The sequence below is a fragment of the Achromobacter sp. GQ309 genome (assembly GCF_059759315.1).
Genome location: NZ_JCAXDP010000007.1, coordinates 220733 through 413618, shown reverse-complemented (window position 1 = coordinate 413618; position 192886 = coordinate 220733). Strand labels below are relative to the sequence as shown.

Below are 192886 nucleotides of genomic sequence, written 5' to 3'. Positions count from 1 at the left end.
AAGTGCCCAGCTGCATCGCCGGCGCGTGTCGAGCGGTGCCTATGCCTGACAACAGAAGCTGGTCGGGCGCGGAGCGCTAATACGTCGGCGCGGGGCGCGGCTATGCGCTGCTGGCCTCAAAACCTCCTGGGTATATCGCTTTAATTAAGAAACCCTCGCGGCTGGCGCCGCGAGGGGTTTTTGTTTTGTTGCGCGGGGGATGGCTGCGCAGCAGAGGATTCTCGACTTGGCTGCTTTAGAGAGGGCTACGGGATCCGCCGACGTAATCCTGGCGGTCGATGCCGTGGCGTTGGAGTTTGTCGTAGAACGTCTTGCGCGGAATGCCTAGCGCGTCGAGCGTGGCCTTGATGTCGCCGCGGTGGGCGGTGAGGGCGTCGCGGATAATTTGCGCTTCGATCTGCTCCATGCGTTCCGGAAGGCTGAGGGTGCCGCCTTGCGGGTGGACAGGCTCAGGTGTGGAGCTATTGAGGACCCCAAGCACGAAACGTTCTGCGAAGTGCGCGAGTTCACGAACGTTGCCGGGCCAGTCGTGCGTCATCAGGTGTTGGCGGATCGAGGCGGGCATGTCGGGGATGTCGCGCTGGAATCGGCGTGAGGCGTGGCCGAGGTAGTGGGCGAAGAGTAGCGGGATGTCCTCACGGCGTTCCCGCAACGGTGGGAGGCGGATCGTGACGACGTTGAGGCGGTAGAACAGATCTTCGCGGAACTTGGCGCGTATGGCGGGGCTACCCAGATCTTCTTTTGTGGCGGCGACAACGCGCAGGTCGAGATTGCGGACTTCGTTGCTGCCGAGCGGAGTGATCTGGCGTGATTCGAGCACGCGCAGCAGTTTGACCTGGACCGCGAGCGGCATGCTTTCGATTTCATCGAGAAACAGGGTGCCGCCGCTGGCATGTTCGATGCGGCCGATGCGTTTCTTTTGGGCGCCCGTGAAAGCGCCAGGCTCGTGACCGAAGAGTTCGCTTTCGATGACGCTTTCGGGCAAGGCCCCGCAATTGATGGCGACCAACGCACGGTGCCGGCGGCGGCTTAGGCGGTGCAGTGCGGTTGCGACAACTTCCTTGCCGGTGCCCGTTTCACCTTCAACGAGCACATCGACGTCGGCGTCTGCAATGTGGCGCAGCGTTTGTTTGATGCGCTGCATCGCGGGCGTGGTGCCGATGAACGGGACTTCGTCGGCTTCGACGGTAAAGGCGGCTTCGCGCAGGCGGCGGTTTTCGAGAACGAGGCGCCGCTTTTCGGCGGCATGGCTGATGGCGGCTACCAGTCGATCGGCCGGATAGGGCTTTGACAGGAAGTCGTACGCACCTTCCCGCATGCATTGAACTGCTGTGGCGATGTCGCCGTGGCCTGTGATCAGGATGACCGGAATGTCAGGGTCGATGGCGCGTAGCCGCTGGAAAAGCTCGAGGCCGTCGATATCAGGCATGCGGATATCCGTGACCACTACGCCGTCGAAATTCCGGTCCAGGGCCGGCAACGCAGCACGCGCGTTGGCGTGCGCCTCGACCGAGATGCCGTGAAGCTTCAGCGTTTGCTGGGCCGCGCGGCGCAGTTCGTCGTCGTCGTCAATGAACACGGCGTGGGGCGCGACGGGCCGTTGCATGCGGTCGTCCGTCACGTCCGCGACCTTTGCTGTATTCCGGGCATTTGCGGAATTTGCGGCAGTTGGGGCCTCGGCGGCGGGGGATTGAGGATCAGGGGCACGCGTCATGGTGAGTGCTCGGGGTGTGAGTTTGATCCGGCGCTTTGCGCAGGGTCAGAATGAACAAGGCGCCGGTCGCGGGCGCATGAGGGGACGGCAAGCTGGCATCGCCTGGGCGGGCGGCGCGGAGTTCGCCGCCGAACTCTGTGACGATGTCGCGGCTGATGACGAGGCCCAGGCCCATGCCGTCCGGCTTGGTCGTGTGAAAGGGGGTGAAGAGGTGGGCGCGGGCTTGGTCGGACAGGCCGGGGCCGTTGTCGTGAACCTGCAGCTGCACGGTGTCGCCGAGGTCTTGCAAGGCGATGATGATTCGCCCGTTCTGGGCGCCTTCCAGCGCCTCGAGCCCGTTCTGCAGCAGATTGACCAAAACCTGCTCCAACCGAACGCGATTGGCCAGGACGTGGCAGTTCTGGTTGCGAGGCGGGCTTTGCAGCGTGACGCCTTGGCGGCGGGCGCGGGGACCCACGAGGAGAATCGCCCCTTCCAGAGCTTCCATCAGGTCGGTCGGGCCGACTGTTGCACCTGCCTTGCGCGAAAAGGCGCGAAGCTCGCCGGTGATGTGGCCGATTCGATCGGTCAGTGCGGCGATGGTGCCCAGGTTCGCCTGGACGGCGCTTTCGTCGCGGCGTCGCAGAAACTCGGCGGCGTTGTCGGCGTAGGCGCGGATGGCAGCGACGGGCTGGTTGACCTCGTGCGCGACGCCAGCCGCGACCTGGCCCAGCAATGCCAGCTTGCTGGCTTGGACCAGTTCGTCCTTCATGGTGTGAAGCTGGGATTCGGCGCTTTGGCGTTCGTCCATTTCGTCGACGAGCTTGGCGTTCACGTCTCGCAGCTGCGCTGTGCGCTCGTCCACCAGCGCTGCGAGCTGTTGTTGAATCGCGGCCTGTTGCTCGGTGCGTTCAAGGTTGCGATGACGGCGGTACAGCACCACGCCGATCAGCGCGGCGAGCACGCTCTGCGTAAGTAATGCGCCGAGTTGGGCATTGGCGCTGGCCTGATTCATGGCCGCCTGCACCGGAGATAGCTGGTGCAGCGTCCAGCCTGGCGATTCGATGACCGGCAGGGTGGTGTGCAGCAATGGGGCGCCGGCGGCGGCGCGGGGCAGCGCGTCGTCAGTGCGGATGAGTTGGCCGTTGCTGGCCGGCTGCAGGGGCGGTGTGACGGGAAGCGGTTGGAATTTTGCGTCGCCAAACTGCAGGCTGGTGCGCAGCGTCTCTGCCAGCGCGGGTGACAGCGGCGCCAGTACCCTGAAGCGCCAGTCTGGAATATTGCCCAGCAACACCACGCCATGTTCGTCGGTCACGAAGATGACGGCGTTGGCTTGGCGCCAATCGGCCTCCAGATCCCGGAAGTCGACCTTCAAGACCACCACGCCCAGCATTGCGCCCTGCGCGTCGTCCACACGCCGCGACAGGTACAGGCCCGCTTCGTGGCTGACCGTGCCCAGTGCGAAGTGTTCGGCCGAGCCGTGCAGGACCGAACCTTGGAAGTAGGGGCGGAATTCGTAGTCCACGCCAACGAAGGTGGCCGGTTCGCGCCAATTGCTGGCGGCGATCGCCAGCCCTTTTTTGTCGAGCACGTAGATGGCGGAGGCGCCGACGCCGCGGCTGAGCGCTTCGAGCTTTTCGTCCAACGCCTCGATCTGCCTTGAACTGGCCCCTTGAAGCGCCGCGCGCAGGTCGACGTCCTGGGTCAGCACAAAGGGCAGCGCCCGGAATTTGTCGAGGTTGTTGCGCAGCAGGGCTGCGTTGATCTGGCCGGTGCTGCGGGCCTGGAGGGCGGCCTCGCGCAGCGCCCCGTCGCGCGCCCATTGGGCGGCCGCGTGCAGCGTGATCGCGACGATGCCGACGGCCAGCAGTGTCAGCGCGACGCGCCATGGCCAGGACCAGGCGCGGGGAGCGGTGGGCGGGGGGAGGGGGGAGGAAGGGGAGCCGTTCATGGTGTGCGGTTTTCCGCACATTTTAGCTGGTTTCTGTGCGGAGATTCGCCTATTAATGCTTCTCGGCGGACAAGCGGCGAATTCGAAACCCTATATTTTTCAATGCCTTATCTGAATCGCTGCGGGGTCGCCTGACTTGGCATGGGTATTGCGTTTATACCGGCAAGCTGCGCGGCACACCCCCGCGGTGAAATCGGCCGGCGGCAGGATCGCATGGCCATAAAACAGATAACGCCCCGACGTCGCACGCGCCACGCTGCGCGGAGCAAGGGGCCCTGGTGGGGACAATCCCAATGATCGAAGTGGATCAAAGCGCGCCCGCGCGCAAGCTCAAGTTCTATCAAATCCTGTACGTGCAGGTGATCTTCGCCATCGTGGTGGGCATCTTGCTTGGCGCATTCAAGCCGGAACTCGGCCAGCAGATGCAACCGCTGGGCGACGCCTTCATCAAGCTGGTGAAGATGATCATTGCGCCGGTCATCTTCCTGACCGTGGCAACCGGCATTGCCGCCATGAGCGACCTGAAGAAGGTCGGGCGCGTGGCCGGCAAGGCCATGCTGTATTTCCTGGTGTTCTCGACGTTGGCGTTGGTCGTCGGCATGGTGGTCAGCCATATCGTGCAGCCCGGCGCCGGCATGCACATCGACCCGACCACGCTGGATCAGAAGGCCGTATCCGGATATGTCGCCAAGGCGCATGATTCGACGATCACCGGCTTCCTGATGAACGTGATTCCCACGACCATCTTCAGCCCGTTCGTCGGTGGCGACATCCTGCAGGTGCTGTTCGTGGCGGTGCTGTTCGGCATTTCGCTCGCCATGGTCGGCGAGCGCGGCAAACCGATCCTGAATTTCATGACGGCGCTGGCGCAGCCCATCTTCAAGATGGTGGCGATTCTGATGAAGGCCGCGCCCATCGGCGCCTTTGGCGCGATGGCGTTCACCATCGGCAAATACGGCATCAAGTCAGTCGTGAACCTGGCGATGCTGGTGGGCACGTTCTACGCGACGTCGGTGCTGTTCGTGGTGGTCGTGCTGGGCCTGGTTGCCCGCTACAACGGCTTCTCGATCTTCAAGCTGGTCCGCTACATCCGCGAAGAACTGCTGCTGGTGCTGGGCACGAGCTCGTCGGAAGCCGCTCTGCCGACGTTGATGCAGAAGATGGAACGCGCTGGCTGCTCGAAGTCGGTGGTCGGCCTGGTGGTGCCTACCGGTTACTCGTTCAACCTGGACGGCACCAACATCTACATGACGATGGCCGCGCTGTTCATTGCGCAGGCGTGCGACATTCCGCTGTCGCTGGGTGATCAGATCCTGCTGCTGCTCGTGGCGATGCTGAGCTCGAAGGGCGCGGCCGGCGTGACCGGCGCGGGTTTCATCACGCTGGCGGCCACGCTGTCGGTGGTGCCTTCGGTGCCGGTCGCCGGCATGGCGCTGATTCTGGGTGTGGATCGCTTCATGTCGGAATGCCGCGCCCTGACCAACCTGGTCGGCAACGCGACCGCCACCGTGGTCGTCGCGCGCTGGGAAGGCGAGCTCGATCAGGAGCAACTGCATGCCACGCTGGACAGCGCAGGCACGCCCGCGGCGGCGCAGACGCAATCGCAGCCGCAAGTCGCCATCGGCGAACCTGCCCGCCAGAGCTGAACTTCTTCGCCGCGCACGCCCGGCGGCGAATGAAACATGGCCTGCGCCGAATCGCGCCCCGGTCAAAAAAAATCCCCCGAAAGCCTTGCGGCGCGGGGGATTTTTTTCGGGCGGGATTAACGTCAGGGCACCTGGATGCCGGCCTCGCGGAGCAGGTTGGCGGTTTCGAAGAGCGGCAGGCCCATCACGCCGGTGTAGCTGCCGGCGATGCGCGAGACGAATGTGCCCGCCAGGCCTTGAATGCCATACGCGCCCGCCTTGCCGAAGGGTTCGCCGCTGTCGCAATAGCGGCTGATTTCGTCGTCTTGCAGGGTGCGCATGTGGACTTCGGTGATGGAGACGGCTTCCAGCAGGCGGTCGCCACTGCACACGGCAATCGCGGTATGGACTTCGTGCGAGGCGCCGGACAGCGCTCGCAGGATACGGATCGCGTCGTCGCGGTCTGCGGGCTTGCCCAGGACCTCGCCCGCCAGGATGACGGTGGTGTCGGCGGCAAGCAAGGGCAGGACGGGCATGGCGTGCGCGCGCATCCAGTCGCGGCCGCGCAGGGCTTTGTCCCGGGCGGTGCGCTGCACGTAATCAGCGGCGCTTTCGCCCGGATGCTGCGGTTCGTCCTCGCCGGGCGGGGCCGGAACGAGCAGGACCTCGTGCGCGAGGCCGATCTGATTCAGCAATTCGCGGCGGCGCGGGCTGGCGGAGGCGAGATACAGGCGCAGGGAGGAACGGGAGAGAGTGGCGGTGTCGGTCATGCGCAGCAGGGCAGGCGCCGCCGGGCGGCGGTCACGCGCGGTGGTAGGGATGGTTGGTCATGATGGCCCAGGCGCGGTAGAGCTGTTCGGCCAGGACCACGCGCACCATGGGGTGGGGCAACGTGAGGGACGACAGGCGCAACTGGCCGCTGGCGGATGCCTTGAGGGCGGGATCCAGGCCGTCGGGGCCGCCGACAAGAAACGCGACATCCTGCCCGCCCGCGCGCCACTGTTCGAGTTTTTGCGACAGCGCCATCGTGGTGAGGTCGCGGCCGCGTTCGTCCAGGGCCAGGCGCAGCGCATTGGCGGGCAAAGCCGCCTCGATGCGCTTGGCCTCGGCCGCCATCATCTGGGCCGGGGTCTTGCCTGTGGTGCGGGGCTCGGGCTTGATTTCGCGCAGTTCAAGCGCGCAGTCGGCCGGCAGGCGCTTGGCGTAGTCGTCCCAGGCGGTCTGCACCCAGTCCGGCATCCGCGTGCCCACCGCGACGACGATCAGCTTCACGGCGTGATCAGTCTTCGGTGTCGTCGTAACCGCTGCCGCTGTCGCTGGGGACAGGCGCGACGCGGGTCGATTCGGGCAGGAGCTTCACGCGTACCGGCTTGCCGCCCCAGATTTCTTCGAGGTTGTAATACTGGCGAATGGCCGGCTGCATGATGTGCACGACGACGTCGCCAAGGTCGACAACGACCCATTCACCGGTGTCCTCGCCTTCGATGGTGATGCCGGTAAGCGACATGGCGCGGCCGCGATCGGCGACGCTGGACGCCAGCGCGCGGGTCTGCCGGTTGGAGGTGGCGCTTGCAATCACGACGCGATCGAACAGGCTGGTCAGATGCGTGGTGCTGAAGACCTTGATGTCTTGCGCCTTGACGTCTTCGAGGGCGTCGATGACGGCGCGTTGGAGTTTCTGTATATCCATAGGTGCAAATATAACCCGCTCGAGGGCGGCGGCGGCTGACCGGCCGCGCCGGGCGGGAAGGGTTTATCGGTAGAGTTTGTGCGCCGCAATATAGGCGGCGACGGACGCGTCGAGCAGTCCGTCGGTGGATTCGCCCTGCGCCAGGCGCTGGCGGATTTCGGAAGCCGACACCGGCATGGGCGGAAAAGGCAGTTCTTGCAGCGTGCGGCCCTGGTCCTCTAGCCATTGCGCAAGTTCCGGCGGTGCGCTGAGGGGCGTGCCGGGGCGGGTGGCCACGGCCAGGTCGACCAGGCTGGAAATGTCGCGCCAGTTGCGCCAGGTGCAGAAATTGGCGAGCTGGTCGGCCCCCAGCAGCCATGCATAGCGCGCGTCCTGCGGCAGGGCGCGCAGCGTGTCGATGGTGTAGGTGGCGCCGCCCCGCTCGATTTCAATGGGGTTGACCGCCAGTCCCGGATGGCCGGCGATGGCCAGTTCCAGCATCGCAAGGCGATGTTCGGCGGCGGCGTTCAGCGCAGCGCGCTGCCAGGGGTTGGCGGCGGGGATGAGCTGCACCTGGTCTAACCCCAGCGACTGCAGGGCATTCTGCGCCAGCGCGATGTGGGCGACGTGAACGGGGTCGAAGCTGCCGCCGAAGAGGCCGATGCGTTTCAAACCCAGTCCCGCGGTTTGAGATAGGCGGCCAGTTCGGCCTCGGGGGTGCCGGCTTCAGGCTGCCAGTCGTAGCGCCATTGCGCGAGCGGCGGCATGGACAGCAGGATTGATTCGGTGCGGCCCCCGGATTGCAGGCCGAAGAGCGTGCCGCGGTCGAAGACCAGGTTGAATTCGACGTAGCGGCCGCGGCGGTAAGCCTGGAAATCGCGCTCGCGTTCGGTGTAGGCGATGCCGCGGCGCTTGTCGACGATGGGCAGGTAGCTGTCCAGGAATGCGTCGCCGACTGAACGGGTCAGGGCGAAGGACGCGTCGAAGCCGGGTGCGTTCAGGTCGTCGAAGAAGACGCCGCCGATGCCGCGGGTTTCGTCGCGATGCTTGAGGAAGAAGTATTCGTCGCACCAGCGCTTGTAGCGCGGATAGTAATCGGGCCCGTGGGGCGCCAGCGCGTCCCGGCACACCGTGTGGAAGTGGCGGGCGTCTTCTTCGAAGGGATAGTACGGGGTGAGGTCGATGCCGCCGCCGAACCAGAAGACGTCGGCCTCGTCATGGCCGGGCCGCGCGGCCGCGACGAACATGCGCACGTTCATGTGCGTGGTGGGCACGTACGGATTGCGCGGGTGCAGCACCATGGACACGCCCATGGCTTCCCATGAGCGGCCGGCAAGTTCCGGGCGGTGCGCGCTGGCCGACGGCGGCAGCTTGGAACCCTTGACGTGGCTGAACAGCACGCCGGCGCGTTCGAAGAGCTGGCCGCCTTCGAGCAGGCGCGACAGACCGCCGCCGCCCTCGGGCCGCACCCATTCGTCGGCGCGGAAGGGGCCGCCTTCGGCCGCTTCCAGCGCGCCCACGATACGGGCCTGCAAGCCGGTGAGGTAGTCCCGGACAGCGGAGACGGGCAGAGCGGTCATGGGCGGTTCCGGTTACGCGTTGGACTTGGGCTTTTGCTGCGACGGCTTGAGCGCGCGCCAGCCGATGTCGGAGCGGTACTGGCGGCCATCGAAGTGGATGCGGTCAATGGCTTCGTAGACACGGTCGCGCGCCATTTTGACGGAATCGCCCAGGGCAGTGACGCACAGTACGCGGCCGCCAGTGGTCTTGACTTCTTCGCCATCGAGCTGGGTGGCGGCGTGAAAGACCATGCAGTCTTCGGCGTCGGCGGGCAGGCCGCGGATGACGTCGCCGGTGCGCGGCGTGTTGGGGTAGTTGTGAGCGGCCAGCACGGCGCCCAGGGCGGTGCGGCGGTCCCAGACGATGTCAGCCTGGTCGAGCGTGCCTTCGACGGCGTGCTCGAGGGCATCCAGCAGGTCGCTCTTGACGCGCATCATGATGGGCTGGGTTTCGGGGTCGCCCATGCGGCAGTTGAATTCCAGCGTCTTGATTTCGCGGTCGGGGTCATCGCCCGGGGCGATCATCAGGCCGGCGTACAGGAAACCCGTGTACGGAATGCCGTCGCGCGTCATGCCCTGCACGGTGGGCAGGATGATTTCGCGCATGATGCGGTGATGCAGTTCGGGCGTGACGATGGGCGCGGGCGAGTAGGCGCCCATGCCGCCCGTGTTGGGACCGCGGTCGCCGTCCTGCAGGCGCTTGTGGTCCTGGCTGGTGGCCAAGGCGAGCACGTTGCGGCCGTCGCACATGACGATGAAGCTGGCTTCTTCGCCGATCAGGCATTCTTCGATGACGACGCGCGCGCCGGCTTCGCCCATGGAGCCGTCGCCCAGCATGGCGTCGACGGCGGCGTGCGCTTCTTCGAGGGTGGCGGCGACGACCACGCCCTTGCCCGCGGCCAGACCGTCAGCCTTGATGACGATAGGCGCGCCTTCCTGGTCAATGTAGGCATGAGCCTTGGCCGGGTCGGTGAAGGTTTCGTAGCGGGCGGTCGGGATGTTGTGCCGGACCATGAAGGCCTTGGCGTAATCCTTGGAGCTTTCAAGCTGCGCGGCAGCCTTGGTGGGCCCGAAGATCTTCAGGCCACGGGCGCGGAAGACGTCGACGACACCGGCGGCCAAGGGCGCCTCGGGGCCGACGACCGTCAGGGCGATGCCCTCGCGCTGGACGAAATCGGCCAGTTCCTCGGCATTGGTGAGCGGGATGTTCTCCATCTGCTCGGCCCGTTGCGTGCCGCCGTTGCCCGGAGCAACATACACCTTGTGCACGCGCGGGGAGCGGGCCAGCCGCCAGGCGAGGGCATGTTCGCGGCCGCCCGAGCCAATTACCAGGAGTTTCATGTTGCGTGAGTCTGAAGAGGCGCGCAGGCAGACGGAACCGCCGGCGCGCCAGGAAAGGGAGAGTTACTGCGCTTCGTCGAAAATGACGGTCGTATAGACTTCCTGCACGTCGTCCAGGCTTTCCAGGGCGTCGAGCAGTTTCTGCATCTTGGCGGCGTCGTCGCCGGCGAGTTCGGTTTCGTTCAGGGCCTTCATGACGATGCCGTCGACTTCGGCCTTCAGGCCGGCCTCGTCGAAGGCCTTGCGCACGGCAGCGTAATCGGACGGGGCGCAGACGACTTCGATCACGCCTTCTTCGTCGGTGGTGACGTCTTCGGCGCCGGCCTCGAGGGCGGCTTCCATGACCTTGTCTTCAGGGGTGCCCGGGGCGAACACGAATTGGCCGCAGTGCTTGAACATGAAGGCGACCGAGCCTTCCTGGCCGAGGTTGCCGCCGTTCTTGGAGAACGCGTGGCGGACTTCGGCGACGGTGCGGGTGCGGTTGTCGGTCATGCAGTCGACGATGACCGCTGCGCCGCCAATGCCGTAGCCTTCGTAGCGGACTTCTTCGTAGGCCTCGCCGTCGGCGCCGCCCGCGCCACGCTGGATGGCGCGCTGGATGTTGTCCTTGGGCATGTTGGCGTCGGTGGCCTTGTCCCAGGCCATGCGCAAACGGGGGTTGCTGTCCGGGTCGGGGCCGCCGGCGCGCGCCGCCACGGTGATTTCACGAATGATCTTGGTCCAGAGCTTTCCGCGCTTGGCGTCTTGGCGCCCTTTGCGGTGCTGAATATTGGCCCATTTGCTGTGTCCGGCCATGGCTTCCCAGGGTAATGTGTCTGCAAAGACGGCATTTTACCGTGCCGGCGGCCCTCCCGTCCGGCAAGAGGGACGCTTGTGTCCATATAGCCACGCGCACAAGGCGGGCGGCAGGCTCTACACTTGGGCATCCATCTGATCCCTGGTCCGGAGCCGCCCATGCCCAACCCCCTTGTCATCGCCAAGAACGCGCAGACCGAGTTGGCGCTGCTGCCGGCCCTGGCCAACCGCCACGGGTGCATTACGGGGGCCACCGGCACGGGCAAAACCGTCACCCTGCAGGTCCTGGCCGAGTCTTTTTCCCGGATCGGCACGCCCGTGTTCATGGCGGACGTCAAAGGTGACCTGACCGGCATTTCGCAGGCGGGCGTGTCCAGCCCCAAGCTGCAGGAACGCCTGAAGAATCTGGGGCTGCCGGAGCCCGCCTGGGGCGCCAGCCCGGTCGCCCTGTGGGACGTCTTTGGCGAGCAGGGGCTGCCGGTGCGGGCCACCATTACCGATATGGGGCCGCTGCTGCTGTCGCGCATTCTTGAACTGAACGACACGCAGGAAGGCGTCCTGACCCTGGTTTTCAAGGTGGCGGACGACGAGGGACAGCTGCTGCTGGACTTGAAGGATTTGCGGGCGATGCTGCAGGACGTCGCCGATCGCGCCGGCGAACTGAAGACACGCTACGGCAATGTGTCCTCGGCCAGCGTCGGCGCCATCCAGCGCGGTCTGCTCGCGCTGGAATCGCAAGGCGCGGAACGGTTTTTCGGCGAGCCGATGCTGGACGTTGCCGACCTGATGCGCACCGACGCGCAGGGCCGCGGCATCGTCAACGTGCTGGCGGCCGACAAGCTGATGCAGGCGCCGCGCCTGTACGCCATCTTCCTGCTGTGGCTGCTGGCCGACCTGTATGAAAAGCTGCCCGAGGTGGGTGACATGGACCAGCCCAAGCTGGTCTTCTTCTTCGACGAGGCCCACCTGCTGTTCAACGACGCCCCGCAGGCGCTCCTGACCAAGATCGAGCAGGTCGTGCGCCTGGTCCGCTCCAAGGGCGTGGGCGTTTATTTCGTGACGCAGAATCCGCTGGATATCCCCGACACCGTGCTGGGCCAGTTGGGCAACCGCGTCCAACATGCCCTGCGGGCGTTCACGCCGCGCGACCAGAAGGCCGTCAAGACTGCGGCGCAGACCATGCGGCCCAATCCCGGCCTGGACATCGAGGCCGCGATCACCGAGCTGGGCGTGGGCGAGGCGCTGGTGTCGCTCCTGGATGCCAAGGGCCGCCCGATGCCGACCGAGCGCGCCTACATCGTGCCGCCGGGCAGCCGTATCGGGCCGGCGACGGACGCGGAACGTCAGGCGCTGCGCCAGGGCAATCCCCTGGCGCCCAAATATGAAAAGGCGGTCGACCGGGAGTCCGCCTACGAAATCCTGGCGGGCCGCGCGGCGGCGCCGGCAGAACCTCCGGTCGCCAAGGATGTACCGGCCCGGGCCGGGCAGCCGTCCGCCAAGACGTCCCAGCAGCCTGCCGACGAGAGCGGCGGGCTGATGGACAGCCTGAAGGACGTGCTGTTCGGGTCGACCGGACCGCGCGGCGGCAAACGCGACGGCGTGGTGCAGACCATTGCCAAAAGCTCGGCCCGCTCCATCGCGCGGGAACTCACGCGAGGGATCCTCGGGTCGTTGCTGGGATCGAAGGGCCGGCGCTAAGCCTCATCGGCGCAACGTGGCGTATCGGTTAGTCCGACCGTCCGTTTCGTAAAGTGGGGTATTGTGTGGCCGGCATTTATGCCTGACATTGCGGGCGGTGTATCAATGAAAACCAAAGGAAGACGTGGTGGCTAAGAAACACAAGATTGCGGTGCTCCCAGGAGACGGGATCGGCAAGGAAGTCGTGCCGGAAGGTTTGAAGGTGCTGGATGCCGTGGCGACGCGGTTCGGAATCGAGTTCCAATGGGACCATTTCGACTGGAGCTGCGACTACTACGCCAAGCACAGCAAGATGATGCCGGACGACTGGAAGGACCAGATCGGCCAGCACGAGGCCATTTTCTTCGGTTCGATCGGCTGGCCCGCTACCGTGCCCGACCACGAGGCCTTGTGGGGCTCGTTGTTCAAGTTCCGCCGTGAATTCGATCAATACATCAATCTGCGCCCGGTGCGTCTGATGCCCGGCGTGCCGTCGCCGCTGGCCGACCGCAAGCCCGGCGAGATCGATTTCTTCATCGTGCGTGAAAACACCGAAGGCGAATACTCCAACAGCGGTGGCCGCCTGTTCGAGGGCACCGACCGCGAAGTGGTCATCCAGGAAAGTGTTTTTACGCGCATCGGCGCCGAGCGCGTGCTGAAGTTCGCATTTGAACTGGCGCAAAAGCGCGGCAAGCACCTTACCGCCGCCACCAAGTCCAATGGCATTTCGATTTCGATGCCGTGGTGGGACGAGCGCGTGGCCGAGATGGCCGGGAACTATCCCGACGTGCGCTGGGACAAATATCACATCGACATCCTGTGCGCGCACTTCGTGCAGCATCCGGACTGGTTCGATGTCGTGGTGGCTTCCAACCTGTTTGGCGACATCCTGTCGGACCTGGGACCGGCCTGCACGGGCACCATCGGTATCGCGCCCTCCGCCAATCTCAACCCGGAACGCAAGTTTCCGTCGCTCTTTGAACCGGTGCATGGCTCGGCGCCGGACATTTATGGCAAGGGCATCGCCAACCCCATCGGTCAGATCTGGAGCGGGGCATTGATGCTGGATTTCTTGGGGTATCCCGACGCGTCGGCCGCCGTTGTCAAGGCAATCGAGACCGTGCTGGCCGAAGGTCCGCGGACGCGGGATATGAAAGGCAACGCTTCAACGGCCGAAGTCGGCGACGCGATCGCTGCGCTGGTCCGAGCCGGCTGATTGCATTGGCGGCAGGCCCGTCCGATTAATTGATGAACGACTCGATTATTTCTCCCCCCTCCGATCACGTGGGCGGCGGGCGGGCCGACCGCTTCGTGCGCAAGCTTTTTCGCATGCTGCGCTCGCGCACGCAGCGGCACAATCAGCACCTGTGGCCGTTCGTCCGTATCTGGCGCGACAAGGAAGGCGCGATCAGCGGGTATCGCGCCTTCGGTCGTTCGCTGCCCGTCACGCCGCTATCCCAAGGCTACGATCCCGCCGACAAGGTGGTGCATCTGATCCTGAGCGGCCCGTCGATCGCCGAGATTCCCTATGACCGGATGGATATCGGCGTGGCGATGGGCGTCAATGGCGCCATCGCGCTGTCGCGCAAGTTTGGTCTGAAGTTCAAGTATTACTGCATCATCGACCAGAACTTCGTGCGCGACCGCATCGACCTGGTGCGAGAGATCGTCGCGAGCGACCTGACCTTGTATGTGTTTCCGGAGGTGCTGCGCTACATCATGCAGGGCATCCCCCAGGAACACATCCGCTGCCGCATCTGCATCATCGAACTGATATCCAAGCGCGCTTACGAGCGTAGCGCCGCGCCGGCAGTGCTCAAGCGCATTGCGGCGGCCTCGGCTGACGTCGAACTGCTGGACGCCAAGCAGGGGCTGGGCTACAGCTTCGATGCCTCGCTGGGGGTATTCGATGCCGATACCGTCGCGTATGCGGCCCTTCAGGTCCTGATGTCCGGCGGGGTGCGCGAAGTCTACGTGCACGGGCTGGACCTGACCGTGCAGGGCGGATTGCGTTTCTACGATGAGGGCGGCAAGCCACAGACCAGCCGTCTGACACGCAACTTTCCGCGCTACATCGAACCGTCTTTCCGCTTTGCATCGCCGCTGTGGCGCGCGCGGGGGGTGTCCGTGTTCAATCTGTCGCCGGTCAGCGCGTTGTCGGCTGACATCATCGAACGCAAGGACTGGCGCACGCTGCTCAAGGACTGATCCGGCGGTGCGGACGCCGCCAGGCCAACCCGAGCATCAGAAAAAAACAAGGCGCCGCGAGGCGCCTTGTGCTTTTGCCGATGCGATCGTATCAGTGCGCGCCGGCAGCCGCTTCCGCCGCACCGCCGCCGCCCGATTTGGACGCGCGCGGCCGCGCGAACCAGACCAGGCCCGTCAGCAGCAGGAAGATGACGGCGGACGCGTAGAACACGTCCGTCGCCGACATCGTGAAGGCCTGCGCATTGATCAGCCCGTCCACCATGGTGAGCGCTTGCTGGTGCGAGACGCCCAGCCCGTTCTGCAAGCTGTTCATGGTCTGGTCGAACGCCTGCTGGCCGGGGCGGGCAATCTCGGTCAGCTGCGCGTGATGCAGCGTTGCGCGGTTTTCCCACAGCGTCGTCGAAATCGACGTGCCGAACGCGCCCGCCGTCAGCCGCAGGAAGTTCGACAGCCCGGATGCCGCCGGGATGCGCCAAGGCTCCATGCTGGACAGCGTGATCGACGTGAGCGGCACGAAGAACGCCGCCATCGCTGCGCCCTGGATGATGGTCGGGATCATCAGCGTGCGCACGTCCGTCTGGGTGTTGAAGCCCGCGCGCATGAAGCAGACCAGCGCAAAAATCAGGAAGGCGACCGTGACGATCTGCCTGGGGTCGCGCGTGGCCAGCATCTTGCCCACGATGGGCGTGAGCAGGATCGCCAGCAGTCCGACCGGGGCAGTCACAAGCCCCGCATAGGTCGCGGTGTAGCCCATGTTGCTTTGCAGCCAGAGCGGCAGCAGCACGACGTTGCCGAAGAAGACGCCATAGGCCACCGCCAGCGTCAGCGCACCCACCGTGAAGTTGCGGACCTTGAAGAGGCGCAGGTCCACCACGGGGTGCGCGTCGGTCAACTCCCAGATCAGGAAGAACACGAAGGCCACGAACGCAATCGCCGCCAGCGCGATGATGGTGGGGCTGGCAAACCAGTCCAGCTCCTTGCCCTTGTCCAGCATGATCTGCAGCGCGCCTACCCAGACCACGAGCAGGACGAGGCCGAGCTTGTCGATCGGCAGCTTGCGCGTGACGGATTCGCGGTTGCCGTAGATGCGCCAGCTGATCCAGGCCGCCAGGAGGCCCACCGGCACGTTGATGTAGAAGATCCAGGGCCAGGTGTAGTTGTCGGAAATCCAGCCGCCGAGCAGCGGGCCGGCCACCGGCGCCACCAGTGTGGTCATAGACCAGACCGCCAGCGCCATGCCTGCCTTGGACTTCGGAAAGCTGGCCAGCATCAGCGTCTGCGACAGGGGGATCATCGGGCCGGCCACCGCGCCTTGCAGCACCCGGAACGCGATCAGCGCCTCGAGCGAGGGCGAAAAGCCGCACAGCCAGGACGCCAGCACGAAGAGCAGCGTGGAGATCAGGAACAGGCGCACCTGTCCGAAGCGCTGCGTCAGCCAGCCGGTCAGCGGCACGGTGATGGCGTTGGCCACCGCGAACGACGTAATGACCCACGTACCCTGGCTGGTGCTCACGCCCAGGTCGCCGGAGATGGTGGGGATGGACACGTTCGCGATGGACGTGTCCAGCACGTTCATGAAGACCGCGGTCGACAGGGCAATGGACCCGATGATGCGGGTCGCGCCCTCCAATGGCGGATGGGTGCCCGGCGGGCGGGCGGCTTCTTGGGGCGCGCCGGCGCCCGCGGGCTGGGCGGCCGTGCTCATGATGCGACGTTGGCGGCGATGATCTTCGCGATCATTGCGTCGACTTCATTGTGGGCGGGCTCGAAGGCGCGGGTCGACCAGGCCGGTTCCTTGCGCGCCACCTGCGTGAGCGGGGCGCCATCGTCCTTGCCGACGTCGACTTCCACGTCCATCGACAGGCCCACGCGCAGCGGATGCTGCTTGAGGTCTTCGGGATCCAGCGTGATGCGCACGGGGACGCGCTGCACCACCTTGATCCAGTTGCCGGTGGCGTTCTGGGCGGGAAGCAGGGCGAAGGCGGCGCCCGTGCCGGCATCCAGTCCGGCGACGGTGCCGTGGTAGGTGACCGAGCTGCCGTACAGATCGGCCACCATCTTGACCGGCTGGCCGATGCGCATCTTGCGCAACTGGCCTTCCTTGAAGTTGGCCTCGACCCAGACCTGGTCCAGCGGCACCACGGTCATCAGCGCGGCGCCGGGGGCGACGCGCTGGCCGACCTGCGCGCTGCGGCGCGCGATCACGCCGCCCACGGGGGCGGGCAGCACGGTGCGCGACTGCGCAAGCCAGGCGTTGCGCAGCTCGGCGGCCGCCTGGCGCACGTCGGGGTGATCGGCCACCGAGGTGCCTTGCGTCAGCGCCTGGTTGGTCGCCAGCTTGGCCTGCGCGGCGGCCAGCGCCGCCTTGGCTTGCGCAACGCCGGACTGCGCGGACTTGAGCGCGACCTCGGCGTGCAGGATTTCCTCGCCGCTGACGCCGCCCGACTTGGCGAGCTGCTGGCGGCGCTTCACGTCGCTCTGCGCGCGGGTCAGTTCAGCCTGGGCGCGCAGGATGTCGGCATTGCGCAGGTCGACGTCGGCCGCCAGCGCATCGTTCTGCACGTAGTAGGTCTGCACCTGGCGCACGGTCTGCGCCAGCTTGGCTTGCGCCTGCTGCAGGGCGACGTCGGTGTCGGCGGGGTCCAGGCGGACCAGCGGCTGGCCGGCGGTGACGGTTTCGGTGTCGTCGGCTTCGATGGCCACCACGGTGCCGGGCACCTGCGGCGTGATCTGCACCAGGTTGCCGTGCACGTAGGCATCGTCGGTGCTTTCAAAATGGGCGCCGAACAGCGCCCACCAGATGCCGTAGGCAATGCCGGCAACGATGAAAACGCCGGTCGCCGTCAGCAGGAGGCGTTTACGGGCGGGATGGGTGGTGGGAGTGGCAGCGTTCATGACGTCTGAATCCGGGATCGTTCAATGAATGGAGTTCGGGGCAGGCTCGGCCTGCGCCGCATAGCCGCCGCCCAGGGCGGTGGCAAGGTTGGCGTCGAGCTGATAGGCGCGGATGCGCAGGTCCGTTTCAAGACGGGCCTGCGTCAGCACGCCGGTCTGCGCAATCAGCACGGTGATGTAGTTGCCCATGCCGGCCTTGTAGCGGTCGACGGCCAGGGCGTAGGCGGCCTCGATGGCCTCGCGCGCCTGGCGTTGCTGGGCCTTTTCCTGGTCCAGCAGGCGCAGGCCGTCCAGGGCGTCGGCGACCTGATGTGCGGCGTCCAGCACGGTCTGGTTGTAGTCCGACACCGCCAGGTCCGCATCGGCGCGGCGGCCCGCGAGATTGGCGTTGAGTTCTCCGCCGTGGAAGATGGGCAGCGTGATGGCCGGACCGATGCCGGCCATGCGGGCGTCGGCGCCCAGCAGGTTGCCGGTGCCGATCGCCTGAAAGCCGACGAACGCGGCGAGGTTCACGTTGGGATAGAACTCGGCCTTGGCCGTGTCGATGGCGTGGCGCGCCGCCTCGGCGCGCCAGCGGGCGGCCGTGACGTCGGGCCGGTGACCGAGCAGGTCGAGCGGAACACTGGCCGGGACCGCGCCGGCCGGTGCGGTCAGCGACACCTGAACCAGATCCTGTCCCCGCTGCGGGCCGGCGCCGGCCAAGGCGGCGACCTGGTTACGCAGTTGGGCGAGCGTGGTGTCGGTCTGGGTCAGTTCGACCTTGCCGGAGGCCAGCGACGACTCGGCCTGCTTGACTTCAACCTGCGTGTCCAGCCCGGCCGAGTAGCGGCCCTGCGTCAGCGACAGAACTTCAGCGCGCTGTGCGATCACGCGGTTCAGCACGTCGCGCTGGGCAAACGCGTTCTGCAGGTTCAGGTAGGCGCGCACGGTCGCGCTGGCGAGCAGGTTGCGCGCGGCTTGCGCGTCGGCGCTGGCGGCTTCCTGTTGCGACACGGCGGACTGCAGGCGCGAACGGTTCTTGCCCCAGAAATCAAGCTCGTAGCTGAAGTCCAGCGCCAGCCGGTTGTCGCTGACGACGGAGCCGCCCAGCGGCGCCGGGTAGATGTAGTCCTTGGACAGGTGCTCGCGATTGAGGGTGTAGCCCGCGTCCACGCGCGGCAACAGCGGGGCGCGCGCGATGCCGACGGCGGCGTTGGCCTTGGCCAGGCGCGCCTGCGCGGCGCTCATTGACGGACTGTTTGCCAGCGCTTCGGTCATCAGCGCGTTGAGCTGCGGGTCGCCGTAGCGTTCCCACCATTGGGCGGCGGGCCATTCGGTGGCTTGACCGGTCAGCCCGAGCTTGGCGGCATCAAGCGCGGCGACGGGCTTGGGCGCCGGCTCCATCAGCGCGCAACCGGCGAGGGCGAGCACCAATGCGGTAGATAAAAGGCGTTTCATCCTGACTGTTAGCTGAAAGTAATTGATTAATCTGTATTTGCCTAGGCAACGATTATGCCAAATAAAAACCCCGGCTCCAGCACGGGGCGTCGGGTCAGCGGTCAGCCGGGGAGCCGGACGCGGACCCGTTTGCGATCATTCGTCGCATGAAGTGCATGAGCTGCTTGACCTCGTCGGTCGAAAAGCCGCGCAGGTGATGATTGAGCGCGCGGGCAATGTTGGCGGGGATTTCGCGGGCCTTGGCCTCGCCCAGTTCGGTGAGCTCGATCTTGACGACGCGGCGGTCTTCCTGGCTGCGGTTCCGGCGCAAGAGCCCCTTGGCTTCCAGGCGGTCCAGCGCACGCGTCATGGCGCCGGTGTCCATGTCGTTGAGCCGCGCCAGTTCGGCGGGCGTATCGGCACGGCCCAGAAACACCATGGCCAGCGGACGCCATTGCATGGCGGTGAGGTCAAGCGGCGCCATCTCCTGGTCCAGCATGCGGTTCAGGGAGTGATAAGCCAGCTTGATGAGGTAGCCCGCGTTGTCTTCGGCCATGCAACGCGTGTCGTTGCGGTAATGGACCGGGGTGTCGGGCGACTCGGAGGATACGGGCGTGGGCAGGGAAGGCGCGGCAGTCATGCGGCGCATTTTACTGCCTAGTCAGTTATTGTCAAGGCTGTATCTTTGCCGCGGGTTCGGCCGCCGGTGCCTGCTTGCGCAGACCGGACCAGACGATGGCGGCCACGATCAGCGCAGCGCCGGCCAGCATGCGCGGCGTCGGCTCCTGGCTGAACAGCACCCAGGCGAAGGCAATGGCATAGACCGGTTCCAGCGCAATCACCAGCCCCGCGCTGCGGGCGTTCAGCCGGGTCAGGCTGGAGACGAACAGGTAATGGGACAGCCCGGTGCAGAAGACGCCCAGCAACGCCAGCCAGAACCAGTCCAGCGCGGGCAGGGCAGGCAGTTGGCCGATCGCGAAGGGCAGCATCACCAGCGCCACCACCACGTTCTGCCAGCAGGCCACCTGCATCGGATCCATGCCGGAGGCCGAGCGGCGGTTGCTCAAGGCCAGCAGCGCAAAGCTCAGGCCGGACAGCAGGCCCCACGCGAGTCCGATGGTGCCCTGGTCGGCCAGGTTGAACGAAGGCGTGACGAGCACCAGGCCGGCGGTCACCAGGCCTAGCAGCAGCCATTCGGCAAGACGGACGCGCTCGCGGAAGATGAGGCCTTCGAACAGGGTGATGAAGGCAGGAAAACTGGCAAAGCCGAGCGTCGCGATGGCAATGCCGCCCACCTTCACGGAAATGAAGAAGGTGACCCAGTGCGCCGCGAGCAGCGCGCCCGCGAGGACCAGCACGAACAGCTGCGCCGGGGTCAGCACGCCCAGCAGCGGCTTGCGGCGCATGCGCGCGAAGATGCCCAGCGCCACGACCGCGAACAGCGCCCGTCCCAGCGTGATGACGGCGGCGCTGGCCTGGATCAGTTCGCCGAACACGCCGGTCAGGCCGAATAGCACGGCGGCAATATGGATATAAGTAAGGGCGCGGTGTCGGGTCATGCTGCGAAGGAAGCGGTCTGCATCAGAGAAGGCGTGCAATTATTTTTGCGGTGAACTTAAAATCATCGCATGAATCGTATTGCCAAGCTTACGGCGCTCCCGCTGGCCTCCAGCCGCGCCGCCGGGATCGCCATGGCGGTGCTTGGCGCCATCCTCTTTTCCGCCAAGGCCATCGTCGTCAAGTTCACCTACCGCTACGGAATCGACGCGGTCACGCTGATCGCGTTTCGGATGCTGTTCGCGATGCCGTTCTTCGCGGTGGTGGCGTGGCGCCAGTCGCGCCGCGCGGCGCGGGGCGAGATCGTGGTGATGACCACCAAGGAACGCCTGCAGGTGTGCGTGCTTGGTCTTCTGGGCTATTACCTGTCCAGCTTCCTCGACTTTCTGGGGTTGCGCTACATCACCGCCAGCCTCGAACGCCTGATCCTGTTTCTGTCTCCCTCGCTCGTCGTGCTGCTGTCGGCCCTTTGGTTCAAGCGGCCGATCGAGCGCCGGCAATGGCTGGCCATGGTGCTGTCGTACGCCGGCGTGGTGCTGGTGTTTGCGCACGACCTGTCCTTCGGCGGGGGCGGCGAGGTGCTGTTAGGGTCTTTGTTCGTTTTCGGCTCGGCTGCAAGCTATTCTGTGTACCTGATTTGCTCCGGGGAACTGATCAAGCGGATCGGCCCGACGCGGCTGGTGGCGTATGCCATGCTGGTGTCGTGCGTGGCCTGCATCATCCAGTTCTTTGTCGTGCACCCGCCGTCGATGCTGATCCAGCCCGCCGCGGTCTATGGCTATTCCATCATTCACGCCACGCTGAACACGGTGGTGCCGGTATTCATGCTGATGTGGGCAGTGTCGCTGATCGGCGCACCCACTGCTTCGCTGCTGGGCATGGTGGGACCGGTGTCGGTGCTGTTCCTGGCCTCGTGGTTCCTGGACGAGCCCATCACCGTGTGGCAGATGGGCGGAACCGTCCTGGTGCTGGCGGGGGTGTTTGCATTGATGGGGGGCGGCGCCATGCGCACGCCGCAGGACGACAGTCAATCCACGCGGTGAAGTCTGCATTTTTGGTCAATTCGCATTATTTCCAATGAAAGGAGGCCAGCATGGCCAGCAATCTCGTCAAGGCAATTCGTATCGAGCAGCACGGTGGTCCTGAAGTTTTGAAGCTGGTTGAGGTGGAAGTGCCGCCGCCGGCCGCCAACGAAGTCACGATTGAGCAGCACGCTGCCGGTCTGAACTTCATCGATATCTATTTCCGCACGGGCTTGTATCCGCATCCGCTGCCGCACGGCCTGGGTTTCGAGGGCGCCGGCGTGGTGACCGCCGTGGGCGCCGACGTCAAGCACCTGAAGAAGGGCGACCGCGTGGCCTACGGTCAGAGCCCCATCGGCGCCTATGCCAAGGCTCGCAACGTGCCGGCCCTGCAGGTCGTCAAGGTGCCCAAGGGCATTGAATTCGATGAAGCGGCCGCGCTGATGCTCAAGGGCCTGACGGTGCAGTACCTGTTCCGCCAGACGTACCGCCTGCAGGGCGGCGAGACCATCCTGTTCCATGCCGCGGCTGGCGGTGTCGGTCTGATCGCTTGCCAATGGGCCAAGGCGCTCGGCGTCAAGCTGATCGGCACGGTCTCCAGCCCGGAAAAGGCGGAACTGGCGCGCGAGAACGGCGCCTGGGAAACCATTGATTATTCGCGTGAAAACGTGGTCGAGCGCGTGCTGGAACTGACGGGCGGCAAGAAGGTGCCCGTGGTGTACGACGGCGTGGGCAAGGACACGTGGGAAACCTCGCTGGACTGCATCGAGCCGCGCGGTTTGATGGTCAGCTTCGGCAACGCCTCGGGTCCCGTGGCAGGCGTGAACCTGGCCGTCCTGAACCAGAAGGGCAGCCTGTACGTGACGCGCCCCTCGCTGGGCATCCACGTGAACACGCTGGAAAAGCTGCAGTCGGCCTCCGAAGAACTGTTCGATCTGGTGCTCAAGAAGAAGATCAAAGTCCGCATCGACCAGCGCTACACGCTGGAGCAGGCGGGCGAGGCGCAGACGGCGCTGGCTTCGCGCAAGACGACGGGCGCGACGGTGCTGACGCTGGACTGATCGCAACACAAAGCATTGCGGCGCCCCGTGGGGCGCCGCAGCGGGCCTGGAGGACGCGCGATGCGCGGACTGCCAGGCTTTTTTATGGGCGGTGCGGAGCGCACCGCCCGCTGATCAGAGATTCTCTTCGTTGATCAGGTCTTCCTTGCCATAGAACTTGACGCCGATGTGAATACGTTCGCGGCCCTGCGAGCGGCGATGGCGGTTGGTATCGCGCAGCGAGTAGACGCAGCCGCAGTATTCCTGCTGGTAGAAGTTCTCGCGCTTGCTGATTTCGATCATGCGCGCCGAACCGCCGCCCTTGCGCCAGTTGTAGGTCCAGTAGATCAGGTCGTCGTAGCGCGCGGCGGCGCGTTCGCCGCAGCCGTTGATCTGGTTCATGTCCTTCCAGCGCGAGATCCCGAGCGAGCTGGTGATAGTGTCAAAGCCATGCTCGTGCGCGTAAAGCGCGGTGCGCTCGAAGCGCATGTCGAAGCAGGCCGTGCAACGCTCGCCGCGTTCGGGCGCGTTTTCCATGCCCTTGACGCGCTCGAACCAGTTGTCCATGTCGTAGTCGGCATCGATGAACTCGATGCCGTGCTGCTCGGCGAAGCGGATGTTCTCCTGCTTGCGGATTTCGTACTCTTTGACCGGATGGATGTTCGGATTGTAGAAGTAGATCGCGTAATCGATCCCGGAGGCCGTCATGGCCTCCATGACCTCGCCGGAACAGGGCGCGCAACACGAATGCATCAGCACCTTGCTGCGGCCGGCGGGCAGGTCGAGTTTGGGGCGGACGAGTTCAGACATGGCGGTCAGGCAAAAGCGGAAAAACCCTTATTTTACGACGAGTTGCCATCAGCCCAGCACCGTCGTCCAGAGCTCGCGGACCGCAGCCCGTTCTGACTGCAGCTGGTCGGGCGCCACGCGGGCCTTTTCCACGCCCTGAAGACGCAATTGGTGCTGGACGCGCCGCAGCGTGCGGTAGGCGTCGCCCGACCGCGCCGCCAGGTCCGGCGGGATCAGCCCGGCCTCGCCGGCCAGGCGCAACAGCGCGATGTTGCCAAGGTTGCGCACCAGCACCGGATGCGTGCCCGCGTGGCACAGCACCAGGTACTGCGTCACGAATTCCACGTCGACCATGCCGCCGCGATCGTGCTTCAGATCGAAGCGGTCGGTGGTGTTGGGATGGCCGGCATTGATCTTTTCGCGCATCGCCAGCACCTCGTTGCGCAACGCGGCCGTGTCGCGCGGCGCCACCAGGATGTCCTCGCGGATCTTCTCAAAGCGCTCGCCCAGGTTGGCGTCGCCCGCCGCGAAACGCGCCCGGGTCAGCGCCTGGTGTTCCCACGCCCAGGCGTGCTTGTGCTGGTATTGCTCGAAGGCCTCCAGCGAGACCGCCAGCAGCCCCGCGTCGCCGTCGGGCCGCAGGCGCAGGTCGGTTTCGTACAGCCGGCCCGAGGACGTCATGGTCGACAGCCAGGACGACATGCGCCGTCCCAGCTTGGCGTAGACCTCCGCCGCGTCGTCGCGCGGGTCGTCGAACAGAAACACCAGGTCAAGATCGGACGCATAGCCCAGTTCCTTGCCGCCCAGCTTGCCGTACGCGATGACGGCAAAGTGCGGCTCGGCGCCCGGGACCTTGTTCACGAGCGGCCAGGCGCGACGGATGGTTTCGGTAAGCAGCAGGTCGGCCAGCGCCGACAACTGGTCGGCCAGCTTTTCGACGGTGAGCTCGCCTTCCAGGTCCTGCGCCAGCAATTGGAAGCTGGCCTGGCGCTGCACGTCGCGCATCAGGTTCATCTGGCGTTCGACGTCCGGATCGCCGTCCGGCAGGCGGCAGGCGTCCATATCTGCGGTGAGCTGCCGGGCAATCTGGCCGAAGTCGAGCGGCTCGAAGAGCGTGCGCCAGTCGATCAGGCTGTCGAGCAGCAGCGGATGCTGCGTCAGGTACTGCGCGGCCCACGGACTGGCGGCCACCATGCGCGCCACGCGCGCCAGCGTGTCCGGGTATTCGGCGAGCAAGGCAAGGTACGCGCTGCGTTGCGCAATCTTTTCGATCAGGTCGAACAGGCGCACCGCCGCTTCATGCGGCGCCGGCGTCTGCAGCGCGGCGCGCAGGGCGGCCGGCAGCAGAACCTCCATACGGCGGCGGCTGCTTTCTGGCAGGCTGCGCACGCGATGGCTGCCCGATAGCGTCTCGGCGCGGCGCAGCAGATCGTCTGCATCGTTGCCGAACGCCTGGCGGATCTGCTCGCTCAGTTCGCATTCGCTGTCAGGCTCGGGCTGGCTGGACGGCGTGGCGTCTGCGGTGGCGTCCGGGGCGGTGGCGGGTGCGGCTTCTTCCTCGCCCATGCCGACCATGCGGAAGACGTTGCGGAAGGTCTGCGACACGAACTCGCGGTGTGCCGCCAAGGTGCTTTCAAAGTCTTCGGCCGTCATCCCCAGCGCCGCGGCCAGGGCGGCGCGCAGGTCGGGGTCTCCGGGCAAGAGGTGGGTCTGCTCATCTTCGCGGTACTGCAGCGCATGCTCGGTGCGGCGCAGGAAACGATAGGCCTCTTCCAGCCGGCGGGCATCGTCCTCGGGGATCAGGCCCGCCACGCACTCGGCATGCAGCGCTTCGAGCAGCCCCCGCTTTTGCAGCGCCGGCATGCGGCCGCCGCGAATCAATTGCGCAAGCTGCACCACGAACTCGATCTCGCGGATGCCGCCGTCGCCCAGCTTGATGTTGTTGGCGCTGTCGATGCCATTGCGCGCCGACGCGCGGCGCTGCCAGTCCTGGCGGATGCGCTCGCGCAGCGCGCGCAGCGCGGCCAGCGCGTCAAAATCGAAATACTTGCGGTAGACGAAGGGCACGCGCAGGCTTTCCAGTTGCCGGGCCTGCGCGGCGCTGTCGCTGTCTTCGAACGCCTGCGCGGGCATCAGCCGCGCTTTCAGCCAGGCATAGCGCTCCCATTCGCGGCCCTGGCCGATCAGGTAGTGCTCCAGGGCATCCAGGCTCCAGGCCAGCGGACCGGCGTCGCCGTCCGGGCGCAGGCGCAGGTCGGTGCGGAACACCTGGCCGTTGGCGTCCACCTCGGACAGGACCGGCATCATGCGGCGGGTCAGGCGCCCGTAGAACTCGTGATGGCTGATGCGGCGCGGGCCGTCGGTTTCGCCTTCTTCGCCGTACAGCATGATGAGGTCGATGTCGGACGAAACGTTCAGTTCGCAGCCGCCCAGCTTGCCCATGCCGACGATGAGCATCTCCTGCGGTTTGCCGGTGGCCGGGTCGCGCGGCATGCCGTGCACGGCCGACAGTTCCGCCGCCACGCTGCGGTAGGCGGCAGCCACTGCCATGTCCGCCAGCGTGGTCATGGCGCCCACCACCTCTTCAAGCGGCGCTTGCCCGGTCAGGTCGCGCACGATCAGCACGCTGAAGACGCGTTCGCGCAGCTTGCGCAGCACCATGCGGCAGACGTCCACCGGCAAGGCGGCGGAGGCGGCCGAGGCGGGGCCGGCCAGTTCGTTCTGCCATTGCACCATCAGGTCGGGTGTCACGGGGTGTTTCACGGCCTCTTCCAACCAGGCGGCCAGGTCCGGGTGGGCGTCCAGGCGGCGGCGCAGATGGCCGGACCAGGCGAGGGCGGGAGCGATCAAGGATGGTTTCGACATGGTGCAAAGGGCGGCAGACGGATGGACGTGTTTCAGGTATAAGTGGGGACGATACTGCAAGACATCTCCTCCTGCCCACTGATCCGTGTCTGTTCCAAAAAAAGTGCTCCGCAGCCTGTTCTGGGCCGCGCTGACCGTCTATGGCGTCGTCGCCATCGGGTTTCTGGGCGTGCGCTACTGGGTCCTCCCGCGGGTGGATCAGTGGCGCCCTCAGATCGAAGCCTACGCCAGCCAGGCGTTGGGCGCCCGCGTTACGATCGGCGCGATCAAGGCGAACTGGCAAGGGCTCAATCCCAGGCTCGATCTCGCTGCCGTCCAGGTCTACGACGACGAGGCCGATCCGGTATTGAGCCTGCCGTCCGTGTCCGCGGTCGTGGCATGGCGCAGCCTGCTGTCGCTGTCGCCCACGCTGGTGCGGCTGCGGCTGGAAAAGCCGGAACTCACGCTGCGGCGGGACGCGTCCAATCATCTGTGGGTCGCCGGTCAGGACATCGACCTGAATGCGAGCGACCATGCCTCCGATCTCAATCATCCGGGCCTGCGATGGCTGGCGGCGCAGCGCGAGCTGCTGGTCAGCGACGCCACGCTGCGCTGGCAGGACGAATTGCGCCAGGCGCCGGAACTGACACTGGAAGGCGTCGACTTCCTGGTGCGCAATGGCAGCCTGTCGCACCGGTTCGTGCTGCAGGCCTCCGCAGGGCCCGCGCTGGCGCATAAGCTGGAACTGCGCGGGGAATTCAACCGTGGACTGTTTGGCGTCGACGCCAAAAAGCCCGCCAACTGGAGCGGTCAGATTTTTGCGCAGGCCGATGACGTGGAGCCGCAGGCCTGGGCGCCGTGGATCGACGTGCCCGCGGTCGCTGGCCGGCTGGCGGCTCGGGCGTGGTGGCAATTGGATCATGGCAAGTTCACCGAACTGACCAGCGATGTCGCCGTGCGCGGCGTGTCCTGGATCTCCGCGCCGGACGGCCCCGCTGTCCAGAGCGGCTCGGGCCAGTTGCGCTTTTCCGTGTGGCCTGGCGATTACGTGAAGATCGAAGGCGTGCCGCTGGGGCGCAGCAAGGGCGCGCCTGACGTGGCCGTCAAGGGGGCGGTGCATCAACTGCGCGTGACGCTGCCCGGCGTCTTCGAGACGCCGACGCTACGGGCCGACGACCTGGAGCTCGATGCCCAGGTCCAGGGGCCGGATCCGGCGCATTGGTTCGTGGACGTGGCGCAGTTGCGCCTTGCCAATGAAGACCTGGAAGCACGCCTGCAAGGCCAATGGCGGCCCGAAGGCAAGACCGCGGCGGGCAGCGTTGACGTGCGCGGCACGATGGTCCGCGGGTCGATGCCGGCCATTCACCGGTATCTGCCGCTCGAAGTGAATGCGGACGCCCGTGAATGGCTGGCGACCGGCCTGCCCGCCGGGCAGATGCATTCGGCGGCCATCACGCTCAAGGGCGATCTGGACGACTTTCCGTATGGCGCACCGGGCTCGACCGGCGAGTTCGTCATCGCCGGCAACTATTCCGGCGCTAAGGTCGATTACGCGCCGGCGCGCAAGCACCACAAGGGCTGGCCGATGCTGGAAAACCTGTCGGGCAGTTTTCGCATCGACAAGGTCAGCCTGGCGCTGGATAGCGCGGGCGGCGCTGTGGCCCATACCGGGCAGGGACATACCGTCACGCTGGGCAAGGTGAAAGCCGCCATTCCGAACATGGAGCACGACTCACAGCTTCGCGTCACTGGCGACACCTCCGGGCCGGTGGCGGCGTACCTGGCGCTGGCGGCGAATTCTCCGCTGGGCGAGCTGCTGGACGGGGCGCTGGACGAGGCGCACGGCACCGGCGACTGGCGCATGCCGCTCGATCTGACCGTGCCGCTGCTAAACACCGATGACACGCAAGTGGTGGGGCGCATCAAGTTCTCGGACAATTCGTTCAGCTTCATGCCCGAGATCCCGGTGCTCAGCCAGATCCACGGTGATCTGGAATTCTCGGAAAAAGGCGTGCAGACCAAGGGCATCCGCGCGCAGTTCCTGGGCGGCCCCGTCAACATCTACGGCACGCTGGCGCAAGGCACGGACGCGCTGCGTTTTGACGGCACGCTATCGGGGCCCGGCCTGTCGCAGTTGAGCCGCGCGCCGTCGATGTCGCGCTTTACCGGCCGTGCGGCGTACAAGGGCCGGCTGATCTACCTGAAGGGCGGTGCAATCGACATCTCGGCCGAGTCCGACCTGGTCGGCATGGCGATCGACATGCCCGCGCCGGCCGGCAAACCCGCCAAGTCCGCGCAGCTGTTGAAGCTGCAATGGTCGCCGGCACAGGACCGCGGCGCGCGCGACCGGCGCTGGCTCACGGCCAGCCTGGGCGACAACGTGAATGCGTTGTTCGAGCGGGACCCGGCCGATGGCTCGTCGTCGTATTTTTCGCGCGGGGCGCTGGGCGTCGGGCGGCCAGCCAGCCTGCCGGAACGCGGGCTGAGCCTGAACGCCAGCCTGCCCGAGCTGGACATGGACGGCTGGGAAAAGGTTTCGGACGGATTCGACGAGCCGCCCGTCAAGGGCAGGCCGCCCGCCAAGCCCATCCTGCCGCAGCCCGAGCGCATCAGCCTGGCGGCCAGCGTGCTGCACGCCAGCGGTTTCACCTTCAATGACCTGACGCTGTACGCCACGCGTCCCGCGCCGGCGCGCTGGCGCGTCGAACTGGAATCGCGGCAGGCGGCGGGCACGCTGGAGTGGCGTGAGGCGCAGGGCGCCATCGCCGGCCAGATCACCGCTCGCCTGAAACATCTGTCGATCGCGGGCGAGGGCGACGCCAATCAGGCCGACAAGGCGCTGGCATCCGGCAACGACCTGTCCGACATCCCCGCCATCGACCTGCAAGCCAACCAGTTCATGCTGTACGGCAAGAACCTGGGGGCGCTTCAGGTCACGGGCACCAATCTGGAACGCGGACGGCAGTGGCGGCTGGACAAGCTCTCCATCACCAACGATTCGGCGGCCCTGAACGCCACGGGGAGCTGGGGGCTGGAAGGTCCGAACCGCGGCCTGACCGTCGACGCGTTGCTGAAGCTGGAAAACGTCGGTGACTTCATGGGCCGGATCGGCTTCGAGAACGTGGTGTCCAACGGCAAGGGAACGATCCAGGGCAAGGCGACCTGGCGCAATCTGCCGTGGACACACAACATTGCCGACGTGGTGGGGGACGTGGTCGTCAGCCTGGACAACGGCCGCTTCATGCACGTGAATTCCCGCACCGCGCGCCTCTTGGAGTTGCTGTCGCTGCAATCGCTGCAGCGGTTGGCACGGCTGGACGTCAATCCCACCAACCTGCTGCGCGACGGCTTTCCGTTCGACACCATTCGCGGGAACGTGAAGGTGGCCGATGGCATGCTGACCACCGAAGGCTACAAGATCAACGGGCCGGTCGCGGCCATCGTGCTGGCCGGAGGCGTGAACCTCGTCAAGGAACGCTGGGACATGAAAGCGGTGGTGATTCCGAATCTGGACGCCAGCGGCGCGGCGATGGTCACCGCCCTGGCGGTCAATCCGCTGATCGGCCTGGGCGCTTTTGTCACGCAATGGTTGCTCAAGCAGCCGCTCGCCCGCGCAATGACCATGGAATACGCCGTCACAGGCAGCTGGGACGATCCCAGCATCGAACCGATCGAAGCCGGCAAGGAACCGGCCAAGCAGACGCCGCGCCCCGCGAATGCCACGCCGCGCCGGATGCCGGAATTCATCGAACATTAAGCCGGCGCCCATGAAAAAAGCCGCCCTTGGCAAGGGCGGCTTTCTTTGGCGCGGACGTTCCGCTTACTTCTTCTTCATCATGTCGAAGAATTCGGCGTTGGTCTTGGTGGCGCGCATCTTGTCCAGGATGAACTCCATGGACTGGACTTCGTCCATGTCGTGGATGAACTTGCGCAGCACCCACACCTTCTGCAGCAGGTCCGGGGCGATCAGCAGCTCTTCGCGGCGGGTGCCCGACTTGTTCAGGTTGATGGACGGGTAGACGCGCTTTTCTGCGAGGCGGCGCTCGAGGTGGACTTCGGAGTTGCCGGTGCCCTTGAATTCTTCATAGATGACTTCATCCATGCGGCTGCCGGTTTCGATCAGCGCGGTGCCCAGGATGGTCAGAGAGCCGCCTTCTTCAAGGTTACGCGCCGCGCCGAAGAAACGCTTGGGGCGTTGCAGGGCGTTGGCGTCCACACCGCCGGTCAGCACCTTGCCGGAAGCCGGCACGACGGTGTTGTAGGCGCGGGCCAGACGGGTGATCGAGTCCAGCAGGATCACGACGTCCTTCTTCATTTCGACCAGGCGCTTGGCCTTTTCGATGACCATTTCGGCCACTTGCACGTGACGCGTGGCGGGTTCGTCGAAGGTCGACGCCACCACTTCACCGCGCACGGTGCGCTGCATTTCGGTCACTTCTTCCGGGCGTTCGTCGACCAGCAGGACGATCATGACCGCATCGGGATAGTTGGTGGTGATGGCATGCGCGATGTGCTGCATCATCACCGTCTTGCCGGACTTGGGGCTGGCGACGATCAGGCCGCGCTGGCCCATGCCGATGGGGGCGAAGACGTCGAGGATCCGGCCGGTGAGGTTTTCCTCGCTCTTGATGTCGCGTTCCAGGCGGATGACGCGGTTCGGATGCAGCGGCGTCAGGTTCTCGAACATGATGCGATGCTTGATCGCCTCAGGGGCCACGCCGTTGACCTTGTCCACCTTCACCAGGGCAAAGTAGCGCTCGCCATCCTTGGGGGTGCGCACTTCGCCTTCGATGGAATCGCCGGTGTGCAGATTGAAACGGCGGATCTGCGACGGAGAAATATAGATGTCGTCGGTGCTGGCCAGATACGAGGTTTCCGGCGAACGCAGGAAACCAAAGCCGTCGGGCAGGACTTCAAGAACGCCGTCGCCGAAGATCTGCTCGCCCTGCTTGGCGCGCCGCTTCATGATGGCGAACATCAGTTCCTGCTTGCGCAGGCGGTTGGCGTTCTCGATTTCCAGGCCAGCGGCCATTTCGAGCAGCTGCGAGACGTGCAGCGCCTTCAGTTCGTTGAGGTGCATCGCGGTGAGTGTTGGGGGAAAAGTAAAGGAGGGTCTGGCGGCGCGCCACGGACGGGCTCGCGCGGTACTGAATGAGCGCCGCCTATGCGGCGGCGCCCTCGTTTACAGCACGCGATTTACAACGCGCCGTCCAGGAATGCGGTGAGTTGCGACTTCGACAGCGCGCCAACTTTGGTGGCGGCAGCCTGGCCGTCTTTAAAGAGCATAAGGGTCGGAATGCCGCGGATGCCGTACTTGGTGGCGGTACCCTGGTTCTCGTCCACGTTCAGCTTGGCGATCGTCAGACGGCCAGCGTATTCGGTGGCGACTTCTTCCAGGATCGGGGCGATCATCTTGCAGGGGCCACACCAGGCAGCCCAGTAGTCCACCAGCACCGGCTGGCCGGATTTCAACACATCGGCATCGAAGCTGGCGTCACTGACGTTCTTGATTTGGTCGCTCATGATGGTGATTCTCGGTTCGGCAGCAAAAGGCGCGTGAAAACGCGCCTTGCCGTTGTTCTTGTTTGTGGAATGGACTCAAGCATACCACTGTCAATAACAACAGGCATACCACTGTTAATAACAACAGGGTTTGCAGGTTTTTGTGTAGGATGTTGCGGCGCAGCTGTCGCGGTCCGGGAAGTCAAAGCCCGGATCGGCGGTTGTGACTGTCATCATCCTACCGAAATCGGACCTGGTCAGGTCGTGCGCATCCCACCCGGAGCCGCGCAGAATCTAGGCTTATCCGTAAAATGTCGGTTTTTTTCCACAGATGTTGGGGATAACTTGGCCACTCCACGTTACAACGAGGCGTCCATCCGCGTCCTGAAGGGGCTGGAACCCGTGCGGCAGCGCCCGGGCATGTACACCCGCACCGAAAACCCCCTGCACGTCGTGCAGGAGGTCATTGATAACGCCGCAGACGAGGCCCTGGCCGGCTACGGCAAACAGATCCAGGTCACGCTGCATGCAGATGGCAGCGTCTCCGTTGAGGACGACGGCCGCGGCATTCCCGTCGGCCTGCACCCCGAAGAAAACGCGCCCGTGGTCGAACTCGTGTTCACGCGCCTGCATGCGGGCGGCAAGTTCGACAAGGCGGGCGGCGGCGCCTACGCCTTCTCGGGCGGCCTGCACGGCGTCGGCGTGTCCGTCACCAACGCGCTCGCCACCCGCCTGGAAGTCATCGTCTGGCGCGACAACGCCGTGAGCCGCCTGGTGTTCAAGGGCGGCGACGTCGCCGAACCCCTGGCGCCCTACGATCAGGGCGGCCGCAAGAAGTCCGGCACACGCGTGCGTGTCTGGCCGGACGCCAAATACTTCGACAGCCCCAATATCCCGCTGGGCGAGCTGACGCATCTGCTGCGCAGCAAGGCCGTGCTGCTGCCGGGCGTGAAGGTCACGCTCGTCAACGAGAAAACCAACGACACCAAGACCTGGCAGTATCAGGACGGCCTGCGCGGCTACTTGGCCGAGGCCCTGGCGGGCGCCGAACTGATGGTGCCGTTCTTCGAAGGCGAACAGTACGCCGGCGCCGACCATGAAAACTTCGCCGAAGGCGAGGGCGCCCAATGGGTGGTGGCCTGGACCGACGACGGCAACGCGGTACGCGAGTCCTACGTCAACCTCATTCCCACGCCAGCCGGCGGCACGCATGAATCCGGCCTTCGCGAAGGTCTGTTCGGCGCGGTGAAGGGCTTTGCCGAACTGCACAGCCTGCTGCCCAAGGGCGTGAAGCTGCTTCCCGAAGACGTGTTCGCCCGCGCCAGCTTCGTGCTGTCGGCCAAGGTGCTGGACCCGCAATTCCAGGGCCAGATCAAGGAACGCCTGAACAGCCGCGACGCCGTGCGGCTGGTGGGCGGTTTTTCCAAGAGCGCGCTCGACCTCTGGCTGCACAGCAACGTCGAATACGGCAAGAAGCTCGCGGAACTGGCCATCCGGCAGGCGCAGGCGCGCCAGCGTTCGGCCCAGAAAGTCGAAAAGCGCAAGAGTTCCGGCGTGGCGGTGCTGCCCGGCAAACTGACTGACTGCGAGTCCAGCGACGCCACGCGCACTGAAGTGTTCCTGGTCGAGGGCGACTCGGCCGGCGGCTCGGCCAAGATGGGCCGCGACAAGGAATTCCAGGCCATCCTGCCGCTGCGCGGCAAGGTGCTCAATTCCTGGGAAGTCGACCGCGACCGTCTTTTTGCCAACAACGAGATCCACGACATTTCCGTGGCCATCGGCGTCGACCCGCACGGTCCCAACGATACGCCCGACCTGTCCGGCCTGCGCTACGGCCGCATCTGCATCCTGTCGGACGCTGACGTCGACGGCTCCCACATCCAGGTGCTGCTGCTGACGCTGTTCTACCGGCATTTCCCCAAGCTCGTCGAGGCTGGCAACGTGTACGTCGCCAAGCCGCCGCTGTTCCGCCTGGATGTGCCCGCGCAGGGCAAGCGTCCCGCGCGCAAGATCTACTGTCTTGATGAAGGCGAACTCGAGGCCGCGCAGGACAAGCTGCGCAAGGAAGGCGTGCGCGAAGGCGCGTGGGCCGTCAGCCGGTTCAAGGGCCTGGGCGAAATGAACCCCGAGCAACTGTGGGAAACCACCATGAACCCGGACACGCGCCGTCTGCTGCCCGTGGGCTACGGCGACCAGACGCCCGACGACACCACCCGCATGTTCGACATGCTGATGGGCAAGGGCGAGTCCTCGCAACGCCGCGCGTGGATCGAAGAAAAGGGCAACCTGGCGGAGCTCGACATCTGATGACGCCGTCCGCGCCCGGGCAAGCCCGCATGGTCGTCGACCTGACCGCCGACGACTACGCGGATTTTGCCGCCTATGTGTACAAACGGCCGGAACTTCGCCGCCGCCGCTACCGGTCTCATTTGCGCTTCGGCATCCTGATGATCGTCGCGCTGCTTGCGTACCTGATCTGGCAGACCTGGGACGGCAAGGGACCCAATTGGGGCGCGATTCTGCCGGTGTATTTCCAGGGGCTGGCGGTCGGGCTGGGCATCCTCGCGCTGCTGGCCCTGGCCTATGAATACGTGCTGCCCGGACTCGTGCGGATGAACACGCGCCGCATGCTGGCCAAGCAGCCGGACACCCTGTATCTGGGTCGGCACGAACTTGATTTCGGCCCCGACGGCGTCACCGACAGTACGGCCTCCGCCTCCGGGCAGATGGCGTGGACCGACGTGCGGCGGGTCGAAGAAACCCCCGAACATCTCTACGTCATCCTCGGCACCCTGCAGGGCGTGATCATCCCCAAGCGCGGGCAGGACGCCGCCACGCTGCAAGCCGTGCGCGCCCAGATCCGCGCGCACGTTGCCGACACCCAGCTCATGGCCCCGTCCGCCTGAGGCGCATTGACGCCGTTTCGATGAATTTGTTTACCTGAAACCATCATGACCGACAGCAATCAACCCGGCCTGTTTGACTCCAACCCGCCCGGCGGCGACGGCGACGGTGACGGCAACGCCGCCATCACGCTGGCGCGCTACGCGGAACAGGCCTATCTGGACTACGCGGTTTCCGTGGTGCGCGGCCGCGCGCTGCCCGACGTGGGCGACGGGCAGAAGCCCGTTCAGCGCCGCATCCTGTTTGCGATGCAGGCGATGGGGCTGGGCTCCGGCGCCAAACCCGTCAAATCCGCGCGCGTCGTGGGCGACGTGCTGGGTAAATACCATCCGCATGGCGATCAGGCCGCGTACGACGCCATGGTCCGCATGGCGCAGGACTTCTCGCTGCGCTATCCCTTGATCGACGGCCAGGGCAACTTCGGTTCGCGCGACGGCGATAACGCCGCCGCCATGCGTTACACGGAAGCGCGGCTCACGCCCATTGCCAAGCTGCTGCTCGACGAGCTGGACGAGGGCACCGTCGATTTCGTGCCCAACTACGACGGCAGCCAGCAAGAGCCGCAGATGCTGCCGGCGCGGCTGCCCGTGATGCTGCTGAACGGCGCGTCGGGCATCGCGGTCGGCATGGCCACCGAGATTCCGCCGCACAACCTGCGCGAAGTCGCCCAGGCCTGCGTGGCGCTCATCAAGCAGCCGCAGTTGCCGGACGAGGAGCTGTACGCCATGATCCCCGGCCCGGACTTCGCGGGCGGCGGACAGATCATCACCCCGGCTGCCGATATCGCGCAGATCTACGGAGGGGGCCGCGGCTCGCTCAAGGTGCGCGCGCGCTGGCAGTTTGAAGAACTGGCGCGCGGCCAGTGGCAACTGGTCGTCAACGAGCTGCCCCCGGGCACGTCCGGCCAGAAGGTGCTGGAAGAAATCGAGGAAATCACCAATCCCAAGGTCAAGACGGGCAAGAAGAGCCTGACGCCCGAGCAGACGCAGGCCAAGGCCGTGATGCTGAACCTGCTGGATGCCGTGCGCGACGAATCCGGCAAGGACGCCGCGGTGCGCCTGGTCTTCGAACCCAAGACTTCGCGGGTGGACCGCGACGAGTTCGTCAACACGCTGCTGGCGCAGACCAGCATGGAAGGCAGCGCCAGCGTCAACCTGGTGTGCATCGGCACCGACGGCCGGCCGCGCCAGAAGGGCCTGCGCGACATCCTGGTCGAGTGGCTGGCGTTCCGCACCAACACCGTCGTGCGCCGCACGCGCTTCCGTCTGGACAAGGTCATCGACCGCATCCATGTGCTGGAAGGGCGCATGGTCGTCTACCTGAACGTGGACGAGGTCATTCAGACGATTCGCGAATCCGACGAGCCCCGCGCCGCCCTGATGGAACGCTTTAAGCTGTCCGAGCGTCAGGCCGAAGACATCCTGGAAATGCGCCTGCGCCAATTGGCGCGCCTGGAAGGCTTCAAGATCGAGCAGGAACTGGCCGACAAGCGCAAGGAGCAGATCTCGCTGCAGGAGCTGCTGGACAACCCCACGACGCTCAAGCGCCTGCTGATCAAGGAAATCGAAGCCGACGCCAAGCAATATGGCGACGAGCGCCGCACCCTGATCGAAACCGCCGAGCGCGCCGTGCTGGAAACCAAGGTGCTGGACGAGCCGGTCACCGTGGTCGTATCGCAGAAGGGCTGGCTGCGCGCGCGTCAGGGCCACGGCCACGACGCTTCGCAATTCGGCTTCAAGCAGGGCGACGATCTGTACGGCGCCTTCGAGTGCCGTACCACCGACACGCTGATCGCGGTCGGCGACAACGGCCGGGTCTACTCGGTGCCGGTGTCCGGACTGCCGTCGGCGCGTGGCGACGGCCAGCCGGTCACCACGATGATCGACCTGGAATCCGGCACGCGCATCGTCCATACGATCGCTGCCTCGGCCGACAGCCGCTGGCTGCTGGCAACCCGCGGCGGTTATGGCTTCGCGGCCAAGCTGTCCGACATGGTCAGCCGCCAGCGCGCGGGCAAGCAGTTCATCACGCTGGAAACGGGCGACGAACTGCTGCGTCCGGTGCCGCTGTTTGCGGGCGCCCAGCAACTGGCGCTGCTGTCGCAAAAGGGCAAGTTCCTGGTCTTCGGCCTGGACGAGGTCAAGTCGCTGTCGGGCGGCGGACGCGGCACCATCCTGATGGGACTGGACGGTGCGGACAAGCTCGACCAGACCGTGCCGATCGGCCCGAAGGGCTTGCGCGCCACCGGCATCTATCGCAACAAGATGACCGAGGACATCCTGGCGGGTGCGGACCTGGCCGTCTACGTCGGCAAGCGGGCCCGCAAGGGCCGCGCGCTGGACGTGCGGCCCAAGCAGCCGTTGCTGTCGCCGGTGCTGGGTTGACGCCTGCGCGCCGCCTGACGCCGAACACGCCCGGCGGCGCGCGCCACTTGCGCCGCCGGGTTGCCTTCCAGAGGCCCGCATGAGCATCGACCTCGCCGCCCGGCCGCGCCTTGCGCACGTCGATGCCCTGCGCGGCTTCGCGCTCTTCGGCATCCTGGTCGTCAATATCAACGTCTTCGCCTTTCCGTTCTATGGCGGGGGCGTGCCGGATCCGGTGTATTCCAGCCCCGTGGACGTGACGGTCCGCTGGCTGGTCGCCTGGTTGTTCGAAACCAAGTTCTACCTGCTGTTTTCCTTCCTGTTCGGCTACAGCTTCACGCTGCAGATGTCGGCGGCCGAGCGCGCCGACGCGGCCTTCGCACCGCGCTTTCTGCGCCGGTTATTGGGACTGGCGGCCTTGGGCATGGTGCACGCCATCCTGTTCTACCAGGGCGACATCCTGGTCACCTACGCGTTGTTGGGCCTTGCGCTGCTGTTATGCCGGCGCATGGACCCGGGCCGGGCGCTGCGCGTTGCCCTGTGGCTGATCGCGCTGGCGTCGGCGGTGTGGGGGATTCTGGGCGCGTTGAGCTTTCTGGACCCCGTTCCGGCCGGCTACGCGCTGCAGTACAAGGCCGACGCGCTGGCGTCCATCGAGGCGTACCGCGGCACCGTGGGCACCACGATCGCGCAGCACATCAAGGAACTCACCGAAGCCATCTGGTTCACGGTGCTGTTCGTGCAAGGGCCGTTCGTCTTCGCCATGTTCCTGGCCGGGTATGCGATGGGGCGGCGCAATGCGCTGGCGGATCCTTGGCGCTCGCGCCGCGCCCTGGGACTGCTGTGCGCACTGTGCGTCCTGCCCGGACTGGCCGGCGCCGCGGCGTATGCCACCAGCGCCTTGCCGCAGGCGCGCGTGATGTGGGAATTGCCGGGCCTGGCCGTGGGCCTGTTCACTGCGCCGCTCTTGAGCCTGTCGTACGGGGCGGCGTTCCTGCTGGCGCTCCGTACGGGGCCAGGCGAGCGCCTTGGGGTCTGGCTGGCCCCGGCGGGGCGGATGGCGCTGAGCAACTACCTGATGCAGTCGGTCGTGTGCGCATTCCTCTTCACGGCGTGGGGCCTGCGGCTGTTCGCCGCCGTGACGCCTCTGGCCGCGTTTCTGATTGCGGTGGCTATCTTTGCCGCCCAGTTGCCGTTGTCTGCCTGGTGGCTGCGGCATCACGCCTATGGACCCGTGGAATGGTTCCTGCGCGCGCTCACCATCGGCGCGCGCCCGCCCTGGCGGCGGGCGGGCGCAGGCTGATCAGGCGGCGCGGGGCGGAGGATCGCCGCCCGGCGGCCGTTGCGGTGGACGCCTAACCCCGCGTCTGCGCGATCGCGGCGTCGATGGCGCCGGTCAGCCGTTCCGTCAGTTGATCCAGTTCGTCGTCGGAAATGATGAAGGGCGGCGCGAGCAGGACGTGATCGCCCTGTCGTCCATCGAGGGTGCCGCCCATCGGATACACCATCAAACCCCGCGCCATCGCCTCGCGCTTGATCCGCGCATGCAGCGTCAATTCGGGATCGAAGGGCTGCTTGCTGGCGCGGTCCTGAACCAGCTCCACGCCCATGAAGAGACCCCGGCCGCGGATGTCGCCCACATGCGGGTGTTCGCCCAGCGCCGCCTGCAGACGCTGCGCCAGGCCTGCGCCCTGAACCCGCACGCGCTCAAGCAGCCCGTCGCGCCGGATCACGTCCTGCACCGCCAGCGAGGCCGCGCACGCCAGCGCGTGGCCAAGATACGTGTGGCCATGCTGGAAAAAGCCGCTGCCTTGCTGCATCGCCTGCACGATGTGCTGTTGCGCCATGACTGCCCCAATCGGCTGATAGCCACCGCCCAGCCCCTTGGCGATGGTGATGAGATCCGGCGTCACGCCTTCCTGTTCGACGGCGTACAGCGTGCCGGTCCTGCCCATGCCGCACATCACTTCGTCGGCGATGAACAGCACGCCGTGGCGGTCGCAGACCTCGCGGATGCGGCGAAAGTACCCCGGCACGGCGGTCACCGCGCCAGACGTCGCGCCCACCACCGGCTCGGCCACGAATGCCATGACGGAGTCGGGGCCGAGGCGCAGGATGGCCGCGTCCAGTTCCTCTGCAAGCCGCTCGCCGTATTGTTCGGCGGTTTCGTCGCTGCGCTGGTCGCGGTAGGCATAGCACGGCGAAACGTGCTCGACCTCGATCAACAGCGGCGCGAACTGTGCGCGCCGCCAGGCATTTCCGCCGACCGCCAGCGCGCCGAGCGTATTGCCGTGATAGCTCTGCCGCCGCGCGATGATGTGGCGGCGCTGCGGCTGACCGATTTCGACGAAATATTGGCGCGCCATCTTGAGCGCCGCTTCCACCGCTTCCGACCCGCCCGACACGAAGTAGGCGTGCGAGGTGCCGGCGGGCGCGTCCGCCACCAGGCGGGCCGCCAGCTTTTCAGCGACCTCGGTGGTGAAGAAGCTGGTGTGGGCATAGGCCAGCGCGTCGATCTGCGCGTGCAGGGCCGCCTGGACGTCCGGATGATTGTGGCCCAGGCAGGACACGGCCGCGCCGCCTGAGCCGTCCAGATACGCGCGGCCCGCGCTGTCATGGATCCAGACGCCCTGGCCGCGCACGGCGACGGGGGGCGTATGGCGAAGGGAGCGATGCAGGATGTGGGTTTGGCTCATGCTGCGGGTTCCTGGGTCAGGTTGAGGGTGGCGTTGGCTCGGGCGCCTCAGCCGTGGCGGCGCGCGGGGGCGCCGGTCCAATAGACGTTGTCAGTGCGCAGGCGCTGCTCGACTTCGGCCAGCCGGTCCAGCACCGCGTCGCCGCCGAGGGCCGTCAGCCGTGCGATCAGGTGTTCGGCCAGCCCAAGCAGACCGGCGGTCGTGTGGAAGAACGAGCCCGGCCCCAGGCGCGCCGGCCTGGCTTGCACGCCATCGCGGTCGGACGGGGCGAAGCGCAGCGTGTGGCGGGCGTCTCCGGCAAGCGGTGACAGCGGGTCGTCGGTCAGCGCCACCACGGCCACGCCGCGCCGCGCGGCCTGACGCGCCAGCGCTACGGTGGCGGCGGGGTAGGGGGCCTGCGAGATGACGATCAGCGCATCGCCCGCGCCCAGGTTGTCGATCTGCTCGGCCGGCGCGCCGCCCAGCCCGTCGATCAGGACACTGTTGCGCCGCACGAGCTGATAGGCGTAGCGCATCTGGAATGCAATGCCGAAGGCTGAGCGCGTGCCCAGGAAACCGACCTGACGCGCGTCCAAAAGGGTTTGCACGGTGGCGTCGAACGTTGCGGGCGGGTTCAGCGCGCAGACCGAGGAAATGGCCTGGACCTGATACCCGGTCAATGCATCGTGGCCGGGTTCGGCGGACGCACCCGCCGCAGCCTGCAGGGCAGCGGCGCGGTCGCGCAGGCCCGGCGCGCCCTGTGCCGCCAACGCCTGCTGGAACGGCTGGCGGAAATCCTCGTAGCTGCCATAGCCCAATGCGCGAGCCAGGCGCAACATCGTGGCGGGCGCCACGCCGAGCGTCTGCGCCTGCCGGCGCATCGACCAGAGTCCCACCTGCGCGGGATTCGCTACGACCCAGCGCGCCGCCCGCTGCAATTCGGGCGGCAGTTGTTCCAGCTTTGCCTGGAGGGTGGCGAGCAGGGAAGCGGGCAAGGACATGTTGGCAGGACCGGATAAACGGTAAAAACATATGATAAATAAAACATCATGAACAAAACATATGTTTTTTTGTTCGGGCCAGCCAGCAGGCGGATGCCGCTCACAGCCCCCGGCATAGCGGAACCAGCGTGCTGACAAGTCCATTCATACTGCGGTCATCCTCGCCAAATCCGCGTTCATTTATTTACATCGTGCCCGGGTTTTTGTTTGACTCGAATAAATCGGGCGCATATGATTCGTGTAGAAATGATTTTGCCCGAACCATCTGTATCCATGACTGACGCCGCGAAAACCGAAACCACTCAGCAGTACGACCTGCGCATTTTGCGAGCCCTGCGCCGCATCACGCGTTCGATCGCGCTGCATTCGCGCCAGTTGTCCGCGGTCAGTCACATCACTGCGCCGCAGCTGATGTGCCTGCGCACCGTGATCGCCAACGGTCCGATGACCGCCACCGCGATCAGCCGCGAGATGCACGTCAGCCCCAGCACGGTGGTCGGCATCCTGGATCGCCTGGAAGACAAGGCGCTCATCCGCCGCGAGCGGGGCCGTGAAGACCGCCGCATCGTGTTCGTCACCGCCACCGAGGCGGGACAGGAATTGGCGCAAGGCGCGCCGTCGCCGCTGCAAAAGCATCTGGCTGACGCGCTCAATGCCTTGCCGGAATTGGAACAGGCCACCATCACCCTGTCCCTGGAGCGCATCGTGACGCTCATGGAACAGGACGGTCAGGCCGCAGTCGACACGCATGGAGACGTGTCGTCGCCCATCCTTGAAGTGCCCACGGGCGGGGCACCCCCAGAATCGGGAATCGTTGCATGAAGAAAAACGAACTGGACTCCCCCATACTCTCAAGTGCCGTGGCGCCGGCGGTCAGCGCGCAGACCCATACCATGCGTCTGCCCGACCGCAAAGACGGCGCCGCGATCCACCGCCTCATTTCCGAGTGCCCGCCGCTCGACCTGAATTCCCTCTACGCGTACCTGCTCCTGTGCGAGCACTTCCGCGACACCTGCGTCCTGGCTGAAAGCGCCGGGGGACGCATCAATGGTTTCATCTCCGCATATGTGGACCCGTCCCGCCCCGACGTCCTGTTCGTCTGGCAGGTTGCGGTGCACGCCCGCGCTCGCGGCCAACGCCTTGGCCGCGCCATGCTCCGGGAACTCTTGCAGCGCAAGGGCCTGGCGCATGTCCGCTATCTTGAAACCACGGTGGGGCCTGACAACCAGGCTTCGCGCCGCACCTTCGCCGGCCTGGCCGCCGAAGTAGGCGCCCACGTTTCCGAACAGCCGTTCTTCGACCGGCAACTCTTCGGCGGCGCGGACCATGACGACGAGATGCTGTTAAGGATAGGTCCGTTCGCCTTGCCGTCCCCGTAGGGGCGTCACAGGCCTGAAGGGCTTATCGAGTTACCGGGATGGTTCTAACTGTCCGGGTGCGTTTGCCGCACCTGGCGGGATCAGGCCGTCCGTCAATTAATGAGTTGAAAAGGGAGGATTAATCATGGACTTGAAGATCTTTGACCGCATGGAGTCTGAAGTGCGGGGCTACATCAGGTCGTTTCCCGTGATATTCAATCAGGCCCGTGGCTCGACGCTCATCGATGAAGATGGCGCCGAATACATCGACTTCTTCAGCGGCGCAGGCACGCTGAACTACGGCCACAACAATCCTGTTCTCAAGGAAAAGCTGCTGGAGTATGTGCAGGCGGACGGCGTCGTCCACGGCCTGGACATGGCCACCAGCGCGAAGAAGCGTTTCCTGGAGACGGTGGATCGCGTGCTGCTCAAGCCGCGCAACTGGCAGTACACGCTGCAATTCACCGGCCCGACCGGCACCAATGCCGTCGAAGCCGCGCTGAAGATCGCGCGCCAGGTCAAGGGCCGTCCCAACGTGATCTCGTTCACGCACGGCTTCCACGGCGTGAGCGGCGGCTCGTTGGCCGCCACGGCCAACATGAAGTTCCGTGACGCCGCCGGCTACGCGCTCGGCAACACGACCTTCATGCCCTACGACGGCTACTTCGGTCCGGACGTGGACACCATGGCGTACATGGAACGCATGCTGGAAGACCCGAGCAGCGGCATGGACAAGCCGGCCGCCGTCATCGTGGAAACGGTGCAGGGCGAAGGCGGCGTCAATGTGGCCACGCTGCGCTGGCTCAAAGAGCTGGAAAAATTGTGCAAGCGCCACGACATGCTGCTGATCGTGGACGACATCCAGGTCGGCTGCGGCCGCACGGGCACGTTCTTCAGCTTCGAAACCGCCGGCATCCGCCCCGACATCATCACGCTGTCCAAGTCGCTATCCGGCTTTGGCCTGCCGATGTCGCTGGTGCTGATGAAGCCCGAACTGGACATCTGGAAGCCCGGCGCGCACAGCGGCACCTTCCGCGGCAACAACCTGGCGTTCGTCACCGCGACGCAGGCGCTGGAAACCTACTGGACCAACGCCGCATTCACGGCCGACATCCAGCGCAAGGAACGCCTGGTCGGCGACTGGCTTGAAAACCTGGTGCACAGCTATCCCAACGCCGGCCTGTCGGCGCGTGGCCGCGGCCTGATCCAGGGCCTCGTGTCCAACGGCAATCCGGCGCTGTCCAACCGCATCGCCCAATGCGCTTTCAAGAAGGGCGTCGTGATCGAAACGTCGGGCGCGCACGATGAAGTGCTGAAGTTGCTGCCCGCGCTGACGATCGAGGAAGACCTGCTGGCCAAGGGCCTGGATCTGATCGAGGCCAGCGTGGCCGAAGCGCTGGCCGATGAGGGGCAGTCTGCCCGCATCCTGAAATTTGGAGGAAAACGTCAATGATCGTACGTAATGTCAAAGATGTGATCGGCACTGCCGACGAAGTCCGCACCGACACCTGGGTCAGCCGCCGCGTGCTGCTGAAGAAGGATGGCATGGGCTTTTCATTCCACGAGACCACCATCTTCCCGGGCGGCCGCACGCACATCCACTACAAGAACCATCTTGAGGCGGTGTGGTGCATCGAGGGCGACGGTTCGATCGAGACCATTGCCGACGGCAAGAAATACGACCTGGGCCCCGGCGTGGTCTACGCGCTGAACGAAAACGACGAGCACTGGCTGTGCGGCGGCAAGGAGCCGCTGCGCGTCATCTGCGTCTTCAATCCGCCGCTGACCGGCCAGGAAGTGCACGACAAGGAAGGTGTCTACGCACTGCCCGATGCGGTCGCGGCCTGATAAAAGGAGGTTCGCATGATCTCACCCGCGCAGGATCCGTACGCCTCCCGTACGGATCGCAGTTCCGCCATCATTTCCCGCCAGGATCCGGTCGTCTATGAAGACGGCAAGTATGCCAACGCCCTGAGCGAAGAGCAGGTCGGCCAGTATGACCGCAACGGCTTCCTGCTGCTGGAAAACCTGTTCACGGAGGCCGAGGTGCGTGCGCTGTCGGCCGAGGTCGAGCGCATGACGCGCGACCCGTCCATCGTCCGCCGCGAAGAGGCCATCACCGAGCCGGGCAGCAACGCCGTGCGTTCCATCTTCATGGTGCACGTGCTCAATCCGATGCTGGCACGGCTGGTGCGCGATCCGCGCCTGGTCAACGTGGCACGTCAGATTCTCGGCTCCGAGGTCTACATCCACCAGTCGCGTGCCAATATGAAGCCGGGCTTCAAGGGCAAGGAGTTCTACTGGCACTCCGACTTTGAAACCTGGCACGTCGAAGACGGCATGCCGTCGATGCGTGCGCTCAGCTGCTCGGTGCTGCTGACCGACAACAACGAGTGCAACGGCCCGCTGATGCTGGTGCCCGGCTCGCATCGGCAGTTCATCTCGTGCGTCGGCGAGACGCCGAACGAGCACTACAAGCAGTCGCTGAAGAAGCAGGAATACGGTGTGCCGGATCCTGTCAGCCTGCAATTGCTGGTGGAGCAGGGCGGCATCAGCACGATGACGGCCAAGGCCGGCTCGGTGGTGTTCTTCGACTGCAACACGATGCACGGCTCGAACAGCAACATCTCGCCGTGGCCCCGCGCCAATGTCTTCATGGTCTACAACAGCATGGAGAACACCCTGAACCCGCCCAAGTACGGGCTGACCCCGCGTCCCGAGCACATCGCGACGCGCAAGGGATTCAAGGCGGTCACGCCGCTGGACACCTTGAAGCTGGTCGGCGGCTGAGCAACCGCCACCTCATCTGGCCCGGGCTAGTCCCGGGCTTTTTTTGTCTCTTTCGGGCGGTCCGACGCGCCGCATTTCTTGTATTCTCTGCGGCATTCGCCACTCGTTGAGCCATCGCCGCCATGTCCGCCCGCATCCTCAGCCTGCATATCTACCCCGTCAAATCCTGCGCGGGCATCGATCTGACCGAATCTCCCATCGATCGCGCGGGCCTTGCGCATGACCGGCGCTGGATGGTGGTGGACGCCGCGGGCCAGTTCATGACGCAACGGCAATGGCCGGCCATGGCGCTCATCCGCACGGCGCTCACTGCTGACGCGCTGCGGCTGTCGGCGCCTGGCATGGCTGACCTGGATATCGCGTTGGACGGATCGGGTCTGCACGGCGACGCCCTCACGGTCGGCGTCTGGGCCGACACCACCACGGCCCGGCGCGAAAGCGAAGCGGCCGCCCAATGGCTGACCCAGTTCCTGCAAACGCCGTGCGGCCTGCTCAAGGTGGACGCCGCGGCGCGCCGCGACGCCAAGCCCGACTGGGTGTCGCGCTGGGTCGATGCGCACCCGGACCTGGCCGACGCCTTCGTGGGCGAGCACTGCTTCGGGTTTGCCGACGGGTTCCCGCTGCTGATCGCCAACCAGGCGTCGCTGGACGACCTGAATGCCCGCCTGCAGGCCAAGGGCGCCGACCCCGTGCCCATGGACCGGTTCCGTCCCAACATCGTGGTCGAGGGCGAATGGGAAGCCTTCGAGGAAGACCACACCGCCATGATTTCGGCGGCCGGGGTGCGGATGGCGTTCGTCAAGCCGTGCACGCGTTGCTCGATTCCGGACATCGATCAGCGCACGGCCAAGCAGTACGAGGAACCGGGCAGTACGCTGGCGGGTTACCGCAATCTGGACATCGGCGTGGTGTTCGGCCAGAACGCCATCCTGGATGCGCCGGCGGGGGCGCGGCTCAAGGTGGGCGACGCCGTCGAGATCGAACTGGATTTCTGACGCGCCGCCCTAACGGGGCTGGGGTCTCATTTGGCCCCTAAGCCTTAAGCCCAGCCCGGCCGGAGCCTTACGGCGTGGAAAGCTTCAGGCCCACGAGGCCCAGCACGATCAACGCGACGCTGGCGATTCGCAGCCAGCTCGCCGATTCCCCGAACAGCACGATGCCGGCCACAAAGGCGCCAATCGTGCCGATACCCACCCACACGGCGTAGGCCGTGCCCAGCGGCAGGGTTTTCATGGCCAGGGCCAGCAGCCAGAAACTGACCAGCATGCCGCCCACCGTAACGACGGACGGGCCAAGCCGGGTGAATCCGTGCGTGTATTTCAGGCCGACGGCCCAGACGATTTCAAATAGGCCAGCCAATACCAGGATGATCCAGGTCATTCACGACTCCCATGTTGCGTTGCCGGCAAGGCGCCGGCATAAATGGGGTCGTCCCCGGAAAACGCGCCAGCCGTTTGACTGTGCGCAGCAACGGGCCGTCCCGCTGCGGCAAAAATTATAGAATACCGGCTTTCGACGGCAAATCCGGATGCCGGGCATCAACCTTGCAACACTTCGCGGTCCGGGCCGCGAAACCAGGAATTTTCTATGCAACGCATCATGCTGCGGGCAAAGCTGCACCGCGTCACGGTCACCGAAGCCGACCTTCACTACGAAGGATCTTGCGGCATCGACGAAGACCTCCTCGACGCTGCCGGCATGCGCGAGTTCGAACGCATCGAACTCTACAACGTGACTAACGGTGAACGCTTCGACACCTACATCATCAAGGCGGCCCGCGGCAGCGGCGCCATCTCGCTGAACGGCGCGGCTGCGCGCCGGGCCCAGGTGGGCGACCTGCTCATCATCTGCACGTACGGTCCGATGTCCGAAGAAGATTCGGCCAAGCACAAGCCCCAGGTGGTGCTCGTGGACGACGCCAACCGCGTCAAGGAAATCCGCAAGTTCCCGGCATGACGCCGGGCCGGGCGGAGCGCCTTCCCGGCACAGCCGGATAGCGCTTCGTCGCCTCTGAACCGTTTCATCATGAGCTTCCAGGTCATCATCCAACCCAGCAAGCATCAATTCCCGGTCGAGCCCGGCCAGACCGTGCTCGACGCCGCGTTGGCGGCGGGCATCGTCCTGCCTTACAGCTGTCGCAACGGCGCGTGCTCCACCTGCAAGGGCAAAGTGGTGTCCGGGGAGTTCGACGCCGGCCAGTACCCCGCGCAGATCCTGTCGCCGGAAGAACTGGCCGACGGCTACACGCTGTTCTGCCAGGCCCGGCCGGAATCCGACCTCGTGGTCGAATCCACCGAGGTCCGGCTGGCAAGCGACATCCAGATTCGCAAGCTGCCGTCGCGCGTCCAGACCATGGAACGCGTCGCGCCGGACGTCACGGTCCTCAAGCTGCAATTGCCGGCTTCCGAACAGTTCCGCTATTACGCGGGCCAGTACGTCGAAATCATCCTGAAGGACGGCCGCCGCCGCAGCTATTCGATGGCTGGCGCGCCGCACACCGGCAGCCCGCTGGAGCTGCACATCCGGCACATGCCGGGGGGACTCTTCACCGATCACGTGTTCGGCGCCGGCGACACGCAGATGAAGGAACGCGAGATCCTGCGCCTGGAAGGGCCCTTCGGATCGTTCTTCCTGCGCGAAGACAGCGACAAGCCGATCGTTCTGCTGGCCAGCGGCACGGGCTTCGCGCCCGTCAAGGCGATCGTCGAACACATGATCCACAAGAACATCAACCGTCCGGTCGCGCTGTACTGGGGCGGCCGCCGTCCGCAAGACCTCTACATGGACGCGCTGGCGCAGTCCTGGTCCGCGCAACTGCCGAACTTCCGCTACGTGCCGGTGGTGTCCAATTCGCTGCAGGAAGACAACTGGACCGGCCGCACCGGCTTCGTCCACGAAGCCGTGATGCACGACATCGCGGATCTTTCCGGGCACCAGGTCTATGCCTGCGGCACGCCGCTGATGGTCGATGCGGCCCGCCGCGAGTTCAGCGCCCAGAACGGTCTGCCGCCGGAAGAGTTCTACGCGGACGCCTTCACGTCCGAGGCCGATCTGGCGAAGGCCGGGTCTTAAGTAATATGTTTTTTTATTACTTAGGCGGCTGCAAAGCGGCAAGGTAAACTGCTTTGGCAGCGGCCTGCCGGGGGTACGCGGACATCGGGTCCGCGCACGCAACCGGCATGCAAGGAGCGATGCGGGCATGAAAGTAGCGGTATTGGGTAGCGGCATTATCGGCATCTCCAGCGCCTGGTGGCTCAGCCAGGCGGGTCATGACGTCGTGGTCATAGACCGCTGCACCGGTCCCGCGCAGGAAACCAGCCTTGCCAATGGCGCGCAGATTTCCGTCTCCTACGCCGAGCCCTGGGCCAATCCCCAGGCGCCGATGAAGCTGCTCAAGTGGATGTTCCGCGACGACGCGCCGCTGCTGTTCCGTCCGCAACTGGACTGGCGGCAGTGGATGTGGGGCCTGGCATTCCTGCGCGAATGCCTGCCTGGCCGGCTGGCCCCCAACATCCGCGCCATGGTGCGCATGGCCGAATACAGCCGCGCCACCCTGCGCGGCATGCGCGCCGAACTCGGCATCCAGTACGACCACCTGGAACGCGGCATCCTGAATTTCTACCGCGATCCCCACGAATTCGAAAACTCCCAGCGTGCCGCCGGCCTGATGCGCGACTTCGGCGTCGAGCGCCGCGTCGTGAACACCGACGAAGTCATCGCCATCGAGCCCGCGCTGGCGCCGCATCGCGGCACGATCGTGGGCGGCGACTACACGCCCGAGGACGAAAGCGGGGACGTGCACCTCTTTACCGTCGCGCTGGCCGAACACTGCGCCCGCGCGGGCGTCGAATTCCAGTACAACACGCGTGCGACCCGGCTTCTGACGCAGGGCGGCGCGGTCACGGGCATCGAACTCATCCAGCCCGACGGCCGCTATGCCACGCTGTCGGCCGACGCCTATGTCGTCGCCATGGGCAGCTTCAGCCCCGCGATGCTGCGTCCCCTCGGCATTCCGTGCAACGTGTATCCGGCAAAGGGCTATTCGGCCACGTTCCCGGTGCGCAATCCGGGTGCGACCCCCACCGTCAGCCTGACGGACAGCAGCCACAAGATCGTCTTTTCGCGGCTGGGCGACCGGCTGCGCATGGCTGGCACGGCGGAACTTTCCGGCTATTCGCGCAGCCTGAATACCGGCCGTTGCGAGGCCCTGACCCGCCTTGCCAAAGAACTCTTTCCCGACGCGCTCGATTTCGAGCGCGTCAGCTATTGGTCGGGCCTGCGCCCGTCCACTCCCTCGAACGTGCCCATCATCGGCCGCAGCCGTATTCCGAATTTGTATATCAATACCGGACACGGTACGCTTGGCTGGACGATGGGTGTTGGCTCGGGCCGGGCATTGGCCGATCTGCTCAGTGGACGGCGGCCAGAACCGGAATTCCCTTTTCTTGGTCTGTGAACCTATGAAGAAACTGCAATTGGCGGGCGTTGCCCGCGCGATGTTCGCCAGCCGGCGTGCATGGGTGTTTGGCGCCGCGATGGCGATGGCCGGCGTGGCAAACGCCGCACCCGTCGAAATCCAGGTCTGGCACACCCTGACAGATGCAAACAAGGCCGAGTTCGAAAAGCTCGCCAAGCAATACAACAAGGAGCAGGACGACGTCAAAGTGACGCTGCGCGGCTTCGCGTCGCCGACTGCCCTGGAGCAAGAGGCGGTGTCCGCGGTCAAGGCCAAGAAGGGCCCGAACCTGCTGCAACTGTCCGATAACCACTCGCCCGAAGTCGTGGCCCAGCACAAAGCCGTGCTGCCGCTCTACGAACTGCTGGCCAAGTATCCGATCAAGGACTTGAACTGGTTCGTGCCGGCCACCAGCAGCTTTACCCGCGACAGCAAGGGCCGCCTGCTGGCTTTCCCCTGGATGGCCGAAGTGCCGGTGATGTTCTACAACACCGCCGCCTACAAGAAGGCTGGTCTCGATCCCAACAAGCCGGCGCGCACCTGGACCGCGCTGCAGGCCGAACTCCTGAAGCTGCGCGACGTGGCCGATATCGACTGCCCCTACGCGTCCAGCGATCAGGTCGCGGTCCACCTCGAGAACCTGGCGCCGGTCAACAACCAGCTGTTCACCAGCAACAACAACGGCCTGGACGCGGTCACCAAGAAATCCGCCGCGCCTGCCATGCAGTTCGACACGCTGTACATGCGCCACATCTCGCTGATGGTCAGCTGGAAGCGCTCGCTGCTGTTCACGGCGTATTCCGGCGACAACGCCTCCGACAAGCTGTTCGCCAAGGGCGAATGCGCCGTGCTGACGGCCAATTCGGGCGCGCTCGGCCAGTTCCTCGCCACCAAGTCGCTGTCCTTCGGCGTCTCGCCGCTGCCTTATTACGAGCAAGCCACTAAGGAGGGCGGCAAGCCCTTCGTCAGCGGTTCGGCGCTGTGGGCGCTTGAAGGCCATCCGCAGGCCCAGGAAAAGGCAACCGCGCAGTTCCTGGCGTGGCTGTCCAAGCCGGTGGTCGCCGCCGAATGGCATCAGCGCACGGGTTACCTGCCGCTGACCGAAGCCGCCTTCCGTGCCTCGGACGTGTCGTTCTACAGCAAGATCCCGGGCGCGCAGGCGTTCGTGGCTTCGATGAGCGCCAAGCCCGTCCAGAACGCACGCGGTTTCCGCATGGCCAACTACGAGCGCATCGAACCCGTGCTGAACAAGGAACTCACCGATGCCTTCGATGGCAAGGTGCCTCCCGTTTCTGCGCTGAACAACGCCGCCGCGCAGGCGCGCACCATTGCCACGCAGCGCTGATCGCGCCGCATAGCGGCGCGCTCTCGCAGCGCCGCGCAGCAGAAGAAAGCCTGGTCTACGGACCAGGCTTTTTTGTTGTCCGGATTCGTCGCGCGCGCGGGTGGATGAATCCATCCGTCCGTACATGCCAGTCTGGCGGCGCCTCCGGCGCTCGGCCACCATGCCGTTCAAGCGTGTCGCTTCCGATGCGCGCTTTGTTCGCGGTGAGGCATGGTACGAATCTTCTTTCTGGCGGCCGGGCTGTCTTGCCTGGGCGCATGCACGTGGTCGGGCCCGGGCTCAGGCCGAGACACAACCTCCTGGCCGGCGGCCAAGCCGTTCTCGCAAGGGTTCCGCTTCGACTGGCAACTATCCGGCGATCCCGCCGTCGCGCCGCTGCAGGTCTTCGACGACGGGCGCGAGACCTGGCTGCAATTCCAGCCGGGCCAGCCGTTGCCGGCCATCTTCGGTGCAGGCGATGGCGGCGAACTCCCGTTGCCTTATGTGCGCCGCGACCCTTACGTCGTGGTCGCTGGTGCATGGAAAGCACTGCGCTTTCGCGGCGGCAGGCTGACTGCTCGGGCGCAGCGGGCGCATGGTGCGGCGGACATTTCGTCGCCCTTGACCCAATCCGCCTCGCGTATGGTGCAGACCCCGGCAACTGCCGTAGATGCATCGCAGCGTCTGCGGGCGGATTTCACCTCGCACACCAAGCTCGTCGATGACTCGGGTCCGCGCTCGGATGGGGGCGCGCTGGCCGGCACAGAAGCGTCGAGCCGTCACGCCGCGCAGTCCGCCACGCTTACGGGCGCAACGTCCACCGACACGCACGTTGATGCGCAGGCTGCCCCGTTCCGGGCCGCGCCACCCGACGCCACGCTGCGCGCGGTCCTGGCGCGCTGGGCCGGCGCGTCGGGCTGGACGTTCGAACCACAGCATTGGGCCGTAGACGTCGATATCCCGCTGGCGGCCACGGCCGAATTCTCCGGCGACTTCAAAACGGCAGTGCGCGGGCTGCTCGGCGCCACCGAACTGGCCGACCGGCCGCTGCAACCCTGCTTCTATGGCAACCGCGTCCTGCGCGTCGTGCCGCTTGCGCAATCGTGCTCGCGGGCGGCCACGCCCAAAGGAGCCGCGGCATGAGGTTCCTTTCTTTTGCTTGCGCCACGCGCGCTCCGGCAACCAGAACGTTTGCCTGCACGGTGCTCTCGTGCGTTCTCGGTGGCTGTTCGGTGTCCGAGCAGGTCACGATCATGCAACGCGCGGCCAGCGGCCGGCATGCGGACGCCGCCACCCGCCATCAGGCCTTTGCGGACGGTTTGTCTGATCGGCAGGCTCGCATCGCCGCGCAGGAAGTCTCCACTCCCTGGCTGGCGGGCAAGCCGCAACCGCTCGCGCGCGAGGTCGCGCTGCCGCCCGCATTACGCGAAAACGTCAAAACCACGCTCATGCTGGCCGACGACGCAGATCTTTCCACGCTGGCGCAGCGCCTGACAGCCGCCACGGGCATTGCGGTTCGAGTGCGTCCCGACGCATTGCTTCCCCCCGACCAATTCCTGCCGCGTCTTGCCGTCAGCGGCGCGGTGGCTCTCGCCGCACCGGCGCGCATCGAAGTGCGGGCGGATCCTCAGCCGCTCGCCGATCTGCTCGACGCGCTGGCCGCACGCTTTTCGGTGCACTGGCGCTACGAACACAACGCGCTCGAGTTCTACCGCACCGAAACGCGCGTCTTCGATCTGCGCGCCCTGACGCTCGCCAGCAAGGTCGACGTGCGGCTCGGCCGCTCAGGCAGCGCGGAAGGCGAGGGCTTCGAAAGCACCTCCAACACGACGCTGGCCGCGGGCGAACACAACGCGCTGGCCATCCTGCGCGCAAACGTTCTGCCTTTCCTCACTCGATCCGGCGTTATTGCAGAGCCAGTGGAAGGCGCAGCCACGTTGGTCGTAACCGATACGCCGGACGCACTGGACCGGGTCGCACGCTATCTGGAACGCGAGAACAAGGCGTTGACCCGCCGTGTCCGCCTGCTTTTCGAAGAAATCACCTTTATCGCCAACACGGAAGCCACGGGGGGACTCGACTGGAATGCCCTTTATGCAGCCGCAGGCGCCACGGCGCGGCTGGCCGTGCCCGGCGTGCCGGCCACCGGCGCAGGGTTGCTCCAAGCCGCATCGAGCGCGGGACCATTCCAGGGCTCGCAGGCCATCGTGTCCGCCCTCAGTGCGATGGGTGCGGTCGTGCGGCACAGCAAGATTCCGGTTCTCACCTTGAACCGCCGGCCGGTCTCGCATGCCGTCAGGACCACGTTCTCCTACATTGATCGCGTGCAGAGCACTGCCATGCCCGGCATGACCGCCACTGGCGCGAACGGATCGCTGCCTGCCGTCTCGATCAGCCAAAAAGAAGAAACCGTCGGCTCGTTCCTGACCCTGGTGCCGGACATTCAGGAAGACGGGCAGATCCTGCTTTCCATCGCGTATGACAACGCGGTCGCGCAGCCCCTGAAAACAATCACCTTCGGCGAAAGCGCCAATCAGGTGCAAGTGCAGCAGATCACGGTCGATGGCAGCGGCACGGTACAGCAGATCGAACTGCGGCCGGGGCAGCCCATGATTGTGGCCGGCTTTGACCGCATGCAGGACCAGCACGATCGCCAACGGCTGGCGCCCGGACTGCCGCTGTTCGCGGGCGGCGTGGACCGCGCCGCCACTGAACGCCACACGACGCTGATCCTCGTGACGGCTCAGGTCGAGGAAGGGTACTGATCGTGAACCGGGCCCCTCAACTCCTGCTGATCGACTGCCCGGGCGCCGAACGAACGCTGGCATTCGGCTTGCGCTGGTTCGCGCTTATCGGTTCCAACGTCCCCAAGCTCGCGCGGTCGCGCGGACGGCGCCTGCGGGCCACGCATTACGTGGTGGGCGGATCGCCCGCCATGGTCGCGGGCTATGGACGCACCCGCGCCGGAATCCGGGGCGCGCGATTCAAGCGCCGCGCCGGCGCACCGGCCGCGATGCCGCCGCAGTCGGCCGCGCAGTTGTTTGCCTTGCTGTACCCGGAGGGCGGTCATAGCCTGGTTCGGCTGCCGGACGGGCGCCATTGGCTTGTCGCCGCGCACGGCGGCGCAGTCCTCTCGCAGACCGACCGGGTGTTCGGTTCGCTTGACGAAGCCCAGCAGGAACAGCGGGCGCTGCTCGCGCAGCGTCCGTCCCTCGCGGAGCGCGCGCCGGACCAGGTGTGGTCCGCGTTGATTCAGGCCGTGGATGCCGGCGCCGCGCTTACCGCGCTGCCCTCGCGCTGGGCCGAGCTGCCCGTCGCATTGCGTCTCTTTCTGGCCTGCGTCGGGCTTGCCGCGGCAGCGCCGCCGCTATGGAACGCCGGCGCCAGCACGTTCTCGCAAAGACAGGCAGCGCCGCCGCAGCCCGTTGCCGTTCGGGACCCGGTGGCCGATGCCTACGAGGCGATGTTGCGCGCCACCACAGTCCAGCCGCCGACGGAGCTGACGCGCCTGCTCGCAAGCGTGGCGGCGCTGCCGGTGCAGGTGCAGGGCTGGGCGTTGCGGCGCGCGCACTGCGACGCTGGCGCGCAGCATTGGAATTGCGCGGCCGTGTACGCCCGCGTTCACCCATTGGCCACGAATCATGGCCTGCACGCGTTGTTGCCAGCGGGCTGGCAGGTGTCGTTCAAGCCGCTCGAGGAAGCCACGCTGGCGTGGCGCCTGGCGTCCGAGCCGATCCGGATTGCCGACATGACGTTGCCTTCGTCGCTGCACGTCGACACGCGTGTGGCGGGCGGACTGCAAGGACTACGCCCAGCATTTGCTTCCGTCGCGCTGTCGCATTCCGTGCCGCTCCTGCCGCATGGGCCTCGCCAGCCTACGGGCCAGCAGCCGGCGGCCAGGCAGGCGAGCGCAGTGCAATCCAATCCAGCACGGACGGGCATGCCCGTCGTGCGGCGGCGCAGTCTGGCCTTGCATGGGCCATTGCGGTCCATGGCGTTGATGCCGGGGCCGGTATCCGCGGCACGCTGGTCGCGCCTCGTGGTGACCGTGCAGCCGCAACCGCGGCCCAGCCTCGTGGCCAGTGCGCTAGTGGCCGAATTGCAGGGAGAACTTTATGAACAGGAATGAGCTTTGCATCCCGCGCCGGTGCGTAGCCCGGCGAACGCTTGCCGGTATCGCACTGAGCGCCGCGGTGGTATCGGCAGGCCATGCGCAAGGCGTGGATCCGGCGTCCGCGCCGCAACCTTGGCCCGAGGTGGAAACCGTACGCACGTTGCTGCGCGCGGACGCGGCGGCCGCGATGTCCGACTGCCAAATCCCGGGTCTTTGCACGATGAACGAAGGGAAAGGCCTGATGGCGCCGCCCGCGGGACGCCCGGCGGACGACATACGCGTGACCGCAATCTTCGGCACGGCCAGCCGCTTGAACGTTGACATCGTCGTCAATGGCACGATGCAGCGCTATCGGGCTGGCCGCGCCGATCCCGTGGCAGGAGGCAGCCTGGCCGCGCCTTATCGTCTGCTGGCGATCGACGGCGCCTGCGTCCGCGTGCAGCGCGACGGCCGCGACCAGACCGCGTGCCTTGACGCCGGGGGCGGACACCCATGACGACGCAGACCCAGCCCATCGCGGACACGCTCGTTCGCCCGCCCGAGCTGCATACGCCTGAAGACGTCGCTGGCATGGATCCCGCCTTTGTGCGCGCTCTGAGCCGTCAGTTTGATCTGGCTGCGCTGGCCGGACGCTTGTGCCCGGTCCTGCTCGAGGGCGGCCTGGCCGCGATCTTCGCCGTCAAGGAATACACCGTCGGCGATCAGATCGACGAGGTCGAGCGCATGGTGAAGGCGGCTGGCTATCGCATGGCAAGTCCCGCGCGATACGTCGTCCCGGCGCCGCTCCTGCTGATGATCGCGCGCGGCCAGTACACGGCGCCCAGTCCCGGGCGCTCAGCGCGGGCCAACCCGGCCGAACGCGCCTCGGCGCTCGCTGCCCTGTTTCTCGACATCGTCCGCTGGGGCGTGGTTCAAGGCGCCAGCGACGTCCACATCAACGTGGACCAGCGGCGTGACGCCAGCGAAATTCGCTACACCATCCACGGCGAGTACGTCGGCTCCGACCGTTTCGCCGGCCTGTCCAGCGCCACGCTGCTCGAAGTCCTTGCCGTGGCGTGGATGGACGTACGCGGCGGCAATGGCGCCGTGTTCGATCCGGCGCTCGAGCAGCAGGGGCGCATTTCGCTAACCGTGGACGCGGCGCCCATCGTGCTGCGCTGGGCGTCGCTGGCGGCGGACGCGGGGCCTTCCGTGTGCCTGCGGATCCTGCGGTTGGACGCAACCGTCAACGGCGACCTCCTGGCCTTGGGATACCTGCCCGGCCAGGCCGAAACCCTGTTGCGAGTGCGTGAGCGCGAGGGTGGGGCCATCGTGCTGGCGGGCGTGGTCGGCTCGGGCAAGTCCACCACCATCGCCGCGCTGATGCGCGGCATCGCGTCCACGCGCAAGGTCATCACGCTTGAAGACCCGGTGGAATACCACATTGGCAACGCGTTGCAGAACACGCTGACGGGCGCGCTGGCGGACGCGGCGTGGCCGACGCTGGATGCCAAGCTCAAGACCATCAAGCGCTCGGCGATGAACGACCTGCTGATCGGCGAGATCCGCGACACGCAGACCGGCCGCGCGTTCATGGATCTCGCCAGTTCCGGCGTCAGCCTGTACGCCACGACACACGCCGGATCGGCCGCGATGATTCCCGAGCGCCTGGCGTCCGACGCCATAGGCGTGTCACGCGAGTTTCTTGCGTCGCCCGGCATCCTGAAGCTCTTGATCTATCAGACGCTGCTGCCACGCCTGTGCCCCGGCTGCGCGTTGCCCGTCGACAGCCTGTGGTCGGGCGTCCACGCTCGGCATGCGCAAGCATGGGACTGGCGCGGCTGGGTGCTGGGGATGCAAGACGCGTTCGATCTGCACACCGAGTCGCTCCGGGTCAGAAACGAAGCAGGCTGCCCCGCGTGCCGGCGGGATCACATGCCGGAATTGAACGGAACGGCGGGACGCAGCGTTGCCGCCGAAATGATCGAACCCGATCGCGTGCCGGGCTTTCTAGACCAAGTGCGGCAGCGCGACAACCACGCACTGAAGCAACAGTTCCAGCCTGCCACGCGCAGTGCGTGGCGAGACGCCGGCACGCGCGGCGCGCGGGCGCTGGATTGCGCGCTGTATCGGACGAGCCTGGGAGAGATCGATCCACGCACGCTGTTGCGCCGGTTCGAATTGCCCATCGTGCCCAGCCTGCGCACGGGATCGGCCGCTCCGCTACAGCCCGCGGCGCTTGCGCAGGCCGGCACGGCCCTCTCTGATGGAGCGCACTATGGCTGATCTCGCGTTGCGGGCATCGCGCGGGTCCTTGCGGTCAGCAGGTACACGCCAGCTACGGCTGGACGCGCTGCGCTTTCGGCCGCAGCGCGCGGATTATTACGAATATCTGGCGGATGTCGTCGAAGGCACGCAAGGCCGAAAGAGCCTGCGCGACATCTTCGAGGACGACGCCAGCCGTTACGGGCCCGAGACGGTGCGCGGCCGCCTCTGTCAGCACTGGGCTGCCGCGTATCTGGGCGCCGGCGGAGACCTGGGCGTCGCCTGGTCCGACACGCTGCCGCACGACGAATGCCTGCTGCTCAGTTGCGTGCAGGAAGAAGGCGGCGATCTGCCCGCGGCGCTGCGCGATCTGGCGCGCGCCGTCCGCCTGGCGTCCGAGGCTTGGTCGGCATTGCTGTCGGCAGCCGCCACGGGCGTCGTTGCCGCCTTGGTGGCCCTCGCGTTGCTGTGCGCCATTCCGTTCTTCAGCGTGCCACGGCTGCAGCAGGTCTTCCAGGCCGTGCCCGCCGAAGACTATGCGTCGCTCACGCGCGGGCTGTTCGCTTTGGCGGGCGGCCTGAAGCAGTGGCTTGCGCTGTGGGTCGTCCTGATATTTGGCGTGGTCATGCTCGCCCTCTGGTCGCTGGCGAACTTCACCGGCGATCTTCGCGCCGTGCTCGACCGTTGGCTGCTCTGGCGGCTGTATCGCGATTTCCAGGCCATCCGCTTTCTGTCGCTGCTGGCCGTGCTCATCCGGCAGCACGGCGCGGCCGACACGCGATTGCGCCGCGCGCTGGCCGTGCAGGCGCGCGACGCCTCGCCGTGGCTGCTCTCGCATCTGCACGCCATGCTTGGCCGCATCGACGCAGGCGCCAGCGGCGCAGAAATCTTCGGCACCGGACTGCTGGACTCCCAAACGTGGTGGTACATGGCGGACCTGATGGACGCGCTCGGCGTCGAGCCGGGCCTGGCCCGCGTGCGCCAGCGCGTCGAGGTCCGCCTGTTGGCCCGGGTGCGGCGCCAGGCGCTCGTGCTGCGCTGGTGCTTGCTGATCCTTTCCCTGGCCTCGGTGCTGGGCATCACGCTGTGGCATTACGCGGTGATAGACGAGCTGCGTCAAGCACTGACCAATTTCTATGCCAGCCAGTAGTGCTCCGCGGGTTGGCGGAAACGGCGCGGCTCGCCGCGCACTTTAATCAATGAGGATATTCATGAACGCAGTCAGTCTGTCCCGATCCCTTGGTGCGAACCAGCGTGGATTTTCCTTGATGGAAGTGTCCATCGTCACGGCCATCGTCCTGCTCATCGCCATCGTCGGCATCCCTGCCATTGGCGGGTATGTCATTGAAAACAAAGTGCCGAAGGTCGGCGAAGAATTGCAGCGGTTCATCGCCAGCATGAAGATCAACGCGCAAGGCGGTGGCGTGACACCGTACACGGGGCTGGACACCGGCGCCCTGGCCAACGCGCTGCGCGACTCTACGGTGCTCTCGGTGCAGGGCGCGGGCGCCGCGGCGAGCGTGGCGCACGGCCTGGGCGGCTCCGGCACCGGCGGCAGCGGCGTAGTGCAGGTCGAGCCCGCGTCCGTCGATGGCGCGGGGATGGGCTCGGCGTTCACGCTCACGCTCACCAATGTCAGCCACGCAGCCTGCCCAGCGCTCGCGTCCGTGCTTCAACGGGTGTCGGAAATCATCTCCATCAGCGGCAGCAGCGGCGCCAAGGTCGTCAAGGATTCAATCACCAATCCCGCGACGCCATACCGCGCCGCGCAGGCCCAGGCGCAGTGCAGCCAGGGCGACGTAAACACTTTTGTCTTCACTGCACGATGAGCGCGCACCGGGAGGTTCGGCTTTTCCCGGCGGGGCGTCGGCGTCCGTTGGTGTCCCGGCAGCAGGCAGGCTTTTCGCTCATCGGCCTGGCGCTGGCGCTGGCCATCACCACGGCCATCGCCATCTGGGCATCCAACGCGGTCGTCCACGGCATCGAGGCATCTGCCGCCCGTTCAACGGGCGTTTGGCTGACGCAGATCCGGCTGGCGGTGACGGATATGCTGCCCCGGCACTCCGAGGCGCTGGCCAAGGGGGAGCCTCCTCAGGACAGCCAGGGCCAGCCGCTGTTCGCCGATGCGCAGCGGCCCACGCTTTCCGAGCTTCGGGTGCAAGGCCACCTGCCTGCGGACTTTCCCGACCGGTCGGCGCTGGGTTTCGGCGCGGACATCCGGCTCCTGCGCAGCCAGGCCTGTCCCGACGAGCCTTGCCGGATCGACGGCGTCGTCGCTGCCGACAAACCTTTGCTGAAAAAGGGGACGCAATTGCCGGACGAGGTCGCCATGGCTTCGGTCATCGCGTCCGCGGGCGGCTATGGCGGGGCCGTCTGGCCGCAAGCGCCGTTCCAGTTGCGAGGCGCCGCCTATGCGTTTCCCAACCCGCCGGCGGTCGACGCGCTCGCGTATCCGCCTGGCACGCTTGCCCTGTGGGCGGGCGCTGGCGCCGGGCAGCCTGACATGAGCGGCTATGTGAAGATGCGCGACACCCGCGATCCGGATCTGCAAGGCAATCTATCTGTCGCAGGCAACGTGGACGCCGGTGGTTACGTCACCGTCGGAGCCCGGGAGATCCCAGGCCATGCCTGCGGCGTTTCAGGCGGAACGCTGGCCACCTCGGCCGCCGGTCAGCTGCTTTCCTGCGAATCCGGCATCTGGACGCAGGCAAGCGGAGGCTTTGGGGGCGCCTACAGCACCAACTATCCGCTCGGCTGCTTCCATTACACGGGCTTGTCTACGGCCAATCCTCGCACGGGCCAGTGTTCCTGCCCGCCCGGCTACGCCGAGGTCATCGTGTCCGCCGGCGGAAAATGGACGGAAACCGAGGGCTGGACCACGGGTTTCGTCTGCGTCCGATGATGGCCATTCCGCCCATATCCCGCGTATCCCCGCCAACCCTCTATAATTGGCGATTCGCCCTAAATTCTGCTTCATCCACGATGAAATCCTCCGAGATTCGCCAGCAGTTCCTGCAATTCTTCAAGTCCAAGGGACACACCATTGTTCCCTCGTCGTCGCTCGTCCCGGGCAACGACCCGACCCTGCTCTTCACCAATTCGGGCATGGTCCAGTTCAAGGACGTCTTCACGGGCAAGGAATCGCGGTCGTACACGCGTGCCACCTCGTCGCAGCGCAGTGTGCGCGCCGGGGGCAAGCACAACGACCTGGAGAACGTGGGCTACACCGCCCGCCACCACACGTTCTTCGAAATGCTGGGCAATTTCAGCTTTGGCGACTACTTCAAGCGCGACGCCATCCAGTACGCCTGGGAGCTGTTGACGCAGGTCTACAAGCTGCCGGCGGAAAAGCTCTGGGTGACGGTCTACCAGGAAGACGACGAGGCCTACGACATCTGGGCCAAGGAAGTGGGCGTGCCGACCGAGCGCATCATCCGCATCGGCGACAACAAGGGCGCACGCTACGCGTCCGACAACTTCTGGCAGATGGCGGACACCGGCCCCTGCGGTCCGTGCTCCGAAATCTTCTTTGACCACGGCCCCGAGATCTGGGGCGGCCCTCCGGGATCCCCCGAAGAAGACGGCGACCGCTACATCGAAATCTGGAACCTGGTGTTCATGCAGTTCGAACGCGACGCCGCCGGCAACATGCCGCGCCTGCCGCGTCCCTGTGTCGACACCGGCATGGGTCTGGAACGCATCGCCGCCGTCCTGCAGCATGTGCATTCCAACTACGAAATCGATCTCTTCCAGCATCTGATCGCCGCCGCCGCGCGCGAAACCGGCATCAAGGACCTCGAAGACAACTCGCTCAAGGTCATCGCAGACCACATCCGCGCCTGCTCGTTCCTCATCGTCGACGGCGTGATTCCCAGCAACGAAGGCCGTGGCTACGTGCTGCGCCGCATCGTGCGCCGCGCGCTGCGCCACGGCTACAAGCTGGGCCAGACCAAACCCTTCTTCCATCGCCTGGTGCCGGATCTCGTCGCCGAAATGGGCGAGGCCTACCCGGAACTGGCCGCCGCTGCGGATCGCGTGGCCCAGGTCCTCAAGCAGGAAGAAGAACGCTTCGGCGAAACCCTCGAACACGGCATGCGCATCCTGGACACCGCCTTGGCCAACGTGCCCAAGGGCGGCGTGCTGGACGGCACCACGCTGTTCACGCTGTACGACACCTACGGCTTCCCGGTCGACCTCACGGCCGACATCTGCCGTGAACGCGAAGTCGAAGTCGACATGGCTGGCTTTGAAGTCGCCATGGAACGCCAGCGTGACCAGGCCCGCGCGGCCGGCAAGTTCAAGATGGCCGAAGGCCTCAGCTACGAAGGCGCCGAAACGCGTTTCGAAGGCTACGAAAAGCTTGAGCTGGACAACGTCAAGGTCACGTCCCTGTACGTGGACGGCACGCAGGTGCAGGAAGTCAAGGCCGGCCAAAGCGCCGTCGTCGTGCTGGACGCCACCCCGTTCTATGCGGAGTCGGGCGGCCAGGTCGGCGATACCGGTCTGCTCGAAGCCGATGGCGTGCGCTTTGCCGTCGCCGACACGCTCAAGATCCAGTCCGGCGTGTTCGGCCATCACGGCACGCTGGAATCCGGCTCGCTGGCCGTCGGCGACACGCTGCTGGCCCGCGTGGACGCCGTCCGCCGCGCCCGCACGGTGCGCAACCACTCGGCCACGCACCTGATGCACAAGGCGTTGCGCCAAGTGCTGGGCGCGCACGTGCAGCAGCGCGGCTCGCTCGTCGATCCCGACAAGACCCGTTTCGACTTCGCGCAGGATGCGCCGCTGACGGCTGAGCAGATCGCACGCGTCGAAGCCATCGTCAACGCCGAAGTCCTGGCCAACCATCCCACCGTTGCCCAGGTCATGGGCTACGACGATGCGGTCAAGGGCGGCGCCATGGCGCTGTTCGGTGAAAAATACGGCGACACCGTGCGCGTGCTCGACATCGGCTTCTCGCGCGAACTCTGCGGCGGCACGCACGTCACCCGCACGGGCGACATCGGCCTGTTCAAGATCGTGTCCGAAGGCGGCGTGGCCGCGGGCGTCCGCCGCATCGAAGCCATCACCGGCGACAATGCGCTGGCTTGGGTGCAGAACCAGAACGCCTTGCTGACCCAGGTGGCCGGCATGCTGCGCAGCACCCCAGCCGATCTGCCGGCGCGCATTGCGCAGGTGCAAGACCAGGTCAAGACGCTCGAAAAGGAACTGGAGCAGTCGCGCAACAAGCTCGCGGCCAGCGCCGGCAATGACCTGGCCTCCAGCGCCGCGGTCGACGTCAAGGGCATCAAGGTTCTGGCGGCCAGCATCGGCGACGTCGATCCCAAGGCGCTGCGCGGCATGGTCGACAACCTGAAAGATCGCCTGAAGCCGGCCGTCGTGCTGCTGGCCACCGGCTCGGCCGATGGCAAGATCAGCGTGGTCGGTGGCGTCACCGCCGACCTGACCGACCGCATCAAGGCGGGCGATCTGGTGGGCTTTGTCGCCAGCCAGGTTGGCGGCAAGGGCGGTGGCCGTCCCGACATGGCCATGGGCGGCGGCACGGATATCGCTGCGCTGCCCGCAGCCATCGCTGGCGTGCAGAAGTGGGTGGACGAGCGCCTCTGATGAGCGACGTCGATTTCCGTCTCGATGTCGGCGCCGAGGCGCCGGTGTTCGACCAAGACGTCGATGCAAGCGGGCTGACGTGCCCCTTGCCCATCCTGCGCGCCAAGAAGGCGCTTGCAACGATGGCAAGCGGGCAGGTGGTGCGCGTCATCACGACGGACCGCAATGCGATCCGCGATTTTCAGGCGTTTGCGCGTCAGACCGGCAATGCGCTGGTCGCGCAGCAAGAGGCCGACGGTCGCTGCGTGCATTTCCTGCGCCGGCGCTAGCCGGGCGGGCAGTCGCTTCATGAACAGGGCCCGCTTGAAAGCGGGCCTTGTTCTTTGCGGGCGTCAGTATGGCGAATTTTTTTGCCTTTTTGGGGCGGCCCTTTATACCGGCGTGTCCTTGCCTACCTGTGAATGGCCGCGGCGACCGCCTGCGTGATCGTGAAGTCCACCAGATCACCTTCCTTCAACTGCTGAAGTTTTTCGCGCAGCGCCGGATCCCTGACCTGGATGGTGCGCCTGCCGCCTTGGGGTCCCTTCAGGATCACCAGGTTTGCGCTCCGGTTGATGTGCCAGATCTCGGCCGTGATCGTGGTCTGCCGGCCCACTGCGCCGCCGGGCATCGCGCCCTTGGCCGACCGTGTCGCGGCGGTCTCGGTCACGACTTCAGGTGCACCGGAGCCGGCGGGACGCACGTCCACGGCCACCGACTCGTAATAGTCCAGCGTCAGCGTGTCGCCCGCCTTGATCTGCTTGAAGTTGCGGATGTCCGGTCCGGCCACGATGTCCACGGTATTGCCGTCGGCGCCGCGCAGGGTGATGGTCCGGCTGGCCTGGTCCACCGCCGTCACCTGGCCGGAGGCCGTCGTCAGTGCCGCCCCGATCACGCGCGCGGGCGCCTCGGTGGGCAACGCCAGCGCTCCCGCCAGCAATCCCGCCATCGCCAGGCGCGCAACGGGTGAGAAGACTGATTTTTGGTTCTTCATGGTTTGCACACTCCAGTTAAACGACTTTTTGTGGGGAAAAAGCGGAGTCAGGCAGGGGCGCGGCAACGCAGCCTGGATCTTCCGGGCGCTTGCAGCAAAGTCGGGGTGGCAGGATGAGGCTGCCGCTTCATGGCGGCCAGCAAGGGCAGGGCGTAGCGTATTGCGCGGGTCGACATGAAATCCGATCTCTCCAATCAGATTGCTCTTCAGACGCACCAACTGCTCAAACGCATGACAACCGGGGTAGGCCGCAGATGTGGGCGCCGGCGAAACCGCGCGCACAGCCTCGAACCAATGATGCCGGGGCCACCTGCATCGAGCCGCAGCAGAGCTGGACTCGTGCTTGTAGAATACCCGGATGTGGTGTTTTAGGATACAAATCGCACCGCATCACAGATTCTTCGGCACTCGCATTTGCCAGCAGGCTCCTTTCAGTGCTAGAATTTCCCGTTTTTCACAACTAATTCAAGGGATTACCTATGGTGGTGATTCGCCTGGCCCGCGGTGGGTCCAAGAAGCGTCCGTTCTACAACCTGGTGGCCACCGATTCGCGTAACCGTCGCGACGGCCGTTTTATCGAGCGCGTGGGTTTTTACAACCCCGTGGCTAGCGAAGGCACGGAAAACCTGCGCATTGCGCTGGATCGCGTGCAGTACTGGACCGGCACCGGCGCGCAACTGTCGCCCGCCGTCGAGCGTCTGGTCAAGGAATACTCGGCCAAGGTTTCCGCCGCGGCCTAATTGCCCGCGACGCACATCCTTAGCTGATTCTGGAGCAGCAGGTTTTTCCACGCTTAGAGCCTCGCGCTTGAAAGCGGATATTCCTGGCTGCTTCATTGCTATCCAAGCCTGATAAAGAGCACGATAAATGCCTGATGCCGCAACCTCAAACGCGGCGCCTACGGATTTGGTCGAGCTGGGCCGCATCACTGCAGCCTACGGTGTGAAAGGCTGGGTTAAAGTGCAGCCGCATTCGGCCAACGCCGAAGTGCTGCTCTCAGCGTCTCAATGGTGGTTGACTCGCCCTGTGCCTGAATTGGCGCGGGGCGCTGTCGCGTCTGCGCCTGTTGCATTCAAGATCTTGCAAGTCCGTTCGCAGGGAGCCACCGTGGTGGCGCAACTGCAGGGCATCACGGATCGCGACCAGGCCGAAGCGTTGCGCGGACATACCGTGCAAGCGCCGCGCGGATCATTTCCCGCGCCCGAGGAAGACGAATACTACTGGGTCGATCTCATTGGTTGCGCGCTGTACACCAGCGCCAACGGCGAACCCGCCCGAATTGGCGTGGTCAGCGAGGTCCTCGACAACGGCGCTCACGCCGTGTTGAAGGTCCTGCTGCAGAAGGGTGAAGGCGAAAGCCCCGAACCCGTCCTGGACGCCAAGGGCCGACCCGCCGAAATGCTTGTACCGTTCGTACGCGCGCATATCCACGCCGTTGATCTGGCTGCCCGCCGCATCGACAGCGACTGGCCCGCGGATTTTTGATGCGTATCGACGTCGTTACGCTATTTCCCGAAATGTTCGGGGTGGTGCGCGACCTCGGCGTCACCGGCCGGGCCCACGCCCAGGGCCGGTGGCAGCTCCATGCCTGGAATCCCCGCGATTTCACGCATGACGTACACCGCACCGTGGACGACCGCCCCTATGGCGGCGGCCCCGGCATGGTGATGATGCCGGGCCCGTTCGAAGCCGCCGTCAATGCCGCCCAGCAGGCGCGCGCCGGACAGGGCCTGGGTCCCGCCCCGGTGGCGCTGCTTGCGCCGGTCGGCCGGCGCTATGACCAGGCGGGCGCCGAAGCCTTGGCTGCCAGCGATGGCCTCATTCTCATCTGCGGCCGCTACGAAGGTGTGGACCAGCGCTTCATTGATCGCTGCGTCACGCAGGAAATCTCGCTCGGCGACTTCGTCCTCTCCGGTGGTGAAATCGCGGCGCTTGCCGTGATCGATGCCGCAGTGCGCCTTTTGCCAGGCGTGCTCAACGACGGCGATTCCGCCCTGCAGGATTCCTTCAACGACACGTTGTCCGGCCTGCTGGACAGCCCGCATTACACGCGCCCGGAAGTCTACGAGGGCGAAGCGGTGCCGGCGCCGCTGCTAAGCGGCCATCACGCCAATATCGCGCGCTGGCGGCGCGAGCGGTCGCTGGCGTTGACTGCCGCACGCCGGCCCGAACTCATCGAATCGGCGCGCGCGAAAGGCTGGCTGAGCAAGCTGGACGAGCGCTATCTGGCCGAGTTGGCCGGCACGCCGTTGCCTGCGGAGCCGGGCACAAGACGCCGTCGCCCGCGCAAGCCCGCCGCGGATGCCGCGCCCACGGGGCAGAACCAGCCCGACACCACCCCGGATTCCAGCCCCGATCCCAAGCCCAATTCGTCCGACGCTTCCTGACGGTAGCGCCGGCCCGCCACGCCCACAACGCTAGGGAAGTCCCTGGATTGTGGGCGTTTTTGCGGCTCCTTAGTATTGAAAATTACATGCACATGAAATTTTCATATGAGCCGCTCTGCCGCCGTTCGCCGTGCCAGCGCAGCACCCTCGTCGCCCGCCCACGCGCAGCGGCCGGAGTCGGCCGTCGATCTGTGGCTGGGTCAGCAGTTGCGTCAGTTGCGCAAGCAACAGGGACGGTCGCTGGCTGACGTCGCCCGGGCCTGCGGCATGTCGCTCGGCCTGCTGAGCCAGATCGAAAGAGGGTTGAGCTCGGCCTCCGTCAAAGTCCTTCATCTCCTGGCGCGCGAGTTTCGCGTGTCGGTCAATGCGTTGTTGCGCAACGCCGAGCATACCGGCGGCGAAGAGGATGGCCGCGTAGCCCGCGCGGGCACGCACCGCCATATCGACCTGAAGGAAAAGGGCATCAGCAAAGAGATGTTCACGCCCGCGGCCTGCCGCAGCATGGACCTGTGCCGCGCATCCATCGCGCCCGGCGGCTCCACCGGCACCGAGCTCTTCGTGACGGGGCAGGGCGAGCAGATCGGCCTGGTGCTCAAGGGCGTGCTCGAACTGTGGGTGGGCGACCGCGTCATCCGCCTGCAAGCGGGCGACAGCTTTTGCTACGCCAGCAGCACGCCGCGCCGCTGGTGCAATCCGGGGACGCAGACGACCGAGGTCATCTGGGCCATCTCCAACATCACTCAAGCCGCGGAGGACAACACGCCACAAGCGCCCTGAGCGCGCAGCACTCAAGCGGCGGAACGCGCGGGGAGCGTGCCGCCACCGGACGCGTCACGCGCGGCCCGGCCTTCTTTGCCACGATGAGGATATGTCATGAAATTCAAGACTCTTGTTGTCTCTGTATTCGCAGCATTGTCCATGGCGGCGGGCGCCCAAGCCCAGACGGTATTGAAGGTGGGGTCCACGCCCACCGGCAGCCCATTCACCTTTCTCGACACCAAGACGAACAGCATCGAGGGCGTGATGGTCGATATCGTGAAAGCGGTGGGCAAGGAGGCCGGTTTCTCGGTGCAGATCGAGCCCATGGCATTTTCCGCGCTGATCGGATCGCTGACATCCAAGCGCATCGACATCGTGTCGGCGGCGATGTTCATCACGCCGCAGCGCCAGCAGGTGGTGAGTTTTTCCGAGCCCGTCTATCGCTACGGCGAGGGCCTGATGGTGCTCAAGACCGACAACAAGGAATACAAGTCCTTCGCCGATATGAAGGGCATGACCGTCGGCGTGCAGGTCGGCACTGCCTTTGTCGAGCCCATTCAAAAGAGCGGCGTCTTCAAGGAAGTGAAGCTTTACGACAACCCGCCAGACATGATGCGCGACGCCAACGCCGGCCGCATCCAGGGCGGCTTCATGGACTATCCCATCGCCGCGTACGTCCTGTCGCAGGGCAACTATCCCAACCTGAAGATGGCGCAGTCGTACCAGCCGACGATCATGGGAAGCCTTGGGCTTGCCACGCGCAAGGACGACACCGAGCTGCTTGATCGGATCAACAAGGCGCTGGTCAAGCTGAAAGCCGACGGCGCCATCGACGCGATCCTGAAGAAGTGGGGCCTGGGCGGCGCGTGATGCCGGTCGGGCCGCCTCAGTTCAAGCATTTGCAGCATCCCGCCGGCGCGTTCGGTCGCGTCGGCGGACGCAGCGCATCCGCGGCACTTCTCTGGCCGTTTCCCAAGCGGTCATCGCGGGCTGTCTTCTCGGAGCGGGTGGACTCATGACGGAATTCTTGAAAGACGCGGCAGAGTTCATGCCGATCCTGCTGGAGGGCGCCAAGCTCACCATTCTGGTCACGCTGGGTTCCCTTGCGCTGTCCACGGTGCTGGGCCTGGTATGGGCGTTGATGCGGGTGTCCGGCAACAAGTATCTGTCGGGCTTCAGCGCGGGCCTTGTCAATCTGTTGCGCGGCATTCCGATCATCGTGCTGCTCTTCTACATCTACTTCGTGATGCCGGACATGGGCGTGTCGCTGAGCGCCGTGCATGCGGCCATCATCGGCCTGGGCATCGCCTATTCGGCCTATCAGGCGGAGAACTTCCGCGCCGGCATCCAGGCGATCGACCGAGGTCAGATCGAGGCGGCGATGGCCATGGGCATGGGTTGGGGCCTGACGATGCGGCGCGTCGTGCTGCCGCAGGCCGTCAAGATCGTCCTGCCGCCGTACGGCAACATCATGATCATGATGCTGAAGGACTCGTCGCAGGCGTCCACCATTACCGTCGCCGAGCTGGCGCTGCAAGGCAAGCTCATCGCCGTATCCACCTTCAAGAACGCCACGGTGTTCACGCTGGTGGCGCTGATGTACCTGGTGATGTGCGTGCCGCTCATCCTGCTGGTGCGGCATCTGGAAAAGCGGAGCGCCATCAAATGATCAGCCTGCAAGGCGTAAGGAAGAGCTTTGGTCCGCTCGAGGTCCTGAAGGGCATCGACGCCGAAGTCGAGCAGGGCGAGGTCGTGTGTGTGGTGGGTCCGTCCGGCTCGGGCAAGTCGACCATCCTGCGGTGCATCAACGGACTGGAACGCTACAACGCCGGTCGCATCACCGTGGACGGCGAGCTCGTCGATTGCGATGCGCCTTCCATCGTGTCGATCCGCACGCAGGTGGCGATGGTGTTCCAGCGCTTTAACCTGTTTCCGCATCGCACGGCGCTGGAAAACGTCATCGAAGGCCCGATCTTCGTGAAGAAGGAACCTCGCGCCCAGGCGGTGGAGCGCGGCCGCGAATTGCTGGCCAGCGTGGGGCTGGCGGACAAGGAGCACGCGCATCCGAATCAGCTATCCGGCGGCCAGCAGCAGCGCGTGGCGATCGCGCGGGCGCTCGCGATGCAACCCAAGGCGATCCTGTTCGACGAGCCCACCTCGGCGCTCGATCCCGAACTGGTCGGCGATGTGCTGGGCGTCATGCGCAAGCTGGCCGAGGCCGGCATGACGATGGTCGTCGTCACCCACGAAATGAGCTTTGCGCGCGAGGTCGCCGACCGTGTCATGTTCTTTGACGGCGGCGTCATGGTGGAGCAGGGCGCCGCCCGCGAAGTGCTGAATCATCCGCAGCATCCGCGCACGCAGGACTTCCTGCGGCGCGTGCTGCATCCCATGTAAGGAAGGAAGCCCCATGCAGCCAGCGCCGTTTCCGCTTTCCCCGTCACTGTGGGCGGCCACCGCGGCGCCGCCGCCGCCCACCGGGCCGCTGGACGCGTCCGCGCAGGCCGATGTCGCCGTGATCGGTGGCGGCTATGCCGGCTTGTCCACCGCGTTGCACCTGGCCGAGCGCGGTGTGAAGGTCGTACTGCTGGAGGCGCGCGAGATTGGCTTCGGCGGATCGGGCCGCAACGGCGGTCAGGTCATTCCCGGTTTGAAGTACGACCCGGATGATCTGATTTCGATGTTCGGCCCCGAGCGCGGCGAGCGGCTGACACGGTTTGCCGGCGCGACGGCGGACGTGGTTTTTGACCTGATCGAACGGCATGCGATGGACGTGCCGCGCGTGCGCGCCGGATGGATCCAGGGCGCGCACACGCCGCAGGCGCTTCGCATCGCGCAAGGCCGCGCGGCGCAATGGGCGCGCCTTGGTGTGGACGCCCAGCCGCTGGACCGCGCGCAGGTCGCGCGCCTGATCGGCGCGGACAAATACCTGGGCGGATGGGTCGACCGGCGGGCAGGGGCGGTGCAGCCGCTGAGTTACGCGCGGGGCCTGGCGCGCGCCGCGCTGAATGCGGGCGCGACGCTGCACACCGACACGCCTGTCACCGGTCTGAGGCGTGACGGCGGCAAGTGGACGGTGTCCACGGCTCGCGGTCCCTCGGTCAGCGCCGATCGCGTGGTGATGTGCACCAATGCCTACGGCGGCGATCTGTGGCCCGGTCTCAAGCCGTCCATCATCGACGCCAACACGTTCCAGGTGGCAACCGCGCCGCTGCCGGACCGCGTCCGCGCGGGCATATTCCCCGAGGGCCACGTCACTTCCGACACGCGCAATCTGTTGCTGTACTTTCGTCTGGATCACCAGGGCCGCTTGCTGATGGGTGGCCGCGGTCCGTTCCGCGAGCCCAAGGGCGAGTCGGACTGGGCGCATCTTGAGCGCGTGATGGTGAAGATGTTTCCGCAGGTGGCGGGCACGCCCTTTGAATTCCGCTGGTGCGGCCGGGTTGCCGTCACGCGCGACTATCTGCCGCATCTGCATGCGCCGCAGCCCGGGTTGCTGGTGGACATCGGCTGTCAGGGCCGCGGCGTCGGCTTGCAGACCTGCATGGGCGCGGCCATGGCCGAATACGTCGCCACCGGCGATGCCAATGCGTTGCCCGTGCCGCTGTCGCCGATCGTGCCGTTTCCGCTGTATCCGCTCCGCCGCCTGTACGTCAATGCGGTGGTGAGCTGGTATCGGATGACGGACGGCGGGGTTTGAGGAACGGCCGCGTCCGCGACCCGATCCCCGCCAACCCCATCAAAAAACAACCCCCCAAAACAAAAACCCCGGAACGGTGTCCGGGGTTTCTGGGCTTCACATCAGGCGCTGGGATCAGTCGCCCAGCTTGGCGCGCTGCTCCTGCACCTTCTGCAGGGTTTCGCTGAACTGCGCCATGCGGGCCTTTTCCTGCTCGACGACGGCGGCGGGGGCGCGCTCGACGAAGCTGGCGTTGGACAGCTTGCCCTTGGCCTTGGCGATTTCACCGGCCAGACGGGCGATTTCCTTGTCCAGGCGCACGCGCTCGGCGGCCACGTCGACTTCAACGTGCAGCATCAGGCGGCTGCTGCCCACGACCTGCACGGGCGCGCCGGCGTCGGGCAGCACGTCCAGCACGTCGACCTGGCTCAGCTTGGCCAGCGCGGCCAGGTACGGCGCGTTGCGCGTCAGCATTGGCGCGTCGCCCTGGGCGCACAGCGGCACCTTCTGGGCGGGCGACAGGCTCATCTCGCCGCGCAGCGCGCGCACGGCTTCGACCTGCGCCTTCAGTTCGGCCACGTCGGCTTCGGCGGCGGTGTCCACCGCATCCGGGTTGGCCTTCGGGTAGGGCTGCACGCTGACGCTGGCGGCAACGCCTTCCTTGCGCTTGCCGGCCACGACAGATACCTTCTGCCACAGCTCTTCCGTGATGAACGGGATGATCGGGTGGGCCAGGCGCAGCACGCATTCCAGGACGCGGATCAGCGTGCGGCGGGTGCCCAGTTGCTGGGCCGGCGTGCCGGTCTGGATCTGCACCTTGGCCAGTTCCAGATACCAGTCGCAGTATTCGTCCCACACGTAGCGATAGAGCGCGTTGGCGATGTTGTCGAAGCGGTAGTCGGCAAAACCGCGCGCCACGTCGGCTTCCAGCGTCTGCATCTGGCTGATGATCCAGCGGTCCACGAAGGACAGCTCGCCGGCATCCGGCACTGTCAGGTCATGGCCTTCGGTGTTCATCAGCACGAAGCGCGTGGCGTTCCAGAGCTTGTTGCAGAAATTGCGGTAGCCCTCGCAACGCTTCAGGTCGAAGTTGATGTTGCGGCCCAGCGTGGCGTAGGCCGCCATGGTGAAGCGCAGCGCGTCGGTGCCGTAAGCGGGGATGCCGTCCGGGTACTGGCGGCGCGTGGCCTTTTCGATCGCGCCGGCCTGCTTCGGGTTCATCAGGCCGTAGGTGCGCTTGGCGACCAGGCCGTCCAGGTCGATGCCGTCGATCAGGTCCACCGGGTCCAGCGTGTTGCCCTTGGACTTGCTCATCTTCTGGCCGTCGGCGTCGCGGATGAGACCGTGCACGTAGACGTGCTTGAACGGGATCTGGCCGGTCAGGTGCGTGGTCAGCATGACCATGCGCGCCACCCAGAAGAAGATGATGTCAAAGCCCGTGACCAGGACGCTGGAGGGCAGGTAACGCTGCAGGTCCGGCGTGTTTTCCGGCCAGCCCAGCGTCGTGAAAGGCACCAGACCCGACGAGAACCACGTGTCCAGCACGTCGGGATCGCGCGTGAGCGGACCCGTGACGCCAGCGGCGCGCGCCTGTTCGATCGCGCCGGCTTCGTCGTGGGCGACGAACACCTGGCCGTCTTCCGAGTACCAGGCCGGAATCTGGTGGCCCCACCAGAGCTGGCGCGAAATGCACCAGTCCTGGATGTTGTTGAGCCACTGGTTGTAGATGGTGGTCCAGTTGTCCGGGTAGAACTGGATGCGGCCGTCGGCCACGACTTCCAGCGCGACCTCGGTGATGCTCTTGCCCGGGTTAAGCGTGCCTTCCGGCGCGGGCTTGCTCATGGCAACGAACCACTGGTCGGTCAGCATGGGCTCGAGCACGACGCCGGTACGGTCGCCCTTGGGCTGCATCATCTTGTGCGGCTCGACCTTGACCAGATAGCCCTCGGTCTCCAGTTGCGCAACAACGGCCTTGCGGGCCTCGTAGCGTTCCATGCCCTGGAACTGCTGGGGACCGTTTTCGTTGATGTGCGCGTCCAGCGTGAAGATCACAATCAGGGGCAGATCGTGGCGCATCGCGCAGGCGTAGTCGTTGAAGTCGTGAGCGCCCGTGATCTTCACGCAGCCCGTGCCGAATTCGGGGTCGACGAAGTCGTCGGCAATGATGGGAATGTTGCGGTCGCAAAGCGGCAGTTCGACCTGCTTGCCCACCAGGTGCTTGTAGCGGGGATCATCGGGATGCACGCAAAGCGCGCCGTCGGCCAGCATGGTTTCCGGACGGGTCGTGGCGATGGTCATGCCGCGCAGGGTGACGGTCTGGCCATCCTTGTCGACGATGGTCTGCGGGCCGTCAACGAACGGGTACAGGATGTGCCACATGTGGCCATCGGTCTCTTCGGACTGCACTTCCAGGTCGGACACGGCCGTGAGCAGCTTGGGATCCCAGTTGACCAGGCGCTTGCCGCGATAGATCAGTCCCTGTTTATGAAGACGGACAAAGGTTTCCACCACGCCGCGCGACATGCGGTCGTCCATGGTGAAGTATTCGCGCGGCCAGTCGGCCGAGGCGCCCAGGCGGCGCACCTGCCCGGTGATGGCGCTGCCCGACTTTTCCTTCCATTCCCACACTTTCTCGACGAACTTCTCGCGGCCCAGGTCGTGGCGCGAAACCTTTTGGGCGTCGAGCTGTCTTTCAACGACGATCTGCGTGGCGATGCCGGCGTGGTCGGTGCCGGGAATGAACACGGTGTCGTCGCCCGACATGCGGTGGTAGCGCACCAGCCCGTCCATGATGGTCTGGTTGAACGCGTGGCCCATGTGCAGGGTGCCCGTGACGTTGGGCGGCGGGAACTGGACGACGTACGGCTGGCTTTCCGTCCCCGTTTCCACATGCTGGCCCGCGGCGAAGTACCCGCGCTTGTCCCACTCGGCATACCAGCGGGATTCCAGTTCGGAGGGTTCGAAGCTCTTCGAGAGTTCCGGGGTTTCGCCGGCGATGGGCGCGGCGTTCGGGGGAGCAGCTTGAGTCATTACTAAGTTCCGGCAGACAGGGGCGCCCGGGTAGGGAGCGGGCAGCAAACCGCTCATTTTAAGATGTATTGCGGTCTTCTCGGCGTGTTAGAATGCCGGGTTGCTGTAAACCTTTTAGAAGTCCCTGAATTCATTGAGGATTCCTTCGGAAATGCGTGCAGAATCATCGGATTCGCGTGCAACCGGAATCCCGCTTGCATTCCAGGATGCGTCCGACAGGTCGGCAGTGTCGAATCCTGTTTTGGCGGTGGTTCAGAACGGCCCGAGCCCCGCCAAGCAATTAACTAGAAACCCGTCAGAAATCAGTTTTCGGAGTCTTTTATGTCCATCCAACGCACCCTCTCGATCATCAAGCCCGACGCCGTCGCCAAGAACGTGATCGGCCAGATCGTCGGCCGTTTCGAGCAAGCCGGCCTGAAGGTCATCGCCGCCCGCCTGACCCAACTGTCGCGCGCCGACGCCGAGCGTTTCTACGCTGTGCACGCCGCCCGTCCCTTCTTCAAGGACCTGGTCGACTTCATGATCTCGGGCCCCGTGTTCGTGCAAGTGCTGGAAGGTGAAGACGCCATCCAGAAGAACCGCGACCTGATGGGCGCCACGGACCCCAAGAAGGCTGAAGCCGGCACCATCCGCGCCGATTTCGCCGACAGCATCGACGCCAACGCCGTCCACGGCTCCGACGCTCCGGAAACGGCCGCTGTCGAAGTGGCTTTCTTCTTCCCCGAAATCAACATCCACAGCCGTTAATTTTTGGCTTAAGTTGTTGAAAGCGTTTTAAGTTTTACCTGGTTATGGAATCCGTCGAACGAATCAATCTGCTGGGGCTGGACGGCTCCGCCCTGTCCGAATTGGTCGGGCAGTGGGGCGGCAAGCCGTTTCGTGCCCGCCAGTTGCAGCGCTGGATGCACCAGCGCGGCGCCGATTCGTTCGACGCCATGACCGACCTGGCCCGCGATTTTCGCAGTCAGCTTGCGTCGCATTGCCGCATCGAGGCATTGCCCGTCAACATCGAGCAGCGCTCGACCGACGGCACCCGCAAGTGGCTGTTTGATGTGGGGCAGGGCAATGCCATCGAAACCGTCTTCATCCCCGAAGACGACCGCGGCACACTGTGCATTTCCAGCCAGGCCGGCTGCGTGGTGAACTGCCGCTTCTGCTCGACCGGGCACCAGGGCTTCAACCGCAACCTGAAGACCAGCGAAATCATCGGCCAGTTGTGGTGGGCCAAGCGCGTGCTCGAAGCCGACATCGGCACGGCCCGCCTTGAAAGCGCCCGCACCACCGAAGACACGCGCGTCATCAGCAACGTCGTCATGATGGGCATGGGCGAACCCCTGCTCAACTACGACCAGGTCCTGCCCGCGCTGCGCCTGATGCTCGACGACAACGCGTACGGCCTGTCGCGCCGCCGCGTCACCGTGTCCACCTCCGGCGTCGTCCCCATGATGGACCGCCTGTCGCAAGACTGTCCCGTGGCACTGGCCGTTTCGCTGCACGCGCCCAACGACGCGCTGCGCGACGAGCTCGTGCCGCTGAACAAGAAATACCCGCTGAAAGAGTTGCTGGCTGCCTGCGAACGCTATCTCGCGTTTGCGCCCCGCGACTTCATCACGTTTGAATACTGCATGCTGGACGGCATCAACGACACCGACCAGCACGCCAAGGAACTGATCCACATTGCACGCCAGGTGCGCTGCAAGCTGAACCTCATCCCGTTCAACCCATTCCCCGCCTCCGGCCTGAAGCGATCGGCCTCGGCGCGGGTGAAGGTGTTTGCCCAGCGTCTCATGGACGCCGGCATCATCACCACGGTCCGCAAGACCCGGGGCGACGACATCGATGCGGCTTGCGGCCAACTGGCCGGAGAGGTGCGGGACCGCACTCGGATCACCGAGCGCAATGCCGCACAGCGCCAGACCATACCAATTAAACAGGTGCACGCATGACGCAGGATTTCGCTTCTGCAGTTTCCGACTCGTCCGCCGCCGCGGTGGGCAGCGTGGGCGCCGCCTTGCGCGGCCTGCGCCTATCCAAGGGCTGGTCGCTCGACGAGGTCTCCAGCCGCATCAAGTTTTCCACCAAGCAGATCGAAGCCCTTGAAAACGAACAGTGGGATCACCTGCCCACCGGCGTTTCCTTGCGCGGCCTCGTCCGCAACTATGCGCGTCTGCTGGGCGCCGACGCCGAGGCCATCGTCGAATCGCTCGACCCCAAGGCCCGCGTCACCGGCCCGGCCAAGCTCAGCCCCAGTTCGCTGCATTCGGCGCATTCCATTCCCCAATCCAGCGCCGACGACGACCGCTCGTCCACGACGTCCTGGGGCTGGCTGATCGCCATCGTGCTGGTGCTGGCCGCCGGCGTGGCATATGCCTTCTGGCAAGGTTGGCTGCCGCAGCAATGGCTGCCGGCCGACTGGCTGCCGAAGTCGACCAAGTAACACGGTTCCACCCGATGCAAGATTCTTCTCTGCCTTGCCAGGACGCGCCGCCTCCCCCGGTGGGAGCCGCAGCGCGCCGCGCCACGCGTTCCGTGGCGATCAAGTGGGGCGATCGCGTCGTGACGGTGGGCGGAGACGCCCCAGTCGTGGTCCAGTCCATGACCAACACCGACACCGCGGACGCCATTGCCACCGCGATCCAGGTCAAGGAGCTGGCACTGGCCGGCTCCGAGCTCGTGCGCATCACCGTGAACACGCCGGAAGCCGCCCGCGAGGTCGTCGCCATCCGCGAACAGCTCGACCGCATGGGCGTGAACGTGCCGCTCGTGGGCGACTTCCACTACAACGGCCACAAGCTGCTGACGCAGTTTCCGGAATGCGCCCAGGCGCTGTCCAAATACCGCATCAACCCCGGCAACATGGGGGGCGGCAAGCGCCGCGACGACAACTTCGCGCAAATGATCGAAGTCGCCTGCCGCTACGACAAGCCGGTGCGCATCGGCGTCAACTGGGGCAGCCTCGACCACGAACTCATGGCGCGCAAGATGGACGAAAACAGCCGGCGCGCCCAGCCTTGGGAAGCGCAGGCCGTCATGCGCGATGCGCTCGTTGTTTCGGCCATCAGCAATGCCCAGCGCGCCGAAGAACTCGGCCTGCGGCGCGACGCGATCATCCTGTCGTGCAAGGTCAGCCATGTCCAGGATCTCATCGCGGTCTACCGTGATCTGTCCGCCCGTTGCGACTATCCCCTGCATCTTGGCCTGACCGAGGCGGGCATGGGCAGCAAGGGCATCGTGGCTTCGACCGCCGCGCTTGCCGTGCTGATGCAGCAAGGCATCGGCGACACCATCCGCATTTCGCTCACGCCTGAACCCGGCGGCGAGCGCAGCCGCGAAGCCATCGTCGCGCAGGAAATCCTGCAGACCATGGGACTGCGCGCCTTCACGCCCATGGTCGTCGCCTGCCCGGGCTGCGGCCGCACCAGCAGCACGTTCTTCCAGGAACTTGCCGACAGCATCCAGTCGTTCCTGCGCCGGCAGATGCCGGTGTGGCGCGCGCAATACCCCGGCGTCGAATCCATGAACGTCGCGGTGATGGGCTGTGTGGTCAATGGGCCGGGCGAAAGCCGTCATGCCGACATCGGCATCAGCCTGCCGGGTACCGGCGAAGTGCCGGCCGCGCCGGTGTTCGTCGACGGCGAGCGTACGGTGACGCTCAAGGGCGACCATATCGCCGAAGAGTTCCAGGCCATCGTTGAAGAATACGTTGCGCGCCGTTATGGCGCGCTCGCCTCTCACTAAAGTAAGGGTGTAGCCACTGGCGCGCGTCTCGGGCGCGCCCGTGGCATGATCAAGATGACTCAAGCTTTCCAGAAAGTCGCCGCCATACGCGGCATGAATGATCTGCTGCCGGGGGCTAGCGCCCGCTGGGAGCAATTCGAGGAAATCGTGCGCGGCTGGCTGCGCGGCTACGGCTATCGCAATGTGCGCACGCCGGTGCTTGAGCATACGCGCCTGTTTGCGCGCGGTATCGGCGAAGTCACCGACATCGTCGAAAAAGAGATGTACACGTTCACCGACGCGCTCAACGGCGAATCGCTGACCATGCGCCCCGAGATGACCGCCGGCATCGTGCGCGCCTCCATCGAGCACAACCTGCTCTACGACCGTCCGCAACGCGTCTACTCCATCGGTCCCGTCTTCCGCCACGAGCGCCCGCAGCGCGGCCGCTACCGTCAGTTCCACCAGATCGACGTCGAGGCCCTTGGCTTTGCCGGTCCCGATGTGGACGCGGAACTCATCGTCATGCTGGCCCGCCTCTGGAAGCTGCTGGGCCTGAAGGACGTGCGCCTTGAACTCAATTCGCTGGGCCAACCCGCTGAGCGCGCCGCGCACCGCGCTGCCCTGATCCAGCATCTGGAAAAGCACCGCGACATCCTCGACGAGGACGGCCAGCGCCGCATGTACAGCAATCCGCTGCGCGTGCTGGACACCAAGAACCCCGCCATGCAGGAAATGGCCGACAGCGCGCCGCGCCTGTTCGACTTCCTGGGCGAAGAGTCCCGCGCGCACTTCGACGGCGTGTGCCAGCGCCTCACCGACGCCGGCATCGAATACCGCTTGAACCCGCGTCTGGTCCGCGGCCTGGACTACTACAACCTCACCGTCTTCGAATGGGTCACCGACCGTCTCGGTTCCCAAGGCACGGTTTGCGGCGGCGGCCGCTACGACGGCCTGGTCGAACTCTTGGGCGGCAAGACCGCGCCGGCCGTGGGCTTTGCCATCGGCATGGAGCGTCTGCTCGACCTCTGGGAACAAAGCGTTGAAATCACCGCGCCGGCCGAGTGCGATGTCTACATCGTGCATCAGGGCGAAGACGCGCAGCGCCTGGCTGCCCGGGTCGGCGAAGACCTGCGCGACGCGGGCCTCTCGGTCATCGTGCATGCCGGATCGGCAGGCTTCAAGTCGCAATTCAAGCGCGCGGACGCCAGCGGCGCCCGCGTTGCGGTTATCCTTGGCGCCGACGAAGTGGCGTCGCAGACGGCCAGCGTCAAGTTCCTGCGCGCAGAAGAGCAGGGCGAGGCGGCGCAGCAACAGGTTCCGCTGGCAAAGCTGGCCGACGCATTGAACAACAAGGGTTAAGGCATGGCATACGATCTTGAAGAACAGGAAAAACTCGACGCGATCAAGGCGTGGTGGGCCCGCTACGGGACGCTGCTGCTGGCCCTGACGACGGTGGTGCTCCTGGCTTGGGGCGGCTGGTGGGGCTGGAAGGCGTACGAATCGCATCAGGCCAACCAGGCCATGGGTTACTTCGAAGCGCTGGAAGACGCCGCTCGCCTGGGCGGCGCCGATTCCTCGGTGCGCATCAAGACCGCCGCCTCGACGCTGCGCGAAAAATATCCCAACACCGGCTATGCCGCGCGCGGCGCCCTTGTGGCAGCGCAGGCCCTGCAGGCGCAAAAGGACGACGCCGGCGCCCGCGAACAGCTCGAATGGCTGGCTGGCCAAGGCAAGAACCCCGCCATGCAAGCCGTGGCGCGCCTGCGTCTGGCAGGCATGATGCTGGACCAGAAGCAATACGACGCCGCGCTGGCGCAGTTGAACAATCCGCCGGCCGCCTTTGCCGCCTTGTTCGCTGACCGCCGCGGCGACGTGCTGGCTGCGCAAGGCAAGCGCGAGGAAGCGCGCGCGGCCTGGCAGAGCGCCATTGATGGCCTGGGGCTGGCCAATCCCCTGACCCAGGTTGTGCAACTGAAACTGGATGCCTTGAGCGGAGCGTGACTGTAATGCGTAAATTTGCACCTGGCCGTACGTGGCGCGGCGCCGTTCTGCTGGCAAGCCTGCTTGCCCTGGGTGGTTGCGGCATGTTTTCCCATGACGACGGCCGTTACGATCCCGCGCCCTTGACCGAATATAAGGCCGGCATGTCCGTGCGCCAGGTCTGGTCCACGTCCATCGGCAGCGGCTCCGGCCTGGGCTTCGCGCCCACCGTGCTCGGCGACGCCATCTATGCCGCGACGCCTGACGGCTCCGTCGGCAAGTTCGATCTGCAGAGCGGCCGTGTCATCTGGAAGGCCAAGGCCGACACCAAGTTGTCTGCCGGCGCTGGCAGCGACGGCACCACCACCGCCGTGGCGTCCCCCAACGGCGACGTCATCGCCTTCGACGACACCGGCAAGGTGAAATGGAAGGTCCGCGCCACCAGCGACGTCGCCATCCCGCCGGTTGTCGGCTATGGCATCGTCGTTGTTCGCAGCGGCGACTATCGCATCCAGGCCTTCGACGCCAACAGCGGCGAGCGCGTCTGGAGCGTGCAGCGTCCCGGCCCCTCGCTCGCCTTGCGCAGCGTTGCGCAGATGGTCCTGGCCGAAGGCCTGGTCATCACGGGTCTGCCTGGCGGCAAGCTCCTTGCCATCGCGTCCAACAGCGGCAACGTGCAATGGGAAGGCACCGTCGCCACGCCGCGCGGCGCTGGCGACCTGGAGCGCCTGACCGACGTGGTCGGCGCGCCTCGCATCGCCGGCAACCTGCTGTGCGCCGTTGCTTATCAGGGACGTATCGTTTGCTTCGACGTCACCGCCGGCGGCCGTCCGCTCTGGACGAAAGACTTCTCCAGCGTCAGCGGTCTCACCCTGGACGACCGCTTCGCCTTTTCCGCCGACCAGAACAGCGTGGTCAACGCGTTTGCGCTGGATAATGGCGGTAATCTCTGGAAGCAGGCCGCCCTGAAGAACCGCCAGGTCACCGCTCCGGCTATGCTGGGGGGGGCGCTGGCTGTCGGCGATCTGGACGGATATGTGCATTTCCTGTCGCGCAGCGATGGCAGCCTGATGGCGCGTCTGTCGGTGGGTGGCGGCGCGGTCGTGTCGCCGCCGCAGACCACGCCCCAAGGCGTGCTGGTCCAGACGGGCAATGGCAATCTCGTCCTGATCGGCACCAACTGAACCTTATAAAACAAAGCCTTTTACCGTGTCTTTCAAGCCTGTCGTTGCCCTGGTCGGCCGCCCCAATGTGGGGAAATCGACCCTTTTCAACCGCCTGACGCGATCGCGCGCCGCGCTGGTGGCCGATTATTCCGGCCTGACCCGCGATCGCCATTACGGCGAGGGCAGGGTGGGCGATATTCCGTTCATCGCCATCGATACCGGCGGCTTCGAGCCCGTGGCCAAGGACGGCATCCTGCTCGAAATGGCCCGCCAGACCCGGCAGGCCATCGCCGAGGCGGACGTCGTCGTGTTCCTGGTGGATGCGCGCGCGGGCATCAACGCGCACGACCACGAAATTGCGCAACTGCTGCGCAAATCCGGCCAGCAGCGCGTGCTGCTGGCGGTGAACAAGGCCGAAGGCATGGGCCTGGGGCCCGCCATCGCCGAGTTCCATGAACTCGGCCTGGGCCAGCCCTATCCGATTTCGGCGGCGCATGGCGATGGCATCGTCGACCTGATCGAGCTCGCGCTCAAGGATCTGGCCGAACCGCCTGCCGAAGAAGAACCGGCCGAAGAAGGCGAACACGATCATCGCATCAAGCTGGCGATCGTGGGCCGTCCCAACGTGGGCAAGTCCACGCTCATCAACACGTTCATGGGCGAAGAACGCGTCATCGCGTTCGACATGCCAGGCACCACGCGCGACGCGATCGAAATCGATTTCGATCGCGACGGACGCCGCTACACGCTCATCGACACCGCCGGCCTGCGCAAGCGCGGCAAGGTGTTCGAGGCCGTCGAAAAGTTTTCCGTCATCAAGACCTTGCAGGCCATCGAGGCCAGCAACGTCGTGCTCCTGATGCTCGACGCGCAAACCGAAATCTCCGAGCAGGACGCGCACATCGCCGGGTTCGTGCTCGAAACCGGGCGTGCCGTGGTCGTGGCCGTCAACAAGTGGGATGGCCTGGACGGCGAAGAAAAGGAACGCATCGAGCGCGAGTTCAACCGCAAGCTGCGCTTCCTGTCGTTCGCGCGCGTCCACACGATCTCGGCGCTGCGCGGGCAGGGCATCAAGCCCTTGCTCAAGTCCATCAATGCCGCACACGCCGCCGCGTTTGCCAAGCTGTCCACGCCCAAGCTCACGCGCGAGCTGCAAGCCGCGGTCGAACAGCAGCAGCCGCCGCGCAAGGGCATCTTCCGTCCCAAGTTGCGCTACGCGCACCAGGGCGGACAGAACCCGCCGCTGGTCGTCATCCACGGCAATGCGCTGGACGCGATTCCCGACTCGTACCGCCGGTACCTCGAAACGCGTTTCCGCAATGCGTTCGACCTGGCCGGTACGCCGCTGCGCATTGAATTCAAGTCTTCGCACAACCCCTACACGCAGGAAAGCTGATCCATGAGCCGTTTCTGGAGTCCCGTTGTCGGGACGCTCAGTCCGTATGTGCCGGGCGAGCAGCCCAAGCTTCAGAATCTGGTCAAGCTGAACACCAACGAGCATCCTTACGGGCCGTCGCCCAAGGTGCTCGATGCGATCCGCGCGGCCTGCGACGACACGCTCAAGCTCTATCCGGATCCGTCCTCGGACCGCCTGCGCGAGGCCATCGCAACGGCCGTCGGCGCGCAGCCGCAGCAGGTGTTCGTGGGCAACGGATCCGACGAGGTGCTGGCGCACGCATTTCTTGCGCTGCTCAAGCATGATCGCCCGCTGCGGTTCCCGGACATCACCTATAGCTTCTACCCGGTGTATTGCGGCCTGTACGGCATCGAGTTCGAAACGATGCCGCTCACCGCGGACTTCCGCATCGACGTCGAAGACTACCTGCCGGCGCGCCACGGTCAGGCCGGCGCCATCATCTTCCCGAACCCCAATGCGCCCACCGGCCGTGCGCTCAGCGCCGCCGAGGTCGAACGCATCGTCGCCGGCAACCCTGACACGGTCGTCGTCGTCGACGAGGCGTACGTGGATTTCGGCGCCGAATCGGTGATCCCGCTGGTCTCGCGCTACGACAACCTGCTGGTGGTGCAGACGCTTTCCAAGTCGCGCTCGCTGGCCGGTTTGCGCGTGGGCTTTGCCGTGGGCAGCGCCGCGCTCATTGACGGCCTGGAGCGGGTAAAGAACAGTTTCAACTCCTACCCCATCGATCGGCTGGCATCCGCCGGCGCAGTGGCGGCGCTGGAGGATACGGAGTATTTTGAGCAGACCCGCAAAGCCGTGATCGAAACCCGGTCGCGCATGACCGCAGGGCTGGAGTCGCTGGGCTTCGAGGTGCTCCCGTCGGCGGCGAACTTCGTGTTCGCACGCCACCCGGAAAAAGACGCCGCGACGCTCGCCGCCGCCCTGCGTGAACGCAGCATCATCGTGCGTCATTTCCGTCATGCGCGAATCGACCAATTCCTGCGCATCACGGTGGGTACGGAAGGCCAATGCGACATGCTTCTGCAAGCGCTCGACAAGATCCTGCAGGCGTGATTTCAGAGGCTTTTCAGCTGGAAAACTCTGGTCTCATTTTTGCTTCCCGGCCAAGTAGCACGGGCCGGGAAAACCCTGTAGAGTACGTGTTTCGGCGTGCTCCACCAGTACAAAAAGCGCGTCATCACTCAATAACAATCAAATGGAGCCTGGCCAATGAGCAATAAAGGGCAAACTCTGCAAGATCCGTTCCTCAACACGCTGCGCAAGGATCATGTGCCCGTGTCGATCTACCTCGTGAACGGCATCAAGCTTCAAGGGCAAATCGAATCCTTCGACCAATACGTGGTGCTGCTGCGCAATACGGTCACCCAAATGGTCTACAAGCACGCCATCTCGACCGTCGTTCCCGCGCGTGCCGTCAATTTTCAAGTGGAAGTCCCTGCTGAGTAATCTCGCTCCAGCTTTACCTTTTATTGCCCGCCAGACGGTTCCCGTCGGCGGGCATTTTCGCTTTGGCTCGAATATGGTGCATGTATGCGCGCTCTGATCATCAGTGTGGATCTCGGTGATCCGGACTTCACGGCGCACGCCGAGGAATTCGCCATGCTGGCCAAGGGCGCGGGCGCCGAAATCGTCGGCACCCTGACGGCCCGCCGCGATCGTCCCGACGCCAAGTTCTTCATCGGCTCCGGCAAGGCCGACGAGGGCGTCGCGATGGCGCAGGCGCTGCTCGCCGATATCGTCCTTTTCGATCAGCCTTTGTCGCCCGCCCAGCAACGCAACCTTGAACGCGCCTTCAACCTGCGCGTGGTGGATCGCGTGGCGCTCATCCTTGATATCTTCGCGCTGCGCGCAAAGAGCCACGAAGGCAAGCTGCAGGTCGAACTGGCCCAGCTCCAGCATCTGGCCACGCGCCTCACACGCATGTGGAGCCACCTGGAGCGGCAGCGTGGCGGCATCGGGATGCGCGGCCCCGGCGAATCCCAGCTCGAAATGGATCGCCGCATGATCGGCGCCAAGGTCAAGACGCTGCGCGAACGGCTGGACAAAGTCGAGCGCCAGCGCATCACCCAACGGCGCGCCCGCGCGCGGGGTGGGGCGCTGTCGGTGTCCCTGGTCGGCTATACCAACGCCGGCAAGTCGACGCTGTTCAACGCGCTGACCCGGGCCGACGCCTACGCCGCCGACCAGCTCTTTGCCACGCTGGACACGACGACGCGCCGCATCTGGATCGAAGGCGCCGGATCGGTGGTGGTGTCAGACACCGTGGGCTTCATCCGCGACCTGCCTCACAACCTTATTGCTGCCTTCCGGGCCACCCTCGAAGAAACCGTGCACGCCGACCTGCTGCTGCATGTGGTGGACTCGGCCAGCCCGCAGCGGGATGAGCAGATTTTCGAAGTGAACAAGGTCCTCGCCGAAATAGGCGCTGCCGCGATTCCAACCATTCTGGTATACAACAAGATCGACCGGGCGGGATTGGAACCGCGGGTGGAGCGCGATGCACATGGTACGATTGCGCGAGTATTTGTAAGCGCCACCGAGCGCGCCGGTTTGGATGCGTTGCGCGGGGCAATTGCGGAGACCGGACAGATTGTGGGAAACAATGCCGCGAATTATCAAACTCTTCAATCTGAATGACCCCGGTTGGGGTCGTGGAAACAACAATGGCTCCGAGCCGCCGCCCAAGCGGCCCCAAGGCAACGGAGACGGCCCTCCTGACCTGGACGAGGTCTGGCGCGATTTCAACAATCGCATCGGGAACCTGTTCGGGCGCAAGGGCGGTGGCGGCAATAACCGCCCCGGCAACCGTGGCGGCATGACGCCGCCATCCCCGCGCGGCACACGCATCGGCCTGGGCGTCATTGCGCTGGTCGCGGCGGGCATTTGGCTGGCCAGCGGCTTTTACATCGTGCAAGAAGGCCAGGTCGCGGTCGTGACCCAATTCGGCAAATACAAGAGCACGTCGCAAGCCGGTTTCCAGTGGCGTCTGCCGTACCCCATTCAAAGCCATGAAATCGTCAACGTGTCGCAACTGCGCACGTTCGAAGTCGGATTCCGTGGCGGCGCGCGCAACAAGGTTCTGCCCGAAGCGCTGATGCTCACGACGGACGAGAACATCGTCGATATGCAGTTCGTCGTCCAGTACCGCCTGAAGGCAGACGGCGCGCCCGACTATCTCTTCAAGACGCGCGACCCGGACGAGTCCGTGCGCCAGGCATCCGAAACCGCCATGCGCGAAGTCGTGGGCAAACAGTCGATGGACTTCGTGCTGTACGAAGGGCGTACGACGGTGGCTTCCCAAGTCCAGGCGCTGATGCAGCAGATCCTCGATCGCTACCAGACGGGCGTGCAGATCAGTACTGTCGCCATCCAGAACGTGCAGCCGCCCGAGCAGGTGCAGGCCGCGTTCGACGACGCCGTCAAGGCCGGTCAGGATCGCGAGCGCCAGATCAACGAAGGCCAGGCCTACGCCAATCAGGTCGTGCCGCTGGCCAGCGGTCAGGCATCGCGCATGACGGAACAGGCTGAAGGTTACAAGGCCAAGGTCGTCGGCGATGCGCAAGGTAATACGTCGCGCTTCACCAGCATCCTGGGCGAATACGAAAAGTCGCCTCAAGTCATGCGCCAGCGCATGTACCTGGAAAGCATGCAGGACATCTTCACCCGCGCCAGCAAGGTCATGGTCGACACCAAGAGCAACAACAACATGTTGTATTTGCCCCTGGACAAGATCATGCATCTGGCCGCTCAGGACGCAGGCAAGTCGAACATCGGCAGCTCTGGCTCGCCCGTGTCCAATGCGCCTGTCCAGCAGCCTCCGCGCGGTACGGCCGCGCCGGTGCCGCAGCCTTCCGGCAGCAGCAATAGCAACACGCTGCCTCGCGACCGTATGTCGCGCTAATCCGGAGGAGTCCTGAACATGAATCGTCTTATGCCCATCCTGGTCGGCCTGCTCATCGTGCTGGCCCTCCTTTCCTCCAGCGTTTTCGTGGTGCGCGAGCGCGACTATGCCTTGGTGTTCTCGCTGGGCGAGGTCCGCCGCGTCATCAGCGAACCTGGCCTTTACTTCAAGGTTCCGCCGCCTTTCCAGAATGTCGTCACGCTCGACAAGCGCATTCTGACCATCGAAACCAACGAAGCCGAGCGCATCCAGACTTCCGAAAAGAAGAACCTGCTGATCGACTCCTACGTCAAGTGGCGCATTGCGGATCCCCGCGTGTTCTACGTGACGTTCGGCGGTAACGAGCGCGCGGCCCAAGAGCGTCTGCAGGCTCAGATCCGCGACGCCCTGAACGCGTCGGTCAACGTGCGTACCGTGCGGGACGTGGTCTCGACCGAACGCGACAAGATCATGACGGAGATCCTGGAAAACGTCGCCAAGCGCGCCGAGCCTCTGGGCGTGCAGATCGTCGACGTGCGCCTGCGCCGCATCGAGTTCGCACCGGAAATCTCCGAGTCGGTCTACCGCCGCATGGAAGCCGAGCGTACCCGCGTCGCCAACGAGCTGCGTTCCATCGGCGCCGCCGAAGGCGAGAAGATTCGCGCCGAAGCAGATCGCCAGCGCGAGGTCATCGTGGCTCAGGCGTACGCCAAGGCCCAGGGCATCATGGGTGAGGGGGACGCCGCAGCGGCAGCCATCTACGCCCAAGCCTATGGCAAGAACCCGGACTTCTACACGTACTACAAGAGCCTGGAAGCCTATCGCGCATCGTTCTCCAAGCCGGGCGATGTACTGGTCGTGGACCCCAGCTCCAGCTTCTTCCAGTTCATGAAGGATCCGGCGGGCGCTGCCTTGGCGCCGGTCACCGTGCCGGCCAAGTGATCTTGCCCAGCTAGCACGAACGAAGAGCCCCTCGGGTCCCCGAGGGGCTTTTCTGCTTCAGGCGGGACGATTTCCGCCCGGTATCCAGGGCGCGGCCGGGCAGTCCGGCCACGCCCGACCCACGGCTGGCGCTCGCGGCTGAACCATGTACAATACCGCGTAAGCTAGAAAACATTCCGCAGCGGCTGAGCGGGCTTACGCCCCTCAGCCGCTTTTCGTTTGGGCGACGCCCACGCATCACTTGGCGTTATTCAGGTAAACACATTCATGGGTAACTGGCTGCTGCCCGAAAGCCTTGCCGACGTACTTCCGGCAGAGGCTCGGCGCATCGAGGAACTGCGCCGCGAACTTCTCGATCTTTACCGTACTTACGGGTTCGAGCTGGTCGCGCCGCCCCTGGTCGAGTACATCGATTCATTGCTGTCGGGCACCGGCAGCGATCTGGATCTGCGCACCTGCAAGCTGGTCGACCAGCTTTCGGGCCGCACGCTGGGCGTGCGCGCGGACATGACTCCCCAGGTTACGCGCATCGACGCGCACTTGCTGAACCGCGCGGGCGTCACCCGCCTGTGTTACTGCGGCAACGTGCTGCATGCGCGCCCCTCGGACTTGCTGTCCAGCCGCGAACTGCTGCAGATCGGCGCTGAAATCTACGGCCATGCCGGATTCGAAGCCGACCTCGAAATCATCCAGCTCGTGCTGGAAACGGTTGCCATCGCTGGCGTGCGCAATCCGCGACTGGATCTGTGTCATTCCGGCGTGCTGCGCGCCATCCTGAAATCGGACCCGGCAGCGGCCGAACTGGCGCAGGACGCCATCCGGCTGATGCGCGACAAGGATGTGCCCGGATTGGGTGAGCTCGTGGCACGCGCGCCCGGCATTCGTCCGGAAACGTTGAAGGCGCTGCAGTTGCTGCCCACGTTGTACGGTGGTCCCGAAGTGCTCAAGGTTGCCCGTCGCGACCTGCCGGCACTGCCGGGTGTCGCCGAGGCGCTCGACGCGCTTCAGGCGGTGGTGGATGCGATGCCGAACGTGTCGTTCAGTGTGGATCTGGCCGACGTGGGCGGTTACGCTTACCACACGGGCGTCAAGTTCGCCCTGTACGCCGAAGGCTGGCACGACGCGTTGGTCAGTGGTGGCCGCTACGACGACGTCAGCCGCGCGTTCGGCCGCGCGCGTCCGGCCACGGGCTTCAGTCTTGATTTACGCAAGCTGGCGGCGGGTCTGCCGCCGGCGGAAAGGGCGCGAGCGGTTCGTGCGCCCTGGGGGCAAGCCCCCGCTCTGACCGAGGCGGTTCGCCGCTTGCGCCGGTCAGGGGAAATCGTCGTTCAGGTATTGCCCGGTCACGAGCAGGATCAGGACGAATTCGTTTGCGATCGCGAGCTGGCGCTGCAGGATGGCGTCTGGACGGTCAAAACGCTGTGACTAACTCCCTCTCGGAAACGAGGGGGCCGCGGGGAGATTTCCGGATTTCCCGAGAAACTCGAAATTGATTCGTATCATGAGCAAGAACGTAGTCGTAATCGGCACCCAATGGGGTGACGAGGGCAAGGGCAAGATCGTCGACTGGCTGGCGGAATCCGTCCAGGGCGTGGTCCGCTTCCAGGGCGGTCACAATGCCGGCCATACGCTGTGGATCAATGGCAAGAAGACGATTCTTCGCCTGATCCCGTCGGGCATCATGCACCCCGGCGTCACCTGCTTCATCGGCAATGGCGTCGTGCTGTCCCCGGAAGCCCTGCTCAAGGAAATCGAAGAGCTGGAGGCCGCCGGCCTGGATGTGCGTTCGCGCCTGCAGATCTCCGAAATCTGCCCGCTGATCCTGCCGTACCACGTCGCCATCGACAAGGCGCGTGAAGCACGCAAGGGCGAGGGCAAGATCGGCACCACCGGTCGCGGCATCGGCCCGGCCTACGAAGACAAGGTCGCCCGCCGTGCCCTGCGCGTGCAAGATCTCTTCAATCCTTCGCTGTTCGACGAAAAGCTCGCCGAAGTGCTGGATTACCACAACTTCGTGCTGACCAAGTACCTGGGCGCGGAAGCCGTTTCGGCCAACGAAGTCCGCGATCAAGCCATGGCGCTCGCACCGGCCATCGCCCCGATGGTCAAGGATGTCTCCAGCAACCTGTACGCCATGCAGCAGGAAGGCAAGCGCCTCCTGTTCGAAGGCGCACAAGGGGCGTTGCTGGACGTCGATCACGGCACGTACCCCTTCGTCACCAGCAGCAACTGCGTGGCAGGTGCGGCCTCGGCCGGCGCCGGCGTGGGTCCCCAGCAACTGGATTACGTCCTGGGCATCACCAAGGCGTACACCACGCGCGTCGGCTCCGGCCCGTTCCCCACGGAACTGGTCGACGAGATCGGCACCCGCCTGGCCACCATCGGCAAGGAATTCGGTTCGGTCACGGGCCGTCCGCGCCGCTGCGGCTGGTTCGACGGCGCGGCGCTGAAGCGTTCGGTCCGTCTGAACGGCATTTCCGGTCTGTGCATCACCAAGCTGGACGTGCTGGACGGCCTGGAAACCATCCAGTTGGGCGTCGGTTATCGCGTCAATGGTGAATTCCGCGACGTGCTGCCCTATGGCGCGCACGCCGTGGCGCAGGCGCAACCGGTGCTCGAAGAGCTGCCCGGCTGGAGCGAGTCCACCGTCGGCATCACCGAATACGCCAAGCTGCCCGCCGCGGCCCGCCGCTATCTCGAGCGCGTGGCGGAAGTCTGCGGTGTGCCGATCGACCTGGTGTCCACCGGTCCGGACCGCAACGAGACCATTGTTTTGCGTCATCCCCTGAAGGGCTGACATCGGGTTATTATTCCCAAGGCCGCCGCCGGTCATACCGGCGGCGGCCTTTTCGTATTTTTGTGCAGGAGATGCTTGCCTATGAGCACGCCGACCAGTGACGATAGCCATCTGTGGGTAACGTGGGACGATTACAACCGCTTGATCGAGCGCCTTACTTTGCAGGTGCATCAGTCGGGCTGGAAGTTTGACAAGATTCTTTGCCTGGCGCGCGGCGGTATGCGTGTAGGCGACGTCATGTCGCGCATTTTTGACGTGCCGCTGGGCATTCTTGCCACCAGCAGCTATCGCGAGGCAGCCGGCACCAAGCAAGGCGACATGGATATCGCCCAGTTCATCACCATCACCCGCGGCACGCTTTCCGGCCGGGTGTTGCTGGTGGACGACATGGTTGATACCGGCAAGACGTTCAACAAGGTGTTCGATCACCTGAAGAGCCAGTTCGCCGACATCACCGAATTGCGCAGCGCCGTGCTGTGGTGGAAGGGGCATTCCCTGGCAACGCCCGACTATTACGTCGAGAAGCTTCCCACGAATCCCTGGATTCACCAGCCGTTTGAAGATTACGACAGCTTGCGTCCCCATCAGCTGGAAGCCTGGATCCGCAAGGGTTCCCAGAGCTGATTGCTGGCGGGGCAGGGACGGGGTGCTGGCCGCAGTCGAGCGCTGGCAGTAGGCAAACCGTCCTTACCCATGCTAGAATCGCTGGTTATCGCTAAACCGAACTTGGCTTGTTACTCTCTGGGTAGTCTTTGGGTAACGGAAACAGCCAGCTCAAACCCGGGCGAAAGCGTGCCCGGGTTGCGCTTTCAAGGCGTTGCTGGAAAAGCAAGCCAGGTTTGTCATCAACTTTGTTACCCTACAAGCAGGCCAATTACTTTATGCCTATCGTTCGACTGAAGGAAAACGAACCGTTTGAAGCCGCTCTGCGCCGCTTCAAGCGCACCATCGAAAAGACCGGTTTGCTCACCGAACTGCGCTCGCGCGAGTTCTATGAGAAGCCCACCGCCGAGCGCAAGCGCAAGCATGCCGCCGCCGTGAAGCGCCACTACAAGCGCATCCGTAGCCAACAACTGCCCCCGCGCCTGTATTGATTTCTGATTCCCGAATCTATTGATTCCAGAATCATTCATCCAGGATTTGCTCGCCCGAGTCGACGTCGTCGACGTTGTCGGGCGATATGTGCAGTTGCGAAAGGGTGGGGCCAACTTGCTTGGCCTGTGCCCCTTTCATAACGAAAAAAGCCCCTCGTTCACTGTCAGCCCCACCAAGCAGTTCTATCACTGCTTCGGATGTGGTGCACACGGCAGCGCCATCACCTTCTTGATGGAACATACGGGCGCCAGTTTCCCCGACGCCGTGCGCACGCTCGCGGCGTCGGCGGGAATGACGGTCCCCGAAGAAAACCGCAGTCCCCGCCAGCAGCAGGAATCGGCGCGCCGCAAGGCCGAAGAGTCCCGCCATACGCAGGTGCTCGATGCGGCCCAAGCCCATTACCTGAAACAGTTGCGTGCTTCTCCCGCGGCCGTCCGCTATTTGAAGCAGCGCGGTCTGACCGGCGAAATTGCTGCGCATTTTGGATTGGGTTGGTCCGGTACGGACCGCCACGGTTTGTCCCAGGTCTTTCCCAACTACGAGGACCCCACGCTCGTGGAGTCCGGACTTGTCATCGAGTCCGAAGACGGGCGCCGCTACGACCGCTTCCGCGAGCGGGTGATGTTTCCGATCCGCAACGCGCGCGGCAGTCTCATCGGATTTGGCGGCCGGATCATCGGCAAAGGCGAGCCCAAGTACCTGAACTCGCCCGAGACGCCCTTGTTTTCAAAAGGGCAGGAGCTCTACGGCCTGTGGGAGGCGCGCCAAGCCATCCGGCAGGAAGGTCAGGTCATCGTCGTCGAAGGCTACATGGACGTGGTCGGGCTGGCGCAGCAGGGCATCGCCAATGCCGTCGCCACGCTGGGCACCGCCACCACCCCGGATCACGTCAAGAAGCTGCTGCGGTCCAGCGACAAAGTCATCTTCAGCTTCGACGGCGACAAGGCCGGGCGGCGTGCAGCCTGGCGCGCGCTGCAGGCCTGTCTGCCGGTGCTCAGGGACGATATCGCGATCCGCTTTCTGTTCCTTCCGGCCGAGCATGATCCCGATTCGTATGTGCGCGAATTGGGGGCCGAAGCATTCCGTGCCTGTCTGGGCGATGCCGTGGCGCTGTCCCGGTTCCTCCTGGACGAGCTTGCATCGCACCACAACATGAACGAAGCCGAAGGCCGCGCCAGTTGCCTTCACGAGGCCAAGCCGCTGTTGTCGGCAATTCCCGAATGTGCGCTGCGCGTGCAGATCGAACGGGAAATGGCCAAGCTGGTTCAGCTGACGCCCGAGGAAATGGCGCAGGTCTTGGCGCAGCAACCCGCCAAACCGTTCGCACCCGGCCCGCGGCCAGCGCCCGGCGCGGGTGAAGCCGGAATGCCTTCGGGTAGCGAGCCCGGTCATGACGGCGGTCCGCCCGACATGGGCTACGACTTCGGCAACCACGACTTCAGCGACATTCCGGCAGACGAGTCGGACTTCACCGATTACGGCCAGTACGCCTCGCACGGAGACGAGCCGAGCGGCGGCGCGGGCGGCTGGCAACAAGGCGGCAAGCAGGAATGGAAGGGCAAAAGCGACTGGAAAGGTAAGGGCGACTGGAAGGGCAAGGGCGATTGGAAAGGTGGCAAGGGCAACTGGAAAGGCCGGCGCGACAACGACGTTGGCGGCTTCGAGGGGCGCCGCACCATGCCGTCCCTGGCCAAGCGGCTGTTGAGTCTGCTGCTTGCCCATCCCGAACTGGTGGACTCCATGGGCGACCAGCAGCTTGAAGTCATCGACCATGGCCCCCATCTAGGATTGGTACGGGACCTGATCATGCTGGCGCAAACCAGCGGTGCGCGCCATGTCGGTGCGTTACTGGAGGCCGCTGAGCCGGACTCGGACCTGGCCACTGTCTTGAAAGGGTTGCGGGCGGACATCCTCGCTCAGGAAGACCTGCCTGATCCCCAGACCGAATGGGACGACGCCTTGCGGCGAATCGAATTCGATTCGGCGAAAACGGAAATGGCCAAGCTGGCCGCTTCAGGGCTTGCTTCGGAAGAGGCGCGCAAACGCTATCTGGAGCTGTCTAGCCGTATGACGGTCTTGAAAGGTGCTGGGTTGCGCTAAATACGCTAAAATCAAAGGTTTTCCGCTCATGCGGGGCACCCAAGTGCGCTGGTCAAGGCTTACCGCCATTGCCAGTTGCGGCCCGACTGTTGCATGATCGACAAAATTGAAGGTCGGTATGGAAGTTGATTGTTCGCCATACCGATACAGCAGTAGCAGGAACGTGAAATGTAGTTGGCATCGGAATCTATTCCGGATGCCGGAATCTAATACTTATTGTGCCAATTGGACGAGAGCGGCAAGCCGCTCGGGCACCCGGTAGTTGAACGCTTCAAAAAATCCGGATGCGTGTGTCTGAATTGTTACATGGTTAATTAATATAGCTGAGCGGTGGATCAAAAGCAGTTCAGCGGCGGTCATTCCGCGTGGCGTTAGTGGTTCGGGTGCTGTGTATACCTAGCTGCTTGGGGCAATGGCCCGATAAGCGAGCAAAGCCTATTTATAGGCAGGCAGCCCCCCCAACGTCCGGAATCCGCCGGTGAATGAGGTCATGCACGTCTTGCGCCAGAACGGTAAAGCACCCTGTACGGCGCCAGAAGGGCTCGAAAGAGCCGGTGCTGCGAACAACGCAGCCGCGTGAACTCCGCCGATCCACCAGATTTACCCGTATTCCAAGCCGCCCCGGGTCCGTACCCGGCGCGGCGTTATGCGGTGCAACATGCCCAAACGGGTTGCGACGACCACGGAAGCGACTATGACCAAATCCACCGGCAAATCCTCCTCTGCAATTGATGCGGCCGAAACCCAGGCTGTGGCGCCCAAGCGCGCCGTCAGCATGGCCGCGGAAAAAGCGCCCGCCAAGACGGCGGTGAAGGTCGCCAAGCCCGCTGTCAAGACGGCCGCCAAAAAGGCAGCCAAGACGGCCGTTGCCGCGGACAAGCCTGAAAAGGTGACGAAGGCCCGCGCCAAGAAGGCCGAAGACAAGCTTGCCGACCTGGTCGGCAGCGCACGCCCCGCACCGAGCGGTCGCCGTCCGGGCCGCCCCGCCAAGAACGCCAACAACGACTCCGATGGTTTCGACGATCCGATGGACGGCGAAGGCGAAGTCCTGCCCGACCTGAAGCCGCCGAAGCGCGGCGGCAAACGTGGCAAGGCCGATCCCAAGGATCTGATCGCCCGCGGTCCCGTCACGCCGGAAGAATACGAAGCGCGCCGCAATCGCCTGAAGCAGCTGATCAAGCTGGGCAAGGACCGCGGCTACCTGACGTACGGCGAAATCAACGACCATCTGCCCGACGATCTGGTCGACGCGGAAGCCATCGACGGCATCATCAGCACCTTCAGCGACATGGGTATCGCGGTCTATGACCAGGCGCCAGATGCCGAAACCCTGTTGATGAGCGAAAACGCGCCGGTGGCGTCCAACGACGACGACGTCGAAGACGAAGCCGAAGCCGCGCTCACGACCGTGGACTCCGATTTCGGCCGCACCACCGACCCGGTCCGCATGTACATGCGCGAAATGGGCTCGGTCGAGCTGCTGACCCGCGAAGGCGAAATCGAAATCGCCAAGCGCATCGAAGACGGCCTGAAGCACATGGTCATGGCCATCTCGGCCTGCCCGACCACCATCAACGAAATCCTGGCCCACATCACCCGCGTGCGTGAAGGCCAGGCGCAGATCGACGAAGTCGTCGACGGCCTGGTCGATCCGGAAGACGGCGAAGAATACGCCGGCGCCGGTGTCACCGCGGACGAAGACGAAAGCGACGACGGCCCCGCCGGCGGCATGTCCAGCAAGCAGCTGGAAGACCTGCGCGTCAAGGCTCTGGCCAAGTTCGACGAGGTCAACAAGCAGTTCGACAAGATGCGCCTGTCGTACGAGAAGGACGGCTACAAGTCGGACATCTACGTGCGCGCCCAGGAATCCATCCAGAACGAACTGATGGGCATCCGCTTCACCGCCAAGATGGTGGAAAAGCTGGCCGACACGCTGCGCAACCAGGTTGAAGAAGTCCGTCAGCTTGAGCGCGCTGTCCTGCATACGTGTGTGGACCGGGCCGGCATGCCGCGCCTGCACTTCATCAAGGTGTTCCCCGGCAACGAAACGAACCTGCAGTGGGTCGTCGACGAAGTGGCCGCTGGCCATCCGTACGCCGAAACGCTGGAGCGCCAGATTCCCGCCGTGCAGGAACTGCAGCAAAAGCTGATCGACCTGCAAACGCGCGTCGTGCTGCCGTTGAAGGACCTGAAGGACGTCAACAAGCGCATGGCCACCGGCGAAGCCAAGGCTCGCAAGGCCAAGCGCGAAATGACCGAAGCCAACCTGCGTCTGGTGATCTCGATCGCCAAGAAGTACACGAACCGTGGCCTGCAGTTCCTGGATCTGATCCAGGAAGGCAACATTGGCCTGATGAAGGCCGTGGACAAGTTCGAATACCGTCGCGGCTACAAGTTCTCGACCTACGCAACGTGGTGGATCCGTCAGGCCATCACGCGCTCCATCGCCGACCAGGCACGCACCATCCGTATTCCGGTTCACATGATCGAAACGATCAACAAGATGAACCGCATCAGCCGTCAGATTCTGCAGGAAACCGGCGCTGAGCCGGATCCCGCGACGCTGGCGCAGAAGATGGACATGCCCGAGGACAAAATCCGCAAGATCCTGAAGATCGCCAAGGAACCGATCTCCATGGAAACGCCCATCGGTGACGACGACGATTCGCACCTGGGTGATTTCATCGAAGACACGTCCACGCTGGCGCCTTCGGATGCAGCGCTGCATGGTTCGATGCGCGACGTGGTCAAGGAAGTGCTAGACTCTCTGACCCCGCGTGAAGCCAAGGTCCTGCGCATGCGTTTCGGTATCGAAATGAGCACCGACCAGACCCTGGAAGAAGTGGGCAAGCAGTTCGACGTCACGCGCGAGCGCATCCGCCAAATAGAGGCTAAAGCGCTGCGCAAGCTGCGTCACCCCAGCCGGGCCGACAAGCTGAAGAGCTTCCTGGAAGGGCAGTAAATTTCCTGGGCCTCTAGCTCATGCCTGGTTAGAGCAGCGGACTCATAATCCGTTGGTGCCGAGTTCGACTCTCGGGGGGCCTACCAAGAATTGACGCGGGTTTGCATGAAGTTCATGCAGCCCGCGTTTTCTTTTGTGTGGGGAATTTTTTGCCAATCTGGCTGAGCGCAGTTTTGATGGCATTCGTGTTGTGGAGCTGAGCCCGCTGGACCGGGTCCAGCGCCACTTTGGGCAATATGGAGGTCGATGTGTCTTGGGAGGGCAAGCACAGGCCGATCCTGCACGACCAAGTCCAGGTGGTGGAGGCCATGCACTCGGCGCTGCCGTGGCAAGAGCGCATGATGATCATCGCCGAGTACCCGCAAAGGAACGCCAAGTTCGGCGGCCTGGATCCGAAAAGCCGGCGCAAGGCCGCGCGCGCTTGCATCGCCACTACGGCAGGCGTGGCGCTGATGGAAACCGAATAAAAACTGTACCTAAACTGTTCCGCGGCCAGGTCGAAAGGAGGCTGCCGTGAAGAACGCGAAGGAAGTGATTGACCTACTGGCCGTCTACCCTGGGCGATGGTTCGAGACGAAGCAGATCATCAACCATGTGGACGCGAGGGCCGACACTCGGCAGCGCGCGGTCCTGCGCACCGGAGTCCGGCGTGTCTTAGTCGCACAGGAAGAGTGCGTGCAGATCAGCAGCACCAGAGACGACGCCAGCGCCCGCGTGCACGCCGAGTATTGGTGGCCCGTCCTAACATCGGTTCCTGGTAAATACTTTCAACAATCATCACTATACGCGCGGGGCTCTTGCGCCCTGAAGAACCGACGCTCCGAGCGAAAGCCGGCGCTTTCGTTTGATCCTTCGCATGGACTTTGCTGTACGCGACAGCAATACTTTTCCTGGCTTGCAATGCCGCAATCCAACCATCAGGAGAAGCACATGCTGATTGAAGGCTTTTGGAAGGTGGATTTCGCTGCGTCTATCCCTGGCGCTGGTGGTGTCGTCGTGCTGGAGAATGGAACTATCCGCGGCGGCGATAACCAGATGATCTATAGCGGCTCATACAGTTTGTCTGGATCCGATCCTAACGCCAAGATGAGCATGACGGGCGAACTCTCGGTGCGCGCGTACGTAGACGGCGCAAACAGTGTGTTCAACACGGGGTCCCGGCCGTTTACCCTGAAGCTGAATGGCACCACCGATGGTTCGTCATTCCGCCTTACTGGTGCCTCGCCGGTCGGAGGACAAGGAATCGTCATCGCCGGCAAGTTCATCGCGCCGCTGAACTTCTAAGACAGCCGCATTATCTTTGAGCCGCCTCTGGGCGGCTTTTTTGTTTCCAGAGAGCGGGGCTAGAGAAAACCATCCACCGTCGCGCTGCTGAGTACGTGCGGAGTGATCGCTTGGAACATTTACGGCGCAAACCAGTACCGCGACGCCGACGACGCCAGACTGGCGGAAATCGAGAAGCGCCAGGCGGCCATCTAGCGCGCCTGACAGGAGGAAAGAGACCGTGCTGATGCCAAATACCGCAGCGCCGTCCTGGCGTGACAACAAGCTGAGTCGAAGCTGACTCAAGCGGAGCGCGATCGTGATGCCGCGTTCGCTCCGAGTTGGCGGGTTGCTCAAGCAGTTTAATGGCCGGCGGACCGGGACACCAACGCCGTCGGCGGACCTGATGGCGCCGGCCCCGATTGGATCGGCCTATTTGGAGGTGTCTCGGCCAAGTTCAAAGCCTCGGACGACGACTTGGCGAGGTGGGAAAGGATGTTGCAGGATGGGCTGATCAGATGAACGGGCTTCAGGATTACGCGAGGGCCATCGGGGCTACCAAGTAGCATTCGCTCATGCGATGATGACCACGACAGCGCCGGGTAGGCGCTACTGCGTGCGAGGTTCCCCGATGAGCGATACCCCGAAGGATGGCAATACCCAGCGGCCAACCCCGCCTCAAGATCCCGAGCGGCCGGTAACTCCTCAGCCCAAGGACGCGCCAGACGCGCCGCGTCGCATGCGGTGGCCGGCCGATTTCCCAGCCAAGCATTGACCTCTACTTTTCCACGGTGCCCTTAGATCTAGCTGGGCGCGTCTGGTTACGCTTCACGAACAGAAATATCGAAATCCTTTCCCATAGTTCGCAAGGCCGCTGAGATCGTGTCGATCCTCGTGGAGTGCCCAAGATTGACGATGCGGGTGACATCTTGAGGAAGGGTGTCAAGCGGCGTGCCAGCTCGGCGGGTGTGTTGCGCTGAGCCAGCATCTCATTTAGCAGAAGTACCTTCGCCCACACGCTCGGGGGAGGGGAATGAGTACTCCAGCGTCTCCAGGGGTGGACGGAAGAGGAACGGGTCCGCGGTGGCCACTGTGACGACGAGCTTTTCGGAAGGCTACGAAAGAAACCTGAGCAATCAGGTACCGCAGCCGCCAGCAATGGCGGCTGTTTTGTTTTTGGCGTCCAGGCGTACGAGAAGGCTCAATGACCGCGCATCGTTGACCGTTCCGTATTGGTAACCCCGCGTAACACTTCCTCGTCCAAAAGGACTATTCCTCAATAATCCTCGAAACCGCCCACGGCTGTGGGCGATGAGGGGAGGGCCCATCCGCCCCGTCCGATGTTTGGCATGTGCTGATACCGAAGCCCGATCGGAGGAAGTTTCATGAAAAACAACGCTCTGCACGCCGGTGTGCTTTCTCGCTCGTCGCTGCTCCCTCTCCTGGCATTTCCTTGGCTATCGGCCGCTCAGATCACCATCGAGGGCGGGCAGACGGTATCCGTCCCGGGCACGCAGGCCTCCCCCTGGAACATAAATACTTCTCTCCTTGTCGGTAACGCGGGAACCGGCACGCTGAATGTGTTGAGTGGCGGCCTGGTGAGCAGCCCCGACGCTTATCTGGGGGGTATTTCCGGCGGCGCCGGCTTGGTCTCGGTGACCGGACCGAACGCGCGATGGGAGGTGTCCTTCAACGGTTTAAGCATGCTGAATGTAGGGTGGAGTGCGGCAGGGACGCTGACGGTTGCCGGTGGCGGCGTGGTCCAGAGTCAGCGCGCCACCCTCGGGGAATTCGACGATGGCGTAGGCGTTGTGACCGTCACTGGTGCGGGCTCGCAATGGATAAACAATCAGCTGCTCTTCATCGGGATGTCGGGTGTGGGGAGTTTGAACATCGCCGACGGCGGCTATGTTTCGACGGGTTCAGGCTCCATTGGCGTCTTTGGCGGCAAAGGAGCGGCGACGGTTAGCGGGGCCAATTCTCAGTGGCTTTCCGCCTCGCCCATTCAGATTGGCTCGTTCGGAAGTGGCAGCCTGACGATCTCCGAAGGCGGGAAGGTGATCGCTCCCGGCGCGTTGATAGGCTCGACAGCTTCCGGGATCGGCAAGCTTGTCATCGGCAGCGATGCGGGCACTGCGCCGGTCGCGCCTGGCACGCTGGAAACCACGCGCGTTTCATTTGGCCCGGGCGACAGCCGTGTGATTTTCAATCACACGTCTTCCAGTTATGAGTTCGATGCGACGATCAACAATGGCGCCAACAATGCCGCGGGGTCCAATACTGGATTGGTCGGCGGCGGGCGGCTCGAAGCGATGGAGGGGCGCACGATCCTGAATGCGGAACACGGGGACTTTACGGGTGTCGCGCGAATAGGCGGCGCGGGCATTCTTCAGGTCAATCGCGATCTGTCGGGCGCGTCGATGCAGATTCTTACGGGCGGTACGTTGGAAGGGCGCGGACGGGTGGGCAGTGTCGTCAACGCAGGCACCGTATCGCCCGGGGCATCGTTGGGCACGCTGACCATCAGCGGAAACTACACGGGTAGCAGCGGTTCGTTGCTGCAACTGGAGACGGTGCTTGGCAATGATGCGTCGCCCGCTGACAAACTGGTTGTGACAGGCAATGTTGCGGGCAATACCGCTGTCAAAGTCACCAACCTGAGTGGCAGCGGGGCGCAGACGGTAAACGGCATTCGAGTTATAGAGGTCGGCGGCGCGTCGCCCGCAAATGCCTTCACCCTTCAGGGCGATTACCGGGCCGAAAACGGTCAGCAAGCCGTGATCGCCGGCGCGTATGCGTACACGCTTGAACAGGGCGGAAGCGAGACGCCCGCGGACGGTCACTGGTACCTCGTATCCGAGTTCAGGGAGCCCGGGACGGCTCCCGAACCGGAACCAGGGCCCGGACCCATTCCGGAACCCGAACCCGGGCCTGGCGCACCGGTGGAGGAAATTCCCGGCATGCCCGAAGAGGGGCCGCGCTATCAGCCTGGCATACCGCTTTTCGAGCAGTATCCCCAGGTGCTCGCTTCCCTCAATACGGTGCCGACGTTGCAGCAACGCATCGGAAACCGGTTCTGGCGAACTGACGGTCAACTGCCCGCAGCCGGAGAAAAATACGGGGGGTGGGCTCGCATCCAAGGCTCCACCAGTTCAATGAACCCGGCACAGTCGGCGACGAAGTCGAGCCGGGATATCGATCTGTGGAAGTTGCAAACCGGCATTGACGTCGTGGCGAACCGCCGGCCGGATGGGTCGATGCTGGTGGCCGGCGTGAATCTTTCCCATGGCAACGCGTCCGCCGATATCGCGTCTCCGTATGGCCGGGGCAAGATCGACACGACCGGCACGGGCGTGGGCGCCAGCCTGACGTGGTACGGGGCCAGCGGGTTCTACGTGGATGGACAATTGCAGGCCATGTGGTTCGACAGCGATATCTCGTCGCGCACGATCGGGCGTGATGAGGTGAAGGGCAACAACGGAAACGGCGTCGCCATCTCGGTGGAGACGGGCTATCGCTATGACATCGGCAAGGGGTTCTCGCTGACTCCGCAGGCGCAGTTGATTCGGTCTCGCGTGGACTTCGACAGTTTCACGGACCCGTTCGGCGCGAAGGTGCGGCTTGACGATGGCGACAGTCTGACCGGACGTTTAGGCGTGTCGCTCGACTATGAACCTGAATCTTCTGGTGCAAGGGGCGCGGCGGGGCGAACGCATGTGTACGCCATCGCGAATCTCTATAACGAGTTCATGAATGGCACAAACGTCAACGTGGCTGGCGTGTCTTTTAGAAGCCGGGATGAGCGTCTGTGGGCCGAGCTTGGCGTCGGTGGAACCTATCTGTGGAACAAGGGGCGCTACGGTGTGTATGGCAACCTGAGCGTAGCCGGCGCCACCAACAACATGAGCGACAACCATTCCGTGGGCGGCATGATCGGATTTCGCGTGCAATGGTAGGGACCGTCCAAGGCTCGTACGCGAAAGGGCAATAGCTCCCGCGAATAGCAAAGCCCCGCCAGCAGACCCCCCAAATTGAAGAGCGCCCCAGCTCAAGATGAGTCTGAGGCGCTCCTGCCCGGCTTCGCACGCGATGGGTGTCAGACAGCCCGGCAACTCAAATCTACTGCTGGCAATCCGGCCCGGCAATAGGGGAAACCCTTGCGATAAACGGGGTTGAATCATCTTCTTCTCCAGGTTCCCCGACGGGCGCGCGCGTCAAGATGCGGGGGCGAATTTGTCCGTCTCGGCATCCACGAATTGTCCGCCGACCGCGGGCTGGCGACACTGGCCTCCACGTTCATTGCACGGGAGAGCAGACATGTGGGGGCATCGAAAACGCCAGTTGGGCCAAGGTATGACCGAGTACATTGTCGTGGTGGCGCTGGTCGCCGTCGCGGCAATCGCGGTCTATCAGTATTTCGGACAAGTGGTGCGTTCGCAGACGGCAGCGATGGCCCGCGAGCTGGCCGGCGAAGATGGCAGCACGCAATCCAAAGCCGCGCAGCAGGCGGCCCAGAAGGCCGCCGCGCAGACCAAGGCGCGGTCGCTCAAGTCATTTACCGGCAATGCCGAGATCGCGAATTGAGGGCGCATCCCATCATGTTCGCCGATCAACAGCGCGGCCAAGCCCTGGTCTTGGGTATCGTCATTGCGGCCGTCGGTGCGGCGTCGCTGGTGGTCCTGTACAACTTTGGCCAGACCATCGAGGCTCGAAGCCGCCTCACCCATGCGGCCGACGCGGCCGCCTATAGCGGCGCGCTGGTTCAGGCGCGCGCACTCAATGCCATTGCCTACGTGAATCGCAGTCAGATCGCGCATCAGGTTGCCATGGCACATCTGGTGACGTTGGGGGCGTCCGCGCACTATCTCGATGCGATGCAATCGCAGCGCCAGCGAGGCAATCCGCCGGCCAGCCTGATCGCCATGCTTTTCGGACCCGACGCCGGGGCGGCCTATCAGGGCGCGCGGGGGCCTTCGAATGCCGAAGGCCGGCTCGCCTCTGCTTTCGCGCAACACGATCGCGTCGTGCATCAGGTGCTGGAAATGGCGGCGCGAGAGATTGTGGGTGACCTTACGGCATCACGGGATCGTGCAATGCGTGAGGTGCTGGCTGCCAACTATCCGGCGATCGGTGAGATCAACGCTGGCGGGGCGTCCGCTGCTGCGTCGCCAATTGATCTGAGACTGCTGACCGACGGGTGGCCTGGCTACACGGAGCGCCACGCCGCGACGCGCAAGGCCGGCTTGCGCCCTGCAACGGAAGACGCGGTGGCTCGCTATGGGTTCCTGGATCGCCGCAACGACACACGTCGCAATCCTTGGGCCGTCAGCTCACGTTGTCCCTTGCATCGGCACGAGCTCAGGCGGCGCGGTTCGACGTGGCTGGGACCGGACGGCCATTGGGGCGCGTTGGACACGCAGTCCTACCACGCGCTGCGCTCGAACCGCTGGATCGGCTGCTATTTTCGCGAGTACGCGATGGGATGGGGAACCGTGCAGGGCGAAAAAAGCCGTGCCCCAGACGACGTGGAATATGTCGAGGATCCGCCCGCGGACTTTTCGCAGGAGGACTTCTGGCGGTGGGTCGAGCACGCCACCTCGTGGAACATCTTTGACGGGGCCACCAATCCGATGGCGAACTCCTACGCCATGGCGTCGACCCGGCGCTGGCCGGGGCGCGGACTGCCGGCGTATCGGGAAGTCGCGTCGAAGCGTCTTGCTGAGCCCTTACGGTTTGCCATTGCGGTCAGCCTGGATTCCTCCGTCGTTAAAACCACGGATGCCGACAGTGCCGTCACCGCGCCAAATGGTCAGTTTCGCTACACCGCATTGGGGCGGACCGGCGCCGTCACGGTCAGCACGGCGGCCGAGACGCACTTTGCGCGGCCGGAACGGCCCGCCGACGGCAGGTCGGAACTGGCCACGCTCTTTCGGCCCTATTGGCAGGCTCGCCTGTCCGCGCTTACGCAGCAGGAAGCCGTGCAGGCCGGGAGGCTTCGATGAAGAGGCGCGGGTCAACCGAACGCGGGCAGGCGGTGGTCGAGGCGTTGCTGATGTTGCCGCTGATGGCAGTGCTGCTCTGGGCGGTCTCCGATATCGGCGCCATGCAGTTCTCGGCGCAGCGCACCACGCAAGCCAGCCGGCAGGCTGCCATGGCGGTGGCCTTGGGGCAGTCGGCGGCAACGCTGCGTGCGCCGTCAGGAATGGTCCTGACTGACGCGGCCCAGAGTTGGCCGGGGAACGCCGCGGCCGGCGCCGCGGCGTTGCAGAACGACTGGTTCGGCGGGGCAATGCAGTTGTTGTCCGTGCGGACCCGTTCGCTGCCGCTTCCGGGGAACGCCATGTTTGGATTGCCGATCTCGCGTCACATCAGTATCGCAAGCGGAGCGGGCTATGCGCATGGCGACGCCGACGCGCAACGACGCGTGGGCGCATCGTCGGCAGGGTGGTTGCAGGCCGGCCGCACGTCGCTGGCCGAGGCCGAGCGCATGCAGCGTCAAGTCAGCAAGGTCGAGGTCCCATGGGGGCGGCCTGCGTTATCGCTGGATTGGCTTTCGGCGTGGCATGACGTGGTGCCGAATGATCGGCTTGGCAAGCGTGCGGAGGACGGAAGATGAATCGGGCACGAACGTTTCCCAAGCGGTGGGGCATGTGGCGCCGCGTTGGTTTGCTCGCTGTCGGCGTTGGCCTGTGCGGTGGATTGTTGCTGCCTCAGCGCGCCAGTGCGTCAGCGGGCGTCCTCAGTCTTGAGGGCCTGCGATTGCCCGCGGGGGCTGTGCGCGAGCGCCTGGCGGACCGGATGTGGCTGCACGGGATGCCGGCGCAGGTATGGGTGCTCGATGTGCCCCAAAGCCCGTCGGCCGTAGCCAAAACGCTGGCTGCCCAGCAGCCTGCATTGGCAGATCTGCACGTGCTGCCCGGACAACTCGTCTTGTCCGGCCGCGTCGGCAATGACCGCTGGGTTGCGCAATTGGAAAGTGCTGGAATGGACCGTACTGTCGGCAGCCTTTCGGCGATCAGTGTTCGTGCAGCTCCCACCGCGCAGTTGCCCGGGTGGCTGCCGAAGGGCGCGCGCGTCAAATCGGATGTCGCCGTGATGGAGTCCGGCGTCAAGGTTTCCGACCGCATCTGGCAGTACGCGGTGCCGCCGCAAAAACTGGCCGAACTCCTCGATGCCGGAATGCGGCGGGCGGGATGGGTTCAGCAGGGCGATGGCGCCGATCAATGGTGGGCGCGTGAACGCGAGCGGATGAAGCTGTGGTTGGTGCCTTTGGACGGCGGCAGCGGGCTGCGTGCACTGGGGTGGGCGCCATGAATCCCTGGATCATTCGCGGCGCCGCGCGGCTGCGCCGTACCGGCGTATACGGATTGGCCGTGCTGGCAGGACTGGTGGCCGCCTGGGCCGTGCGGGAACACGTCCAGCAGCGCGTCCAGGCGCTGGAGGCCGAGGCGCACACGCCGTCGGTCAGTCGCTTGGTGGCTGCTTATGACCTGCCGGCCGGCACGCTACTCGAAGAGGTGCACCTTGCTGTGCGCCAGATTCCGCAGCCCTGGGCGCCGGGGGCCAGTGTGGATCCCCTTGAGGTCGGCAGCGTGATCGGCGCCACGCTTCTTGCTGAAGTCGCGCATGGCGAACCCCTGCTCAGAAGTTTCATGACCTTCGAAGCGCCGCAGCCCTCGCTGGCGGCGCGGCTCCGAGCGGGGCAGCGCGCTCTCACGGTTGCCGCCACGGATCTCGGCGGGCTGGCGGACATGCTGAAGGGCGGCGACGCGATCGACATCTATGTGACCTTCAATCACCGCCAACGCGAGCTCACCGTGCCGGTGCTGCAGAGCATGCGCGTCCTGACCGTCGGGGGCGAGGACGGCGCTGGCAACATCACCTTGGCGGCGACGCTCGATGAAGCCATGCGGTTCATCGCCGCGCGGCAGGCTGGGGTGTTGACTGCAATGTTGCGTCATCGCGATGACGCAGCATCCGTGAACCCCGCCGCGCAAAGCGATCTGGCTTCGCTTATCGGACTGGACGCTGAACCCAAGCCCGCGCCGGGCGTTGCCATTCTTTATGGCGATCGCCTGGACGCGTGGGCAAGCATCGACTCGGAGGGGCCATGACGCCAATAAGAGCTTTCCTGGTCTTCGTGCTGTGCCTGGTTTGCCACCCCGCATGGTCTGACACCCAGACATTGGAACTGCAGGTCGGCGAGACCCGCGTGTTGCCGCACCCTGGCGTGAGGCGGGTGGCCATCGGCAATAGCCAGGTGGTCAACGCCGTGGCTGCCGAAGGGCGCGAGATCGTGGTGTTCGCAAGGGCGGAAGGCGTGTCGTCCGTGCATGTCTGGGCAGGCCGCGATCGCATCGCGGCCTACGAGCTGCGCGTGGTGGCCGCCGGTACGCCGCGCTTGCGCGAAGAGGTTCTTAGCCTGCTCTCCCGCATTCCGGGTGCGCGAAGCTCGAGCGTGGGCGGCCGCATTTTGATCGAAGGCGACGATCTGTCCGACGATGACCGCTCGCGCATCGCGGCGCTGGCGGACCGGTATCCGGAGGTCGTGGATTTCACGGGACAGGTCGGGTGGGACCGCATGGTGCTGCTGGACGTGCAGGTGGTCGAAATTCCCACGTCGCGGCTGCAGGAGTTTGGCGTGCGCTGGGATGGCCTGACGCAGGGGGGCGTCAATGCAGGATTGGCGTGGGATGGCGGATCTCGTGGCCGCATGACCCGGCCGGGCGAGCAGATCATCGAGACGGCGGCACCGGTCTCGTCGGCCGCGGGTTACTTCGGCGTCAACGCGTTGCTGTCGGCACGTATTGCCGCGCTGGCGCAAACCGGAGAAGCGGTCATGCTCGCGCAACCGCAGCTTCTTGCCCGAAGCGGCGCGAGCGCGACCTTTCTTGCAGGCGGGGAAGTGCCTTACGCTTCCACCGATGCGCAAGGCAATCCCACCACGCTATTCAAACCCTATGGCGTGTCGCTGAACATCACGCCTCGGATCGACCGCAACGGCGTCATCCGGTCGCTCATCGAAGTGGAGGCCAGTTCAGTCGACACCTCGCTAAGCCTTCCGGGCGGCCCGGCGCTGCGGACACGCCGCGCGTCCACCGAGTTCAATGTGCGTTCCGGCAACACGCTTGTCATCGGCGGCTTTCTCTCGCGCGAGCAGGGCTCCGACGTCAGCGGCTTGCCGGGTCTGCGGAACATCCCGATCCTGGGCGCGTTGTTTTCCTCTACCCGCTATCAGCGCCGCGAGACCGAACTGGCTATCTTCGTGACGCCAAAGATCGTGTCGCAGGGCGAGCCCGCCATGGCGGATCGCGTTCGGCGCGGACGCGAGATGCTTGAGTCGACGTTTCCGGATCCTCCCCAACTGGGAACGGCGGTGCCTTCCGATGCGGCTGGGTGGGATCCCTACGCGGGCGCCGGCTCGCAATGGGTCACGCGTTCGGCGGGTGCAGGTTCGACATTGGCGAAAGGGCCGTGATGCTCAATATTGAACTGACCTTTGAGGACGCCGCGCAGCAGCAGCTCAAGCTGCCCGCGCCGGTGCTGATTGGAAGGGGCGCTGATTGCGCGTTGCGGATTCCAACCTGGAGGATCGGCCGGCAACATGCCCGGCTGGTTTGCGAAGCAGACGTCATCGTCCTGGAAGACCTGGGTACGCTGGCGGGTACGATGGTCAACGGCGTCAGGGTGGTGCGGCACGCGCCGGTGCTGCCTCACGACGAGATCCTTATCGGGCCTTGCAGGCTACGCGTGTCGAGGCTTGCGCCCCAGGCAGCCGATCGCGTCGACACTCCGGATGCCGCGCCTCGGGGCGCCGCGCAATCCGGACAACCTCCAACGTACGATGCTGTTTGCGTCCCGGCGGCGGCTTCGCCGGCCCCCGCTCATCGGTTGCACGACCGCCGCCGCCTCCATGCGGCCCTGCTGAACGCGTTGGACCTGCGCCGGCGCGATGTGGCCGGGATGAGCGATGGCATGCTCCGCGCCGAGGCCGAGCGTCTTTTGATGCAGATCGTGGCCACGGACGCCGAACTTCCGTCGCAAGCTGACAAGGCGGCGCTCTGCCGCGAGGTGCTGGATGAAGCGGTGGGGCTCGGGCCGCTGGAACCGTTGCTCGCTGCGCCGGATATCACGGAAATCATGGTCAACCGCTACGACGAAATTTACGTCGAGCGTGCGGGCCGCCTGTGGCGCGAACCGGCTGCGTTCACCAGCGAGCAATCGGTGCGCTGGGTGATCGAACGCATCGTGACCCCATTGGGACGCCGCATCGATGAAAGTTCTCCGATGGTGGATGCGCGGCTGCCCGATGGGTCACGGGTGCACGCCATCATTCCGCCCGTGGCGATGAAGGGCGCCAGCCTGACCATCCGGAAGTTTCCGCAGCGGCGGCCGCAGATGCCAGACCTGATTGCGCTGGGCGCGCTGAGCGACCCGATGGCACGATTTCTGTCGCTATGCGTCAGGATGCGCAAGAACCTGGTCGTGTCGGGCGGTACGGGTTCCGGCAAGACGACGCTGCTGAACATCCTGTCGAACGAGATTCCTGACGGCGAGCGCGTGGTCACGATTGAAGACGCGGCGGAGTTGCGGCTGCACCATGCGCATCTGGTCGCGCTGGAGGCGCGGCCGGCAAACCAGGAAGGCAGGGGCCGAGTCGACATCCGGGAACTCGTGCGCAACGCGTTGCGTATGCGGCCGGACCGCATCGTGGTGGGCGAGTGCCGGGGCGCCGAGGCGTTCGACATGCTGACGGCCATGAATACGGGCCATGAAGGCTCCCTGACCACACTGCACGCCAATTCTCCACGGGACGCCTTGGCCCGGTTGGAATCCATGATTTTGATGGCGGGGCTGGACCTGCCGCTGTCGGCGGTCCGCGAACACATTGCCGCCAGTGTGGACGTGGTCGTGCAGCAGGCGCGGTTGTCGGATGGACGCCGGGTCATCACCGCGATCGTTGAAGTGGCAGGCATGGAAAGCGGCCGCATTCAGTTGCAGGACCTGTTCGGCTTTGATCGAGCCCATGGGTTTCGCGGATGCGGCGCGCTACCTGGATTCGCGCAGGAATGGGGGGACAAGGGCGTAAGCCTGGATACCGCATGGTTTTCGGACTCGGCGGGCCGGGTGCCTGACTTCGGCGCTTTTGCGCAGGGCTTGCCATGATCTGGCTTGCGGCAGCGGCCGCCATGGTGTGCGCCGGGTTGCTGGCGTGGCGTGCGCAGAACTGGTTTGCGCCGGCGCTTCGGCGCTACCGCGAGGTCTACACCCAGGACGCGAGCGTGCGCTTGAGCGAAGTGTTTTTGTTCATCGACCCGCGCCAATTGTGGGTGGGCGCAGTTGGCTGCGGTGTAGCGGCCGCGGTCGCCGCGTTCACGGCCACCGGCAGCGCGCTGGCGGCGGTCTTGTTCGCTCTCCCGTCGGCGCGGCTGCCACGAATGGTTGTAGAAGGTTTGCGGCGACGGCGTGCGCGACGCTTTGAAGCGCAATTGCCCATGGCGCTGTTGATGCTGGCATCCGCGTTGCGGGCCGGCGTGGCCATGACGACCGGTTTGCGCCATGTCGTGGAACAGAGCAGCGCACCGCTCGCTCAGGAGTTCGGTCTGATGCTACGGGAACAGCGTCTGGGCGTGCCGTGGGACGTTGCGCTGGACAACCTGCAGGTCAGGATGCCGGCTGACTCGACCTCGCTGGTGGTGGCGGCAATGCGCATCGCGGCAAAGACCGGCGGCAATCTGGCGGAAGCCCTGGAAAGCATCGCGCAGACATTGCGTGTCCGCCTTCAATTGCAGGCAAAGCTGCTGGCGTTGACGTCCCAGGGGCGGCTGCAGGCATGGATCGTGGGCGCATTGCCTTTGCTGCTGCTGGCGGTGCTCGACCGGTTGGAGCCGGAAATCATGGGATTGTTGTGGCATACGCCGATGGGGTGGGGCGTGCTGGCCATCGTGGCGGTGCTGGAGACGGCCGGCGTGCTGCTGATCCGGCGAATCATGCGGATTGATATCTGAGCGGGGGCGGGATGTGGCTATACCTGAGCATGTCCGCGACGGCGGCCGGGACGGCCTGGCTTGCGTGGGTGCTGTTGAGACCGTTGTTGAAGGCGGAACAGAATGCGGCGCGCGCCATGCCGTGGTGGTGGCGCGTCGCATGGCCCTGGATCGCCGCGGTGGCGCCGTTGGCGGGTCGGCTCTGCTCGTGGCGGTGGCGGCTACGGCTGGACCAGGCAATAGAACGGGCGGCGTTGCCGCGGGAAGTCGGGTATGCGCACATCGCGGCGTTGTGCGCTAGCGCGGCTATCGCTGCCGGCGGCATGGCCGCCGCCGGAGCGCTTGCGCTGGCGCCGCCGGGCGACGCGGCGCTGCTGCCCTGGGCGCTGGCGTGTGCGCTGGCCGCCGGCATGGCGCCGGCGTTGTGGTTGAAGGGGCTGGGTGCGCAGCGATGCCGCGCCATCGAACGGGATCTGCCCTTCGTGTTCGACATGATGACGCTGTGCGTCGAAGCGGGCTTGAGCGTGCAGGGCGCGCTGCAATTGGCTGCACAAAGCGGTCCGCCGGGTGTGCTGCGCGACGCGCTCACGGATGCCCTGACAGAAATGCGGGCGGGCGTGTCCAGAACCGTGGCGATCAAGACATTGGCCGAGCGCAGCAACAGCGCGCTGGCGCGAAACTGGGCGGCGGCTCTGGCGCAGGCGGAGGCGCTTGGGGCCAGCCTGGGGCCGGTCTTGCGCGCGCAAGCGGCGCAATGCCGCAGCGATCGCCACACGAGGGCCGAGCAACTGGCGATGCAGGCGCCGGTGAAGATGCTGCTGCCGTTGATCGGCTGCATCTTTCCGTGCACGTTCATCGTGCTGGCGTTTCCGATTGCGGTTCAGTTGTTGCAGAGCGTGCAATGAGCCGCCCCACGCCATTATGCGAAGGGCGCTTGCGGTTGCTGACCGTGAAGCGGTGGTGTGGGCGTATGCGTGGGTTGCTGGGGCGGGCCCCGCCGGGGCCGCGGGCAGGCGTGCTACTGACTCCCTGCGCCGCGGTGCATACGTTCGGCATGCGTTACGCCATCGACGTGGCGTTTATCGGCCGGGACGGCCGGGTGGTGGGATTGCGCCGGGCGCTTGCGCCGTGGCGGGTGACGCTATGCCTGCGCGCCGTTGCCGTTGTCGAGATGCGTGCCGGGGTTATTGATGCCGAACACGGAGGTATAGGCCGGATAGAAGCTGCAGTACAGGACGCCGCCCGCCGCGATGTTGAACGGAATCTGCAGCGTGCCGGCAAATTGGGGCGATAAACCGACGGCAACCAGCAATCCGGCGCACAGGTCGATGAACAGGAACACCATGATCCAGCAAACGCCATACACCATGAACGGCAGCTTGTTGCGCCAGCACGCGATGCCGGAGAAGAACAGGGCTTGCGTCAGGCGCAGGCCGTGCCAGGCCACCAGCACGGGTGCGTGCCAGAACAGCGCCGCGATCACCACGTAGCAAATTGCGAACAGCATCAGCGGCATGGCCATGGCCGACAGGATTGGCTCCATGCTCTTTTCGACCGAGGCGATGCGCATGCCTTCCATCATCGAATCGGAAAAGGGCAGGAAGATGGCCAGGCCTGTCACCAGGCAAAGGCCGGCATACAGCAGACCCATCAGGAACAGCTTGCGGAACACGCCGGGCTGCTTGAGCGGCTTGCCCCACATGGACGGCAGCATGACGCGGTCGGCCTCGACGTGCTTGCACGCGGACAGCGTCATCAGGGTGATGATGGGCATCAGGGCCACGACCAGCATCGGGCCGACCGGCGGCGTTGCCGATGCAAAGACGACGAGCAGGCTGATCGCCATGGCCCAGGTGAACATGGCCAGGGGTTGTTTGCGGAACAGACGGAATCCGTCGCGGACCCAAAGCCAGCCGGACGTCGCGGGTAGAAATGCTGCTTGCATGGCTCTCTAGAGGGGAGGTCTCTCAAATAGGGGATGCTGTTCCCATTATGGGGGGCGTAGCGGTTACGGCAAGACGGGCAGTTCCGAGCGGTGGCGCGCTTGCAACACTCTTTCGAAGTGGCGTGGGTCGTGCGGCTTGAGCGTCTGCGCCGGGCGGGGCAGGAAGAAGTCATACAACCGGGACAGCCAGAAACGCAGGGCTGCCGCTCGCAGCATCTGGGGCCAGACTTCGCGCTCGGCGTCCGTGAAGGGGCGCACCGCCGCGTAGGCAGCCAGCCAGGATTGCACCAGCTCGGGGATGAATTCGCCGGTGTCGCGCTCGATGCACCAGTCGTTGACGCTGACGGCCACGTCGAACAGCCAGGTGTCGCAGCCCGCGAAATAGAAGTCGATGATGCCGCCCATGAGCGGATCCTCGAAGGTGCCGGCAAAAAGGACGTTGTCCCGGAACAGGTCGCAGTGGGCGGGGCCGGACTGCAAGGCCTGCCATGCGGGAGTCTGGATGGCGGCCTGCTGGGCGGCCAGTTCGGACGTCAGCAGTTCGGCCTGGGCGGGGCTGAGAAAGGGCAGGACCTTGGGCGCGGTTTCGAGCCACCACGACAGCCCGCGCAGGTTGGGCTGGTGGATCGGAAAGTCCTGCGCCGCGACGTGGGCGCGGGCGAGGGTGGCGCCGGCGAGCGCGCAGTGGGCGGGGCCGGGGGCCGGCTCGTACCCGCCGGGCAGGCGCGACACGATGGCGCACGGCTTGCCGTGCAGCGTGGTCAAGCGGGTGCCGTCGCGCAGCGTCTGCGGCTGCGGCACCGGGATGCCGCGTTCGGCCAGGTGATACATCAGCTCAATGTAGAAGGGCAGCTGCGCCTGCGTCAGCACCTCGAACAGCGTCAGGACATATTCGCCCCGCGTCGTGTACAGAAAATAGTTGGTGTTCTCGATACCCGCCGTAATGCCTCGAAGCGAGACGAACTCGCCCAGATCGAAATGCGCCAGCAGGGCGCGCGCGTCGTCATCGGATACGGGGGTGAATACGGCCATGGATCTTCGGTATGAGGGTTGAACGGACGCGCGCACGGGCGTGCAGGGTCGCGGCGCCGCAATTTTAGACCACATGGCGGGCGGCCTCGGGCAGCGGTTCCACGTGGGGCGCCGATCCCGGCGGGCACAATGTCGCCAAGCACCGTAAAATACCGCATCCCCTTGTTTTGTAGAGTGATTCTTGGACTCCCCCGACTGGCGGCTTTGCGTCGCCCCGATGATCGACGTCACTGACCGCCACTGCCGGTACTTTCACCGTCTGCTGGCGCCGCGCGCCCGTCTGTACACCGAAATGATCACCACCGGTGCGCTGCTGCACGGCAACGTGGCCCGCCACCTGGACTTTGACGAGGCCGAGCATCCCGTCGCCTTGCAATTGGGCGGCAGCGAGCCCGACGCATTGGCGCACGCCGCCAAGCTTGGCAAGCAATGGGGCTATGACGAAATCAACCTGAATTGCGGCTGCCCGTCCGAACGGGTCCAGAAGGGCGCCTTTGGCGCCTGCCTGATGGCCGAGCCGGCCCTGGTGGCCGACTGCATGAAGGCCATGCAGGACGCCGTGGACATTCCTGTCACGGTCAAGCATCGCCTGGGACTGGACTACGACGAATCCTATGAGTTCGTGCGCGATTTCGTGGGCAAGGTCTATGACACCGGTTGCCGCGTGTTCATCGCGCATGCGCGCAATGCCGTGCTCAAGGGCCTGTCGCCCAAGGACAACCGCGAGATCCCCCCGCTGCGCTACGACGTAGTTGCGCAATTGAAGCGCGATTTTCCGGATTGCACGTTCGTGCTCAATGGCGGTCTGGCCGATGCCGGGCAGTCCGTGCAGGCGGCCGGAGCCTTTGATGGGGTGATGCTGGGTCGCGCCGCGTGGCATACGCCGCGCGTGCTGTCTGAAGTGTCAATGCAGTTGTGGCCGTCGGTGCGGCTGCCCAGCGATGCGCAGGTCGTGGACGCGATGACGGAATACGCCGCGCGTCAGGTTGCCAAGGGCGTGCCGTTGCGGGTGATGACGCGTCCGATGCTGGGGCTGGTGAATGGCCAGTCAGGGGCGCGCCGGTGGCGCCGGATGTTGTCGGATCCGGCCCTCTTGACCGCGAACAACCCGGAACTGATCTACGACGCGTGGCGCAGCCAGCGGCATGCGCCGGGTGCGCGCGACGCGACGCGCGAGGCCGCGTCCGCCGGGATGTGAATACGCAGCCGGCGCCGCAAGGGCGCCGGCGGGCTCAGGACTGGGCGGGCTCCGCGCTTTCGGCAGGCCAGTCGCGAATGTAGGCCTTCAGCATGTTGTTTTCGAACTGCTGCGCCGCGACGATGGCCTGCGCCATGTCGTAGAACGAAATGACGCCCATCAGGGTGGGGCCGTCCATGACGGGGATGTAGCGGGCGTGCTTTTCGAGCATCAGGCGCTGGACTTCGTCGGCGCTGGTGTTGGGCGAAACGCTGACCGGCGCGTCGTCCATGATGGAACGGATGGTCGTATCGCCTGCGCCGCCGTGCGCGTGCATGTGGCGGATGATTTCGCGGAACGTGAGCATGCCGGTCAGGGTGCCGAATTCCATGATGACCAGCGAGCCTATGTCTTGTTCGCTCATGGTTTGCACGGCCTGGGCCACGGGCATGTCGGGCGACGCCGTATAGAGCGTATCGCCCTTGACGCGCAAAATCTCACTGACCTTCAACATCGGTATCTCCTGGGGCGGACTGCGCCCTATGCTTTGCTATTTCTTGTTCGCTTCCAGTTGCAACACTGGGGCGACTCCATTTCCGGTATTTTGCGCTTCTCCGCAGAGTTCTTCCAGCGTTGGCGTGGTTTGCGGCGAATTTACGGACGATGCGATGCGCAGGATGTCGGGGTCATTGCGGACGCGGGATTGGCTTCGGTCCAGCAGGAAGCGATCCACGACGGGCGCCAGCGAGGTCTCGCGCGCGTCGCACGTCAGCATCCAGTTGTCTTCGGGACTGCGGGTGGCCAGTCCCATCTTGCTCAGCGTTTCCAGGACTTCATTGAGTTCATCCTGATGCAGCCGCAGCTCCGAGGCCAGCGTGTTGGCGGCCACGCCGCCGGGCGTCGAGAGCTGCGCGCGGCGCAGTGCGCGCAGCGCATCCAGCGCGTCGACGAACGAGGCGCCCGGGTAGCGGTTGATGTGCCAGCGTCCCAGCCGGATCAGCGGCGCGCTGGAAGCAAGCGTTGCGCCCAGCAGCACGGCCAGCCAGGACAGGTAGATCCACAGCAGGAAGATTGGCAGCGTGGCGAAGGCGCCGTAGATGACCGTGTAGGTGGGAAACCGGGTCAGGTAGAAGGCGAACGCCGACTTCATGATTTCCAGCACGATGGCCGTGACACAGCCCCCGATCAGCGCGTCGCGCCACAGCACATCGCGGTTGGGTACGACGACAAAGAGCGCGGCAAAGCCCAGGCCGGTCAGCACCAGCGGGATGAACGAGACGACGACACTGATGACTTCAGGGACGTCCTTGATGAGACCCAGCGATTCGCGGGCCACGAACGAGGTCGCCCACAAGCTGGCGCCCGCGAGGACGGGTCCGAGCGTGATGATGGCCCAGTACACCAGCGCCCGCTGCGGCAGGGGACGCTGGCGCGAGACGCGCCAGATGTCGTTGAAGGCCTGATCGATCGTCATGATCAGCAGCAGCGATGTGACCAGCAGGAACGCGCCGCCAATGGCGGTCAGGCGCGACGCCTGGTGCGCGAACTGGTTCAGGTAGTCCATGATGTTGTCCGACACGGACGGCGGCATCAGGCTGGTGGTGAGGAAGTCTTCGAGGGCGACCCGGAATTCCTGGAACACGGGAAAGGCCGTGAACAGCGACAGCACCACCGCGAGCATGGGGACGATTGCCAGAACGGTGGTGAAGGTGAGGCTGGAGGCAACCTGCAGCAGCTTTTCTTCGTTGGCGCGTTGGAGGACGAAACGAAATACGCGTCCGGTCCTCGCGACCCGGGAAATGCGCGAGGTTGGTCGTTCTTTGACCGCCGGCGTAGCGGCGGCGGGCTCGGCGGGGCGATTCATCAGGCGATAATAGCAGCATGAATCCCGAACTCAACCCCCGCTTGCGCCTCGTCGCCTCGGTTTCATTGTTTGCCCTGATCGTGCTGTGCGTCGCCTGGGAAACCGTGGTAGCGCCGGTGCGGCCGGGCGGTTCCTGGATGCTGCTGAAAGCCTTGCCGCTGGCGTTTCCGCTGCGGGGCATCGTGCGAGGCAATCTCTACACCTACCAGTGGGCGGCCATGCTGTCGCTGCTGTATCTGATGGAAGGCGTGGTGCGCGCCATGTCGGATCCGGCGCCGCTGTCCGTCTTGATGGCGTGGGGCGAGATCATCTTGTCCACCACCTTTTTCCTCAGCGCCATCTTTTATGTGCGGCCCGCCAAGCGCGCTGCCCGGAGTCAACGCGCATGAATGCCCAGTCCCTGTCCGAACTGCAAGCCGTCAACTCCTTTGCGGCCCTGCCCGAGGCTTTCTACACCCGGCTGGCGCCGCGCGGGCTGAACAATCCTCGTCTGCTGCACGCCAACGAACAGGCGGCCGCCCTGATCGGCCTGGATCCGTCGGTCCTGACCACCCCCGAATTCCTGCAGGTGTTTTCCGGCGGGCAGCCATTGCCGGGCGGCGATACGCTGGCCGCCGTCTATAGCGGCCACCAGTTTGGCGTGTGGGCAGGGCAGCTTGGCGACGGTCGGGCGCATCTGCTGGGCGAGGTTCAAGGGCCCGAGGGCGCCTGGGAACTGCAGCTCAAGGGCTCGGGCATGACGCCGTACTCGCGGATGGGCGACGGGCGGGCCGTGCTGCGGTCTTCCGTTCGGGAGTACCTGGCCAGCGAGGCGATGTTCGGGTTGGGCGTGCCCACCACGCGCGCCCTGGCGCTGGTCGTTTCCGATGATCCGGTCATGCGCGAAACCGTCGAGACCGCCGCGATCGTGACCCGGATGTCGCCCAGTTTCGTCAGGTTCGGCTCGTTTGAACATTGGTCGTCACGGCGTCAGCCCGACATGCTGAAAACGCTGGCCGATTATGTGATCGACCGCTATTACCCCGAGTGCCGCGACGTGCCGACTGGCGATTCGGCGTCCGAGACGGCCCCGTACGTGAATCTGCTGCGTGAAGTCACGCGGCGCACGGCGTTGCTGATGGCGGACTGGCAGGCTGTCGGGTTTTGCCACGGCGTGATGAATACCGACAATATGTCGATCCTGGGGCTGACGCTGGATTACGGCCCTTATGGTTTCATGGACGGATTCCGGCTGGGTCATATCTGCAACCATTCGGATGCCGAAGGTCGATACTCCTGGAATCGGCAGCCGTCCGTGGGGCTTTGGAACCTGTATCGGCTAGGCGGCAGTCTGCACCTGCTGGTGCAGGACGCTGACGCATTGCGCGCCGTGCTGGATGAATACGAAGCCATTTTCACGCGCGCGTTCCATGACAAGATGGCCGCCAAGATGGGTTTGGCGGCGTGGCGTCCTGACGATGAGGCGTTGCTGGACGATCTGCTTAAACTGATGGACGCCAATCAGGCGGACTTCACGTTGTCCTGGCGCCGGCTGGCCGACGCCACGCAGGGACAGCGCAGCGCCTTTGAGGATTTGTTTATCGACCGTCCCGCAGCTGGCGCCTGGCTCGACAAGCTGCTGGCCCGGCATGCGCAGGACGGGCGGCCTGCGGCGGATACGGCGGCCGCCATGAACGGCGTGAATCCCTTGTACGTGCTGCGTAATCACCTGGCAGAACAGGCGATTCGTGCGGCCAAAGCCGGCGACGCCAGCGAAATTGAAACGCTCATGAAACTGCTGCGAAGCCCCTTCGTCGCCCAGGATGGTTTTGAACGCTATGCCGGCCTGCCCCCGGATTGGGCTGGTGGAATCGAAGTGAGTTGCTCGTCATGAAGATAATTTTGCGATAACGTCCACGGCATTAATCCTGCGACATTCCCGGGATTAACAAAAAAATCTCGGTAAAAATGTGAAATATCGCCATTTTTTTCGCTGCAATCATTCGTTTCCATTGTAAAAGTCGTAAGATTGCCGGCTCCGGGGCATTTTTGATCGCGTGGGCGCTCCAGGGTTATTTGTCGACAATTTCAATGTAAAGCACTCTGAATATGCCTGGTGCAGATGGTTTGCTATGTATAGGACTGCTCGAGGACGACGCCGATTTCCGCGAGGAACTGGCGTTGGGCTTGGGCGGCTACGGTTTTCGCGTGGCGTTCGCTTGTGACAATGCAGTGGCGTTCTACCGCCGCCTGCAAGAGCAGCCGTGCGACATCGTCATTCTCGACGCCCATCTTCCCGGCGAAGACGGCTTTTCCGTTGCGACGCGCCTGCGTGCCCTGAGCCCGGTGGGCATCGTCATGCTGACGGGCCGCAGCGCCCTGGAAGACCGCGTCCGCGGCCTGGAGGGCGGCGCCGACGTCTACATGACCAAGCCGGTGGATTTGCTGGAACTCAGCTCCGTCATTCGCAGCCTGGCGCGCCGCATGCGGTTGGCCAAGGCGCCACGCCCGGCTGACGCCGAGACGCGCGCGTCGGCGGATACGAACTGGTCGCTGCAGGACGGCGGCTGGATCCTGGTGGCGCCCGACGGCGCCTCGCTGCACCTGAGCGCGCAGGAACGGACGTTCCTGGTAGCCCTGATGGATGCCGCGGGCAGTGCCGTCAGCCGGCAGGCGCTGGCTGAGCTCTTCCTGCCCGACAGCCCGGGCGGATTTGAGTTGCGGCGTATCGACGTGCTGGTGAGCCGTCTGCGCGCCAAGGCGCAGAGCGCCGGACTCAAACTGCCGGTGTTGTCGGTGCGCGGTCAGGGCTACGTGTTCGCGGCCTGACCCGGCCGCGGCTGCGGCTGACGCCAAGGCCCGTGCAGCGCTTAAGCCGACTGCCCGTTGGCGGGCAGGGTGATGACAAAGCGCGTGCCCACGCCCACCTTGCTTTGCATCGTCAGCGAACCGCCCTGGCTCTGGCAGATGCGCCGGGCCAGATACAGCCCGATCCCCATGCCCTGGGTTTCGCGATGCGCGGACCGCCGAAAGCGTGGCTCGAAGATCCGGGCTTGTTCCTCTTCTCCAATCCCCGGGCCGCGGTCCACGACGGCTGCCCAGGTCATGGCCGTGTCGCCGACCCGTGTATGACCCGTCTCGATTCGCACCGGTTCGTTGGCCGGCGAATACTTGATGGCGTTGTGAATCAGGTTGCGCACGACGACGCTGGTGAGCGGGCGATCGCAGAACACCGGCTGCGGCGCTTGCGCTTCGAGCACCAGGGCATGCGCAGTATCCGGGCGCATGGCGTTCACCACGTCGCGCACCAGGTCGGCCATGTCTGTCTGTTCGCCGCGCGGACTCCAGGCATGTTCCTCCAGGCGATCCTGATTCAGCAACTGATCCATCAGCTCGGTCATCCGCGCAACCGACCGATGAATGCGCGCGAGCCGCGTGTCCACGGTTTCGCCACTGTCCGACAGGATCATGTCCAGCGATTGCGCCGCGGCGCTGATGGTGGCCAAGGGCGCTCGCAGCTCGTGCGAGATCAGCGCGTTCATCTGCCGTTGCGTGTCCAGCGCACCGGCCAGTTCGGCCAGCCGCAGTTCGCCTTGCGCCAGGTGTTCGGCGTCCGAGCCGGCGCCATTGTTGCGCGCGGGCGCGGCACTGTTGGAGGCATCCAGCGCCAGCCAGACCAGCGTGCCCGACACCAGCATCAGCCGCAGCATTTCGAAGCTCGCATCCGTGGCGTCTGCGCCGCTTGCGTGCCACGCGTCGTGTCCGAGAATCCAGGCTGATGCGCCAAACGCGAGCATCAGCGCAAGGTTGGCCGGGCGGCCAGACCGCTGCCGCACCGCGCTGGCCAGGAACCACAGCGCCAACGGCACGCTCAGCGCAGCGCACACGCCGGCAATGGCCGCAGGAAGCATTCCCGATTCCGTTTCATATACGAAGATCAGCGCCAGCGCCGCCACGCCGGACAGCGCAATGCTGATCCACCGGCACGCAACGCCCAGTCCGGTTGCAATGCGCGATCCCTGCAGCAGGGGCGCGGTCAGGGCGAGCAGGGCGGCATAAGAGGCAGCTTGCAGCGCGCCCGGCGGCATCAGATCGGGCAGCGAACGGAACAACCCTTCGACCAGCGCGAAGGCCATGCCTGCTGCATACAGCGCGTTGCGCGTGTGCGCCCAGGCCACGCCGCACACTATCGCGCAGGCGATGGCGACGCCGGCGGTCAAGCCTGAGTGCAGGTTCTCGTAGCCGGCATGTCCCCCGTCGGCATTCAACCCATAAGCGAGCGCGTAGGCCGGCCAGAAGCAGGCGCACAGCAGCAGACCGACTCCCGACCAGATGGTTGTCCGGAAGAAGCCGGGCTGGCTTGCGCGAAGGTGGCGAAAACGCCAGCGGGTGCGAAGAAACAATCCTTCCGTCAACTAGGAACCCATTGGTGATCATGCGCGAGGTCTTGCGCGTGGGCGGAGTTTACGACAGCTCCGCTTATCGCGCGGACGCCGATCCCTTCCAGCACGAGCTGCGTCGCCGTGTCCGGCACGTCAGCCGCATAGACCGACATGCCGAGCGTCATCGCGGTCGCGACTACGGTGGCGGCCAGGTGCTGGCTGCCGGGACTTTGCAGGAGACCGCCGATGAAACTGCCGCTCAGCGTCACGTACGAGACGGGAAATTCATGCAGGTGCTCCATGGCGCCGAATTGCTGCGACAGCCGCGCTACCCCGACCCGTCCGCCGGCGCCCATGACGATGTCGCAGAGCTGGCGCACATCGGCGCCTTGTTCGACGAGTCCCGCGGCGTCGACTTCCAGGATCAGCCGCGCCGACAGCGTGGGCCGGTCGTCGAGCATGCGTTCAAGACGCGCGAAGAAGGATCCTTGGGCAAGCGTGGCAAGCGATACCGGCACCGTAAGTGCGCCGTCATGAGTGAACAGCCAATCGAGACCCAGACGGATCGCCTGGATATCGCATTCGGCGGACAGGCCCAGGCGCACGGCTGGCGGCATGAAGATCGAAGCCGGCACGGGATCGGTGCCGGAGGCATCGTGCAGCGTCAGGCAGGCCTCGTGGTGCAGCAGGGCGCCCGACAGGTCATGCAACGGCTGTGCCGTCAGTGAGAACCGGTGCTGCTCCAGCGCGGTAACCAGCGCGTCGTGCCAACTGTATTCACCGATGCGGGTGCTGTCGGCGGCCTGGCTTGCCGGCGTGATCTGGTCGTCGTCCGCGCTTTCGGCGCACATCAGCGCATGATCCAGACGCGCGAGGATGTCGCTCATGTTGTCGCCCGGCGCGAAGGCTGCCATGGCCAGCGCCCACCGGCACCATCCGTATTTGTCCATCGGCACGCGCAGCGACCGCAGCTCGCGCCGCACGCGTTCGGCCAGCACGCTGGCCTGCGGCGCCGAAGTGCGCGGCAGCAGCAGGGCAAAATCCGATCCGCTGATCCGGGCGATCAGCGTGCCCGGACCGCCGAATTCCTGCACCAGCTTGCGCAGGCGGTCCGACGATGAGCGCAGCCACTGGTCGGTGAAGGCCCGCGACAGGTGCCGATTGATCTGTGCGAGGTCGCGTTGGCGGAACATCAGCAGATGGCCGCCGGCCTCGTCGGATTTATCTGCCAGCGCAAGCCGGAACTGGTCGACAAAATGCTTGCGGTTCGACAGGCGCGAGATGGGATCCCGGTAGATTTCGCTTTGCAGCGATTCGATGCGCGCATTCTGCTCCTCGACCGTGGCGGCGACACGGCGCTGCGCATCGACCAGCGCCTGGTCCACACCGGGCACTTCGCACGAACCGCTCAGTGGCGCATCGGCGCCGGGCGCCAGCGCGCGCACGCGTTCGCAGATGTCGCGCGACGTGCGGGCTTCGATCCAGCGCACGAGATTGGTGGCGAACAGCGCCCAGAACGCGGCCGCGGCCAGCACCAGACCCAGAACGCGGATGCCGCCTTGCCACAGCGTGTCGCGAGCCAGACGAGCATCGGCCTGCACGGTGAGGGTGCCTTTGCCTTGTCCGCCAGGAATGACGAACGGCCGGGAAATGGCCGGTGCTTCCATGTTCAGCCAGCCGGCGCGCCAATCGCGCTCCCGGCCTGCGGCAGCCGGTCCCGACCGGCGCTCCACACGCAGCGCGTTCCCTTCGTTCGTGATATTGACCAGCGAATACAGGCCCTGCCCGAACAATTCATCGGCAAGGGCGACCTGCTCGCTATGGCTGCCGGAACTGTGCGACAAGGCCCACGCGAGTGCATTGGCGCCCGATTCGCTTTGCTGGGCGAGCTGCGTATTCAGATAGCGGTGCGCCGCCAGCATCCCGAGGGCCTGGGCGCCCAGCAGGATAAAGCCGACCAGAAGGGCGGAGCATAAAAGCAGCCGGCGTAGTGTGGGCATGTATCGGAGAATCCCTTCCTGGGCCTGTACGGGATAAAAACCTGGATATCAAACGTGACACACGTTACGAAACAACAGCCAGCAGCGGTGTCACGGTACTGGGACCTGTCACAGAACGCACAGAATATTACGAAATGCTCGGTCGTATCCGACAAGGTGTGCAATTATTTCGCTCGTGAGAATTGGCCCTTTGAGAACTATTGAGACACTGCGTATTAATTTTTCGGGTTGCGGTGTCGTAGATGGGTCGAGGCGTGGCGAAAGGACCGGCCAGAGATCGCCAATCCGGGACCCCGCCATGACCGCTGCGAGCAACATAGGATCCGAAGAAAGTCAGGAGAAGGAGGCGCGTTGCCTCCGAAATGTGGCGTTTTTTTGCGAAAACAATGCATAATTTAAAATATGTTACAGCCTCCGGGCCCGTGATCGGGCCGCAACGCCGGGGGCGTTTGGATAGGGGGGCTCCGTGCGTGAGAGTTACCTGCTCGCACTGTGCCTGACGCTCGCGGGCGCACTTGCAGCGATCAGTCTGCTGTTCTTCCGCCGGGACCGCGCGCTGCGCCGCCGCCTGACGCGGGATGAACTGACCGGCCTCCTCAGCCAACAGGAGTTGCATCGTCGCGTGCGTACCTGGCTGGGCCAACCCCAGGGTACGACGCGCCGCGGCGCCTTTTTTCTCGTCAGTTTCGAACACTACGCGCAGATCAGCGCCATGCTGCGCGCCGGCGAAGACCAGGCATTGCTGGTGCAGGTGGCCGATCGCATCAGCCTGGTCGCACGCGCGCTCGGTGGGATGGCCGCGCGCTCCGGGGCCGATTCGTTCACGGTCTGTGTCCCCGGCGTGGACGAGGAGGGGGCTGCCCAGGTGTCCGCCAAGCTGCTGGCCGACCTGAGCGCGCCTTATGAACTGGGCGCCCGTCCCCTGATTGCCGTCTTCCGGATTGGCGCGGCGCTGTATCCCGCCCACGGCCGCAGTGTCGAGGAGTTGCAACGCTGCGTGCAGGTGGCGATGGTGCCCCTCAAGGATCGGGGCGGCGAGGGCTGGAATCTCTTCGACTTCCGGCTGCTGGCGCGGCAACGGGATCAGCAGGGCCTGGAAAATGACCTGAGGCTGGCGCTGACGACACCGGCCATGGAGCAGTTTGAACTCTATTACCAGCCGGTCTGCGACAGCGCGACCGGCGTGGTGCAGGGGTGCGAGGCGCTGCTGCGCTGGCATCACCCCGTGCTGGGCAGCGTGTCGCCCGCCGTGACAATCGAATTGGCCGAGCGCAGCGGACTGATCGTGCCGCTGGGCGCCTGGATCCTGGAGCGCGCCTGCACGCAGGCGGCGCTCTGGCCGTCGGCGTGGCGCGTCCACGTGAACCTGTCGGTCAAGCAGATGAACGAAGACGGGCTGGTCCAGCTTGTATCGGACGTGCTGGCGGCCGCCCGGCTGTCGCCGCGCAAGCTGGTGCTGGAGATCACCGAATCCATCTTCATCCTGCACTACGAGCGGCACGTGAAGATCCTGAACACGCTGCGCGACATGGGCATCGGGGTAGCGCTGGATGACTTTGGTTGCGGCTATTCCAGCCTGAACCATCTGCGCCATCTGCCCATCGACTGGGTCAAGATCGACCGCAGCTTCATTTCCGCCCTGGAATCGGACGCCGGCAGCCGCGAGGTGGTTTCTGCGCTGTTCGGCTTGTGCCAAGCCATGCACCTGCCGGTCGTGGCCGAAGGCGTCGAAACCGAAGGGCAGCGCGAAATCCTGAAGTCGTTGGGATGCCGCGTGATGCAGGGCTTTCTGCTGGGGCGGCCGGCGCCCGCCGCCGAAATCCAGGCTTTGGCCGCGGCGGTGTCATAATCGGGGTTGCTTGCAAACCCGACCTGTTGACTCCTTATGCCCGGCAATACCCTAGGTACTCTTTTTACCGTCACGAATTTCGGCGAATCCCACGGGCCGGCCATCGGTTGCGTCGTGGACGGCTGTCCTCCGGGACTGGCCCTGGACGCATCCGATATCCAGTACGAACTGGATCGCCGCCGCCCGGGCACCTCGCGCCACGTGACGCAGCGCCAGGAAGCCGACCAGGTCGAGATCCTGTCCGGCGTCTATAACGGGGTCACTACCGGCACGCCCATCGGACTGCTGATCCGCAATACCGACGCGCGCAGCAAGGACTACTCCAACATCGAGGACACCTTCCGTCCGGGCCACGCCGACTTCGCCTACTGGCGCAAATTTGGCGTGCGCGACCCGCGCGGCGGCGGACGTTCCTCGGCCCGGCTGACGGCGCCCACCGTGGCGGCCGGCGCCATCGCCAAAAAGTGGCTGGCCGAGCAATACGGCGTCAAGGTGCGCGGCTACATGAGCCAGCTGGGGCCTGTCGCCATCCCGTTCGTTTCGTGGGACGAAGTGCCCAACAATCCCTTCTATGCCCCCAACGCCGAGGTCGTCCCCGAACTGGAAGCCTATATGGACCAGTTGCGCCGGGACGGCGATTCCATCGGCGCGCGCATCGAAGTCGTGGCAGAGAACCTGCCGGCAGGCTGGGGCGAACCCATCTACGACCGCCTGGACGCCGACATCGCCCACGTCATGATGGGCCTGAACGCGGTCAAGGGCGTTTCCATTGGCGCGGGTTTCGACTGCATCACACAGCGCGGCTCGGAACATGGCGACGAGATCACGCCGGACGGCTTCCTGAGCAACCACGCCGGCGGCGTGCTGGGCGGCATTTCGACCGGCCAGCCCATCACCGTGTCGCTCGCGATCAAACCCACGTCGAGCATCCGCGTCGAGCGCCGCTCGGTCAACCGCGCCAACGAGCCGGTGATGGTGCAAACATTGGGCCGCCACGACCCGTGCGTGGGCATCCGCGCGACGCCCATCGCCGAGGCCATGCTGGCGCTCGTGCTGATCGACCACGCGCTGCGCCATCGCGGTCAGTGCGGCTCGGCGCCCGTCTGATACGTTTTTCCGTAGTTGAATTGGCTTGGAGGCCGACATGAAACAGAAGCGTCATTTTCTGCGCAATGCCGGGGCCGTGCTGTCGCTGGCCGTGCTGGCCGGCTGTACCAGCATGAACACCACGCAGTCAGGCGCCGTGGGCGTAGACCGCAAGCAATACATGTCCACCATGGTGCCGGCGCAGGCGCTGGAACAGGAAGCAAACCAGCAGTACGCCGACATCCTGCAGGAGGCCAAGTCCAAGGGCCTGCTGGATCGCGACGCCAAGCAAGTGGCGCGCGTGCGCGAGATCTCGCAGCGCTTGATCGCGCAGGCCGGCGTGTTCCGTCCCGATGCGGCCAACTGGAAATGGGAAGTCCACGTGCTGTCCAGCGACGAGGTCAACGCCTGGTGCATGCCGGGGGGCAAGATCGCCGTCTACACCGGCCTCATCTCGCAGATCAAGCCGACCGACGATGAGCTGGCCGCGGTGCTGGGCCACGAAATCGCCCACGCGCTGCGTGAACATGCGCGCGAGCGCGTGTCCCAGCAGATGGCGACCAATCTGGGCTTGCAGGTGTTGTCCATTGCCACAGGATCCAAGGCCGCGTCGGACCTGGGCGGTGAGTTGACCAGCGTGATGTTCACCTTGCCCAACAGCCGTACGCACGAGACCGAAGCGGACCGGATGGGCGTGGAACTGGCGGCCAGGGCGGGCTACGACCCGCGTGCTGCCGTGACGCTGTGGCAGAAGATGGGCGTGGCCAGCCAAGGCAGTGCCCCGCCCGAGATCTTGTCGACCCATCCGTCGGCCGCCTCGCGCATCAGTGATCTGCAATCGGCTTCGCAGAAAGTGATGCCGCTTTACGAACAGTCCAAGGGCCAGGCCGCGCGTTAAGGCGGCAAGGCGTTACGCTGACGACGCGGCCCGCGCGGCAATGCCTGCGCGGGCCGTTTTCCATGGTCCGTGCCCTGCGGTGGGGCGTGTCTCGTTGCCCCAATCGCAGGCCGTTGCGATATCCCTTCGACTTACACGCCGCTCGCGGCCTTGACGCCCTGGCCGCGCATGATCTCGATGCCCAGGCCATGCAGAATGCGCTGCGTCTCCGCGTCCGGCACGTCTTCCGCGTAAACCGCAATTCCCAGTGAGCGGGCCGTTTCCAGCACCGACGCCGTCAACTGCTGGCTACCCGGGCTTTGCGACATTCCGCCCACGAACCCCCCGCCCAATTTCACGTAGGACAACGGCAGCGTGTGCAGTTGCGCCACCGCGCCAAATTGCTGCGCCAGGCGTCGCACGCCGATGTGTGCGCCAAATTCCGCTGCGACCCGCGCAAAGGCGGTGATCTGCTCGTGGCATTCCACCAGCCCGTGCGCGTCGATTTCCACGTACAGACGGCGCGCCAGCGGACGGTTTTCGGTCAGCAGCAGTGCAAGCTGGCGCAGGAACTTCTGGCCGCGCAAAGAGGGCAGCGCCACGCGCACCGCAAGTTCGCCCGAATGGCTAGCCAGCCATTCCAGGCCGAGCCGCACGGATTCCAGATCGCATTCCGCCACCAGGTCCAACCGCACGGCCGGCGGGATGAAGAGCGTGGCGGGGATCGGTTCCTGGTCGGGCGCGGTGCGCAGCATCAGCATGGCTTCGGTGCGCACGGTGCGCCCATCCAGCGCCAGCAAGGGTTCGGTGGACAGTTCGAACTGCCGGTTCTCCAACGCCGTCTGAATAGCGTCCTTCCAGGCGCGTTCGCCCGCTTCCGACGGCGACTGCATGTCGGTGGCGCCCGCGATCACGACCTGGTCGTTGCCGGCGCTTTCGGCGCGCATCAAGCCAAAGTCAAGGCGGGCCAGCACGGCGCCGGCCTGGCTGCCGTGGCCGTAATCGGTCATGGCCTGCGCCCACCGGCAAAGATGGCCCTCACCAACCGGAATGCGCGAGGCATGCAGATCCGCGCGCACCTGCTCGGCCACCATCATGGCCTGCGGCGCCGCGCAGCCGGGCAGCAGCAGTGCAAAGTCCGACCCATTCAGCCGCGCCAGCATGGGGGCGGCGACGTGCATGCGCTTGAGCGTGCCCTGGATGCGTTCGCACGCGGTGCGCAGCCACTGGTCGATGAATTCGCGCGGCATGTGGCGGTTCAGGTCGGCCAGATCGCGCTGGCGGAACACCAGCACGTGCCCGCCGTCGATCCGCGACGTGCCGGCCGCGGGCCGGATTTCCAGCGCACGGCGGAACTCGTTGACGAAGTATTTGCGGTTGGGCAGGCCGGTCACCGGGTCCTGGTTCAGCTCCAGTTCCAGCGACTCGATCTTTGCGTTCTGTTCTTCGACGCTGGCATGGATGCGTTCGCGCGTCTGGTTCAGCGCCTGCACTACGCCGGACAACTCCGGCACGCGCGCCTCGACCTGTTCGCCCGGCGCGTCGCGGCCGATGCCGCGGACGTGGTCGCTGATCTCGCGCAGCAGACGGTTCTTGATCCACCCGACCAGCACGAAGGCGAACATGGCCCACAGGATGCCCGCACCCACGACCAGCGCGATCATCTTCAGGCTGCTGCGCCACAAGGCCTCCCAGGCGTAGGCGTCGTTGGCGATCAGGGTGACTTCGCCGATCTGCCGCCAGCCGTCGCTGACCGCGTGGCTGGCCGCCTGGCTGTCCAGCGGCGCCAGCGCCTGAAACCACGCCGGCACGGAGGCGGCGGTGGCGGTCGACTTGCGTTCGATCAGGACCTTGCCGTCGGGATCCGTCAGGCGCACCAGCGAGAAGTGCCCGCCGTCGTAAAGCGCCGAGACCAGCAGTTCCTGCACGACCGGATCGTTGTTCGCCGGTTGCGACAGGGACAGGGCCAGGGAGACGGCCGCGTCGGTGCTTTGCACCTGAAGCTGGCCCGACAGGTACTCGCGCGCCGAATTGACGCTGAGCGCCAGCGTCCCCAGCAAAATCACGCTGATGGCGAGGGTCACACTGAGCAGTAGCTGACGAAGTATGGACATAGTCTTGTTTCCGGACATCAGGGGCGGATGCCTTCCCGTTCCATGCGTTGAAGTAGGTCGCGCCAGCGGCTAAGGCGGTCGACGGGCGCGGCCGCCTTGCCGTCCACGTAGACGCCGTCGGCGTTGAAACTGAAAACCGGCGTCAGGTCGCGCCGCTGCGTGGCCGGCAGGATGGTTGAGATCAGGCTGTCCAGCACCAGCGGGACGGCATTGGGGGTTTCGTAATAGCCCAGCACCATGTGGGCCACCTGGCTGCTGCTGGCCGCGCCGCCGATGCGGGCGCGCACGTAGATGAAGCGCAGCTTGTTGGCCGGTACGCCCATCGAGAGCAGGGTGAAATACTTGCCGATGACATAGTCTTCGCAATCGCCGGCGCCTTTGCCCAGCGACTCCAGGGGCGTTGCCCAGTAATCGGCTTGCTTCCAGATGATGGAATCCTCGCCGGAGAGCAGGGCGCGGTTCCAGAAATCGTTGGCGACGGTGAGACGGTCGCGGTCGGTTGCGGGGGCCGGGCTGCGCAACAGTTGCAGCCAGTTCGATACGGACTTTGCGCCCTTGGCGCCATAGCGGCTGGACGACAGGCTTTGCAGCCTGTCGGTGTTGATTTCCAGCGCCGAACTGCCACTCCACCCGCAAGCCAGGCATAGCAGCGCCACACGGCACAGAGTCAGCGCGCTACGGTAACGGCGGGTTAAGGGCATGAAACGGATTTTCACATTTTTTCGGGTCGCTTAGACGTGCCCTTGAAAAAATGTGTCGGTCGGGAAGGGAGGGCCGAAGCCGGCCCTCCCGTCAGGTCGATGATCAATGATGATCGACGTTCAGCTTCCCCTTCTGCAGCAGGTCGTTGATGATGGCCTGGTTGCTGACGGCATGACCGTTGACGTCATGGGTGAGATCGACACCCTCCAGCACGATCTTCTGATCGGCACCCTGGCCGATCTGGCCCTTGGTGTTGATCTCGAGAATCGTATTGTTGGAGTTTGCCGGATCCTGCTTGAAGTTGAGATAGTTGGACAGGTTGCCGTCCTTCTCGCCCACGAGCAGGTCCTTCAGGTCCAGCACATCGCCGCCGTCCGCGGGTTTGGCCAGGGAGAAGTCCTTGATCCGGTCCACGGCAGGGTTGGACGTCGTGCCCTGATCGTTGAACTCCCAGCGGAACGTATCCGAACCGTCGCCACCGATCAGGGTGTCGTTGCCCTTGCCGCCGACCAGCACGTCGTTGCCCTTGCCGCCGTTGAGCGTATCGTTGCCATCGCCCGCAAGCAGGATCTCGCTCTTGTCGGTGCCCAGCAGCGTGCTACCCGCTTGATAGGCCACCGAAACATTGGCGCTATCGCTAAGGCCATCCGCCGTGTTGATCGTGTACGACGAATTCGCGGTGTCGGCAACGTGTGACGCGCCGGAGTAGTCGACGGTCATGGTGAGCATGTAGTCTTCTTCTCCCGTGCCGCCCCACGCCGATCCGTTGTCGTCGATGTTGACGATATGGATCTCGTAGCTGGCGCCGCTCGTCGTGGCAGGGATGGAGTCGCCACTCTTGAGCACGACGTAGTCGTCAGAGCTTCCGGCCAGGCGATATTCCATCCGGATCCAATTGGGTTGCAGGTTGTGATTCAGCGTCAGAACTTCTCCGGCCAGAAGGGCGAAGGTGATCGAATCCTGGTCATTGCCGCGGGCGGCGCCGACGCTACCGAGATATCCGTCCACCTTGATCTGAGCGCGATTCTGACCAACCTGGGCCAGGTCGGCGCGGTTGACCGTCAGGAACTTGTTCGCGTTGTTGGTGCTGCTGGTGCCGTCAAACCCAAGCGTCTTGACCGACGAGGCAGCAAAATCGGCTCCCTTTTCCTTCCAGCCCGTATTCACCGTCAGCGGTCCCACCGTCAACGCGCCCGTGCCGCGCACGTCGTTGGCAAGCAGCGATCCGGCCTGAACCGTCAATTGCGAGCTCAGGATGTTGGTGATCACCGTGTCGTTCACGGCATCCGGGTTTTGATGGACCGGCGCCGTGACCGTCAGCGTGAGGCTGGCGCTTGCCGTATCGCCGTCGCCATCCCTGACCGTGTACTGGACGGTGTCGGTGCCGGCGGTTTGCGGCTGGTAGCGGTAATCGCCCAGGTTTTCACCTGCCAGATCGATCGTGAACTTGCCGTGCGACGTCGTCACCGTCAGTTCGGACTTGGCCGAATCGAAGGTGAAGGTCGCGCCGGCGCTGGCCGTAACCTTGTTGGTCGCAACGTCGTAGTTGTACGTCTTGCCGTCGATCACCAGTTGCGTGATGCGCGCACCGGCCAGGTCGGCGCCCAGCGTGCCGCCCGCCGCGATGTCGCCGACGATCGGCGGCGCGATGGTGTCCGAAATCGCCGTATCCAGACCGTTCAGGTCCTTCACGATGATCGTGTTGCTGTCCTGCGGCTTGCTGGGGTTGTAGGACACCGGATCGATGTACGTGCCGGTGGCTGCGGTGCCCAGACCAATACCGTAGGAATTGATCTGGTTGTCCGTGAGGAACTTCTCCCACGTCGCCTGTTGAGCGGCGTAGACGGGACCGTTTTCGGGGTTTCCGTCGGTAAAGAAGTAGGAAATGTTCTGGACAGAGGCGCCTTCCAGCTTGCCCGTGCCAGAGTTGTTCCACGCGGTCATGGCGGCGTTCAGCGCAGCTTCGTAGTTGGTGCCGCCGCCGTAGCTCAAGCCATCGACAAGCGTCTTGGCCTGCGCCAGCGACATCCAGCCGCCTCCCTTCTGGCTTGCCGACGAGTTGAACTCCAGAATCATGACGCGCACGTCGCCGGACTCGCCGTACTGGTCGAGCAGCTTGCCGACCGAGGACTTCAGCACCTCCAGACGCGAGAGCTCGCGTTTGCCGCTGTAGACGCCGCTGCCGAAGTTCATGCTGCCGGACGTATCCAGCGTCAGCATGATGTTGGTGCCGCGTGACGACAGCGCGGCGCCGTCGGCGATCGGAACCAGCGTCGGCGCCGTGTCGGTGACCAACACGCCCAGGTCGCCCGTGGCCTTGCCGCCGAACTTGTCTTCGACCGTGACGGTGAAGTGGTCCTGGACGTTGGTGTCGTCGCCGGTGTGTTGCTGCGCGCCGCTGGTCTGGTACGTGTAGGTCACCTTGCCGGTGGCCGCGTCGTAACCGGTGAGCGTCAGCGTGCCCTTGCTGGTGGTCAGCGTGAGCGGGTTGCTCGACAGGCCCGCCAGGCGGTCCAACGTCAGCGTGGCATCGGCGTTGCCCGTGCCGTCGATCGAGATCGACTTCAGTCCGGCTGCCGCCGTGATCACGAAGGACCCGCTACCGGTGGCCTGCGCTTCGGACACGCTCAGGACGCCAGGGGCGCCGGCGTTGGTGTCTTCGATCGTCAGGGTCGGTCCCGTCGGCTCGACACCACCGACCTGGAATTGGCCGTTGGCATAGTCGCCGTCCGCGTCCGTCACCTGGTACGTGAAGTCGATCAGCTTGTTGGCCGTGCCGTTCATGGGCTGGTACTGATAGAACTCCCACTTGCCGGTGGCCGGTGTCAGACGGATCTCGAACACCAGATTGCCCGATGCATCCAGACCCTGGATCAGGTTGCCGTTCGAAGCCACATTGGTCTTGATTGCGCCGCCATCACGCGTCGTCAGGCCGCTTTCCACGCCCGTCAGCTTCAGCGTGCCGGGGCCGTCAGCGCCGTACGCAAACTGCAGGTTGCCGTCGGCGTAGGCAATGGCATGGACGTCCTGGCTGCCCAGGAACGTCACGCCCGTGACCGTGAAGTCGCTGTTGTCGCTGGACGAATTCTTGTGGTTGTCCGTGGCGGACACCACAATCGTGTCGAAACCGCCTTCCTCGACCCGGAAGTTCGCCGCGTAGTCGCCGCCGCTCTTGTCGGAGGTGAAGGTGCGTTCGGCGATCAACACGCCATCGCGATAGAAACGTGCAACGCCGCTTTCCACTTCGCCACCGTACATGGCGGCAAAGTCGATGGTTGCGCCGTAGGCGATCTTTCCGCCGGTGAGGCGGATCGTCAGTTCTTCCGACGCGCCTTTGCCGTTCAGTTCGCGGTAGTCCACCTCGTTCGCAATGTTGTGATACGGGGAACCCGTGCTCGCCACACCCAGCCCAGCGGTGCTCTGGTTGACCTTGGCGTCGATGAGCGTCAGGTCGTTGCTCGAGGTGAATCCCTTGGCCGAGACTTCCACCGCGCCGTTGCCGAACGTGAACTTCCATTGGCTGTCGCTGCTGGAGTTGCCCGCAAACGACACCTTGCCGGTGTAGACGTCCGGAATGCCGGCGGATTCGACGTTGACGGGCGCGTTCTGCTGCACGACAGGCGAATCGTCTTCGATCGTCACGTTCAGGTTGGTAGTGACCGGTGCATTGACGCCGTCAGCAACCTTGACGGTCACGGACAGGCTGACCGTGTCTTCCCGCGTCGTGTCAGGATGGTCCACCGGTGCCAACATCTGCACCGTGTAGGCGCCAGCGTTGTCGATCTTGATGATGATCGCGTCGGCGGAGCCGGCGCGGCCGGTCAGGGTATGACCATTGTCGGACAGGGTCCAGACAATGGGCACGCCGTCGGAGACGAGGCTGCCATTGGCCGGCGCCACCAGCGTGATCGTGTAGGCGGCTCCGCTGTTGTCGTCGGAGATGCTCAACTGGCCATTGGCCTTCGCCGAGTCGGTCGTGTCGGACGTGCCATTGCCGTCCTTGATGCCACCGGTCAAGCCTTCCTCGGACACCGCGACGGATGCGTTGCCAACGACAGGCGGCTTGTTGATATCCACGATGGCAGCGTTGCCGCTGTCCGAGATGCCGGCCGGCAGGGCCGTGCCGCTTGCGGTCTGACCGGAGAGCGTGGCGTTCAGAACCATGCTCTCGGTGCCTTCGTAGACGCCGTCGGCGGTCGTGGGCACTTGGACCACAATGCCACCGGTGGTGCCGGACGGAACCTTGACGCTGTACGAGCCGTCCGCGTTGGCCGTTACCGCCACCGACACGCCGCCGATCATCACGACGGGCTTGCCGTAGTCGGCTGCGGTGACCTGGCCTCCCAACGTGAAGGTGAGGGTGGTTTCGGCATCGACCGGCTTGCTCAGGGCGACGTTGAAGCTCGCCGTGTTGCCTTCCGTCACGTTGCCCGCGTCGGAGACATTGAGCGACGGCACATCGGCGCCCGGACCGCGGTCGTCAACGATGACGGCGCTGCCGGAATCCGTGATGTTGCCAGGCAGGGCGGCGCCGCTGGCGGTGTTGCCCGACAGCGTGGCGTCCAGCGTCAGTTGCTCGCGGCCTTCAAAGATGGTGTCGTTGATGGTCGGAACCGTGACGACGATGCCGCTGGTGGTGCCGGCAGGCACATTGATGCTGAAGGAGCCATCGGCGTTGGCCGTGACCGTGACGGTCTTGCCACCGATGGTGACCGTGGGCGTGCCGATGTCGCCGGTTTCGATCTCGCCACCGAGCTTGAAGGTGAGCTTGGTGTCGGCATCGACGGCCTTGGTCAGGGCCACGTTGAAGACGGCGCTGCTGCCTTCGTTGACGTCGCCTGCGTCGGACACGTTCAGGGCCGGCACATCGGCGCCCGGGCCGCGGTCGTCAACGATGACGGCGCTGCCCGAGTCGGTGATGTTGCCGGGCAGCGCGACGCCGCTGGCGGTGTTGCCCGAGAGCGTGGCGTCCAGCGTCAGCTGTTCGCGGCCTTCGAAGACCGCGTCGTCGGTGGTCGGGACGGTGACGACGATGCCGCCGGTCGTGCCAGCCGGCACGGTGACGCTGTAGGAACCATCGGAGTTCGCCGTGACGGTCACGGCCTTGCCGCCGATCATGACGGTGGGCGTGCCGATGTCGCCGGTTTCGATCTCGCCACCAAGCTTGAAGGTGAGCTTGGTGTCGGCATCGACGGCCTTGGTCAGGGCCACGTTGAAGACGGCGTTGCTGCCTTCGTTGACGTTGCCGGGATCCGAGACGGTCAGGGCCGGCACATCGGCGCCCGGGTTCGGGTTGGACGGATCGGTGCTGTTGGTATCGACAATCGTGGCGCTGCCCGAGTCGGTGATGTTGCCCGGCAGGGCGACACCGCTGGCGGTATTGCCCGAGAGCGTGGCGTCCAGCGTTAGCTGTTCGCGGCCTTCGAAGACCGAGTCGTCGGTGGTCGGAACCGTGACGACGATGCCGCCCGTGGTGCCAGCCGGCACGGTGACGCTGTAGGAGCCATCAGCGTTGGTCGTGACCGCGACGGTCTTGCCACTGATGGTGACCGTGGGCGTGCCGATGTCGCCGGTTTCGATCTCGCCACCGAGCTTGAAGGTGAGCGTGGTGTCAGCGTCGACAGCCTTGGTCAGCGCGACATTGAAGACGGCGTTGCTGCCTTCGTTGACGTTGCCGGGATCCGAGACGGTCAGGGCCGGGATATCGGCACCCGGACCGCGGTCGTCAACGATGACGGCGCTGCCGGAGTCGGTGATGTTGCCCGGCAGGGCGACACCGCTGGCGGTGTTGCCCGAGAGCGTAGCGTCCAGCGTCAGCTGTTCACGGCCTTCGAACACCGAGTCGTCGGTGGTCGGAACCGTGACGACGATGCCGCCCGTGGTGCCAGCCGGCACGGTGATGCTGAAGGTGCCATCGGCGTTGGCCGTGACAGTGGCAGTCTTGCCGCCGATCGTGACGGTGGGCGTGCCGATGTCACCGGTTTCGATCTCGCCACCCAGCTTGAAGGTCAGCTTGGTGTCGGCGTCAACCGCCTTGGACAGCGCGACATTAAAGACGGCGTTGCCGCCCTCATTCACATCGCCCGCATCCGAGACGGTCAGGGCCGGCACATCGGCGCCCGGGTTCGGGTTGGACGGATCGGTGCTTTCGGTATCGACGATCGTGGCGCTGCCGGAGTCGGTAATGTTGCCAGGCAAGGCGACGCCGCTGGCGGAGTTGCCCGTCAGCGTGGCGTCCAGCGTCAGCTGTTCGCGGCCTTCAAAGACGGTGTCGTCGGTGGTCGGAACCGTGACGACGATGCCGCCCGTGGTGCCAGCCGGCACGGTGACGCTGAAAGTGCCATCGGCGTTGGCCGTGACCGTGGCAGGCTTGCCGCCGATCATGACCGTGGGGGTTCCCACATCGCCGGCTTCGATTTCGCCACCGAGCTTGAAGGTGAGCGTGGTGTCAGCGTCGACAGCCTTGGTCAGCGCGACATTGAAGACGGCGTTGCTGCCTTCGTTGACGTCGCCTGCGTCCGAGACGGTCAGGGCCGGGACATCGGCGCCCGGGTTCGGGTTCGACGGGTCGGGGCTTTCGGTATCGACGATCGTCGCGCTACCGGAGTCGGTGATGTTGCCTGGCAAGGCGACGCCGCTGGCGGAGTTGCCCGTCAGCGTGGCATCCAGCGTCAGCTGTTCGCGGCCTTCAAAGACGGTGTCGTCAGTGGTCGGAACCGTGACGACGATGCCACCGGTCGTGCCAGCCGGCACGGTGACGCTGAAAGTGCCATCGGCGTTGGCCGTGACCGGGGCGGGCTTGCCGCCGATCATGACGGTGGGGGTACCCACGTCGCCGGCTTCGATTTCGCCACCGAGCTTGAAGGTGAGCGTGGTGTCGGCATCGACGGCCTTGGTCAGGGCCACGTTGAAGACGGCGTTGCTGCCTTCGTTGACGTCGCCGGCATCCGAGACGGTGAGCGCGGGCACGTCAGCGCCGGGGTTCGGGTTCGACGGATCGGTGCTGTCGGTATCGACGATCGTGGCGCTGCCCGAGTCGGTGATGTTGCCCGGCAAGGCGACGCCGCTGGCGGTAGTGCCCGAGAGCGTGGCGCCCAGCGTCAGTTGTTCGCGGCCTTCAAAGACGGTGTCGTCGGTGGTCGGGACGGTGACGACGATGCCGCCGGTGGTGCCCGCCGGCACGGTGACGCTGTACGAGCCATCGGCGTTCGCCGTGACCGTGACGGCCTTGCCGCCGATCATGACCGTGGGGGTGCCCACGTCGCCGGCTTCGATCTGACCGCCCAGCGTGAACGTCAGCGTCGTGTTGGCATCAATCGGCTTGGTCAGCGCGACGTTGAAGACCGCATTGCTGCCTTCGTTGACATCGCCTGCGTCCGAGACGGTCAGGCCCGGCACGTCGGCGCCCGGACCGCGGTCGTCAACGATGACGGCGCTGCCCGAGTCGGTGATGTTGCCCGGCAGCGCGACACCGCTGTCGGTGGTGCCCGAGAGCGTGGCTTCCAGCGTCAGCTGTTCGCGGCCTTCGAAGACGGCGTCGTCAGTGGTCGGAACCGTGACGACGATGCCGCCCGTGGTGCCAGCCGGCACAGTGATGCTGTAGGAACCATCGGCGTTGGCCGTGACGGTGACGGGCTTGCCGCCAATCATCACGGTGGGCGCGCCCACGTCGCCGACTTCGATCTGACCTCCCAGCGTGAACGTCAGGGTGGTGTCGGCGTCAACGGCCTTGGACAGGGCCACGTTGAAGACGGCGTCGTTGCCTTCATCGACGTCGCCGGCATCCGAGACAGTCAGGGCCGGGACATCGGCGCCCGGGTTCGGGTTGGACGGATCGGTGCTTTCGGTATCGACGATCGTCGCGCTACCGGAGTCGGTGATGTTGCCAGGCAAGGCGACGCCGCTGGCGGTATTGCCCGAGAGCGTGGCGTCCAGCGTCAGCTGTTCGCGGCCTTCAAAGACGGTGTCGTCGGTGGTCGGAACCGTGACGACGATGCCGCCGGTGGTGCCAGCCGGCACGGTGACGCTGAAAGTGCCATCGGCGTTGGCCGTGACGGTGGCAGGCTTGCCGCCGATCATGACCGTGGGAGCACCCACGTCACCGGCTTCAATTTCGCCACCCAGCTTGAAGGTGAGCGTGGTGTCGGCGTCGACGGCCTTGGTCAGCGCGACATTGAAGACGGCATTGCTGCCTTCGTTGACGTCGCCGGCATCCGAGACGGTGAGCGCAGGCACATCGGCGCCCGGGTTCGGGTTGGACGGATCGGTGCTTTCGGTATCGACAATCGTCGCGCTACCGGAATCGGTGATGTTGCCCGGGAGAGCGACGCCGCTGGCGGAATTGCCGGTCAGCGTGGCGTCCAGCGTCAGTTGTTCACGGCCTTCGAAGACCGAGTCATCGGTGGTCGGGACCGTGACGACGATGCCGCCCGTGGTGCCAGCAGGCACGGTGACGCTGAAAGTGCCATCGGCGTTGGCCGTGACCGTGGCGGGTTTGCCGCCGATCATGACGGTGGGTGCACCCACATCGCCGGTTTCGATTTCGCCACCCAGCTTGAAGGTGAGCGTGGTGTCAGCGTCGACGGCCTTGGACAGCGCGACATTGAAGACGGCGTTGCTGCCTTCGTTGACGTCGCCGGCGTCCGAGACGCTCAGGGAAGGCACGTCGGCGCCTGAGCCATGGTCGTCAACGATGACGGCGCTGCCGGAGTCGGTGATGTTGCCAGGCAGGGCGATGCCGCTGGCCGAGTTGCCGGTCAGCGTAGCGTCGAGCGTCAGTTGTTCACGGCCTTCGAAGACCGAGTCGTCGGTGGTCGGAACCGTGACAACGATGCCACCGGTGGTGCCGGCAGGCACGGTGACGCTGTAGGAGCCATCGGCGTTAACCGTGACGACGGCAGGCTTGCCACCGATCACGACGGTGGGGGCACCCACGTCGCCCGCTTCAATCTGACCACCCAGCGTGAACGTCAGGGTGGTGTCGGCATCAACCGGCTTGGACAGGGCGACATTGAAAACAGCGTCGTTGCCTTCGTTGACGTCGCCGGCGTCCGAGACGCTCAGGGAAGGCACGTCGGCGCCCGAGCCATGGTCGTCAACGATGACGGCGCTGCCGGAGTCGGAGATGTTGCCAGGCAAAGCGATGCCGCTGGCCGAGTTGCCGGTCAGCGTGGCGTCGAGCGTCAGTTGTTCACGGCCTTCGAAGACCGAGTCGTCGGTGGTCGGAACCGTGACAACGATGCCACCGGTGGTGCCGGCAGGCACGGTGACGCTGTAGGAGCCATCGGCGTTAACCGTGACGACGGCAGGCTTGCCACCGATCACGACGGTGGGGGCACCCACGTCGCCCGCTTCAATCTGACCACCCAGCGTGAACGTCAGGGTGGTGTCGGCATCAACCGGCTTGGACAGGGCGACATTGAAAACAGCGTCGTTGCCTTCGTTGACGTCGCCGGCGTCCGAGACGCTCAGGGACGGCACGTCGGCGCCCGAGCCATGGTCGTCAACGATGACGGCGCTACCGGAATCGGTAATGTTGCCAGGCAGGGCAACGCCGCTGACGGTATTGCCCGACAGCGTGGCTTCCAGCGTGAGTTGTTCGCGGCCTTCGAAGACCGAGTCGTCGGTGGTCGGGACCGTGACAACGATGCCACCGGTGGTACCCGCCGGCACGGTGACGCTGTACGTACCGTCCGGATTGGCCGTGACCGTGGCGGGCTTGCCGCCGATCATGACGGTGGGGGTGCCGACGTCGCCGGCTTCGATCTGGCCGCCCAGCGTGAACGTCAGGGTGGTGTCGGCGTCAACGGCCTTGGACAGCGCAACGTTGAAGACCGCGTCGCTACCTTCGTTGACATCGCCCGCGTCGGAGACGGACAGGGCCGGCACGTCGGCGCCCGGGTTCGGGTTCGACGGATCGGTGCTGTCGGTGTCGACAATGGTGGCGCTACCGGAGTCGGTGATGTTGCCCGGCAGGGCGATTCCGCTGGCCGAGCTGCCGGTCAGCGTGGCATCCAGCGTCAGCTGTTCGCGCCCTTCGAACACGGAGTCGTCGGAGGTCGGGACCGTGACAACGATGCCGCCGGTGGTGCCGGCAGGAACGGTGACGCTGTACGTACCGTCCGGATTGGCCGTGACCGTGGCAGGCTTGCCACCGATCATGACGGTGGGCGTGCCGACGTCGCCCGCTTCGATCTGACCGCCCAGCGTGAACGTCAGCGTGGTGTCGGCGTCGACGGGCTTGGACAGTGCGACGTTGAAGACGGCGTCGCTGCCTTCGTTGACGTCGCCGGCGTCGGAGACGCTCAAGGACGGCACATCCGCGCCCGAACCGTGGTCGTCAACGATGACGGCGCTGCCGGAGTCGGTGATGTTGCCCGGCAGGGCGACGCCGCTGGCCGAGCTGCCCGACAGCGTAGCTTCCAGCGTGAGCTGCTCGCGGCCTTCGAAGACCGAGTCGTCCGTGGTCGGGACCGTGACAACGATACCGCCGGTCGTACCGGCAGGAACCGTAACGCTGTACGTACCGTCCGGATTGGCCGTGACCGTGGCAGGCTTGCCACCGATCATGACGGTGGGGGTGCCCACGTCGCCCGCTTCAATCTGACCACCCAGCGTGAACGTCAGCGTGGTGTCGGCGTCAACCGGCTTGGACAGGGCCACGTTGAAGACGGCGTCGTTGCCCTCGTTGACGTCGCCGGCGTCCGAGACGCTCAGGGACGGCACGTCGGCGCCCGAGCCATGGTCGTCAACGATGACGGCGCTGCCGGAGTCGGTGATGTTGCCAGGCAGGGCGATGCCGCTGGCCGAGCTGCCGGTCAGCGTGGCATCCAGCGTGAGCTGTTCACGGCCTTCGAAGACCGAGTCGTCGGTGGTCGGAACCGTGACGACGATGCCGCCGGTCGTACCGGCAGGCACGGTGACGCTGTAGGAGCCATCGGCGTTGGCCGTGACGGTGGCGGGCTTGCCGCCAATCATCACGGTGGGGGTGCCGACGTCGCCGGCTTCGATCTGACCGCCCAGCGTGAACGTCAGGGTGGTGTCGGCATCGACAGCCTTGGTCAGCGCAACGTTGAAGACGGCGTCGCTGCCTTCGTTGACATCGCCCGCATCCGAGACGGTCAGGGCCGGCACATCCGCGCCAGAGCCATGATCGTCAACGATGACGGCGCTGCCGGAGTCGGTGATGTTGCCGGGCAGCGCGACGCCGCTGGCGGTATTGCCGGACAGCGTGGCTTCCAGCGTGAGCTGCTCGCGGCCTTCAAAGACCGAGTCGTCCGTGGTCGGGACCGTGACCACGATGCCGCCGGTGGTGCCAGCCGGCACGGTGATGCTGAAAGTGCCATCGGCGTTGGCCGTGACGGGGGCGGGCTTGCCGCCAATCATGACGGTGGGCGTGCCCACGTCGCCGGCTTCGATCTGGCCGCCCAGCTTGAAGGTGAGCGTCGTGTCGGCATCGACCGGCTTGGACAGCGCAACGTTGAAGGTGGCGTCGTTGCCTTCGTTGACATCGCCCGCATCCGAGACGGACAGGGCCGGCACGTCGGCGCCCGGGTTGGGGTTCGACGGATCGGTGCTGTCGGTATCGACAATGGTGGCGCTACCGGAATCGGTGATGTTGCCCGGCAGCGCGATACCGCTGGCGGAGCTGCCGGTCAGCGTGGCGTCCAGCGTCAGTTGTTCACGGCCTTCGAACACCGAATCGTCGGTGGTCGGAACCGTGACAACGATGCCGCCGGTCGTACCGGCAGGCACGGTGACGCTGTAGGAGCCATCGGCGTTAACCGTGACGACGGCAGGCTTGCCACCGATCATGACGGCTGGGGCACCCACGTCGCCCGCTTCAATCTGACCACCCAGCGTGAACGTCAGGGTGGTGTCGGCATCAACCGGCTTGGACAGGGCGACGTTGAAGGTGGCGTTGCTGCCTTCGTTGACGTCGCCGGCGTCCGAGACGCTCAAGGACGGCACATCCGCACCCGAACCGTGATCGTCAACGATGACGGCGCTGCCGGAGTCGGTGATGTTGCCTGGCAGGGCGATGCCGCTGGCCGAGCTGCCGGTCAGCGTGGCGTCCAGGGTCAGTTGCTCGCGGCCTTCGAACACCGAATCATCGGTTGTCGGGACGGTGACGACGATGCCGCCGGTCGTACCAGCCGGCACCGTGATGCTGTACGAGCCATCGGCATTCGCGGTCACGACGGCAGACTTGCCGCCGATCATGACGGTCGGCGTACCCACGTCGCCGGCTTCGATTTGGCCACCCAGCGTGAACGTCAGCGTGGTGTCGGCGTCGACGGGCTTGGACAGCGCGACGTTGAAGACGGCGTCGTTGCCTTCGTTGACGTCGCCGGCGTCCGAGACGCTCAGGGACGGCACGTCGGCGCCCGAACCGTGATCGTCAACGATGACGGCGCTGCCCGAGTCGGTGATGTTGCCGGGCAGGGCAACGCCGCTGGCGGTATTACCGGACAGCGTGGCTTCCAGCGTGAGTTGCTCGCGGCCTTCGAAGACCGAGTCGTCCGTGGTCGGGACCGTGACAACGATGCCACCGGTGGTACCCGCCGGCACCGTAACGCTGTACGTGCCGTCCGGATTGGTCGTGACGGTGGCGGGCTTGCCGCCGATCATGACCGTGGGCGCACCCACGTCACCCGCTTCGATCTGGCCGCCCAGCGTGAACGTCAGGGTGGTGTCGGCATCCACCGGCTTGGACAGCGCGACGTTGAAGACGGCGTTGTCGCCTTCGTTGACGTCGCCGGCATCCGAGACGGACACGGCCGGCACGTCAGCGCCCGGATTCGGGTTGGACGGGTCGGTGCTTTCGGTATCGACAATCGTGGCGCTGCCGGAATCCGTGATGTTGCCAGGCAGGGCGACGCCGCTGGCGGTATTACCCGAGAGCGTGGCGTCCAGCGTCAGCTGTTCACGGCCTTCGAAGACAGAGTCATCCGTGGTCGGCACCGTGACCACGATGCCGCCGGTCGTGCCGGCAGGCACCGTAACGCTGAACGTGCCGTCCGGATTGGCCGTGACGGTGGCGGGCTTGCCGCCGATCATGACGGTGGGAACGCCCACGTCGCCGGCTTCAATCTGGCCGCCCAGCGTGAATGTCAGCGTGGTGTCGGCGTCGACCGGCTTGGTCAGCGCGACATTGAAGACGGCGTCGCTGCCTTCGTTGACGTCGCCGGCATCCGAGACAGAGAGCGCCGGCACATCGGCGCCCGGGTTCGGGTTCGACGGGTCCGTGCTTTCGGTGTCCACAATGGTGGCGCTACCGGAATCGGTGATGTTGCCCGGCAGTGCCACGCCGCTGGCCGAGTTGCCGGTCAGCGTGGCATCCAGCGTCAGCTGTTCGCGGCCTTCGAACACCGCGTCGTCGGTGGTCGGAACGGTGACGACGATGCCGCCAGTCGTACCAGCCGGCACGGTGATGCTATAGGAGCCATCGGCATTGGCAGTCACGACGGCGGGTTTGCCACCGATCATGACGGTGGGGACACCGATGTCGCCGGCTTCGATTTGCCCGCCCAGCGTGAACGTCAGCGTGGTATCGGCGTCGACGGCCTTGGTCAGCGCGACATTGAAGACCGCGTTGCTGCCTTCGTTGACGTCGCCGGCGTCCGAGACGGTGAGGGCAGGCACGTCGGCGCCTTCGCCCTGGTTGTCAACGATGACGGCGCTGCCGGAGTCGGTGATGTTGCCAGGCAGGGCGACGCCGCTGGCGGTATTGCCCGAAAGGGTGGCGTCCAGCGTCAGCTGCTCACGGCCTTCGAAAACCGAGTCGTCGGTGGTCGGGACGGTGACGACGATGCCGCCGGTGGTGCCGGCAGGAACGGTCACGCTGTACGTGCCGTCAGGATTGGCCGTGACGGTGGCGGGCTTGCCGCCGATCATGACGGTGGGGGTGCCGACGTCGCCGGCTTCAATCTGACCGCCCAACGTGAACGTCAGGGTGGTGTCGGCATCAACCGGCTTGGTCAGCGCGACATTGAAGACCGCATCGCTGCCTTCATTGACGTCGCCGGCATCCGAAACGGTGAGCGCAGGCACGTCGGCGCCCGGGTTCGGGTTGGACGGGTCGGTGCTTTCGGTATCGACAATCGTGGCGCTACCGGAGTCGGTGATGTTGCCCGGCAGCGCAACGCCGCTGGCGGTATTGCCCGAGAGCGTGGCGTCCAGCGTCAGCTGTTCACGGCCTTCGAAGACCGAGTCGTCGGTGGTCGGGACGGTGACGACGATGCCGCCGGTCGTGCCAGCCGGCACGGTAATGCTGTAGGAGCCATCGGCGTTGGCCGTGACCGTGACGGGCTTGCCGCCAATCATGACGGTCGGGGTGCCGACGTCGCCGGCTTCGATCTGACCACCCAGCGTGAACGTCAGGGTGGTGTCGGCATCGACCGGCTTGGTCAGCGCGACGTTGAAGACAGCGTCGCTGCCTTCGTTGACATCGCCCGCGTCGGAGACGGACAGGGCCGGCACGTCGGCGCCCGGGTTCGGGTTCGACGGGTCGGTGCTTTCGGTATCGACGATCGTCGCGCTACCGGAGTCGGTGATGTTGCCCGGCAACGCGACGCCGCTGGCGGTATTGCCCGAGAGGGTGGCGTCCAGCGTCAGCTGTTCGCGGCCTTCGAACACGGAATCGTCGGTGGTCGGTACGGTGACGACGATGCCGCCGGTCGTGCCAGCCGGCACGGTGATGCTGTAGGTGCCATCGGCATTGGCCGTGACCGCGACGGGCTGGCCGCCGATCATGACGGTGGGGGTGCCGATGTCGCCGGCTTCGATCTGACCGCCCAGCTTGAACGTCAGGGTGGTGTCCGCATCGACCGGCTTGGTCAGCGCGACATTGAAGACCGCGTTGCTGCCTTCGTTGACATCGCCTGCGTCGGCTACGGTGAGGCTCGGCACGTCGGCGCCAGGACCGCGGTCGTCCACGATGACGGCGCTGCCCGAATCGGTGATGTTGCCCGGCAGCGCGACGCCGCTGGCGGTATTGCCCGAAAGCGTGGCGTTCAGGGTCAGTTGCTCACGGCCTTCGAACACCGAATCGTCGGTGGTCGGCACGGTGACGACGATGCCGCCGGTCGTGCCAGCCGGCACGGTGACGCTGAAGGAGCCGTCGGCGTTGGCCGTGACGGTGGCAGGCCGGCCGCCGATCATGACGGTGGGGGTGCCCACGTCGCCGGCTTCAATCTGACCGCCCAGCGTGAACGTCAGGGTGGTGTCGGCGTCGACCGACTTGGTCAGCGCGACGTTGAAGACGGCGTCGCTACCTTCGTTGACTTCGCCCGCGTCCGAGACGGTCAGGGCCGGCACGTCGGCGCCCGGGTTCGGGTTGGTCGGGTCGGTGCTATCGGTATCGACAATCGTGGCGTTGCCGGTGTCGGAGATGCCGGCGGGCAGCTGGGCGCCGTTGGCCGCCTGGCCGCTGAGCGTGGCCTCCAGCGTCAGGGTCTCGCGGCCCTCGAAAGTGTTGTCGTCGGTCGTGGGCAAGGTCACCACGATGCCGTTCGTGACGCCGGCGGGCAGCTTGAAGCTGTACGTGCCGTCTGCATTGGCAGTCACGGCCACGGCCACGCCGCCGATGGTGACGACAGGCACGCCGACATCCTGGGCTTCGACCTGACCACCGACCTTGAGCGTGATGGTCGTTTCACGGTCCAGATCGACCGTGTTGCCCAGGGTGATGTTGAACGTGGCGTTGCCGCCTTCGTTGATGACGCCGGCATCCGACACGGCGATCGTGGGCACGTCGAGCACGCCGACGATGGTGACGGCGACCGTTGCGGTCGAGGTGGCGCCCGACGGGTCGGTAATCGTGTAGGAAATGGTCGAGGTCGCGGTTTCGCCTTCGCCCAGGCCCTTGTATTCGCCGTTGGGATTGAAAACGTACGATCCGTCAGGAAATATCGTGAACGACCCGCCGTTCGAGCCGGGCACGGTCAGTCCGGCGCCGGTCATCGGACGGCCGTTGACGGATACCAGCGTCAGTGCGTCGCCATCGGCGTCCGCGTCGTTCGAGAGCAGGTTCCCGCGGATCGAATCGTCTTGGCGCGTGGAGACGGCGTCGTTCAGGGCATTCGGGGGCGTGTTGCCCGGAACCGGTGCGGCGGCGTCGCCGTCATCGCCGGTCAGGGCAGCGCCCGACACGCGCGGCAGCGTGTCGTCGCCACGCGCCGGGTTCGGGTAGGCCAGGTCCAGCGGGCTGGTGGTTTCCAGGATGCGGGCCAGGCGCACGAAGCTGCTGCCGCCGGCTTCGCCGCCGCCGGCCACGACCGCGGCCGTGGGATCCAATTCATCGAACGGGTCGCGGCCGGCTTGCAGGGCGGCCAGCAGGCGATCGGAATCGGTGCCCGAGGGCGGCGCGACGGCGGCTTCCGTCGGATCGGCCAGCGGGCCGGTCATGTCGCCGTTGACGGCGACTTCGCGGCCTTCGCCGATCACGATCGGCATGCCGTTTTCAACCTGAAGCGAAACCGTGGCGCCCGAGGCAGTGACGATGTCGCTGCCGGCCGGGACTTTGCTGCCTTGATGCAGTTCGGTCAGGGAACCGTCGCTATTGCGTATCCACGCGCGACCGGAGATTTCGTTGACGACTGCGGGGGAGGAGTTGGCCATGTTGGTTCCGTTTCAGGGAGTTATCCAAGATGGCCAGATACTACGGGTCGCCGATGCCGGCGGATATTGTCCTTGAGGACAGGTTCACGCAGTGATTTTGCTGCGTGCGTCAGTGGGTGCGGAAATACCGTGGACCAGCAGGGCGAGCTGCAGGCGGTCGGTGACGCCGAGCTTGTCGAACACCGCCGACAGATGCGCCTTGACGGTGCGTTCCGTGATGCCCAGCGCCTCGGCGATCTGGGCGTTGGCTTGGCCGCTGGCGGCGTAGCGCGCGACGGTGATTTCGCGCTCGGTCAGCCGGCCGCCGTCCCAGGCGTGCGCGTCCTGCGCGCGCTCGGTGACAAGCTTGAGCAGGCGGGACACCAGCGAGCGTCCCATCCAGATGCCGCCGGAGGCGACGACTTCCAGCGCCTGCGCCATCGCGGCGGGCTGCGCATAGCTGTGGCAGTAGCCGTGCGCCCCGGCGCCCAGCGCCTGCGTGCCTTGCTCGTCGTTGGGGCTGGCGCTGGCGACCACGACATGCAGGCCGGCCAGCGTCGGCGTCCATGCTGGATCGTGCCAGGAGGGGAGCTTGGGCACGTCGGCATCCAGCACCGCCAGCGTACGGCCTTGTTCTCGCCAGCGTTGCAGATCCGCCAGGCCTCGCCCGCGGGCTGCCATCCAGCGCGCCGGGTCAAGCGCGCGCCAGTGCTGCCAGAGCAGGTCGTCGTGCGTAATCAACAGGACGGGAATGGGTTTCATAAGGCCTTGAAGCTCTCCATTAACGTTCGGTGAAGGCGTTCGACTTCGCCCGCAGAATGGGCTTGAGCAGGTACTGGAGCACCGTGCGCTTGCCTGTCAGGATATGAACCTCTGCCACCATCCCGGGGATGATGGGCAACAGCTTGTCGCCTACGGTGCTGCGGTCCGTGCGCACGCGCACGACGTAGTAGGAATTGCCTTTCTCGTCGGTCACGGTGTCCGCGCCGATCTGTTCCACCCGGCCTTCCAGGCCGCCGTAGATCGCGAAGTCGTAGGCCGTGAACTTGACCTCGGCCTTCTGGTCCGCGTGCAGGAAACCGATGTCGCGCGGCTGGATGCGCACTTCGAGCAGCAGCGTGTCGTCCTTGGGGACGATCTCGATGATGTCCTTGCCCGGCTGCACCACGCCGCCGACCGTGTTGTTGAACAGGGTCTTGACGGTGCCGCGCACCGGCGCGCGCACTTCGGCCAGCTTGACGCGGTCGACCAGCGCGGCCTTGCCTTCGCGCAGCGTTGCCAGTTTGGTGTTGGTTTCAGACAGTTCGCTGCGGGCCTGGTTGCGGATGTTCAGCTCGGCTTCCTGGATCTTGCTTTCGGCTTCTTTGATGGAGGCCTGGAAGCGGTCGATCTGCGCCTCGGCGCCTTTCTGCTCGCCGCAATAACGGGCGACATCGCGTTGCAGACGCAGGAGGTCGACCTCGGACACGGCGCCGCTCTTGAGCAGCGGCCGGGTCACCTGCAGCTCGCGCGAGGTCAGGCCGCAGCTTGCCGAGGCCTGGTCGCGCTTGGCGATGGTTTCGCGCAGGTCTTCCTGGCGTTGCTTGAGCTGTTCGCGGGCCACGTTGACGGTGGCGTTCAGCTCGGTGTTGCGTGCCTGCCAGGCGTTGCGTTCCATTTCGCCCAGGCCGGGCGCCTGCTTGAGCACTTCCTCAGGCGTGACGAAGGGCTCGCCCGTGGCCAGCGCTTTCAGGCGGGCGGACTTGGCCAGCAGCGACAGATACTCCGCATTGTTCTCGCCCAGCGACGAGGTGAAGCGGGTGGAGTCGATCTTCAGCAGGATCTCGCCGGCCTCGACTTCCTGGCCGGGGCGGACCAGGATCTCCTGGACGATACCGCCGTCCAGGCTCTGGATGATCTGCACTTGGCGGGACGGCACGACCTTGCCTTCGCCGCGGACCACTTCGTCGATGCTGCCGAAGCCCGCCCAGACGAGCAGACCCATGGTGGCCAGCAGCGAGGTCCACAGCAGGATGCGCGAACCGCGGGCCTGGGACTCGTGGATGACCCATTCGGCGTTGCCGATGTAGTCGGACCGCTGGACGGGTTTGCCTTTGTCGGCGCCGTCCAGGATGCGATCGAAGAAGAAGACGAAAAGGTTGCGCGGGGCGCGCAGCAGGTTGCCAAAGAAACCGTGCTTGGGGGCTCCAGGATTGTTGAGCATGGTCTTCTCAGCTTCCGCGTCCAACGCGTCCTTGACGCAGGGCTTCGACAACTTGTTCCTTCGGACCGTCGGCCACGATATGGCCGTTGTCGATCACGATAAGGCGGTCGACCAGTTCAAGGAGCGCGGTGCGGTGCGTCACCAGCAGGATCGTCTTGGTCGCGCTGGCTTCACCCAGGCGCTTGCGAAGCTGGGCTTCGCTCTGGTGGTCCATGTTGCTGCTGGGCTCGTCCAGCAGCAGGATCGGCGGATCGTTGATCAGCGCGCGGGCCACGGCCACTGACTGGCGCTGGCCGCCGGAGAGCGATTCGCCGCGCTCGCCGATGATCATGTCGAAACCATTGGGGTGCAGGTTGGCGAACTCGGTCACGCCCGCCATGTTGGCCGCCGCCAGAATGCTGGCGTCGTCGGCGTAGGGCGCGCCCATCGCCAGGTTGTGCTTGAGGCTGCCGTAAAACAGCAGGGGATCCTGCGGAACGTGGCCGATGGCCCGGCGCACGTCGGCCGGGTCGATCTGGCGCACGTCCACGCCGTCCAGCAGCACGGCGCCTTCGGTGGGCTGGTACAGAGCCAGCGCCAGCTTTTCAAGCGTCGTCTTGCCAGAACCGATGCGGCCGATGATGCCGACCTTCTCGCCCGGCTTGAGCTTGAACGACACCTTCTTGAGCACCGGCTGCGTGCTGCCGGGATACGCGAAGGTCACGTCGCGGAACTCCAGGCCGCCGTGGAACACGGGGCGATGCAGGAATTCCGCCTCGGCCGGACGCTCGATCGGCATCTTCATGTAGTTGTCGATGGAACCGAGCGACGTGCGCGCGTTCTGGTACTGCATCAGCAGGCCCGCAACCTGGCCGAGCGGCGCGAGGCACCGGCCGGCGATCATGGATGCGGCAATGATGCCGCCCATCGACAACGCCGATTCCTGGGCCAGATACACGCCGATGATCACGACCGCGATCGACACGAGCTGCTGGACCGCCTGTACGAAGCCCACCGTGGACGACGAGATCAGCTTGAGCTTGCCGCCCGTCTGCGCAATGAATTCGGTGGCGCGCTCCCAGTTGCGCTGGATTGCGCCCTGGGCGTTCAGCGTCTTGACGGCTTCCAGGCCGGTCAGCGCTTCGACGAGCGTGGCGTTGCGTTGCGACGAGGCCTGGAACGAGGCCATCGTCAGCGCTTCCATGCGCGCCTGCGCCGCCAGCGACACCAGCAGGATCAGCACGATGGCGACCAGCGGCGGCAGGATCATCCACGGTGAAATCCAGGCCAGGGCGGCCAGGAACAGCAGGATGAAGGGCAGGTCGACCAGCGTCGTGATGGTGGCCGAGGCGATGAAGTCGCGAATGGATTCGAACGAGCGCAGGTTGGCCGCGAAGGATCCGACCGAGACCGGACGGCCTTCCAGCCGCAGGTCCAGCACGCGTTCCATGATCTGCGCGGACAGGCGCACGTCGACCCGTTTGCTGGCGCTGTCCACCACATGGGACCGCGCCGTGCTCAGGATCATGTTGAAGATCACCACCAGCGTGATGCCGATGGCCAGCACCCACAGCGTTTCGACGGCGTTGTTTGGCACCACGCGGTCGTATACGTTCATGGTGAAGAGCGGCATCGCCATGGCGAACACGTTGATCAGCAGCGCCGCGACGAGGGCGTCGCGGTACAGCCGGCGGTTCTCCATGATGGCCGCCCAGAACCAATGGCGCTCCCGCACCTTGGCGACTTCCGGGGCGCGGGCGTCAAAGCGGAATTGCGGGCGGACGAAGCACACCAGCCCGCTGTACTGCTCGGCCAGTTCGGCCGGGTCCATGTCGAAGGAACTGCCGCCCAGTTCGGGATGGCTGACCACGAATTTGCCGCCGTCCTTCTTGAGCAGCAGGCACGCGCGTTCGCCCTTGAGCAGCAGAATGGCCGGCAGGAGGTCCTGCGAGATGTCATCCAGCGTGCGCTTGACCACGCGTGCCGAAAGCTGCGCCCGCGCGGCTGCGCGGGGCAGCAGGGCGGGCGTGAGGCGGTGTTCTTCGAGGGGCAGGCCCGAGGACAAAGCTTGCGCGGTGGCCGTCACGCCATGCAGGCGGGTGATTTCCACCAGGCAATCGAGCAGCGGATCGTCGTGCGCGGCGCGGGCATCAGCGCGCCAATCCCGGGCGGCCTTCTCAGATAACTTGTCCATCTTCGTCATCCAACAGGTCGAGGTGTTCCGAGAGACGCGCACGCTGCTGCTTGCGCTGGGTGAGCTTTTGCTGGGCCTGGACAGGCAGGTCTGTCATCCGCAAGGTGCCGTTGGCGATCAACGCGTCAATTAAGTCTTCAAGGACGCGGACAAAATCCGCGTCCAACTGCGAGAAATCACTGCCCTTGTTTGCCATTGGGCCTCCTTGCGGCTGCGCCGGTCAGGGCCGGGCGGCAGGCGCGTTCACCGGCACCAGCGTGGGGGGCAGGGTGCCTTCGTTGTAATGCACGCGCACGGGAGCCAGTCGGGCGGTATCCGGAACGGTCGAATTGCACAGCTTGATCACTTCGTCCGACACTTCCAGCTTGCCGTTTTCCTCGGGCATCTCATTGCGCGCGGGTTGCAGCGCCAGCGCCGGCAGCAGGGTGTGGGACAGGGCCAGCCAGCGGTACTGCGCAAGACGCAGATCATAAATGGCATTGGTCAGCGCACGGCGCGATTCGAACAGTTCATTTTCCGTGTCCAGCAGGTCCAGCAGAGAGCGCTGGCCGATCTGGAACTGTTGCGCGTACGCATCACGCACCTTGGTCGTGGCCACCTCGTGATCACGCAGGAAGGGCAGCTTCTGGCTCAGGCTGGTGATGTTGTTCCAGGCCACAGCCAGGTCCTGCTGCACGTTGCGGCAGGTGTAGTCGCGGATGTCGCGGGCGGCGTAGGACTGGTTGGCGGTCTGGCGCACGCGGGCGGAGTCCGCGCCGCCGCGGTACAGGTTGTAGCTCATCACGACCTGCACGCTGGAGCTCTGGATGTCGCGGCTTTGCGGGGTCGGATCATTCTGGTCGCGGCCCGTGTTGGCCACGAATTCAAACTTCGGCGAGAACGCGCCCTTGGACGACTGCACGCCCGCCTGCGCGGCCTGCAGGCTCGCCTGCTTGGACAGGAAGCTGGGGTTGCGGCGCAGCGATTCATTGAAATTGCCCGGGGCCTTGGGCAGCTTGTCGGCGATGTCAGGCGCCGGCAGCATCGATTCAGGCGGGAAGGCGCCGGTCACGCGCTGGAAGCGCTGTTGCACGTCCAGCAGGTTGGCCGTTTCGGTCATCAGGTTGGTCTGGGCCAGCGACAGACGGCCGCCGGCCTGTTCCAGGTCGACGCGCCGGCCGACGCCGGATTCCGTGCGCTCGCCGATCTGCTTGAGGGTGCTTTCGTGCAGCGAGTAGTTCTGGCGAGCCAGCAGCTCCATGTCGCGATAACGCTGCAGGTCGATATAGGCCTGCACGGCGGTGAAGGCGGTGTTGTCGCTGGTGGCCAGCACGTCATAGAAGCGCGCCAGCTTGTCGAAACCGGCCTGCTTGACGTCGTTGGTGGTGCGGAAGCCATCAAAAATCAGCTGGCGCAGTTCGACGCTCCAGCCGGGGCGGTTCCAGCTCTGCGAGCCGACGCCGGGCACGTTGTTGCGCCATTCGCGGCCCAGGTAACCCTGCGCATTGATCTGCGGGAAGTAGGCGGCGCGGGCGACGGCCTGGCCTTCCAGGGACGCCTGGAAGTCGTGGTATTTGGCCTGGATTTCGGGATTGCTGAGCAGGGTCTGCTCAACGATCTGATTCAACGTCACTTGCGGTTGCCCGGCGGGTGCGGCAGCGACGGGCGTCGCGGACTGTGCAAAAACGGCAGGGGCAAATGCAAGGGCAAGGACCGAGGTCGTGCTTTTGAGCAAAAACGAAGCCATAGTGATTATTCGCGAGTCAAGTTGAGATTGAATGGCCGCCATGTTGTATGTAAATGTCAGCTTTGGCGAGTCAAGATTTGTTAACTCTTGAGGATTATTGCTGGCGGTCCATAAGGTGAATTTCGCGCAACATCTAACTACTTCCTCGAATTTGCACGAACATCGCTTAACCTAACGCGGCTTATTTCTATTAATACGGATTATTACGTATTATTTCGAAGTAACAGCGTTCGGAGCGTGTGGCGATTATATCTATTTGAGAGTTCTGTATCTATTTTGTTTACCAATTTGTATCCGTCTCAAAAATATGAGCGTGGTTTATTTGTTATGCAACAAGTTGACATGGCGGTCGCTTTCGGCGGGGAAGCGCCGTCAGCATGGTAGTGGTGGTACTGGTATATAAGGTGTGCTTGTACTAGGTTTGGTGGCTGGGCATAATCCTTTTCATGCCGCAGCAGCCGGCGCGGCAGGGAAGCGTTTTACCCATCGCGCCGGACTCAAGCCGGATTGTCTATTTGCAGAGCGCATCCATGGCCCAAACCCTTTACGACAAACTCTGGGACGCCCACATCGTCCATCAGGAATCAGACGGCACCTGTCTGCTCTATATCGACCGCCACCTGCTGCATGAGGTCACCAGCCCGCAGGCGTTCGAAGGGCTGACGATGGCAGGCCGCAAGCCGTGGCGTACCGGCGCCAACCTGGCCGTGGCTGACCACAACGTGCCCACGATGAACCGTGCACAGGGCATCGACGACCCGATCTCGCGTTTGCAGGTTGACACGCTGGACGACAACTGCGGCAAGTACGGCATCACCGAATTCCGCATGAACGACCTGCGCCAGGGCATCGTCCACGTCATCGGACCGGAGCAGGGCGCGACCCTGCCGGGCATGACCGTGGTCTGTGGCGACTCCCACACCAGCACACACGGCGCGTTGGGCGCGCTGGCCTTCGGCATCGGCACGTCCGAAGTCGAGCACGTGCTGGCCACGCAGACGCTGCTCATGAAGAAAGCCAAGAGCATGCTCATCAAGGTCGACGGCGAGCTGCCGTTCGGCTGTACGGCCAAGGACGTGGTGCTGCACATCATCGGCATCATCGGCACGGCCGGCGGCACGGGTCACGCCATCGAATTTGCCGGCAGCACGATCCGCGCGCTGTCCGTCGAAGGCCGCATGACCGTCTGCAACATGGCGATCGAAGCTGGCGCCCGTTCCGGCATGGTCGCCGTCGACGACAAGACCATCGACTACTTCCGCGGCCGTCCGTTCGCGCCCACCGGCGTCGTCTGGGACCAGGCCGTCAAATACTGGCGCACGCTGCACACCGACGAAGGCGCCAAGTTCGACACCGTGGTTGAAGTCAACGCGCGCGACATCAAGCCGCAGGTCACGTGGGGCACGTCGCCCGAAATGGTGCTGCCGGTGGATTCCCGCGTGCCGGATCCCGACCGCGAAAAAGACGACGTGCGCCGCAGCGGCATGGAGCGCGCGCTGGAATACATGGGCTTGAAGCCCAACACTCCGCTGACCGACATCCGCGTGGATCGCGTGTTCATCGGTTCGTGCACGAACTCCCGCATCGAAGACCTGCGCGCCGCGGCCGTCGTGGCGCGTGGCAAGCGCGTGGCGTCCAATGTGCGCCAGGCGATGGTGGTGCCGGGCTCGGGCCTGGTCAAGCAACAGGCCGAACGCGAAGGCCTGGACAAGATCTTCATCGAGGCCGGCTTTGAATGGCGCGAACCGGGCTGTTCGATGTGTCTGGCCATGAACGCCGACCGCCTCGAACCCGGCGAGCGTTGCGCCTCGACCTCGAACCGCAACTTCGAGGGCCGGCAAGGGCAGGGCGGCCGCACGCACCTGGTCAGCCCGGCCATGGCCGCCGCCGCGGCCGTCGCCGGCCATTTCGTCGACGTCCGCACGTTCCGTTAAGCGACAAGCACCGAGTAGACATCATGCAAGCATTTACCACTCACGAAGGCCTGGTGGCGCCGCTCGACCGCGAAAACGTCGACACGGACCTCATCATCCCCAAGCAGTTCCTCAAGTCCATCAAGCGCACGGGCTTTGGCCCCAACCTGTTTGACGAGCTGCGCTATCTGGATCACGGCGAACCGGGCATGGACAACAGCAAGCGTCCGGTCAATCCGGATTTCGTGCTGAACCAGCCGCACTACCAGGGCGCCTCGGTCCTGCTGGCCCGCAAGAACTTCGGTTGCGGCTCCAGCCGCGAGCACGCGCCCTGGGCGCTGACGCAGTTCGGTTTCCGCGCCATCATCGCGCCGTCGTACGCCGACATCTTCTTCAACAACAGCTTCAAGAACGGCCTCTTGCCGATCGTGCTGTCCGAGCTGGAAGTGGCGCGCCTGTTCGATGAAGTGAAGGCGTTCCCGAACTACAAGCTGAACATCGATCTGGACCGCCAGGTCGTCATTGCCGCGGACGGCCGCGCCATGGGTTTCGACATCGAACCCTTCCGCAAGTATTGCCTCTTGAACGGCTTTGACGACATCGGCCTGACGCTGCGCCATTCGGACAAGATCCGCGCCTTCGAGGCCGAGCGCCTGGCCCGTCATCCGTGGCTGGAAAGCCGCCCCATCGCCTGATCAAACCATCGAAACAGGATCGTTTTTCAATGACCCACAACATCGCAGTCTTGCCGGGTGACGGCATCGGCCCGGAAATCGTCGAACAGGCCGTGCGCGTCCTGAAGGCGCTGGACGTTCCCTTTGACATCAAGGAGCAGCCAGTCGGCGGCGCCGCTTTCGACAAGTTCGAGCACCCGCTGCCGCCCGCCACGCTGAACCTGGCCAAGGAATCGCACGCCGTGCTGTTCGGCGCGGTTGGCGACTGGAAGTACGACACGCTGCCGCGCGAGTTCCGTCCCGAACAAGCCATTCTGGGCCTGCGCAAGGCGCTGGGCCTGTTTGCCAACCTGCGTCCGGCCATCCTGTATCCGGAACTGGCCAGCGCCTCGTCGCTCAAACCTGAGATCGTGTCCGGTCTGGACATCCTGATCATCCGCGAACTGACCGGCGACATCTATTTCGGCACGCCGCGCGGCGTGCGTTCGTCGCCGGACGGCGCCTTCACCGGCGAGCGCGAAGGCTACGACACCATGCGCTACGCCGAATCCGAAGTGCGCCGCATCGCGCGCATCGGCTTCGAATCGGCGCAGAAGCGCAACAAGAAGCTGTGCAGCGTCGACAAGGCCAACGTGCTCGAGACCTCGCAGTTCTGGCGCGACATCGTGATCGAAGTGGCGCGCGAGTACCCGGACGTGGAGCTGTCGCACATGTACGTCGACAACGCGGCGATGCAGCTGGTGCGCAACCCGCGCCAGTTCGACGTCATCGTCACCGGCAATCTGTTCGGCGACATCCTTTCCGATGAAGCGGCCATGCTGACGGGTTCGATCGGCATGCTGCCCTCGGCCTCGTTGAATGCCAGCGGCCAGGGCCTGTACGAGCCCAGCCACGGTTCGGCGCCGGACATCGCGGGACAGGGCATCGCCAACCCGTTGGCGACGATCCTGTCGGCCGCCATGTTGCTGCGCTACTCGTTGAACCTGGCGCCGCAGGCGGATCGCATTGAAGCGGCTGTGCGCAGCGTGCTGGCCAGCGGCCTGCGTACCGCCGACATCTTCGAGCCTGGCACGACGAAGGTCAGCACCGCCGGCATGGGCGACGCCGTCCTGAAGGCCCTGGGCTGATCCCTCGCGTTGGACTGCTGCGAGGCGGTCCTGACCAACGCGCGCTGCGTTAAAAGCGTGCAGCGGTATATATACAGAGGGGCCGCCCGGCGGGTGGCCCCTCTGTTTTGGGGGGGCATGCATTGCTGTTGCCGCGATGCGCCGGACTCTTCCTCCCGGGCTTGCGGCCCCGTTTTTTTCGAGCTGCAGTGCAACATCCCTGCGTGCATTCTGATAAATTGTTGAATTGCACGAAATTTCCCCCTCCTTATCTTGTCACCCCCTTTAAAGAGCGATTGAAATGAATCAAGCAGTAGGCCTTGTCGGCTGGCGCGGTATGGTCGGCTCGGTGCTCATGCAACGCATGCGCGACGAGAACGACTTCGCACTGATCGAACCGGTGTTTTTCTCCACCAGCAACGCTGGCGGCGCCGCGCCCACTTGGGCAACTGGCGCAGGTCCGCTGCAAGATGCCTACAACATTGACGCTCTGAAAAAACTGCCGATCATCGTGACGGCGCAAGGCGGCGACTACACGTCCGAGGTCTATCCCAAGCTGCGCGGCGCGGGCTGGAACGGCATCTGGATCGACGCGGCCAGCACCCTGCGCATGGCCGACGACGCCATCATCGTGCTGGACCCGGTCAACCGCCCGGTGATCGACGCGGCGCTCAAGCGCGGTGTGCGCAACTTCATCGGCGGCAACTGCACCGTCAGTTGCATGCTGATGGGCCTGGCTGGTCTGTTCAACAACGACCTGGTGGAATGGATGACCTCCATGACCTACCAGGCCGCATCCGGCGGCGGCGCGCAGCACATGCGTGAACTGCTGACCCAGTTCGGCGAGATCAACCAGTCGGTCAAGTCCCTGCTGGACGACCCGGCCTCGGCCATCCTGGAAATCGACCGCGGCGTGCTGGCCAAGCAGAAGGACGACGCGCTGCCCCACGAACACTTTGGCGTGCCGCTCGGCGGCAACCTGATTCCCTGGATCGACAAGGACCTGGGCAACGGGATGTCCAAGGAAGAATGGAAGGGCGAAGTCGAGACCAACAAGATCCTGGGCCGCGGCGCCGCCTTCGGCACGGCGCCCACCCCGATCGACGGCCTGTGCGTGCGCATCGGCGCCATGCGCTGCCACAGCCAGGCGCTGACCATCAAGCTCAAGCGCGACGTGCCGCTGGACGAGATCGAAGCCCTCATCGCGCAAGGCACGCAGTGGGCCAAGGTGGTTCCCAACACCAAGGAAGCCACCGTTTCCGCGCTGACGCCCGTCGCTGTCACCGGCACGCTGGACATTCCGGTGGGCCGCCTGCGCAAGCTGTCGATGGGCTCGCAATACCTGGGCGCCTTCACGGTCGGCGACCAACTGCTGTGGGGCGCTGCCGAGCCGCTGCGCCGCATGCTGCGCATCGCGCTGAACGAAGCCTGATGCCGGGGCGGGCGGCGGTTTCAGCTGCCCGTTTCGCGCAACGATGCGGTCAGGGCACCTTCGGGTGCCCTTGTTTTTTGGCGCGCGGTGGGATGTGCGAAAGCGTTGGGTGCACCAACGTGGCGCAGCCGGGAAGCGCGCGGCGCGCGGCCCGGTTCGCAAAACCTCCCGGGTGTGCCCGTCGGCCAACGTGCGTGCCCCGTTCAGGTTTGTGAAATGCGCTTGATCCATTACACTTTTCGGGTGAATTGAGGCCCATTTTTGCGCGGCAAATGGCGCGAATGGGCCAAGGCCCGTAATTCGATTACAAGAACGGAATTCCAGCTTATGACCCAGCGTTCGCGCCACGTGAAGCATGCCCGCCGTTTGAAAGCCCTTCAGTGGGCCATTGCGCTGGCGATCGGCTCAAGCGTCTGCGGGTCGGCGCTGGCCATGCGCGTCGGGCATTCTCGCGTCGTTTCCGTGCCGGGCGCGCCGCTGCAGGCGACCGTGGGTCTGCAGGAATTGACGCCCGAAGAAATCAGCTCACTCAAGGTTTCGATTGCCGACGAAGCTGCCTGGCAGCGCGCGGGCGTCAAGCCGCCGGTGCCGCTTGCCAGCATGGTGGTTCGCGTCGAAGACGGAATCGACCCGACGCGCAAGAATCTGCGGGTGCGTTCCACGCAGGCGCCGGCTAGCGGAGCCGTGGATCTGCTGCTCGACATCAATTCCAGCTCGGGACAGCGGCAGGTACAGGTCAGCATCCTGGTGCCGCTGCGCGGCACCAGCGCAGATGTCACGCCCGCCGCCGTGGGCGCCCCTGGCCGCACGGGCGGCACGTCGGGCACGGTCACGGTCAAGTCGGGCGATTATCTGTTTGCCATTGCCCAGCGCAACGCGGTGCCGAACGCGTCGGTCTACCAGATGCTGGTCGCGCTGTGGCGCGCCAATCCGCAGGCCTTCATTCAGAACAACATGAATCTGGTGCGTTCCGGCCAGACGCTCAAGATCCCGGACGCCGCCACGGTGCGCGCCATCGATCCGGCCGAAGCCCGCCGCATCTTCAACGAGCATGCCGAGGCGTACGCGAAGTACCGCGGACGGGTGGGTGCAGCGGCAGGTGCGAATCCGTCGGTGGTCAAGGGCCAGGACGCCGCCTCCGGCACGGTCGCCCCGCCGGCCGATTCGGGCGTCGCCACGGCTGCACCGACGCAAGATCGCGTGCGTCTGTCGACCGGCCAGGCCCAGGACAGCGCCGCCGCGCAGGCCGAGGTGCAGGCAGACGCCAAGACGTCCGCCGACCGCGCGCTCGCGGACACGCAAGGGCGGGTGAATCAGCTTCAGGCCAATGTGGATGAACTGACGAAGGCTGTTGCGCAGCAATCGGCTGCGGCCGGCGCGGCTGGTGCAGGTGCGGCTGGCGCTTCGGGCGGCGCCGGTGCGGCCGGTGCGCCGGGCTCGACAGGCACTCCGGGAGCGACAGGTACGTCGGGTGCACCGGGCGCGACAGGTGCAGCCGGCGCTCCCGGCGCGGCAGGCACTCCGGGTGGAGCAGGCACTTCGGGTGGAGCAGGCACTGCTGGCGCAACGGGCACTCCGGGTGCCGCAGGCACTCCGGGCGCAGCAGGCACTCCGGGCGCAGCAGGTACTCCGGGCGCAGCAGGTACTCCGGGTGCCGCAGGCACTTCGGGTGCCGCAGGTACTCCAGGCGCAGCAGGTACTCCGGGCGCAGCGGGTACTCCGGGCGCAGCAGGCACTCCGGGCGCAGCAGGCACGCCGGGTGCCGCAGGCACTTCGGGTGCAGCAGGCACTCCGGGCGCAGCAGGTACTCCGGGCGCAGCAGGTACTCCGGGCGCAGCAGGTACTCCGAGCGCAGCAGGTACCCCGGGCGCAGCAGGCACTCCGGGCGCAGCAGGTACTCCGAGCGCAGCAGGTACTCCGAGCGCAGCAGGCACGCCGGGCGCAGCAGGTACTCCGGGCGCAGCAAGTACTCCGGGCGCAGCAGGCACCCCGAACGCGGCAAGCACGCCCGGCGCCACAACCTCCTCACCCTCCGACGCCGACAAGCCCGTCGGCACGCTTCCGGACAAAACTGTGCAAACTGGCATGCCCGGCTGGCTGGCCGACAATCTTCTCGTGATCGTTACCGCGGTGCTGGCGCTGGTTGCCTTCGCCATTGCCTGGCTATTGCGCCGGGCCGCCGCGCGGCGTGACGATGATGACGAGGACAGCTTTACCTACAACGAGCCCGCGCTGGATACGGCAGCGCTGAACCGCAAGCTCGACACCATCAATCTCGACCTGGACGTACCGCCCACGGACGAACCGCGCCGTATCGGCGGTCCTCGGGTTTGAAGCATGTCTAGAGTTGCATTGGGGCTGGCGTATGACGGCTCCGCCTGGCAGGGTTGGCAGACACAGCCGCACCGGCAGACGGTGCAGGATTCGCTGGAATCCGCCCTGGCCAGTTTCTGTGGCGTCGCCAATCCGGTGCCCACGATCTGCGCCGGGCGCACCGATACCGGCGTGCATGGCGCGATGCAGGTGGTCCATCTGGACACCACGCTGAACCGCAAGACCGAATCCTGGGTGCGTGGCGTCAATGCGTTTTTGCCGCCCAGTATCTCCGTGCAATGGGCCGAAGAAGTCTCCGACGAGTTCCACGCGCGTTTTTCGGCGCGCGCCCGCACTTACGTCTATCTGCTCTGGCGCGGCCGAGTGCGTCCGGCGCTGTGGGCAGGACGTGCGGGTTGGTGCTTTCAGCCGCTGGATGTGGACGCCATGCGCGCGGCCGCCAAGGCGCTGGTCGGCGAGCATGATTTTTCCAGCTTCCGTTCCTCGCAATGCCAGGCCAAGCATCCGGTGCGGCACATGCACAGCCTCGAGATCGAAGAGCGCGGACCGTTCCTCGTCTTCACGCTGAAGGCAAATGCCTTTCTGCATCACATGGTGCGCAACATCATGGGTGCGCTGCTGCAGGTCGGGCAGGGCAGGGAATCGGTGGACTGGATGACGCAGCTTCTGGCGTGGCGTGACCGCAAACGCGGCGCGCCCACCTTTGCGCCGGATGGCCTGTACCTTGCCAGCATCGATTACCCGGAAGCCTTCGGGCTGCGCGAACTCGATGGCGGGGCGTCGCTGCTGTCGCCCTTTACTCAAACCTATTAGGGAAGCCGCCGCGCAGCCGGCGGGATCCCGCGCCTTTCTGGAGGCATGCGCCATGCAACGCCGCGCGTTTCTGAAGCAGACCGCCCTGGGCGCCGCCGCCGGCAGCGCCGTGCTGGCCGCTCCCGCCATTGCGCAGGAAGCGCCCAACCTCACCTGGCGGCTGGCTTCGGATTTTTCGGCCGACGCGGCAACGCTGTTTGCGGGGGCCGCCGACGTCGCGCGTTATGTGGCCGAGGTCACGGACGGGCACTTCAACATCGAGGTCTTTCCGGCCGGCCAGTTGTTCCAACCGGGCCAGGCGCTGGAAGCCGTGCAGCACCGCATCGTCGAATGCGGCCATGCGGCATCGGCCAAGTATTTCACTACCGATCCGGCGCTTTGCTTTGATGGCGGCGTGCCATTTGGATTGAACACGCGCCAGATGAACGCATGGATGCGGAAAGGCGAGGGTCTGACGCTGACGCGCGAGGCCTTCGCCAAGTTCGGCATCCTGAACTTTCCCTGCGGCTATACCGGCGCGCAGATGGGCGGGTGGTTCCGCGGCGAGATCAAGACCGTTGATGACCTGCGCGGCCTGAAGGTAGCGGCCGATGGCTTTGCCGCCCATATCCTGTCGCGACTGGGAGCGACGCCGGTCGACATACCCGCGAGCGATGTGCATGCCGCGTTGGCGCAAGGCGTGGTGGACGGGGCGGCGACAATCGGCCCGTTCGACGATGAGCGGTTTGCGTTGTTCGAAGTCGCGCGCAATTATTACTTTCCGGGCTGGTGGGCCGGCACGCAGCAGTTGTCGCTGTACGTCAATCAAGACGCGTATGGCGAGCTGCCCAAGGCCTATCAGACCGCGCTGTCCCTGGCCTGCGCCGCCGCATGCAACGACATGATTGCCGCGTTCGATGCCAACAATCCCGATGCACTGCGCCGGCTGGTGTCGCAGGGTGCGCAATTGAAGGCGTATCCGCGGCCAGTGCTGCAAGCTGCGCACGAAGCCACGGTGGCGTCCTGCAATGAATTAAGCGCGAAAGACGCGACGTTCAAGAAGCTCTACGACAGCATGCTGGCTTTCCGCGGCAAGCAGGTCCCGTGGTTCCGCATGGCCGAGGGCAGCTTCGACAACATGGTGGCGACGCTGGGCGCGCCCGGGGCGTAGGGGCCGGATATACTGGCCTATCCAGTCGCCGCGGGGCGACACATCCAGAAAATGCCATGCGTACACGCATAAAGATCTGCGGGCTGACCCGCGAAGAAGACATTGAAGCCGCCGTTTCGGCAGGCGCCGACGCGATCGGTTTCGTCTTCTATCCCAAGAGCAAGCGCTGTCTCACGCCTGTTCGCGCCGCGCAGTTGCGCCGCGGGGTGCCGGCGTTTGTCGACGTCGTCGCGCTCTTCGTGAATGCGCAAGAGGAAGAGGTGCGCACGGTGCTGGGCGAAGTCGGGCCCGACCTGCTGCAATTCCACGGCGACGAAACGCCGCTGGAATGCGCGCGCTACGGGCATCGCCACCTGCGGGCCTTCCGTGCCGGCGCGCCCGGCCTGGAGACGGCGGAAAACCTGGCAGCCACTTGCCGCGCATACGGCCAGGCCGCGGGATGGTTGTTCGACAGCTACAGCTCCGGTTATGGCGGCAGCGGACACGGTTTCGACTACGCGTTGCTGGATGACGTGCGGGCCGATCCCATGTCCCGTCCGTTGATTCTGTCCGGCGGCTTGAATGCAGAAAACGTCGGCGCGGCCATCGAATCCGTGCGGCCTTGGGCGATTGATGTGAGTAGTGGCGTCGAAGTCGAGCAAGGAATAAAAAGTTCTGATAGAATCTCGTTCTTCGTTGCTGCGGCACATGACGCAGACACGAAACTGAAGGAAAAGAAGTAGTGCTTTAAAGCGCTTTAGAGCGTGTTGCGAAAGGGCAGTTTGGCAAGGCCGCAAGGTAAATGCCGCAAAACCCGAAACGCAATAAAAACTGCAAAAAATCTTCCAAGACGATTTGCACAGTTTAAAAAAGCACTATATAATTCTTCTTCTTTGCAGGCGGTTAGCTCAGCTGGTTAGAGCGCCACGTTGACATCGTGGAGGTCGTTGGTTCGATTCCAATACCGCCTACCAAATTCCTGCAAAGGTGTGTTCGATAGAGCTAGTCGGACACAGACCTGAAAAGCCGCGACAGTCTTATGACTTCGCGGCTTTTTGCTTTTCCGCGTGCGACGGTGCTTTTAACAAATCAAGCGCGCGGCGCGATCGTCGGATCGGTTCGCAACATCGCTGCATGGGTTCGCACCATCGCCGCATCAGTATCGCAACGCTGTTGCCTTGGTATCGCAATAGCGTCGCATCAATACCCACGCAGGTATATTCCTGCTTTCCCAATTCAAAGCCCGCCCATGCACTGCACGTTGAAGGCGTTCGTTCTGGCTCAGTTGCTGTGGCTGCCCGGCTGCGCAATCAAGGCGCCGTCGCCGGCGCAAACGGCTAGCGACGAGGCGCCGATGTATGCGGGCGCAGATCGCCGCGCGGCCGCAGCGTTGCGCGCGGGCGATGAACAACAGGTTGCACAGGCCGCGAAAGCGTTTGCATCGCCATCGGCGGCGGCGCAGGCGCGGGTCGAAGAGGGCTATCGTCTTTTTCGCGAAGACCAGCCCGGCCAAGCCATGCGGCGCTTCAATCAGGCCTGGCTGCTCAATCCCGACAACGCCGAGGTATACGCGGGTTTCGCGGTCATTCTGGAAAGCCAGCGCAAAGTCTGCCAGGCGATGAGCATGATGGACCGCGCGATCAGTTTGAATCCGCCCGCGTTTCGCGGCATTTATGCGGACGCGGGCCGGATCGCGGCGCGTTGTGCGGCAGAAGACAAGACGCTGCCGCCCGAGGCGCGCATCGCGGCCACGACGCGTTCGGACGAGTGGTACCGCAAGGGCGAGGCCGTCGAGCCGGACAAGGGTTATCTGTATGCGTCATGGGCCACTGCCTACTACTGGCGCGGCCAGTATGGCGAGGCGTGGGCCATGGTTCACCGGTCGCGTGACGCCGGCGGCAGCCCTGATGCGGAATTCGTCAGGATGCTGCGCGCCCGCATGCCGGAGCCCGCCGCATCCTGAGCCGGTCGATGCGGGGGGCGTCGAAGATAATGCGGGCAGGGCAGACGTTGCGGGCACGGCAGACGATCCGGGCGGAGCAGGCAATGGACGCGGCACGAAGCAGCCGGTTCCCCTCCCGCCCATTTGCGATATCCTGCACACCATCATGATGAGAGCACTTTGGTTATGCCTGGGCTGCCTGATGCTGGCGCTGGGCGTCATCGGCGCCTTTCTGCCGGTGATGCCGACGACGATCTTCCTGATCCTGGCCGTGGGCTGCTTTTCGCGCTCGTCGCCCCGGCTCGAGAAATGGCTGCTGGACAGTCCGACATACGGTCCATCGCTGCGCGCCTGGCGTGAACAGGGCGCGGTATCGCGCAAGGGCAAAACGTACGCCAGCCTGGGCATGGCAGCGGGCTATGTGTTGTTCTACTGGAGCGCGAATCCCTCGCCGTTGCTGGCCATCGGCGTGGGCATCTTCTTTCTGGCCAGCGCGGCCTACGTGCTCAGCCGGCCCAGCCCGCGTGCCGTTAGCCAGGCCACTGACCCCGCAGCCGAACCGCTCACCGAACCGACTGCCGAACCGCTTACCGAATCGACGACCGAACTGCCCTCCGACGCAACGACAGAATCCGCCTCGGACCCGGCCGACACGCCTGCTCGCAAATAGCCCGCACGGCCCGCATACGTCAATGCGAATGCCGCGGATCCCCGCGCGTCTCCACCACTTTCAAATACAGCGTCGCCGCTTCCAGGCACCCGCCCGTGGACAGTTGTCCCACGGTCTGCCGGTAGAGCTCCTGCCAGGGCGTCTGCGACGGCGGCGCTTCGTACGCCGGTTCCTGGCGGCGCCGTTCCAGTTCTGATTCATCCACCTGCAAAATGACCGACCGTTGGTTCAGGTCCACACGGATCCGGTCGCCGGTGCGCAGAAGCGCCAACCCGCCGCCCACCGCAGCTTCGGGCGACATGTTCAGGATGGAAGGGCTGGCCGACGTGCCGCTCTGGCGGCCGTCGCCCATGCAGGGCAGCGAGTCGATGCCGCGCTTGATAAGATGCGACGGCGGCGCCATGTTCACGACTTCCGCGCTGCCGGGATATCCCACGGTGCCCGCGCCGCGGATCACCAGAATGCAATGTTCGTCGATGTTCAGGGCCGGGTCTTCGATGCGGGCGTGATAGTCCTCCGGGCCTTCGAAGACGATGGCGCGCGCGTCGAAGGCGTTTTCCGAGCCGGGCTCCGACAGGTACGCGCGGCGGAATGCCTCGCCCACGACCGACATCTTGATGATGGCGCTATCAAAAAAGTTGCCGGACAGCACGATGAAGCCGGCGCGGTGCTTGAGCGGCGTGTCGCAGCTTCGGATGACGTCGGGGTTATGGGTCTTGGACGCTGCGGCAATGTCGCCGATGGTCTTGCCCGACACGGTCCCGCAGTCAGGATGCAGACGGCCCGCGGCCAGCAGCTCGTGCAGCACGGCCGGCACGCCGCCCGCGCGGTGAAAGCCTTCGCCCAGGTGCTCGCCGGCCGGCACGCAGTTGACCAGCAGCGGCACGTCTTCGCCCAGCCGCTGCCAATCGTCCAGGCTCAGGTCGACGCCCATGTGGCGCGCAATTGCGATCAGATGCGGCGGGCAGTTGCTGGACGCGCCCAGTGCCGAGGCAACGACGATGGCGTTTTCGAACGCCTGCCGCGTCATGATGTGCGAAGGCCGCAGGTCCTCGCGCACCATGTCGCAGATGCGCATGCCGGTGGCATAGGCCATCTGGCCGCGTTCGCGATACGGCGCGGGAATGCTGGCACAGGTGGGCAGCGACATGCCCAGCGCTTCGGCCAGCGAGTTCATGGATAGGGCGGTGCCCATGGTGTTGCAGTGGCCGATCGACGGCGACGATGCCGTGGCCAGCGTCATGAAGCCTTCGTAGTCCAGCTTGCCTGCGGCCATCAGGTTGCGCGCGTGCCAGATGACGGTGCCCGACCCCACGCGCTGCCCCTCATGCCAGCCATCCAGCATGGGTCCGCCGGACAGCACGATGGCCGGAATGTCCACGGTGGCCGCGGCCATCAGGCACGCGGGCGTGGTCTTGTCGCATCCGGTGGTCAGCACCACGCCGTCCAGCGGATAGCCGTGCAGGATCTCCACCAAACCCAGATACGCCAGATTGCGATCCAGCGCCGCGGTGGGCCGTCGGCCCTGTTCGGCCAGCGGATGCACCGGGAATTCCATGGGGATGCCGCCGGCGTCCCGGATGCCCGCCTTGATGCGTTCGGCCAGCGCCAGATGATGGCGATTGCAGGGCGCCAGGTCGCTGCCCGTCTGCGCGATGCCGATGATCGGCCGCCCCGACTGCAGTTCCTGGCGCGTCAGGCCGTAGTTGAGATAGCGCTCGACGTAGATCGCCGTCATGTCGGCGTGCGAAGGATCGTCGAACCATTTCTGGCTGCGCAGTCGGCGGGGTGTCTGGGACATGGCTGTCTCGCTTCGGTTGCTTACTGGCCCGGACCAAAAGCGGATCCGGGCCACCATTGGCGCTAGTTGCGCGCCTTCTGGATTTCGTCGTTCAGCTGCTTGACCAGTTCCGGGCCGAGCTCTTGCGTGTACTTGTCGACCACGGGCTGCACCTTCTGGCGCATGCGGGCCACTTCTTCCGGCGTGACGGTGTTGATCTTCATGCCGTTCTTTTCAAGCGTACCCATGGCCTTGGTGGAATCGGCGCGGCTGTCCTGCCGTTCAAAGTCGCGCGACGACGCGGCGGCCTGGCGGATCAGCTTCTGCTCGTCGGGCGACAGCGTGTCCCACCACTTCTTGGACGCCAGCACCACCCACGGCGTGTAGACGTGGCGCGTGATGGTCAGGTAGGGCTGCACCTCGTAGAACTTGCTGCTCTGGATCGTGGTGATGGGATTTTCCTGGCCGTCCACCGTGCGCGTTTCCAGCGCGGTGAACAGTTCCGAGAACGGCATCGGCACCGCGTTGGCGCCCAGCGTGTTGAACACACCCAGCGCGATCTGGTTCTGCATCACGCGCAGCTTGATGCCCTGCAGGTCCTCGGCGCGCGTGATCGGCCGCTTGGAATTGGTCATGTTGCGAAAGCCGTTTTCCCAATAGACCAGGCCGACCAGACCTTTGGCTTCCAGTTTTTTCAGCAGATCCTGCCCGAGCGGGCCGTCCAGCACCGCGTCGGCCTCTTTTTCGCTGTTGAACAGGAAAGGCAGGTCGAACACGCCGAATTCCTTGACCATACCCGCCAGCGGCGCGGTGGATCCCACCATCATTTCCTGCGCGCCGCCCACCAGCGCGCTCTGCATCTGCTCGTCCGAGCCCAGGTTGGCCGAACCGAAGGTCCGCATCTTGAGCTTGCCGCCGCTGACTTTTTCCAGTTCCTGCGCCAGATGGCGGGCCGCGCGGCCCTGTACGCTTTCCTCGTTCAGTCCGTAGCCAAAGCGGATGAGGCGCGGCTTGACGTCCGCGGCCGCGGCCACCCCGGCGACGGTGCAGGACAGCACCGTCGCCAGGACAAGAATGCGGGTCTTGAATTGCTTGATCATGGTGTTTCTCCTCGGGGGTTTTCAAGTGCCGCTAGTGCATCCAGCGTGCGGGTACGGTGATCAGTTCGGGGAAGATCACCAGCAGGACCAGCAGCAGTGTGTAGGCCACGACGTAGCGCCACACCCCTCTGCAGATGGTTTCCATATTGATGCGGGCCACGCCGCAAACCACGTTGAGCACCGTGCCCACCGGGGGCGTCAGCAGGCCGACGCTGCCGACCATGACGAACATGACGCCGAAGTAGACGGGGTCGATCCCTGCCTTGATGACGACGGGCATGAGTACGGGCCCGAGGATCAGGATGGTCGGCGTCAGATCCATCACCGTGCCGACCAGCGTCAGCAGGATCAGCAGCGCGAACATCAGCATCTTTGGCTGATCCATGACCGGCTCAAGCAATGCGATCAGGTCCTGCGGCAGGTCCGCCAGCGTGATCATGTAGGACGAGACCATGGCGGCTGCCACCAGAAACATGACCACGGCGGTGGTGCGCGCCGCGTTGATGAAGAGCGGTCCCAGGTCGCGCCAGCCGATTTCGCGGTAGACGAAGAGGCTGACCAGCAACGCATACACGGCGGCGACGACGGCCGCTTCCGTGGGGGTGAAGATGCCGCCCCGCAGGCCGCCGATGATGATGACCGGCAGAAAGAGCGCCCACAGCGAGCCGCGCAGCGCCTTAAGGCGGTTGCTCCAGGGCTCACGCGGCGCAGGCTTGATGCTGCCGTGCTTGCGCGCCACCCAGGCCCACACCGCCACCAGCGTCAACCCCATCATGAGGCCCGGTGCGATGCCGGCGAAGAACAGCTTGGTGATCGACACGTTGGTGGCGACCCCGAAGATGATGAACGAGATCGACGGCGGGATGATGGGCGCGATGATGCCGCCGGCGGCGATCAGGCCCGACGCCTGGCCGGCCTCATAACCCTTCTCGCGCAGCATCGGGATGAGCAGTGATCCCAGCGCCGCGGCGTCTGCCACGGCCGAGCCAGACAGCGACGCCAGCAGCACGCTGGCGAAAATGGCCACATATCCCAGGCCGCCCTGGATGTGGCCCACGAACGTGTTGGCCAGATGCACGATGCGCCGCGAGATGCCGCCGGCGTTCATCAGTTCGCCAGCCAGCATGAAAAGCGGCACCGCCATCAGCGTGAAGCTGTTGGCGCCGGACAGCATGTTCTGGGCGAGGAGCTGGGTGTCGTAGAAGTCCAGCTGGAACATCATGACGATCGCGCTGATGATGAGCGCGAAGGCGATCGGCATGCCCAGGGCGATCAGCCCCAGCAGCACGACTAGGAAGACGGTCAGGATCATTGCGGATATCCGGGCAGGTGATTGGGGGCGGGGAGGGGCGGGTTCACACCGCCGGGTCTTCCGGACTGGACTCCGCCGGCAGCGGGCCGCCCGCAATCACGCGGACCAGGTCGATGAGGGTCAGAATGCCCATCGCCACGGCGGCATACAGGCCGGCCGCGTTAAAAACGGCCAGCGGCATGCCGGTGACCGGCAGCACGGTGTCCATGCCGATCACCGTCTGGACCCAGCCGCCTTCGGCCATCAGCCACAGCACCCACAGGATCATCAGCTGGCAGGCAATGTGCGACACGCGGCGGGAGGCCGGGCCGAAGCGTTCGACCAGCATGGTGACCCCGATGTGCTGGTGTTCGCGCAGCGCGATCACCGCGCCCAGGAAAATCATCCAGACAAAGGCCAGGCGCGAGACCTCGTCGGAGACGTTGATGCCGGAGTTGAAGAGATAGCGCAGCGCCACGTTGCCGAACAGCAGCACGACCATCACGATCAGACAGGCCACCATCAGCCAGGTCTGCAGCACAAAACACCAGTCCGCGGCGCGGGCCAGCGGCGACCGGCCGGGACGCGATGGCCCCGGCCGCCCCAATGGGGAAGCTTGCATGGTTGTCTCCTCTCCGTTTTTCCGGAGTTTTTTAATCATTTGATGCGGATCATGTTAGCGCTAACATTTTTGCTTTGGCAAGCCTCTTTTTTTCCGTCAGACTACGCGCTTGCATTCACCGCGAGGGTCCATGTCCATCCGCAAACCCCGAAGCTCGCGCGCCGGCCGCGTCACCATGCAGGACGTCGCGCGGCGCGTCGGCGTCAGCGCCATCACGGTCTCGCGGGCGCTGCGCACGCCGGACAAGGTGGGGGAAGACCTGCGCCAGCACATCGCGCGGGTGTGCCAGGAGCTTGGCTACGTGCCTAACCACGCCGCCAGCGCGCTTGCATCGGCGCGGTCGCAGACCATCGTGGTGCTGATTCCGTCGCTGAGCAACGTGGTCTTCGTGGACATCATCACGGGCATCAAGGAAGTGTTGGACCAGCACGGCTACCACATGCTGATCGGCGTGACGGGCTACTCGCCGGACGAAGAAGAGGCGCTGTTGCGCAAGTACCTGCAGCACTCGCCCGACGGGTTGGTGCTGACCGGCATCGATCACAATCCGGGCGTCTGGGAACTGCTGCGCGCGCAGGCGATTCCCACGGTGCACACGATCGAAACGCTGGAAGGCAACGACGACATGAGCGTCGGGTTCTCGCAATTCGACTCGGGCTACGCCGCCGGCCGCCATCTGGTGGAGCGCGGCTACCGCCGCATCGGCATCATCGGCGCGCAGTTGGATCCGCGGTCGCTGCGCCGTTGCGAGGGGTGCCGGCAGGCGCTACGCGATGCAGGCTTGTATGACGCGGCGCTGGAAATCATGACGCCGGAGAAATCGTCGATCAGCCTGGGGGCCGCGCTGATGCAGGACCTGCATACGCGCCACCCGGATTGCGACGCCGTGTTCTTCTGCAACGACGACCTGGCGCAGGGCGCGGTGTTCCAATGCGGCCGCGATGGGTTGCAGGTGCCGGCGCAAATGGCGATCGTCGGGTTTCATGACCTGGCGGGCACGGCCTGGACCACGCCGCCGCTGTCTACCATCGCCACGCCGCGCTATCAGATCGGGCTATCCGCCGCGCGATTGCTCATGCAGCATCTGGCGGGCGAACCCGTGCCCGAGCGGCACGTGGATCTGGGTTTCGAACTGGTCCAGCGCGAAACCAGCTAAGCGTCCTCCAGCATCGCCATCAAACCGATGATCAGCGCCTGCATGCCCTGATCCAGTTCCACTTCCATCTCGGATTCTTCCGCCGTGCGCGCGGCGTCGACAACCGGCTCCAGCCCGGCAACCGAATACACCGTGTCCGCCACCGCAAGGCCGTGAAACGCCACGGTCGCCAGCAGGATGCGCGATTGTTCCTTTGAGATGCCATAGGCGTCGGCGATGTGGCGCTGATGCCCGTCGATCTTCGCCAGCATGGACGGCGTCGCGGCCAGCCGCCGGATGACGTAGGGCGTCACGCCCGGATGCGCCTTGACGAACTCGCGCACGGATGTCGCGAATACCGTCAGGTAGTCCTTGAGATCGCCGCGATCGTGGCTACAGGCCTGCGGAATCTGCCACCGCTTGAAGATCTCCTCGGCGACCAGGCGCTTGAGCTCTTCCAGGCTGGGCACGTGCTTGTACAGCGCCATGTGGCTGACGCCCAGCGCTGCTGCGACGCCGACGAACGTGATGTTGGGCAGGCCCACGGCGATGCCGGCATCGGCGATCCGCTCGCGGGTGATGGTGGGAGGGCGTCCCCGTGCGGGGCGGCGCTCTGGCGGCTGCATGTCTGATCCCTGTTGTTGGCGTCGGCGATCCCGCACTTTAACCCGTCCCGCAATTATTTAGTTTATTGCTATGCAACTATTTCAAGATTTAGTTTATAGTGATGCAAATAATTATCAACTTCGTCCTGGTACTTCGTTCATGAGCACTTCCGGAGCCGCGCCGGCCCACGCTAAACACCCCGGCCCGCTCAGCCTGGTGTTGACCCCGATTCGCGGGCAACTCATTGCCGCAGCCGCGCTTGCCGCAGTTGGCACCATGCTCACGCTGGCGCCGCTCGCCGCCATCGCACACATTGCTCGCCTCATCCTGGAAGGTCCCGAACCAACGGCTCCCGAGCTTTGGTGGACTGTCGCCGCTGCCGTCGCGTGCCTGTTCACGGGCATGGCGCTGGTGTCGGCTGCCGAACTGACCGCCCACCTTGCCGACAACCGGATCACGCATCATCTGCGCTTGGCCGGCGCGAGGCGGTTGGCGCAAGTGCCGCTGGGCTGGTTCACGGACCAGGCCTCCGGCGAGGTCAAACAGGCATTGCAGGACGACATGGCGACGCTGCACAGCCTCACCGCGCATTTCTTCACGGCGGTGGGACGCGCCGGCGGCGCCATCGCGGCGTCGGCGGTCTACCTGTTTGCGCAGGACTGGCGCCTTGCCATCGCGGCGCTGCTGCCGTTCCCGGGCTTCTTCCTCTTTCTGCGCCGGGCCATGAAGGCCGGCAGCGCGAACATGCCGGTGTTCGTGGAACGCCTTGGCCGCCTCAACGGCGCGACCGTCGAATTCGTCAATGGCATACCCGTGGTCAAGGCGTTTGGCGATGCCGGCAAGGCGCATCGCGGCTACCGGGACGCGGTGGACGGCTTTGCCGCGGCTTTTGCCGACTTCACCCGGCCATTGGTCGCCGCGATGGCGCGGGCCCACGCGCTGATCGCGCCGGTCACTGTTCTGGGCGTGGTGCTGGGCGCGGGCGCGCTGTTCGTGGCGCTGGATTGGATGGCGCCGGTGGACGTGCTGCCTTTCGCATTGGTGGCGCCGGGTATCTGCGCGCCGATGCTGTTGCTGCACACGCTGTTGCACGATCTGGGCAGCGCCACGGGCGCGGCGCAACGGGTGCTGGCGCTGATGAATACGCCCGTGCTGAAGGCGCCGGCGGCCGGCCACGGCCAGATTCCTAAAGGGCATGAAGTGCGGTTCGAGGATGTCAGCTACCGCTACGGCGATGGTCACGAGGCCGTGTCCGGCATCACGTTCACGCTGGCGCCCGGCACGGTGACCGCCATTGTCGGCCCGTCCGGCGCCGGCAAATCCACGCTCGCCCGCCTGCTGGTGCGCTTCTTCGACCCGGCGCAAGGGCGCATCACACTCGGCGGCGCGGACCTGCGCCAGATCGAGAGCGCGCAGCTCTACCGGCGCATCGGCTTCGTGCTGCAGGAGGTGCGGCTCATCCACGCCAGCGTGCGTGACAACATCGCGCTGGGCCGGCCGGGCGCCACCCAGCAGGAAATCGAAGCCGCCGCGCGCGCCGCAAACATCCACGAACGCATCCTGGCCCTGCCGCGCGGCTACGACGCCGTGATCGGCGAAGACGCGCAGCTCTCGGGCGGCGAACGCCAGCGCGTGAGCATCGCGCGCGCCGTCCTGCTGGATCCGCCCGTGCTGGTGTTGGACGAGGCCACGGCCGCAGCCGATGCAGGCAACGAAGCGGCCGTCCAGGAGGCGCTGTCGCGCTTTGCGCGGGGTCGCACGCTGCTGGTGATCGCGCACCGGCTGGACACGGTGGTGCATGCCGATCACATCCTGGTCCTGGAAGACGGGGCCATCACCGAACAGGGGCGGCACGACGCGCTGCTGGCGCAAGGCGGCTGCTATGCGCGGCTATGGGCGCAGGGCGGCCATGCGATGGCGACGGCGCAAGAGGAGCCGGCATGCTGACGACCTTTGTGCGCCTGCTTGGCAACGACGTTGCCTTCCTGCGCCGCTACGGGTGGCTGGCGGCCGCCTACGGGCTGGCCTGCGGGCTGACCATGGCGGCCACGGCGCCGCTGCTTACGCATCTGCTGGCCGGCGACACGCGGCAGGCCGCTGCGTGGCTGGCTGCGGTGCTCGCCGGGGTGGTGTGCTGCGGGGCGCTACGCCTGCCGGTCGAACGGGCCGGCGTGCGTGTGGGCGTCGCCATCCTGCAGGCTGGCCGCCATCGGCTGGGCAACCATGTGGCGCGCCTGCCTGTCGGCTGGTTCACGCCGCAGAACACCGCGCGTCTCAGCCATGTCGTCACGCAGGGCATGATGACCGTGGCCCAGTTGCCCGCGCACGTCTTCACGCCGCTCGTCGCAGGTGTGGCGGCGCCCCTCGTGCTGGTGGCGGCGCTGTTTGCGCAGCATTGGCTGCTGGGGCTGATCGCACTGGCGGCGCTGCCGCTGCTGGCGGGCGTGCTGGCGCTGACCGCGCGGTTGGCGGGGCGCGCCGACGCCGAGTTTCATCGGCGCTTTGCCGAAACCAGCCAGCGCGTGGTGGAGTTTGCGCAGGCGCAGTCGGTGCTGCGCGCCTTCAGCGCGGAAGGCGGCGGCATGCGGCACATCGAGCAATCCCTCGACGCGCAGCGCCGATCGGGCACGCGCCTGATCTGGCGGTCGGCGGCCGCGGCCGTCCTCAACGTCTGGGCGGTCCAGGCCGTCTTTGCCGCCCTGCTGATCGCGGCGGCTCTGTGGCTCAACGGATTGCTCGCCGCCGGCGCCGCTACCGGGGAATTGGTGGCCGCCGTTGTCGCGATGCTGCTGGCGGTGCGCTACATCGACGGCTTGCTCGAGGTTGCCGGCTACGGCGAGGTGCTGCGCGGCGCGCGCGCCCAGCTTGATGAGATCGACGCGCTTTTTGCGGCGGCGCCCTTGCCGGAGCCCGCCGCACCGCAGACGCCGCGCGACGCGTCCATCGAATTGCGCGACGTGCGCTTTCGCTACGCGCAGGACACGCCCGACGTGCTGCACGGCCTGAACCTGCGCATCGCGCCGGGCAGCATGGTCGCCCTGATCGGCGCATCGGGGTCCGGCAAGACCACGCTGGTGCGGCTGATCGCGCGATTCTTCGACGTGACGCAAGGCAGCGTGCACATCGGCGGCGTCGACGTGCGGCAGATCGCCAGCACGCAACTGGCCGGCCACATCAGCCAGATATTCCAGGACACCTATCTCTTTACCGGCACCATTGCCGACAACATCCGCGCCGGCCGGCCGGGCAGTGAAGATGCCGATGTCCTGCAAGCCGCGCGCGAAGCTGGCGTGGACGAGATCGCCGCCCGCCTGCCGCAGGGCATGGACACACCGGTGGGCGAGGGCGGCGCGCGGCTGTCGGGCGGCGAGCGCCAGCGCATCGCCATCGCCCGCGCGCTGATCAGCAACGCGCCCATCCTGCTGGTGGACGAGGCCACTGCGGCGCTGGACGCGGGCAATCAGGCCGTCATCGCCGGCACGCTGGCGCGCCTGCGCGGCAAGCGGACGCTGGTGGTCATTGCGCATCAGTTGTCGACGGTGGCGATGGCTGATGAGATTGCGGTGGTGGAGGACGGCCGGATCGTCGAAGCGGGCACGCCGGCGGCGCTGCGCGCGAGCGGCGGGCGGTACGCGCAATTCCTGACGCAGCGCGAGGCCGCCAAGGGTTGGCGCATCGCCGGAGACCGCGTCTGATGCGTGCCGGGCTGTCGGTGCTGTTCGTCATGCTGTGCGGCGCGTCCCTCCTGGTCGGGGCGCGGCAGTTGTCCTGGACGCAGCTGTTTACGTTGTCCGGCGACGCGTGGCTGACGCTGACCGCCAGCCGCCTGCCTCGGCTGGCCGCGCTGGTGCTGACGGGCGTCGGCCTGTCGGTGTGCGGTGTGATCCTGCAGCACATCGTGCGCAACAAGTTCGTCGAACCCGCCACCTGCGGCGGGCTGGACGCCGCCAAGCTGGGCATCCTGGTTGCGCTGACGGTGGCGCCGTCGATGGGGCCGGGCGGGCGGATGGCGTTTGCGCTGGCATTCTGCTTTGCAGCCAGCCTGGCCTTCGTCATGATCGTGCGCCGCATCCGGTTCAAGAACACGGTGCTGGTGCCCGTGATGGGGCTGATGTTCGGCGGTGTGCTGAGCGCGCTGGCCGAATTCCATGCCTATCGCAACAACATCCTGCAAAGCATGCAGGGCTGGCTGCTGGGCGACTTCTCAAAGATCGTGCAGGGCAATTACGAGATCATCTATCTCATCCTGCTGATCGTCGTGCTGACGTACCTGTATGCGCACCGCTTCACGGTGGCCGGCATGGGCGAGGACATGGCCGCAAGCCTGGGGCTGAATTATCCGGCCACCGTCGCGCTGGGCCTGATGCTGGTGGCGGTCACGGTGTCGGCCACAGTCATCACGGTGGGCGCGATTCCGTTCGTGGGTTTGGTGGTGCCCAATCTGGTCGCGCTCCACTACGGCGACAACCTGGGCCGCACGCTGCCCGTCGTCGCCTTGGGCGGCGCGTCGCTGCTGCTGGTCTGCGACATCCTGGGGCGCGTGCTGATCTATCCGTTCGAAGTGCCCATTGGCCTGACGGCGGGGGGCGTGGGCGGCGTCCTGTTCCTGGCGCTGATTCTCTGGAAGCACCGATGATGCGCGCAGCTTCCCGGAACGCGGTCTGGATGGCGGTCATCGCGTTGGCCGTGGTGTTCCTGTTTTTCCGGTCGGGCCTGGACTTCGGCTACGTCATCCCCAAACGCCTCGCGCGGCTGGCGGCCATGGTGATCGGCGGCGTCTGCATCGCGTGGTCGTCGATCGTGTTCCAGACACTGACCGGCAACCGGATCCTCACGCCCGCCATCATGGGCTACGAGGCGGTGTACCTGCTGCTGCAGTCCGTGTTGATCCTGGCGCTGGGCACGCAAAGCCTGGTGCTGCTGGGGCCGAACGCCAACTTCCTGGTCTCGGTCCTGGTGATGCTGGCGTATTCGTGGATTCTGCATCGCTGGCTGTTCCGCCGCGGCAGGCAGAACGTGTACTTCCTGCTGTTGGTGGGACTGGTGCTGACCATGGTGATCGGCACCTTCACGCAGTTCGTGCAACTGAAGACCAGTCCGGGCGAGTTCTCGATCCTGCTGGGCTTTACCCAGGCCTCGTTCGGCAAGGCCGAGCCGGCGCAGTTGCTGGCATCCGCCGCCGTTGTTGCCGCGGTATGCCTGGCCGGACGCAGGCAATTGCCGACGCTGGACGTCCTGTCGCTGGGGCGTGACCAGGCCATGTCGCTGGGTGTTGACCATCCGCGGGCCGTGCAACTGCATCTGGCCTTGATCGCGGTGCTGGTTGCCGTTTCCACCAGCCTGCTGGGACCCACGGCGTTCATGGGCATCTTCGTGGCCAACACCGCGTATGCCCTGGCACGCACACGCCGGCATCGCGTCACATTGCCCACCGGCTGCGCCATCGCCGTCGGCATGTTCATCCTGGCCCAGCTCGCGGTCGAACACATCTTCAACTACAAGACCACCGTCGGGATCCTGGTCAACCTGGTGTGCGGCGGCTGGTTTCTCGCGCTGATGGCGCGCACGCGGGGCGCCGCATGATCACGACCAGAAATCTTTGCAAAATCCATGGCGCGAAAGCGGTCCTGCGCGACGTGAGCCTGCAGTTCCCCCAAGGCAAGCTGACATCGCTCATCGGCCCGAACGGCGCGGGCAAGACCACGCTCCTGATGATGATGGCGCGGTTGATGGAACCGACGCAGGGCGACGTCTTCATCGGCGACCGCAACGTGGCGGACATGCGCCGCGCCGATTACGCGCGGCGCGTCGCAACCTTGCGCCAGTCTCCCGACTTCAACCTGCGGCTCACGGTGGATGACCTGGTGGCATTCGGGCGCTTTCCCTACAGCCGCGGCGCCTTGACGCCGCAGGACATGCAGGCGATCGACGAGGCCATCTCGTTTCTATCGCTGGAGCCGCTGCGCCGCGCCTACCTGGACGAGCTGAGCGGCGGCCAGCGGCAGATGGCGTTCATGGCCATGACCATCGCGCAGCAGACCGATTGCCTGCTGCTGGACGAGCCGCTGAACAACCTGGACATCCGGCACGCAGTCCAGATCATGCGTGCGCTGCGCCGCCTGTGCGACGACCACGGCCGCACCGTGATCCTGGTCGTGCACGACATCAACTTCGCGGCCAGCTATTCGGACCATGTCGTCGCGCTGAAGGGCGGGGTGGTGCATTGCGCGGGCGCGGTGCATGAGGTCATGACCGAAGACCGGCTGCGCGAACTGTATGGACTGGATTTCGAGATCACGCAGGGCGATCGCGGTCGCCTGTGCAACTACTTCAATCCCCCTGGAGAACTGAAATGATCCTGTCCCACTGGCCGAGGGCGCTGCTGCTAGCCGCGGCACTGGCCGCAACAGCGGCGCTGCACGGCTGCGGGCAAGCCACGGACACGCCCAAGGCCGCGGCGGCATCGGCCGCCGCGGCAACGGCCGCCGCGGCACCCGCGGATGCGCCGTCGCAGAATGCTTATGTTCCGATCACCGTCAAACACAAGCTGGGCGAGACCGTGATCGACCGGCTGCCGCAGCGCGTGGTGGCCCTGGACATGAACGAAGTCGATTTTCTGGACGAGCTGGGCGTCCCCGTCGTGGGCATGCCCAAGGACTTCGTGCCGCACTTCCTGGTCCGCTACCGCGACGCGCCCGACGTGCAGGACATGGGCGCCATCGTCCAGCCGAATCTGGAGCGCGTGCACGCGGCAAAGCCGGATCTCATCCTGATCACCTCGCTGCAGGCGAACCACTACAAGGAGCTGAGCCAGATCGCGCCCACCGTCCACTTCGACGTGGACTACCGCGACAGTCAGGCCGACCACATCGAGATCGTCAAGGACCATCTGCTGACGCTGGGGCGCATTTTCGCTAAGGAGGACCTTGCCCGCAGGAAGGCGGCTGATCTGGACGCCAAGGTTGAAGCGGCCCGCGCGCTCATCCGCGACCGTCCGGAAACGGCCCTCGTCGTGCTGCACAACAACGGCGCCTTCAGTTCGTTCGGCGTGCATTCCCGCTACGGCTTCATCTTCAAGGCGCTGGGCGTGAAACCGGCCAGTCCCTTGGCCGATGGCGGCCTGCATGGCCAGCCGATCTCCAGCGAATTCATCCAGCAGGCGAACCCGGGCATCGTCTACGTGGTCGACCGCACGGCCGTGATGGAACGCCGGCCGGCCCTGAACGCCGAGACGCTGGGCAACCCGCTGCTGCGTCAGACGGCCGCGTGGCAAGACGGCGGCGTGGTCTTTGCCGACGCCGAAGCCTGGTATGTCACTGCCGCCAGCGTGAAGTCGCTGCATCTCATGATCGACGAAGTCATGAGGCCTTACCGGAACTGATTCCTCAAGACGCCCCGCGCGTCATTGCCGATCCAAACGTAAATGATTCCCAGTCGCCCGGATTGCCGGGCGATCCCAGCTCAACTGAACGGAGCATTCCATGAGCAAACGTCGCCATAGCGGCCGCGTCGCACGTCCTTCGCCGCTAGCCGGGCAGGCAAAGCCCGCCTTTTCCTTGAACCCTTTCGTCGCCGCCGTGTTCGGCCTTACGCTGGGCGCCGCGGTTGCGACGCCGGCGTGGGCGCAGCAGGAGACGGGTGTGAAGACCCTGCCCACGGTGACCGTTACGGGCCAGGCCGATGCGCAGGAAGCGCCGTCAACGCCCTACGCCGGTGGCCAGGTCACGTACGGCGGCCGTGTAGGCTTCCTGGGCGACAAGGACTTCATGGACACGCCGTTCTCCGTCATCAACTACACGGAAAAGTACATCGAGGACCTGCAGGCCAAGGACATCACCGATGTCATCGCCCGCACCGACCCGTCGGTGTTCAGCAACGGCGTGTCGGGCGCGTGGAGCGAAAACTACTCGATCCGCGGCTTCTCGTCCGCCACCACCGACATGACGTTCAACGGGCTGGCCGGCATGGCGCCTTACTACCGGACGTCGCCCGAGATGTTCGAGCGGATCGAGGTCTTGAAGGGCCCGTCCGCCTTGCTGAACGGCATGCCTCCCGGCGGTTCGGTCGGCGGCACGGTCAACCTGGTGTCCAAGCGCGCCGGCGCCGAGCCGCTGACGCGCCTGACGGCCACCTACATGTCGGACGCGCAGTTCGGCGGGCACCTGGACATGGGTCGGCGCTTCGGCGAGAAACAGCAGTTCGGCATCCGGTTCAACGGCATGTACCGCAACGGCAACGGTCCCGTCGACGACCAGAAAAAGCGCGCGCAACTGGCGTCGCTGGGCCTGGACTGGCGCGGCGAGCGGGTCCGCATCTCCGCCGATCTGTACGACACCGATGAGCGCATCGACGGCGTGACGCGCGGCATCAACCTTGCGCCCGGCATCGGCGTGCCCAAGCCGCCCAAACCCGAAACCCTGTTGAACCCGGATTGGGCCTACGTGAAGAACCAGGATCGCGGCGCCATGATCCGCGGCGAATTCGACGTCACCGACAAGCTGATGGCGTACGCGGCCATCGGCACCAGCCGTTCCGAATACACCTACAGCGGCGCCATGTCGGCGCAGGTGTTCAACGATGCCGGCGACTTCCGCACGTCGATGGGGCAACTCAACATGGAGGTGGACAAGACCTCCGGCGACGCGGGCCTGCGCGGCAAACTGCAGACCGGCGCGATCAAGCATCAGTGGGTGCTGAACGCCACGTACTACTCCGATGATCAACACGATTACGGCCGCCGCTCGGTGCCCGGCGCGGACTGGGTCACCAACATCTACAACCCCGTCTGGGGTCCGGCGCCCGCCGGCGTTTTTCCCCCCATCATGCACAGCAAGACGCGCATGATCAGCTATGGCCTGGCCGACACCTTGTCCTTTGCGGAGGACCGCGTGCAACTGACGCTGGGCGCGCGCCGCCAGGAGGTCCGCACCGACAGCTTCAGCGTCGCCACCGGCGCGCGCACCAGCCGCTATGACGCCCACGCCACGACGCCCGCCGCCGCGCTGCTCGTCAAGGCGACGGACAACATTTCCGTGTACGCGAACTACATCGAGGGCCTCTCCAAGGGTCAGTCCGCGCCCGCCACCGCGGCCAACGCAGGCGAGCTCTTTGCGCCCTTCAAGACCAAGCAGAAGGAGATCGGCCTGAAGGTCGACCTGGGCGACTTCACCCATACGCTGGCGCTGTTTGAAATCGAGCGCCCCAGCAGCTACACCGATCCGGTCACAAACATGTTCTCGTTCGGCGGCGAGCAGCGCAACCAGGGCGTGGAATGGGGCTTCTTCGGCGAACCGCTGCGTGGCGTGCGCCTGATCGGCGGCGTCGCCTACATCGATCCCAAAGTGACGAAAGCGGCCGTCGCGGCCAACGAGGGCAAGCAGGCCACCGGCATCCCGAGGCTACAGGGCAAACTTGGCGTGGAATGGGACGTGCCGGCGGTGCACGGGCTGACGTTGACGGCCAACGCGACCTCGGTGTCCAAGCAATACATCAGCGCGGACAACTCGCTGTCGGTGGGCGGGCGCACCACATACGACATCGGCGCGCGCTACGCCACGAAGGTGGCGGACCGCCAGGTGGTGCTGCGCGCCGCCATCAACAATCTGACGAACAAGGCCTATTGGGGCATGCCGCAGCTCTCCAGCCTGGCGCTGGGCGCGCCGCGCACGTTCATGCTGTCGGCGTCGATGGACTTTTAAGGGGGCGCAGCGCCAGAAACACCCCGGCCGCCATGATGAGCCCCATGCCCGCCAGCGCCAGCGCGTCTGGCGGGCGCTGGAACCAGAACGTGCTGAAGCCCAGCGCCAGCAGCAACTGGAAGTAGTTCAGCGGCGCCAGCGTCGCGGCCGGGACGCGCTGGAAGGCGGCGATCAGCAGGATCTGCGCCAGTCCGCTGCACGCGCCCAGCGCAAGAATGAGGGCAATGTCCGCCGGTCCCGGCCAGGGATCAGGCAGGAAGAAGGGCGCCGGCAGCGCCGTCACGATGAGGCAGATGAACGCGGTGTACGCATACTGCACCGGCCCCGGCACCTTGTTCGACAGCTTGCGCGTCAGCACCTGGAAGATCGCGTAACTGACGGCGGACACCGCCATCAGCAACGTGCCCAGCAGAGGCAGGTCGCCGCCGGGCCGCACGATCAGCAGCATGCCGCCAAACCCCGCAGCCACGGCGCCCCATTGCGCCGCGCGGACGCGTTCGCCCAGCATCCAGGGCGACAGCGCCACCATGATGAGCGGGGCCGTGAAGTAGATGGCGGTGGCTTCGGACAGCGGCATCCAGATCAGCGCGGTCATGAAGCAAGTGGCCACCGTGGCCAGCATGACGCCGCGCAGCACCAGCAGCGGCTTTTCCGGCGCGTCGCGCAGGCGCAGGCCGCGCCCATGGCGCCACAGCATGCCCATCGCCAGCGTCACCACCGCCAGGTAGCGCATCACGTTCAGGAAGGGCGCGGGGTAGCGTTCCAGCAACTGCTTGGCGCCCGCGTCGAAGGTGGCAAACGCCACCAGCGCCGCAAAGAACAGCAGGATGCCGGTCTGGCGCGCGGGCGTTGATCCGGTCAGGGCGCTCATCCGGCGCACGTGCTCATGCACGCCTTTGCGCACCCCCGGGCATGGTCACTTGCCGCCACGGTCGAATCCTTCAAGAAACGCGTCCAGCGCCGGTCCGATCGCCTCGACCATGTAGCCGCCTTCCTGCACCACCACGGTCGGCACGCCCAGACCGGCGACGCGCGCGCCGATGTCGCGGTAGGCGTCGATGTCCAACCGGAGCACGCTGATGGGATCGTCCTTGTACGTGTCGAACCCCAGCGGCAAAACCAGCGCCTCGGGCGCATAGCCCGCCAAGGCGTCCAGCGCCGTGTCCAGCGCCTGCAGGAATTCCGCGTTGCCGCAGCCGTGCGCCAGCGGCAGGTTCAGGTTGTAGCCTTCGCCCGCACCGTGGCCGCGTTCGTGCGCGTAGCCGGTGTAGAAGGGGTAATAGCCCGCCGGGTCGGCATGAAGCGACACCGTCATCACATCCGGCCGCTGGTAGAAGATGTTCTGCGTGCCGTCGCCGTGATGCGCGTCCACGTCCAGCACCGCCACCTTTGACCACGTTTGCAGCAGCCGGCTGGCCGCGGCGGCGCTGCTGTTCAGGTAACAGAAGCCGCCCGCGCGATCGCGATGGGCGTGGTGGCCGGACGGCCGGCACAGCGCATACGCCACCCCGCCACCGCCCGCCACATGATCCGCCGCCGCCAGCGCGCTATGGGTGGACCGCAGCGCCGAGCGCCATGTCTGCCGCCCGATGGGGCAGGACAGGTCGCTCAGGTAGTACCCGGTCTGCGCCACGATGGACGGCGAGGGGCAGGGGCCGCGCCCGGCGGCATCGATGCGGCCGTTGTAGTACGGCGAGAGATTCGGCAGAACCTCCGGCCCGGGATCGACCCCCGGCGCCTTCAACGCCTGCCAGCGCGCAAAGGCCGTTTCCAGATAATCCAGGTAATCCGCGCTGTGGACGTGTTCGAGCGGCTTGCGTCCATAGTCGGCCGGCGCTTCGACCTTGATGCCGCGGGCGGCCAGCGCCTGCTGCAGGTTCTCGGCGCGCGACGGCAGGTCGGTCGGGGCGCTGATGCGGCCCAGCCGCATGAATTGGCGGGGCGAATGCAGCAGCTGTTCTTCGGAAAAAAAGGCCTTCATGGATATCCTCGCTCAGACCGTCCGGGTCAATGCCAGATGCGCGGGGCTCATGCCCGCTTCAGTTCGATCTCGACGAACACGAATTCCGTGTCGCTGGGATTGATGACGTTGTGCTCCACGCCGACCGGCCGGTAGTACGCCACGCCGGTGGTGAGCTGGCTGGTGACCTGGCCGGTGGGGGTGTCCAGCAGCAGCGGGCCGGTGGTCTGCGGCACCACCACGTAGTTCATGCCATGGCGGTGCCAGCCCGTCTCGCCACCCGGCGGGAAACGCCACTCGGTGACGGTGACCTGCTCGTTGTCGATCTGCACGGTGGGGATTGCGGCGGGGCGTTGCATAAGCGGTTCTCCTGAATGGCGATGACGGAATGGCGGTCAGGCGGCCTGCGCCTTGGTCGGGTCCCAATGCTGGCCCGGCACCGCGGCGATCAGCTGGCGCGTGTACGCATGCTGCGGGTTGTCGAAGATCTGGGCAGGCGACCCGTACTCGACCACCTTGCCGCGATGCATGACCAGGACCGAATTGCAGATCTGCGCCGCTACGCGCAGGTCGTGGGTGATGAACACCAGCGCAATCTTCAGCCGCTGCTGCAGGTCGTGCAGCAGTTGCAGCACCTGCGCTTGCACCGATACGTCCAGCGCGGAGACCGATTCATCGGCCACCAGCACCTTGGGTTCCAGCGCCAGGGCGCGCGCGATGCCGATGCGTTGGCGCTGGCCGCCCGAAAACTGGTTGGGATAGCGATCGAAGGCGGACGGATCCATGCCCACCAGCGACAGCAGCTCGCGCGCCCGGGCCTCGGCCTGCGCCCGCGCCACGCCGTTGGCAACCGGGCCGTCGCTGATGATGCGGCCTACGGTGTGCCGGGGGTTGAGTGAGGCAAACGGGTCCTGGAAGATCATCTGGATTTCGTGCCGCATCGGTCGAAAACGCGATTCGGGCAGCGTGGCGATGTCCTGCCCGTTGAACAGCAACTGGCCGCCATTGATGCCGACAAGCTTGAGCAGGCATTTGCCTATCGTTGACTTGCCGGACCCCGATTCACCCACGATGCCCAGCGTCTCGCCGCGCCGCACGGCAAAGCTCACGCCGTCCACCGCGCGCACCTCGCGCTTGTTGCCCAGCCAGCCGTGGCCGATCACGTAGGTCTTCTTCAGGTCCTTCACTTCCAGCACCGGTCTGTCGTCCGCGATCCCGGCGCGCTCCTCGCCGCGCCGGTGAGGCACCGCCGCGATCAGGCGCTGGGTATACGGATGGCGCGGACGGTTGAGCACTTCGTCGGCAGGGCCTTGCTCCACCAGAATGCCTTTCTCCATGACGGCCACGCGATGGGCGATCTCGGCCACCACGCCGAAATCGTGCGTGACGAACATCACGCCCATGCCTTTCTCTTTCTGGATCCGCGCGATCAGCGCCAGGATCTGCGCCTGCGTCGTCACGTCCAGCGCGGTCGTGGGCTCGTCCGCGATCAGCAGCGCGGGTTCCAGCGCCAGCGCCATCGCGATCATGACGCGCTGGCGCTGTCCGCCTGACAGCCGGAATGGGTAGACGTGATAGAGCGTCGCCGGGTCCGGCAGGCCCACGAATTCCAGCAGTTCCAGCGTGCGCTTCAGGCGCTCGGCGCCTGGGTAGGCGTCATGCACGCGCATCACCTCGCTGATCTGCTCGCCCACCGTCATCAGCGGGTTCAGGGCCGACAGCGGCTCCTGGAAGATCATCGCCATGTCCTTGCCGCGCATGGCCTGAAGCGCCGGCTCGTCCAGCTGCAGCAGGTCCTGGCCGCGGAACAGGATGCGGCCCTGCTGCGGCGTCAGGTAGTCGGGCAGCAGTCCCATGATGGCGTTGGCGCTCATGGACTTGCCCGATCCGGATTCGCCGACGATGCACAGGATTTCCCCGGCGCGGATGTCGTACGAGACGTCCTGTACGGCGTAGGGACGATCGCCACCCTTGGGCAGCGCGATGGTCAGGTTCTGGATGGACAGCAGCGGCGTCGATTCTGAGGTTGGATTCATGCCGGCCTCCTATTCGCCGCGCTTGCGCAGTTGCGGGTTGAGGGCGTCGTTCAGGCCTTCGCCGATCAGGTTGATGGCCAGCACGGTCAGCAAAATGGCGACGCCCGGCCACACGCTCATCCACCAGGCTTCGCGGATCATCGTGCGCGCCGCGCCGATCATGAAGCCCCAGCTCATCAGGTTGCGGTCGCCCAGGCCCAGGAAAGACAGCGACGATTCCGTCAGGATGGCGGTCGCCACCATGAACGAGGCCGACACGATGATGGGCGACATGGCATTGGGCAGGATCTGCGTGCCCACGATGCGCGCCGGCGTCTGGCCAATCACGATGGCCGCCTGCACGAATTCGCGCTGCTTGAGCGTCATGAACTCCGACCGCACCAGCCGCGCGGCCGGCGGCCAGGACACCACGGCGATCGCGCCCATGATCGAATACACCGACGGACTCAAAATGGCGACCAGCACCACGGCCATCGCCAGTTGCGGAATGGTCTGGAAGAATTCGGTGAAACGCATCAGCGCGTCGTCTACGCGGCCCCCGCAATAGCCGGCCACCGACCCCACCAGGATGCCGAACAGCAGCGCCACGGCGGTCGACAGCAAACCGACCATCAGCGACACGCGTGCGCCCCATACCAGGCCGGCCGTGATGTCGCGGCCCAGCATGTCCGTGCCGAACGGATAGTCCGCATTGGTGAACGGCGGGATCAGCGGATCGGCCACCATCATCCATGGCGATTCCTCGTACAGCAGCGGCGCCGCCAGAGCCACGGCCACCACGATCAGCATGATGACCAGGCCGGCCACCGCCCCGTAATTGCGCATGTAACGTTGGGCGAATGACTTCATGCGGAGGCTCCTTGCTGCGCACCCGCGCCGATGCGCGGATCGATCAGGCGGTACAGCACGTCGGTCAACAGGTTGAAGACGACGACCATGATGGACGTGACCAGGAAGATGCCCAGCAGAAGCTGGTAGTCGCGTTGCAGCAGGGCGTCAAACATCAGGCGTCCGATGCCGGGCCACGCGAAGACGGTTTCGGTCAGCACCGCGCCGCCCGCCATCTGCCCGAGCTGGATGCCGGCAAACGTGATGACCGGCAGCAGCGCGTTGCGCAGCACGTGCGCGCGGATCACACGGCTGGGGCTCACGCCCTTGGCGCGGGCCGTTTTCACAAAGTCCATGCCGATCACTTCCAGCATCGACGCGCGGGTCAGGCGCACATAGACGGCCATGAAGAAGCAGCCCAGCGTCACGGTCGGCAGGATGAGGTGCAGGGCGATGTCGCCCGCGCGCGCCCAGCCGGTCAGGTTGGCGCCCACGGTTTCCATGCCGAACGCCGGCAGCCAGCCCAGCACCACCGAAAACAGCAGGATGCCCATCAGCGACAGCCAGAAGAGCGGCGTGGCGTACAGGAGCAGGGCGCCGGTCATCACCGAGCTATCGATCCAGCGGCGCTTGTTGCGGTAGCGCGCCTTGGCCGCCACCACGCCCAGCAGCACGCCCAGCACGATGGAAAACACGAAGGCGCACGACATCAGGAGGAACGTGGCGGGCAGGCGCTCGACGATCAGGTCCAGCACCGGCACGTGGTTGCGGTACGAAAAGCCCAGGTCCAGCTGCACCACGCCCTTCAGATAAAGCAGGAGCTGCATCAGGATCGGCTTGTCCAGCCCGAAAGCGACCCGCAGCTGGTCCACGTAGGCGGCATCGCCCGCACCGGCCTGGCCGGCGAGCACGGCGGCGGGGTCGCCGGGCGCCAGCCGTATCAGGAAGAAATTGATGATCACCACGCCCAGCACCACCACCAGGGCCTTGCCGATGCGGGAAAGCAGGAAAGACAGGAATCTCATGCTCGGGTCCTTTCAGGACGGGCTTTGCCGGCGGCAAGCGGGCCCATCGCGCAGCGGGACGCCGCCGCAGGTCAAACCCACGGCGGCGCATCGGCAGCGCTTACTTCTTCTCGATGTAGACGTCGTCGAACGACTCGTTCAGACCGATGGCGGTCTTGACCAGGTTCTTCACGTTGGCGCGAGACAGGGTGGGGAACTCCATGTCGACCAGGAATCCGTTGGCCACCTCGTTGACGAGGGTCGTCTGGATCTTGGTGTAGAGCTCCTGGCGCTTGGCCGGATCGACCTCGGAGGCGGCGGCCTCCCACAGCTTGTCGGTCTCGGGATTGCTGTATCCCTGCACGTTGGCAAAGGGCGATCCCTTGACGATGTTCGACGAGATGTACAGCCGCTGCACGCCCAGCGCGGGGTCGCCGTACTGGTAGGTGAAGGTGGTGGTCAGGTCGAAGTCCCAGTTGCCGGTGCGGCTGGCCCAGCCGCCCGCGTCGGTCGATTCCACATTCACCTTGAAGCCAAGCTGTTCCAGCGCCTGCTTGGTGTATTCACCCAGGCGGTCCCAGGTCGAACCATACGGAAAGCTCAACTGGCGGATCGTGTAGTCGCCCGGCTTGATGCCTGATTCCTTGATCAGCGCGCGCGCCTTCTTCATGTCGAACGGCATCGGCGGCATGTTCTTGTCGTAGAACATCTCGGTCGTCACGAACGGGCTGGTCGACACCTTGCCCAGGCCGAAGAAGATGTTGTTGACCACCATGTTGCGGTTCATCGCGGCCATGACGGCCTGGCGCACCTTCAGGTTGTCGAAGGGCGGCTTGCGCATGTTGAAGATCAGGTAGGCCTGCGGCGAGAACATCTCCCAGCCCGCGGTGGTGTATTCCACGTTGGGCAGGCCGCGCAGGCGCTTGATGTCGACGTTGTCCACGTCGCCGCCGCGCAGCACGTCCACGCTGCCGCGCTCAAAGGCCACGGCGCGCGAGGCCGCATCCGGAATCACGTTGAACACCAGCTCATCCAGATAGGGCTTGCCCGGCTTCCAGTAGTCGGGATTGCGCGCCAGCTTGATGTATTCGCCGCGCTTCCATTCCTTGAAGACGAACGGGCCGGTGCCCACGGGCTTCTGGTTGGCGGGGTTGGTCATGTAGTCCGTGCCGGCGTACAGATGCTTGGGCATCATCGGCGCAAAGCCGGGTTCGAACATCAGCATGAAGGCCGGGAACGGCGTCTTCAGCTTGATGACCACGGTCTTGGCATCCGGCGCCGTCACGGAATCGACGAACTTGTTCAGGATGACGCGGGCACGCGCATGGGTCTTGGGCAGCATCTCCGCCAGCGAGAACACCACGTCTTCGGACGTGAACGGTTTGCCGTCATGCCACTTCACGTTGTCCTGCAGATGGAAGGTGTAGGTCAGCCCGTCAGCGGCGGCTTCCCAGGACTTCGCCAGGCCAGGTTGCGGCTTCAAGTCGGTGGAGTAGGTCAGCAGGCTTTCGTAGATCTTGCCTGCAACGAATTGCGTTGGCCCCTGCTGATTGATGGCCGTCACGATGACCGGCGGTTCGGGCTGCACGATCATGTTCAGCGTGCCGCCTTTGGTCTGGGCGAACGCCTGCGTGGCGGGCAGCGCGGCCGCAAGGACCAATGCGCCGATGCTTAGGGAAAACCAGTTTTTCGATTTCACTGCGAGCCTCCGGGCTGGAAAGGGTCGGACAGGCGGCCGCCTGGACGCGGCGATAGCCGTGCCGAATCAAGCAAACCTCATGCCACCTGCGTTTCTCGGGTACTGCGGGTGGAGCTGCTGCAACAATGCTTCGTTCAGGTGCTGGTTAAGGCGCCGCGCACCAATGCGGAGAATTCAATGGTGCTTCGCCAGGGCGGCGAGGGCGGCGCGGTCGTCGGCTGCGGTGCGGTGAGTGTCCGGCTGCAAGTTTTTTCCCCTTTGCATTTTTTGTTGGACGAATCAGGCGTGCTGGCTACGGCTTAGGAAAATCATTCAGGGCGCTGACTGGCGCCATTGGCCCGCGCCACCATGGCGTCGAGCAAGACGTTGCACCCGGCCTCCAGATGCTCGGGCCGGGCGTCTTCGATTTCGTTGTGGCTGATGCCGTCCTTGCACGGCACGAAGATCATGGCGGTGGGCGCGACGGCGGCCATGTAGACGGCATCGTGTCCGGCGCCGGTGACGATGTTCATCGCGGGCAGACCACGGTTCGCGGCGCCCTTGCGCACCTTGTCGACCAGATCGGGATCGAACGGCGTCGGCGGAAAGTACTGCACATCCTTCACCTCGACACGCACGCCATGCGCGACGGCGATGTCGTCGCAGACGCGCCGCCAATCCTGGTCCATGCGGTCCAGCGTCGCCTCGTCTTCGTGGCGCAGGTCGGTGGTGAAACGCACCTGGCCCGGGATCACGTTGCGCGATCCCGGAAATGCGTGGATCTCGCCCACCGTGCCGCGTCCATGCGGCTGATGGGTGTTGGCGATGTTCACGACCGCTTGGAGCAGGAAGCTCGTGGCAAAAAGCGCGTCGCGGCGGATTGCCATCGGTGTCGGACCGGCGTGCATTTCCATGCCGGTCACCGTGACGTCGTACCAGCGCAGCCCCAGCGACCCCGTCACCACGCCGACGGTCTTTTCCTCGTGCTCAAGGATCGGGCCCTGCTCGATATGCGCCTCGAAATAGGCGTCGACGGGGCGGCCGCCCACGGGATCTGCGCCCGCGTACCCGATGGCGGCAAGCTCGTCGCGCACGCTGATGCCCTGTGCGTCGCGGGCCGACAGCGCAGTTTCCAACGGAAATTTGCCGGCGAATACGCCCGATCCCATCATGACCGGCACAAAGCGCGAGCCTTCCTCGTTGGTCCAGATCGCCACTTCCAGCGGGGCGTCGGTCTGCACGCCCGCGTCGTTCAGGGTGCGGATGACCTCAAGCCCGGCCAGCACGCCATAACAGCCATCGAACTTGCCGCCGGTGGGCTGTGTGTCGATGTGACTGCCCGTCATGACAGGCGGCAGGCTGTCGTCGCGGCCCGCGCGCCGGGCAAAGATGTTGCCCACCTGGTCCACGCGCACCGTCATGCCGGCATCGCGCATCCAGCCGGTCACCAGATCGCGCCCCTGGCCATCGAGCGCGGTTAGCGCCAGGCGGCAGTTGCCGCCCTTGGGCGTCGCGCCGATCTGCGCAAGATCCATCAAGGATTGCCACAGCCGGTTGCCGTTGATGGACAGGGTGGGTGTCGTCATAGATCGCCTCGGGGGTTGGAAACGTCGCCAAAGTCCTCGCGCAATCGCGCCAGGATGCCAAGCAGGTGTGCGTGCATGGCGTGGCGCGCCCGCATGGGGTCGCGCGCTACGATCGCGGTCAGGATGCGCTGATGTTCGGCGTGGGCGACGGCCCACACCTTGGCGTCGACGAAGTAGTCCTGCATCCGGCGGTACACCGAGCTGGACTGGGTCAGGTTCCACAGGTGGCCCACCGCGGCGGCCAGCGCGGCGTTGCCGCAGGCGGCGGCGATCGCGCCGTGGAATTCGCGGTCGTGCCGACCGGGTGACTCCGTCAGCGACATGCCCTCATGGGCTTCCCGGATCGCCGCAAGCTGGGCGGACGTGGCGTGCTGGGCCGCCATGCCGGCGCATTCGGGTTCGATCAGGAGGCGTGCTTCAAGCAGGTCGAACGGCCCGATGTCGTCGGTGCTCTGCGCCGCACTGGCGTTCGGCCCGGCGCCCCACGCCGCGCCGCCGCCTTCCTTGTCCGCCACGAAAACACCGGTGCCGACGCGGACCTCGACGTAGCCCTCGATTTCAAGTGCGATCAGCGCTTCGCGGATTGACGCGCGGCTGACCTGCAATTGTTCGGCCAGGTCCCGCTCTGACGGCAACCGCCGGCCGCGCGGAAAGTCGCCGGCCCGGATGCGTCCCGCGATCTGGTCGGCGATCATGCGATACAGACGAGTGACAGCGACGGCTTGAAAGGTGCTCATCGGGCGGTCTGCGCAAAGGGTTGGCCTGGTGGTCAGGCCACCAATATAGGCACCTCGCCCTTGAAACAAAAGGGGAAACCGCCGCTTTCAGGGAAAACGATGTGAGGGAATCCACTGCTGTTCGTCTGGTGGTCAGGCCAGTTGGAGGTTATTTGGCCTGAGTTCGACGCATGTCTACTGCCCGTCGTCGTCCGGTTCAGGCGTTTGCGTAAACGCCCGAACCAGGCGGGCGATGCCGTCGAGTTCGTCGTGGGCGCCCACCACCCATTCCGGCTTGCCGAACGGGCTGTCGGCCGGCGTGTTGTCCAGATTGGCCTTCAGGTCGCCCAGGAGTTCCAGCGCCATGTCGGTGGCCTGGGGGCTGCTGCGGGTCGACAGGGCGATCGCAATCGCCAGTGCTTGGCGCATGGCCAGCAGGCGGCCTTCCAGTTCGGTTTCCATTGATTGATCCTTGTTTGCTGCGGGAATCTCGCGGCGGGAGTCCGTGGCGGGAATCGGGCTGCGCGATTCTCGGCATGCACGTCTTGCCCGGTGAGTCGCGGCATTTTACGGGGCAGGGCGGCGCAGCAGGATGGCGCTCGCTCGCCGTGGCAAAGCTTGCCCCGCGGCAGACGCGGTGCTCGCCGTTTGCGCAAGATCAAAGTGTCGGGGGGCGGGCAGGCGAATAATCCGGGTTATGCAAGCCGCTCTACGCCCTCAATCTTCGGAATCGCCGGCGCCCGCCACCGCCGAGCCGTTTTTTCCACCCCAACTGCTGGCCCGGTTGGACAAGAACGGGCCGCGATACACCTCGTATCCTACGGCAGACCGTTATCACGGAAGCTTCGGCGAGCAAGACTACCGCCTCGCCCTGCAGCAGCGGCGCGCAACCAGCCCGGCCGAGCCACTGTCGCTCTACGTGCACATTCCGTTCTGTGAATCGGTCTGTTATTACTGCGCCTGTAACAAGGTGGTGACCCGCCACCACGACCGCGCCGCCCGCTATCTGGATGCGCTGTCCAGCGAAATCGCGCTGCATGTGCAGGAACTGGGCCCGGGCGTGCCGGTATCGCAACTGCATTTCGGGGGCGGCACCCCCACGTTCCTGTCCAACGAGGAACTGGCGCGGCTGATGGGCGATCTGCGCGGCGCCTTCCGCTTTGAGCCCGATGCCGAAATTTCCGTCGAAGTCGATCCTCGCACCGCTACCCCCGAGCGCCTGGCCTTCCTGCAGCAACTGGGCTTCAACCGCTTGAGCTTCGGCGTCCAGGATTTCGACGAACGCGTACAGGTCGCGGTGCACCGGGTCCAATCGTACGAAGACGTCGCCGCGCTGATGCATAGCGCGCGGGCTTTGGGCTATGCGTCGGTCAACGTGGACCTTATCTATGGGCTGCCGCTGCAAACCACCGAATCCTTCGCCCGCACCATCGAGCAGGTCATCTCGCTGCGTCCCGACCGCATCGCACTCTATGCCTACGCGCATCTGCCCGAACGTTTCAAGCCGCAGCGCCGCATTCAAGAAGCCGACCTGCCGGACCGCGCCACGCGGGTCGGCCTGCTCAGCTCCGCCATCCAGGGCTTTCTGAAACAGGGCTACACGTATATCGGCATGGACCATTTCGCGTTGAACACCGACGCACTGGCCATTGCCAAGCAACGCGGCGAGCTTCACCGCAATTTCCAGGGTTACAGCACACAGCCGGATCGCGACCTCATCGCGCTGGGCGTGTCGGCCATCGGACGCATCGGCGACACCTACAGCCAGAACGCGAAGATCCTCGACGAATACTACGCGGCCATCGAATCCGGAAGGTTCGCCGTCGAACGCGGCCTGGCCCTTGGCCCCGATGATCTGGTCCGCCGCGAAATCATCATGGACATCATGTGCCAGGGCCGCGTGGACTTCGCCCGCATCGAGGCCAAGCATGGCCTGCAATTCGGCGACTACTTCAGCCGCGAGCTCTCGCAGGTGGCCAGCCTGGCCGAACTGGGCCTGGTGAATCTGCACCTGGGCGAATTGCGGGTCACCGGCCTGGGCTGGTACTTCGTGCGGGCCGTGGCCATGGCCTTCGACAAATACCTGCGATCGGCCATTCCCACCGCCACGTACTCCCGCATCATCTGATCTCTCGCGCGGCCAACCGGCCGCGCGATTCATTCGGCAAACTTGTCGCGCAAGTACAGCGCCAGCGACAAATCATCCGACAGCCCCAGCTTGCGCATGGCGCGGCGCTTGTGGGTGCTGACTGTCTTCTTGCTGCGCACCAGCCTGCGGGCAATCTGCGTCACTGACAGGCCCTGCCTGATGTGGCGCAGCACCTCCACTTCCGACGTCGTTAGCAGCGCATGCGGCGCCGTCGGCTCCATGCTGCAGATCTGTCCGTCTTCGACCGTCAGGAACGGCGTGTTGGCCTCGACCACGCCGCGGATCATGTCCGGCAGCAGGACCAGACCCCATTGTTTTGCCAGGTAACCGGCGGCGCCGGCCCGAAAGGCGGCGTACTCGGTCTCTTGGCGATTGCCAGCCGAAAAGGTGATGACCGCCATGTTGGGGTGATAGCGGCGCACCCGCCGCAGGTAGTTGACGCCATCGAAGGGTTCCAGGGGCAGATAGAAGTCGATCAGCGCGACGTCGCACGGCTGCTTGGCCAGTTTCTCCAGCAAGGAGCGCGCGGAGGTCTCGCGGTGCACCACGTGAAACCCAGGGCGGCTTTCCAGAAAGGCGCCAATGCCCAGCGCGACGACGGGATGGTCGTCCAGGACCGCGACCCGGATCACCGGCGGCGGCCGCGACAGCAGCAGGTGCTTGCGGGCCTCTAAGCCGTCCGCCGGCGCGATAAGCGGGCCGTGAAGCGAGCCGCCGGTCATCTGGCTTGCAGTCTCTGAAACGCGATTCATCGTTGCTCCACGATCGGATGGGGGTCCAGGGCAATCCGCGCGGCCACGACGCGGCGGTCGCTGGCGCATTTCCGTGCGCGGCCCTGAAATTCGTGGGCAGATTACGTGTTCGGCGCGCGTTTGAGTTACCAAACGGGCCAAAATCAGACCGATCCGTCGGCACTAAACATCTCGCTGCGTCCCCGGTGCGCTCACTGCAATCCTCCGTGGCGTTTTCGCCACGGATAGCCCGCAAACGGTGCTACAATCGGCAACGATCCATGCAGCTATTTCAGCTGCATTTGTTTTGCTGCACCTTGATTCGCGCCCCGCAGTGCGCGCACCAACAGGCCCCAACATGTTTTTCCCGCCCGCACGAACTACGACCCGGAACTTTCGCCCCATGTCGCGTTAGTTTTTTCGTGCGTCGGGTTTCACCGTGTCAGGTCAGCGGTAGGACTCATCAAGACAATCAAATGAACGCGGCTACCAAGCCGCGTTTTTCGTTTCTGTTTTCGTTTTTCAGTTCCAAGAACCCCAGGAAGCACTCCCGATGGTACAGATCACATTGCCCGATGGTTCGCAGCGCCAATATCCGGAACCGGTAACGGTTGCCGAAGTGGCGCAATCGATCGGTACGGGCCTGGCGAAGGCTGCCCTGGGCGGCCGCGTGACGTTCGACGGCGCGGAATCCAAGCTCGTCGACACCAGTTTCCGCATCGCAGAAGACGCCCGTCTGGCCATCGTGACGGCCAAGGATGCGGACGGCCTGGATCTGATCCGCCACTCGACCGCCCACCTGCTGGCCTATGCCGTCAAGGAGCTCTTCCCTGATGCCCAGGTCACCATCGGCCCTGTGATCGACAACGGCTTCTACTACGACTTCTCGTACAAGCGCCCCTTCACGCCGGAAGATCTGGCCGCCATCGAAAAGAAGATGGCCGAACTGGCCAAGAAGGACGAAGTCGTCACGCGCGAAGAATGGTCCCGCGACGACGCCGTCGAATTCTTCAAGGGCATCGGCGAAAAGTACAAGGCGGAAATCATCGCCTCGATCCCGTCCAACGAGACGCTGAGCCTGTACCGCGAAGGCGACTTCATCGACCTGTGCCGCGGCCCGCACGTGCCGTCCACGGGCAAGCTCAAGGTCTTCAAGCTGATGAAGGTGGCAGGCGCCTACTGGCGCGGCGACAGCAAGAACGAGATGCTTCAACGCATCTACGGCACCGCCTGGGCAACGAAAGAAGAACAGGAAGCCTACCTGCACATGCTCGAAGAGGCCGAGCGCCGCGACCACCGCAAGATCGGCCGCGAACTCGACCTGTTCCACTTCCAGGACGAGGCCCCGGGCCTGATCTTCTGGCATCCCAAGGGCTGGGCCCTGTGGCAGCAGGTCGAGCAATACATGCGCAGCGTGTACCGCGACAATGGCTACCAGGAAGTCAAGGCGCCGCAGATCCTGGACATTTCGCTCTGGAAAAAGACCGGCCACTGGGACAACTACCGTGAAAACATGTTCACGACCGAGTCCGAAAACCGCGTCTATGGCCTCAAGCCCATGAACTGCCCGGGCCACGTGCAGATCTTCAACGCCGGCCTGCATTCCTACCGCGAACTGCCCCTGCGCTACGGCGAATTCGGCCAATGCCACCGCAACGAGCCCTCCGGTTCGCTGCACGGCATGAT

At 65.2% G+C, this 192886-nt stretch carries 150 protein-coding genes, 2 tRNA genes and 2 pseudogenes (1 of these 154 only partly in view); 101 read left to right on the top strand and 53 right to left on the bottom strand.

From position 1 onward, the window contains the following. Positions 1 to 235 precede the first annotated feature (235 nt). Entirely contained in the window at positions 236 to 1606 is a 1371-nt protein-coding gene (locus AC6CIE_RS23015) for a sigma-54-dependent transcriptional regulator (protein WP_498094159.1), read from the bottom strand. Positions 1607 to 1697: 91 nt separating this feature from the next. After that, entirely contained in the window at positions 1698 to 3644 is a 1947-nt protein-coding gene (locus tag AC6CIE_RS23010; RefSeq protein ID WP_498094157.1) for a sensor histidine kinase, read from the bottom strand. A 293-nt stretch (positions 3645 to 3937) separates the two neighbouring features. Here AC6CIE_RS23010 and AC6CIE_RS23005 point away from each other — a divergent pair, with 293 nt between their 5' ends. Continuing rightward, positions 3938 to 5290, top strand: coding sequence for a dicarboxylate/amino acid:cation symporter (locus AC6CIE_RS23005; RefSeq protein ID WP_175125085.1), 1353 nt, complete (start codon positions 3938 to 3940; stop codon positions 5288 to 5290). A gap of 122 nt (positions 5291 to 5412) precedes the next feature. On the opposite strand, the gene AC6CIE_RS23000 is transcribed toward AC6CIE_RS23005, so the two are convergent. The 7 genes from AC6CIE_RS23000 to AC6CIE_RS22970 all read right to left on the bottom strand — a co-directional run bounded on the left by AC6CIE_RS23000 (position 5413) and on the right by AC6CIE_RS22970 (position 10633). Continuing rightward, on the bottom strand, positions 5413 to 6039 hold the full coding sequence (locus AC6CIE_RS23000) for a Maf family protein (RefSeq protein ID WP_498094155.1): 627 nt from the start codon (positions 6037 to 6039) through the stop codon (positions 5413 to 5415). 31 nt (positions 6040 to 6070) lie between these two features. After that, positions 6071 to 6541 (bottom strand): 23S rRNA (pseudouridine(1915)-N(3))-methyltransferase RlmH, encoded by a 471-nt coding sequence (gene rlmH, locus AC6CIE_RS22995; RefSeq protein ID WP_056315576.1) that lies wholly within the window; start codon positions 6539 to 6541, stop codon positions 6071 to 6073. Positions 6542 to 6548: 7 nt separating this feature from the next. Beyond that, positions 6549 to 6959 (bottom strand): ribosome silencing factor, encoded by a 411-nt coding sequence (gene rsfS, locus AC6CIE_RS22990; protein ID WP_191577071.1) that lies wholly within the window; start codon positions 6957 to 6959, stop codon positions 6549 to 6551. Positions 6960 to 7022: 63 nt separating this feature from the next. Beyond that, complete coding sequence (gene nadD, locus AC6CIE_RS22985; protein ID WP_279974649.1) at positions 7023 to 7610, bottom strand: nicotinate (nicotinamide) nucleotide adenylyltransferase; 588 nt, start codon at positions 7608 to 7610, stop codon at positions 7023 to 7025. Further along, complete coding sequence (hemF, locus tag AC6CIE_RS22980) at positions 7607 to 8518, bottom strand: oxygen-dependent coproporphyrinogen oxidase (protein ID WP_191577069.1); 912 nt, start codon at positions 8516 to 8518, stop codon at positions 7607 to 7609. Before hemF ends, nadD begins: the two co-directional genes overlap by 4 nt. 12 nt (positions 8519 to 8530) lie before the next feature. Next, positions 8531 to 9838: a phosphoribosylamine--glycine ligase gene (purD, locus tag AC6CIE_RS22975; protein WP_175125079.1), complete on the bottom strand. Its 1308-nt coding sequence runs from the start codon at positions 9836 to 9838 to the stop codon at positions 8531 to 8533. 63 nt (positions 9839 to 9901) lie between these two features. Then, positions 9902 to 10633, bottom strand: coding sequence for a YebC/PmpR family DNA-binding transcriptional regulator (locus AC6CIE_RS22970; protein WP_175125078.1), 732 nt, complete (start codon positions 10631 to 10633; stop codon positions 9902 to 9904). Between the two features lie 159 nt (positions 10634 to 10792). Between AC6CIE_RS22970 and AC6CIE_RS22965 the strand changes: the two genes are divergently transcribed. The 3 genes from AC6CIE_RS22965 (at position 10793) to AC6CIE_RS22955 (ending at position 14518) form a co-directional block, all read left to right on the top strand. After that, the gene (locus AC6CIE_RS22965; RefSeq protein WP_495601955.1) at positions 10793 to 12331 is read left to right on the top strand and encodes a helicase HerA-like domain-containing protein; all 1539 of its coding nucleotides are present in this window, start codon (positions 10793 to 10795) and stop codon (positions 12329 to 12331) included. A 127-nt stretch (positions 12332 to 12458) separates the two neighbouring features. Next, positions 12459 to 13526 (top strand): tartrate dehydrogenase, encoded by a 1068-nt coding sequence (locus AC6CIE_RS22960; RefSeq protein WP_498094152.1) that lies wholly within the window; start codon positions 12459 to 12461, stop codon positions 13524 to 13526. 32 nt (positions 13527 to 13558) lie between these two features. Further along, a complete protein-coding gene (locus tag AC6CIE_RS22955) occupies positions 13559 to 14518 on the top strand; it encodes a WaaZ-like lipopolysaccharide core biosynthesis protein (RefSeq protein ID WP_175125075.1) in 960 nt (319 codons plus the stop codon). A 91-nt stretch (positions 14519 to 14609) separates the two neighbouring features. Here AC6CIE_RS22955 and AC6CIE_RS22950 read toward each other — a convergent pair whose 3' ends face one another. The 5 genes from AC6CIE_RS22950 to AC6CIE_RS22930 all read right to left on the bottom strand — a co-directional run bounded on the left by AC6CIE_RS22950 (position 14610) and on the right by AC6CIE_RS22930 (position 20388). Then, a complete protein-coding gene (locus AC6CIE_RS22950) occupies positions 14610 to 16223 on the bottom strand; it encodes a DHA2 family efflux MFS transporter permease subunit (protein WP_255596380.1) in 1614 nt (537 codons plus the stop codon). Then, the gene (locus AC6CIE_RS22945) at positions 16220 to 17413 is read right to left on the bottom strand and encodes an HlyD family secretion protein (RefSeq protein WP_175125074.1); all 1194 of its coding nucleotides are present in this window, start codon (positions 17411 to 17413) and stop codon (positions 16220 to 16222) included. The genes AC6CIE_RS22950 and AC6CIE_RS22945 overlap by 4 nt, the downstream gene beginning before the upstream one ends. A 21-nt stretch (positions 17414 to 17434) precedes the next feature. Next, positions 17435 to 18850 (bottom strand): efflux transporter outer membrane subunit, encoded by a 1416-nt coding sequence (locus AC6CIE_RS22940; protein WP_175125073.1) that lies wholly within the window; start codon positions 18848 to 18850, stop codon positions 17435 to 17437. 94 nt (positions 18851 to 18944) lie between these two features. Next, on the bottom strand, positions 18945 to 19469 hold the full coding sequence (locus tag AC6CIE_RS22935) for a MarR family winged helix-turn-helix transcriptional regulator (RefSeq protein WP_175185189.1): 525 nt from the start codon (positions 19467 to 19469) through the stop codon (positions 18945 to 18947). Between the two features lie 31 nt (positions 19470 to 19500). Further along, positions 19501 to 20388: a DMT family transporter gene (locus tag AC6CIE_RS22930; protein WP_498094150.1), complete on the bottom strand. Its 888-nt coding sequence runs from the start codon at positions 20386 to 20388 to the stop codon at positions 19501 to 19503. A 69-nt stretch (positions 20389 to 20457) separates the two neighbouring features. Between AC6CIE_RS22930 and AC6CIE_RS22925 the strand changes: the two genes are divergently transcribed. Then, positions 20458 to 21429 carry a DMT family transporter gene (locus tag AC6CIE_RS22925; protein WP_498094148.1) on the top strand — a complete coding sequence of 324 codons (972 nt, stop codon included), beginning with the start codon at positions 20458 to 20460 and terminating at the stop codon, positions 21427 to 21429. Positions 21430 to 21479: 50 nt separating this feature from the next. Continuing rightward, entirely contained in the window at positions 21480 to 22469 is a 990-nt protein-coding gene (locus AC6CIE_RS22920; protein WP_175125070.1) for a quinone oxidoreductase family protein, read from the top strand. Positions 22470 to 22583: 114 nt separating this feature from the next. Here AC6CIE_RS22920 and AC6CIE_RS22915 read toward each other — a convergent pair whose 3' ends face one another. Together AC6CIE_RS22915 and glnE are read right to left on the bottom strand one after the other, a co-directional pair. Further along, the gene (locus AC6CIE_RS22915; RefSeq protein WP_218345294.1) at positions 22584 to 23258 is read right to left on the bottom strand and encodes an epoxyqueuosine reductase QueH; all 675 of its coding nucleotides are present in this window, start codon (positions 23256 to 23258) and stop codon (positions 22584 to 22586) included. A gap of 48 nt (positions 23259 to 23306) precedes the next feature. Continuing rightward, a complete protein-coding gene (gene glnE / locus AC6CIE_RS22910; RefSeq protein WP_498094146.1) occupies positions 23307 to 26102 on the bottom strand; it encodes a bifunctional [glutamate--ammonia ligase]-adenylyl-L-tyrosine phosphorylase/[glutamate--ammonia-ligase] adenylyltransferase in 2796 nt (931 codons plus the stop codon). A 103-nt stretch (positions 26103 to 26205) separates the two neighbouring features. Here glnE and AC6CIE_RS22905 point away from each other — a divergent pair, with 103 nt between their 5' ends. After that, the gene (locus AC6CIE_RS22905) at positions 26206 to 29838 is read left to right on the top strand and encodes a YhdP family protein (RefSeq protein ID WP_498094144.1); all 3633 of its coding nucleotides are present in this window, start codon (positions 26206 to 26208) and stop codon (positions 29836 to 29838) included. Positions 29839 to 29901: 63 nt separating this feature from the next. Here the strand turns inward: AC6CIE_RS22905 and rho are convergent, their stop codons facing one another. Beyond that, entirely contained in the window at positions 29902 to 31161 is a 1260-nt protein-coding gene (gene rho, locus AC6CIE_RS22900) for a transcription termination factor Rho (RefSeq protein WP_043541410.1), read from the bottom strand. Positions 31162 to 31277: 116 nt separating this feature from the next. Then, the gene (gene trxA, locus AC6CIE_RS22895; protein ID WP_006218534.1) at positions 31278 to 31604 is read right to left on the bottom strand and encodes a thioredoxin TrxA; all 327 of its coding nucleotides are present in this window, start codon (positions 31602 to 31604) and stop codon (positions 31278 to 31280) included. A 324-nt stretch (positions 31605 to 31928) separates the two neighbouring features. Between trxA and parE the strand changes: the two genes are divergently transcribed. From parE to AC6CIE_RS22875, 4 genes are all read left to right on the top strand, one after another. Further along, positions 31929 to 33890 carry a DNA topoisomerase IV subunit B gene (gene parE, locus AC6CIE_RS22890; RefSeq protein ID WP_175125067.1) on the top strand — a complete coding sequence of 654 codons (1962 nt, stop codon included), beginning with the start codon at positions 31929 to 31931 and terminating at the stop codon, positions 33888 to 33890. Further along, positions 33890 to 34489: a YcxB family protein gene (locus tag AC6CIE_RS22885; RefSeq protein WP_175125066.1), complete on the top strand. Its 600-nt coding sequence runs from the start codon at positions 33890 to 33892 to the stop codon at positions 34487 to 34489. The genes parE and AC6CIE_RS22885 overlap by 1 nt, the downstream gene beginning before the upstream one ends. 45 nt (positions 34490 to 34534) lie before the next feature. Then, on the top strand, positions 34535 to 36871 hold the full coding sequence (gene parC, locus AC6CIE_RS22880) for a DNA topoisomerase IV subunit A (RefSeq protein ID WP_175125065.1): 2337 nt from the start codon (positions 34535 to 34537) through the stop codon (positions 36869 to 36871). Positions 36872 to 36950: 79 nt separating this feature from the next. Further along, complete coding sequence (locus AC6CIE_RS22875) at positions 36951 to 38153, top strand: DUF418 domain-containing protein (RefSeq protein ID WP_498094142.1); 1203 nt, start codon at positions 36951 to 36953, stop codon at positions 38151 to 38153. Between the two features lie 52 nt (positions 38154 to 38205). Here the strand turns inward: AC6CIE_RS22875 and AC6CIE_RS22870 are convergent, their stop codons facing one another. Together AC6CIE_RS22870 and AC6CIE_RS22865 are read right to left on the bottom strand one after the other, a co-directional pair. Beyond that, on the bottom strand, positions 38206 to 39546 hold the full coding sequence (locus tag AC6CIE_RS22870; RefSeq protein ID WP_498094140.1) for an aspartate aminotransferase family protein: 1341 nt from the start codon (positions 39544 to 39546) through the stop codon (positions 38206 to 38208). Positions 39547 to 39593: 47 nt separating this feature from the next. Further along, the gene (locus tag AC6CIE_RS22865; RefSeq protein ID WP_498094138.1) at positions 39594 to 40526 is read right to left on the bottom strand and encodes a MurR/RpiR family transcriptional regulator; all 933 of its coding nucleotides are present in this window, start codon (positions 40524 to 40526) and stop codon (positions 39594 to 39596) included. A gap of 273 nt (positions 40527 to 40799) precedes the next feature. Here AC6CIE_RS22865 and AC6CIE_RS22860 point away from each other — a divergent pair, with 273 nt between their 5' ends. The 6 genes from AC6CIE_RS22860 (at position 40800) to AC6CIE_RS22835 (ending at position 45669) form a co-directional block, all read left to right on the top strand. Further along, positions 40800 to 41348, top strand: a complete 549-nt coding sequence (locus AC6CIE_RS22860) for a MarR family winged helix-turn-helix transcriptional regulator (RefSeq protein WP_246282994.1) — start codon at positions 40800 to 40802, stop codon at positions 41346 to 41348. After that, a complete protein-coding gene (ectA, locus tag AC6CIE_RS22855; RefSeq protein WP_175125060.1) occupies positions 41345 to 41905 on the top strand; it encodes a diaminobutyrate acetyltransferase in 561 nt (186 codons plus the stop codon). Before AC6CIE_RS22860 ends, ectA begins: the two co-directional genes overlap by 4 nt. 124 nt (positions 41906 to 42029) lie before the next feature. Beyond that, positions 42030 to 43337, top strand: coding sequence for a diaminobutyrate--2-oxoglutarate transaminase (gene ectB / locus AC6CIE_RS22850; RefSeq protein ID WP_239214650.1), 1308 nt, complete (start codon positions 42030 to 42032; stop codon positions 43335 to 43337). After that, complete coding sequence (locus AC6CIE_RS22845; RefSeq protein WP_056571502.1) at positions 43334 to 43732, top strand: ectoine synthase; 399 nt, start codon at positions 43334 to 43336, stop codon at positions 43730 to 43732. Before ectB ends, AC6CIE_RS22845 begins: the two co-directional genes overlap by 4 nt. A 15-nt stretch (positions 43733 to 43747) precedes the next feature. Beyond that, positions 43748 to 44674, top strand: coding sequence for an ectoine hydroxylase (gene thpD / locus AC6CIE_RS22840; RefSeq protein ID WP_175125058.1), 927 nt, complete (start codon positions 43748 to 43750; stop codon positions 44672 to 44674). A 122-nt stretch (positions 44675 to 44796) separates the two neighbouring features. After that, positions 44797 to 45669 carry an MOSC domain-containing protein gene (locus AC6CIE_RS22835; protein ID WP_498094135.1) on the top strand — a complete coding sequence of 291 codons (873 nt, stop codon included), beginning with the start codon at positions 44797 to 44799 and terminating at the stop codon, positions 45667 to 45669. Between the two features lie 67 nt (positions 45670 to 45736). On the opposite strand, the gene sugE is transcribed toward AC6CIE_RS22835, so the two are convergent. Further along, the gene (gene sugE / locus AC6CIE_RS22830; protein WP_175139258.1) at positions 45737 to 46054 is read right to left on the bottom strand and encodes a quaternary ammonium compound efflux SMR transporter SugE; all 318 of its coding nucleotides are present in this window, start codon (positions 46052 to 46054) and stop codon (positions 45737 to 45739) included. A 207-nt stretch (positions 46055 to 46261) separates the two neighbouring features. Between sugE and panD the strand changes: the two genes are divergently transcribed. The 14 genes from panD (at position 46262) to AC6CIE_RS22760 (ending at position 62688) form a co-directional block, all read left to right on the top strand. Next, a complete protein-coding gene (panD, locus tag AC6CIE_RS22825; protein WP_039883066.1) occupies positions 46262 to 46630 on the top strand; it encodes an aspartate 1-decarboxylase in 369 nt (122 codons plus the stop codon). Positions 46631 to 46699: 69 nt separating this feature from the next. Further along, positions 46700 to 47746 (top strand): CDP-6-deoxy-delta-3,4-glucoseen reductase, encoded by a 1047-nt coding sequence (locus AC6CIE_RS22820; protein WP_175139257.1) that lies wholly within the window; start codon positions 46700 to 46702, stop codon positions 47744 to 47746. 127 nt (positions 47747 to 47873) lie between these two features. Further along, positions 47874 to 49130 (top strand): D-amino acid dehydrogenase, encoded by a 1257-nt coding sequence (locus AC6CIE_RS22815; RefSeq protein WP_498094132.1) that lies wholly within the window; start codon positions 47874 to 47876, stop codon positions 49128 to 49130. Positions 49131 to 49134: 4 nt separating this feature from the next. Beyond that, complete coding sequence (locus tag AC6CIE_RS22810; RefSeq protein WP_175125053.1) at positions 49135 to 50475, top strand: extracellular solute-binding protein; 1341 nt, start codon at positions 49135 to 49137, stop codon at positions 50473 to 50475. 210 nt (positions 50476 to 50685) lie between these two features. Further along, on the top strand, positions 50686 to 51597 hold the full coding sequence (locus AC6CIE_RS22805; RefSeq protein WP_498094130.1) for a TrbG/VirB9 family P-type conjugative transfer protein: 912 nt from the start codon (positions 50686 to 50688) through the stop codon (positions 51595 to 51597). Then, a complete protein-coding gene (locus tag AC6CIE_RS22800; protein ID WP_498094180.1) occupies positions 51594 to 53219 on the top strand; it encodes a hypothetical protein in 1626 nt (541 codons plus the stop codon). The genes AC6CIE_RS22805 and AC6CIE_RS22800 overlap by 4 nt, the downstream gene beginning before the upstream one ends. 2 nt (positions 53220 to 53221) lie before the next feature. Further along, a complete protein-coding gene (locus AC6CIE_RS22795) occupies positions 53222 to 54583 on the top strand; it encodes a type IV pilus inner membrane component PilO (protein ID WP_498094128.1) in 1362 nt (453 codons plus the stop codon). Beyond that, positions 54570 to 55064 carry a hypothetical protein gene (locus AC6CIE_RS22790; RefSeq protein ID WP_498094126.1) on the top strand — a complete coding sequence of 165 codons (495 nt, stop codon included), beginning with the start codon at positions 54570 to 54572 and terminating at the stop codon, positions 55062 to 55064. Before AC6CIE_RS22795 ends, AC6CIE_RS22790 begins: the two co-directional genes overlap by 14 nt. Further along, the gene (locus tag AC6CIE_RS22785; RefSeq protein ID WP_498094124.1) at positions 55061 to 56833 is read left to right on the top strand and encodes an ATPase, T2SS/T4P/T4SS family; all 1773 of its coding nucleotides are present in this window, start codon (positions 55061 to 55063) and stop codon (positions 56831 to 56833) included. The genes AC6CIE_RS22790 and AC6CIE_RS22785 overlap by 4 nt, the downstream gene beginning before the upstream one ends. Beyond that, the gene (locus tag AC6CIE_RS22780; RefSeq protein ID WP_498094122.1) at positions 56826 to 57962 is read left to right on the top strand and encodes a hypothetical protein; all 1137 of its coding nucleotides are present in this window, start codon (positions 56826 to 56828) and stop codon (positions 57960 to 57962) included. The genes AC6CIE_RS22785 and AC6CIE_RS22780 overlap by 8 nt, the downstream gene beginning before the upstream one ends. 61 nt (positions 57963 to 58023) lie before the next feature. Next, the gene (locus AC6CIE_RS22775; RefSeq protein WP_239214625.1) at positions 58024 to 58641 is read left to right on the top strand and encodes a type 4 pilus major pilin; all 618 of its coding nucleotides are present in this window, start codon (positions 58024 to 58026) and stop codon (positions 58639 to 58641) included. 50 nt (positions 58642 to 58691) lie between these two features. Next, entirely contained in the window at positions 58692 to 59714 is a 1023-nt protein-coding gene (locus AC6CIE_RS22770) for a type II secretion system protein (RefSeq protein WP_498094120.1), read from the top strand. A gap of 80 nt (positions 59715 to 59794) precedes the next feature. Continuing rightward, positions 59795 to 62419: an alanine--tRNA ligase gene (gene alaS / locus AC6CIE_RS22765; RefSeq protein WP_498094118.1), complete on the top strand. Its 2625-nt coding sequence runs from the start codon at positions 59795 to 59797 to the stop codon at positions 62417 to 62419. Next, positions 62419 to 62688, top strand: a complete 270-nt coding sequence (locus AC6CIE_RS22760; protein ID WP_498094116.1) for a sulfurtransferase TusA family protein — start codon at positions 62419 to 62421, stop codon at positions 62686 to 62688. Before alaS ends, AC6CIE_RS22760 begins: the two co-directional genes overlap by 1 nt. A 122-nt stretch (positions 62689 to 62810) precedes the next feature. Here the strand turns inward: AC6CIE_RS22760 and AC6CIE_RS22755 are convergent, their stop codons facing one another. Then, the gene (locus AC6CIE_RS22755) at positions 62811 to 63392 is read right to left on the bottom strand and encodes a hypothetical protein (protein WP_239214619.1); all 582 of its coding nucleotides are present in this window, start codon (positions 63390 to 63392) and stop codon (positions 62811 to 62813) included. Positions 63393 to 63871: 479 nt separating this feature from the next. Between AC6CIE_RS22755 and rpsP the strand changes: the two genes are divergently transcribed. The 8 genes from rpsP to AC6CIE_RS22715 all read left to right on the top strand — a co-directional run bounded on the left by rpsP (position 63872) and on the right by AC6CIE_RS22715 (position 70238). Further along, positions 63872 to 64132: a 30S ribosomal protein S16 gene (gene rpsP / locus AC6CIE_RS22750; protein ID WP_008165084.1), complete on the top strand. Its 261-nt coding sequence runs from the start codon at positions 63872 to 63874 to the stop codon at positions 64130 to 64132. A gap of 127 nt (positions 64133 to 64259) precedes the next feature. After that, the gene (gene rimM, locus AC6CIE_RS22745) at positions 64260 to 64877 is read left to right on the top strand and encodes a ribosome maturation factor RimM (protein ID WP_481144933.1); all 618 of its coding nucleotides are present in this window, start codon (positions 64260 to 64262) and stop codon (positions 64875 to 64877) included. Beyond that, a complete protein-coding gene (gene trmD, locus AC6CIE_RS22740; protein ID WP_498094114.1) occupies positions 64877 to 65779 on the top strand; it encodes a tRNA (guanosine(37)-N1)-methyltransferase TrmD in 903 nt (300 codons plus the stop codon). The genes rimM and trmD overlap by 1 nt, the downstream gene beginning before the upstream one ends. A gap of 105 nt (positions 65780 to 65884) precedes the next feature. Next, complete coding sequence (locus AC6CIE_RS22735) at positions 65885 to 66556, top strand: helix-turn-helix domain-containing protein (protein ID WP_218345281.1); 672 nt, start codon at positions 65885 to 65887, stop codon at positions 66554 to 66556. 96 nt (positions 66557 to 66652) lie between these two features. After that, complete coding sequence (locus AC6CIE_RS22730; protein WP_218345280.1) at positions 66653 to 67408, top strand: ABC transporter substrate-binding protein; 756 nt, start codon at positions 66653 to 66655, stop codon at positions 67406 to 67408. Between the two features lie 145 nt (positions 67409 to 67553). After that, a complete protein-coding gene (locus AC6CIE_RS22725) occupies positions 67554 to 68207 on the top strand; it encodes an amino acid ABC transporter permease (protein ID WP_175125042.1) in 654 nt (217 codons plus the stop codon). Continuing rightward, complete coding sequence (locus AC6CIE_RS22720; protein ID WP_175139245.1) at positions 68204 to 68935, top strand: amino acid ABC transporter ATP-binding protein; 732 nt, start codon at positions 68204 to 68206, stop codon at positions 68933 to 68935. Before AC6CIE_RS22725 ends, AC6CIE_RS22720 begins: the two co-directional genes overlap by 4 nt. A 13-nt stretch (positions 68936 to 68948) precedes the next feature. Next, on the top strand, positions 68949 to 70238 hold the full coding sequence (locus AC6CIE_RS22715) for an NAD(P)/FAD-dependent oxidoreductase (RefSeq protein WP_218345279.1): 1290 nt from the start codon (positions 68949 to 68951) through the stop codon (positions 70236 to 70238). A gap of 114 nt (positions 70239 to 70352) precedes the next feature. On the opposite strand, the gene AC6CIE_RS22710 is transcribed toward AC6CIE_RS22715, so the two are convergent. Then, entirely contained in the window at positions 70353 to 73247 is a 2895-nt protein-coding gene (locus AC6CIE_RS22710) for a valine--tRNA ligase (protein WP_175139243.1), read from the bottom strand. 321 nt (positions 73248 to 73568) lie between these two features. On the opposite strand from AC6CIE_RS22710, the gene ndk reads away from it, so the two are divergent. The 33 genes and pseudogenes from ndk to AC6CIE_RS22545 all read left to right on the top strand — a co-directional run. Next, positions 73569 to 73994: a nucleoside-diphosphate kinase gene (gene ndk, locus AC6CIE_RS22705; RefSeq protein WP_175125038.1), complete on the top strand. Its 426-nt coding sequence runs from the start codon at positions 73569 to 73571 to the stop codon at positions 73992 to 73994. Between the two features lie 44 nt (positions 73995 to 74038). Beyond that, positions 74039 to 75193: a dual-specificity RNA methyltransferase RlmN gene (rlmN, locus tag AC6CIE_RS22700; RefSeq protein WP_452006106.1), complete on the top strand. Its 1155-nt coding sequence runs from the start codon at positions 74039 to 74041 to the stop codon at positions 75191 to 75193. Continuing rightward, complete coding sequence (locus AC6CIE_RS22695) at positions 75190 to 75684, top strand: helix-turn-helix domain-containing protein (RefSeq protein ID WP_498094111.1); 495 nt, start codon at positions 75190 to 75192, stop codon at positions 75682 to 75684. Before rlmN ends, AC6CIE_RS22695 begins: the two co-directional genes overlap by 4 nt. 14 nt (positions 75685 to 75698) lie before the next feature. Further along, the gene (ispG, locus tag AC6CIE_RS22690; protein WP_175125035.1) at positions 75699 to 76985 is read left to right on the top strand and encodes a flavodoxin-dependent (E)-4-hydroxy-3-methylbut-2-enyl-diphosphate synthase; all 1287 of its coding nucleotides are present in this window, start codon (positions 75699 to 75701) and stop codon (positions 76983 to 76985) included. Positions 76986 to 77039: 54 nt separating this feature from the next. Further along, a complete protein-coding gene (gene hisS, locus AC6CIE_RS22685; RefSeq protein ID WP_175139241.1) occupies positions 77040 to 78326 on the top strand; it encodes a histidine--tRNA ligase in 1287 nt (428 codons plus the stop codon). A 3-nt stretch (positions 78327 to 78329) separates the two neighbouring features. Next, positions 78330 to 78968, top strand: coding sequence for a YfgM family protein (locus tag AC6CIE_RS22680; RefSeq protein WP_175125033.1), 639 nt, complete (start codon positions 78330 to 78332; stop codon positions 78966 to 78968). Positions 78969 to 78973: 5 nt separating this feature from the next. Next, entirely contained in the window at positions 78974 to 80131 is a 1158-nt protein-coding gene (gene bamB, locus AC6CIE_RS22675) for an outer membrane protein assembly factor BamB (RefSeq protein WP_175125032.1), read from the top strand. Positions 80132 to 80156: 25 nt separating this feature from the next. Further along, a complete protein-coding gene (gene der, locus AC6CIE_RS22670; RefSeq protein WP_105238156.1) occupies positions 80157 to 81509 on the top strand; it encodes a ribosome biogenesis GTPase Der in 1353 nt (450 codons plus the stop codon). Positions 81510 to 81512: 3 nt separating this feature from the next. After that, positions 81513 to 82586 carry a histidinol-phosphate transaminase gene (gene hisC / locus AC6CIE_RS22665; protein WP_498094108.1) on the top strand — a complete coding sequence of 358 codons (1074 nt, stop codon included), beginning with the start codon at positions 81513 to 81515 and terminating at the stop codon, positions 82584 to 82586. 156 nt (positions 82587 to 82742) lie between these two features. Next, positions 82743 to 82979 carry an RNA chaperone Hfq gene (hfq, locus tag AC6CIE_RS22660; RefSeq protein ID WP_006218585.1) on the top strand — a complete coding sequence of 79 codons (237 nt, stop codon included), beginning with the start codon at positions 82743 to 82745 and terminating at the stop codon, positions 82977 to 82979. Positions 82980 to 83063: 84 nt separating this feature from the next. Continuing rightward, positions 83064 to 84170 (top strand): GTPase HflX, encoded by a 1107-nt coding sequence (hflX, locus tag AC6CIE_RS22655; protein ID WP_175125030.1) that lies wholly within the window; start codon positions 83064 to 83066, stop codon positions 84168 to 84170. Further along, positions 84136 to 85434: an FtsH protease activity modulator HflK gene (hflK, locus tag AC6CIE_RS22650; protein ID WP_175125029.1), complete on the top strand. Its 1299-nt coding sequence runs from the start codon at positions 84136 to 84138 to the stop codon at positions 85432 to 85434. Before hflX ends, hflK begins: the two co-directional genes overlap by 35 nt. A gap of 18 nt (positions 85435 to 85452) precedes the next feature. Further along, positions 85453 to 86355 (top strand): protease modulator HflC, encoded by a 903-nt coding sequence (hflC, locus tag AC6CIE_RS22645; protein WP_175125028.1) that lies wholly within the window; start codon positions 85453 to 85455, stop codon positions 86353 to 86355. A 267-nt stretch (positions 86356 to 86622) separates the two neighbouring features. Continuing rightward, positions 86623 to 87780 carry an ATP phosphoribosyltransferase regulatory subunit gene (locus tag AC6CIE_RS22640; RefSeq protein ID WP_175139278.1) on the top strand — a complete coding sequence of 386 codons (1158 nt, stop codon included), beginning with the start codon at positions 86623 to 86625 and terminating at the stop codon, positions 87778 to 87780. Positions 87781 to 87856: 76 nt separating this feature from the next. Continuing rightward, on the top strand, positions 87857 to 89152 hold the full coding sequence (locus AC6CIE_RS22635) for an adenylosuccinate synthase (protein ID WP_175125027.1): 1296 nt from the start codon (positions 87857 to 87859) through the stop codon (positions 89150 to 89152). A gap of 81 nt (positions 89153 to 89233) precedes the next feature. Continuing rightward, a complete protein-coding gene (locus AC6CIE_RS22630; protein WP_056315724.1) occupies positions 89234 to 89776 on the top strand; it encodes a phosphoribosyltransferase in 543 nt (180 codons plus the stop codon). A 257-nt stretch (positions 89777 to 90033) separates the two neighbouring features. Next, a complete protein-coding gene (gene rpsU / locus AC6CIE_RS22625; protein WP_006218592.1) occupies positions 90034 to 90246 on the top strand; it encodes a 30S ribosomal protein S21 in 213 nt (70 codons plus the stop codon). Between the two features lie 19 nt (positions 90247 to 90265). After that, positions 90266 to 92347: a DNA primase gene (dnaG, locus tag AC6CIE_RS22620; protein WP_239214609.1), complete on the top strand. Its 2082-nt coding sequence runs from the start codon at positions 90266 to 90268 to the stop codon at positions 92345 to 92347. 694 nt (positions 92348 to 93041) lie between these two features. Beyond that, positions 93042 to 95309, top strand: coding sequence for an RNA polymerase sigma factor RpoD (gene rpoD, locus AC6CIE_RS22615; RefSeq protein ID WP_175139236.1), 2268 nt, complete (start codon positions 93042 to 93044; stop codon positions 95307 to 95309). Positions 95310 to 95316: 7 nt separating this feature from the next. After that, a tRNA-Ile gene (locus AC6CIE_RS22610) sits at positions 95317 to 95395 on the top strand. A 162-nt stretch (positions 95396 to 95557) separates the two neighbouring features. Next, positions 95558 to 95776: a hypothetical protein gene (locus tag AC6CIE_RS22605; RefSeq protein WP_498094105.1), complete on the top strand. Its 219-nt coding sequence runs from the start codon at positions 95558 to 95560 to the stop codon at positions 95774 to 95776. Between the two features lie 46 nt (positions 95777 to 95822). Beyond that, positions 95823 to 96593, top strand: a complete 771-nt coding sequence (locus AC6CIE_RS22600) for a hypothetical protein (protein WP_498094103.1) — start codon at positions 95823 to 95825, stop codon at positions 96591 to 96593. A gap of 1364 nt (positions 96594 to 97957) precedes the next feature. Continuing rightward, complete coding sequence (locus tag AC6CIE_RS22595) at positions 97958 to 100528, top strand: autotransporter family protein (protein WP_498094101.1); 2571 nt, start codon at positions 97958 to 97960, stop codon at positions 100526 to 100528. Positions 100529 to 100889: 361 nt separating this feature from the next. Next, the gene (locus AC6CIE_RS22590) at positions 100890 to 101156 is read left to right on the top strand and encodes a hypothetical protein (RefSeq protein ID WP_056315734.1); all 267 of its coding nucleotides are present in this window, start codon (positions 100890 to 100892) and stop codon (positions 101154 to 101156) included. A 14-nt stretch (positions 101157 to 101170) separates the two neighbouring features. Continuing rightward, positions 101171 to 102574 carry a pilus assembly protein TadG-related protein gene (locus tag AC6CIE_RS22585; protein WP_498094099.1) on the top strand — a complete coding sequence of 468 codons (1404 nt, stop codon included), beginning with the start codon at positions 101171 to 101173 and terminating at the stop codon, positions 102572 to 102574. Next, a complete protein-coding gene (locus AC6CIE_RS22580) occupies positions 102571 to 103188 on the top strand; it encodes a TadE/TadG family type IV pilus assembly protein (RefSeq protein ID WP_498094097.1) in 618 nt (205 codons plus the stop codon). Before AC6CIE_RS22585 ends, AC6CIE_RS22580 begins: the two co-directional genes overlap by 4 nt. After that, positions 103185 to 103886 (top strand): hypothetical protein, encoded by a 702-nt coding sequence (locus AC6CIE_RS22575; RefSeq protein ID WP_279974585.1) that lies wholly within the window; start codon positions 103185 to 103187, stop codon positions 103884 to 103886. The genes AC6CIE_RS22580 and AC6CIE_RS22575 overlap by 4 nt, the downstream gene beginning before the upstream one ends. After that, a complete protein-coding gene (gene cpaB / locus AC6CIE_RS22570) occupies positions 103883 to 104686 on the top strand; it encodes a Flp pilus assembly protein CpaB (RefSeq protein ID WP_498094095.1) in 804 nt (267 codons plus the stop codon). Before AC6CIE_RS22575 ends, cpaB begins: the two co-directional genes overlap by 4 nt. Continuing rightward, positions 104683 to 106050 (top strand): type II and III secretion system protein family protein, encoded by a 1368-nt coding sequence (locus AC6CIE_RS22565; RefSeq protein WP_498094093.1) that lies wholly within the window; start codon positions 104683 to 104685, stop codon positions 106048 to 106050. The genes cpaB and AC6CIE_RS22565 overlap by 4 nt, the downstream gene beginning before the upstream one ends. After that, a complete protein-coding gene (locus AC6CIE_RS22560; protein WP_498094178.1) occupies positions 106050 to 107738 on the top strand; it encodes a TadA family conjugal transfer-associated ATPase in 1689 nt (562 codons plus the stop codon). The genes AC6CIE_RS22565 and AC6CIE_RS22560 overlap by 1 nt, the downstream gene beginning before the upstream one ends. Further along, entirely contained in the window at positions 107735 to 108580 is an 846-nt protein-coding gene (locus AC6CIE_RS22555) for a type II secretion system F family protein (protein WP_498094091.1), read from the top strand. Before AC6CIE_RS22560 ends, AC6CIE_RS22555 begins: the two co-directional genes overlap by 4 nt. 11 nt (positions 108581 to 108591) lie before the next feature. Then, complete coding sequence (locus tag AC6CIE_RS22550; RefSeq protein ID WP_498094089.1) at positions 108592 to 109464, top strand: type II secretion system F family protein; 873 nt, start codon at positions 108592 to 108594, stop codon at positions 109462 to 109464. Further along, positions 109461 to 109694, top strand: a pseudogene (locus AC6CIE_RS22545) (DUF192 domain-containing protein); the annotation flags it as partial. The gene AC6CIE_RS22550 and the pseudogene AC6CIE_RS22545, both read left to right, overlap by 4 nt. 6 nt (positions 109695 to 109700) lie before the next feature. Here AC6CIE_RS22545 and AC6CIE_RS22540 read toward each other — a convergent pair. Both AC6CIE_RS22540 and AC6CIE_RS22535 read right to left on the bottom strand, forming a co-directional pair. Further along, positions 109701 to 110504 carry a BPSS1780 family membrane protein gene (locus tag AC6CIE_RS22540; RefSeq protein ID WP_224776787.1) on the bottom strand — a complete coding sequence of 268 codons (804 nt, stop codon included), beginning with the start codon at positions 110502 to 110504 and terminating at the stop codon, positions 109701 to 109703. A gap of 63 nt (positions 110505 to 110567) precedes the next feature. Further along, a complete protein-coding gene (locus tag AC6CIE_RS22535) occupies positions 110568 to 111536 on the bottom strand; it encodes a homoserine kinase (RefSeq protein ID WP_175125013.1) in 969 nt (322 codons plus the stop codon). 217 nt (positions 111537 to 111753) lie between these two features. On the opposite strand from AC6CIE_RS22535, the gene dusA reads away from it, so the two are divergent. Further along, complete coding sequence (gene dusA, locus AC6CIE_RS22530) at positions 111754 to 112734, top strand: tRNA dihydrouridine(20/20a) synthase DusA (RefSeq protein ID WP_498094176.1); 981 nt, start codon at positions 111754 to 111756, stop codon at positions 112732 to 112734. Positions 112735 to 112768: 34 nt separating this feature from the next. Here the strand turns inward: dusA and AC6CIE_RS22525 are convergent, their stop codons facing one another. Both AC6CIE_RS22525 and AC6CIE_RS22520 read right to left on the bottom strand, forming a co-directional pair. Beyond that, positions 112769 to 113227, bottom strand: a complete 459-nt coding sequence (locus tag AC6CIE_RS22525) for a CBS domain-containing protein (protein ID WP_056315762.1) — start codon at positions 113225 to 113227, stop codon at positions 112769 to 112771. Between the two features lie 36 nt (positions 113228 to 113263). Further along, the gene (locus tag AC6CIE_RS22520; RefSeq protein ID WP_175125011.1) at positions 113264 to 114577 is read right to left on the bottom strand and encodes a YihY family inner membrane protein; all 1314 of its coding nucleotides are present in this window, start codon (positions 114575 to 114577) and stop codon (positions 113264 to 113266) included. A gap of 17 nt (positions 114578 to 114594) precedes the next feature. Between AC6CIE_RS22520 and AC6CIE_RS22515 the strand changes: the two genes are divergently transcribed. From AC6CIE_RS22515 to AC6CIE_RS22505, 3 genes are all read left to right on the top strand, one after another. Continuing rightward, the gene (locus AC6CIE_RS22515; protein ID WP_056571311.1) at positions 114595 to 114966 is read left to right on the top strand and encodes a DUF2069 domain-containing protein; all 372 of its coding nucleotides are present in this window, start codon (positions 114595 to 114597) and stop codon (positions 114964 to 114966) included. Beyond that, the gene (locus AC6CIE_RS22510; protein WP_498094086.1) at positions 114963 to 116450 is read left to right on the top strand and encodes a protein adenylyltransferase SelO; all 1488 of its coding nucleotides are present in this window, start codon (positions 114963 to 114965) and stop codon (positions 116448 to 116450) included. The genes AC6CIE_RS22515 and AC6CIE_RS22510 overlap by 4 nt, the downstream gene beginning before the upstream one ends. Positions 116451 to 116665: 215 nt before the next feature. Further along, entirely contained in the window at positions 116666 to 117385 is a 720-nt protein-coding gene (locus AC6CIE_RS22505) for a response regulator transcription factor (RefSeq protein WP_043518814.1), read from the top strand. 41 nt (positions 117386 to 117426) lie between these two features. Here the strand turns inward: AC6CIE_RS22505 and AC6CIE_RS22500 are convergent, their stop codons facing one another. Beyond that, entirely contained in the window at positions 117427 to 118959 is a 1533-nt protein-coding gene (locus AC6CIE_RS22500) for a sensor histidine kinase (protein ID WP_498094084.1), read from the bottom strand. 8 nt (positions 118960 to 118967) lie between these two features. Further along, positions 118968 to 120938 (bottom strand): bifunctional diguanylate cyclase/phosphodiesterase, encoded by a 1971-nt coding sequence (locus tag AC6CIE_RS22495; protein WP_481146880.1) that lies wholly within the window; start codon positions 120936 to 120938, stop codon positions 118968 to 118970. 466 nt (positions 120939 to 121404) lie between these two features. Here AC6CIE_RS22495 and AC6CIE_RS22490 point away from each other — a divergent pair, with 466 nt between their 5' ends. Genes AC6CIE_RS22490 through AC6CIE_RS22480 form a run of 3 tightly spaced genes read left to right on the top strand, consistent with a single transcriptional unit; the run spans position 121405 to position 124771 of the window. Beyond that, positions 121405 to 122787, top strand: coding sequence for a putative bifunctional diguanylate cyclase/phosphodiesterase (locus tag AC6CIE_RS22490; protein WP_175125007.1), 1383 nt, complete (start codon positions 121405 to 121407; stop codon positions 122785 to 122787). Positions 122788 to 122823: 36 nt separating this feature from the next. Further along, on the top strand, positions 122824 to 123894 hold the full coding sequence (aroC, locus tag AC6CIE_RS22485; protein ID WP_175184980.1) for a chorismate synthase: 1071 nt from the start codon (positions 122824 to 122826) through the stop codon (positions 123892 to 123894). Positions 123895 to 123931: 37 nt separating this feature from the next. Continuing rightward, positions 123932 to 124771 (top strand): M48 family metallopeptidase, encoded by an 840-nt coding sequence (locus AC6CIE_RS22480; RefSeq protein WP_498094082.1) that lies wholly within the window; start codon positions 123932 to 123934, stop codon positions 124769 to 124771. Between the two features lie 131 nt (positions 124772 to 124902). Here the strand turns inward: AC6CIE_RS22480 and AC6CIE_RS22475 are convergent, their stop codons facing one another. From AC6CIE_RS22475 to AC6CIE_RS22440, 8 genes are all read right to left on the bottom strand, one after another. After that, positions 124903 to 126864, bottom strand: coding sequence for a bifunctional diguanylate cyclase/phosphodiesterase (locus tag AC6CIE_RS22475; RefSeq protein WP_498094080.1), 1962 nt, complete (start codon positions 126862 to 126864; stop codon positions 124903 to 124905). 17 nt (positions 126865 to 126881) lie between these two features. After that, positions 126882 to 127565, bottom strand: coding sequence for a transglutaminase-like cysteine peptidase (locus AC6CIE_RS22470; protein ID WP_495601923.1), 684 nt, complete (start codon positions 127563 to 127565; stop codon positions 126882 to 126884). A gap of 103 nt (positions 127566 to 127668) precedes the next feature. After that, positions 127669 to 144186, bottom strand: a complete 16518-nt coding sequence (locus AC6CIE_RS22465; protein WP_498094078.1) for a retention module-containing protein — start codon at positions 144184 to 144186, stop codon at positions 127669 to 127671. Positions 144187 to 144270: 84 nt separating this feature from the next. Next, positions 144271 to 144927, bottom strand: coding sequence for a response regulator transcription factor (locus tag AC6CIE_RS22460; RefSeq protein WP_175138570.1), 657 nt, complete (start codon positions 144925 to 144927; stop codon positions 144271 to 144273). 19 nt (positions 144928 to 144946) lie between these two features. Then, a complete protein-coding gene (locus AC6CIE_RS22455; protein WP_175123990.1) occupies positions 144947 to 146368 on the bottom strand; it encodes an HlyD family type I secretion periplasmic adaptor subunit in 1422 nt (473 codons plus the stop codon). A gap of 7 nt (positions 146369 to 146375) precedes the next feature. Then, positions 146376 to 148541, bottom strand: coding sequence for a type I secretion system permease/ATPase (locus AC6CIE_RS22450; protein ID WP_370633017.1), 2166 nt, complete (start codon positions 148539 to 148541; stop codon positions 146376 to 146378). Further along, positions 148525 to 148737, bottom strand: a complete 213-nt coding sequence (locus AC6CIE_RS22445; RefSeq protein WP_105238190.1) for a hypothetical protein — start codon at positions 148735 to 148737, stop codon at positions 148525 to 148527. The genes AC6CIE_RS22450 and AC6CIE_RS22445 overlap by 17 nt, the downstream gene beginning before the upstream one ends. A gap of 24 nt (positions 148738 to 148761) precedes the next feature. Continuing rightward, on the bottom strand, positions 148762 to 150267 hold the full coding sequence (locus tag AC6CIE_RS22440) for a TolC family outer membrane protein (RefSeq protein WP_175123992.1): 1506 nt from the start codon (positions 150265 to 150267) through the stop codon (positions 148762 to 148764). A gap of 530 nt (positions 150268 to 150797) precedes the next feature. Between AC6CIE_RS22440 and leuC the strand changes: the two genes are divergently transcribed. From leuC to AC6CIE_RS22385, 11 genes and pseudogenes are all read left to right on the top strand, one after another. After that, positions 150798 to 152201: a 3-isopropylmalate dehydratase large subunit gene (gene leuC / locus AC6CIE_RS22435; RefSeq protein WP_239216506.1), complete on the top strand. Its 1404-nt coding sequence runs from the start codon at positions 150798 to 150800 to the stop codon at positions 152199 to 152201. Between the two features lie 23 nt (positions 152202 to 152224). After that, the gene (gene leuD / locus AC6CIE_RS22430) at positions 152225 to 152875 is read left to right on the top strand and encodes a 3-isopropylmalate dehydratase small subunit (RefSeq protein WP_498094075.1); all 651 of its coding nucleotides are present in this window, start codon (positions 152225 to 152227) and stop codon (positions 152873 to 152875) included. 29 nt (positions 152876 to 152904) lie between these two features. Continuing rightward, positions 152905 to 153981 carry a 3-isopropylmalate dehydrogenase gene (leuB, locus tag AC6CIE_RS22425; protein WP_175123995.1) on the top strand — a complete coding sequence of 359 codons (1077 nt, stop codon included), beginning with the start codon at positions 152905 to 152907 and terminating at the stop codon, positions 153979 to 153981. A gap of 280 nt (positions 153982 to 154261) precedes the next feature. Then, on the top strand, positions 154262 to 155392 hold the full coding sequence (asd, locus tag AC6CIE_RS22420; RefSeq protein WP_175184985.1) for an aspartate-semialdehyde dehydrogenase: 1131 nt from the start codon (positions 154262 to 154264) through the stop codon (positions 155390 to 155392). A 327-nt stretch (positions 155393 to 155719) separates the two neighbouring features. Then, a complete protein-coding gene (locus AC6CIE_RS22415; protein ID WP_498094072.1) occupies positions 155720 to 157726 on the top strand; it encodes a type IV pilus assembly protein FimV in 2007 nt (668 codons plus the stop codon). A 3-nt stretch (positions 157727 to 157729) separates the two neighbouring features. After that, positions 157730 to 158539, top strand: coding sequence for a tRNA pseudouridine(38-40) synthase TruA (gene truA / locus AC6CIE_RS22410; protein ID WP_498094070.1), 810 nt, complete (start codon positions 157730 to 157732; stop codon positions 158537 to 158539). Between the two features lie 52 nt (positions 158540 to 158591). Next, a complete protein-coding gene (locus AC6CIE_RS22405) occupies positions 158592 to 159689 on the top strand; it encodes a TRAP transporter substrate-binding protein (RefSeq protein ID WP_498094068.1) in 1098 nt (365 codons plus the stop codon). A 56-nt stretch (positions 159690 to 159745) separates the two neighbouring features. Next, positions 159746 to 160411 (top strand): phosphoribosylanthranilate isomerase, encoded by a 666-nt coding sequence (locus AC6CIE_RS22400; protein ID WP_498094066.1) that lies wholly within the window; start codon positions 159746 to 159748, stop codon positions 160409 to 160411. A 154-nt stretch (positions 160412 to 160565) separates the two neighbouring features. Further along, positions 160566 to 160642 (top strand) — tRNA-Val (locus AC6CIE_RS22395). 65 nt (positions 160643 to 160707) lie between these two features. Then, entirely contained in the window at positions 160708 to 161631 is a 924-nt protein-coding gene (locus AC6CIE_RS22390) for a tetratricopeptide repeat protein (protein ID WP_498094064.1), read from the top strand. A gap of 145 nt (positions 161632 to 161776) precedes the next feature. Further along, positions 161777 to 162139: pseudogene (locus tag AC6CIE_RS22385) on the top strand (YbaN family protein); the annotation flags it as partial. Between the two features lie 160 nt (positions 162140 to 162299). Here the strand turns inward: AC6CIE_RS22385 and AC6CIE_RS22380 are convergent. The 4 genes from AC6CIE_RS22380 to AC6CIE_RS22365 all read right to left on the bottom strand — a co-directional run bounded on the left by AC6CIE_RS22380 (position 162300) and on the right by AC6CIE_RS22365 (position 167073). Further along, positions 162300 to 164081, bottom strand: coding sequence for an IlvD/Edd family dehydratase (locus AC6CIE_RS22380; RefSeq protein WP_498094062.1), 1782 nt, complete (start codon positions 164079 to 164081; stop codon positions 162300 to 162302). 62 nt (positions 164082 to 164143) lie between these two features. Next, a complete protein-coding gene (locus AC6CIE_RS22375; RefSeq protein ID WP_175124000.1) occupies positions 164144 to 165160 on the bottom strand; it encodes a TRAP transporter substrate-binding protein in 1017 nt (338 codons plus the stop codon). A 31-nt stretch (positions 165161 to 165191) separates the two neighbouring features. Continuing rightward, the gene (locus tag AC6CIE_RS22370) at positions 165192 to 166472 is read right to left on the bottom strand and encodes a TRAP transporter large permease (RefSeq protein ID WP_218343330.1); all 1281 of its coding nucleotides are present in this window, start codon (positions 166470 to 166472) and stop codon (positions 165192 to 165194) included. Between the two features lie 43 nt (positions 166473 to 166515). After that, a complete protein-coding gene (locus AC6CIE_RS22365) occupies positions 166516 to 167073 on the bottom strand; it encodes a TRAP transporter small permease (protein WP_498094060.1) in 558 nt (185 codons plus the stop codon). A 130-nt stretch (positions 167074 to 167203) separates the two neighbouring features. Here AC6CIE_RS22365 and gntR point away from each other — a divergent pair, with 130 nt between their 5' ends. Beyond that, on the top strand, positions 167204 to 168229 hold the full coding sequence (gene gntR / locus AC6CIE_RS22360) for an HTH-type transcriptional regulator GntR (RefSeq protein WP_498094058.1): 1026 nt from the start codon (positions 167204 to 167206) through the stop codon (positions 168227 to 168229). Here the strand turns inward: gntR and AC6CIE_RS22355 are convergent. Further along, on the bottom strand, positions 168226 to 168834 hold the full coding sequence (locus AC6CIE_RS22355; protein ID WP_343738230.1) for a TetR/AcrR family transcriptional regulator: 609 nt from the start codon (positions 168832 to 168834) through the stop codon (positions 168226 to 168228). The genes gntR and AC6CIE_RS22355 overlap by 4 nt on opposite strands. 139 nt (positions 168835 to 168973) lie before the next feature. Here AC6CIE_RS22355 and AC6CIE_RS22350 point away from each other — a divergent pair, with 139 nt between their 5' ends. The 7 genes from AC6CIE_RS22350 to AC6CIE_RS22320 all read left to right on the top strand — a co-directional run bounded on the left by AC6CIE_RS22350 (position 168974) and on the right by AC6CIE_RS22320 (position 178512). Continuing rightward, positions 168974 to 170761 (top strand): ABC transporter ATP-binding protein, encoded by a 1788-nt coding sequence (locus tag AC6CIE_RS22350; protein WP_498094056.1) that lies wholly within the window; start codon positions 168974 to 168976, stop codon positions 170759 to 170761. After that, the gene (locus AC6CIE_RS22345) at positions 170755 to 172509 is read left to right on the top strand and encodes an ABC transporter ATP-binding protein (protein WP_498094054.1); all 1755 of its coding nucleotides are present in this window, start codon (positions 170755 to 170757) and stop codon (positions 172507 to 172509) included. Before AC6CIE_RS22350 ends, AC6CIE_RS22345 begins: the two co-directional genes overlap by 7 nt. Beyond that, positions 172509 to 173450, top strand: a complete 942-nt coding sequence (locus AC6CIE_RS22340) for an ABC transporter permease (protein ID WP_498094052.1) — start codon at positions 172509 to 172511, stop codon at positions 173448 to 173450. The genes AC6CIE_RS22345 and AC6CIE_RS22340 overlap by 1 nt, the downstream gene beginning before the upstream one ends. Further along, positions 173450 to 174397, top strand: a complete 948-nt coding sequence (locus tag AC6CIE_RS22335; protein ID WP_498094174.1) for an iron chelate uptake ABC transporter family permease subunit — start codon at positions 173450 to 173452, stop codon at positions 174395 to 174397. Before AC6CIE_RS22340 ends, AC6CIE_RS22335 begins: the two co-directional genes overlap by 1 nt. Beyond that, positions 174394 to 175170: an iron ABC transporter ATP-binding protein gene (locus tag AC6CIE_RS22330; RefSeq protein ID WP_498094050.1), complete on the top strand. Its 777-nt coding sequence runs from the start codon at positions 174394 to 174396 to the stop codon at positions 175168 to 175170. The genes AC6CIE_RS22335 and AC6CIE_RS22330 overlap by 4 nt, the downstream gene beginning before the upstream one ends. Further along, positions 175167 to 176195, top strand: coding sequence for a siderophore ABC transporter substrate-binding protein (locus AC6CIE_RS22325; protein ID WP_498094048.1), 1029 nt, complete (start codon positions 175167 to 175169; stop codon positions 176193 to 176195). The genes AC6CIE_RS22330 and AC6CIE_RS22325 overlap by 4 nt, the downstream gene beginning before the upstream one ends. 100 nt (positions 176196 to 176295) lie before the next feature. Next, a complete protein-coding gene (locus tag AC6CIE_RS22320) occupies positions 176296 to 178512 on the top strand; it encodes a TonB-dependent receptor (protein WP_175138554.1) in 2217 nt (738 codons plus the stop codon). Here AC6CIE_RS22320 and AC6CIE_RS22315 read toward each other — a convergent pair. The 7 genes from AC6CIE_RS22315 to AC6CIE_RS22285 all read right to left on the bottom strand — a co-directional run bounded on the left by AC6CIE_RS22315 (position 178484) and on the right by AC6CIE_RS22285 (position 186039). Beyond that, on the bottom strand, positions 178484 to 179383 hold the full coding sequence (locus AC6CIE_RS22315; RefSeq protein ID WP_498094046.1) for a DMT family transporter: 900 nt from the start codon (positions 179381 to 179383) through the stop codon (positions 178484 to 178486). The two genes, AC6CIE_RS22320 and AC6CIE_RS22315, sit on opposite strands and share 29 nt — an antisense overlap. Before the next feature lie 45 nt (positions 179384 to 179428). After that, complete coding sequence (locus tag AC6CIE_RS22310) at positions 179429 to 180493, bottom strand: histone deacetylase family protein (protein ID WP_498094044.1); 1065 nt, start codon at positions 180491 to 180493, stop codon at positions 179429 to 179431. 47 nt (positions 180494 to 180540) lie between these two features. Then, complete coding sequence (locus AC6CIE_RS22305) at positions 180541 to 180831, bottom strand: cupin domain-containing protein (RefSeq protein ID WP_056569641.1); 291 nt, start codon at positions 180829 to 180831, stop codon at positions 180541 to 180543. A 36-nt stretch (positions 180832 to 180867) separates the two neighbouring features. Continuing rightward, positions 180868 to 182508 carry an ABC transporter ATP-binding protein gene (locus tag AC6CIE_RS22300; RefSeq protein WP_175138551.1) on the bottom strand — a complete coding sequence of 547 codons (1641 nt, stop codon included), beginning with the start codon at positions 182506 to 182508 and terminating at the stop codon, positions 180868 to 180870. Between the two features lie 9 nt (positions 182509 to 182517). After that, the gene (locus AC6CIE_RS22295) at positions 182518 to 183357 is read right to left on the bottom strand and encodes an ABC transporter permease (protein ID WP_056569649.1); all 840 of its coding nucleotides are present in this window, start codon (positions 183355 to 183357) and stop codon (positions 182518 to 182520) included. Then, a complete protein-coding gene (locus tag AC6CIE_RS22290; RefSeq protein WP_498094042.1) occupies positions 183354 to 184361 on the bottom strand; it encodes an ABC transporter permease in 1008 nt (335 codons plus the stop codon). Before AC6CIE_RS22290 ends, AC6CIE_RS22295 begins: the two co-directional genes overlap by 4 nt. A 100-nt stretch (positions 184362 to 184461) precedes the next feature. Continuing rightward, positions 184462 to 186039, bottom strand: a complete 1578-nt coding sequence (locus AC6CIE_RS22285; RefSeq protein ID WP_175124014.1) for an ABC transporter substrate-binding protein — start codon at positions 186037 to 186039, stop codon at positions 184462 to 184464. A 108-nt stretch (positions 186040 to 186147) separates the two neighbouring features. On the opposite strand from AC6CIE_RS22285, the gene AC6CIE_RS22280 reads away from it, so the two are divergent. Further along, positions 186148 to 186342 carry a hypothetical protein gene (locus tag AC6CIE_RS22280; protein ID WP_451999709.1) on the top strand — a complete coding sequence of 65 codons (195 nt, stop codon included), beginning with the start codon at positions 186148 to 186150 and terminating at the stop codon, positions 186340 to 186342. 5 nt (positions 186343 to 186347) lie between these two features. Here the strand turns inward: AC6CIE_RS22280 and AC6CIE_RS22275 are convergent, their stop codons facing one another. The 3 genes from AC6CIE_RS22275 to AC6CIE_RS22265 all read right to left on the bottom strand — a co-directional run bounded on the left by AC6CIE_RS22275 (position 186348) and on the right by AC6CIE_RS22265 (position 188782). Beyond that, a complete protein-coding gene (locus AC6CIE_RS22275; RefSeq protein ID WP_313065577.1) occupies positions 186348 to 187604 on the bottom strand; it encodes a Zn-dependent hydrolase in 1257 nt (418 codons plus the stop codon). Further along, positions 187601 to 188341, bottom strand: a complete 741-nt coding sequence (locus tag AC6CIE_RS22270) for a FadR/GntR family transcriptional regulator (protein ID WP_498094040.1) — start codon at positions 188339 to 188341, stop codon at positions 187601 to 187603. The genes AC6CIE_RS22275 and AC6CIE_RS22270 overlap by 4 nt, the downstream gene beginning before the upstream one ends. Before the next feature lie 174 nt (positions 188342 to 188515). Continuing rightward, a complete protein-coding gene (locus AC6CIE_RS22265) occupies positions 188516 to 188782 on the bottom strand; it encodes a hypothetical protein (RefSeq protein WP_175124017.1) in 267 nt (88 codons plus the stop codon). A gap of 235 nt (positions 188783 to 189017) precedes the next feature. On the opposite strand from AC6CIE_RS22265, the gene hemN reads away from it, so the two are divergent. Then, the gene (gene hemN / locus AC6CIE_RS22260) at positions 189018 to 190448 is read left to right on the top strand and encodes an oxygen-independent coproporphyrinogen III oxidase (RefSeq protein ID WP_498094038.1); all 1431 of its coding nucleotides are present in this window, start codon (positions 189018 to 189020) and stop codon (positions 190446 to 190448) included. A 29-nt stretch (positions 190449 to 190477) separates the two neighbouring features. Here the strand turns inward: hemN and AC6CIE_RS22255 are convergent, their stop codons facing one another. Then, positions 190478 to 191191: a response regulator gene (locus AC6CIE_RS22255; RefSeq protein ID WP_175124188.1), complete on the bottom strand. Its 714-nt coding sequence runs from the start codon at positions 191189 to 191191 to the stop codon at positions 190478 to 190480. A 562-nt stretch (positions 191192 to 191753) separates the two neighbouring features. Here AC6CIE_RS22255 and thrS point away from each other — a divergent pair. Next, positions 191754 to 192886: the 5' portion of a threonine--tRNA ligase gene (gene thrS, locus AC6CIE_RS22250; protein ID WP_175124019.1), read on the top strand. The gene runs 820 nt beyond the window's last position; only the first 1133 of its 1953 coding nucleotides appear in the window; it begins with the start codon at positions 191754 to 191756; its stop codon lies off the right edge, out of view.

Excerpts from the sequence above, each read along its gene's own strand:
- AC6CIE_RS22445 (WP_105238190.1), bottom strand. The coding sequence starts at position 148,737 with ATGGCAAACAAGGGCAGTGATTTCTCGCAGTTGGACGCGGATTTTGTC.
- AC6CIE_RS22350 (WP_498094056.1), top strand. The coding sequence starts at position 168,974 with ATGAGCACTTCCGGAGCCGCGCCGGCCCACGCTAAACACCCCGGCCCG.
- AC6CIE_RS22580 (WP_498094097.1), top strand. The coding sequence starts at position 102,571 with ATGAAGAGGCGCGGGTCAACCGAACGCGGGCAGGCGGTGGTCGAGGCG.
- ndk (WP_175125038.1), top strand. The coding sequence starts at position 73,569 with ATGTCCATCCAACGCACCCTCTCGATCATCAAGCCCGACGCCGTCGCC.
- hflX (WP_175125030.1), top strand. The coding sequence starts at position 83,064 with ATGCGCGCTCTGATCATCAGTGTGGATCTCGGTGATCCGGACTTCACG.
- AC6CIE_RS22325 (WP_498094048.1), top strand. The coding sequence starts at position 175,167 with ATGATCCTGTCCCACTGGCCGAGGGCGCTGCTGCTAGCCGCGGCACTG.
- AC6CIE_RS22950 (WP_255596380.1), bottom strand. The coding sequence starts at position 16,223 with ATGAGCACGGCCGCCCAGCCCGCGGGCGCCGGCGCGCCCCAAGAAGCC.
- AC6CIE_RS22270 (WP_498094040.1), bottom strand. The coding sequence starts at position 188,341 with ATGAGCACCTTTCAAGCCGTCGCTGTCACTCGTCTGTATCGCATGATC.
- AC6CIE_RS22640 (WP_175139278.1), top strand. The coding sequence starts at position 86,623 with ATGGGTAACTGGCTGCTGCCCGAAAGCCTTGCCGACGTACTTCCGGCA.
- leuD (WP_498094075.1), top strand. The coding sequence starts at position 152,225 with ATGCAAGCATTTACCACTCACGAAGGCCTGGTGGCGCCGCTCGACCGC.
- AC6CIE_RS22550 (WP_498094089.1), top strand. The coding sequence starts at position 108,592 with ATGTGGCTATACCTGAGCATGTCCGCGACGGCGGCCGGGACGGCCTGG.
- AC6CIE_RS22265 (WP_175124017.1), bottom strand. The coding sequence starts at position 188,782 with ATGGAAACCGAACTGGAAGGCCGCCTGCTGGCCATGCGCCAAGCACTG.
- AC6CIE_RS22525 (WP_056315762.1), bottom strand. The coding sequence starts at position 113,227 with ATGTTGAAGGTCAGTGAGATTTTGCGCGTCAAGGGCGATACGCTCTAT.
- AC6CIE_RS22735 (WP_218345281.1), top strand. The coding sequence starts at position 65,885 with ATGAGCCGCTCTGCCGCCGTTCGCCGTGCCAGCGCAGCACCCTCGTCG.
- AC6CIE_RS22320 (WP_175138554.1), top strand. The coding sequence starts at position 176,296 with ATGAGCAAACGTCGCCATAGCGGCCGCGTCGCACGTCCTTCGCCGCTA.
- trmD (WP_498094114.1), top strand. The coding sequence starts at position 64,877 with ATGCGTATCGACGTCGTTACGCTATTTCCCGAAATGTTCGGGGTGGTG.
- rho (WP_043541410.1), bottom strand. The coding sequence starts at position 31,161 with ATGCACCTCAACGAACTGAAGGCGCTGCACGTCTCGCAGCTGCTCGAA.
- AC6CIE_RS22300 (WP_175138551.1), bottom strand. The coding sequence starts at position 182,508 with ATGAATCCAACCTCAGAATCGACGCCGCTGCTGTCCATCCAGAACCTG.
- rlmN (WP_452006106.1), top strand. The coding sequence starts at position 74,039 with ATGGAATCCGTCGAACGAATCAATCTGCTGGGGCTGGACGGCTCCGCC.
- AC6CIE_RS22860 (WP_246282994.1), top strand. The coding sequence starts at position 40,800 with ATGACTGACGCCGCGAAAACCGAAACCACTCAGCAGTACGACCTGCGC.
- AC6CIE_RS22935 (WP_175185189.1), bottom strand. The coding sequence starts at position 19,469 with ATGACTGCCGCGCCTTCCCTGCCCACGCCCGTATCCTCCGAGTCGCCC.
- AC6CIE_RS22920 (WP_175125070.1), top strand. The coding sequence starts at position 21,480 with ATGGCCAGCAATCTCGTCAAGGCAATTCGTATCGAGCAGCACGGTGGT.
- AC6CIE_RS22955 (WP_175125075.1), top strand. The coding sequence starts at position 13,559 with ATGAACGACTCGATTATTTCTCCCCCCTCCGATCACGTGGGCGGCGGG.
- AC6CIE_RS22775 (WP_239214625.1), top strand. The coding sequence starts at position 58,024 with ATGAACGCAGTCAGTCTGTCCCGATCCCTTGGTGCGAACCAGCGTGGA.
- AC6CIE_RS22510 (WP_498094086.1), top strand. The coding sequence starts at position 114,963 with ATGAATGCCCAGTCCCTGTCCGAACTGCAAGCCGTCAACTCCTTTGCG.
- rsfS (WP_191577071.1), bottom strand. The coding sequence starts at position 6,959 with ATGGATATACAGAAACTCCAACGCGCCGTCATCGACGCCCTCGAAGAC.
- AC6CIE_RS22940 (WP_175125073.1), bottom strand. The coding sequence starts at position 18,850 with ATGAAACGCCTTTTATCTACCGCATTGGTGCTCGCCCTCGCCGGTTGC.
- thpD (WP_175125058.1), top strand. The coding sequence starts at position 43,748 with ATGATCTCACCCGCGCAGGATCCGTACGCCTCCCGTACGGATCGCAGT.
- AC6CIE_RS22595 (WP_498094101.1), top strand. The coding sequence starts at position 97,958 with ATGAAAAACAACGCTCTGCACGCCGGTGTGCTTTCTCGCTCGTCGCTG.
- AC6CIE_RS22945 (WP_175125074.1), bottom strand. The coding sequence starts at position 17,413 with ATGAACGCTGCCACTCCCACCACCCATCCCGCCCGTAAACGCCTCCTG.
- hflC (WP_175125028.1), top strand. The coding sequence starts at position 85,453 with ATGAATCGTCTTATGCCCATCCTGGTCGGCCTGCTCATCGTGCTGGCC.
- AC6CIE_RS22290 (WP_498094042.1), bottom strand. The coding sequence starts at position 184,361 with ATGAGATTCCTGTCTTTCCTGCTTTCCCGCATCGGCAAGGCCCTGGTG.
- AC6CIE_RS22715 (WP_218345279.1), top strand. The coding sequence starts at position 68,949 with ATGCAGCCAGCGCCGTTTCCGCTTTCCCCGTCACTGTGGGCGGCCACC.
- AC6CIE_RS22755 (WP_239214619.1), bottom strand. The coding sequence starts at position 63,392 with ATGAAGAACCAAAAATCAGTCTTCTCACCCGTTGCGCGCCTGGCGATG.
- AC6CIE_RS22885 (WP_175125066.1), top strand. The coding sequence starts at position 33,890 with ATGACGCCGTCCGCGCCCGGGCAAGCCCGCATGGTCGTCGACCTGACC.
- AC6CIE_RS22865 (WP_498094138.1), bottom strand. The coding sequence starts at position 40,526 with ATGTCCTTGCCCGCTTCCCTGCTCGCCACCCTCCAGGCAAAGCTGGAA.
- parC (WP_175125065.1), top strand. The coding sequence starts at position 34,535 with ATGACCGACAGCAATCAACCCGGCCTGTTTGACTCCAACCCGCCCGGC.
- AC6CIE_RS22780 (WP_498094122.1), top strand. The coding sequence starts at position 56,826 with ATGGCTGATCTCGCGTTGCGGGCATCGCGCGGGTCCTTGCGGTCAGCA.
- AC6CIE_RS22335 (WP_498094174.1), top strand. The coding sequence starts at position 173,450 with ATGCGCGCAGCTTCCCGGAACGCGGTCTGGATGGCGGTCATCGCGTTG.
- aroC (WP_175184980.1), top strand. The coding sequence starts at position 122,824 with ATGCCCGGCAATACCCTAGGTACTCTTTTTACCGTCACGAATTTCGGC.
- AC6CIE_RS22465 (WP_498094078.1), bottom strand. The coding sequence starts at position 144,186 with ATGGCCAACTCCTCCCCCGCAGTCGTCAACGAAATCTCCGGTCGCGCG.
- ispG (WP_175125035.1), top strand. The coding sequence starts at position 75,699 with ATGCAAGATTCTTCTCTGCCTTGCCAGGACGCGCCGCCTCCCCCGGTG.
- AC6CIE_RS22480 (WP_498094082.1), top strand. The coding sequence starts at position 123,932 with ATGAAACAGAAGCGTCATTTTCTGCGCAATGCCGGGGCCGTGCTGTCG.
- ectA (WP_175125060.1), top strand. The coding sequence starts at position 41,345 with ATGAAGAAAAACGAACTGGACTCCCCCATACTCTCAAGTGCCGTGGCG.
- AC6CIE_RS22720 (WP_175139245.1), top strand. The coding sequence starts at position 68,204 with ATGATCAGCCTGCAAGGCGTAAGGAAGAGCTTTGGTCCGCTCGAGGTC.
- hfq (WP_006218585.1), top strand. The coding sequence starts at position 82,743 with ATGAGCAATAAAGGGCAAACTCTGCAAGATCCGTTCCTCAACACGCTG.
- leuC (WP_239216506.1), top strand. The coding sequence starts at position 150,798 with ATGGCCCAAACCCTTTACGACAAACTCTGGGACGCCCACATCGTCCAT.
- AC6CIE_RS22800 (WP_498094180.1), top strand. The coding sequence starts at position 51,594 with ATGAGGTTCCTTTCTTTTGCTTGCGCCACGCGCGCTCCGGCAACCAGA.
- AC6CIE_RS22815 (WP_498094132.1), top strand. The coding sequence starts at position 47,874 with ATGAAAGTAGCGGTATTGGGTAGCGGCATTATCGGCATCTCCAGCGCC.
- AC6CIE_RS22455 (WP_175123990.1), bottom strand. The coding sequence starts at position 146,368 with ATGCTCAACAATCCTGGAGCCCCCAAGCACGGTTTCTTTGGCAACCTG.
- AC6CIE_RS22255 (WP_175124188.1), bottom strand. The coding sequence starts at position 191,191 with ATGACCGGCGGCTCGCTTCACGGCCCGCTTATCGCGCCGGCGGACGGC.
- AC6CIE_RS23005 (WP_175125085.1), top strand. The coding sequence starts at position 3,938 with ATGATCGAAGTGGATCAAAGCGCGCCCGCGCGCAAGCTCAAGTTCTAT.
- AC6CIE_RS22760 (WP_498094116.1), top strand. The coding sequence starts at position 62,419 with ATGAGCGACGTCGATTTCCGTCTCGATGTCGGCGCCGAGGCGCCGGTG.
- AC6CIE_RS23000 (WP_498094155.1), bottom strand. The coding sequence starts at position 6,039 with ATGACCGACACCGCCACTCTCTCCCGTTCCTCCCTGCGCCTGTATCTC.
- rimM (WP_481144933.1), top strand. The coding sequence starts at position 64,260 with ATGCCTGATGCCGCAACCTCAAACGCGGCGCCTACGGATTTGGTCGAG.
- purD (WP_175125079.1), bottom strand. The coding sequence starts at position 9,838 with ATGAAACTCCTGGTAATTGGCTCGGGCGGCCGCGAACATGCCCTCGCC.
- AC6CIE_RS22440 (WP_175123992.1), bottom strand. The coding sequence starts at position 150,267 with ATGGCTTCGTTTTTGCTCAAAAGCACGACCTCGGTCCTTGCCCTTGCA.
- AC6CIE_RS22870 (WP_498094140.1), bottom strand. The coding sequence starts at position 39,546 with ATGAGCCAAACCCACATCCTGCATCGCTCCCTTCGCCATACGCCCCCC.
- AC6CIE_RS22730 (WP_218345280.1), top strand. The coding sequence starts at position 66,653 with ATGAAATTCAAGACTCTTGTTGTCTCTGTATTCGCAGCATTGTCCATG.
- AC6CIE_RS22970 (WP_175125078.1), bottom strand. The coding sequence starts at position 10,633 with ATGGCCGGACACAGCAAATGGGCCAATATTCAGCACCGCAAAGGGCGC.
- AC6CIE_RS22820 (WP_175139257.1), top strand. The coding sequence starts at position 46,700 with ATGAGCTTCCAGGTCATCATCCAACCCAGCAAGCATCAATTCCCGGTC.
- AC6CIE_RS22340 (WP_498094052.1), top strand. The coding sequence starts at position 172,509 with ATGCGTGCCGGGCTGTCGGTGCTGTTCGTCATGCTGTGCGGCGCGTCC.
- AC6CIE_RS22305 (WP_056569641.1), bottom strand. The coding sequence starts at position 180,831 with ATGCAACGCCCCGCCGCAATCCCCACCGTGCAGATCGACAACGAGCAG.
- AC6CIE_RS22535 (WP_175125013.1), bottom strand. The coding sequence starts at position 111,536 with ATGGCCGTATTCACCCCCGTATCCGATGACGACGCGCGCGCCCTGCTG.
- AC6CIE_RS22370 (WP_218343330.1), bottom strand. The coding sequence starts at position 166,472 with ATGATCCTGACCGTCTTCCTAGTCGTGCTGCTGGGGCTGATCGCCCTG.
- gntR (WP_498094058.1), top strand. The coding sequence starts at position 167,204 with ATGTCCATCCGCAAACCCCGAAGCTCGCGCGCCGGCCGCGTCACCATG.
- AC6CIE_RS22725 (WP_175125042.1), top strand. The coding sequence starts at position 67,554 with ATGACGGAATTCTTGAAAGACGCGGCAGAGTTCATGCCGATCCTGCTG.
- AC6CIE_RS22405 (WP_498094068.1), top strand. The coding sequence starts at position 158,592 with ATGCAACGCCGCGCGTTTCTGAAGCAGACCGCCCTGGGCGCCGCCGCC.
- AC6CIE_RS22925 (WP_498094148.1), top strand. The coding sequence starts at position 20,458 with ATGAATCGTATTGCCAAGCTTACGGCGCTCCCGCTGGCCTCCAGCCGC.
- AC6CIE_RS22965 (WP_495601955.1), top strand. The coding sequence starts at position 10,793 with ATGCCCAACCCCCTTGTCATCGCCAAGAACGCGCAGACCGAGTTGGCG.
- AC6CIE_RS22810 (WP_175125053.1), top strand. The coding sequence starts at position 49,135 with ATGAAGAAACTGCAATTGGCGGGCGTTGCCCGCGCGATGTTCGCCAGC.
- AC6CIE_RS22355 (WP_343738230.1), bottom strand. The coding sequence starts at position 168,834 with ATGCAGCCGCCAGAGCGCCGCCCCGCACGGGGACGCCCTCCCACCATC.
- AC6CIE_RS22295 (WP_056569649.1), bottom strand. The coding sequence starts at position 183,357 with ATGAAGTCATTCGCCCAACGTTACATGCGCAATTACGGGGCGGTGGCC.
- truA (WP_498094070.1), top strand. The coding sequence starts at position 157,730 with ATGTCTAGAGTTGCATTGGGGCTGGCGTATGACGGCTCCGCCTGGCAG.
- AC6CIE_RS22575 (WP_279974585.1), top strand. The coding sequence starts at position 103,185 with ATGAATCGGGCACGAACGTTTCCCAAGCGGTGGGGCATGTGGCGCCGC.
- hemF (WP_191577069.1), bottom strand. The coding sequence starts at position 8,518 with ATGACCGCTCTGCCCGTCTCCGCTGTCCGGGACTACCTCACCGGCTTG.
- AC6CIE_RS22915 (WP_218345294.1), bottom strand. The coding sequence starts at position 23,258 with ATGTCTGAACTCGTCCGCCCCAAACTCGACCTGCCCGCCGGCCGCAGC.
- hflK (WP_175125029.1), top strand. The coding sequence starts at position 84,136 with ATGCCGCGAATTATCAAACTCTTCAATCTGAATGACCCCGGTTGGGGT.
- AC6CIE_RS22515 (WP_056571311.1), top strand. The coding sequence starts at position 114,595 with ATGAATCCCGAACTCAACCCCCGCTTGCGCCTCGTCGCCTCGGTTTCA.
- glnE (WP_498094146.1), bottom strand. The coding sequence starts at position 26,102 with ATGTCGAAACCATCCTTGATCGCTCCCGCCCTCGCCTGGTCCGGCCAT.
- hisS (WP_175139241.1), top strand. The coding sequence starts at position 77,040 with ATGACTCAAGCTTTCCAGAAAGTCGCCGCCATACGCGGCATGAATGAT.
- AC6CIE_RS22790 (WP_498094126.1), top strand. The coding sequence starts at position 54,570 with ATGAACAGGAATGAGCTTTGCATCCCGCGCCGGTGCGTAGCCCGGCGA.
- AC6CIE_RS22400 (WP_498094066.1), top strand. The coding sequence starts at position 159,746 with ATGCGTACACGCATAAAGATCTGCGGGCTGACCCGCGAAGAAGACATT.
- AC6CIE_RS22845 (WP_056571502.1), top strand. The coding sequence starts at position 43,334 with ATGATCGTACGTAATGTCAAAGATGTGATCGGCACTGCCGACGAAGTC.
- AC6CIE_RS22540 (WP_224776787.1), bottom strand. The coding sequence starts at position 110,504 with ATGCAAGCAGCATTTCTACCCGCGACGTCCGGCTGGCTTTGGGTCCGC.
- AC6CIE_RS22375 (WP_175124000.1), bottom strand. The coding sequence starts at position 165,160 with ATGATCAAGCAATTCAAGACCCGCATTCTTGTCCTGGCGACGGTGCTG.
- AC6CIE_RS22450 (WP_370633017.1), bottom strand. The coding sequence starts at position 148,541 with ATGGACAAGTTATCTGAGAAGGCCGCCCGGGATTGGCGCGCTGATGCC.
- rpsP (WP_008165084.1), top strand. The coding sequence starts at position 63,872 with ATGGTGGTGATTCGCCTGGCCCGCGGTGGGTCCAAGAAGCGTCCGTTC.
- AC6CIE_RS22505 (WP_043518814.1), top strand. The coding sequence starts at position 116,666 with ATGCCTGGTGCAGATGGTTTGCTATGTATAGGACTGCTCGAGGACGAC.
- sugE (WP_175139258.1), bottom strand. The coding sequence starts at position 46,054 with ATGACCTGGATCATCCTGGTATTGGCTGGCCTATTTGAAATCGTCTGG.
- trxA (WP_006218534.1), bottom strand. The coding sequence starts at position 31,604 with ATGAGCGACCAAATCAAGAACGTCAGTGACGCCAGCTTCGATGCCGAT.
- AC6CIE_RS22835 (WP_498094135.1), top strand. The coding sequence starts at position 44,797 with ATGTCCGCCCGCATCCTCAGCCTGCATATCTACCCCGTCAAATCCTGC.
- AC6CIE_RS22460 (WP_175138570.1), bottom strand. The coding sequence starts at position 144,927 with ATGAAACCCATTCCCGTCCTGTTGATTACGCACGACGACCTGCTCTGG.
- AC6CIE_RS22555 (WP_498094091.1), top strand. The coding sequence starts at position 107,735 with ATGATCTGGCTTGCGGCAGCGGCCGCCATGGTGTGCGCCGGGTTGCTG.
- AC6CIE_RS22710 (WP_175139243.1), bottom strand. The coding sequence starts at position 73,247 with ATGACTCAAGCTGCTCCCCCGAACGCCGCGCCCATCGCCGGCGAAACC.
- hisC (WP_498094108.1), top strand. The coding sequence starts at position 81,513 with ATGAGCCGTTTCTGGAGTCCCGTTGTCGGGACGCTCAGTCCGTATGTG.
- ectB (WP_239214650.1), top strand. The coding sequence starts at position 42,030 with ATGGACTTGAAGATCTTTGACCGCATGGAGTCTGAAGTGCGGGGCTAC.
- AC6CIE_RS22345 (WP_498094054.1), top strand. The coding sequence starts at position 170,755 with ATGCTGACGACCTTTGTGCGCCTGCTTGGCAACGACGTTGCCTTCCTG.
- AC6CIE_RS22590 (WP_056315734.1), top strand. The coding sequence starts at position 100,890 with ATGTGGGGGCATCGAAAACGCCAGTTGGGCCAAGGTATGACCGAGTAC.
- AC6CIE_RS22875 (WP_498094142.1), top strand. The coding sequence starts at position 36,951 with ATGAGCATCGACCTCGCCGCCCGGCCGCGCCTTGCGCACGTCGATGCC.
- rpsU (WP_006218592.1), top strand. The coding sequence starts at position 90,034 with ATGCCTATCGTTCGACTGAAGGAAAACGAACCGTTTGAAGCCGCTCTG.
- asd (WP_175184985.1), top strand. The coding sequence starts at position 154,262 with ATGAATCAAGCAGTAGGCCTTGTCGGCTGGCGCGGTATGGTCGGCTCG.
- AC6CIE_RS22415 (WP_498094072.1), top strand. The coding sequence starts at position 155,720 with ATGACCCAGCGTTCGCGCCACGTGAAGCATGCCCGCCGTTTGAAAGCC.
- AC6CIE_RS22330 (WP_498094050.1), top strand. The coding sequence starts at position 174,394 with ATGATCACGACCAGAAATCTTTGCAAAATCCATGGCGCGAAAGCGGTC.
- AC6CIE_RS22635 (WP_175125027.1), top strand. The coding sequence starts at position 87,857 with ATGAGCAAGAACGTAGTCGTAATCGGCACCCAATGGGGTGACGAGGGC.
- AC6CIE_RS22380 (WP_498094062.1), bottom strand. The coding sequence starts at position 164,081 with ATGTCCCAGACACCCCGCCGACTGCGCAGCCAGAAATGGTTCGACGAT.
- bamB (WP_175125032.1), top strand. The coding sequence starts at position 78,974 with ATGCGTAAATTTGCACCTGGCCGTACGTGGCGCGGCGCCGTTCTGCTG.
- panD (WP_039883066.1), top strand. The coding sequence starts at position 46,262 with ATGCAACGCATCATGCTGCGGGCAAAGCTGCACCGCGTCACGGTCACC.
- hemN (WP_498094038.1), top strand. The coding sequence starts at position 189,018 with ATGCAAGCCGCTCTACGCCCTCAATCTTCGGAATCGCCGGCGCCCGCC.
- AC6CIE_RS22785 (WP_498094124.1), top strand. The coding sequence starts at position 55,061 with ATGACGACGCAGACCCAGCCCATCGCGGACACGCTCGTTCGCCCGCCC.
- AC6CIE_RS22275 (WP_313065577.1), bottom strand. The coding sequence starts at position 187,604 with ATGACGACACCCACCCTGTCCATCAACGGCAACCGGCTGTGGCAATCC.
- AC6CIE_RS22560 (WP_498094178.1), top strand. The coding sequence starts at position 106,050 with ATGCTCAATATTGAACTGACCTTTGAGGACGCCGCGCAGCAGCAGCTC.
- AC6CIE_RS22495 (WP_481146880.1), bottom strand. The coding sequence starts at position 120,938 with ATGCCCACACTACGCCGGCTGCTTTTATGCTCCGCCCTTCTGGTCGGC.
- AC6CIE_RS22805 (WP_498094130.1), top strand. The coding sequence starts at position 50,686 with ATGGTACGAATCTTCTTTCTGGCGGCCGGGCTGTCTTGCCTGGGCGCA.
- AC6CIE_RS22565 (WP_498094093.1), top strand. The coding sequence starts at position 104,683 with ATGACGCCAATAAGAGCTTTCCTGGTCTTCGTGCTGTGCCTGGTTTGC.
- AC6CIE_RS22520 (WP_175125011.1), bottom strand. The coding sequence starts at position 114,577 with ATGAATCGCCCCGCCGAGCCCGCCGCCGCTACGCCGGCGGTCAAAGAA.
- dusA (WP_498094176.1), top strand. The coding sequence starts at position 111,754 with ATGATCGACGTCACTGACCGCCACTGCCGGTACTTTCACCGTCTGCTG.
- AC6CIE_RS23015 (WP_498094159.1), bottom strand. The coding sequence starts at position 1,606 with ATGCAACGGCCCGTCGCGCCCCACGCCGTGTTCATTGACGACGACGAC.
- alaS (WP_498094118.1), top strand. The coding sequence starts at position 59,795 with ATGAAATCCTCCGAGATTCGCCAGCAGTTCCTGCAATTCTTCAAGTCC.
- AC6CIE_RS22315 (WP_498094046.1), bottom strand. The coding sequence starts at position 179,383 with ATGAGCGCCCTGACCGGATCAACGCCCGCGCGCCAGACCGGCATCCTG.
- AC6CIE_RS22930 (WP_498094150.1), bottom strand. The coding sequence starts at position 20,388 with ATGACCCGACACCGCGCCCTTACTTATATCCATATTGCCGCCGTGCTA.
- AC6CIE_RS23010 (WP_498094157.1), bottom strand. The coding sequence starts at position 3,644 with ATGAACGGCTCCCCTTCCTCCCCCCTCCCCCCGCCCACCGCTCCCCGC.
- AC6CIE_RS22390 (WP_498094064.1), top strand. The coding sequence starts at position 160,708 with ATGACTTCGCGGCTTTTTGCTTTTCCGCGTGCGACGGTGCTTTTAACA.
- leuB (WP_175123995.1), top strand. The coding sequence starts at position 152,905 with ATGACCCACAACATCGCAGTCTTGCCGGGTGACGGCATCGGCCCGGAA.
- AC6CIE_RS22310 (WP_498094044.1), bottom strand. The coding sequence starts at position 180,493 with ATGAAGGCCTTTTTTTCCGAAGAACAGCTGCTGCATTCGCCCCGCCAA.
- AC6CIE_RS22470 (WP_495601923.1), bottom strand. The coding sequence starts at position 127,565 with ATGCCCTTAACCCGCCGTTACCGTAGCGCGCTGACTCTGTGCCGTGTG.
- AC6CIE_RS22475 (WP_498094080.1), bottom strand. The coding sequence starts at position 126,864 with ATGTCCATACTTCGTCAGCTACTGCTCAGTGTGACCCTCGCCATCAGC.
- rpoD (WP_175139236.1), top strand. The coding sequence starts at position 93,042 with ATGACCAAATCCACCGGCAAATCCTCCTCTGCAATTGATGCGGCCGAA.
- AC6CIE_RS22630 (WP_056315724.1), top strand. The coding sequence starts at position 89,234 with ATGAGCACGCCGACCAGTGACGATAGCCATCTGTGGGTAACGTGGGAC.
- AC6CIE_RS22695 (WP_498094111.1), top strand. The coding sequence starts at position 75,190 with ATGACGCAGGATTTCGCTTCTGCAGTTTCCGACTCGTCCGCCGCCGCG.
- AC6CIE_RS22585 (WP_498094099.1), top strand. The coding sequence starts at position 101,171 with ATGTTCGCCGATCAACAGCGCGGCCAAGCCCTGGTCTTGGGTATCGTC.
- AC6CIE_RS22680 (WP_175125033.1), top strand. The coding sequence starts at position 78,330 with ATGGCATACGATCTTGAAGAACAGGAAAAACTCGACGCGATCAAGGCG.
- AC6CIE_RS22365 (WP_498094060.1), bottom strand. The coding sequence starts at position 167,073 with ATGCAAGCTTCCCCATTGGGGCGGCCGGGGCCATCGCGTCCCGGCCGG.
- cpaB (WP_498094095.1), top strand. The coding sequence starts at position 103,883 with ATGAATCCCTGGATCATTCGCGGCGCCGCGCGGCTGCGCCGTACCGGC.